Origin of the sequence: Chryseobacterium sp. 22532 (assembly GCF_052044665.1) — a bacterium.
Taxonomy (GTDB): Bacteria; Bacteroidota; Bacteroidia; order Flavobacteriales; family Weeksellaceae; genus Chryseobacterium; species Chryseobacterium lathyri.
This window is the reverse complement of record NZ_JBQENJ010000001.1, coordinates 227884-458569: the sequence shown is the minus strand read 5'-3', so window position 1 is coordinate 458569 and position 230686 is coordinate 227884. Positions and strand designations below refer to the sequence as shown.

The following is a 230686-nucleotide window of genomic DNA, read 5'->3' as shown; positions in this document are numbered from 1 at the left end:
GATCTGCTGCATAATATAAAGCATGAGTCCTACAAAACCGAATCCGTAGCCAAAATATTCAACTACAACTGCAATTCCTACCGGAAGAAGTTCTGCCGGCTGGAAATAGGCCAGTAATGCATAAACTATAAATGGAATATTAAAGGCTGAGCATAACCAGATTAAAGATTTTTTCAATCCTCTGGCAGCAATAAAGTAGCCTGCCAACACAGATCCCAAAATAAAGGCTGCTGAACCATAGGTCCCATAAATAAGCCCAATATCCGATGTGGATAATCCAAGACCTCCTGAAGTTCTCGGAGCTTTGAAAAACAGGGGAGCGATTTTTATCGCAAATCCTTCTGCAAAACGATACAGGATAATAAACAGTACCGCCCACATGATATTTTTCTTTTTGAAGAAAGAGATGATCACCTCCAAAAGCTCTTTACGGACATTTCCTGCTTTTCTGGTTTCTTTTTCCTGCTTATTTTCTTTCGGTAAAACAGCATAATGGTACAAAGCCAGGGCAAAAAACAAAAGACCATAAATTCCCATGATGATCATCCAGGCACTGGTGACTCCTTTGGTTTTCTCCAAAACTCCTGCAAAATAAACCAGAACTCCGCTGCTTATGATTTTAGCCAGATTGTAAAAAGCGCCCTGCCATCCGATATATTTTGCTTGCTCTTTGTTCGTTAAAAAATTGATATAGGTCCCGTCTGCAGCTATATCATGTGTGGCTCCGCAGAATGCAACGACCGAAAAAAGAGCAATACTATATTTGAAAAAATCCGGCAGAGGAAGCGTTAATGCAACCAAAGCGAACAGAATTCCTATGGCAAACTGAGTTGCAACAACAAAGAACTTTTTTGTTTTATAGATCTCAAGAAAAGGACTCCATAGAGGTTTTAATGTCCAGGAAAACATAATAAGCGCTGTCCAGAATGTAATCTTGGAATCTGAAACACCCATATCCTTGTACATAATTCCGGAAACCGCATTAATGGTCACAAAGGGTATTCCCATTGCAAAATATAATGTAGAGATCCAGAGGATCGGTTTTACTGAGCGAGTTTCAGACTTATTGTTTCCCATATTCAAATAAAATAGTAAAGAAAAGAAGGCCTCTCAAAAGCATCATTCCGAATTGAAACGAAACTAAAATTGAAGAATCTTTAAAACAAGTGTTTATCCGATATTTCTCCTGCCGAAATGAAAAAATTAAATCTAACTTTTGAGACGGCCTCTTTATCTTTATAATTGATCTGCTTAAAATTATTATTTTTTATCCCACCATAACCTGGTTCCGCCTGTATCGGGGCCTCCCAGTAATTGGACAGCTTGTGCATAGTTCAAAGTACTGTTACGGTATTTTGATGGGATAGGGATTCTTCTGATCATAGCATCAGTGCTTATCGTTCCCTGGCTATCATTCAATACATTTTTGAAGATGATTGGATAACCCGTTCTTCTTTGTTCTGCCCATGCTTCTGCACCATCAGGATAAAGCGCAATCCATTTCTGGGTCATAATTCTTTCTAATTTTCTTTCAAAAGAATCTGTGGCATTCCATTTTATGGTAATGGTACTTAGCTGTGGGTTTCCCGGCAAAATATCGTTAGAATGATTTTTGGGATCTATATAAGGGGCTTCTGTAGAGGTAGAATTATTTACATAAGCATCATAGCCTCCAGCCTTTCCCCACTCTTCTAAAGACACAGAAATTCCTTTGTTATAATTGGTTCCTGCATCACCAGCACCTGCATAGCCTCTTATAGCAGCTTCTGCTTTCAAGAACCATGCTTCAGCAGCAGTAAAAATTTTGTTTTTACCATTGGAGCCAGAAAAGTAATCTCCATTAGCAGAGATCGCAGCTGCCTTTGAGTAGCTTCCGTAACCCGGACTCAAATCCACACCTTGCCTTACTCCCACATATTGGTTTAATACACCTGCATCGGTTGCAGGCTGTGCATATAAGGAAATTCTCGGATCATTATAACCATTCATGTATGCCATCAGAGGGGCTCCGATTTTACAATCACCCCAAGAATAAATAATATCAAACAATGGAGAAGCCTTTCCATAAGAAACCAAAGCATTTTCTGAAGTATCATCGATTAATCCAGCAGATGACGCAAGTGCTTCTTCTGCATATTGTTTTGCTTTTGCAGGATCTGCATAGCTGATTCTGATGGCATATCTCAGTTTCAGAGAGTTGGCCAGCTTTGCCCAATTAGCAGTATTTCCCCCAAAAACCAGGTCTGATTTAGAAATTACCGCTTTATCTTCTACTCCAATTGGTTTTTGTAATGCAACAATCGCTGCATTAAGATCGGTAACGAAATGATTATAAGCATCTTGTTGAGAGTCAAAATCTGTAATACCATTGGCTCCGGGTGTTTCAAATTTGCTATAAATTACCGGCCCGTGAGCATCTGAAACTTTTTGTGCTGCCAAAATTCTTGAAATATTAAGAACTGCTAAAGATTGAGAAAAATCTATTCCCGGATAATATTTCGGAGCGTTTAACTTGAAATTTTTGTATTGCTGATTAACATCTTCCAATTGATTGAGCATAATTCTTTCGTTCCAGCCATCCATCATAAAATATGTGGTATTGTTTATTCCTCCATTATAACGGGTTGCTGTACTGAAAAAACCACTGTACATATCTGCATTTAAATTAGTTTGCAATTGATAAATCCAGTTTTGAGGATTTTGCAAATTGCTTTGTATCTGTCTTAAAGGATTGGTAAGCAACGCGAAATCTGCCAAAAGCTGCTCGTCATAAACCCCATTGTATTCAGAATCTATTTCTTCAAAATTGCCGGTACAGTTTAATAAGGGTAAAAGTCCTATTGTACCTAACATTAATATTTTAAAATATTTATTTTTCATTATTATTGTATTAAAAGTTTGCTTTTACTGAGAAACCTATCGAACGGGTAACCGGCATACCAAGAATATCTACCCCAACTCCACCCGGGTTTACACCGGATACCTGTTCCGGATCGAATGGCGCTTTGTTGTATAGGAAGAATAAATTGGTTCCAATCAAGCTTAGCGTTGCATCTTTGAAATATTTACCGTTTATACTGAATTGATAAGAAATAGAAGCCTGTCTTAATCTTACATTTGTTGCATTATACATATACGCTTCATTAATGCCTCCTGAACCTCCGACTACATCATAATATGCTCTTGCATCCGTTTTTCCTGTGTATGTCGTTCCATTTGCATAGGCTGCATTGGCAATAGAAACACCTCCATTGTCTCGGGCATCTGCAGAAACTTGGCTTACTCCTTTTTTGTCATTCAAAGCCTGTGTAATCCCCAGTACTTTACCCCCGAATTTACCATCAATCAGGAAATTAATATTTACTTTCCCGATATTAAATGTGTTATTAAAACCTAACATAAATTTAGGATTGGGATTCCCTAAATACGTTTGTCTGTCTGCAGCCAATTGCGGAACTCCTTCTGCAGTAACTACAATCCTTCCTTGTGCATCTCTCAAGAAAGCAGTTCCGTAAATATCTCCGAAAGAACCACCTACTTTAATTCCGTTGTAGCCACCACCAGTCAAGAAAAACGGTTTTACATCACCACTTCCTGTATAGAAACCGATTGGGAATACTTCTTTTATTTTATTTTTATTTGCAGAAGCATTTACAGCAACCGTCCAACCAAATTTCTTAGAATCCAATACTTTGTAAGACAAACTGGATTCGAAACCAGTATTCTGAATTTTTCCTGCACTGATGTCAATTCCTGCCAGATTGGTACCATATATACTGCCTCCTGTACTTACATTTTTTAGATATTGATTGGATACATTTGAATTATAGTACGTAAAATCGAAACTCAATCTATTATTAAACAACCTGAATTCTGTTCCCGCTTCAAACGTTTTATTCATTTCCGGTTGTGGAAACAGATAGGCAAATTGTGGAAAGTTTACAATATCAACAGGTGCTGAGCTATAAGATCCTGTAATTACACCACCATTAAAAATAGGCTGTGGGTTGGTAGATGTAGGATCTAAAGCATTCCCCACAGTTGCATATGATGCTCTTACTTTCCAAAAGTTAATAGCTTCAGGAAGCTTGAAAACATCGCTTAAAATAGAGTTAAGACCTGCGGAATAATAATCAAAATTATTTTTAGGGGCTTTTGATAATGTAGAAGACCAATCGACTCTATACGTAAGATCTAAATACAATAATCTTTTGTATCCAAAATTGGCACTTGCAAAAACCGACTGATCTTGTCGATGTGGGGTGTCAATTTTGTAGCCATTCCCCTCACCATTCCAAGCAAGGTTATTTAAAGTAAAAAGATTGGCAGTAAATAATCTGTTGTTTTCTATATTGGTAATTGTATATTTAAGATCAGAAATACTTGTTCCAACCGTAAAATCAAAACTTAAATTATCACTGATTTTTGGGCTACCCGCTAAGATAAAGTCACTATACGTTGTGGTTTTCTCAATGGTGTTTTTTGATAATTTTCCATTGATACCACTCACAGTATTATTAGAAAACGCATAAATATTTCGTTGTGTGTCAGAATTATAATAATTATAATTCCCTCTTAATTTTGCAGTTAACCAGCTGTTTAAGGCATAACTTAAACTTGCAGATCCGTAGAAATTTTTATTTTTGGTCGTAACAGGATTTTTGTTGAGAATCCAATAAGGATTTTGGGTTTCACTATCCTCAAAACCACCATCCGGCCTGATTGCCCACCAGTTTTGTGCAGGTAAAAAACGGGTATTGTTAAAATAGGTATAGTTATCTCCACTGAATTGATCAAAATCGATTCCTCTTGGCAACCAATATAAATTACTAATTGGCGAGAAGTAAGAACCCGGTGTTAATCTATTTTTAGAATCCTGCAAAGAAGCCATTACGTTGGCATCCAATGTCAGTTTATCGTTAAGAAATTTACTGGAATTTCTATAGTTAATATTATATTGATCAAATGTAGAAGTTGGGATTACACCGGTATTATTAGTACTACCCAATGAGAAAAAATTAGTTGTTTTTTCATTCCCTGCCTGGAAACTCAAACTATTGATCCTTGTAATTCCTGTATCGAAAAAATTTTTCACATAATCTTTAGAAGCTCCTTTTGCCCCCCAGCTATCATAAGTACCTGTAGCTCCGGTAGCCGCATTATAAGGGGTTGACTGTAAATAACTGTTTTGTAATTTTGGTAAATTGTAAACATCATCGAAAGTAATGCTGGATGAAAACGAAATACTGCTCCTTCCTGCAACTCCTTTTTTCGTCACAATCAAAACTGCACCATTACTTCCTTGCGATCCATACAAGGCCGCCGCAGAAGCACCCTTCAAGAAGTTGATGCTTTCTATATCTTCAGGATTTATTGTGCTTAAAACATCTCCAGTGTCTGGCATTCCTGAAAAATAATCTACGTTTGGACCTCCTGTTCCTGTAATACCTGTATTATTGACGATAGGAACTCCATCAATAACATACAAAGGTTGGCTATTTCTTGTGGATTTGTCACCTCTCATGGTGATTCTTACGGAACCTCCGACACCACCATTGGTTTTATTAATCTGTACATTGGAAACTTTCCCGTTAATAGAGTTTAAAAGATTGGGCGTTTTTACTTCTGTAAGTTCATCTCCTCCTATTTGCTGGCTAGAGTAAGTAAGGGAGCGAGCCTGCCTTTTAATCCCCAAAGAGGTCACCACCACTTCTTCAATTTTGGTTGTTTTAGCAGTATCTGCCTGTTTTGTTTCCTGTGCGTAGGCAGATAAAGAAATAGCTAATAAAACCGGTATAACAGTTTTTCTCATAAGGTTAGTTTTATTAAGATTTATTTGAGAATCAACTACATTGCCTTAAATATTGTTTAGATTTTAAAACAGGATTTATCTTCGTTTTTCTGCAACATTATATCCTATTCACATCAAATAATTAAAGTTTTGTTAAGATTTAATTCACATTAACAAATCTAAATTTTGTTCACAGTCAGATATAATGCTATTTTATCATAAAACGATATTATTTTTTCATACGTTTTTGTTAAACCGAAATTACACCCTGATTTACAGTATGGTAAGTAGATATCAGACTTATTATTTATAATTAATATGTAGTGCTTTTTCAGCATATTTTGATTAAAATACATTTGATTACATCAAAAAAATCCGGATACAACTATCCGGATCTTATGATTAAAATGTATTTATTTAATAAAAAGGATTACTCGATTTTTTTCACTCCTTTAAAAAGCTCTTTAAACTCTGTAGGGGTTGTTTTTTTAATAGACTTGAAAACTTTATTGAAATTGGCGATATTATTAAAACCGGCTTCAAATGCAGTCTCAAAAACCGTCAGATTTTTCTCCATGAGCCATCTTGCCGCATAGCTGATCCTGATTTCATTCAGATAATTCACAAAGGTTTTGCCTGTTCTTTTCTTGATAAACCTGTTGAAAGTTACGCTGCTCATATTGATAAGGGATGCAGCGTCGTGAAGTGTTATTTTGCTTTCAAAATTTTTATGCACAAAATCATGAACTATCTTCATTTTATCATTATCGGCAAAGGTTTCAAGCTCTATACTGTAAGAGGATAACAATGTCTTGTCTTCGGCAATGGCCAGTTCATTAAGAATTTTCATGATCTCAATAAAAGATTCAAAACTGTTCATTTTGGATAAGTTGAAAAAAGAGTCTTTAAGCTTTTCTGCCGTTTCCTGAGAAAATAAAATGCCCCGGATGGAGTCCTTCATCAGGTTGCTGATAGGTTTCAGGATATTTTTATCCATCATGGACTGATTAAAAAAATCCTGATTGAACTGCACTGTGATTTCATGGGTTTTCCTGTTTTTGCATTTATGATTGGCCCAGCAGTGCGGAAGATTGGGACCCACCAACACCAGTTCGATATCGCCAATCTCCCCTGTGTGATCACCGATCATACGGCGGTATCCCTTTCCTTTGCTGATAAAATTGATCTCGATCTCCGGATGATAATGATACGGAAAATCAAAAGAAGCCTTTATCCGGTCAAACACAAGAAAGCTGTCCTCGGGAGATAATGGAGTTATTTCTCTCAAAATATTTTCTAGCTTGCTCATCTAATCTTTGAAAAAATTAAAGTTATTATTCAATACAGAACTTTTTACAAATTTGATAAAAAACCAATCAATTAATATATAATTTTTATTTTTTCTTTATTTTTAATAAAAACAGCAAATTAGAATTTAAATTAATGTCTATTATAAATAACAATAATGCTTTTAAATAATAGATGTATTCTGTTGATAATTTCAAAACGCCTTTTTGTATCTTTAGCTAAATTATATGAGGTGACGGTTATTTTTAGAAGCCACTATAAAAATCCAAAGCCATCAGTAGAACTTAATTCAGATATGACATTTAAAATACTTTTTAATTTCGGACTATGAATGTAGTATAGATTTTATCATGATAAAGTTTCAAAAATTACTTATCGGGAAAAAAGTACAATATTTAAGGCTTTTTATCCATTGATTCCGGCTTACAACCGCTCTATCTTTGTATCATCAAAACAACATATTAAAACAACAACAAAACAAACATTATGAGACGTAACGCAACAGCCGTTTGGAACGGTAACATCAAAGAAGGTAAAGGACACTTAACTACTCAAAGCACAACTTTAAACGAGACCCAGTATTCTTTCAACAGCCGTTTCGCAGACGGAGTAGGGACAAATCCCGAAGAATTATTGGCGGCAGCACATGCAGGATGTTTTACGATGAAACTGAGTGCCGAGCTTTCCCAGGCTGGTTTTACTCCTGAAGAATTAAAAACAACCTCTGTGATCACCCTAGATCCAAGCATTGGAAAAATCACAAAATCTGAACTGACTCTTACCGCAAAAGTTCCGGGACTTTCTGAAGAGGAATTCCAAAAATATGCTAAAATTGCAGAAGAAGGTTGTCCTGTAAGTGCAGCTTTCAATTTCGAAATTACTTTGAGTGCTACTTTAGCTCAATAACAGCAAAATTCTTATTGAACCATTAAGATTTTTTTAAGTGATTAAGGAAGGTTAAGAATATCAAACAATATTTTTAAGTAAACTGCTTCTATCCGCTGGCAGATTCTTGATTAATCTTACTGCTTAAAAGATCTTAATGGTTTATTTTTTTTGTGAAAACATTTTATCTGAAATTCTCAAATTAAGCAGAAAAGTGTTTCCCACAGATCACACAGATTACACAGATTTTTTTATTAGACTCCAATAGATTATGAAAATCAAAGATTTTCAAAAAACTTAAGTGATCTTCTTTAGCACAATGATTTTAAACTTTAGATCAACTTAAGTGTCTTAAAACTTTTGTTCCTTTTGTAGCAGAACCTTTTCAGGAGCATATTTGTTAAAGTAAAGCACACAATTTCAAAACAAAATATACCAATCGGTATATTTTATGTATATTTGCAGTATATTAAATACTTAAAATGTCAAAAGCAGAAAAGACCAAACAGTTTATTATTGAGAAAACAGCTTCTTTGTTCAATACCAAGGGTTATCTGTCTACATCTTTATCTGACATTACTGAAGCTACGGGCCTTACCAAAGGCAGTATCTACGGAAACTTTGACAATAAGGATCAGGTTGCGCTTGAAGTTTACAAATACAACTCCAGTCTTCTGTCTAAAAGTATGGCCAGATCTTTAGGAGAGGAATTTCCAACTACGATTGATAAGTTAAATGCTTTTGTCAGTTTTTACCGTAAAAACTGGAAAGCAGTCTTTGAAAATGGAGGCTGCCCTCTGATGAATGCCGCCACCGAAGCTGATGATACCTTCCCCAGCCTGAAGAAACAGGTGACCCAATCGTTTGAAGGCTGGATCAAAAAAATAACAGCCGTCATTATTGAGGGGCAGAAAACAGGAGAAATACACCCGGATATCGATGCTGACACATACGGGTCACTATTTATTATGCTCATTGAGGGCGGAATTCTTCTTTCTAAAACAACAGAAGATGAAAAATACTTAAACCTGGCTTTAGACAGAATATTATTCATGATCAATAAAGAGCTAAAAATACTTCCATCATAAAACTTTTAAATATGGAAACAAAAAAAGTGGCCATTGTAGGATACAGCAGAATTCCTTTTGCCAGAATTAATACAGCCTATGCAGACCTGGATAACCAGGAGCTTCTGGAAGCGTCTCTCAACGGAATGATTAACAAATATCATTTACAGGGAAAACTCTTAGGCGAAGTAGCTGGAGGCGCCGTTATCAAACATATTTCAGAAAGCAACCTCATCAGAGAAACAGTGATGAATACTGCGCTTGATCCTGCTACTCCAGCATGTGATCTTCAGCAAGCCTGTGATACCGGAATTGAGGCAGCCGTATACATTGGAAATAAAATTGCGTTGGGACAGATAGAAAGTGGAATTGCCTGTGGCGTTGAAGCGATGAGTAATATTCCGTTTGAATCCGCACCGAGATTAAGGAAAGCCTTGTTAAAAGCCAATAAAGAAAAATCAGTATTTAAAAAACTTAAACAACTGTTAAGCCCAAAGTTGAAAGACTGGATGCCTATTCCTTACAGAGGACAGGAACCGAAAACCGGTCTGGTGATGGGTGGGCATACGGAAATTACAGCAAAATATTACCAGATTTCCCGTAAGGAGCAGGATGAATTAGCATTCAAAAGTCACAGAAACATGGCCAAAGCTTATGATGAAGGATTTTTTGATGATATGATCATTCCCGCTTTCGGCTTAGATAAAGACAATAATCTTCGCAGAGACACCAGCCTTGAAAAACTTTCACAGCTGAAGCCTGCTTTTGATAAAGAGAACGGAACTCTGACTGCCGGAAATTCAACTCCTTTTACAGACGGCGCTTCTGCCGTACTTCTGGCCAGTGAAGAATGGGCCAATGCCAATGGTCTTCCTGTTTTAGCCTATATTACTTTCTCAGAAGTGGCAGGAATTGAATATGTAGAAAACAAACAAAATCTACTTCTTGCCCCTGTTTTTGCAGCAGACAGAATGCTTAAAAAGGCAGGAATGAGTCTGGAAGATTTTGATTATTATGAAATCCATGAAGCTTTTGCCGCACAGGTCCTTGCCACCATCAAGATATGGGAAAATGATGATCTTGCTAAAAAATTCGGACTGGAAAAAGCACTGGGGAAAATTGACAGGGATAAACTGAATGTAAAAGGCGGAAGCCTCGCAGTAGCACACCCTTTTGCAGCTACCGGCGGAAGAATAATCGGTACCTTAGCAAAACTCCTTCACGAAAAGGGCAGTGGGAAAGGCTTCATCTCTATTTGCGCTGCGCGCGGACAGGGTGTAACTATGATTTTAGAAAAGTAAAAAGAGAAATATGGACAGATTAACACAACTGCAGCAATTCATTGGAAAGGAATTTGACCAATCGCCATCTCCGTTTATGAAATGGCTCAACCCTATTGTAGTTTCTGCAGAAGAAGGACATCTTGAATTCCAATATACCGTGAGACCGGAGTGGCTTAATCCCATTGGAAATCTTCATGGCGGTGTAACAGCAGCCATCGTTGATGACATTATTGGGGCTACCATGTTCTCCCTGAACGAAAATTCTTTCATAACGACCATCAATAATGTGATCGATTATTTTTCAACTGCAAAAGAAAATGATAATATTGTAGCCGAAACGAAAATTATAAAAAGAGGCAGGCAGTTTGTCAATGCACAATGCGAAATATGGAACGCAGACAAAACAAGACTGATTGCCAGGGGAACCTCTAATCTATTCAAAATTAATAACTAAGTATGAAAAGAGTTGTCATTACAGGACTGGGTGCGGTAACGCCATTGGGAAACAATGTCGAAGATTTTTGGCAAAATAGCATTAACGGTGTAAGTGGAGCAGGTATAATTACCCATTTTGATTCAGAGAAATTTAAAGTGCACTTCGCCTGTGAAGTGAAAAACTTTGATCCGAAAGTATACCTGACCCATAATGAAATAAAAAGAAGTGACCTATTTTCACAATATGCAATGTATGCTTCTACAGAAGCAATTCAGGATTCAGGGCTCGAATTCGAGAAAATGGACCCATTCGATACGGGCGTGATCTGGGGAACCGGACAAGGCGGCATGATCACATTTGAAACTGAGGTTATGAATTTTGCAGACGGAGACGGAACGCCAAAATTCAATCCTTTCTTTGTTCCTAAATTTATTGCCAATATGGCTTCAGGAATGATCTCTATGAAATTCGGACTGCAGGGAATCAGTTATACAACCATTTCAGCCTGTGCAACAGGAAACACCGCATTAATGGATGCGTTCAACTATATCCGTCTTGGAAAAGCTAAAGTGATTGTGAGCGGCGGTTCTGAAGCAGCTATTACGCCTGCTTCTGTGGGTGGTTTCTCGGTTATGAAAGCAATGTCCACCAGAAATGATGATTTCGCTACAGCAAGCCGTCCGTATGATGCGGACAGAGACGGTTTTGTCATGGGTGAAGGTGCCGGCGCTTTGATCCTTGAAGAGTATGAGCATGCCAAAGCAAGAGGAGCCAAAATTTATGCTGAACTGGCTGGTGCTGCTATGACCGCAGATGCGTATCATATGACTGCACCTCATCCGGAGGGAGTCAGTGCCATTAAAGCCATGCAGCTGGCTATGAAAGAAGCTGGTGCCAATATTGAAGATCTTGATTATCTGAACCCTCACGCTACTTCCACTCCGCTTGGAGATCTGGTAGAGTTGAAAGCGATCAGTACATTATTCGGAGGAAATAAAAATCTTGATATCAGTGCTACAAAATCCATGACAGGGCATTTACTGGGTGCTGCAGGCGCCGCAGAAGCCATCCTTTCTATCAAGGCTGTGGAAAAAGGAATTATCCCTCCTACTATCAATCTTCATCATATTGATGAAAGCATTCCGAAAGATGTAAATATCGTTTTTGGGGAAGCTAAAGAAAAGGATATTAATTTCGCGTTAAGCAATGCCTTTGGATTTGGAGGACATAATGCGAGTTTGGTTTTTAAAAAATTCAACGGTTAATTGAATGGTTTTTAATTTGCAGGTTTAACAGAATCTGCTTAATTATCCCTGACAAGGATAAAACCAAAAGCAGTAACCCAAATTCAGGTTAAATAACAACAAAAGCAGTCAAAATTGACTGCTTTTTGCCTTTCATTCTTCTTTTTAAGAAATTTATTACTTTCTTAAATGACAGATCTTTTACTCAGAATCCTGTATAAAAAAATCATCCGCATTGTCTGCAATTGGAATATATAACCTTTCCCATTGTTCACCTTCTTCTATTTCCCAACTGTGCCCCTCGCCTTCTACATCTTCTGCTAAAAGGATAATTCCCGGTTCGATATGGAATGTGGAACCATTACTTACCTTAAACCGGATCTTGCCTTTCAGCGTTACCACATATTGCTTTCGCGGGGCAGTGTGTACCTCTTTTTCCCACTCTTCAGTGGTAGTACTTATCCAAAAAGCGTTTGTGTTCATCTGCTTCAAAGTAGGAATTTTTCCTATTTCGAAATTACTGGTCCCATCAGGATTATTCACGAGCCTTACGGCAGGAACAGAATCACTTGTGCTTTTCAAATTATACTATTTTTATACAATAATTACTCTGAATTAAGACCTCAGCCATTCCGAAGAAGAAAGGTATTTCTGATCGGGATAATAAATAAAAAGGCAATTTCGCCCTTTTATGGTATTAATGATTGGCTGCGTTAATGCTTTCGGAACCGCCGGACATCCCCAGCTTCTTCCTATTCTTTTGTGCATGGATGCAAACTCGTCGCTTACATAATCTGCTCCGTGCATCACGATAGCTCTTCTGTAGGCGGCATCATTAAAACCTTTATCCATCCCCAACAATTTCAAAGAATATCCGTTGTCTCCCTGGTAAGTAGCATCTGTGATATAAAATCCTAAGCTGCTCTGCAGCGAACTTTCCGTATTAGAAAAATTCGACGCAAATTCTTCGCCTGTATTTTTTCCGTGTGCTACCAGTGAATTGAACAGTACCTTTTTCTCATTGGTATCAATTACCCAAAGTCTTTTTGTATTCGAAGACATAGAAAAATCGCAGATAGTCAATAAATGCGAGTCTTGGTTCAGTAGTCCTGCTTTTTTTAAATTTTCAAAACCTGTCAATGCTTTTGCGAAAACTTCGTAATTCAGTTCATGTTCAGGGTCAAATGGAATTGATTTGTACAATTCTTCTGACGAAGATGCTGTACCAGCGGTCTTCTCAGATTTCGTGTCTGCTACTTTTACAATTTTTGCTGTATTGACATTCTCATTCTTTACTGCCTTTCCCGGCGAAAGATAGAATGAAGTCGTGACCATATACACCAGGCCTAATACACTATAAATTCCTTTCATTCAATAATATTAAATTCCAAATTAGTGAGGCAAAATTATAAAAACATAATTACCAGACACTTATAAGTCCACAAAGTTTAACTGAATTTAAGAAACTTTAACGTCCTGATTTTGTGAATTAAAGCTGTATTTTTTGGCTAATCCGGAACAAATTCCAGGCTTACAGAATTCATACAATACCGCAGTCCCGTAGGTTTCGGACCATCATCAAAAACATGTCCGAGATGGGAGTCACACCGTTTGCAAAGCACTTCCACTCTTTCCATTCCATACGCAGTGTCTCTCTTGTAATAAACACCTTCTTTGTCTGCCTCGAAAAAGCTTGGCCATCCGCAGCTGCTCGCAAATTTTGAAGTAGAACGGAAAAGATGATTCCCGCAGACAGCACAATAATAATCACCGGTTTCATCAAATTCATTATACTTTCCGGTAAACGCTCTTTCTGTAGCAGCCTCTCTGGCAATAGCATATAAATCCGGGGTAAGGATCTTTTTCCATTCATCATTAGAAACATCAAGTTTTGAAGTATCGGTTCTGGAATAGTATGGATTATTTTTTGCTTCTTTATTTTCCATAGGAAAGGTTTTAATAGATTGGGGGTTCTGCAGACATGCCTGCAAAAAGGGTTAATAATATGATGAAAACTAAAAATTTCATTGTACATTTTAGTCCTGAATTCCATCCCAGTTATAATGATGGTTTCATTACCAAATTTAGTAAATTTGAGAATATGAATGACGAAGCGAAAAGAAAACAACTGAGAAAATATAAAATGTTTGCCACCGGATTATTTGTCCTGATGGCCGTTATTTTTATTGCCACTACCCTACTTCAGAAGTCGAATCCATCTCATTGGCTTGGCTATGTGAGGGCTTTTTCCGAGGCTGCAATGGTTGGGGCCTTAGCAGACTGGTTCGCTGTGACTGCTCTTTTCAGGCATCCGCTTGGGCTACCTATTCCTCATACGAACCTCATCGAAAACAGTAAACAGAGGCTGGGTGATAATCTCGGCAGTTTTGTCGTGAGTAATTTTCTTTCGCCTCAAAATATTCGTCCGTATATCCAGAAGCTTAAAATTTCGAATTTCGTCGGAGAATGGCTTGGAAAAGAAAAAAGCCAGGAAATCCTGATCAGAAATCTTTCGGATATTGTTCTGGATATTCTCAATAAACTCGATGATACTTCTGTGAGCCAGTTTATCAGCAAGAAAGTTTCAGAAATGACGGATGATATCAAGCTTAATAAGGTGGTGGGAAATGGTATCAGTTATATCCTGGAAAAAAATGACCACCAGAGAATCGTTACCAATCTTTCCAAGCAGATCAAAGATTATATCATCGAAAATGATGAAATGATCAAAGAGCGCGTACAGAAAGGAAGTTATTCATTTATCCCTTCTTTTGTTGACAATAAAATTGCAGATAAAATTGCCAGTGGACTTTCAGATTTTTTCAGGGAAATAGAAGAAGATCCTGACCATGAAATCCGAAATCTGATTACCCGGAAGATCCATGATTTTTCTACCGATCTGAAGGAAGATCCGAAATGGGATGATGAATTTAAAACCATCAAAAACGGCCTTCTGAAAAATGATAAACTTGATGAATACTCTAATGACATTTGGGTTTCCATTAAGAAAACTCTGATGAAGGAGTTACAGGATGACCAATCTTCTTTAAAAACCTACCTCACTAAAAACCTGAATGAATTTTCTGAAAATTTAAAAACGGATGAAAATCTTCAGAATAAGATAGATCATTGGGTTCGGGTGACTGCTTATAAATATATTCTTAAAAACACCCATCAGTTCGGAAACCTCATCAGTTCCACCGTAGGAAACTGGCAGGGCAAAGAGCTAAGCGAAAAACTGGAGCTGGAAGTGGGAAAAGACCTACAGTTTATCCGGGTCAATGGAACGCTTGTTGGAGGACTTGTCGGCCTGATCATCTACACCATCGCCAATTTCTTCCTCTAAAAACTATCAAAACCAACCATGAAAAAACTATTTATCATTTTGCTATTTCCTCTTTTTGCGCTTTGTTTCTGTCAAAAAGTTGAATTAAAAGCAGTAACAGATTCCTCACAGATCTTCAAAGGGGAAATTTCGGGAGTTCCGATTACCATGCAGCTTAATTACACTGGAATTGTTGACTGTAACCAGTACCAGCATTTTGTAGACGGATGGTACTATTACGACAAATATCAGAAGAAAATTCCACTAACAGGAATTTATGATTTGGGGGTGCTCTATCTCTATAATTTTGGAAACAGACATAAATATTATGCAAAAGAATTAAGGGAAGCTATCACTTCTCCGCGTAAAGTGGAAAAAACAGACAGCATTGCCCGCTTTTTAAAACCTAAGGAGTCCCTGTTATTTGAAAGAAGTGATAAAAAACAGAATGTTTCCGGGACTTTCTATATGGGAAAACAAGCACAACCGGCTAAATTATATACCAGCAATCCAATGATCTACCGGTATAACAATTATTTACTTCTTCCTGGCAATAAGAAGCTCAATACTTTTGATTTCATGAATAGGCTGGGGGGAAATACATTATTATCAACAGCCGCTTATAGTATAGGAAACAGAATATTGCTTTATTTTGAAAACTTGTCCAATTTTAATTTTTGCGGAATGTGTGGAGCCAGTGATGGTGAAAAAGGATACAGGGTTTTGTATTTTACCAAGAACTGGAATTATAAAAACTATGAAGAATTTCTTACTGAAAGTTGCCTTGAAGGAATATCTGAAACACAAAAGGTAAAAACCAAAAACGCTAATATACTACAGTTTAATATTAAAAAATCATATAATAATCCTCCTTATATTCTGACAGTGGATATAAAAAATGCTTCTGTTTCCAAATCAAAGTAACAAAATCAAAAATAAAAAGAGAGCTTCTCAACTCTCTTTGTCTTATCTTGGAAGCCTGCCGGCTCTTTTTAAAAGTTCTTTATTGATGTTATTGATCAGTTCCGGACCTTCGTAGATAAATCCGGTGTAAAGCTGTACCAGACTTGCTCCTGCATCCAGTTTCTCTATTGCATCTTTTGCACTATGAATTCCTCCTACTCCAATGATCGGGAAAGCTCTGTTGCTTTTATCGGAAAGATATTTGATCATTTTTGTACTTCTTTCACGGATAGGTTTTCCACTCAATCCACCATTTCCTATTTCTGCTAAAGCCTCTGGTGAAGTTTTTAAGCCTTCCCGGTTGACAGATGTATTGGAAACAATGACTCCGTCAATTTTTGTCTCTGCAATCAATTCTACAATTTCATCTAACTGGTTGTTATTAAGATCCGGAGCAATTTTCAGTAATATAGGTTTCTGTACAGATTTCGATTGATTGATTTTCTTTACTGCTGTAATCAGCTCACGCAGATATTCCACATCTTCCAGTTTGGCGTGGCTTCCCACATTCGGACAGCTTACATTCAGGACGAAATAATCTACATGGGGATGAAGGCCTTCAAAACAGTCCAGATAATCCTGGGTATAGTTTTCCGGGCTTGTATTAGTGTTTTTTCCGATATTTCCACCGATGATTATTTTCCCCTTATTTCCTTTGAGTTTTTCTATGGCAGCTTCAAGACCATCATTGTTAAAACCCATTCTGTTGATAATTCCACCATCTTCAATGAGACGGAACAATCTTTTCTTAGGATTTCCTGCCTGAGCTTTTGGTGTTACGGTTCCGATTTCTACAAATCCGAAACCAAGATCACCCAACTCATTGAACAAGACCGCATTTTTATCAAAACCCGCAGCCAACCCTACAGGATTTTTAAATTTCAATCCGAAAACTTCTCTTTCCAGTCGCTTGTCTTCAATAGGTTTGGGCAAAAATAATTTGGTGAGAAATCCAAAATTTTTAAGCATTGAAAATGTAAAATGATGAACTTCCTCGGGATCAAATTTGAAGAGAATGGGTCTGATGATACTTTTGTACATTGAAAAAAAGTTTTACAAAAATACTCAATTTAAAATTAATGTTCGGCTAACCTATGATATTTTATCAAATTGTTTTATAAACACCATCTATAAACACAATAGTTTTTTTATCCTTGTCAAGGTTTAAAACCTTGACAAGGATATTTCCTAGAAACTTGCTCTATAACATAGAAAGTTTATTAATACAATCTTTGCGCTTAATTTAAGAATACGAACTTAAATCGAAATTCAAAATATCCCCTACTCTTTTGAACTCATCATCTATAGTGGCATTTACCGTAATTTTTTCGTTAGAAATAGGATGATTAAAAATCAATTGATGGGCGTGAAGTGTCATTTTGTTGATGTCAAATGTTTGAAGCCACAATTTATTCTGTTTATTGCAACCGTGCTTCCGACAACCTAAAATCGGATGCAGAATATGTTTAAAATGTTTTCTCAACTGATGAAATCTTCCCGTTTCAGGAATGGCTTCTACCAGACAATATCTGGAAGTCTGATGTTTTAAAAAAGGTAAATTGATTTCTGAAGTCTGTAAACGGCGATAATAAGTAATTGCATTCTGCTTGACTTCATTTTCATTAATTAAATCATAATCAATCGTTTCTTCTTCTTTTGCCCAGCCACGAAGAATTGCTATATATTTCTTTTCAACTTCCCGTGATGCAAACTGATCGCTCATCGTTCTCAGTGTTTCTTTATCTAAAGTGAACAGCAAAACACCCGAAGTTTTTCGGTCTAACCGATGTACAGGAAAAACTTTTTGCCCAATTTGATTTCTCAACTCCCGAATAGCATAAGTATCAGCTTCTCCTGAATAAAAAGATTTATGAACCAGTAATCCGCTGGGTTTGTTGATGGCAATAAGATGCTCGTCGTGATAAAGAATTTCTAACATGAGACAAAAGTAGAAATTTTATCCTGATTTAGCCCTGATGGCAGCGGCATCCTTTTGCAAAGCAAAAGATACAGCGGACAGCAGGTTCCCGGCTCCTTAAAAATTGCATGAAACTTCGCGCTGTTACCTGCTTTATTTTTTCATTTCCACGAAGGTTTATAATGTATAGTATAATTGGAAAATTGGATAAACACCTATTTTTTCGGTTAATACACTCTTTTTTTACTGAATTCCATGATTTTGGAATCCAAATTCATATTTTTGCACATCAGACGTAAAAAAATTATGGCAAAGCAAGAAGATGTTTTCAAGAAAGTGATTTCTCACGCTAAAGAATATGGTTTTATTTTCCCTTCCAGTGAGATCTATGACGGTTTATCCGCTGTTTATGATTATGGACAGAACGGTGCCGAATTAAAAAACAATATCAAACAGTATTGGTGGAAAGCTATGGTACAGCTTAACGAAAATATTGTCGGCATTGATTCGGCGATCCTTATGCACCCTACCACATGGAAGGCATCGGGCCACGTAGACGCTTTCAACGATCCATTGATTGACAATAAAGATTCTAAAAAACGTTTCAGAGCGGATGTTTTGGTAGAAGATTATTGTGCTAAAATTGAAGACAAAGAGAATAAAGAAATTGAAAAGGCCGCGAAAAGATTCGGTGATGCTTTTGATAAAGATCAATTTGTTGCAACGAATCCAAAGATTCTTGAATACAGAGCAAAAAGAGAAGCTATTCTTTCAAGACTGGCAAAATCTCTTGAAAATGAAGATCTTGCTGATGTAAAAGCCTTAATTGAAGAACTGGAAATTGCTGATCCGGATACCGGTTCTAAAAACTGGACGGAAGTAAGACAGTTTAACCTGATGTTCGGAACTAAATTAGGTGCTTCTGCAGATTCTGCGATGGATCTTTATCTAAGACCGGAAACGGCTCAGGGTATCTTCGTTAACTTCCTGAATGTACAGAAGACTTCACGTCACAGACTTCCTTTTGGTATTGCTCAAATTGGTAAAGCATTCAGAAATGAGATTGTTGCCAGACAGTTTATCTTCAGAATGCGTGAATTTGAACAAATGGAAATGCAGTTTTTTGTAGCTCCGGGAACTGAACTTGAGTTCTATGAGCAGTGGAAAACAAAACGCCTGAACTGGCACCTCGCTTTAGGTTTAGGTGATGACAACTACAGATTCCACGATCACGAAAAACTGGCTCACTATGCGAATGCAGCAGCTGATATTGAATTTAACTTCCCATTCGGATTTAAAGAACTGGAAGGTATTCACTCCAGAACGGATTTCGATTTAAAAGCTCATGAGGAATTTTCAGGAAGGAAACTTCAGTTCTTCGATCCTGAAAGAAATGAAAACTATGTCCCTTATGTTGTGGAAACATCGGTAGGTTTAGACAGATTATTCCTTTCTATCTTCTCTCACTGTCTGAAAGACGAAGTATTGGAAGATGGTTCAGAAAGAACGGTCCTATCTTTACCTCCGGCTTTAGCACCAATTAAAGCGGCCATTCTTCCATTGATGAAAAGAGACGGTCTGGCTGAATACGCAGAAAAGATCTTCAATGATCTGAAATATGATTTCAACCTATTCTATGAAGAAAAGGATGCCATCGGAAAACGTTACAGAAGACAGGATGCCATCGGTACTCCTTACTGTATCACCATCGACCATGATTCTTTAACGGATCATACGGTAACGATAAGAGACCGGGATACAATGCAGCAGGAAAGAGTTCCTGTATCCGAATTAAGAAGGATCATCGATGAAAAAACAAACTTCAGAAATTTACTTTCTAAACTATAGACTCAAGCCCCATTTGGGGCTTTTTTATTGTTATTTATTAGCATAAACATCTATTTTAAAATCTCGCACAGATTGGGCAAATGACGCTGATTCTTTCGAATCTGCAGAGAAGATACTTACAATACAAACCTTATAGGTCTTGAAGACCTATAAGGTTTTTCATATTCAGAAAAACTCAGCATCATATACTTTCTTCATCAGACAAAATTTTCCTGCTTCTCTGTTTTATTTAGAATATTAATAAAGAAAATGAAACTTGTCCGGTGTATGTCTTAATTTATTATTTTTGGAAAAATAATAATTATGAAAAAAATATATTTTCTGCTCTTTGGATTGTTCCAGACTTTATCCTATTCCCAGACCCAAGACCTTACAACACTCGCAGCCGGCGATCATGTAGGCATGAATGCCCTGTTCGATGATAAAGATAATCTTTATGGCTACGTCTCTCTTTATTCTTATGGAAAAGCAGGCGATAAGACTAAGAAATTCGAATATGTAATTCTGGACAAAAACCTTAACCCCGTTGCCAACAAAGAATTTGAAGGAGATATTACAGCAGGCTCTTACCTTGGTTATGTTGATTTTAAGGGACAAATCATTTTGAAACCTTCCATGATGGATTATTCCCTGGTAAAAAGCAGGGAGGTATTCACACCGGTTTCTATGGTAATAGATCCGAAAACCAATACTATTAAGAGAAAAGTGTACTATGATTATTTAGAGGATGGTACATTCAAAGAGATCAACGAGCCCAAAAACTGGAAAGCACAACGCAAAGAAAACCGTGAGGAGAAAAAAGAAAAGGGCTACAACTATGTTTCCGCTGTGGGAGAAGTGAAAGAAGGTGGTTATTTTGCCATAGAATATAAAGACTATGGAAAATATGTGAACAGCAACAGCATTATTAAATTCGACGATAATAAAAAGGAGCTTTGGAGATACAAATACAATACTGACGGGAATAAAAAAGTATTCTCCACATTATCCGTTCTGGAAAGAGATGAGAACTATATGTACTGCATCATGAAAAAGGCGGATGATGATAAAAAATCTTTCAGCCTTGTTGTAATTGATATGAAAACAGGAAAAGAGGCTGCCAATAAACCTGTCACCGGGCTTTCCGATACAACTATCGACCTCATCGACAGTTTCTCTCTGGGCTATGGCAGCAGTCTTGACAATGATAAAACATTTGACGACAAGATTGTTCTACTGGGAAGAAATTTCGCCAAATATGATTTTATAGGCTATGCCAGAATGATGGTCAACAAATCTGATTTTACCGTAGACACGAAAGAGATCAATTTCAAGCCGGACTTTGCATCATTCCTTCCGAAAATCAATGCCAACGGAATGGTAGAAAGCGGCTATATGCTTCAGACCAAGGATATGTATTTTATGAATGACGGAAGCGTTGGGATCCTTACTGAAAAATACAAACCGGCCGGCCAATATAATGCCCCTAAAACGACCGATTTAGTTTATATTTATACGGATAAAGATTTCAAGATCAAAAATATCAAGGTTTTTGAAAAGGAAAAAACGAAATGGGTGAACAGCGATTATCTTTTCTCCCAGTACCTCAACGGCGGGAAAGATGTTGTTTTCTTCTACCGCGACTACCAGAAAGATGAAGTTACCAAACAAAAAAAATGGAATCTTTTCATCAACACGGTTATAGATGGAAAGTTCAAGCAGGAAATCATTCCTATTTCTGAGAAAGACAATTATGCCGTTACACCGTATGTTGGAAAAGAAGGCTATATCCTTCTCCGGGAGTACAACGAAAAAGAAAAATTCAATAAGATCCGCTTAGAAAAACTGAATTACTAAAAAATAGGAATCCTGATGGTGCATCAGGATTCTTTTATTTGGTAGCTGCTCTGGTAAAAATCTGCTATATTTTTAATGTCATCAAGGCTTAGATTCCACATAAAGTTCAGGAACTGCTGATAGCTTTCACTTTGATTTTTAGGCTCAATTCTGTCCAGATAACGGTTCAGGTTGTAATTTTTCCGGGCTTCATATATTTTTGAAAAGCATTTGCCCAGCCAGCCTTTATAATATTTTTCCTCTTCGCCGTCCTGCAGGAACTGCATGGCTGCGTAAATCCCCAGTCCATAATCTTCGGAATGAAAATAATTGGGAAGGATTTCCATTCTGGCCATTTTCTTTAGGGTTGTAAAGGTCTCAGAGGCTTTTTCCGGTTCTGCAGATGTTTTCAGCTCAGTGAATGTTTTTTTGAGTCTTTCAATTCTCCTGGACATTTCAGGATGGGATGCCAGGGAATCTTTATCCAGCTTCTCTTTGTAAAAATTATAATTATACAGTGAGAAATCTTCTTTTTTCATCCACTTTTCATTGAAAGCCTGCTTGGGAAGATCAAAAAGCTTTTTATAGGTTTCCACTTTTAATTCACGGGGAGAGATCGTATCGAAATCCTGCAACCGTTGAAGGGCATTGACGAATTCAGCTTTCTTAAAATCACTGCTCTTAAAGATCACATACCCCAGCGAATCGGCCTTCATTTCCTGTTTTCTTCTTTCCACCCCTTTTTTATAAGCGCGGTTTTTAAGGATATCAAAGGCCTTCTGATTTTGGCTATGGCTGCGTTTTTCCGTTGTTTCCTTTAAACTCTGAACCGTTATTTTATCTAGTTGATTCTGTTCAATAATGCTTAAAAATGTTTTAAGTGAGTGTTCATCAAGTTTATGTCCAAGCTCATGAGTGATGACGGCAGCAATCTGATCCTCGCTGTTTAGCCAGTTGTAGAGGCCCATATTGATCACGAAAGTACCATCTGCAAGGCAATAAGCATTAGGAGTATTGTCCCTTGCCACCAAAATTTTCAGATCCTGGGGAATGTTCGGATTGTTTTTTTTGAGGCGCTGAATCAGGCTTTTTATTTCAGTTTCAAATTCAGACTTGAAAATAAAATCTTTGTTTTTCACCTGTTTCTCAAAATCAGTCCCGAATTCCTTGTAAATCCTGGACAGTTCTGAACCTGTCTTCCCGGAATACTGCGATTTTAATTTTTTAATAAAAACCTCGTTATTTCCAGCAAAACTTTTTAAGAATTCTTTTCTCTGTAAATAGTCTGCGGTGTCGATCATTTTATAGGTCTGGGCAGCTCCCATCACTGAAAAAATGAAAAACACGAATACAATAAGTTTTCTGGTCATATTTTTCATCATTAATCGCAAAAATAGTTTATTTACCGTTTCTTTCTCATTTTCTTATCAAAATTATTATAAATTTGTTTGAGACTGATACTCATGACCATATGAAGGTATTAAAATATGTAATAGGCGGAGCAGCCGTAGGTGCAGCTGCAGTTTATCTTTTGGGATACGATTATTTATTCAGCGGAATTTCCAAAACGTATCTTAAAGGAAAATCAAGCGCCTATATTGACGATGGGAAACTTTTTCCCGGAAACCTCATCGCTACGAAAGAGCCGGAACTGTGGGCGGAAGACCCTGAATACAATCATAAAGAACTCCCGGGCAATGTAATTGAAAATTTAAAACATTCCAAAACAGCTGCCTTTGTTGTCATAAAAAATGGCAAGATCCTTCATGAGCAGTATTGGGACGGCTATAATCAGCTTTCACCGACCAATTCTTTTTCCATGGCAAAGGCTGTTACTGTCATGCTGCTAGGAAAAGCTCTGGAAGAAGGTATCATTAAAAATATGGATGAAAAACTTTCTGATTTTCATCCTGAATTTAAAGAAAAACAATTCGGAAGCAATGTCACACTTAAAAATTTAGCCCAAATGGAAGCAGGGCTTGACTGGGATGAAAATTACAATAATCCTTTTCTGCCGAATGCAAAAGCCTATTATGGCAAAGATCTGATTAAAGCAGTTTTTTCGAGAAGGTTTAAAGAAGAACCCGGCACCCGGTATGAATACCAGAGCGGATCTACCCAGCTCCTCGGATTTGCTTTGAAAAAAGCCCTGAATCAGACTTTAGCAAGTTATTTATCCGAAAAATTCTGGATCCCGATGGGAATGGAACAGAATGCCTCATGGAGCACGGATAATTACGGGATGGAAAAAACATACTGCTGCATCCATTCCAATGCAAGAGATTATGCGAAGCTGGGACAGCTGTTTCTAGATGACGGGAAGATGGGAGATCATCAGATCCTTAACAGAGATTTTATAGAGCAGATGAGAACACCTACGGAAAAATCTGAAGAGATCTACGGAATGGGGCTCTGGATCAACCATGATAATCCTATCAAACATTATTATTTTCTGGGACTGCAGGGACAATATATTATTATGGTTCCCGAACACAATATGGTCATTGTAAGAACCGGAAGCTACAGAAATAACCCTAAAAATGACAGGGGAAGACCGGATCAGGTAAAATTTCTTGTCAACGAAACCGTATCATTATTTCAGTAAAAAGCTATGGAAAATTATCATGTAAAAGTCGATGAGTACATTGAGAAATCTCCGGATTTTGCAATACCTATTTTAAATTATCTCAGGGAAACTATTCATGAATGCTGTCCTGAGGCAGAAGAAGCTATAAAATGGAAGTTTCCTACCTTCATGTATAAAGGAAAAATACTTTGCTCTATTACTTCTTTCAAACAGTATTGCAGCCTCGGATTCTGGCTGCACCAGGAGATGAAAACTTTAAAGGAAATAGAAACAACAGCCGAAAGAAGTTCAATGTTCAGTTTGGGCAAGCTCACCAAAATGGAAGACCTGCCTTCAAAACCTCAGCTTAAAAAGGCGATTAAAGAAGCGATGGAACTTACAGATATGGGGGTTACCATGAAAAAAGCAGCACCATCCAAAGTGGAAACGGAAATTCCTGATTATTTTCAAAATGCCTTGAATAAAAATAAAGATGCCTTGGCCGTTTTTGAGAAGAAATCGCCTTCTTTCAGGAAAGAATATATCAGCTGGATCACTGAAGCAAAGACTGAAACAACCAGAAACAAAAGAATGGAACAATCTTTGGAATGGCTAGCCGAAGGAAAATCCAGAAACTGGAAATACGAAAAAAAGTAAACACAACAAAAACAGATGAAAAAAAAAATTATATTCTTTCTCTTCCTTATATTTTCACATTGCCTATTCTCTCAACACTTTGATTTTGAGAGACAATATAAATACGCACGGTCACTGACCTCTAAAAATCCGGACAGCTCGGAAATTGTCCTGAATACCATCATAGATTCTGCCCAGAGAAAAAATCAGCCTAATTATATTGCTAAAGCTTATTATCTGAAATCGTTCAACAGCTATCTAAGATCGGATGCCAAGGGAAGTCTTGATTTTGCTGAAAAAGCACTGAAAATCGCTACAGAAAACAATTATGCCCCTGGAAAGGCGCTTGCCTACAGGATGCAGGGAACACAGTATGCAAAACTCGGACTGTTAAAAGAAGCTTCAGAAAGCTTAAATAAAGGGTTGTCCGAAATAAAAAACGAGAACACGGATGAAGGACATGAGCTGAAAGGAATGATCTACAATTCTTTTCTGATTCTTTTTAATCAGAATGAATATCAAAAAAAAGAATCTTATTCTAAAAATGCAGTCCGGGAATTTCAGCAGATCAAAAATATTCCGAGAAGAAATGAGCTTCTGGTTTCGGCATACACCAACCTGGGTTATAATTTGTCAGAAGTTAAAAAGTTTGAAGAAGCCCAGTCTTTTTTTGCGAAGGCTCTTGCCCTGGTTGGGAATGATAATTATTATTTGAGATCCAATATTCTCCATGATATCGGATTCTCATATTCACAGCAGAATAAACAGGACAGTGCTGTTTCATATTTTCAAAAGGCTTTAAAAATTGCCAATAAATATGGCTTTACGGAAAAGAAAATAGAGATTACAAAAAATCTTGAGGAAGCCTACAAAAAATTGAAGGATCCTGAAAATGTTCAGAAATATAAATTAGAAAACCTTGAATTAAAAGACAGCATTGCCTACAATCAGAAAATGGCCGTCAATAAAACCCTTACCCAAAAGGAAGAGAATTTCGACAGCCAGCTGGTTAAAAGCCACAGCCTCTCAAAGGGTCTGATTGCAGCCTGTATCATGCTGCTTCTCGTTTTGGGAACAGTTATTTTTAATATGATCAGCCTCCAAAAAAAACACAAAAAAACTGTAACTCAAATTTATCAGCAGGGAATTACCCCCGTTGCATACGAAGAGGATCCTCATGAGGCTGAAGATCAATCGGGAAACAGCATTCCGGCTGATATAAAAATTTCACCTGAAGCAGAGGAACATATTTTAGCAGGCTTAAAGGCCTTCGAAGAGAGCTTTGGCTTTAACAACAAAAATATTTCACGTTATAATATATCGAATACCCTGAATGTGAATACAAAATATCTGTCTGCCGTGATCAGGAAGCACAAAAATTTCAATTTCAATCAATACATCAATCATCTGAGGATCAATTATATTGTTGACAAGTTAAAAAATGATCCTCAATACCGTAAATACAAGATCAATCATCTTGCAGAAATCACAGGATACTCCTCTCACAGTGCATTCTCTCTTGAATTCAAAAAAATAACAGGAATACACCCTTCTGCATTCATCAAAGCTCTGGAAGGAATATCGTAATTACTGTTCCGCTATGGTCAGGTTGTTATAGCCTCCCGTATTATTCAGTGAGAAGCCTGCTGTATTTAAGCCATTTAAATTGAACCAGATATAAGGCATCAAACGTTGTCCTGTAGTCATATAAAAGGAAGCTGTACAGTTACTTCCTGCATCAATATTCCCGTTGCTGTTTGAAGACATAGTATTCACACACTTCACGGTATTTACAATATTTGCAGGAAGCACTCCTGCTGTATTGTCATACAGCTGCCAGATCGCTTCTATTTGTATTGGATTCAAAGGATCTGTCGTATAATTAATAGCAAGAGGAGCCAGATCTGTAGTAAAAGAAGCTACATAAACTCCGTTTCGGGGTGCTGTAAAAATTCCCGTCGCAGCATTGAAACTGTTTCCGGAATTACTCTCAAAAGCTTTAGTCCAGCCTACCAGGTAATTGCTGGCGCGGTTCTGAAGACCTGTTGTAACTGCTGCTGCCGGGGTTACCAACTTTACAGTGTTATCCGTTTTTGCAGCAATAACAATGACCTTATTAACGGCTGGTTGGGCAGTAAGCAAGGGCAGCCATTCATTTCCGTTAGAATATTCCATTCCGCTATTGTAGCGAACGGCACCTTCGTCTGCCGTTGCTGCCGTAAGTGAGGAAGTTCCGAAACCGATTGCTCCGTCCCCTGAATTTCTGGCATCTACTTTTACAGTCGGGCTGTGTGTTCCCGCTCCTATTCTTCCGGTGTTTGTAATCAAAACATCATTAGCCTGCTGGGCAGGTGTAAATGAAGATCCTGATACGGGATTGTCCTTTTGCCCATCGGTATGAAGGATTCCTGCCGGGTTCGGTGTATTAACTCCAACCTGTGAAAATGCAAAATTGAAGCTTAAGGCTAAAATTATTATTAAATATCTTTTTTTCATCATTCCTGTTTTTATAATCCGAAAATACTTAGAGAAGTCAGTGAACCGTCCGTATCTAATGTTTTTGCAGTTCCTAAAGCCTGATTGAGGCTCACCGTAATATTATCTCCTTTGTTAAGGTTGAAAATCCCGGAGCAGTTTCCCGCAACACGGTTGGAAAGGGAATTCGTTCCCGGATAGCTTCCGACACATTTGAAGACCTTATTGGTCGTTGAAGATGTGGAATTGGTTTGAATCAGGGTTTCATAACGCGAATCATTGGCAATAGTCCCTGAAGCCAGTGAAAATGTAAAAGAGACAATATATACTCCGGTTTTGGAAGCAATAAAAATTCCCGTCCCTGAATTAAAACTGCCATTAACATCTGTTTTTTTTGTCCAGTTAGTAACGGCTGCCTGTGTTCCACTGGTAAAACTTTGTGTTGAAAAGTTTTCTGCATCCACGAAATCATTGGTGGCTTTATGTGCCAGTGTGACCCATGAGGTTCCATTGGAATAACTTAAGTCCTGTGTTCCGGTATTGTACCTCATCGCACCTGCTTTTGCTGCAGAAGCAGTCTGTGATGTTCCGCCAATACCTATAGCATTCACGTGTTCACCGGATCTTAAATCCAATCTTACTTTGGGTGATTTTGTTCCAGCCCCCATATTTCCTGAAGAAGTAACGACTACATCATCATAATAGCTTGACGGAACTGCCGAAGCTGTATTTTTCTGTCCGTCTACATGAAGGATTGCTTCGGGAGCAGACATATTGATTCCTATCTGTGCCTTAATTAATAGACTTCCACCTATCATTAAGGCAATTGCTAATCTTTTTTTCATATCAAGTGTGTTATTGTTCTACAATGGAAAGATTTACAAAACCGTACTCATTACTAGCCGGTGTGATATCTGTCCGCAGGCTTAAACTTCCGTTATAGACCGACTGGTAAATATGCGGCTGGAAAGTATCTCCTTTATTGAGCTGTACTCCGGCCACGCATGAGCCTGCAATCTGTGCCTGCTTTGAAGTATTCGAAAAAGATTTTACACATTTTTTAACAACAGTGTTCCCGTTCACAACATATCTTGCTTCGGAAAAATATCCTGAAGCAAGGGCGACTCTTACAAAGTCATATGTAAAAGAGATTAAGTAAACACCGGTTCTTGGCGCTGTGAAAATGCCCGTTGCGGGAGTGAAATTAGCAGTAGGGTCAGAAATTTCCGTCCATCCGGAGATTCCTGTAGAAACCTGATAAGGAACTTTAACTGCAAAATTAGCTGCCTGAAGGTTAGCTACTACAACAGCTTTTGTAGGCGAAGAAATAAGATCCTGCCAGACAATTCCGTCTGAATACTGCATTTTCCCACCATTAAACGGATTATACCTCATCGCTCCTGAACCTGCCACAGATGCTGTCTGGGTAGTCTCTCCTATCCCAATAGAATTGTCTGCATTATTAGCGGACCGGGCGTCTATTTTTACTGCGGGAGCAAGGGTTCCCACACCTATTTCTCCGTTGGCAGTGAATACCACATCATTAGCTGCCTGGGCAGCAGTTGGAATTCCGGAGGCAGGATTATCTTTGGCACCGTCGGTATGCAGTACGGCTTGAGGACTTGATGTATTAATACCAACTTGAGCATTGGCAAAACTCATCAAAAAGCATCCTCCAGCCACTACACTTTTCATCATTGTGTTTATTTTTTTCATGTAATTTGTGGTTTTTAGAATGTGAAAATTCCTTTGCAAAGATAGATTGAAGTGAATCACCTGTACAATACACAGATTAACCGAATAAACTTAACTAACTGATAATTATACAGTTATAAATATTTAAACAATATCAAAATTCGGAATTTTAATAAATTATGATGACAAAGTTTCAAAAACCGGCATTTTTTTTACCGGAAAATAGATTTATCAGAAATTTTTAAAACATTAATGAAACCTGAAATTGGCTTCAGGAAGTGTATTGTTTTTTAAGAAAGCTTCGTATTCCGGAGAAAGCTTAGCCCGCCCGAATGTATTTTCTCCGCTCATGCTTCCGAGACGTACTTTATCTTTCCCGAATTTTTTATTCATGGCATCCATTGCCCTCATGACAGGAAGATGTTGGTTTTGGGTATCTTCTTCAAAGAGGTTGATCAGTCTTTCGTTTTCAGGAACGAAATCATTGACGATAACCCCTGCTCTTTTGTAATGGAACCCTTCTCTGTAAATAGCCTCAAAAAGCTCGTTCACTACCCTACCTATCAAAATAGAGGAATTCGTAGGATTAGGAAGGACTTGCGTCATTGCATTTTTATATTCCGGAAGATCTTTTCTGAAACGATTGGTCTGGACAAAAACGGTAACCATTCTGCAGCATGTATTTTGCTTACGGAGTCTTTCGGAGCAATACATCCCAAAGGTTTCCACACGTTCCCGGACTTCTTCTTTTTTGGTAAGCATCTCCATAAAGCTTCGGGTAACTGCTATTGACTTTTTAGGCGATGGACTGTCTAATTCGAGTTGGCGAACCCCTTTCAGCTCATTGATCATTCTTACTCCGTGGATCCCCATGATTTTCCGAACCCATATTTCGGGTTTCTGAAGGAGATCCCAGGCTTTATAAACACCACTGTCATTCATTTTTGCTGCAAGTTTACGCCCTATTCCCCAGACATCACCTATGTTGAGCCATTTCAGAGCTTTTTCAATTTTTTCAGGAGTATCGAGGGTATAAACACCTTCAAACTTATCCGGAAATTCTTTTACGATCCTGTTGGCGACTTTACAAAGCGTTTTGGTAGGAGCAATGCCTATGCTTACAGGAATACTTTCCTGATTTTTGATGTCATTTTTGATCTTAAGGCAATAATCCCGGATATCTATATATTTAAAGCCTGAAAGCTCCAAAAAAAGCTCATCAATACTGTAAACTTCATATTCCAGAACGTATGATCTTGAGATTTCAATAACCCGCTGGCTTTTGTAATTATAGAGCTCAAATTTTGCGGAGAAACTTTTTACATCATGCTGCTTGAAAAGGTCTTTATATTTGAAAGCAGGAGCTGCCATAGGAATCCCCAGATCTTTTGCTTCTTTGCTTCTGGACACTACGCATCCGTCATTATTGGAAAGCACCACAACGGCTTTTCCCTCAAGAGACGGGTCCAGAGTTCTCTCGCAGGAAACAAAAAAATTGTTGCAATCTACTAAAGCATACATGACAGGGTACTGATAATTTTAATGTAAAATTACATTTAAAAAAACAATTATTCTGTTTTATTTTAAAATTATCAGCACATTTAACATGCTGAATATGATATAGTTAATTTATTTCAAACACGTCAAGTTTTGTCGCATTAAAGCTTTACTAGGCTCTGAAGGCTACTATCTCTGACTTCGAACATTTCAGCAAAATGATTTTATATTTGAACTTAAATTACCGGGTCGCAAAAAACCGAATTACTGAGTTTGTACATTAAATTTTTGAAATACCGTATAATATTGAGGTATAAGGTTGCTTGAAAATTTTTATATTTAAAATATATTTTTATTTAATATTATCATTAAATACGTCAAGTTCCGTCGCCCTTAACCTATACTTTTGTTTCATAAATAATAATGAATCATGGATAAAGTAACGTCAGAAAGAATAAATAAGCTTCACCCTTCTGTAAGAGATGAAGTAAAACAGATCATAAAAGAATGCGATGAAGCCCTTACCGGAAGAGCCAAAGTAAGAATCACCCAAGGCCTGAGATCTTTCGAAGAACAGGAAAAACTGTACGCTATCGGAAGAATTACGTCCGGAAAAAAAGTAACAAATGCCAAAGCCGGCCAGAGCATCCATAATTACGGGCTTGCTGTTGATATCTGCCTGATGATTGACGGTAAGGTTGCAAGCTGGGACACGGTGAAAGACTGGGACAATGACAGGGTGGCCGACTGGTACGAATGTGTGAAAATTTTTGCACGCCACGGCTGGGACTGGGGCGGAAACTGGAAGACCTTCAAAGACCTTCCCCACTTCGAAAAAAAGAATATACTGACTAAAAAAGGATTGGTGAAAACGAGCTGGAGAATATTATCCAAGATGCCAAAAGATAAACAAAATTATATCCTATTTTAATTCCCTTTTATTTGAAAATAATTATAATACGACAAGTTCTGTCGCTTCCCCGGCCTACCTTTGTTTTGTAAGAAAATGTTAGTTACCTGAGATCTCAAATACTAAAACCAACATCCGCTTTTATAGGCAGAAAGTTGGTTTTAGTTGTCTCAGGACCTTAATTTTTCTTTTAAAACCAACAAAACATCACATGAAAAAGACAACCATTCTTTCTTTGGACGGGGGCGGAATAAGAGGTATTATCACCTGTATTATTCTCCGCTACATAGAGGAACAGCTTCAGTATCATGATAATCCGGGCGCCAAACTTGGTGATTATTTTGATCTGGTTGCAGGAAGCAGTACAGGAGGACTGATTGCTTCTATTATTCTATGTCCCGATGAACACCGAAAGGCGAAATATTCTATCCAGAAAGGGCTAGAATTATACGCTGAAAAGGGAGGCGACATCTTTCAGGTTTCTTTTTGGGAAAAACTGGTCAATCCGTTTGGCCTTCTTAATGAAAAAATTTCTCAGGATGCACTTGAAAAAAATCTGAATGACTTTTTTGGACAGCTTGAACTTAAAGAATTTATAAAACCATGTTTAATAACCAGTTATGACATTGAAAACAGAAGAGCAAAACTTTTTAATTCCTGGGAGGCTAATCTGAGTACGGATAACTTTTATGTAAAAGATATCTGCAGAGCGACAGCAGCAGCTCCTACTTATTTCAGTCCCGTACAGATCAAATCGATGTACGGGCAGATCTTCAGCCTAATTGACGGTGGCATGTTTGCCAATAATCCTTCACTTTGCGCTTATGCGGAAGCCCGAAAAATTCCTTTTGCAGAAGTATTGAAGAACCATCAGAAGGCTAATCATCCCGGTGTAAATGATATGATTATCGTTTCTATCGGAACAGGTATTGAGGCTAAACCTTATTCTTTCAGAAAACTTCAAAAGTCGGGAAAAATAGGCTGGGTAAATCCAATCATAGATATATTAATGTCTGCAAATGCAGAAACTGTAGATTATCAGCTTTGCCAGATGTTTCAGACTTTAGGCCAGCGAAACCAGAAAAATTATTACCGTCTGAATCCTTCGTTGAAAAATGCATCTCCGGCAATGGACAATGTCAGAAGATCAAACATTGAAAACCTGATTCAGGCAGGATTAAGCTATATCGATGATAACAGAGAAATTCTGAACCAGATTGTACAGAAATTGATCAAAAATAAAATATAAGCTTTTTACCTTATAAAGGACCCATATAAGTTAAATCGCTAATATTTAAAAAATAAAAAAAGTTTTTAAAACACGTCAAGTTTTGTCGTCTTCTCCTACTACTTTTGGAGTATAAACAAAGACACAAAAAACAATCATTAAAATTTTAAAAAGCCTTTGAATTCAACATTTATTAATGCTGGACAGCCAGAAATATGTTCAAAACATCACCTCAACCTTAAAACACAAAACATGCAAACACCAGATCACAATCCAGATATCCTTTTCGATGAAGATCTCTATACTATTGAGTGGAGCGATATCGAACATGCTGAGATGGACTATGAAAACTATCTCAATGACATTGAAAGTTTTTTCAGGGAAGACTTCGAAAATGCAATTCCTGAAGAAAATATATACTAAATACATTATAACACGACAAGTTCTGACGCTGTCCGGAATTACCTTTGAAACACCAAATCAAAACACCTAGCAGTATCCTATAATCATTCAAATACACCTTTGAATCTATCATTCACAAAATGCCGGACAGCCAGAACTATGTCTAAAAATCTATAAAAAATATGAAAACGTAATTGTAAAGTGTGCAGTCAGTAATCACTATAAAATTAGACTAAAACCTGAAGAGATTCTACTAAAGGCTCTTCAATCATAACCTATTAATTAATCAAACAAAATCACACAATTTTATTATGAAAACAAAAGAAGATTTAAAACTCTTATTTGAAAACGGAGACAAGCCTACACAGGAAGATTTCTGGGCTTTACTGGACTCTTACTGGCATAAGGATGAAAAAATCATCCAGGATTCTATTGAAAGTATTGAAAAAGTAGTGCCCTTTTTTACCGAAGCCGGATTACTTGGCTCAGCAGCAGCAGTTACTATTCCTGCCGATACAAAAAAAATCCTTCCATCCGCCTTTGTTTATACAGGTATGTCATACCAAATCATAAAAGTACTTTTTAATGAAGGGCTTGAAGAAATAGGAGAATCTGCATTTTTCGGACAAAATATTAAAAGCATCAGAACTCCTTCAACATTAAAAACCATAAAAGGACAGGCTTTTTATGATCAAAGAAACAATATTAATGGCTCAGATGCTTTAGAAGAAATCATTCTAAATGAAGGTTTAACAACCATTGAAAGTCAGGCATTTTACTGCCCCAGAGTAGCCTATGTTGAAGACTTATACATTCCCAGCACAGTAACAACTGTCGGACAAAATGCATTTGCCATTCCTTCGCTAAAAACAGTTTCAGCTCCGGCTGGTCTGGATCTAAGTAATGCCGGTATTCCTGCAACAACAATAATCACCTATAGATAAAATATTATGAAAACAAAAGAAGAACTAAGGCTTTTATTCGAAAACGGAGACAAGCCTACACAGGAAGATTTCTGGACATGGCTGGATTCATACTGGCACAAGGATGAAAAGCTCACGAACAGCTCACTTGACCTCATTGCGTACGATGAATTTGTCCATTCTCCCACAGATAGTACGGAAATAGTTGGAATGGGTAAAAAGATCATATTCCCCGAAGGAACAAAAATAATTGGAAGCCTTTCCACCGGTATGAGTTTTTCGTATGGAATAGGCAAAAACACTCTTACTACTGTTATTTTCCCTAACTCTTTGGAGAAAATTAAGTCTTCCGCTTTTTCATCGCAGTTTTTAAAAGGATCTTTAAGAATTCCAGGATCATGCAAGATTATTGAAAATTCAGCATTTGCAAGCTCAAACTGTAAAATAACAGAGCTTATACTGGAAGAAGGAATAGAGACAATCGGGAGTGGCGCATTTCAAATGTATAACAATCCAAACCTTACAGAAATATATATTCCAGATTCGGTAAAATCAGTGGGTGAAAATGCATTTAATATTCCATCGCTTACCCATGTATCTGCCTTGTCAGGATTAGATTTAAGTACCGCAGGAATCCCTGCAACAGCTACAATCACTTACAGATAAAACAAATATGAAAACAAAAGAAGAACTAAGGCTTTTATTCGAAAACGGAGACAAACCTACACAGGAAGATTTCTGGACATGGCTGGACTCTTACTGGCACAAGGATGAGAAAATAGACATGACTAAAATTGCAGGTCTGGAAAACGGCTTTCCACGATGGAATGATTTTCATGCGGAAATAGATGAAAACGGAAATGCCACATTAGCACCTCTCCGGGTTATGAATATATTTATAAAGCAGGGTACTCTGCACATTCCTGCACAATTTGCACTAGGGAGCGGAATATCAAACGTATTCCTTGCTGATAGTGTTCTAACTATTGGTGGAGAGGCTTTCAGTAATAATCAATTAAAATCTCTGACCATTCCAGGAAGTGTTACCACGATCAATGACCAAGCTTTTTCATCTAATCTACTGGAAACAATAACGATTCCAGCGAATGTAAAAGAAATTAAAGATTATGCTTTTGCCTACAACAAGCTTAGCTCAATATATATTGTGGCTGGAGTTGCAAAGATCGGGCCTAATGCCTTCAATTATAATCCAGATGTAAATACAGTTATACTTGATAACAATACACAATACTACTCTAATTCATTTGATTCTAATACAAGAGTCATTGGAGGAAGTCTTATCAGCGAATCTTAAATAAATCACAAAATGAAAACAAAACAAGAACTAAAAAAATATTTCGAAAACGGAGATATCCCAGTACAGGAAGAATTCTGGGAATGGCAGGAATCTTACTGGCACAAAAATGAAAAACTTCCTTTGGACAATATTGACTATGATTTTTCTCAAAAAGCAGATGCAAACGCTTCCAATATAAGCCCGCAAAATGTTCAGCTTTGGAAAGATAAAATAGAAACACAGACATCAATTCAGAATCCGGAATTGAATGGAAATGTTTTAACGGTATTTTATACAGGAGAAAACGGTATTCAACAGAGTAAGGCGGTAGATTTAAGCAGTTTGGCAACCAATAATATCCATATTGAGAATGCAGAATATGATGCTTCTCAAAATATCATTACCATTACTCAGAGTGACGGATCTTCGTTTCCGATCAACCTTTCTGAATTTAGTATTGTCCCAACGACCAATGTAGACGGAAGTGTTTCTTTGGTTCAGGAAGGTACCGAAAAAGTAAAAATACATAAAGTTGGTATTTCAGGCAGCTATAATGATCTGAGTGACAAGCCGGCTTTCACTGAAAATGACACATTACAATCGGTCATAGACAGAGGTAATTCCTCCACAAAAGCTATTGTTTTTAATGCTGATCAGGGCAGAGCCGGAGAGTTGAACTTTAATAAAACTCTTTACTCTCATTACTTTGGTAATATTAACCAATCACAGACCGGTTATTACAATATGTCTATTGGTTACAATGCTTTGCCAAAAGTGACTACAGGCGGAAATAATGTAGCATTCGGTTCTTATTCTTTCTCTGAATTAACGTCAGGTAAATGGAATACAGCAGTGGGTGTATTAAGTGGCTCTAAATTAACTACAGGTGAATATAATGTATTTATTGGAACGGCATCCGGTGAAAATGCAACGACAAGCAGCCAAAATACAATGATTGGTGATGAGTCAGGAAATAAAACCACCACAGGATTTAAAAATACTTTTTTAGGAGTAGGAGCAGGTTACGCCAATACTACAGGTAGTCTTAATACGCTGATAGGCTGGAAAGCCAACAACCAATCAAACTTGGGTGATAAAAACATTATGATTGGGGTTTCAGCCGGTTCAGGCGTTACAGGCAATAATAACATTTTGATCGGTACAGGAGCAGGAATGAATGACGGAGCAATCGGTAATAAATTAATTATCCATGGTAACCAAACACTAACAGGATATTCAAATACCGCTGATGGAAATTTTGGAAGTTTCCAGCAAGGTCAGTTAAACAGAGCTTTAATCACAGGGGATTTTGTAGAACGCTGGGTTAGGATGAATACTGGATTCCTACAAATCGGATCCCCTGCTTCAAATGCTGATGATATCACTATAACACCTACAACAGGGATAACAGCAGCAAAACTATATACTCCTGCAAGCAATAATGATTATGTTCAACGTGGCTGGATATTTAACAATTATTATAACCAGGCTCAAATTAATTCACTATTGAACAGGACTTATCATGTCATGGGTTCCGTTGCCAATTTTGGAGCTTTACCTACAACAGGTCAAGCGGTAGGTGATGTATGGAATTTACTTGATACAGGTGAAAACTATGTTTGGGTTGACAACTTGAATAATACCGGTATTCCCGGCTGGGATAAACTTTCAGGAATGGTTGATGCTTCAGGCTTTATACCAAGAACAGGAACCACTGCTGGACAACCAATCACTGGAGATCTTCACTTAAATGAAAGCGTTAATTTTATTAATTACGTTAACCCTTCTTATAATTCTAGATTCGCTCTGGAAGATGGTGGTTTTGGACTTACAGGTACCGGGGGTTCTGCATCAGATACCTTTGCGTTAACCGTTTCTCAGGCAATGGAATTGAATTTTACATCAAGTTTTGCGGATTCAAAAGGTATAACAAGTAATGTTTATTTTGGCAATAATTATGATGACAACTCTTTTATTCAAAAGAAATATGCAGACAAGCAACATTCTTATACCCGTGATGAAGAATTAACTGGCGGAACCTGGATCAATGGTAAACCTGTTTACAAAAAAACTCTGTTTTTAGACCAGATTCCGAGAACCGGAGAGATTGATCTCAAAGCCGAATTCCCCGATCTTGAAACTATTATTTCCAATGAGATGTTCACAGAATGGTATGCCCTGGATACAGCGTTTGCAGGCAATCAATGGCGAACAAAAATTTACATCACTGTAGAAAGAGACAAGGCTACAATTGAGCTTTTAGGCGAACCGGATTATGATTATTCTATCATTAATTCATTTACTCTGACCCTTGAATACACAAAAAAATAAATCATTAAAACAAAATATTAAAATGGCAACAAACAATACACCTCCAAAAACCGCATTTACTGTAGGCGGATCACTAATAGGAGAAGGCATCATTAACTATAAAGCAACAGAAGGTATGAACCCAACAAATAATGTATCACAGACTCTTTTCAGATTTGTGAGTTTAAGAAATCCGCAATTAACGGAAACGAAAGACAAGAATTTAGGATTTATCCACAGACCAAAAGGCGTCAACGGTATTTTTGATACTGCAGTTGCCGGAAGGCCTGCCAAATCTACTAAGTTTGGAGAAATGAAAAGGGCAGCAAGCGGATTTAGCAATCTTGGATTTGAATCAGAAAAGAAAATTGAGGAAGGAGTATTTGGAGATCTTCTTGTTATCGGACGAAAGCTCTCTAAAAAAGAAACATTAGACAGCAATGACCTGACCTACGTTACAGATTATTACAAAAACCTCATTGATGCCAATAAAGAGCTTAATGCCGAAGGAATTCAAACATTTTCCCTTCTTTGGAATAATTTCATTTATCTGATCGTTACTCAGGGAGACTTCTACATTAAAGAAGCGATCAGCCATATTCTGATGGCCATCCAGCTTGGTTTTGCCAACAATCAGGATCTTACAGATCAGGAAATCATTAAGATAAATGGCGAAAAACCTTTAGAAAAAGCGATGAATGGAAAAGTAATATTACCAACATATTTATTTTCAGAGGATTATTCGGAAACATCTTTTTCAGCTTCGGCCACAACATCTGAAGCTTCCGCTCCGGTTTTGGGCGCAAAAACCCTTCAAAGATTAGAAGCTGAAGCGAGAACTTCTTTGGTTGCAGACAGAGCAATCCACAGAAAAGAAGCTTTGGACAAACTAAATACTGAATTGGAAAAACTTCAGAAAAAATATCATAAATCCCGTTATCAGGCATACCAGGATGCCTATTCAAGATATATGACTGAAAACAGGGAACGCTTGGATATCTACGAAAGAAAACTGGCTGAAGTTGAAAGTAAAATCACCCCGGAAACTACAGAAGAAGAAAAAATACGTCTTTATGACACGTTAAAGGAATATGAAGTTCCTGCTTTTGAATTTTCGTACCAGAATGAGATTAATTTAGAAGATTTGCAGGCAAAGCTTTCTCCGGAATCTTTTGATCTTTTTGTAGAACTTTTCTCTGAATTTGACGCTGAGAAAGTATCTAAAGTTTCAGCTGAAGAAAGAATTCAATTCCTTCCTGAGAATACTCTAATGATCGGAGATCAAACCATTGTACTTGATGACTCAGTACAGACTTATTCCGATGCTTTAACAGTCCTGCAGGATCATATCTCTTCAACAATGCAAACTGCGTTACAGAGCTCTCCTCTTTCACAGCAGCAATACGTAAATCTAGGAGGTGCATCCATCCCTGTTATGCAGAATACAGCCAGAACCCCAATGGCATACAGTTTTCTTGCCCACAGCTCCTTCAGACTATCAGGCAGCAGAGGATTTGTTAATTTCTCTTTTGAGGTTGAAGACGCTTCATGGAGTGTCGCCAATGCCAAAATTATTGCCACTACAGACGTTGCAGGGGCTGTAGAAGAAAATTACAGCAATATCTATGTTGTAGATAACAAAATCACTTTACCGACAAGTTTAGTCGATAAATTCAGAGATAGCTTAACGTTCAAAATAGAAATTATTTTTGACAACGGAAGTATGGCATATGGAGATATTGGCCAACAATATACAAAAGGCGATCTAAGCCTTACCGGAATGCTTATTCTGAAACGCGCAACTGAAACTCCGGAAAATCCAGGCGAACCTGAGCCAGTAACGATTCAGAAACGTAAAAACTTTGGGATCAAAAGACTTGGAGTTGCAGATTATCTGAAAGTGGTACAAAGTGTTCACGCTTATGTTCCGGGGGAGGTTTCCAACATCGAGAATGTAATGGCAAGTGAATTGAGACACAAGTCTTCTGTTTCAAGAGATTACTCTGAAATTACGGATACCACATCCAAATCAGAGGAAACTGAGAAAATTTCCGATACTTCCAAAACTTCCAGAACAGATATGCAGACGGAAATTGCTAAAGAACTGGAAAAAGACCAAAGTATTACAGCCCATACAAGATATAGTTATGGAGCCGGTAAAACCGTCTTTGAAGTCGGTGCAGAATATGCCAATAATACAGCTCAGCACGACAGTACAAGACAGGCCGTGATGAAGTCTCAGGAGATCACGGAAAGAGCCATGGAAAGAGTTCTGACTAAAATTTCCGAAGAAAGGGTACAGAAAATCATCAAAGAATATACGGAGACCAATGTTCATGAGTTTGATAACAGAGGAAAAGCTCTTACAACCAATCTACCGCCACAGCATATCACAGGAGTTTACAGATGGGTTGATAAAAAGATGAAAAACCAAATCTACAACTATGGTAAACGTACCATGTTTGAATTTATGGTTCCTGAACCTTCAAGATTACACCGTCTGGCCCTTACAGTAGCCAAGGCCCAGGTGCTTACCGCTCCTGTAGACCCTAGAACAGCGCCGGAAAGAGCATGGACCATGCCTGATCCAAAATCTGCAACTGTAGAACAGATTCAGCATTGGGCACAAATTTATGGTGTAGATTTAACTGAACTCCCTGAAATGAACAAAACTGTTTCAGATACAAGATCTGGAGGAGGAGAGGGAGTTTTTGATTATGGTGTTCCAGCAAATTATGTTTGTTATGCATTTGACGGAGGTGTACATTATGAGCGCTCCAAAGGATGGCATAATGCTAAAATTTGGGTATACCACCCTACCAACAGCAGTACAATTTATTACAACAGTAGTCCTGATGGACCAATCGGAGCTTCCGGATTTTCACTTGAAAATTCTGTAAAGGTACCTTATAATGGAAATTATTTAAACTCAGTTTCCATCAACTTAAATTTACACTGCAAACTTTCAGACGCTTTCATCCAAAAATGGAAAACGGAAAACTTCAATGCTATTATCAAGGCTTATGAAGCCGCTTATGTGAAGTTCCAGGAAGATCAGGCAAAATTAGATGCAGAACAGAAAGAAAAAGAAGCAGCAGCTAAAGAAAGACAAGGCAATTTCTACCGTTATATGGAGCATGATGTTTTAAAGCACAACTGTATTGCCTACTTGCTGCAGAGTTACCTTAACTCAAATACATTAGGGTATGAATCAACAAATGGGGCTGAGGATAAAACTACGATGGATAACTTCCAGGTATACCTGAGTGAAAATCTGGATAAATATACTGCCCTTGCCAAATTTATGGAACAGGCGTTTGAATGGGAAATCATGGATTATACTTTCTATCCATACTACTGGGCTAACCGTAAGAGCTGGCAGGAATTTTATCTGAGTGAAAGCTTAGATCCATTATTCAGAAGCTTCCTACAGGCAGGTATGGCAAGAATTATTGTTACCGTAAAGCCAGGCTTTGAAAATGCCGTACAGTTCTTCCTGGAAACAGGAATTATCTGGAATGGCGGTGAAGTTCCGGTAATCGGAGATCCAATGTACATGAGTATTGTGGACGAAATGCGACAGCCAACCGGAGAACCTCAAGGTAAATACTGGATTACCAGAGTACCTACTACACTTACTATTCTTCAGGATAAGTCTACAGGACTTCCGGTAGATCAGCCATTGCCGATTTTCCCGGAAACTGATCCGAAAAATTGTGAGAATCCTTCGGAACTGGAGTTTGAAACGAGTTTCAGGTTAGATGAAGATGCACAGTTATCACATAGTAATGAACCTACAACATTACCAAGAGAATTAACATCAATATTTAAATAATAACAAAATCAGGCGGCTCTTTACGCCGCCTGATTTACTAAATCAAAGAATCATGTATAATTATAGACCAATAGGTATTTACAGTGCAAAAACAATGGCTGATGAAGAAAGAGAAGACAGAAAAGAGAGAGATTTTTTTGAAGATTCTGTGGATGATCAGCAACAGAAAAAGAAGAATGTAAACTTAATAATAGCTTTAGAGGCTGATGGAAAAGCACAATTTGATGACACCTATAATACAATATGGGAAGTCAGACATATTCCAAGCTTTGCTAATTATGAAAGTTTTGTTGATCTTGCAAAGAGATTTCATTTTAAAAATATTATAATAGTGCATCATGGTAATGCTTTTTCAGACCATACTTATCCCGATAGTACAAGAGTAGTTTTAAATGCTAATTTTTTATCTATTTTAACAAAATCTTACGATAATTTTCCAAAAAAAGATTTGATTTCAATTGACAATCAATTCTTTGAAGATCTTAGAAAAGAGACTGAAAAATATTTTAATGGAGGTTTACTTTTAAAAGAAGTAAAGTCGTATATTAGTCTTCGTTTGTTATTTAGCCAGATGTTGGATAATGCTAATTTCTTTTCTGTTGCTTGTGATGAGGCAGATGATAGAGATTTTTTAACAGAATTGGCAAAGTTAACCGATAAAAAAATGAAAATTTTTGCAAATTCCAATTTCACTAGAATTGAAACAAGTAGGTATTTCCCTCCAACTAATCCATTTGTTAGAGATTTTGGATCAATTTTGAATGAATATCTTACTCTCCCATCTTCATGGTTAAGTGATGATGGATGGTATTATTTTGATACAGCAAGTAAAAAGCAAATAGTTACAAAAAAAGATCTATGGCTTTATAGTATGCATAAAAGCAAGATATATGATCTTTTTGAAAGAAAGAAAAACTTCACACCTTCACAAATACAAAAAATTAATGACAATCAATTATATCATTCTAAAAAATTTGAAAAAGCTTATATACAGCACGAAGGAAAAGCTCAATATGACTTATTAATAACCCAAATCATTAAAAGAAATCCAGAGTTAACACCTAAAAAAAAATAAAATGAAATCTTTAATATATTTTTTAATTTTTCCAGTTTGTTTTTACACACAGAATATAAAATCCAACTTAGACGATGCCAGGCTAATTAACTGTAAAAAAAAATGTAAAATATTTTCTGAAGAGCTGATTGATAAGAAAAACAATAATTCCTCTACACCTTCATATATGTTAGGAAAGCCACACTATCTTAAAATGTTTAATATTCCATTAAAAAATCGTTTAAAAATTTACCCTTTTAATGAATATGACTCCATTTATATAGCAACCCCCATATTTATAAAAGATCTGGAAGAACCTAGAAATTATATAGAAGGAAAATATCATAACTCAGTCAGGATGTTAACTGAAGACGAAAAAATAGAATTATCAGATATTCTATTTAATTATCATAAAACTTATGATTTATATCGTATAGTTGAAAGAAATACAATTGGTTGTGATTGTGTACAATTGAAATATCCAAAAATTATTCTATTATTTAAAAAGGCTGGACAATTTAAAAAATATATTGCTTTTCCAGATGATGGGTGGAATAGATACAATTTTACCAATGAAGAATATCAAAATTTTGACTGGTCAGAGGAAAAAGAGAATATGATACTAAATATGTTTAAGAAAGATATTCTTCCAAATCAAAAGAAAAATTAATACCAAAGCTGCAACAATTAGTTGCAGCTTTTTTAATATTGCGTAAATTAATAACAGTTTAATTAGGCTTTATTATACACAGGAGGCATAGACTTTTGAAAAAAATTATAATATAAAATTTCAAAAAGCAAAATAAATTATGCAGCTTTTCGATCAAATAAAAGCAAAAGGTTCTTTATTTTTATCTCACTTTAATTATTGATGAATACTCTATCTATTCTTTCAAAAATTTGAAGACAGGAAAAATAGCCGTATTTGGCATAGGTGTTAATGTCAACACTGGAGGAAATTTGATTCCAAGAAAGAATACTTTAAAAAAATAATTCATGTCATATAAAAAAAACAGGTTTACATTATATTTAAAAATTTGGATAATTCATATTATCGTTTATTATTTAGTTTTTGGATTAATTTTACAATCTCTTGAACAATGGTATAGGGAATGGCCTGTAAATTGGGAATTTATAGGTAAAATACTTTTAAGCCCTTTAAATGGTATTTTTGGTTGGTTTGATGGATTCCCAATGTATTTTCTTTTACCTGTAATTATGTTCTTGATAATAGAAACATTTCAAAAATTAAATACATTTTATTCATATATTATTTCTGTTTTTCTATCATATATTCTTATTAAATACCTTATATATTATAGTAGGGGATTTCCTTTCAATATAATATTAAGATCAAATCAAAAAGAAGAATCTTTAGAAATTAGTTTATTATATGCAATTTTACCTGCAATTTTTATAAGCAGTATTTCTGTTTATTTGTTTCTGAAAAAACATTTCTCGCAGAGTAAAGTCTCATGATTTTGAACTATTCAATAAAATCTAGCCGCAAAGTTAAAACACTTTGCGGTTTTTTATTCTGAACATTACATTATTTTACAACCTTGGTTCTTAAATTATTAAAAACTTTCCTACAAGTACCACAAAAAAATAAAACACGACACGTTTTGTCGCATTAACCCTATATATTTGTCTTATAAAATTTTACCATGAAACGCGGCAATGTCGCTCATAAAATACAGACGAATGAAAAAAGATTTTTATCTGACAAGGTATGCCTTAATTATCAAAAGATTAGAAAGTTCTCCGGCTACCTATTCCCAGCTGGAGGACTATCTTTTAAACTCTTTCGAATTTCAGGATGCAGGGATCAAGAGCTACTCGATCCGTACGCTGCAGAGAGACATTCGTGAGATTTCCGATCTTTTTAATCTTTCCATTCACAATAAAAAGAAAGGGGATAACAGGTATTATATTGAGAGCCGCCCGATCATGGAAGTGGACGAATACAACCAAAAGTTACTAGAATCCTTTCAGGTAAGCAACGCCCTGAATCTTCATCCGGATTTTTCAGATTTTATCTTTTTTGAAAGCAGAAAACCAACCGGCATAGAACATTTTTATGACCTTTTCTTTGCTATTCGTAACAAGAGAGTCGTAAGTTTTGAGCACTACAACTATAAAAATAAAGTGATGACTTCACGGAAAGTGCATCCCCTGGCATTGAAAGAATCCAAGGACAGATGGTACCTCATCGCAATTGATACTAAAGATAAAGTCTTAAAGTCATTCGGTTTAGATAGGGTCAATTATCTGGATGTGAGCGACAGCAAATTCCGTGAAAAGTATAACTACAATTTCAGAGAACACTTCAAAAATGCTTTTGGGGTTATGAATCTTGCAGAACAAAATCCTCAGAAGATCATTATGAAATGTAGCAGGCATCAGGGAGAGTATATCAGAAGTTTTCCGCTTCATCAGTCTCAGAAAGAAACCAAAGAAACACCTGAAGAGATTTATTTTGAGTTCTTCCTCCACCCTACTTATGATTTTATGCAGGAGATTCTTTCGTATGGAAAAGAAGTCACCGTATTAGAACCGAAATGTTTAGTTGATGACATCCGGACTCATCTCCAGGAATCTCTGAACCGCTATCTCGAAAGCTGATATCAAAGGATAAAAAGTTCTCATTTTTTTAATTATATTTACATAAATATACTCTTTTGAAAGCTTTAATCTTTTGTCTGTTTTGCATTACTTACTCTTTCTGTTTTTCGCAGCAGAAGGAAGAATTCCGGCAGGTTAAAAACTATTATAACCATCACAGGAATATGCTGAATACAGAATTTAAAAAGAAGTTTGACGCAGAAGCAGATTCTTTCAGAAAAGCCAATATAAAACTTGATTTTATGCTTTTCATGAAAAAGATGGACAGCATTGAAAACGTAGCCATGATAGGAGCTTTGCTGAAAGTAAGAAACCTTGAAGACCTGCAGACCCTGAAGAGCCCAAAAGGCATATCGGAAAACAATATTGAGAAAACTGCTGTTTTTGATAAATCTGCCGACTATCCTGGCGGATTTAATACATTGAGACAGGAAGTTGCCAATCTTTTTTATACCGGAGGTGTTTATACTGAAACCAAAACAGTAAAAACAAATGTGGGTTTTATTGTTGAAAAAGATGGCAGTATCAGTAATGTACACGCACAGGGAGACAATTTCACCTTCAACAGACAGGCTGAAATTGCACTGTATTCCGTTTCGGAAAAATTTTCTCCGGCTGTTAGCAAAGGAGATCCGGTAAGGTATTACCTCAGGCTTCCTTTAACCTTAACTATTGAAGATTAAAAATGTTTACCGACGAATATTATATGAAAATGGCCCTGCAGGAAGCAGAAGCTGCACTGGAAAAAGATGAGGTTCCCATAGGATGTGTCATTGTTTCCAATAATCGCATCATTGCAAGAGCTCACAATCTCACGGAAACATTAAACGATGTAACTGCCCATGCAGAAATGCAGGCCATTACTTCCGCCGCTAATTTTCTGGGTGGGAAATATCTGATCAACTGTACCCTTTATGTAACCCTTGAACCGTGTGTAATGTGCTCCGGAGCCTTGGCCTGGTCACAGATTTCCAAAGTCGTAATTGGAGCAAGAGATGAGCAAAGAGGATTTATCAACAAACACCTTTCCTTGCATCCCAAAACAGAAATGGTAACCGGAGTAATGGAAAATGAGTGCTCAACGATCGTTAAAGAATTTTTTAAAAGCAAAAGATAATATTTTAGAATTTGATGCCCGCTTCCACGAAAGACTCAATCATTATTTGTTTTTTAAGATAGAATACATCATGACATCAATGTATTTGCCATCTTTTTTAAGATGCTGCTTTAGCAAAGCTTCTTTTTCCATCCCTATTTTTTCCATGATTCTTCCGGAGGCCGGATTGTCTAAAAAATAAGTTGCATAGATTTTATTAATCTGTAGTTCATTAAACCCAAAATCAATTAAAGCTGTAGCAGCTTCGGTGATATATCCTTTGTTCCAGAAAGGCTTTCCCATCCAGTAGCCAAGCTCAGCTTTGTCATCATCCCTGTCGTGAAGACCAATGGCACCTAAAATCTGTCCTTCCTTATTTCGGACTGCAAAAGTATATCCTGTATTGTTTTCAAAGGATTCCCGGGACATTTTCATCCAGAATTTGGCATGTTCCCCAGTATAAGGATAAGGAATATTGGACGTAACATCTGAGAAAATTTTATCCTGAAGATATTCAGTTACAAAAGGAAGATCTTCTTCTTTCAGCTGGGAAAGAATTAATCTTTCCGTTTCTATTACCGGGAATTCTTTTAATTTTCTCATAATACGTTTTGGTTCATTGGAGTTTTCCTATAAGTCTTTTCCTAAAAAATAAAGCCCTTTCAGCGTATGGAGCCTGTCCATCACATGAATTTTTTCCGTCAGAGGCTTATAAACATGGGAAACACCGCCCGTTGCGACTACAAAACAGTCGTCATTCACCTCATCGTTGATGCGGTCTATAAAACCTTCTACCATTCCCAGAAATCCGTATACCATGCCGCTTTGCATACAGGTTACCGTGTCCAGACCCAATACGGATTTAGGCTTTTTCAGCTCAATATCAGGAAGCTGGGCAGTTTGGCTGATCAATGAATTCAAAGACGTTACAATTCCAGGGGCAATGATTACTCCCAATGTCTCTCCGGTTTCTGTTACACAGCTTGCCGTAAGAGCCGTTCCAAAATCTATGACGATCTTCTTCCGGTTTGGGTAAAGATTATGGGCAGCCACAAGATTGGCATAAATATCCGTTCCCATCTGTTTGGATTTTGCCTGAACACCCGAAGGCGTAGACCGGTCTACAATCACAGGCTGAATACCATGGATCTTTTTGATCGCCGAACCCATGACCTTGGTAAGCTGCGGTACTACAGATCCTATGATGACTTTACTGATATCTTTCGGTTCTACTTTGTAGGTCTGATAAAGCATGAGAATCTGTACATACAGCTCATCTACCGTTCTGTACGGCTTCGTGTTGATCACCCATGAAATATCACAGTTGTCTCCATTGAAAAGTCCGAATCTGATGTTGCTGTTCCCTACGTTGATTACAATTGAATTCATTTATTTTTTAAGCTAGTCTGGGTTAAAAAACGGTTGTAAAAATAAGCCTTTATCATCAAAAATAAGCATTATCTATATTATTTAACCTGAATTCGGGACAAGAAATACTGAAAAACAATTGTGCTTTTATAGCAAATGCAAGCAAAGCAGATTTTTGGAATGTTAATAAGGAAAACCTGAGCCTGAAATTTAGAAGATTGGAAACATTTAATTATCTTTAAGACTGAAAATATTTTTATCCTGCTTCCATGAAAAAATTAATGCTGATTGTAATCTTTTGTATTAGCCTGAATACTTTTGCCCAGAGCGGAAACCAGGTAAAAGATATATTCCTTAAAATAAAGCAGGAATCAAAGATTGACCGGAACGACAAGGCTGTTTATGACCTTCTTGACGAGTTTTATACTAAAAGCCTGCAGGCAGAAAATGACGAAATGACTCCGGAAACAGTTCAGAAAATTGAAAAAATGGCCTCCAATCCAGATACGAAAAATCTTCATATCCTGTTATTGTTCCTGATGTATCAGCAGCATCTCAGCCGCACTTCTATGGTTGGAAAGACACCTGATACAGAATTCCAGATAGAGGCTATCAAATTATTAGAGAATGAAACCAAAGATATTTATGGAAAAATACCTGCTATTATTTATATCTACAAATTTGAAGCCCTGGACGGAGGAGGAAAGAAAGAAGAGGCTAAAGCTACAGTAGATCAGGGGCTAAAAGAATATCCGGATTCAGTTCCTTTAAAAGTATACCGCTACCTCAATACAAAAGATGAGGTTTTAAGAAATGATCTTGTAAAAAATCATCCTAATCACTGGATGGTCCTGCAGTTTGGGATAAAATAAAGGTATTTGGATTTCAGACATCAGATCTCAGATATGAGAGGGTTTTCGGTAATAATGTGGTTGTGAATCGTGAATTTTGCTTCACAAGTCAATCGTGAAGGCTTCTAAAGATATGTGATTCGGACATTAGGTTTCAAATTGAAAGACTTAGTGAAAGACTTCAATACAATAAAAAACCCACAGAACTTTCTGTGGGTTTTTATTGTAATTGTATAATCTATTGCTTTACTTCTACAATATTATCATCCGTATTGACATCTGCTATTCTCTGGCTGAAATCTATTCCTAAAACAGACAGCTGAGCTTTCGTATAAGGAATTGTCAGCGTATATTCTTTCTGAGTCCAGGGCCAGTAAGGCATCGTCTTAAAGTCGCCGTAAACATCTTTCTCCTTCCATGTATGGGTCATATTCAAAGGAATCTGATAAGTAACAATCTTTTTATCTGCAGTCATCACATTGAAATCAATAGGCATAGGAACTTGTCCATTATTAACCAAAGTAATGGTTGTAGATTTTGCATCGTATTTCACATCTTTGATTCCATAATCAATGGTTTTTGTGGTATTGATCCAGTAATTATGGAACCATTTCAGATCCATTCCTGAAACTTTCTGTGCAATGTGAAGAAAATCCCTGTCGGACGGGTGTTTCATATGCCACTGTTCATAATATTGCTTTAAGGTTTCGGCAAGTTTTTGCTCGCCCATAATGTAGCCTAGCTGTACGAGGTATAATTCCCCTTTTACATAGGAAGCATAGGTATAAGCAGTCCCATTATCATGGTGGTCTCCCAGCCATACGGCAGGTTCTTCAATTCCCTTTTTAACGAAATTTCTGTATGCATTCACAGTATTGGCAAAAGGATTCGGAAGTTCTTCCGGAAACAGCTGATACATCACATAACCTTCTGCATAGCTGGTAAATCCTTCATCCATCCACGGACGTACAGATTCGTTGGTTGCCAGCATTTGCTGATACCAGGAGTGTGCCCCTTCATGAGCCATTAAGCCCATTAAACCTTTAATATCTTTAGCTTCTCCCAGGATCATCGTACACATTCCATACTCCATACCGCCATCACCACCCTGGATAAAAGCATAGGTAGGGTACACATATTTCCCGAAATGGCTGTTCATCAGCTGAAAATATTTGGTGACATAAGGCTGTGCTTCTTCCCAAACTTTTGTTTTCTCATTCTGCTGATATACTAAAAATACTTTCGGCCCTTCCGGAACGTCAAAACTCTTTACAACATAGTCTCTGTCTGCACTCCATGCGAAATCCAACATATTTTTTGCAGTCCATCTCCATGTTGCTTTCTTATCTTTTTCGGCTTTGATTTTTGCATTGGTGTCATAACCTTTAACTTCTGCCGGGTTTTCAAGAATACCTCCTGCTCCGATTACATAGTCTTTGTTGATCTTGATGGTAACATCAAAATCCGAGAACGGAGCATGAAATTCTCTTCCGATATAGTCAAATGTTGCCCAGCCATCATAATCGTACTCTGCAATTTTCGGATACCACTGCGTCATGGTCATGTCAACTCCTTCCCTGTTGTTTCTTCCGCTTCTTCTGATCTGCTGGGGAATCACAGCATCCCATTCCATGGTGAAATTTGTAGATGAATTAGGCTTAACCGGTTCTGCCAGATAGACCTTCATGATCGTTTCCTGAATCTCAAACTTCACATCTTTTCCGTTTTGTTTAAGCCAGTGAATATTTTGTGCTCCTTCCTGATCTTTAGGAATGGAAGCTAATCTTGAAGTCCCATCTTTTTGCAATCTTGAATCTCCATTTTTACCTTGACCTGCAACTCTTTGATCCATCATGGAATTGGGTTTAAAAGCATTCCAGTACAGGTGGAAATACACCACATTGAGCTCGTCTGGCGAATTGTTTGTGTATTCTAAGGTCTGATTTCCGTGGTAAGTAAATTTTTCAGCATTTACATCAATATTCATCTTGTACTTCGCACTTTGCTGATAGTAAGCTCCTTGCTGAGCCTGAAATTGAGAAATGATAAACGCAAAAATGATTGCAACCGATTTTTTCATTTAAAATTTATTTTTTTTAAAGATAGGTAATTTGTGTAAAAGCCTCAAATATGGGACTATTTTAGAGCTTTTTAATCCGTTATAACTTTAGATGGGTTTTCTTCCTGATGGTTAAGCTGCTCGTGCAGGTTTTGCTTTTTTTAAACACTAATGACACAAATTATAGATGAGTCAGCATTTTCTTAATTAATGTGATTTGCCCTAAATGATAGTAAGCATGTTCAATCATTCCATCGATATTTCTTCTGTAGGTTCCATATTTTTTATCTACGAAAACCTCATCAAGTTTACTGTCAGCCATCTGTTCAACTAATGATGCAAACTTTTCTGAGTCTGTCCAAAGCCTATTTAAAAGCGCCTCCCATTGCTCCGCAGATTCAATAGGCGAAAGATCAAAACTGAATTGATCTTTTATTTCAAGCTCACCGCCTTCCAATACATTAACAATTCCGGCTATATAATAATGGATATGAAAAGTAAGCATAGCAATTGTATTTAAAGAATCTATTTTAGCAATGGCTTGTTCCCATGTTACATCTGAGAGTTTGTCCTTAAAATTAGTATTGGCGATCCAGTAACCATCAAGCAAGACTTCCCTGAATCTTTTTGATAACTGTATAGTTGAACTCATTATTTAAAATTTATGTTTTTTAAAGATAATTAATTTATTTTTTTAATTTCTCACAGACAAATTAATACACAATTTTAAGCACTAATCATTCATGAGCCTTGTCAAGGTTTAAAACCTTGACAAGGCTGGTTCTAGAATTTAAATGGAAAGCATAAGCATTTTTTTAAAAGATTAAACAGGCGACTTACAGATCAGTATCTCCAATCATCTTAATTTTCTTATTTTCGCAGATTAAAAAAAGTTTTATAATGCTGACCGTAGAAAAAATAGGAGGAACTTCCATGTCTCAGTTTCAGGATGTTCTTTACAATATAATTATTGGAAAAAGAAAGGAGGGAGAATTTTATAATAGGGTTTTTGTAGTCTCCGCCTATAATAATGTAACAAACTGGCTATTAGAACATAAAAAAACAGGTGAACCCGGTGTATATCAAAAGTTTCTGAACGGTGAAGATTATAAGGCTGATCTCGATAAGGTATGCCAAAAACTGATTTCCATTAATGAAGGATTGGAGAATGTTGGCCTTCAGCTTTCCGAAGCTAATGAATTTATAACAAACAGAGTGGAGCAGGCAAAAACAATGCTTAGCAGCCTGAGTAAGGTTTTGGCATCAGGATATGTAAATGCTCACGATATTCATCTTGCGGCAAGGGAAATTTTAGCCTCTATTGGGGAAGCCCATTCTGCGTGGAATTCTACTAATATTATCAACAATAAAGGAATTAACGCAAAATTTGTGGATTTATGCGGATTTGATGATAACGAAGCCCTTACTATTGATGAAAGAATTACAAAAGAATTCAGCGGAATAGATTTTAAAAATGTAATTTGTGTAGCAACCGGATACACTAAAGGAACTGAAGGAATTATGAGGGTTTTTGACCGTGGATATTCCGAAGTTACCTTCAGTAAGGTCGCTGTAGATATAAAGGCTGATGAGGCAGTTATTCATAAAGAATATCACTTATCCAGCGCAGACCCTAATATCGTGGGTGTAGAAAACTGTGTTCCGGTAGGACTGACCAATTACATCATTGCAGACCAGCTGGCTGATATAGGTATGGAAGCCATTCACCCAAAGGCAGCAAAACCATTAGAACTCTCCGGAATTAATATCCGTATTAAAAATACATTCGACCCGGATCATATCGGTACCTTGATATCAAAGAATTATGTATCTCCTGACGCCCGTGTTGAGATCGTTTCCGGATCAAAAAAAATGCTGGCCATAGAAATTCATGATCCGCTTATGGTAAGTGAAGTGGGTTATGATGCCCAGATCATGACCTATTTCCAAAAGTATAATATAAGTTATGTATTGAAATCTACAAACGCAAACTCAATAACAATGGTGATTTGGGAAAGTAATGCCGCGGAAAAGCTTTTGGAGGAACTCAAACAAAATTTCTATCAGGTAACGGGAGTTCCGGTTGCATTAGTCTGTGCAATGGGAACCAATATTGCTACCCCCGGATTCTTATATCGTGCGGCAAAAGCCCTGTATGAGAATCATATTAATATCGAATGTTATGCACAGTCCATCATGCAGGTTAACATGCAGTTTGTAGTAAAAAGGGAGCATTATGAGAAAGCTATTATAGCTTTGAACCAGGCATTATGCAATTAAGCATTTTCTGAGAACATATAAAATTAGTCCTAGGAAATCTAAAATAAAAAACCTCAAGTGTATTTTACATTTGAGGTTTTTATATGATTTAAAAATCAAATTATTTTTTAGCCGGAATTTCTTTTTTTCCGCTGTGTAAGATCTTTTCAAGGATTCTTAAAGTAATCAGATAAGTAGGTTTCACTCCTGTAAGGCCTAAGCCTCCTGAAGAAAGTGTACTTCCTGTTTCCAATGGATTATCCGAAGCATAGTACGCATAACATACAAACAGATCCGGTGCAATATGATGTCTGATTTTAGACGCCACCTGAATCGCTTTCTGGTAATGTGCTCCTTCCATTTCAAGACCAATTGCTTTCCATGAAGTGTTCATAAAGTAAGAAAGGATATCCCTGTTTTGAAGTGATGTTCCTAATACAGTAATCATCGGGCCTTCAAACGCTTTTAGTTCATCATCTTTAAAATCATCCAGTTTTAAAGCATTTTCAAAAGGATAGTTATCCGCTGTTCCTTCAAAAATATGGGCAGTAGGAATCATAATGTCTCCTTTTCCTCCGGCAAGGATCCCGGCTTTACCCATGATAGAAACGGATTTCACTTTCATCATATACACCTCTCCTTTATGCTCAAAAGGTCTAAGTAATTCATCCATTACCTCAAAAGCCTGCTCTCCGAAAGCATAGTCGAAAACCATGATCACATCGTCTCCACCATATTTTATACCGCTGAACGGAGTGTTTTTAAGGTCTGTTTTGCTTAAATCAATGATTTGAACATCTATATTACTTCCGCTCTTATCATTAATATAAATCAAACCTTCCTCTAAAGCATATTTTGAAACCTTGTCGCGAAGTTCTTTTTTATCAGAAATCTCTCCGTACAGTTTGTAATCTACTTCTTTGTTGTCTTTTTTCTTTAAGGCATCATTTCCATACAGCATATTTTTCACTGAGTGCATATTGGCAGAAATAATGTGCAATGGACGCATATGAAGATTGTTTTCAAATAAAACTTCTTTCACTTTGTTGGCCCATTTTTCACCAAAATAGTGATGCCCTACTCTTTCCTTTAATATAGCACTGAAATGAATCTCTCTTTCTCTCGTCTGTTTTGCATCTTCCAGACTTACTTTTCCTAAGTTGTAGATGATTTTGAATAAACGGTCTGGATTATCATCATCCCCAAAAGCATTGTAAGCGTTCAGGGTTTCTTCAAAAGTTCTTCCTATTAAAGAAGATAAATGAATAAGAGCAACCTCTTTTTCTTTTCTGCTGAATTTTTTCTCTCCCTTTACGACTTCTTCGATAATTTTAAAAGCACGTGTAGGTTTCCAGTTTTCATCCTGAATGAAAGCAAGGTTTCTCACTTTATCGGCTTCTATAAATAAGAATGTTAAGTGGGTAAGAATGTCATAAATTTCAGAACGTCCCAAAAGAACTTCAATATTCATCTGGTGTTCATCTATCCTGTAACAGTTTCTTCTTCTCTTTTTAGGGACAATGGGTTCGAAACTTCCTTTATCAAAACCTTCATCCGATGTAAGATGAATAAACGCACATTCTTCAATCCCTTCCGGAAGTCTGTCTAAAACGTACATCAAACCATCTAATTCCATTTTATTAGGAATATTCATGGTACCATAAATCTCTGGATTGATAGTCTTTAACAAACTTCTGATACTTTCTCCAGAAACACCGGCAGGTTTAAAAAAACCTCTGTAAAAGAGGTGTCTCATAGAAATATACAATCTTTCAATTGCTTCCGTTGTTTCTCTAGCTCTAGAATTTGTCATAAAATAAATTTCACACAAATATACAAAATCTTCGCTCAACTTATTTTAAGTATCTTTTAACAAGCAGTTTAAATTTGTATCTTTAGAATTGTAAAATGCATATCATAAAATGCATTGTGATGTTTATTAAAGGGCTAAACATTACCTTTCACCAGCCAATCACCCTATTAAAAATAGTTAAACCATCGTTTGATTTTCATAAATTTTACAAATACCCCTAAAAAATATAGGGGTAAAATATTTTCAATTCATTTTTTTTGTAAATTTGCCCTGTAAAAATTAACCTTATTATGTCAACTTTAAGATTCAAAGCGTTAGAAACTTTACCATTTAAGGACTTCAGAAGAGATAATTCTGTTGAGGTTCCTGGAAAACTGTCAGAATTATTCTGCCAGAATGTTTTCTCAGAAGAGACCATGAGAGAATATTTAACCAAAGAAGCATTCCAGTCTATTATGGATGCTATCAAAAAAGGAACAAAGATCCAGAGACACATTGCAGACCAGGTAGCAGTGGCTATGAAAGACTGGGCAATGAGTAAAGGAGCGACTCACTACACACACTGGTTTCAGCCTTTGACAGGAACTACTGCAGAAAAGCACGATTCTTTCTTCACTCCTATCGAAGGAGGCAGAGCCATTGAAAGATTCAGCGGAAACCTGTTGATCCAGCAGGAACCTGATGCTTCTTCTTTCCCGAACGGGGGAATCAGAAATACCTTCGAAGCAAGAGGGTATACGGCTTGGGATCCTACTTCTCCTGCATTCATTATGGGAACTACTTTATGTATTCCTTCTATCTTTATTTCTTATACAGGAGAAACTTTAGATTATAAAGCACCTCTTTTAAGAGCTTTGAATGCTGTAGATGAAGCTGCAACCAATGTAATGCAGTATTTTGACAAAAACGTAACAAAAGTAACTCCTACTTTAGGCTGGGAGCAGGAATACTTCCTAGTTGACTCTGCATTATACCAATCCCGTCCGGACCTTGTTTTAACAGGGAAGACTTTATTGGGACACTCTCCTGCTAAAGGACAGCAGCTGGACGACCACTATTTCGGTTCTATCCCAACAAGGGTAATGAACTTCATGAAAGAGCTGGAAATTGAATGTATGAAGTTGGGGATTCCTGTAACAACAAGACATAACGAGGTTGCCCCTAACCAGTTCGAACTTGCCCCAATGTTTGAAGAAGTAAACGTTGCCGTAGACCACAACTCTTTGTTGATGGATATCATGGCGAGAATTGCTCACAAGCACCATTTCCATATTTTATTCCATGAAAAGCCATTTGCAGGAGTAAACGGAAGCGGAAAGCACAACAACTGGTCTTTAGCAACGGATACAGGTGAAAACCTGTTAAGCCCCGGAAAAAATCCTAAGAAAAACTTACAGTTCTTAACATTCTTCGTTAATACAATCAAAGCGGTTTACGAATACGCTGACCTTTTAAGAGCAAGTATCGCCTCTGCAAGCAACGACCACAGATTAGGTGCTAACGAAGCTCCACCGGCAATTATTTCCGTATTTATCGGAAGCCAGCTGTTCAGAGTATTGGAAGAACTGGAAAAAGTAACGGAAGGAAAGCTTTCTCCGGACGAAAAAACAGACCTTAAATTAAATGTAGTTGGAAAAATCCCTGAAATTCTTCTAGATAATACCGATAGAAACAGAACTTCTCCGTTTGCATTTACCGGAAATAAATTCGAGATCAGAGCGGTAGGATCTTCTGCCAACTGTGCAGAATCCATGACTGTAATGAATACGATCGCCGCTAAACAATTGATCGATTTCAAAAAAGAAGTTGATGCTCTTATTGAAACAGGACTTAAGAAAGACGAAGCGATCTTCAATGTATTGAGAGAGTACATCAAGCAGTGCAAGAGCATTATGTTTGAAGGTGATGGATATTCTGATGACTGGGCGAAAGAAGCTAAAAAGAGAGGTTTAAATAACTTAAAAACTACTCCGGAAGCACTTAAGCAGGAAATGGATAAAAAATTCGTTGATCTTTATGAAGAAATCGGAGTATTTACGCACAGAGAGGTTGAGGCAAGAAACGAAATCAAACTAGAAAAATATTCTACTGTCATTGATATTGAAGCAAGAGTGTTAAGTGACATCGCAAGAAACCACATCATTCCTTCTGCTTTAAATTATCAGAACAGACTGATTGAAAATGTAAAAGGTCTTAAAGAAATATTCCCTGATAAAGAATTCAAAACATTGGCGAAAGAGCAAATGAGCTTAATCACTAATATCTCTGAAAACGTTTCCAAGATCAAACTGGGCGTTGAGGATCTTATCAAAGCAAGAGAAGCAGCGAAGGCTGTATCAAATAGTCAGAAGCAGGCAGAAACATACTGCAGCAAAGTAATTCCTTTATTCGATGTGATCAGAGAAGCTTCTGATGATCTTGAAATGATGGTGGATGATGAACTTTGGCCAATGACTAAATATAGAGAAATGTTATTCACAAAATAACATCTGTAAAGTTCCATATTAGTTAAATCCCCGGAAAACCGGGGATTTTTTTTGATTTATTAACAGCTACAAAAAGTGGAGTTTTAAATCACGAAATCCGATTAATAAAGGAAAAGCTATTTATTATGTTAAAGAATCTTAATAAAAAAAACCGCAGACTCGCCAAAAATAGGCGGTTGCGGTTTGTTTTTCTTTAACATACTTAAATAATATGTTAAAATGTGTTAAATAAAGAACCTGACAATAATCATATCAGGGGTCTTTTGCTCGGAATCTCTACTTTTGTAATGCTTTTGAAAATAAATATTCCTTTTAACACGGATAATCAAATATATATGAAGAAAAGAGTTTTGTTTTATTTAGTTGCTTTAGTGTCTACAGTTTCTGTTCAATCTTGCGCTACAAATTATGTAGTTTCACAGCCAGCAACTTACGCTAAAGAATACAAAACAGATGCCAAACTAGCTTCTATTGATAATAAGAGAATAGAGCAGGATAAGCAAAGACTTATTGATTCTTTCCTGGCGGAAAAGGCGGCATCTATCGCAAACGCGAAAAAAGCTATTAAGAATTCTGAGATTGCAAAGGCAGTCAAATACAATAAAACCATCGACAATATCCTTACAGAAGCTGAAACATACCTTGGAACTCCTTACAGATACGGAGGAATGACGAGAAGAGGTATTGATTGTTCAGCTTTCGTTCTTTCTGTATTCGGAGCAGCAGCAGGGCTTAGCTTACCAAGAGTAGCAGCTTCTCAGGCTCAGGAAGGAGAAAGCATTGATAAAAGTGAGCTTCAGAAAGGAGATCTGATTTTCTTTTCACACGGAAGAAGAATCTCTCACGTAGGTATCGTAGAAAGTGTAACTGAAGAAGGTGAAATTAAATTCATCCATGCAGCCACTTCTAAAGGGGTAATGATCTCATCGCTGAATGATTCTTACTGGGGACCTAAATTCAGGTTTGCAAAAAGAGTAATCAACGAGAACGGAGATGCTTATAATAATCTTGCATCTTCTACTCCATCCGCAGCGACAAGTTTTTAATTTTAAATAATTGATTTAAATAATGAAGCCATCAGAATCTGATGGCTTTTTTATTTTTTAATTATTCCACTTTTTACTACTCTGTCTTTTCCTGCACAAAATCCACGCCTTCAGTAAGAGGAATGACGTATAAGTAACGTAAAAAAGGGAGGTTTACGACTTGTTTTGTTTAGCTCGCAGGAATAATTATTTTGGCTAAAGCCGTAGAAGAATATATTAAATACAAAGGCGGGCTAAAGCCCACCTCTATTAAATTTTAATTATTCAAGCAGAAGACATCTTCCGTTATTGCCTAATCCCTATCAATTTCAATGTCCAGCTTATAAAGAAGTCCATGTACCTCAGAAAGGGAAAATTTAGCCTTTTTAAGACGATTTACGGAAGGATCTATAGAATAATTGAAGGAAGTCCTGAAATCTGTTTTTTCAAGGTTGGTATTGTCGAAAATGGCTCCGGAAAGATCACATTCTGAAAATATTGAATTGGACACATCGCATTCAGCAAAATCGGTTTCAATTAATCTGGAATTTTTAAATACTGTTTTCTTAATTGAAGTTTTGTAGAATACGGCATCATTCAGTAGACATTCATCAAATGTAAAGGAAAGTCCGAAATCGTTGCAGTCATTAAACTGAAGCCCGAACATTTTACATTCTATGAAAGCTGTGTCATGAAAAGAGGTTTTCACCAGTTTTGCCATACTCAGATTACATCCGGAAAATTTGCAGTCCGTAAAGCTGAAACCTGAAAGATCTGCATATTCAAAGCTACAGTTTCTGAAGGTGCAGTTCTCGTATTCCCCTTTTTCGAAAGGCTGTTCATTAAAGTTTATGTTTTGATAATTTTGATCCAGAATATATGCTTGCATCAGGTCTGTCTTTATGCGAATGGGTCTATTTCCTCTATATTTAGGGAATATGAAAATGAGCTTACAGTTATACCAAACTGTTCTTATCCGAATAATTCAGTTTAAAGAAGATAAAAGTCATCATAGAAAAGGCAAGCAGCGAGCTTCCTCCATAACTGAAATACGGAAGCGGAATACCCACCGTCGGGAAAAGCCCCATAACCATTCCTAAATTGATGGTAAAGTGCATCATGAGGATGGAAGCAAAACAATATCCAAATACCCGATTAAAGGTGGATTTCTGCTGTTCTGCGAGATAGTAGATCCGTCCGATGTAGATCATGTAGCACAAAACCAGCACGGCGCTTCCTATAAAGCCCCATTCTTCGCCTACTGTACAGAAAATATAATCGGTTTCCTGCTCGGGAACAAATTTTCCCTGTGTTACCGATCCTTCACGGTATCCTTTTCCTACAAGCCCACCGGATCCTATAGCTGTTTTTGAATATAATAAGTTGTACCCGGAAGTATCTCTGAACGCTTTTTCTCCTTTGTAAAGAACCTCAATTCTTTCTCTCTGGTGCTTTGGAAGTTTTTCCAGAATATAGGGTGAGCCGAAAGCCAATCCGCACAACAGCAGAATTGAACCGGCAATTCCTGAAATAGAAATTACATCCCAGGACATTCTGTGATAATTCATGGCGATCAAAATCCCGGCAATTACAACTACCGTCAATGCCACATAAACGGGAGGTATAGCAAGAGAGACTAAAAAGACTCCGGCAAAAATAAACCCAATTCCAAACAGAAGCCCATTCAGGCCTTCTCTGTATAATGCTATAAAGAATGCTATAAATACAAGCATGGAACCCACATCCGGAATCGCCAGAACGACTACCGCTGGAATCCCGATAATAGCTAAAACAGTCCAGAGTGATTTTTTAACTTTCAAATTAAAATCCGGTCCGGAGACGTAGTTGGCAAGCATAAGAGCGGTTCCTATTTTCGCAAATTCTACCGGCTGCATGGTAAAGCTTCCGAACTTATACCAGTTTTTCTGGCCAAGGATTTCTTTCCCAAACGGGAAAAGCCCAATGAGAAGCAAAACACCGCCAATGTAGATAATCGCAGACATGTTCTCGAAGAACTTGCTTCTCCCTACGAATATAATAAGCCCCACAAATAGAGATATACAGAAGAAAATCAACTGTTTTTCTCCAAGTTTCTGATCAACACTATAAATATTTGCAATCGCAAAAATGCAAAGCAGAAAATACAGCCCGAGTCCTAGTTTATCTATTCCTTCTGCCCATTTCATCGCTTTACGTTTTTAGTGTTGTTCTTTGTTTCTTCTTCTATTTTCTTCTTCAGTTTTGCTTTCTGCTCTTTGATAAAGTTCAGGCTGTCCTGTTGTCTTTTCAGCTTAACAGAATCTACTTTAGGATCTTTATACAATCCTTTACGTTTGAGATCTGCTACCCACTGCCTTTTGTACTCAGGCATAAAGCTGGCACTGGTCATCTTCTTGTAAAGATTTTCTCTCTTAAGATCCCCGGTTATATATTTTTCAGCGATCACGGTACAGGCGGGACCTGCCCATGTTGCTCCAAATCCGGCATGTTCCATTACTGCTGCAACTACAATTCTAGGTTTGTCCGCAGGAGCAATCAATACAAAGATAGAATTGTCTTTTCCCTGAGGAACCTGTGCAGTACCTGTTTTGGCAAGCTGGGTAAAATCATTGGATTTCAAGCTTCTTGCAGTACCTCTCAAGACCACAGCCTCCATACCTTTCAGTACAGGTTCGAAATGTTTAGGATCTACAAGGGTTTTATGTTTAGTCTTAAATCTTGGATCAGGATTCGGCTTGCCATCAATAGATTTAACGATATGGGGGGTGTAAAACCAGCCTTTATTGGCAATGGCAGCCACATAATTCGCCAACTGAAGAGGGGTTACCAAAACGTCACCCTGACCCATTCCATTAAAAATAGAGCCATTCATCGTATAGTCTGAGCTCCAGTTTTTCTTTCCGCTTCTTTTTTCGTAAAACTTCCCGGTAGGAATTCTACCTGGAGAACCTACGGCAATATCATTATTCAGATACTCTCCTACTCCAAAGCTGCTCATAATTTTTTTCCATTCATCAACTCCTTTGGAAGGATCACCCGGATATTTATTCATGATAGCAATAAATGCATGCGAAAAATAACAGTTACTGGAAACCTGGATAGAAGGAATAAGAGGATCTGCACCACCATGTCCTTTAATTCTTAACCCCTTATAATAAAATCCGCCTCCACAAGGGAAAACCGTATTTTCGTCCATTACTCCCATTTGCATTCCTGCCAGGGCAGTCAGCAACTTGAAGGTAGAACCCGGAGGGTAAGCTGCCTGAACAGACCTGTCAAATGTAGGCTTGTTTTCGTATAAGGTATCTTTTGATAATGCGTAAAGGTTCTTTGACTTGTAAGGACCTGTAAATAAGTTGGGATCAATATCCGGGCCTGTTGCCAGGGTAAGAATTTCCCCATTATTCGGGTCTATTGCTACAATTGCACCATGCTTATCAACCAGCATTTCTTCAGCCATCCTTTGCAGGTCATAGTCAATGGTTAAGGTAATATCTTTACCGGTAACCACATCTTTATCTAATGCACCGTTTTTGTATGAACCAATATTCCGAAGCTTAATATCTTTCTGAATATATTTCATCCCTTTTATACCGCGAAGATCTTTCTCATAAGATTTCTCAACTCCTGTTTTCCCGATAAAGTCTCCGGGAAGGTAATAAATGGAATCTTTTTTAATTTCTCTTTCATTCACTTCACTGGTATACCCTAAAAGGTTTCCGGAAGTGGCCACTTCATACTGACGCTGAGGTCTGGAAACAATACTGAATGCCGGATACTTGAAAATAATTTCCTGCACCCTGGCAATATCTTCCCTGCTGAGGTCCTTCAGAAAGGTCATAGGAGTCAGCTTTGAATAGTATTTTTCTTTCTTAATGATATCGATTCTTTTAATAAAATCCGCTTTACTGATCTGCATCAGGTTACAAAACCCGACGGTATCAAAATCCGGTTTCATTAAGGCCTGCGTAAAGGAAATCTCATAGGCAGGCTGGTTTCCTACTAGGATCTTTCCGTTCCTGTCAAAAACAACTCCTCTCTGCGGGATAACGTATTCAATTTTAATAGATGTGTTTGCTGCATTTAAAGCATAACGGTCTGTAAACAGCTGCAAATAAGCAAGCCTCGCCACAAAAATAAGGGCGATGACTACGAGGGCAGAAAAGATTTTTAAATAACGTGTGTTCAAACTTTTTGTTTGATTTTAAATATTAATGCGTAAACCACTATAAATATAAAGGAAATTATACTTGTGATCACCACATTAAGTAATATTTCAAAAAAACGGCTAAATTTAAAAAATTCTATGTACTGCACTAAAAGCTGATGCAGGAAGATACTCGAAAACAGAAACAGTAAAAACTGCGCCCATTGAAGGGACTGAAAAGAGAAAAAGTCTGTGGAAGTATCTGTGGAAGTTCTGAAAATCAAAGTTCTGAAATAGGCGATCAGCGTTGTTGCAAAAGCATTGATTCCCCATGAGTAAAGGAATGCATCTACAGAAAGTCCTATTAAAAAGCTTAAAGCTAAAAACTGATATTTATTTCTGAAGAAAGGATAAAACATGACGAATACCGGATAAAGAACCGGGGTGTACTTTCCGAAAATAGTAATCCTGTTCAGTACAAAAATCTGTAATGCAACCAGGAAGATCATGATCAATATATCGGTAAATAGAGTCCTGCTAATCATTTTCTTTTTTTATTACGGTCTGCAATGTATCCTGAATTCTTTGTACCTCAGCTTTTTTAAGGTTCTTTACAACAAATACTTTGCTTAAAGCTCCCATTTTTTCACTCAGCTCTACCGAGATATCCCAGAAACCTGTTTTATTGTCTACAGAATATCCGGCAATAGTACCAATCATTACCCCTTTAGGGAAAATAGCTGATTTACCGTCTGTAACAACGGTATCACCTACTTTTAAGGCCACATATTTAGGGATGTCTGCAAGATGCATTACTCTTGAATTATCACCGTTCCATGTTAAAGTTCCGAAATATCCTGAATTTTTCAACGAAGCGTTGATTCTGATCCTGTTAACACTCAGAACAGACTGAACCAAAGCATAGCTGTCCGTAGAGTTGATTACAATTCCGGCAATCCCTTTAGGAGCCATTACGCCCATCTGAGGAAAAACACCGTCTCTGCGGCCACGATTAATTGTAAAATAATTATTTCTTCTGTTGATACTGTTAAAGACGATTTCGCCATCTACAAAGGTATAGATCTGGCCACCGCCTAATGTATCATGTACTTTTCTGAATACAGGATTTTTTGCCCCTTCTTTGCCATAAAGCTGGGTCATCAGGGCTTTGTTCTGGGCAACAAGATCTTCATTGATCTGCTTCAGCTTCAGATATGAAACTCCTTCATCAATATACCCCGAAATCCATGAATTCAGCGCAGCCGACTGGCCAGCTACCCATGATTTCTGCATGGCATTTTTAGAGAATATCAGAACCAGAGCAACAATCTGCAGGAATATAAAGAAGACAAAAAGGGCGTTCTTCGAAAATAGTCTCAGCAAAAATCCCATTCAGATATATAGTCGTAAAAGGTTAAAATTATTTAATTAAGAAATTGAATTTATCCATATTCTTAAGGGCAATACCTGTTCCACGAACAACAGCTCTCAACGGATCTTCTGCAACAAATACAGGAAGACCGGTTTTTTTGTGCAATCTGTCCGCAAGGCCTCTCAATAAAGCACCTCCACCAGCAAGATAGATACCCGTTTTATAAATATCGGCAGCCAATTCCGGCGGAGTAAGAGAAAGTGTTTCCATTACAGCGTCTTCAATTCTGATGATAGATTTGTCCAATGCACGTGCAATTTCCTTATATCCTACCATGATCTCTTTTGGCTTTCCTGTAATAAGGTCTCTACCCTGTACCGGGATATCTTCAATATCAACATCAAGATCTTCCACTGCGGAACCAACTTCAATTTTAATTCTTTCAGCTGTTCTTTCCCCAATGTAAAGATTATGGTGAGTTCTCAGATAGTAAGCAATGTCATTTGTAAATACATCACCTGCAATTTTCACAGATTTGTCACATACAATACCTCCTAAAGCTACAACCGCAATTTCCGTAGTACCACCACCTATGTCGATGATCATATTACCTTCAGGTTTCTGCACATCGATTCCAACTCCTATTGCTGCAGCCATTGGCTCGTAGATCAGTCTTACTTCTTTTGCGTTTACTTTCTGAGCAGAATCTCTTACCGCTCTCTTCTCAACTTCAGTAATACCGGAAGGGATACAGATAACGATTCTTAGTGCCGGCTGAATAAATCTGCCTTTAATTCCGGGAATCTTTTTGATAAATTCCTTAATCATGTGTTCAGAAGCGTGGAAATCTGCAATAACACCATCTTTCAATGGACGGATTGTTTTGATGTCCTCATGAGTTTTACCCTGCATATGCTTAGCCTGCTCACCGACGGCAATCGGCCTACCCGTAGAACGTTCAATTGCAACAATTGACGGTTGATCTATAACAATTTTATTATTATGGATGATAAGGGTATTGGCAGTACCAAGGTCTATCGCAATTTCTTGCGTAAACATATCAAATAAACTCATATTTTTCTTCTGATTTTAAGATTACAAAGATATAAATTTAACACCACTAAAGAAATTTAACATGAATATAATTTGGTTAAAATTTTATTAAAATTCACAATTGTTTATTAACTTTTGATTTAATCATTTACGGAGCCTGATTTAAACTAAAATTGACCGGGAGAAAAGACAGAGCCGAAAGATAAAAACACTTCCGTTAAAAACAATAAAATAACATCAGCAAGATTATAATAGGTTGATTATAAAATATTTCTGCGCTACGAGTTATTTTATAAGCTCAGAAGCTTTCTCTTCCTACTTCTTTTTTCTTCCGTGTCACCATAGTTTTTCACGATAATTATCATATACATTATCAGAGAATGGTTAATTAAAAAATCCGTAAATTTGCGCTGCTTATGTTACAGTATTCCAATATCCATCAGACCTCAAACTTTGCTGTACTTTCCATTAGCTATGAAAAGGCTGATGTGGAAACGAGAGGGAAGTTTGCATTTTTTGATGATAACATCAAGAATTTTGTCGCCAGGGTCCATACTATGGATTTAGGAGATGCATTTGTGGTTTCTACCTGTAACAGAACCGAAATCTATACCACTTCTCCAAATTATCTCCTGGTAGCAGAAGAATACTGCAAGACAATCGGAGTAAACCTTACAGATTTTCTTCAGTTTGCCAATATTCTGACCAAAGAAGAGGCCCTTATCCATCTTTTCAGGGTGGCAGCCGGACTGGAAAGCCAGATCATCGGAGATTTTGAGATCATCGGACAAATCAAAAAAGCATACAGCCGTTTTAAAAAAGAAAGACAGAATTCCAATCCATATCTGGAAAGAGCCATCAATGCAGCGATCCAGATTTCGAAAAGAATTAAAAATGAGACAGGAATTTCTAACGGAGCCGCATCCGTGTCTTATGCTGCCGTTCATTATATTTTAAACAGCCAGAAGAAAATTACAGAAAAGAACATTCTTCTTTTGGGTGTGGGTGAGATCGGGCAAAATACGGTTGAAAACCTGGTCAAACATGTCTATCAGCCAAAAATTAAAATTGCTAACAGAACTCAGGAAAAAGCTGAAAAAATTTCCCAGAAATACAGTATTCCTCATGTTGATTATTCTGATTTTGACAGGGAATTAAAAAACACGGACATTCTTATTGTTGCCACAGGAGCCAAACATCCTATCATCAACAAATCTCATTTCCCGAACGGGAAAGAAACCTTGGTGATCGACCTTTCTATTCCTCACAACGTTGAAAAAAATGTAACCGAGAATGAAAATGTAACCCTGATTGATGTAGATGAGCTTTCCAAACAAATCCAGGAAACGATTCAGCAGCGGGAAAAAGAAATTCCAAAAGCTGAAAAAATCATCAAAGAACTGATGAAAGAGTTTCTGGAATGGGAAAAAAAGAGAAAGCTGGCACCCAATATTCACCATTTCAAAGCTGTTCTCAAGAATATGGAACGCAATGAAATGCATAATTTTTATAAAAAAAATAAATACATAAACATCACGGACATGGAGCTTTCTGACAAAATGATCCAGAAAATTACCAACCGTTTTGCAAAATTTATCATCGACAATCCTTTAAAAGCCGAAGAAATTAGTAAATTAATGCACGAAATATTAGTTGAACAACCAAACAACGAATTCAATGAAAAGCATTAGAATCGGAACAAGAAATTCCGCATTGGCACTTTGGCAGGCAAGAGAGGTTGCCAGGAACCTTCAAAATCGTAATTATTTAACGGAAATTGTTCCTATTGTATCTTCCGGCGACAAAAACTTAAATCAACCACTTTATTCATTAGGAATCACCGGGGTTTTTACAAGAGACCTTGATGTTGCTCTATTGAATGACGAAATTGATATTGCCGTTCACTCTTTAAAGGATGTTCCGACGCAACTGCCTCAAAATATCGAGATCGTTGCTTACCTGGAAAGAGATTTCCCTCAGGACGTACTGATCAGAAAAGAATCTTCAAGAAATAAAGAGTTCCATGAACTTAAGCTAGCCACAAGCAGCTTAAGAAGAAGAGCATTCTGGTTAAAGAATTATCCTCATGCTGAGTTTTCTGATATCCGCGGGAATATCCAGACCCGTCTCCAGAAACTGGAAGAAGGAGATTTTGACGCTACTATTCTTTCTCTGGCAGGAATCAAAAGAATGAAAATGGACATTGATTATGAAATGCTTCCGCTAATGATCCCGGCTGCTTCGCAGGGAGTCATTGCTGTTGCCGGACATTCTGATAAAACAGAGATCAATGAAATCCTAAGCCAGATTAATCATAAGAAAACCCAGATCTGTGTAGAGATCGAAAGAAATTTCCTGAGCACACTGGAAGGCGGATGCACCGCCCCAATCGGAGCTTTTGCTGAGATGATCGAAAACCAGATCTGCTTCAAAGCCGCTCTTTGCTCTCTTGATGGCAAAAACTGTATTGCTACCGATGAGAACTTTGAATATAATGACACTGAAAATTTTGGAGAGAAGTTCGCCAAAATCGTTCTTGAAAACGGCGGAAAAGAACTGATGACTGAAATTAAGAATTCGTATTAAGAATTTTTAAACAGATTGAACGTTTATATTCGTAAGTGCAGAACAATGAAAAAATCCTTTTTTTTATTCGTATTTCTATTTTGTGCATTTATTGCAAATGCGCAGAATAAATTTGGGCTTCAGCTGTCCAATTCTGCTTTGACGCTCATAGACAGCTCCGTTAAGTATGATCCTGCCTATTTTGTCCTCAAATATCCCAACGGTGATGTCCCGGCTGACAAAGGAGTTTGCACAGATGTTATTATAAGAGCCTATAGAAAACTTGGTATTGATTTGCAAAAAGAAGTACATGAGGATATGGTAAAGAACTTTTCAAAGTATCCGAAAACCTGGGGATTAAAAAAACCTGACACGAATATTGATCACAGAAGGGTTCCCAATCTTGCCGTATTTTTTTCTAAATTTGGAAAAGTAAAATCTACTGAAACCAATCCTGCACTTTATGTTCCGGGAGATATTGTAACGTGGATTTTACCGGGAAACCTGACGCACATCGGAATTGTCGTCAATAAAAAATCTGCTGACGGAAAAAGATTCCTGATTGTGCATAATATAGGAGGCGGACAGGTTTTGGAAGACTGTCTCTTTAAATATACCATCACAGGACATTATCAATACCCCAAATAAGCTGCTTTTATGAAAAACCTCATCTATGCTTTATTTGTATTGTTATCATGTTATACGAAAGCTCAAACCAACGAGTTTAAAATCGTCAGCAAACCTATTGATTATTCTCAGGAGAGAGTCCGTTTAAGTTTGGAGTACCTTAAAGATCATCATCATATTGTACAAAACTCACCAACAATTTCTCCCAAAATAATTGTTCTGCATTATACTGCAGGTGGAACTGTTGAAACCAATTATAAATATTTCAATAAAACTCACCTGGAATCTGCCAGAAATGTTTTAAAGAAACAGAGCACTTTAAATGTCTCTTCACAGTTTATTGTAGACCGGGATGGCACCATTTATCAGCTTATGGAGCCTAATATGTTTGCAAGACACACGATAGGCCTTAATTACTGTGCAATCGGCATTGAAAATATAGGAAGCAGGAAGCAGCCGCTTACAGAAAAACAGGTTTTATCCAATGCTCAACTGATTAGGCATTTGACTAAAAAATACAATATAGAATATCTGATAGGCCATTCAGAATATGGTGTATTCAGAGGTTCTAAACTTTGGAAAGAGACGGATCCGGATTATTTTACTGTCAAAGACGATCCGGGGAAAGATTTTATGACGAAAGTAAGACTGTTAGTGACTGATCTGCATTTAAAAGACAAACCTTAATTTAATGAAAATTCTGTTTACCAAAATTATAGATGCCCCGCTGTTATCCAAAGAATTAGGATCGGATATTTCGGCTGAATGTATTGAGGTAATCAGGACAGAGCCTATAAAAACAGCTGCATTTGACTTAAAGAATTATTCCCTGATTTTCACCAGTGTCAACGGGGTGATTTCATTTTTCAACAATCAGTTTAAACCCAACGAGGATTTTACAGCAAAAAACTACAATAAAATATATTGCGTTGGTGAAAAGACGAAACGTGAACTGAGAAAACACGGTTTCGGAACATTTAAAGTTCTGAAAAATGCGGAAACCCTTTCAAGATTTATCATCGGAAACTGCCAGCACGAACAATTCCTTCACTTCTGCGGTAATCTTGCCATAGATGTCCTGGATAATGATCTTCCTTTGCAGAATATCAGCTACAAAAAGATCACGATTTATAAAACCGAAGAGCTCTATCCTTCCGTACCTGAAAAATATCATGCTGCAGTTTTTTTTAGTCCAAGCGGAGTTCGTAGTTTTGCAAAACTCAACTCTTTAGAAGGAATGAAGATTTTTTCCATCGGGGAAACTACCTCAGGTGAGCTCAGAAAGCACACTACAGAAGAAATCTTTACATCAGAAGAAAACAATCTGGCTTCCATTTTTGAATTGATAAAAAAGGAACTTTAAACAGCCGCACGCCTGGCTGGTAAAAATAATGAGTGCCGGCAACGGCCGTATTAGTTTAAATAAATTATGATTAAAAACGACTTATATTTAAAAGCACTCCGCGGAGAAACTGTAGAAAGACCGCCGGTATGGATGATGAGACAAGCCGGAAGATATCTGCCGGAATTCATTGCTCTCCGGGATAAGTACGACTTCTTCACAAGATGTCAGACTCCCGAGCTGGCTGCTGAAATCACGATACAGCCGATCAAAAGATTTCCGTTGGATGCTGCGATCCTTTTCTCTGACATTCTTGTAGTTCCTCAGGCAATGGGAATTGATTTCAAAATGAAGGAATCAGTTGGCCCGTGGCTGGACAATCCTATCAGAACGGCGGAACAGGTGCAGAATATTGAAGTTCCTGATGTTAATGATACGCTAGGTTATGTTTTTGATGCAATTGAACTGACTCTTCAAAAGCTGGATAATGAAATTCCATTGATCGGTTTTGCAGGGTCTCCATGGACGATCCTGTGCTATTGTGTGGAAGGAAAGGGAAGCAAAGCGTTTGATATTGCAAAATCATTCTGTTTCCAGCAGCCGGAAGCAGCTCATTTACTGCTTCAGAAGATCACAGACACTACCATTGCATATTTAAAAAGAAAAGTTGAAAAAGGAGTTTCTGCGGTTCAGGTTTTTGATTCATGGGGTGGGATGCTTTCTCCTACGGATTATCAGGAGTTCTCATGGCAGTATATCAATCAGATCGTTGAAGCATTAAGCCCTCTTACCCATGTCGTGGTATTTGGAAAAGGATGCTGGTTTGCTCTTGAGAACATGACGATGTCTAAAGCATCTGCTTTGGGTGTGGACTGGACGATTACTCCGGAATTTGCAAGAACATTAACGAACCATACGATGACGCTTCAGGGAAATTTTGATCCTGCAAGATTACATTCTACTCCGGAAACCATCAAAAAAATGGTAACTGAGATGATCAACCGTTTTGGAAAAGACAGATATATTGCTAACCTCGGACACGGAATTTTACCTAATATTCCCGTTGAAAACGCAGAAGCATTCATCAGAGCGGTTGTTGACTGGAAACCGAATCTTTAAATTAAAAATCATAAAAAAATCCCTTTCAAAACAATTGAAAGGGATTTTTTTTATCAACTGATTAATTCACTTCTGTAATAAAAGCTTCTTTAGGCTTTCTCACTTTCGTAAGATTCACCAACCAGTCATTTGATGCATCTCTGTAACCGATTGGCAGCAACAATACGCTCTTTAGTCCTTTTTCTTTCAGATTCAAAACTTCATCTACAGCTTCGGGAGAAAAACCTTCCATTGGTGTAGAATCCACTTCTTCAAAGGCTGCTGCGATAATGGCAGCACCAAATGAAATGTAGGCCTGTTTGGCAGCATGGGTAAAGTTTTCTTCCGCTGATCTCTGAGGATAGGTTCCCAACAGCATCTGTCTGTAGTTTTCCCAGCCTTCGTTTTTAAAGCCTCTAATCTCGTTGGTAAGGTCAAACATACTGTTGATTCTTTCTTCCGTATAATTATCCCAGGCAGCAAACACCAGAAGGTGAGAGCAGTCTGTAATCTGCGGCTGGTTCCATGCGTGAGGCTTAATCTGTTCCTTTACTTCCGGGTTGGTAACCACGATAATCTCAAAAGGCTGAAGTCCGCTGGATGTAGGTGCCAGTCTTGCAGCTTCTAATATTTTATCCACTTTTCCCTGTGGTACTTTCTGACCGTTCATTGCTTTGGTGGCAAATCTCCAGTTCAGTTTTTCAATTAATTCCATTAAGTTAAATTTAGACCAGACAAAATTAGCTCAAGAAGTAAAATACATGTACACAAAAATTGCTATTTGTGCTATTGGCAGAATCTATTGTAATGAATATAATTAAATAACATTTACAATAATTTTATTCTTTTCTGATCTTTTTACTTGTTATTTCTTTTTTATTATCTATCCGAATGAAATAGTATCCTTTTTGCAGATCAGAAAGATCATATCTTTCGTGCGCTCCAATGAAACTTTTGACTTTCCTGCCCGCCATATCAACTACCGCAACCTCAGAATCAAATTTCAGATTATCCGATTGAATATATAGATAATCTTGTACCGGGTTGGGATACACCTGTATTTTATCTGCAAGAGAAACTTCCGAAGTTCCCAATACTCCTGATGTAATAACTACATCATCTACCGCAACTCCAAAGGAGTAATCTCCCGCGTCATCATATATAAATCTCAGTTGAAAGTTAGCATTGGCATATGGAGCTAAATTGATACTTCCTGCCAGGCTATAGGCTGTAAGAATATAGGAGAGTGTACTGAGGTCAATAATCCAGGTTCCGGAAGCTCCTGAAGAGGTAAATATCTGTACCCAGGATGTCCCGTTAAAGACTTCAACCTTCAAGGTAGAATTAAGTTCATAAATCTGGTTGGCATATTTAAATGAAAGCTTTGGATTTGAAACTGCAGAAAGATTAATAACAGGTGATATTAATCTCGCATTGGTATTTACACTGTTTGGCCCTGCATTATCATCATCAAAAAAGGCTGCCCCGCCGGGAAACGAGGCAAAACCGCTCACAGTTCCCACCTCCCAGTTGTAGACGGTATCCGGATTATTAGTAGTCCATCCCGAAGGCAATACGGCTCCGTTAAAGTTCTCAGAGAATACCTGTGCATTATAAAATCCACAAGTGATCAGAAAAAATAGTATTTGTTTTTTCATGATATATTAATTATTAGTTTCAATAAAATTACCAATTAATATTCACTAGAAAACCAACATTTAACATAATATTTATTCACAAACAGCATGTTAAATTAAAAAAAGCAGTCGATTAACTGCTTTTTATATTGTTTATCCCAACATTTTCTGGGCTTTCTTTACGCCTTCTACAAGCCTGTCGATTTCATCAAAAGTATTGTAAACCGCAAAACTGGCTCTTACCGTTCCGGCTATATTGAAAAAATCCATGATAGGTTGTGTACAATGGTGGCCCGTTCTTACAGCAATTCCCATTTTATCCAGGATCATTCCTACATCTGAAGATATTCCTACTCCTTCCAGATTAAAGGAAACTACACCTACCCTTTTAGCCTTCTCTCCATAAATCTTTATGTTTTCCAGCTCCAAGAGTTTTCTCTGAGCGCATTCCAGTAAGGCATTTTCATGATTCTGGATATTTTGTCTGCCTATTTTTTCAATAAAATCAACAGCAGCACCCAGCGCAATATTTCCTCCTACATTTGGAGTTCCCGCTTCATATTTAAAAGGAAGCCCGGCATACGTAGTTCCATCGAAAGAACATGTGGCAATCATCTCCCCTCCTCCGTGAAATGGCGGAAGCTCTTCCAGGATTTCCTGTTTTCCATAAAGGATGCCTGTTCCCATCGGAGCATACATCTTATGTCCTGAAAAAACAAAGAAATCACAGTCCATCCGCTGTACATCGATCTCGAAGTGAGGTGCAGACTGGGCCCCGTCAATCACAATATAAGCATCTGAATTTTTTCTTATCCTGGCAATAATCTCTTCTACAGGATTTACAATTCCCAAAGCATTGGAAACCTGGTTTACAGAAACCACTTTTGTCTTCTCGCTAAGAAATTCATCCAGATAGTTCAATTGAAGAATACCATTTTCATCAATCGGGATTACTCTTAGCTTTGCCCCAGTCCTTTCACAAAGCAGCTGCCATGGAACAATATTGGAATGGTGTTCCAGGTAAGAAATGATAATCTCATCATCTTTTTTAAGCTTCTGCGTCAGAATGTAGGCGATAAGGTTCAGACCTTCCGTTGTTCCCTTTGTAAAAATGACTTCAAAATCATGTTTAGCATTGATAAATTTCTGAATCTTTCTTCTTGAAAGCTCCATTTCTTCGGTAGCTAACTGACTTAATGTATGAATTCCTCTATGAACATTGGCATTAATCTCTGTATAATAGTCATTCCAGACCTTTAAAACAGAATCCGGTTTCTGGGATGTTGCTGCATTATCTAAGTAAACCAATGGTTTACCATTCACTTCGCGGTTTAATATAGTAAACTGACTTCTTATTTCCTGAATGTCAAACATTTATTAAAATTTTAAATTAGATTGCTCTTATTTAGAACACTTCAAATTTACGGCTTTTTTTCTGAAAGGACATAGTGGCTTAAAGGCTGATATTGGTCAGGCGATAGAAAGATTCGATGAACAGAATAGTCCTCATATAATTATCATCATTTTATCACAAAATTAAAACCTGCCAATAGATTGACAGGTTTATATTGGTTTGTTGAATAAGCAAATATTATTCTGCAGATTTTTCTTCTGTTGTAGGAACGTCAGGAGACTGTGTTGCCACTTCTTCTGCTGCTTCTTCATCTTCATCATCTTCTGCTACGGCACCACCTTTCATTGCATTTCTAGACATCTTAACAGCCACTACAACTGCATTGTCAGGGTGTACGAAAGAATATCCTTCAGCTTTGATCCCTCCTACATAAATCTTGTTACCGATTCTTAATGGAGTAACATCTACAACTACCTCATCAGGTAAGTTTGCAGGGATAGCTTTCACTTTTAATTTTCTGAAAGACTGACGTAAAACACCACCAGCCACAACACCTTTAGAACGTCCGGTAATTCTTACAGGAACTTCCATAATCACTGGCTTATCAGCAGATAACTGATAGAAGTCTGCATGTAAAATTTTGTCCGTAATTGGGTGGAACTGAATATCCTGAAGAACAGCTGAAATTGTTTTTCCGTCTAGTTCAATAGATACCGTGTGTGCTTCAGGAGTGTATACTAAACCTTTGAAAGCTTTCTCTTCAGCAGAGAAGTTTAAAGGTGCTTCACCTCCATAAACAACACAAGGAACTAATTCAGCATCACGTAAAGCTTTTGTAGACTTTTTGCCCACGCTTTCTCTTTTTGTACCTTGAATTGTAATAGATTTCATTTATAAAAATTTAAAAAATTGTTTTTGTTTAATTTTGCAACTCGCTAAAAATCAATTAAATAATAAACTTACTACTAATTGATTGATGCTCATGAACCATCTTCATAACGTCCGCAAATAATGGGGCGCAAGATAGCACTTTTATTTTAGTTGACAAATTATTTTTAACAGGAATTGAGTCAGTTACAATAACTTCCAGCAACTTAGAGTTTTCAATATTTTCGTATGCTTTTCCGGAAAGTACTCCGTGAGTAGCCATCGCTCTTACTGATTTTGCTCCTTTTTCCATCAAGATATCTGCCGCTTTACAAAGTGTACCCGCAGTATCGATCATATCATCAATAAGGATCACATTTTTGCCTTCCACATCACCGATAAGGAACATCTCTTCTACAACATTTGCTTTTTTTCTTTCTTTATAGGCAATTACTACTTCAGCACTCAGGTGACCTGCATAGTTCTTCGCTCTTTTTGCTCCTCCCATATCCGGTGAAGCAATGGTAAGATTATCCAGGTTTAAAGCTCTGATATAATCTACGAAGATACTTGAAGCATACAGATGATCTACCGGAATTTCAAAGAATCCCTGAATCTGGTCTGCATGCAGATCCATTGTCATAATTCTTGTTGCTCCTGCAGCTGTTAATAAATTAGCAACCAGTTTTGCGCCTATCGGAGCTCTTGGCTTGTCTTTTCTGTCCTGTCTCGCAAGTCCGAAATAAGGAATTACAACAGTAATGCTTTTTGCGGAAGCTCTTTTCGCAGCATCAATCATCAATAGTAGTTCCAGCAGATTGTCTGCAGGCGGGAAGGTAGATCCGATTAGGAAAACTCGTCCTCCTCTTACTGACTCATCCAAAACAGGCTCGAATTCCCCGTCGCTGAACTCCTGAAAGTTGATTTTTCCTAACTCTTTCCCATAATATTGGGCAATGTTTTCTGCCAAGTCCTTACTGGTTCTTGTACAAAATAGATAACTTAACTGATCGGCCATTTTTACTTTTTAAAGATTTTGCAAATTTAAAAAAAAACCACAAGAATTACTCTTGTGGTTTCTAAGTTTTTATTTTCCTGCTATTATTACGGGAATTTTACTCCTGAATATTTATTAGGATCTACCTGTGGCAGTGTAGATTTATACTTTTGATTGATCGATTTGATAAACTCGTTGGCAATAACCGCATAACCTCTTCCTGTAAGGTGTACACCATCAAGAGAGAAAGCTCCACCGGTCACGAATTTGGCAGTATATCTTACCCCATCGTAGAGGATACCCGACTTTCCATTAAGCTCAACCATTTTAGCATTCCCATCTACAAAAGCTAACCCATAAGAATCAGCAAGTGATTTTATAGAATTATTATAGGCATCTACAGCCGTTTTTACATAAGAAGCCTCTGTTTTTGTCAATACATGCTGATTTTGCAGCGGATAAGAAATTCCATAAACATTTGCAGGCGCTGGCGCACCAGGTGCAGGAGTTCCAATTAGAGAACTTGTTGTAAGAAGGATATAATCTTCTGATGTAGCCTGTCTTGCCTGTCCAAAGATTTGTCCAAACGCAGTTGCTGTAGGCAATCCTAAAGAAGGAGTCAGAGCAGCCGTAAGCTGTGCAGACAGATTCGTAAGAGCAACATCTTTTATCAAAACAGGATTGGAAGAAGTAGAAGAAAGCAGATTAATTCTGTCTCCAGCCCCAAAAGCAGTAAGCGCCTGTTTCAATGGCCCATATAAGTTTGTATTAAGAGTGGCTAAATTTGCTCCTAAAGTTGTTGGTGTTAAAGGATTGTAAGGAACTGTCGTGAAAAAAGGAATAGAAGTAACATAAGGAATATTTGCGATAACTCCTTTTGTTGTTCCTACACTTTTAAGACCATCCAGTACATTTTTAATAGATCCTGCTACAAGATTAGGATCAGAAATATCATTGGATTTATAAGTTAACGGGTTTACATTCCCACTCTGAACTGTTGCCGGAGTATAAGTAGTAACTCCTCCTACAGTCTGAGAATTCGTGCCTCCATTGGTCGCATAAGACAATACATCATTATTACCAATCCAAAGAGAGAAAAATGTAGGTTTCTGAGCCATTGCGTCCTGTAAAACAGAAGTTGTCGGAGAAGTAGCAAATCGCACGAAATAAGGATTAGCAGCACCTAGAGCAAGGTTCGCAGAGCTTCCGTAACCTGGCGCAACCAGATGGAAAGATTTCGCCCCCGGAACCCCCATATTGTGGTAAGGTCCACCGGCAGTTACATTATCTAATGCTGCTGCAGGACTGCTTGCAACCGGACCTAAACTTCCACTTGCAGTCACCTGAAGAGTCAATTTTCCAGGAAAGCCAGGCAATCCGATAAATCCACCTACATCATTTGGCATTAAAGGTTGTTTAAATGCTCCGCCGCCCGCAAGCTTCATCTGCATTGCAATAATACTTGGGTATGATTCATTTTGTCCGCTGCTATAAAGAGCCCCATCCCTGTAACCGGATGTCAACGAGTTCCCCAAAGAAACATAATTAGAAAAGTTTGCCTCGCCGCTTGTTATCTGGATATCTTTTACATCAGTATCAAAATCATTCTCACAGCTTGTTGTAAAAAGAAGTGCGGAAACGGCAAGTGTTGATATTATAATTTTTTTCATAGTCTTTCAATTAAAAAGGGTTGTACGATAAACCTAAACCAAAGTAAAATGCTCTAGCTTTTGCCTGTCCATTAAAGCCAAGACTAGCATTTCTTACATCTCTGGCCTGAGGAAGGGCATATCCTCCTGCTATATCAACTCCAAACTGCTTTAGTTTAAAGCCAAGACCTCCGGTAATTACATATGTATTAAATGATGGCGTTTCCGGGATGAAATTCTCGTCAGTGTATGGTGACTCATCATAGTAAGCACCCAAACGACCAAAAATCATATCTGTGAATGCATACTGTGTACCCAATCTGAATGTTTTTGAGTTTCTAAAGTTTTTAGGAGACACAAGAATTGTTGGATCTGGCTGATTCCCCACTGGAGCAGTAGCAAAATCCAGAGTCAGCTTGCTGTATCTTTCCCATCCGTGGTAGTTAAAGTCAGCTGAAATTAACCATTTCGGTGTTACTTTATATGTTAAACCAATGGTATATTCTTCTACTAAAGGAAGTGTTGCTGTAAATTTATCCTGTCCTGTACTTGGGTCCAGTCCTAATAACGGATAAATAGATGCTGACGGGAACTTGAATGTTGCAGTTCCTTTTTTAGCCTTCATGTCTATAGGTGAACGGTAAGCAATACTGATGTCTAATTTAGGATCAGGTCTGAAATAGAAACCGAATCCGTAACCGTGTCCGCTTGCCTTTTCGTCTTTAATATTTAATTCACCTCCAAACTGCGTTACCGCTTTATCCCAGTCTACTTTACCTTTTGCATAAATATAGCTCGCCCCGAATGACATCCAAGGCGCCAGTTTCACAGAGACCATCGGCTGAAAATAGAAGCTCTTAAGCTCCAGTTTCTGAACCATTTCTTTCCCCTCCCAATCGCTTGGCCACTGGATTGTACTTCCGAAAGGTGTTGTAAAACTGAAACCAACAGATAAATTCTCTATCGGTCTATAAGCAACCGCAGCATATAACGGAGTACCAATAGGATTATCTGTTTCTGTACTCTGCAAAGTATTTAAGTTTTGAAAAGTAACTTTATTACTTGCACCGAACCCTCCTGCTACTATACTCAGTTTGGAAGGAATAAATGACATCCCCGCCGGGTTAAAGAATGCCACACTTGCATCTTCGGCATGAGCACTAGTATGCGCCATTGCCAATTGTTTCACTCCCTGCAGAGATACCCTGAAGCCTCCCGCGTAAGATAAAACACCCGCCAATAAAGCAGTTGATACTAATATTTTTTTCATAGACTGTTTATTATATAACCCAAATATAAAATTATTTTAGATACAGCTGTTAATATTTCTTAATATTTTAAACAATATGCCAAAAGAAAATTATGTTTAAAATAGTACTTTAAAAATATATCTATATAAACACATAGACACTAGCAACTTATCGGCTTTTGAAGCAGTCTATATTTTTCACGTTTAAGGTTAAACAATCACGATATTGAATATTTAAGTATTTTAGAATTGCATAAAGATAAATTTACATAAATTTGCAAGATTATAAAAAATAGTTATATGAGTTGTGGATGCAAAACATCCGGCGATTCTGCCCATTCTTGCGGACCAAAAAAAACCGCGAATGGCTGTGAAAGTGTAAATACCTGTGGTAATAGTTATAAATTAAGTGTTTTCGACTGGCTTTCTAACATCAACAACCCCGCATCGAACAGGTGTGATCTTGTGGAAGTTAGATTTAAAAATGACAGAAAATCGTTTTATAAAAATGTAAATAATATTCCTTTACATATAGGTAGCGTAGTAACAGTAGAATCGAGTCCCGGACACGATGTAGGCGTTGTAAGCCTCACCGGAGAATTAGTAAAGATTCAGATGAAAAAGAAAAAATTTCCTGAAGAATCTATACTTAAAATATACAGACAGGCTAACCAGAAAGACCTTGAGGTTTGGCAGGAAGCCAGAAAAAAAGAAGACAGTGTAAAGATTGAGGCGAGAAAAATCGCTCATAGAATAGGTCTTGAAATGAAAGTCACGGATGTTGAATATCAGGGAGATTCTTCCAAGATCACATTCTATTATACCGCTGACAACCGAGTGGATTTCAGACAGTTGATCAAAGAGTACGCCGGTGCTTTCAGAACCAAGATCGACATGAAACAGATCGGGTTCAGACAGGAAGCTGCAAAAGTTGGAGGTATAGGTTCATGTGGAAGGGAGCTTTGCTGCTCGACCTGGCTTACGGATTTCAGATCTGTGAACACAAATGTCGCCAGATATCAGCAGCTGAGCATTAATCCCCAAAAGCTTGCAGGACAATGCGGTAAGCTGAAATGCTGCCTGAATTATGAACTGGACAGCTACCTTGATGCATTAAGCCACTTCCCTTCTTCTTCAACTACCCTGGATACGGAAAAAGGAAGAGCATTCTGCATTAAAATAGATGTTTTCAAAAAGAAAATGTGGTTTGCTTACGTAGACAGTTCTATGGCATGGTATGATTTTGATATCGACCTTGTTAAGAAATTAATCGCTAAAAATAAAAGAGGCGAAAAAATCCTTCCTTTAGAAGACCTTAAGCAGCCTGACAGCCCAATTCAGACCATCGACCTGATCCAGGAAAACAACATGGACAGGTTCGAAAAGAAGAACAGAGGCAACAACAGGAACAGAAACCAGAACAGACCCAACAACGGGCAAAACCAGGGAGGACAGCAGGGGCAAGGCCAGGGACCAAAGAAAAGAACGGAGAGATCCGAGAGACCTGACAGAGCAGAAAATCCTAATGCTAATGCCGGAAATCAGCCAAGACAACAACAAAAGCAGCAGCCTAAACCGCAGCCAAAAGCACAAACGGAAAAAACGGATGTTTCTTCCGACCCTGAAAAAAAACAGCAGAACCCGAACAAGAAAAATTTTAAAAAGAAATACCCTCCAAAAAAAGATAAAAATGCGTAAAATTTTAGGATTATTACCTCTTATCCTTTTCTTTAGCTGCAATTCCTCTTCAGGAGAAAATGTGATAATGAATTCCGTTAATAACAAATGGAATAAGAAAAGTGAGCAAAAATTTAATCTTGAAGTTTCAGATCCGCAGAATCCTAAAAATATTATATTTGTTGTAAGAAATAACAACAGTTACCCTTACAGCAATATAAGATTTATTGTCAATTTCACCAATCTCCAGAACAAAAATAAGGAAACAGATACCCTGAACTATGTACTGGCAAAACCAAACGGAGAATGGCTTGGTACAGGTTTTGGTGATACGAAGGAGGCATTATTTCAGTATAAAATGAACTATAAATTTCCGGGAAAAGGAAAATATGAAATCAGCCTGATCCAGGCGATGAGAAATGACAACCTTCCGGGAATTGAAGACGTTGGAGTAAAAGTAGAAACGGCTAAACCGTAACCATAAATGGAAGACAACAGACAAAATGCAGGAAACAAGGGAAAAACCTTCCCCCTTCCTCCCAAAAAAAAGAAAGATACCTCTTGGAAAAGATGGGTTAGATTCATTTGGATTGGACTCATTGCGGTAGTTTTAGGTATTTCAGGACTTTTCTTTGCTGTTTCCCAGGGATTTCTTGGAGAAATGCCAGATGTAAAGGAACTTGAAAACCCTGATATCTATGTCGCTTCTGAAATCATTTCATCAGACGGTATTTTACTGGGGAAGTTTGAAAAGGAAAAAACACAGCCAATTACCTACAAACAGCTTCCTCCCTATCTTATCTATGCATTACAGGCAAAGGAAGATGAGCGTTTCAAAGAACACTCGGGAATTGATTTAAAATCTATTCTAAGAGCTGTCAGATATGGAGGAGACAGAGGTGGGGGTTCTACAATCACGCAGCAGCTTGCTAAACTACTATTTACCAAAGAGCCATCTAAAAACCCTATCAAAAGGGTTATACAGAAACTAAAGGAATGGTCCGTTGCAGTAAGCTTGGAAAAACGATATACTAAGGAAGAAATTATCACATTATATTTCAACAAGTTCGACTTTACATACAATGCGAACGGTATTGAAATGGCTTCCAAAATTTATTTTAATAAAACAACTTCCCAACTTACTCTTCCGGAGGCAGCAGTTTTCGTAGCCATGTTAGAAGCGCCTATCGCTAATAACCCTATGAGAAATCCTGAACGAGCAAAACGAAGAAGAGATGTTGTTTTACAGCAAATGTTTGAAACGGGTTATATAGACCAGGCAACCTATGATAAGGCAACTAATACGCCTGTTGAGGTAGATTATCATCCGATCAAAAACATCAATGATGACTATTCTGCTTACTATAAATTCTATTTAAGAAAGGAAATCGACAAGTATCTTGAAGGTTATGAGAAAGAAACCGGAAAGAAGCTTAATCTTTACAAAGACGGTTTAAAAATATATGTAACTCTTGATTCAAAAATGCAGAAATATGCAGAAGAATCCATCAAGGAGCATTTAACAGACCTTCAAAAAAGATTTGATGCTGAACAAAGAGGCAGAAAAAACAGACCGTTCTACTATTTAACGGATAAGCAGGTAACCAGCGTAATGACTCAGGCGATGAAAAGAACCGGTCGTTACAAACAACTGAAGGCCGCCGGAGTTTCTGAAGATTCTATCTTACTGGAATTCCATAAGCCAATAAAAACTTCCCGCTTTACGTGGGCTGGTGAAGAAGAAGTTGAAATGTCACCTTGGGACTCCATCAGATACCACAAGCAGATTGCACAGGCAGGCTTAATGTCTATGGTTCCGGGAAGTGGAGAGATCAAAGCATGGGTAGGAGGCATAGACTGGCAGCATTTCCAGTATGACCACATCAAGCAGGGTAAAAGACAGGTGGGATCTACATTCAAGCCTTTCGTATATGCTACAGCAATCATGAAACTTGGTATGACGCCATGCTCTACGGTTTCCAACGGTACTTATGACCATAAAGGATGGCATGTTCCGGGAAGAGGAGGAATGCTTACTTTAAAAGATGCCCTGGCTCACTCTCAAAACCCGGTAGCTGCTCGTCTTATTGAAATGACGGGTGTAGATGCCGTTATTCAGACAGCAAGAGACCTGGGAGTTACAGAAGACATCCCTAGAAACAATACTATTGCTTTAGGTTCATCAGATATTACCATTTATGAAATGCTTGGTGCCTACAGTACTTTCGCCAACTACGGAAACTACAATAAGCCGGAAATGATCTGGAGAATTGAAGATGCCAACGGAAGAGTGATCAAAGAAGTAAATGTAGAACCGAAAGAAGTAATGAACCCAATGTACGCCTATACCATGATCGAGCTGATGAAGGGTGTTGCGCAATACGGTACCGCTTCAGGAGAATTAGGAAGAAGAGGAATCTCAAAAGGCGTGGAAATCGCTGCTAAAACAGGTACTACACAGAACAACTCTGACGGTTGGTTCATGGGAATTACTCCTAAGCTGGCAACAGGAGCTTGGGTAGGTTGGGAAGACAGAGCAACCCACTTCTTCGGAACTGGTGAAGGCCAGGGTGCGAAAATGGCATTACCAATATGGGCCATTTTCATGAAGAAGGTATGGGCAGACAAATCTCTGGGAATTAGTCCTGACGATAAGTTCACCAGACCATCAGACTGGAAAGACGGATGTTCGAATTTAAAAGGCCTGGGTGAAGGATATGGAGATGACGGTGGACTTCAGACCATCGATGAGATCAAAAATCCAAGACCGGTAGAGCCAACACCTAGAAACAATCCGGAAAAGAAAGAAGAAAATATCAATGACAATCTTCACTCCACCGATGAGGTAGATTTCAATAAATAAATTCTCTTTTAGAAATACACAAGACCTTTCAATAATCTGAAAGGTCTTTTCTTTTATAATTAATATCTTTGATCTATGAATATTGAACAGATCAAACAGCCTTTTACCGATATATTTCCAGGAGATCTTTCCGGCAACCCGATGCAGAGAAACACCCCTAAAGTTTTATTTGCAACCGTAAAGCCGGCCGGTTTTGATGAGCCAGAGCTAATTGCCTTTAATGAAGTTTTATCCGAAGAGATCGGACTAGGACAATATGAAGAAAAAGACCTGGATTTTCTCGTAGGAAATAACCTTCCTGAAAATGTAAAAACGTATGCTACCGCTTATGCCGGGCATCAGTTCGGAAACTGGGCAGGACAGCTGGGAGACGGAAGAGCGATACTGGCCGGAGAAATCATCAATAAAGATGGGAAGAAAACAGAAATTCAATGGAAAGGTGCCGGGGCAACACCATACTCAAGGCATGCAGACGGAAGAGCGGTGCTGAGGTCTTCAGTACGTGAATACCTGATGAGCGAAGCTATGTACCACCTGGGAGTTCCTACAACCAGAGCCTTAAGCCTTGCTTTTACCGGTGAAGATGTGGTAAGGGACATGATGTATAACGGAAATCCTCAGCTGGAAAAAGGGGCAGTTGTAATCAGAACTGCAGAAAGCTTTCTCCGTTTCGGGCATTTTGAACTACTTTCTGCACAAAAGGAATACAATACCCTGCAGGATCTGGCAGATTTTACGATTGAAAATTATTATCCGGAAATCACAACAGACGGAATTCAGAAATACAAAGACTTTTTTGAAAAAATATGCACCAGGACAGCAGACCTTATGACTGAATGGTTCAGGGTCGGGTTTGTTCATGGCGTGATGAATACTGATAATATGTCTGTTTTAGGCCTGACCATAGATTACGGACCCTATTCGATGATGGATGAATATGATCTGAACTTTACCCCGAATACAACTGACCTTCCGGGAAGAAGATACGCCTTTGGAAAACAGGGTCAGATATCGCAGTGGAATCTCTGGCAGCTGGCAAATGCCCTTCATCCACTCATTAAAGACGAAAAGTTTTTAGAAGACACTTTAAACCGGTATGGAACCTATTTCTGGGAAGCTCATGACAAAATGCTATGCAAAAAATTTGGATTCGATGAATTGAGGGAGAGTGATGAAGAATTTTTCACCAACTGGCAGGGGTTGATGCAAGAACTTCACCTAGATTATACGCTGTTTTTTAATCAGCTGGAAAAATTGAGTCCCAATAATGATATTAAATCTCTTTTTGAAAATATTTCCTACTCTGTTTTGAATGACGAGAAAATAAAAAAGCTGGAAGATTTTATAAGGAAATATGAGGCAAGATTATCATCCAACACGATTTCAAAAGAAGAATCATTATCACTTATGCAACAGTCAAACCCAAAATTTACACTGAGAAATTATCTTCTTTATCAGTGCATCGAAGAGATAGGTACCGGAAAAACAGAAATGCTGGGAAAACTGACTCGTGCTCTGGAAAATCCTTATCAAGAATTGTATCCCGAATTTTCCGTAAAAAGGCCTGCAGCTTATGATGACACCACCGGATGTTCTACACTTTCCTGCAGTTCTTGACGAATAAATTACAACCTTTATTTGTTTTTACTGAATTATTTACATTATATTGTTAATTCCATTCATTTTTTTTATTACTTTTACTTAAAACTTTTAAATTAAATTGAATGAAAACAAAATTACTCTTCATTTTCTTAGTCTCTTCAATACTAGGAAATGCACAAATTCTAACAGAGACTTTTCAAGGAACGACATTTCCTCCTACCGGATGGACAACAGGTACAAATGTAGCAACAAGACCTTGGGGCTTTACGACAGTTATATTTAATGCCTCAGGTCAGACCACATTCAATATCACAGGTGGGAAATCTGCAGGAATCGGATGGATTGCGCAAAGCCAGGATGCTCATTTAACAAGCCCTCCTTTCAGTTTAGTAGGAGCAACAAGCCCTGTTCTGAAGTTCAATGCCAAGATAGGATATGAATACATGGTTGATCCTTATCCTAATGGGGATCTAAAAGTTGAGGTGTCAACAGATGGAGGAACTACATGGAACCAGGTATGGGTAGAAGAAAATTATGGACTTTATATTGATTATGAAACGTTAGCCGTTACTGTCAGTTTAACACCATATATAGGGCAGGCAAATGTTAAATTCAGGTTCCGCTATGTAGCAAACGATGCAGACAGCCTTTCAATAGATGATGTACAGGTTTTAGCAAACGGTACCTTATCTACTCAGGAAGCCAGCACTACAGTTAAAGTAATAGCTGCAGACATCTACCCTAACCCAACTAACGGAGAAATCAATATCAGAACCAGCAAAAAAATCAAATCCACTACTGTTTTTGATATGACGGGTAAATCCCTTCTTCAGAATGACTCTGAAAAAACTGACATTTCTTCACTTCCAAAAGGAACCTACTTAGTCAAAGTTAATTTTGCCGACGGCAGTACCTCTACAACGAAAGTGATTAAGCAATAATGATATGATCATAATCTTTAAAGCTCACCGGATATGGTGAGCTTTTTTATTTTATTTTTGCAAAAAACTGACACGTGTCTTTTACTAAAACAAAACTCATCAACCTATTAAAACAGGTCTTCCCATCTTCTTACACAGAATTAGCAGTATTTATGTTCTTCCTGCTCTGTTACGGAATACTGGGCACCTATATTGCTCTTCATTACAGGATCATTTTTGACAGCAGAATTCCCTGGGATGCCTACTTCAGCTTTGACAACAAAGCGATTGTAATGACCGGCGGAAGCTTTGAGAGACATCCTTTGGCCTACTATTTTTTCAATTGGGTCCGGGAGTTTTCTCTTTTTGTTTCTGGTGGAAAAATGAATGCAACATTCAGACTAACCCTGGCATGGCTTAGCAATATAGCCATAAGCTTATGCATCGTTCAGATTTTTAAGTACCTAAATAATATCATCAGACTTCCATTAAAGATTACCTTATTGCTTGTTTTGTTTTTTGGATTTTTTTCTACGAGTATTATTCTTTCTTTTACTCCGGAAAACTTCACCTATACCTTGCTGTTGCTATGTATTTATAATTATTATGCGGCCGTAAAACTCAGAAAAGAAGAAAAGATACCAGGATCCGCCTTAACGCTTGCCGGAATTACCATTGGAGGTATTACCATCACCAATCTGGCTAAAGTTTTTATTCCCGTTTTATTTGAAAAGGATGTTTTCAGAAGCTGGAAAAAATTTGGAAACGCAGTTTTCCGTGTTGCACTTGCCACGGTGTGCTTTGCATTCCTTTACTTGCTCAGAATAGATTTTAAATATGAAAATATCTTCTCCAAAACCAACCAGCAGTATGAAAAGTTCTCCAATGTAGAATCCATTCCGGACTGGGACATGATGCTTTCTTATTTTTTCGGGGGCAGTATTCTGTTTCCCAGTTTTATGACAACGGATAAGCATAATATGAAAGGATTTAATTTCAAAGGCCTTTTAATGGAGCCCTATTCATCCTTTTTCTGTTATGCTTTTATCATAATATTGCTCGCCCTTATTTTATGGAGTTATTTTAAAAATTTTAAGAATAAACTGGTACAGATTATTGCCATTTCATTCATGCTTGACATTCTGATTCACTGCATTATGCGATTCGGACTCCATACTTCTTATATCTACGCAGGGCATTTTATTTTTGTCTATCCGCTGCTTTTGGGATGGCTTTTTTACGCTTACAGAACGAAACCAAAAGTTTTATCATTTTTAGTGTTGACACTGGTTATTCTATTTGCTTTTTTACTGACTAATAACCTGTTCAGAATGTCTGATTTCTTCCAGTTTTTAGATACTTATTACCAATAAAAAAAGCCGGGAAAATTCCCAGCTTTAGTTTGTTATCTCATCTCCGTTATCTTGCTTCAGAACAGAAAATTCTGTATTGTACAGCGATGGCCGATTTGAAGTATTCTCTTATTTTTGACAGGTCTGAAGCTGCGCTTTGTTTCGTAAAATAACTCCCTGCCAGAATTTTATAATTCGGTCTTAAAGAAGCATCCGTTTCCACTTTCAGGTTCGGGAATCTTTTTCTAAAATAAGATTTTACTTCATTTGCCTCTTCGTTGCTTTTCACCGTTGTGATCTGGATTTTAAATCCTAGAATCCTTGGATTCTTACGACAAATTTCCGCATTGCTCAGTTCTCTGCTCGGAACATAGATTTTTGGAGGCCTTGGACTCGTTACAATTCCACTGTCTGTATTATTTTCCCTCACCGAAGGACCACCTGCAGTCCTTGAACATTTGTCTTCAATTCCCCCCAAAGCAGTGCTTACTTTGGAATCCATAGTCATAATCAGCTCTGTTCCGGCAAGAGTGTCTTTCTGAACAACCTGTTGGGCTTCAACACTATAAAACCCAAATAAAGATAATATTGAAAATATTTTGATTAAATTTCTCATTTAAACTTGTTTCTGCAAATCTATTAAAATTAAAAAATTATACCAAACAACACTATTTAGAATCAATACAAATTAAACGTAAATGATATTTTCCCTTTTCCATATACCGTTAAATTCCTGTTAAAAATATTATTTTTGCCGAATTGATTGGTTCAATATTTTACTAACATAAGATAATTTAAATGATTAGTTGGAGAAAGCATTATAAACAAACGTTGATCGCGATAGGCTTATTGCTATCAACCAGTGCTTCAATTTACGGGCAAGACGGCGATCCTAAAAACGGCGAAAAACTTTTCAAAGCGAATTGTACGGCATGTCACGCGCTGGATAAACAAGTAATAGGACCTCCTTTAAAAGGGGTTGTAGAGCGAGTAAAGACAGAAGGTGGTGTAGACAAAGATTGGCTTCACAAGTGGATCAAAGACAACAAAGCTCTTAGAGCTTCTGGGGATAAATACGCCAATGAGATTTTTGAAAAGTACAACAAAACCGAAATGTTACAGTTTCCAAATCTTACAGATAAGGATATTGACGACATTTTAGCGTTTACAACTAATCCTCCGGCTCCCGAGCCAGCAAAAACTGACGCCAAAGCGACTGCAACAGACGGAGCAGCTGCAGCACCGGCAGACAAAACAACCACAAGCGTTGTTATTATTTCGCTTATTGCAATAGCAGGTTTATTAGTTTGGATCTTAATTAAACTGAGACAATTGGTTAAATTAGGTCAATCTGAAGACTTAGCCGGGCTTAACGAAACAAGAGTTAAATCTTTCAGCGAAATCTACGAGAAATACCACTACATCGGTAAAGCAGTACTGGGTATCCTTGCCCTTCTGGCCGCTTATGGAGTTTGGAACTGGATCATGTGGATCGGGGTTTACAAAGGATATAAGCCGGAACAGCCTATCTACTTCTCTCACAAAATTCACGCAGGAGAACAGAAAATTGACTGTCAGTTGTGTCACTCCAGTGCCAAATACGGAAAAGTATCTGAAATTCCTTCCATGAACGTGTGTATGAACTGTCACAGAACAATTTCTGAGTATAATGCAGATCACTACATGGAGCCAGGAAAAGATAAAGCATTCTACGACGGTGAGATCCAGAAGATCTATGCAGCTACAGGTTGGGATCCTGCAAAACAGCAGTACACTGGAAAAACACAGCCAGTTGAATGGACTAGAATTCACAACATGCCAGACTTCGTGTACTTCAACCACTCTCAGCACGTAGTAGCGGGTGAACAGGCGATCATCAATTCTTTCAACAAAAAGAATCCAAACAACAAAATTGATGTTGTATGTAAAGCTTGTCACGGAAAAATTGATACAATGAATGTTGTTCAGATGGCTAATGACTTCACGATGGGATGGTGTATCGAGTGCCACAGAACTACTGAGGTTGATATGAACAACGGTTATAATAAAGAATACTTCAAGAATCTACATGACAAGTTGAAAAAACAATATCCTCAGGATGGCGGTAAGATCACTGTAGATGCAATTGGAGGTCTTGAGTGTGGTAAATGTCATTATTAATAACTAAAAAATTAGAAGTATAAATGGCTTCAAACAAAATACAATTTAGAAGTATTCATGAACTTAAAGATCCGGCTTTGAACAATAAGCTGGCTCAGAAAGAGTTTCAGGAAGAAATTCCGGTAGAAGATTTCCTTGGAGATGCTGAACAGAACGGATCCAGTACTTCAAGAAGAGATTTCTTAAAAATATTAGGATTCTCTACAGCAGCCGTAACATTGGCTGCCTGTGAAGCTCCGGTGATCAAAACGATTCCTTACGTGGTAAAACCACACGATATTATTCCGGGGGTTCCGAATTATTACGCTTCAACTTATTTTGACGGATTCGACTTCGCCAGCGTTTTAGTAAAGACCCGTGAAGGAAGACCTATCAAAATAGATCCGAACCCGGCAGCAGGAGATTTAGGAAAAACCAACGCAAGAGCTCAGGCAAGTGTACTTTCTCTTTATGATAATGATAAAGTAAAACAGCCTAAACTGGACGGTAAAGATGAAACTTTCGATAAAGTAGACAGTTTTATCCTTAAAGGTCTGGCAGATGCCAATGCAGCAGGTAAAAAGATTGTGCTTTTGTCACACTCTTTCCCTTCTCCTACTTTCAAAAAGTTATTTGCTGAGTTCAAAGCTAAATATCCGACTGCTGAACTTGTAACGTATGATGCTTATCCTCACGCTGCGGCTTTAGATGCAGCTCAGGAGGTATTCGGACAGAGAGCATTACCGGTTTATGACCTTAAAGGTTCAGAATTGGTTGTTTCTTTCCAGGCAGATTTCTTAGGAGATTATAACGCTTCAAGCTTAGAAACTTCTTACGCAGCAGCAAGAAAGCCGGGACCAAACATGTTGAGACACATTCAGGTGGAATCCAATATGTCATTGACTGGTGCTAATGCAGATGAAAGAGTTAGATTAAAGCCAAGCCTTGTCAATAAAACTTTAGTAGAAGTTTACAACGCAATCGTAGGTGGTGGTACTTCTGATAAGACTGCTTCTGAAATTGCAAAAGAACTTCAAGCAAAAGGCAGCAAAGCTGTTGTTTTTGCCGACGGTTCTAAAGGAGCACAGGTTTTAGCACACTTAATCAACCAAAAATTAGGTTCAGTAGCTTTCACAGGTAAAGCTAACTTCCTTAAAGAATTTGATAAAGCAAGATACCAGGAATTCTTAGGATGGATAAATGCAGGTCAGGTTGGCGTATTGATCGCAAACAATGTAGACCCTATCTACTCTCATCCAAAAGGAGAAGATTTCAAAAAATCCTTAGCTAAAGTTGCTTGTGTAGTAGCTGTAGCTGATAAGAAAAATGAAATGTACAAAGCAGCGAAAGCTGTAATTCCTGTAGCTAACTGGTTAGAGTCTTGGGGTGATATTGAACCTCAGACAGGAGTATATTCATTAATGCAGCCAACCATCCAGAAAATCTACAAATCAAGACAGATTGAAGAATCTTTACTGGTTTGGAAAAACGGGAAGAACAATGCTGCCAATAATTATTATGACTATCTGAAAGCCAGTTCTGCCTCTATCTTAGGAGCTACTTCTTTCAATAAAGCCCTATATAACGGTATCACGACTTCAAATAATGCAACTGCATTATCTTACGCCGGAGGAAATGCTGCCCAGGCTATTGCTGAAATAGGAAACTTCAAAGCTTCCGAATTAGAATTAGTATTATACACCAAGCCTTCAATGGGTGACGGTACTCAGGCTAACAACCCTTGGCTTCAGGAATTACCGGATCCTATCACAAGAATGTCTTGGGATAACTATTTAACAATTTCTCCTAAAGATGCAGAAAAATTCGCGATTGAAAACGACCTTAATGCAAGAATGCAGCTGGACGGTTCTATCGTAAACCTTACTGTAAACGGAGTAACAATAAAAGATGTTCCTGTATTCATTCAACCGGGACAGGCAGAGGGATCTGTAGGTCTTGCGCTTGGATACGGTAAAAAAGACTCAGGAACAACTGCTGATACTGGGGTAAACGCTTATCCATTATTTGACGGTTCTAACTTAACTGTTTCAGGAGTTAAGATCGAAAAAACAGGAGAAGACCACGAATTCGCAGGTATTCAGCTTCAGAATACATTAATGGGACGTTACGAAATCGCTAAGGAAGTTCCTTTGGCAGAATTCTTAAACGTAGCATTTGATGATGAGCACAAAGGATGGAACAAGCCTTTAGAATATCACACCATCAGTGGAGCTCTTCCGGCAAGAAAGATTGACCTTTGGGATGCTTTCGATGATACGGACGGACCTCACTTCAACCTATCAATCGACTTAAACTCTTGTACGGGTTGTGGAGCATGTATCATTGCTTGTCAAGCAGAAAACAACGTTCCTGTAGTAGGTAAAGAAGAGATCAGAATGTCCAGAGATATGTATTGGTTAAGAATTGACCGTTACTATTCTTCAAGACAGAAAGTAGAAGTATACGAAGGATTGAAAGAAGGAATGGCAGTACCAGAATTGTATGGTACGGCATTCGGAGACGGAGGTGCACTCAACCACCCTGCTGACAACCCAGATGTAATCTTCCAGCCGGTAATGTGTCAGCACTGTAACCATGCTCCTTGTGAAACTGTATGTCCGGTAGCGGCTACTTCACACGGTAAGCAAGGTCAGAACCATATGGCTTATAACAGATGTATCGGTACAAGATATTGTGCTAACAACTGTCCTTATAAAGTAAGACGTTTCAACTGGTTTACGTATAACCTGAATGACAAGTTCGATTTCAACATGAACAACGATCTTGGAAGAATGGTACTTAACCCGGATGTAGTGGTAAGAACAAGAGGGGTAATGGAGAAATGTTCAATGTGTATCCAGGAAACTCAAGCTACAATCTTAGCTGCTAAGAGAGAAAACAGAAAAGTAACAGACAACGAATTCAAAAATTCTTGTGCTTGTGCTGCTGCTTGTTCTACCGGAGCAATGACGTTTGGAGACATGAATGACAAAGAATCTGAAGTGAGAGAATTATACTCCAGCAACAGAAGATATTATTTACTTGAAGAGATCGGCACAAAACCAAACGTGTTCTATCACACTAAAGTAAGAAACAGAGTAGAAAAATAAAGTTTAAATAATAAATAGGTAAAAAATGTCAGGACATTACGAAGCTCCGATAAGGGAACCTCTAATTATTGGTCACAAAACTTATCACGATATCACAGAAGATATTGCACGACCTATCGAAGAAAGAGCAGGTAAACTATGGTGGATTTCACTATATGCAGCCTTAGTTCTATTCATCTACGGATTTGGCTGTATCGCTTATACTATCGGAACAGGTATTGGAGCATGGGGGCTTAACAGAACTATTAACTGGGGTTGGGATATTACCAACTTCGTATGGTGGGTAGGTATCGGTCACGCCGGAACCCTAATCTCCGCAGTATTATTATTATTTAGACAGCGTTGGAGAATGTCTGTAAACAGATCTGCAGAGGCAATGACGATCTTTGCGGTTGTACAGGCAGCCATCTTCCCTGTAATCCACATGGGTAGAGTTTGGGTAGGATACTGGGTATTCCCATTACCTAACCAGTTTGGTTCTCTTTGGGGGAACTTCAACTCTCCTCTACTTTGGGACGTATTTGCAATCTCCACGTATTTCTCAGTATCAACTGTATTCTGGTTCATGGGACTAATCCCTGACTTTGCAATGATCAGAGATAGAGCAAAAACTCCTTGGACTAGAAAAATTTATACATTCCTGGCTTTCGGTTGGGGCGGTAAAGCAAAACACTGGCAGAGATTCGAAGAACTTTCTTTGGTTCTTGCAGGTTTGGCAACTCCACTTGTATTCTCGGTACACACCACGGTATCTTTTGACTTCGCAACTTCGGTTATTAAAGGATGGCACTCTACGATCTACCCTCCTTACTTCGTTGCCGGTGCAATCTTCTCAGGATTCGCAATGGTACAGACCCTGTTGCTGGTTGCCAGAAAAGTATGTCACCTTGAAGAATACATCACAATGTATCATATTGAAATTATGAACATTGTAATTATCCTTACAGGGGGTATGGTAACGGTAGCTTATGCTACTGAATACTTCATCGGATGGTACTCAGGATCCAGATTTGAAGATTTTACTTATCTTTCTCCTGGTGCTGCTGTTGGACCTTACTGGTGGGCTTTCTGGGCATTGATTACTTGTAACTTGATCATTCCTGCTTCATTCTGGTTCAAGAGACTGAGAACGAACATTATCTGGACTTTCATCGTTGCATTGATCATCAATATTGGTATGTGGTTCGAGCGTTTCGATATCATCGTTATCAACCTTTCTAGAGATTATTTACCAGGATCTTGGACTATGTTTAAGCCAACGATCATTGATGTGGGTGTATATTTAGGAACAATCGGATTCTTCTCTGTATTATTCTTACTATACGCAAGAACGTTCCCTGTAATTGCACAGGCTGAATTAAAATCGATTCTGAAAATTTCAGGTGAAACTTATAAAGCAAAAGAAGGAGATGAGCACCACTAAAATTGTATACGGACTTTATGCTGACGACGACGATTTGATGAACGGCGTTAAAGCATTCAACGATAAAGGGATTGCGATAAACGAAGTTTATACTCCATTCCCGGTTCACGGACTTGATAAAGCTTTAGGGTTAAAGAAAACCAGAATTTCTGATGCTGCTTTCTTCTATGCTCTTTACGGTGTTACCATCGGTGCTACTGTAACATGGTATGTGATGAATCATGACTGGCCTCAAAATATTGGTGGTAAACCTGCTTTTGACTGGGCACACAACATGCCTGCATTTGTGGTTCCAATGTTTGAATTAATGGTATTCTGTGCAGCTCACATGATGTCTCTAACATTCCTTGTTAGAAACAAAATGTATCCGGGAGCTCCGGCTCAGAATCCTGATCCAAGAACTACTGATGATAAATTCATGATGGAATTTGTAACTGATGACGTAGAGTCTGTAAAACAGTTGCTTATTGAAACCGGGGTTGAAGAAATAACTGTTAAAGATGCTTAAAATGAAAAAGAATGTATTAAAAATTACAGCTGTTTTAGGTTTAACAACGGTTTTACTTAATTCTTGCGGACCAAAAGAAAATACTCCATTGGTATATTTTCCTGATATGTACTTTCCGGTAGCTTACGATCCATTGATGAAAGCTCAGGATGCTTATTCAGATCATGAAAATGAAATCCCTGCATTTGTAAAAAATAATGGCGCAACAGGTCTTTCTCCTGTAGAAGGAAGTGTTGCTCAAAATAAAGACGGGATTTTTGAAGAAAGTCTTCTGCCTAAAAATGCAGATGAGTATAATGCAGGTTATGACGCTTCCAAAACAATGACAACATCACCTCTTAATCCAGCTAATGCAGCTAAAGACATTGAAAGAGGAAAAATGCTGTTTGATCATACTTGTGCAGCCTGCCACGGAACTGGTGGAGATGGGCAAGGTCCAATTGTACAAAGCGGAGCTTTCTCTGGTGTACCTAACTATGCTGACAGAGAAATTACTGTAGGATCTGTTCATTATGTATTAACTAACGGTAGAAATGCAATGGGATCTTATGCTGGCCAGCTTAACCCTGGTGACAGATGGAGAGTGGCAATGTATGTGATGAGTGCCTTCAAAAAAGGAGCAGCAGCACCTGCAGCAGCTACAACGGCTACAGCTACACCAGCGGCCGCAACAACAGAGACTACTACCGCAACTAAAAAATAAGAAAAGAAATGTATAGTTTTTCACCAAAATTAAAATCAACTTCTATAATCCTTCTTGTTGTAGGTTTAGTTCTATTTGCTATCGGTTTCTTTATGAATAAAGGAATGACTACTGAGAAAATAGAGCACATGATGGAAGCGGTTCATTCTGCTGGTCATACTGCCCCTACACACTCAAGTGAAATGGTAGGACCTCAGGACCATGCGTCTCATTTAGAGCATGCAGAGCTTCAGGTTCACAACCAGCCTCTTGCATCGCTGCATTTTGTAGCTGTCTTTTTCTTTGGAGTTAGTTGTGCTGTATTGTTTTTCTACTGTATTCAGCATGCTGCACATGCAGGTTGGCCTATTATTATTACAAGAGTAATGGAAGCTATTGCTTCTTATATCCCATATGGTGGTGCCATTCTGGTTATTATGATGATATTGAATATCACTCACAATGGCCATTTATTCCACTGGATGGATCCCGAATTGACAGATCCTAATTCTGCACATTTCGATGTGATCCTTTTCGAAAAGAAAAGATTCTTAAACATTCCTTTCTATGCTATCAGAACGATCATTTATGTAGTAGGTGCTTCTTTCTTTGCATGGAAACTTAAAGCTCAGTCTAAGAAAGTAGATGAAACTAAATCTAAAGTAGATTATCAGATGCTTTACAGATGGGCAGTAGGATATATTGCATTCTTCGGATTTGCTTCTGCAGCTTGGGCTTGGGACTGGTTAATGTCTATTGATCCTCACTGGTATTCTACAATGTATATCTGGTATTCAATGGTTAGCTGCCTTTCAAGTGGAATCGCTGTGATTATCCTTCTAAGTGTTTACCTGAAGAAAAACGGATTCTTACCTCAGTTCAATGACAATCACTTACACGATTTAGGAGTATTCCTTTTCGCTACAAGTATGCTTTGGACATATACATGGTTTGCTCAGTTTATGCTTTACTGGTATGCGAACGTTCCGGAAGAAGTTAACTACTTCTTTGGAAGATTCCAGCACTATGGACCCACGTTCTTACCAATGTTGATCATCAACTTCTTATTACCTTTATTGGTATTAGTAAGCAGCAGTATCAAGAGAAACTACAAAGTAGTAACAACTATGGCTGTAGTGGTTATTTTAGGTCACCTTTTAGATTACTTCAATATGGTAATGCCTGGAACGGTAGGACCTTACTGGAAAAATCCTGAAGTATTCCTATTAATAGCAGGAGCTGTTCTATTTGTAGCAGGATTATTTATGTTTACTGTACTATCAGCTTTATCTAAATTAAAGTTAATTCCTACAGGAAACCCATTCTTACATGAATCTGAAATTTATGAGTATCCTTTCTAAGGACTTGTAACAGAAATAAAATAAAAAAGACTGATTATAATGATCAGTCTTTTTTTATGCACACAAGTGAATATTTTAAGCTGTTCAGGCAACCATTTTGAATTTTTGGGGGTCTTCATAATAAAGATCAATGAATTATTTCAGTAAACCATAAACAAATTATCACTATGAAAAGACGTTATCACCTCTTCGCCCTGTTCATTTTTTTATTTAGCCTTATTCAGGCGCAATCCATAACGTTCGTTTCCGAACAGACGAACAAACCTCTGCCTAAAGTTTCAGTCTTCGGAAAAGACGGAAGCATTCTTGCTTTTTCTGATATTGACGGTAAAATTGATAAACAGGCAATATCGCCTGCTCAGGAAAAGTTTCAATTGGTTTATAATAATTTTCCCGTCGCCCTTCTCACTTTTTCGGAACTCAATCAGGATGTTATTAAAATCAATGATCAGGTTAAGGAAATAGAAACTGTGGTCATCAAGAACACGAAGCCTGCAAAATATATTATGATCAAAGGAAATTTTAATGCCTATGTAACGGTGAACAATAAACTTAACAGCTATACAGATGGAATTGTCACTTATATTTTTGACAATAAAACAAAAAAACTGAAAAGTACAAATGTTGAGCAGTATAGAGTCTTCAGATTACAAGCCAAAAATGAGAAGAAAGAAACTTCAACATGGGATTACGGCAATTCCTTACAGCTTCCGAAACTCAAAAATGTCGGAAATCCCGAAGAATACAAAACCAAAAGAAATACCATCAAAGAATTAAAAGGTGACCGCAGGGATCAGATCGAGGTAACAGGTGCTGCTCTCCAGGAAAAAGAGTTTTCTCTATTTGGGTTCAGGTTTTTTGATATCAGAACAATCCTCAATATGTCTTTCGAAAAAGGATCAGAAAAAAGCTTGAAAGATTTCCTTGAATACAATGAAGTGGCTTTTGTAAAACTTAAGCATAAAAGTGAACCTGATTATAACCAGATCATTCTCTACAATAATTTTTATCCATCAGAACTTAATTTCAGTAACGATGATGATATAGAAAAAGTGAAATTTGATAAAGAAAACAGTAACTATAAAACCCAATACTGGCAGGAGCCTTCTTTTCCAAATATGCAGACTATCTTTAGCTCTTTTTTCAAAGATGATTTGAAAGAACAGCAGAATAAGAAATAGGGAAATCAAAAAATAAAGAGCATGATACACAAAAGATGGTTTTCATCAAGCAGTTCAGTAAAAGTGCTGGTTAAGCAAAAAAAATCATCTAGTGTGTACTTTTGTTTTTGTAATTTAGTAAACCCTCACTGTTTTACTTACGGTAGTAAATAATTGAAAGTTCTGGCTTTTCATTCCGCTACTCCGCAAACTGCTGGGACTTTAATGAAATTTTACAACCATTATACCTTACAAACATGAACATTGTAGATTTTTTTGAATCAAAGAACTTATTGAATGACATAGAGGCAAAAGAATTGGCAAAATGTATACGTAGAAAAAAAATTCCTAAGAAAGAATTAATTCTGAGTATTGAAAATACTTCCAAGCAGCTTTATTTTATTGAACAGGGCATAGCACGAGTATTTTATAATAAAAAAGAAAAAGACGTAACTTTATACTTCTTGCAGGAAAATATGATAGGGCTTCCCATTGAGAGTATTTTTTATCATAATATCTGTAAGTTCGGAATTGAGGCTTTATCGGAAACAAAGGTTGCGATGATTGACTATGAACAGTGGATCAATATTATCAGCAATAATGCACCCATGCAGGAATTCATTTATCGCGGAATGATTGACTATATCAAAAAATCAAATGACCGGATTTACAACCTTAAATTTCAAACGCCAAAAGAAAGATATGAAACTTTCCTACTCGAAATGCCCGATAATCTTTCAGATGTACCATTGGGAAATATCGCCTCTTACCTGGGAATGACGCAAGAGACATTAAGTAGATTGAGAAATAAAAAATAACCCGCTTTTGATTTCAATCAAAAATCTTATACAAAAGTCATTATAAATTTACCCAAAAATAAACTCATAATGATCAAGGTACACCTATTACATTGCGGGCAGGTAAGAGTAGACAGCTCACTCCCTTTTCACGAAAACAGCATTAATCCTTTAGCCTATACCGGATTATTTAGAAGCAAAAAGCATCAGGTCTGGCTTCCTGTTTCAGTTTACTTAATAGAACACCCAAAGGGTCTTGTCCTGATAGATACGGGATGGCACTCTGATGTTAGAAACCATCAAAAAGAGCATCTCGGATTTCTGCAATATTCTGTAAGCAGAGCCTTATTACCGGATGGTGATGCTATAAATGAGCAATTAGAAAAATTAGGGTATAAAACCTCCGATATTGATTATTTAGTACTGAGCCATATGCACGCTGACCATGTAAGCGGCATAAAACTGGTAAAAGACGCTAAAAAGATTCTGGTAAGTGATTTAGAATGGAAAGAAACCCAAGACAGATCAATGCGATACGTGAAAAGTATGTGGGAGGATGTTGATTTTGAATTATTTAACTTTAACAAGACAGGAATAGGGCCGGAAGGGTTGTCTTACGATTTGTTTGATGACGGGACAGTAATATTTGTTTCTACACCAGGTCACACAATGGGACTTGCCTCGACTATAATAAAAAATAAAGAAAATTTTGTACTCTTAGCCAGTGATGTTGGGTATGCAAAAAAATCATGGGAACAAATGATTTTACCCGGTGTCCAGGTAAATAAGCATAAAGTGGTAAGCTCATTAAAGTGGATTAAAAGTGAAAGTGAAAAACCAACTTGTATAGAAGCCATTGCCAATCATGATCCAGGCATGAAACCTCATGTTATAGAGCTATAGAAATTCCAAAAAATATTTTTTCAAAAAACAAGAGTCATTGATGATTGAAAGTTCTCATTATCATTCAATTTAATGCTGCCCAATAATAACTTAAACCACATAAAGTCAGTTCCGAATGATCTGGGTATTTCACCATTCCCTTATTAAAAACTTTAATGATTAATTACTTTTGTTCCCCAAAAACACAAAACAAAAATAAAAACTCACTATTAATAAAGGTTTTATTAAATTTGCAATAAACAAAATAAAATGAAAAAGTTTTCTTTTCTACTTGTTCTCAGTCTGTTGCTATTTACGGCATGCAAGAAGGATCATGTAGATGCTACGAATACTAAAACGCTGCAGTCAAGTATCAATGACATGACTTCCAGTCTTTCAACCATTAAACAAATCAAGTTCAATGAAGCGCTTTATATCCTAAAGACGTTTGGTGTAGAGGCAGAAGGTGATGTAGAAGAACTTAAAGCTCTTGGAAAGCTTATCGACGGAAAAAAAGTCCCTGAAATTCTTGCGTTGGCCGATGAAGTTGCACAGAAAAACGGAATTGAATGGGCCAGCACATCCCCACCTTCTCTTGGAGAAATGAATATCTTTGGGGACGATAAAGCCAAAGAAACCGATGCGAATGATGTAAAAGCAAGCTCACTTAGCATTATCACCAGACCAACCGGCGATGACGGATCCGGAGCACCAACGGCCATTCAGATCGTACCTAGACTTGTAGATGGTTCAGGAAACCCTGTTTCATTTACCGGAGCCGGACTCGAAGCTACTTTGGAAGTATTCAGTAATGGAGTAAAACTTTCTACCGCGAAAAACCTGATGCAGGATAATAATTTTAAAGGATTCAATCTAAAATTCTCTTCAATTCCTGCAGCTAAAGTGGTAGACAATAAAATAGATATTACCGTTTCAGTAAAAACCACAGCTAAGACATTCAAAATGTCTAAGATTGGACTCGATGTCAATGCATCTGCCTTAAAAGTTCCCGCTGTGCCTAAAACGGACTCAACTTCTGTAACACAGGATCCTAATGCTGTAATCGACCCAAACAATCCCACAGCTACACCTACAACACCTACAGATCCAAATGCTACTACTACAACCCCAGCTGCTCCTAAACAGCCGGCAGCAGATCCAAAAAGTACAGTAAGCAAATTCTTAAACAGTGTAAGCTCACAAAACCTTAAGGCAGCCTATGAAACGTCAAGCAACCCTAGCTGGGGAAGCTATGAATCGTTCTCCAACCCTACTTCAGGTTTCGGATCAGTGAAAAACGTAAGTGTTAAAAACATTACCACCAATGGTACTACGGCCAACGGAGCAAGTGTAAATGCAACATACGATGTTACAGACAAGAACGGGAAAACCACTTCTTTAAAGGTAACTTTCGGACTTAAAAATGTAAATGGAGACTGGAAAATTTCCAGCTATAAAATAAACCCATAATTAATGGCTTCACAAGAACTGATTAAAAAACTGGAAGAAACTATTGAAAATGTTCCTGATTTTCCTATCCCGGGAATTCAGTTCAAGGATATTTCACCTATTTTCCTGAATCCAAAGCTATATGAAGAAGTCATTGCAGACCTTGTCGCTTTCAGCAAAGGAAAAATAGATGCCGTATGCGGAATAGAAAGCAGGGGTTATCTCTTCGGAATTGCCATTGCAGTAGCACTGGAAGTTCCTTTTATCCTGATCAGAAAAGCAGGAAAACTCCCGCCACCCATTATTTCGGAAAATTATGACCTAGAATATGGAAGTGCTATCATCGAAACCCGTGAAGGGCAGATAAAGCCGGGACAAAGAATTCTTATCCATGACGATTTATTGGCTACAGGAGGAACTACAGAAGCTGCAGCAAAACTCGTGGAAAAACAAGGGGCAACTGTTTCCCAATTCAGTTTCCTTATTGGTCTGAAAGGTTTGAACGGGGATGAAAAACTGAAAAAGTTCAATGCCGAGATCTATCATATTTTAGAATTCTAAATGAGAATCAGGAAAATATGAGTTCAATCAAAATTTCCGATGCACAAGAACTGAGGGCGCATTTTGAAGAACTCATTCATTTAACTGATGAAGAATTTGCGTCCATACTTTCTTACTTCACTGTAAAAAAATTAAAAAAACATCAGTTTCTTATACAGACCGGCGATCATGTACATCATTCCTACTGGGTAAAAAAAGGGTTACTGAAAGCAACCTTTATAGATGAGAAAGAAAAAGAGCATATCATTCAGTTTGCAATGGAAAACTGGTGGATCACCGATTATCAGGCTTACTTTACCCAAACACAGGCTATTGTAAATGTTGACTGCCTGGAAGACTCCGAATTATATTGCCTGTCCTACGAAAACCGGGAAAAGCTTTGTTCTGAACTGCAGAAAGTAGAATATTTTTTCAGGAAAAAAGCGAATAGCGGATTTGTTGCCTTACAAAAAAGGATGCTTTCCTTTCTGTCAAATAATATAAAAGAACGCTACGAAATTCTTCTTTCACAGTACCCGGATCTTTTTCAACGGGTATCAAAAACCATAATTGCTTCTTATCTGGGAGTTTCAAGAGAATCTTTAAGCCGTTTAAATTCCAGATTGTGAGATACATCACAAAATAATTGTGATTTTGCTCCTTTTACCTGCAATGCTATAAACTGATCTTTGTATTCAATTTTAATACAATTTAGTTTATACATGTTACCGATTACTCAACTTATTTATTTTTCATTGTCTGTTATAGTGCTGATCATTATTCCAGGCCCGACAATGCTGTATCTGATTTCCCGCTCCTTACTGCAAGGGCAAAAAGCAGGAATGATTTCTCTGCTTGGAATTGTTACAGGTGATCTTTTTTACATCCTGTTATCCTCATTCGGACTTTCAGCCGCACTTTTTACATTTCCTTTATTGTTTCATATACTAAAGCTATCCGGTGCCCTATACTTGATTTATCTTGCTTATCAGGCCGTACGAGTCCCTTCTTTTGACAGCACAAAATCACACAAAGGTTTGATAAAAGATAAGCCGCAAAAATTATTTGCCATAGGTTTGCTAACCACCATTTCAAACCCTAAAGTGGCATTGTTTTTTGTTTCTGTATTTTCACAGTTCCTGGATCCGAAATCCGGAGACATAGGGCATCAGTTTTTACTTTTGGGCTCCATCTTTATTACAATCAGTCTTTTAATAAATTCTCTGATTATTTTCAGTGCCTCGAAATCAAAGATAAGGCTGAGTAAAAATCCAAAACTGATAAAGGTCCAGAACTGGGCCATTGCCGGTATTTTAATGGCATTAGCAATAAAAATGGCTTTTACAGGCATATAGTATTTTCAATTATTTACATAAATATCTTCTCCATGAAAAATATAATCCTTGTTTTTGTATTATTTATACATGCAGCAGTGGGCTGCCAGAAAAAAAAAATTAATCCCATTTCACCAAAAGTTCATATGAGTCTTTTTGCAGAAAGCAAAAACCAATGGACAGGAATTGCCATTTCAAAGAACAATCGTGTTTTTGTGAGTTTTCCAAGATGGTCTGCAGACACTCCCGTTTCAGTGGCAGAAATCATTAACGGAAAAACCATCCCGTTTCCGGATGCAGCATGGAACCGATGGAATGAAAATGCAGGCAGCAAAAATCAGTTTATCTGTGTCCAAAGTGTTTACATTGACGAACTTAACCAGCTGTGGATTTTAGACACGGGATATGACTTAAAGACAGATGTAACCCAAGGAGCCTTTTTATATTGTTTTGATTTACGAAATAATAATCTAAAAGTAAAATACACATTATCTGTTGAGAAGATCAGCCCAAAAGCTTATTTAAATGACTTCAGGATTGATAATCAAAATCACTCCGTTTATTTTACCGATTCGCAGGTTGGCGGAATTGTGATTTTGGATATGATAACTGCTGATGTAAGGCGAGTACTTTCCAATCACCATTCCACACTTGCAGAAGTAGATAAAATAGTAATAGAAGGATATGAAAGAAAACATCCGGTACATTCTGACGGAATTGCGATAGATCCTGATAAAAAACACCTTTATTACTGCGCACTTATGGGCAAAAACATATACAGAATACCGATATCATCGCTACTGAATAAAAATCTCCCCGATGGTTCACTTCAGGCAACAGTAGAAAAATATGCAGAAAGTACGGCCAATGATGGAATCATATTTGACAAAAAGGGAAATTTGTATCTAAGCAGTTTAGAGAAAAATGCCATCAGCAGAATTGATAAAAACAGAATTTTATCAGAAATCATCAGCGACCCGGAAATAAAATGGCCGGATTCTTTTGCCTTCGATAAGGCCGGAAATTTATATTTCACCATCTCACAGATCCATTTACCAAAAGAAAAAAGGACAAAATATAAAATCTTCAGATTGAAATTTTATAATAAAACAGAATAATTTTTCCGGGAATAACAATAATACTCACAAAGTATTTTGTAAATCATTCAGAAACAATTAAATTTGCATTTCAATTTTTAAAAATTTATGGCAAAATTGGGAAAGAATGCTCCAAATGAGCAAGAAGGTAAAGAAACGGTTGAGTTCTTCAAAGACCTTGACAGAGAAGCTTTAAACACTGAAAGATTCCTTGAGAAATACTCCAAGCAATTGGGCATTGTATTCGGGGTACTGGTTTTGGGTGTTTTAGGATTTTTTGCTTACAAACAGTTTGTAGTGGCTCCTAAGAATGTTGAAGCTGTAAAAAGTTTCCTCGCTGCTCAGAAAAAACAGACGGAAGGTAAAGATAAAGAAGCTTTAGGCGGAAAATCTGCAGCTAATCCAGGTTTTATAGGAACATATAACGAATATTCGAACACGAAGGTTGGTGAACTTTCTGCTTATAATGCGGGTTTATTAAAATTCAAAGAAGGAAAATTCCAGGAAGCTTACGATCTTTTAGATAAATTTTCATCTGACAACAAAACATTAATGGCATTGAAATTCGGTGCTATGGCAGATGCAAAATCAGGTCTTAACAAAAACGATGAAGCTCTTTCCTTATTAGACAAAGCGTCAACTGCTTCTGATGATCCTTATACCACTTACTATTTCACAAGAAAAGCAGGTATTGTAGCATTAGGATTAAAGAAAAATGCAGAAGCTAAAAAATATTTCTCTGCAATTGATGAGAGATACCAGGACTATGATAACGGAATGTCTGACTCTTATATTGAAATGACTAAATACTTTTAAAAAATGGCAACAGTTAATCTTTCCGATTACAAGCCACTTCATATAACAAATGCCGAAGAATTTTCTATCGGCATTGTTTTTTCTGAGTGGAATGATTTTGTAACTTACAATCTTCGTGATGCAGCCCTTGAAATCCTAGAAAAAGAAGGGGTAAAACCAGAAAACATCAAGCTTTTTCCGGTTCCGGGTGCTTTTGAGCTCAACTATGCAAGCATGCAGCTCTGCAAAGAAAGAAAATACGACGCAGTAATTGCTATCGGGTGTGTAATCCGCGGCGAAACCCCTCACTTTGATTTTGTTTGCTCAGCAGTAGCACAGGGAATCAAAGACTGCAATGTCTTAACGGACACTCCTACTATTTTCTGCGTTCTGACCGATGATAATAAAGAACAGTCCATTGCCAGAAGCGGTGGAGACCTAGGAAATAAAGGTGTAGAAGCAGCTGTAACCGCTTTGAGAATGATCGATTTTAAAAAGAATCTTTCTGATAAAAAAGGAAACATCGGTTTCGGGCATCCTTAATCTTTAATACATCTTAACAGTATACAGGACTATTTTTAATAGTCCTTTTTTATTGATATTCAGCCTACCATTACTTTTTATATTACCAATCATTCACTACATAATACGTTAAATCTTCATTAATAATTCAAAAAAATGATAAGAAATAGCATGTTTCCATTTTTTTTCATTAAAAGTTATATACAAAAACTATCTTTGCGGAAATTAATCTAACGTACATGTTTTCAAGTAAAATAAAACCATTCTTATATTTAGGGATCTTCTATCTTATCATTTCGCTTATTGTACGGATCGTGTTTTTATTTCATCCAATCACTACGGCCACTTTCGGATTTTTTGAGATCATAAAAGTCCTGTCCATCGGCCTGGTGAATGATATTTTTGTTTTTATTTTAGCCAGTACATTATTGGCTGTTTACTTTTTATTTCTATCCAATTCAAAATATAATAAGCCGTATGGATATATTATTTTTGGAGCTTTAGTACTGTTTTTTCTATACATTCTGCTCATTCCGAATAATATTTTCAACCAGTATGGAGGCTCTATATCAGAAGTCGCCTTAGCTTTTGTAGGACTCAAAACCATTTTATTTGGTTTGATGCTTTTTCTCCCTTCAAAAAGGATCAGGATCCGGAATGTTCTGTATTTCATCACACTGTTGCTGTATGTTCTTCTCATTGTCTTTAACGCTGTAAGTGAATACTTTTTCTATAATGAGTTCGGGGTACGCTATAACTTCATTGCGGTAGATTATTTGATATACACCAATGAGGTCATTGGAAACATCATGGAAAGCTATCCGGTTGTTCCCCTGTTTTCTGCAATTCTTATTGTTACTTTAGCCATTACATGGTTCATCTATAAAAAAACAAAAGATGAGCTGCTGGAACTGCCCGATTTTAAGCAAAAAATGGTATTGCTGGGAACTTTTATTGTTATGGTCAGCCTCAGTATTTTAGGAGTATCTTCTTTAATGCAGATCCGTTCAGACAATGTTTTTGCTGATGAGATCGAAAGCAATGGTCTTCCCAAATTCTACTGGGCCTTCACCCACAACGAGCTGGATTATTTTCAGTTTTATCCGCAAATCGCACAGAAAGAAGCAGAAAAGAACTTTTTAAGCCAGTATTCGGAACCTGTGTTGTCAAGAAATATAATTTCAGAGCAGCCGGAACTTAAGAAAAATGTAGTTCTCATCTCTATAGAAAGCTTATCCGCCGATTTTATGGAACATTATGGGGGTACTTTAAAGATTACTCCTTTCCTGGACAGCCTGGCAGACCGCTCGATCATGTTTACCAATCTTTATGCCACCGGAAACAGAACTGTGAGAGGACTCGAAGCGTTAACCCTTTGTATTCCACCTACTGCAGGGGAAAGTGTTATAAAAAGAGATGACAATAAAAATAAATTTACAACAGGAAGTGTATTCAAATCCAAAGGATATGATGTGAAATTCCTGTACGGAGGTTACAGCTATTTCGATAATATGCAGGACTTCTTTGCCGGAAACGGTTATGATATTGTTGACAGAAACAATTTTAAACCCGAAGAAATCACCTTTGCCAATGTCTGGGGCGTTGCCGATGAAGATATGGCTAAAAAAGCAATTCAGACCATGAATGCTGAGGCCAAATCCGGCAAACCTTTTTTCAATCATTGGATGACGGTTTCCAACCACAGGCCTTTTACGTATCCTGACGGAAGGATTGATATTCCAGGAACAGCAAAATCCCGTGACGGAGGGGTAAAATACACTGATTATTCACTTAGAATGTTCTTTGAAATGGCTAAAAAACAGGACTGGTACAAAAACACGGTCTTCGTGATCATTGCCGATCATTGTGCATCCAGTGCAGGGAAAACAGAACTTCCTATGGACAAATACAGAATTCCGGCGATGATTTTTTCAGAAGACTTTATCCAGCCTCAGAAGTTTGATAAGCTGATGTCTCAGATAGATATTATGCCTACCCTTTTCGGACTGCTGAATTTTAACTATAAATCCAAATTCCTTGGTCAGGATGTCTTCAAAAAAGAATTCCAGCCAAAAGCTTATATAGCCACTTATCAGGACCTTGGTTTGGTAAAAGATGGACATTTAACGATCATTTCACCGGTTAAAAAAGTAAAACAATATTCTTTACAGCTTGAATCCAGCAGCCTTGCCCCTGAATTCAAACTCTATTATGATGAAAAGCTGATCAAGAAGCCTGAGCAGAAACTCGTTAATGATGCTATTTCCGCCTATCAGTCCACATCATTCTGGCTTAAAGAAAAGAAACTTAACCGATAAGGTGAGGAACAAAACGGCTCTGGTTATTGGTGATCAGGTGAACACTTTCCCTGATCCCGATACCGGCAGGCTCCTGCCCTATTACCCAGCTGCCAATCACCGGATAATTGCCATCAAAATTGGGAAGATCAAATAATTGCTGGTAAATAAAACCTTCTTTACCATATACACCATCATTTTCCTCAACAGGAATATTATTTTTATACAAAATTACATTGGCTCCCTCTCTGGAATAAACAGGCTTTTTAGCAAAATCTTTCAGATGTTTCGGTTCAAAATAAGATTCCAACAGGTAAGGATGATTGGGATACATCTCCCAAAGGATTGGAAGAAGAGCTTTGGATGAAAGTAAAATTTTCCATGCAGGCTCAATCCATTGCGATCGGAAACCGTTTTTTACAAGTTTTTCTCCAAAACCGTCTGCAAGAATCCATTCGTAAGGATAAAGCTTGAAAATATATTCCATGATCGACCGGTCAGCTGCAATGAATTCAGAAATATCCTCAGCCCAGCCAATATCCTGAACAGGAATAAATTCCGTATCGAAGCCTGCCTGAGAAGCGCAGTCACGCATGTATTCCACATTGGTAACATCTTCAATATTGGTAAGAGAAGCAAAATAAATATGATGCGGGTTCATGTAATTTCTAAGATGCTTCCAGTAATCTACCAGTTTCTCATGAATGGAATTAAACTGATCTTTATAAGGAAACAGCTCCTGAAGCCAGTACCATTGTATCACCGAACCTTCATATAGTGAAGTCGGCGTGTCAGCATTAAATTCCAGCAGCTTTAAATTTTTTCCGTCAAAACCAAAATCAAATCTTCCATAGATAGAAGGATGATCTTCTTCCCAGCTTGTAACGATATAATTCCGGAACCAGTTAGGAATATTAAACTTTTCCCAAAGATTTTTTTCAATGATATGATCCACCGCCTCCAGGCACATCTGCCAGAGTTCTGCAGTAGCCTTTTCTATTGTATTAATTTCTTCTGTGCTAAACTGGTAATAATGACTTTCATCCCAATAAAGGCCATCCAGGGAGTGATACCCGAAACCAAGATTCTCTAGTTTATGCTGCCAGTTTTTTCTGAATTGTGATTGAATTCTTTCCATATTTTATGATGATGCACTGAAACCGCTTCTTCCCAATTGCCCTCTTACTACATTTCCTTTGAAATTATTTCTTCCGATATTGGATTTGCTGCTTATCGCATCACTGTAATAACCGGCCTTCTGATAAGATCCATAGCTATAAGCACCATACGGTCTGAACGCATGATAAAGAAGGACTCCCGTCAAAAAACCATGACTCCTCGTGTAAGAAGCTGTAGTGTCGGACCTCATATAGACTTTCTTTTCGGCTTTCTCTTTAGGCTGCTCCTGGGAACAGGCTGCCAATACACCCGTTACAAAAAGTAATTTAATAGAACTTGACTTTTTCATTATTGAACCGTTATAAAAAATTCATAGTCTTTTTTCGTTTTGGCAATATGGTCATTGCCGTCACTGTCTTCTCCTCCTACAAGAGTGTCGCCCAAAGTAGGAATGGTATCTTTTTTAACGATCTCTTTAAAAAGCTTTTTATCTTTCCAGATCTTATGTTTCGTAATAAGAACATCCGCAGTATCCAGGTGCTCAACAGAAAGTACTGTTTCAATAGAGCCAGTCTTATCTACACTGTTTACTTCATCTTCTTTTTCTTTTTTACATGCTGTAAGTGCCATGATCCCAACTGATAACAGGCAAAGTTTAATTTTTTTCACGTCGGCTGTAATTTTTCACAAAAGTAGTAATTTAGTAATGATATTATTTTAAATTTACAGGGCAAAAAAATTTGTTATGAAATGGACAGACGATAGAAGCGACAACGTAGACGACCGACGAGGATCCGGCGGAGGTGGCGGAGGCGCTCTTGTAGGTGGTGGATTGGGAACCCTGATCATTGCCGCAATTATATTCTTTTTGGGCGGAGACCCTTCATCTTTACTTTCTTCCGGAGGAGGCAGTTCTACTCCCACCGAACAGAGAGAATTAAGTGCCAATGAGCTTCAAATCCGTGAATTTGTTAAGATGGTCACTGCCGAAAATGAGCAGACCTGGACTAAAATTTTTGCTGAAAACGGAATGCAATATCAACCTGCCGTAGTTGTCTTATTTGAAAGTACAACGCAATCCGGTTGCGGAACAGCCCAAGCTGCCATGGGACCTTTTTACTGTCCTGCGGATCAAAAGGTTTATATGGATATGAGCTTTTTTAAAGAGCTTCAACAGCAGTTTGGCGCACAGGTTACGGAATTTTCCATTGCTTATGTAATGGCTCACGAAATGGGTCACCATGTACAAACCCTTTTAGGAACTACTCAGAAAGTAGATGCCTTAAGAAGAAGCGGAAGATATTCTGAAGCAGATTTAAACAGGGTTTCAGTAGCTACAGAGCTACAGGCAGATTTCTATGCGGGTGTTTGGGCTAAGCAGACAGACAGCAGGGAACATATCCTGGAACCAGGTGATATTCAGTCTGCCATAGAAGCAGCTGAAGCCGTAGGCGATGACAATATCCAGAAAAGATCTCAGGGTTACGTTAATCAGGAGAGCTTTACCCATGGATCATCTGCACAGCGTAAAGAATGGTTTATGAAAGGGTATAATACCGGAGACATCAAACAGGGAGATACTTTTAATCAACTTTTAAAATAAATCCTTCTTTATATAATTAAAAACCCCTGAAGAAATTCTCCAGGGGTTATTTTTTTATTGCAGTTCAATCGGGTTGCTATTTTTCTTCGCTTCCTCTTTCACTCTCTCTTCCATTCTCTTCCTCATATCAGCTGGATTCTGATTTCCACCTCTTCCTCCGCCAGCTCTCGGTGGCGCAGGAAAGCCTCCTCCACCGCCACTCTGCATGAATGACATCGGATCTGTTTTAAATTTTTCCTGCTGTTTCAGGTAATCCGATCTTTTTACTTTCAAAGTATTTCCAAACTGGTTCAAAGTTACGATTTCAGCAATTTTATAATTCTTCATTAAATCAAAAGAATAATCACCTTTATCATCCTCTGCTTTCACAATCAGCCCAGGAAGCCCTCCAAACTTATATGGCCCATCCTGATAAGGCAGATCTGTAGTAAACCAGGCCGTCCATGTTCTTCCGGCAAAATCTGTTGTTGCTTTCTGAACTTTATAATCTCCGATCTTAGTGGTTTCAGAAGAAATTTTCCAGTTCAAAGGACGGTCTTCCTCATAAACGTAGACGTCCCTGCCTATTCTGTCCTTAAAGTAGGTCTTTTGGCTGGCCTTATCTTTTTCTACAGAATAATTGATATTGGTTCTTACCCCTTCCATCTGCTCCCTGCTCACGGAACCTCTGCCTCCTCCGCCCTGGAAAGCTTTCTGCAGGATAGAATCTCTCTTATATCTGTTTTCTGAATAAAAAAGAGACTTTTCTGCGGAAATATCTAAATATGCATTTTCAGTTTTAATATCGCTTTTATTTTCTGCATCCGGTTTCATGGTAACCTGATATACAAACCGGTTGTTCTGTGCAGAAATATGCTGCATAACCAGCGCTAAAGCAATGATGCCAATTTTTTTCATTATAGAATAAATTTATTGTTTGGATTTCAAAAGGTTAACAAAGTTAAGCCATCAATAATAAAAATCGATAAAATAAAATTCCGGATTTTTATTTCCTAATTATTGTACGTATTTTTGCATAATTAAATCATTCTAAATAAATACAATGATAAAAGTATCAGATCAAGCAAAAGCAAAAGCCATTCAGCTGATGACAGAGGATGGTTTCAACGCTGCTGAGGATTATATAAGAGTAGGGGTAAAAAGTGGAGGATGCTCTGGTTTAGAATATGTTTTGGGTTTCGACAATAAAAAAACAGATGCAGATCAGGTTTTTGAAGATAATGAAATCAAAATTGTTGTAGATAAAAAATCTATCCTCTATTTAGCAGGAACAACTCTTGAATACTCAGGAGGATTAAACGGAAAGGGGTTTGTTTTTAACAATCCTAATGCATCCAGAACGTGTGGTTGTGGAGAATCTTTCAGTCTTTAAGACTGATTAAAAGATTTAGAGATTAAGAAATTATGACTGTCTCATTTGAAAATTTCCCGATTTATAAAAAGGCAATTGCATTTACAGTTAAAATTTTTAAAATCCTTGATAATGAAAATTTACAAAAAGAATTTTCACTCAAAGATCAGCTAAAAAGAGCGACTTTATCAATAACTAATAATATTGCGGAGGGCTCAGAATATGGAAGTAACAAACAATTTATTAGATTTCTTTGGATTTCAAAAGGAAGTTGCGCTGAAGTCAGAAATATGCTGTTTGTTTTATACAGTTTAGAGAAAATCAATGATGAAATTTTCAATCCACTTAATACTGAGTGTCTGGAAATAACAAAAGAGATTTATCATTTTATAAAATATCTTGAAAAGAGCACTTTAGATGCTAAGTAATTTTTAAATTCCTTAATTTCTGAATCTCTTAATAAATTATGAGTAAATATACTGAAGACGATTTAAGAGTCGATCTAGAAAATAAAAAATATGAATTCGGGTGGGAAACGAAGATCGATTATGAAGAGTTTCCAATCGGTTTAAACGAAGATATTGTCCGTGCGATCTCCGCGAAAAAAGAGGAGCCGGAATGGATGACAGAATGGCGTCTGGAGTCTTTCAGAATCTGGCTGAAAATGGCAGAGCCTACCTGGGCAAATATTAAATATGAAAAACCTGATTTTCAGGCTATTAAATATTATGCCGCACCGAAAGCGAAACCAGAATTGGAGAGCTTAGATGAGGTAGATCCCGAATTGTTGGCCACTTTTGCAAAATTAGGAATCAATATCGAAGAACAAAAAAGACTTTCAGGAGTTGCAGTAGACATCGTAATGGATTCCGTTTCTGTGAAAACCACTTTCCAGGATACCTTAATGGAAAAAGGAATTATTTTCTGTTCTATTTCAGAAGCTATTAAAAACCATCCTGATCTAGTAAGAAAATACCTTGGAAAAGTAGTTCCAAGAGGAGATAATTTTTATTCAGCACTGAATTCCGCAGTATTTTCTGACGGAAGTTTCTGCTATATTCCAAAAGGTGTAAGATGCCCGATGGAGCTTTCAACTTATTTCCGTATCAACCAGGCAGGAACAGGCCAGTTCGAAAGAACGCTTGTGATTGCTGACGAAGGAAGTTATGTATCTTACCTTGAAGGCTGTACTGCCCCATCAAGAGACGAAAACCAGCTTCACGCAGCTGTTGTTGAATTGATTGCAATGGATAATGCCGAAATTAAATATTCTACTGTTCAAAACTGGTATCCGGGTAATGAAGAAGGAAAAGGTGGGGTGTTCAATTTTGTAACAAAAAGAGGACTTTGCGAGAAAAATGCAAAAATCTCCTGGACGCAGGTTGAAACAGGATCTGCCGTAACATGGAAATATCCGTCTTGTATCCTGAAAGGAGACAATTCTATTGGTGAGTTCTACTCTATTGCAGTAACCAACAATCACCAATATGCAGATACGGGAACAAAAATGATCCACATTGGGAAAAATACCAGATCTACGATCATTTCAAAAGGTATTTCTGCAGGAAAATCTCAGAATTCATACAGAGGACTGGTAAAAGTAATGCCTTCAGCAAAAGGAGCAAGAAACTTCTCCCAGTGTGATTCCCTGTTGATGGGTAATGAATGCGGTGCGCATACCTTCCCTTATATTGAAATCAAAGATCCTACTGCCCAGCTGGAACATGAAGCTACTACTTCAAAAATTGGAGAAGATCAGATCTTCTACTGCAACCAGAGGGGTATTGATACAGAAAGAGCTATTGCATTGATTGTAAATGGTTTCAGTAAAGAAGTATTGAATAAGCTTCCAATGGAATTTGCAATTGAGGCTCAGAAATTATTGGAGATTTCTCTTGAGGGTTCTGTTGGATAATTTGAGGATGGAAACTACAGAAAACCTAATTTTAAGAAAACCTGAAAATGATGATTTTGAAAGGTTTTTTGAAATTAACAGAGATCCACAGACCAATCTGTATAACCCAAGTGGACCAATGAACATTGAAAAAGCAGAAGGTACATTCAAAAGGATGCAGGAACATTGGGATCAATATAATTTTGGAGGCTGGACCATTATAGCAAAAGAAAACAAGAGTATTATTGGCTTTGGAGGCTTGAGCTATAAAATGTATGGAGAGGAAGAAGAACTAAATCTCGGATATCGCTTTGCTGTTGAAGCATGGGGAAAAGGATATGCAACAGAGTTCACAAAGAAAGCTATAGAATTTGGATTTACCAGTATCAGTAAAGAAGAGATATTTGGAATTGTTCGTCCTGACAATATAGCTTCTGTTAAAGTTTTGGAAAAGGCAGGTATGATACGTATAGGAAAGCTTAATGATGTTCCCGGTCAGCCTGAAAGTTTAGTATATAGAATTCAAAAATAATTTGTTTAGCAAATAAAAATGTTAGAAATAAAAAACTTGCACGCCAAAATTGAAGATGGCGCAGAAATTTTAAAAGGTATTAATCTTGAAATAAAACCGGGAGAAGTTCATGCCATCATGGGACCTAACGGAGCTGGAAAATCTACTCTTTCTTCTGTGATTGCAGGAAAAGAGGAGTATGAGGTAACGGAAGGTGAAATTCTTTTTCAGGGAGAAAACATCGGCGAAGATGCTCCTGAAGACAGAGCGCATAAGGGGATCTTCCTTTCTTTCCAGTATCCAGTGGAAATTCCGGGAGTTTCTGTAACGAACTTCATTAAAGCTGCTTTAAACGAAACAAGAAAAGCAAACGGACTGGAGGAAATGCCGGCAAAAGAAATGCTTGCCCTTATCCGTGAAAAATCCGAGCAATTAGGTATAAAAAAAGATTTCCTTTCAAGATCACTGAACGAAGGTTTCTCCGGGGGTGAAAAGAAAAGAAATGAGATCTTCCAGATGATGATGCTTAATCCTAAACTGGCTATCCTTGATGAAACAGATTCAGGATTAGACATTGATGCATTAAGAATTGTTGCAGACGGTGTAAACACTTTTAAAAACGAAGGAAATGCAGTTCTTCTGATCACTCACTATCAGAGATTGCTTAACTATATCCAGCCTGACTTTGTTCACGTTCTTGCCAATGGAAAAATCATCAAAACCGGTGATAAATCTCTTGCTTTAGAACTTGAAGAAAAAGGGTACGATTGGCTTCTTAACTAAGAAGCAACTCTTTTCAGCAGGGATTTTATCAATCCTTTCTGAAGATGCGGAAAAACCGCAGTAAATAGTATTATTTCAAATATATAAAATAAGGTGTGATGGCCGAAATATCAGTAATGGCTTTATACGATCAGATTATTGACAATCACGGTGAATTTTTGGAGAGCCTTCGTCACAGATTTCTGGATGAAGATAGAAAAACTGCTCTTCAGAATTTCGAAAACTTAGGTTTTCCGACAAAAAAAGACGAAGAATATAAATATACCAGCATCAAAGAGATCACAGAGAAAAACTATAATTTTTTCCCTAAGGAAAGTCATAATATTACCAAAGAACAGCTGGATCAGCTGCATTTAGGTGAAGAGAATTTTGACTGGATCGTTTTTGTAAATGGTAAACTTCATAAAGAGCTTTCAAAAGTTTCTATTGAGAATGTAGAATTTCTTTCATTCAACTATGCGTTGAATGATGAAAAACATAAGGAAGTATTTGATAGGTATTTCAATACCATTGCTTCTAAAGACACTGCTTTTACGAACTTAAATCTTGCCTATTGCAAATATGGTTTCTTCCTAAAAGTTCCGAAAAATGTAGTGATCGAAAAACCGATCCATATTTTCTACATCTCTCAAAATCAGGAAGAAAACACATTCTACAATACAAGAAACTTACTGATTGTAGAAGAAGGAGCAAAAGTTGAGGTTATAGAAAGTCACCATAATTTTGACAGTACGTATGTACTGACGAATTCTGTGACGGAAATCTTTACGTATCCCAATGCAAAAGCAGACTGGCATAAGCTTCAGAATGACAACAATACATCTTATCTGATCGACAGCACTTTTGCAAGACAGGAAAAAGACAGTTTAACTACTGTCAATACTTTCTCTTTCGGAGGAAAACTGGTAAGAAACAACCTGGATTTCATTCATAACGGAAGCAATATCAATTCGTTTATGAACGGGATTACGATTATTGGAAAAGATCAGCTGGTGGACCACCATACAGCAGTTCACCATAATTTCCCGAACTGTGAAAGCTACCAGAACTATAAAGGTATTTTCGACGGAAATGCGCACGGTGTTTTCAACGGAAAGGTTTTCGTAGATAAAATTGCCCAGAAAACCAATGCCTATCAGCAGAACAATAATGTATTGCTAAGTGAAGGAGCAACCATTGATACCAAACCTCAATTGGAGATCTTCGCAGATGATGTGAAATGTTCTCACGGCTGTACAGTAGGCCAGCTTAATGAAGATGCATTATTTTATTTAAGAGCAAGAGGAATTTCCAAGAAAGAAGCTCAGGCATTGCTTTTATATGCTTTTGCCAATGATGCCATGCAGAACATCGACATTGAACCGCTTAAAGAAAAAATCTCAAAACTTTTAGCTGAAAAGCTTCAGGTTGATATAGAATTTTAAGACTAATATAAATTGATACCAAAAAGCACTTCCATCCGAAGTGCTTTTTTATTAGGTAAGACAGGAATTTGAAGCTTGAAGATGGAGGTTATTCAAGTCGAATCTAAACTCTTGTTCTTTTCAAGAGATAATTCCTTTATTATATTGTCAGAAACTATAAGCCTACTAGTAACTTCCGGCTTCCCTCTTCTGTCTTCCTACCGTCTTATTTATTTCAGCCAGGACTGATTATCTTTCTTATCGGAACGTTTCTTTCCATTATCGATATTATACGCAAATCCTACTCCTAAAGTCTGCTTAAGCTGCGTTTTTTGGATTTGGTTGTGGTCGTATAACAGATCCAGCGTAATATTCGTCGAAATAAACTTGTTGATCTTCATATTAAGGATTCCGCTGTACCCCAGGACCAGATGATCAGGGTGGTCAAGATAGTTTGAAAATACCGACGCTGTATTGGTCAGGTTAATATTTTCCATGATCTTGATCTTATAGATAGCCGTACCCAGGAAACCGAACTGGAACAGAGAAGAATCTCCGTCATTCTTAAGTCCATAAGTTCCTGCGGTCTGGAGATCTTCGTCCAATACAAATGTCCATCTTGCATTGGCAGGGCGAAGTGTCATGGTAAAGTTGTCATTGGGTCGATAGGTAACACCGGCACCAATATTGAGATATCCCGGAGCCATAAAATTGGAGATCTTTTTGGCATCAGGATTATTTCCGTCTTCATAACCTCCGGCAAATTGCGTCTGAAGGCCTATACCTCCTGAAAGATACCAGTTCTTGGCAAACTCACGTCCGTAATTGGTTGACAGATTAATCACATCCTGTGTTTTTCTGGTTCCGATGCCTTTTGTGTTATTCTGCCCGTATCCCAGGATGATGATATTTTCCCAGAGATCCTTCCCTTTTTCATAAGTAAGGTTATAATTAACTCCGGCAAGCCATCCGACATTGTTGGCTCCTCCACCAACCCAGTTTGAGAATGCAGCCTGATTGAGCATTAATGTATTTTGTCCCTGGACAGACCACGCTTTTACGGTATCTGTTTTAGCAGCATCAGTTCTGACTTCCTGAGCCATTGTGGTGATTCCGGCAGAAATGGAAACGGCCAATAAAAGTTTTTTCATAGATAAGGATTTTCGTTACAAAAATATACATATAATTTTTGTTAAAAAACTAATCACTCCTATTTGAAATATTAAATTAGTATTTATTGCATTAGAAAACAGCAAAATACATCTTGGAAATAGACGTGAAAAGCAAAAATGAACTTATCTCTACTTAAAATTATATTTTTCTGCAAAAAAAGCGCCTCATATTGAAGCGCTTTCCTATTGAATGAATTTAATAATCTATTTTTTTATCCACCACTGACTGTCTTTACGGTCAGAGCGTTTTACACCATTATTCAGAGTATAGGCAAATCCTATCCCAAGCGTTTGCTTCAGCTGTGTTTTCTGGATCTGGTTATGATCGTACAGCAGATCCAATGTGACATTAGATGATATGAATTTATTGACTTTGAAGTTTACAACAGCTCCATAAGCAAGAACCAGCCGTTCCGGATGGTCCAGATAATTGGAGAATACAGAGGCAGTATTGGTTATATTAATATTCTCCATCAGTTTTACTTTGTATAAAGCTGTTCCCAGAAAACCGAACTGCAAAAGTGAAGTATCTCCGTCATTTTTCAAACCATAACTTCCTGCGAACTGCAAGTCTTTATCCAGAACGAAAGTCCATCTGGCGTTGATAGGACGCATGGTTACCGTAAGATTGTCATTAGGCCTGTATGTGATACCCATACCAAGGTTCAGATAACCAGGAGCCATAAAATTGGATATTTTTTTAGCCGCCGGATTATTCCCGTCTTCATATCCTTTATAAAATTGTGACTGTAATCCCGCCCCTGCAGAAAAATACCAGCTATTCGAAAATTTCCGCCCATAATTGGTGGAAACATTCATTACATCCTGTGTTTTCCTTACGCCAAGCCCCTTAGTATCATTCTGTCCATAATCCAGGGCAATAATATTTTCCCAGAGGTCATTATCTTTTTCATAAGTTATATTGTAATTTACTCCGGCCAGCCATCCCACATTGTTGGCTCCTCCTCCAACCCAGTTTGAAAAAGCAGCCTGATTGATCATCAGAGTATTTTTCCCTAGTACCGACCAGTATTTTACCGTATCTACGACTACTGAATCTTTTTTCAATTCTTCTTGTGCACTTGCATAAATCCCCATAGAAAAGGAAAGAATCAATAAAAACTTCTTCATTATTTTACATGATTTTCATTACAAAAATATTAATATAATTTTTAAACGTGAATATTGGCCTATAAAAAGCCTTAAACAGATTAAAATCTCTTCAACATCCAAAAACAGGCCAGTTTAATACATTCAATGTCAAAATATTAGGTTTAGAATATTAAAATACAAACCTTTTGTCTTAAAATAAACACTACTCGTTGAAATACATCGACAAAATTTCCGAAATTTATCATTGGCTTTTGATTTGACGTACCATCGACATGTTTAAAAATATAATTTCCAAAAGAGCTGTTATAACCCCCTTGCTGATGCTTTCGGCCATGTGGTTCGGCTACTTTCTGCAGATGCAGGGCCTTTTTCAAAGCTGCTTTGGAGCCATAATACCTCTATTGCCGGAAGGCTTACTGGGAATCATTACGTCCCCCCTTCTGCATGGAAATATTGATCATATCATAAGCAATTCTATCCCGGTAGCTGTTCTTCTGTTTCTTTTATACCAGTTCTACCCTTTAGTCGCCAACAAGGTCTTTATTATCGGCTGGCTGGCTACAGGATTGCTGGTATGGCTGCTACCACCAATAGATATCCTCACCGGCGATTATATGTATACCTGTACCATTGGAGCCAGCGGTGTAGTATATGTCCTTGCCTTCTTCCTCTTCTTCAGCGGAGTTTTCAAATGGAATATGAAACTTCTTACTATCTCGCTGCTTGTAGTTCTGTATTACGGCAGTTTAATCTGGGGTATGTTTCCGGAGGAATTATTCTACAATCTTCAGGAACCGAGTAAAATATCTTGGCAGGCCCACCTTTCAGGAGCTGTTGTGGGGAGTATTATCGCTTTTGCCTTTAAAAATGTGGGCGACAAGAAAAAGAAATATATCTGGGAATTCCCAAACTATTACAGCGAAAAAGACGATAAACTATGGCAGGAATACAAAGAAAATCATCCGGAGGATTTTATGGAACTGCCTTATAAAAAAAGAGATGATATCTGGGATCATCTGGATGAATTAAGAAAAAAATAAAATGGAACTGGAAGCTCGGAGAGAGAGGTTAGAAGTTACTATTAGACTTAGTATTTCTGAAAGTTATCGAAAGTTCTGGTGAGCCCTATTAAAAAAGTAATAAAAACTGGCCTATGGCTATTCATTAGGTAATCAATAACTTTCCTCTTCAAACTTCAGGCTTCCTGACAATATTCAACTCAGGTTATTTTATTACATTTGAAAAAAAACACACATGATCACTGAAGAGCATCTGTATGCAATCGCCCTACGCGAATGCAGCCTGATAGGAGACATTAATTTTCAAAAACTTATCCGGACCTTTGGAAGTGCTGAAGAAGCCTGGAAGAAAGCAAAAAGAGAATTCAGCAAAACAGATGGCGTAGGAAAAAAGACTATAGCCGATATCGGAAATGAAGAATATCTGAAATTTGCAGAAAACGAGATTAAATTCTGCGAAAAGAACAATATCCAAATCAGGCTGCGACATCTTAAAGAGATTCCTGATCTGCTTAATGAATGCGATGATGCTCCTGCAATTATCTATCAAAAAGGAAATTTTGACGATTCCTTACAGAAGATCAGCATTGTAGGAACACGGAATATGACTTCTTACGGCAAGGAGTTCATCGGAGATTTCTTCGAAGCATCAAAGTCATCTAAATATATATCCGTCAGCGGATTAGCTCTTGGTGTTGATAAAGAGGTTCATGAGCAGTCTATTCAGTTTAAAATCCCTACCATGGCCGTTCTTGCTCATGGCTTTCATACGCTGTACCCTCCAAAAAACAGGAAACTGTCTGAAAAAATCCTGCAGGAAGGTGGTACTTTAGTAACAGAATTTAATTCTTCACGAAAACCGGACCGGGAAAATTTCATTCAAAGAAACAGAATCATAGCCGGAATTTCTCCTTCAACAATAGTAGTAGAAACTGGATTTGGTGGCGGGTCAATAAGTACTGCATCTTTTGCCAACGACTATAATCGTGAAGTTTTCGCCCTTCCCGGAAAGATTACGGATCTATACAGCCAAGGGTGTAATCAGCTGATTTTCCAGAATAAAGCTGCATCCATTTCCACCGTTAAGAGTCTCATAGATTCAGTTGGACTTAATCATTCAAAAGAGAAAGTCGCAGAACTGTTTCCCTATAGTGAAACAGATATACAACTTACTGACAGTCAGGAAAGCATATATCAGTCAATAAAAGCCCACCCTCAGGTATCTCTGGACGATCTTGCGCAGATGATTTCGGTCCCGTCTTATAAAATTCTTCCTGTAATTTTAGAATTGGAGCTTTTGGGGAAAGTAAAATCATTTTCCGGGAGGCAATTCCTAGCAATTTGAGAATTAACGATTTCTTAATATTGCATTATTTGAGACGTAACTTTTAATTTTTAATAAAATTTGATCACAAATTATCAATTTAATAATATTTCGAAACATTATTATTTAATTTTTAACAATGTTGAAATACAGTATTGTGAATCTTGAAAAAAAAATTAAATTTGTTGACAATAATATTCAACCCTAATATATGGAACAATATAATATTGACCAGAAAATCCAGGAGTTTATTGCCAAGATTGAAGCAAAAAATCCTAATGAGCCAGAGTTTTTACAAGCCGTAAAGGAAGTAGCTGTGACTGTAATTCCGTTTATTATGACCAAGAAGGAATATACAGGAATGAAGCTGCTGGAGAGAATGGCTGAAGCTGAAAGAATCATTATCTTCAGGGTTCCATGGGTTGATGACAAAGGAGAGATCCAGGTAAACAGAGGTTTCAGAATCCAGATGAACTCTGCGATCGGACCATACAAAGGGGGAATCCGTTTCCATCCTACTGTAAACCTTTCAGTTCTTAAATTTTTAGCTTTCGAGCAGGTATTTAAAAACTCACTGACGACTCTTCCAATGGGAGGAGGTAAAGGAGGTTCAGATTTCGATCCGCAAGGAAAATCTGATATGGAAGTAATGCGTTTCTGCCAGGCTTTCATGACTGAGCTATGCAAGCATATCGGTCCTGAAACAGATGTACCTGCAGGAGATATTGGTGTAGGAGCAAGAGAAATTGGATATCTTTTTGGGCAATACAAAAAAATAAGAAACGAATTTACAGGAGTCCTTACAGGAAAAGGTCTTGCTTACGGAGGTTCACTTATCCGTCCTGAAGCTACGGGATACGGTGTGGTGTACTTCGCGGAGCAGATGCTTAAAACAATCAACGAGACTTTCAAGGATAAAACGGTAAGTGTATCAGGTTTCGGAAACGTAGCCTGGGGAGTAATCAAAAAGGCAACTGAGCTTGGTGCTAAAGTGGTAACAATTTCTGGCCCGGACGGTTATATCTATGATAAAGACGGTATCAGCGGAGAAAAAATCGATTATTTGTTAGAACTTAGATCTTCCGGTAACAACAGAGCTGAAGACTATGCTAAGAAATATCCTTCTGCTGAATTCCACGCAGGAAAACGTCCTTGGGAAGTGAAATGTGATGTAGCATTTCCTTCTGCAACCCAAAACGAACTGGATCTTGAAGATGCTAAAGTTTTGGTAGAAAACGGATGCCTTTGCGTTACTGAAGCCGCAAACATGCCTTCTACTTTAGACGCCATCAACTATTTCTTGGATAATAAAATATTGTTCTCGCCTGGTAAGGCTTCCAATGCCGGAGGTGTTGCTACCTCAGGTCTTGAGATGACACAGAACTCTATCCGTCTTAACTGGACATCTGAAGAGGTTGATGCAAGACTGAAGGAAATTATGATCGGAATCCACAAAGCTTGCAGAGACTACGGAAAAGATGAAGATGGCTACGTAAACTACGTGAAAGGGGCAAATATTGCCGGCTTCGTGAAAGTTGCGGAAGCAATGCTGGCTCAGGGAGTGGTATAAAAATAAATAAAGGTTGGGAAAATTCCCAGCCTTTTTTGATATAGCCTGTTCCCGGGATAATGGGAAAAAAGTAAAAAGTGAAAGGAGAAAGCGCAGTACATGTTACAGCGCTTTTTTTATTGTATCAGATGTAAAAAATTAAAACATTAATGGAAATCTTCATTTCAGGTATTCATCAATTTCTATATTCCTGTTTTCATTGTTGCCATCTTCGATAGCTTTCAGAATCATTTTAATTTGAGCTTTACCAATTACATGCTTATTAAAAAACACATACTCGATAGCTTTTGTATTTCTGATATCTTCCAATGGATTTTTAGAAAGGAGCACCAAATCTGAATAGTAGCCTGCTTTTATCTTCCCGGTCTTGCTTTTCATCCATTCACCAGGCTCCACCGTAGCAGAATAGATGGCCTGTGAATTGGTCATTCCGGATTGAGATAAAGACTCTAATTCATCGTGAAGAGCAAACCCGGGAACAACCGTGGCAACATTAGCATCAGTTCCGGCCATAACAGGGATATGATGATCTACCAATGCTTTGGTCATGATGTGAATCGCTTCCACATAGGTCTTCCAAAACGTCAGTGATAATTTTTTTGCTTCAGGTGTATCTTTTCCATCATATTCATAGCCATTTTTACCGGGTAACCAGCCCATTTTGTACAATGGCGTTCCTTCAATAATTTTGGGATTAGCATATTTTAATTCTATTGCTTTAAGCTTAGATTTTAAGTCAAACCGCTGGGCTAAAAAGCTTTTGCACAACCAAACGGTTGAAGTAACACTTACCTTATTTTCTTTTAGTTTTTTGGCGATCTGATGTGACCGTGTTTTTAAAAAACGGAGATATTCTTCGGGATTTTTAGAAATTGATTTTCCGAATTCATCAATTGTTTTAACGGTTATCTCTTCAATATGAGCGACTTCCTTCTGTCCTGAGTGAGAAAAGGTTTCTAAATCAACCAACGGTATGTGCCCAATAACCGGTATCTTATTTTCTTTAGCCCTCTCTATTGTTGTTTTAAATATTTCCGGATTCACAAAACCGTACATTTTGATGGCATCATAGCCCTGCTCCTTTATTTTCTTTATGGCTTTTTCCGCATCTTTTTTATTGGAATAATTGACGGACTGTCTTGTCCAGCTATAATAATAACCCGCCAGACCCACCTCACTAAATATAGGTGGTGAAGCAACAAATATCCTCGGCCCCAAACCGTTTTTCCGTATTGATTTCCGCCATTCTAAAATCTCCGGATTCCCGGCCATTTCCCTGATGTAGGTAACCCCATTCGTCAGATACAAAAACAAATCATTTTTACTTTCTTTTACATGAACATGGCTGTCTACAAGACCCGGAATAAGATACTTTCCTGTACCGTCAATGAGGGTAGCTTCCTTATTCACGGGTTGATTGGCGTCAAGCTGAAGAATGAGTCCATCTTTCATAAGGACATTCTGATTTTTAATAAAATGAGTACAATCTTCTGAAAGGACATTGACATTTCTAATTTGTACCAATGGTGATGGCTTAATAAATGAAGAAAAATTAATAACCCGGGTAGATTTACCCAGGACTTTATTGAGTTCATGATCTGCCCATAAAAAAATACAGCCCATCATGCACAATCCTATTGCAGATGACCATACAATTCTCCTGATCCAAAGCTTTTTCATACAATATTTATTCTTAATCTGGAAGGCAAAATAAAAACAAAAACACCTTTCAACAAGGTGATATGAAGGATTAGGGATGAAATACGCGGTTTTAGGTACGGAAATTATAAGGACAATAAATGTTCTCTGTAATTTTTAGAGACAGGAAGTTCAATTTGAGTAAGCGAAATGGTATCCGCATTTTTCCAGGCCTTAAAATGAGAAGGATTGATGAGGTGTGAACGATGAATCTGAATCAAAAAATCAAAATCATTCTGAATCTTTTTAAGCGTGCTGCGAATGAGTTTTACCTTTACTTCATTTCCTTCTACAAAGAAAATCTCAACATAATTCTGAGCATTGGAAACACAAATCAGCTCATCCTTTTTAATTTTTAAAATATCCAGCTTATTGTCTCCCCTAATGATGATGGTGTCATCCTGTGCAGGAATTAATGAAACTACATATATTCTTGCCAAAACTATGATGGGCGTTGAAATCAAAGCTGATTTAAGAATGATGGTCTCTAAAAATTTGATAAACCCATATCCTCCATTCAAAATAGGGCTCTTATAAAAACAATATGTGCCTATCCAAAAAAGAAATTGAAAAAAAACAATGCTTATTAATTCAAACCCAATGTTCCATTTTGCCAGTTTCCCGTAAACCTTTTTCTGCAGCAAAGCAATAACCCCATAACACAGAAATGCAATGATGCTAAATCCAATACTAATAATGATCCATACCTTAAAACTAATGGTTCCGTCGTCAAACGGTCTGATAAAAAAAGCAAAAATGAAAAGCCACATACTCAGGAAAGCTCCTATCAGTAAGTGATGCTTAAGGGAAGGGTTTAATCTTTTCATTGAATAAATCAGCTTGGCCCGAATGATCCGGATCTATAATTACATCTGAAATATACGTAAATAATATACGGGTTGATTACTTCAATTAATGGATAACAAAAAAATCCTGAGACATTTGTCCCAGGATTCCCTTTCTACTTTGCTCAATATTACTACTTAGATGACTTTGCTTTTTTCTTAGCTTTTCTTTCTGCTTTGGTTGTTTCTGAAGGTTTCGTAGCATCTGTTGCTGTTTCTGCACTTACTGTTGCCGTAGCATCAGCTGTGGCAGCCGGAGTTGCTGCTGCATCTACCGTAGCCGTTGCTGTGGTATTTTGTTGTTGAGCACTAGCGTCTGTAGTAGTACTTGTCTGGGTGTTCTGCTGTTGAGTCTGAGTGGTCTGGTTATTAGACGTATCGGCTGGTTTTTGTGGTTGTGTCTGTGTTTGTGCCGATACTGCGATTACACCGACTAAAGTAAACGCTGCAGTTAAAACTAATTTTTTCATAATGTAATATTTTAAATGATTGTTTAACTTAAACGACACTCTTTTTATTAAATTATGTGTAAAGTTCTTATTTAACGTACTTTATCATTATTTAAGATATTTTACAACAGAAGGTTTACTTTGCAATATTCTTCATCATTCTTTCCACAAACTCAAATGCAGCCGGACATATGACGGTGTTTTTCAGCATTAAATTATTGATCTGGTAGATCTTTTTACGGTCTGTGTGCGGATATTCCCGGCAGGCTTTGGGCCTTACTTCATAGATGGAGCAGGTATTGTCATTATTCAGGAAAAAGCAGGGAAGATTCTGGAGTACCTTATCATTATCTTCATCCACTTTTAAAAACTTAGCTTCAAAATCAGCCTGCTTCATTCGCAGATGTTTTGAAATACGCTCTATGTCTTTTTCCGTATATAAAGGTCCGGTTGTTTTACAGCAATTAGCGCACTGAAGGCAATTCACTTCATCAAAGACTTCATCATGGGTTTCCTGAACAATATAATCAAGATTCTTGGGCGGTTTCTTTTTCAGTCCGTCCAGAAATTTTTTATGCTCTTTCTGCTTTTGTAAAGCCTGCTTTTTATAGAAGTCTAAATTCATTTATTCTTTATCTCCTGCTATAGGCGGAAGATCTGCTTTTTGATGGTCATTAATTTTATCAAGGTCCAATATTGTTGTAAGATCATTATTGTCCGGATAATACATCAGGGTAAATCTTGCTCCGTAAACAATTTCTGCCGACACATAGGAAGATCTCTGGACCACTGTATTGGAAAAGACTTCATCAAATGCGCGGACCTGAACAATGATCTCAATATCCGTGTTCTTAAAATCTTCTTCAGAAAACCCGTAAAACGGCGAATCTTCCTTGATCTCATGCACAACGGTCCAGTTCAGCGCCAAAGTATTGATCTTGCTCAGATGGGTCTTTAAAGAATAAAAATTACTTTTCGGAGTTCCCTCTTCGATCACTTCAATAGCTGCTGAAACAATAACATCAGCATCCGTCAGAGCATTATTTTTATAAGGAGCCAGCCTGAACATTAAAGCCCTTGATTCTTTAAACGGAGCAATAACGGCTATATCTGAAAACCGGAGGTAAGCTCTCGGCCTTGAAAATCTTCCGTAAAAAAGCCCGGTTGCAATAGCAAAGGTAAGCAATCCCAGGAAGGCTTCAAAAGTAGCCACCAAGCTTGCCATAAAGCCTACAGGAGCAATCCTCCCATACCCTACTGTGGTAAAGGTCTGCGAGCTGAAGAAAAATACATCAATGAACTCGTTCAGTGGATCGCTTTTATCAATTCCGGTAAGATGCTCTACCCCAATAAGATAATAAATCATTGCAAATACAAGATTAATCAGGACATAAGCAATCACCAGATAGGATAAGAAACGGAAAGTAGACAGGTTCAGCATGGTATGATACCAGCTAAGCCTATTGAATACATTCACGCCTCTCCGTTTTACATTCGGAAGCCCGTCCTTATTGATGAATCTGCCGGAAGCATTGCTACCAAAGCCACTGTTTTCAGTATTTTTCTGACGGATTTTCTGTCTGAAGCCTCTAGCCATATATTATTTTATTTGTTGAGGTAACTGTAAATGAGCAAATTCACTTTTACCCATTCTCCCCTTTTACCATGCAAAGATAAAATATTGTTTTCATGAAATTTATCAAGCTGCTGATTGATTTTTTAATTTGATTTTGCAGTACATTTGAACTATGAAAAAACTGGAATCAAGAGAGGATATTGAGCATCTTGTCAATTCATTTTATGCCAAAGTCGTTAAAGATGAAACGATTGGTTTTTTCTTTAATGATGTAGCCAAAGTAGACTGGGACAAGCACCTTCCGAAAATGTATTCATTCTGGGAGTCTATTCTTTTTGGACAGATGAGCTATAAAGGAAATCCTATGGCTGTTCATTTTCCAATCAATGAAATTCAGTCTATGGAGCAGAGACACTTTGATCAGTGGCTGAAGCTTTGGAGAGAGACCATTGAAGAGAATTTTGCCGGGGAAAATGCAGATATGGCCATTTACAAATCTGAAAATATCGCCAGGCTGATGGCTTATAAAATGGAACTCGCCAGGAGACTGTGACACGGTCGAGAGTCAGAGCGTTTGGTGGTGAAAATTGATTATGGGACGATAACCGTAAAAATATAGGCTGCGAGATTCACCAATAAAACAGTTCCGTACAGAATATTCGTTTTTCCACGGCTTAAGGAAAGCATTACAATAAATACGGATAAGGACAGCAGGATGATATCCTTTTTATCGAGCCCCAATACCAACGGGATGTCATAGACGATACAAACGGTAGATACAGCCGGAATTGTTAAGCCAATACTTGCCAAAGCAGATCCTAATGCCAAATTTAAGCTGGACTGTATTTGATTGCTTCTTGCCGCACGTATGGCAGCCACTCCCTCAGGAAGAAGTACAACCCCTGCAATAATTACCCCTACCAAAGATTTCGGAGCGCCGATACTTTGTACCATTCCTTCGATGGTTCCGGAAAGCCCTTTGGCCATCAACACAACAATTACCAGACAAACTACCAAAAAAACAAAGCTTATAAGTGTCTTTTTCAACGACGGAATATAATGTTCTTCCGGATGCTCATCAGGAACAATAAAATAGCTTCTGTGGCGTACGGTCTGTACCATCAGGAAAATTCCGTAGATCACGAGACAGGCAATGGAAATAAAAATAAGTTGTGCTTCGTTGTAGAAAGGTCCGTTGACACTTGAGGTAAAGTTGGGAAGGACAAGGGTAAGAACAAGAATTGAAACAATACTTACCAGATAGGTCGTAGCTGAAGTTCTTGCAAAAAACTGTTCATGATATTTTACGCCGCCTATAAGGATACAAATCCCCAGAATTCCGTTAAGAATAATCATTACGGCAGCAAAAACGGTATCTCTGGCCAGCGTGATCGCCTGATCTCCACCGGCGACCATCAGCGAGATGATGAGCGCAACTTCAATAATAGTGATACAGAGTGCCAGAATAATTGTTCCAAAAGGTTCTCCTACTTTATGAGCCACCACTTCTGCGTGATGTACTGCGGATAAGACACTTCCGGTAAGCAGGATTCCTGCAAGAACATCATATAAAATTCCGGTTCCCATCAGTCCGGAAAAGTAATACCCTACAGCAAGGACAGGGAAAATATACGTATAATGTAAAAATTCTTTCAATCTCATAAAGTGTCTACAAAATACAAAAAATCTATGAAATTTGAAATATCAAAAGAAAATATTAATCATATTTTAATCTAATACGTAAGAAGTCTGAAGTTGGAAGCGCGAAGTTATTGAGGTCAAAAAGGATGACCACTACCTCCTTAACTTCCAGCCTCTCTCTTCCACTTTCCTTCCTCTTAGTGCATCCAAAGGTTAAAATCCAGAAAATCTGTCAGCATATGAAATAAAAGACCTATGCCCACAATTCTGATATTACCTTTAAAAAAGAGCAGCAAAAAATACACCGCAATAGCATAATAGGAATGTAAAATGTGAAAACCTATACTATTTCTTGACGGATCAAAAACAGGATTGGCAAAAATATGGTCCAGATCTACGAGCATGGTAGCCAACATAATAAGATAAGCTTTCTTCCAGTTTTTGCGGAAAAAGATAAGGGCTATAAAAACCGGAAAAATCAAATGTAAAAAGTAGTGTGTGAATGTTTTAAGTAATACAGTGTCAGATAAAGTCATTAATAATCAGTCGGTTTTTTAGGATTATAGATTCTTTACCATCTTAAAATTAATGGTAGCTCTGCCTTCTTCGCTTTGATTTTCAGCCAATAGTCGTTTGCTTTATTCCCGTAAAAAATATAGTCTATATCAGAAAGTATTTTTTTTTCTGCTGGTGAGAAAATACTTAATGAAGAGATCAGCATCGGACTGTTTCTGACGAAGATATAGTTTTCTTTGAGCTTTGGGGATAACACGATCGGTTTTCTGGTAGATTTTATGATAAAATCTCCTTCACTTCTCTCTATCTGATTAGGCTGAAAAGGGATCGCAGTGAATTGATCCTGGGCATTGAGCCATTTTTGATGCTGAAAATATGTCCATGTACTTTCAGGAGAAGAACTTTGAAGATTGATCACATAATTAGGCTGAATAATTTTCTGAAAGGTCTTTTTCTCTATTTCATTAAAATTATCGTCGTAGCCGTAGCTGATGATGGTATCATTCACCTGCTCGAGATCAGCAGTTGCTTTAAAATAACTGATTTGGGCAGAATCCGCGATCGTTTTATCAAAAAGACGAGCGTAATTCTTCACATTACGGCCATCCAGCTCTATCTCTAAAAAATGATTTTTCTTCTGAAGATCTTCCACAATGGAAGCTAAAGATCCGGTTTCCGATGTGTTTTTTATTTCAATTTCATCGGATTTTAATTCAATGGAAAAATTCTGAATTGTTTTTCCTGAAATGAAAGAAACACTTCCTAAAGCATTATTGATCAACTGATCTGCATTCAGTGTCCTTTTTTCGGAGGAATGAAGCTGCTTGCTAATATTTTCAAAACCTGAAGCGGAACTTCCTATGAATCCGTTTTCGCCTTCTATTCTTACAAAAATCTGATCTTTTTGAAAGACGTTTTTTCCTTTGCTGATAAACTGATGATTCTTTAAATAAGTCAAGAATTTTTGTGGGTCTTTTAATTCAACCACACTGTACCATTCTGAGAATCTGGTGCCTTTGAGGTGGAAAATCTGCAAAAAATCCGGGGTTTTGATTCCTGAATCCTTTAATGAAATCGTTTTTTTATCTTTCTTTTTACTCTCTTTCCATTTTGAGGGATGGGCAATGAAGCTTGAAATATATTGTCCTGTTAAACTTTTTACATCGATCAAAACAACGACATCTGCATTTTCAGGAACAAATTTTAATGTTTTGTTTTTATAGAAAAATACAAAGTAGAGCGCAGCAGCGAGTAAAAAGGTTAACGGGACAATAATTCTTTTCTTCTTCATTTATAATATTTGAGGCTTTTTTTCTTCTTCATTCATTTTAAAGATCTCATCGAACAGGTCAAAGAAGTACATTAAGCTGTTTTCTGAAGAATTTTTAATATTGTAGTCTATTTCCGTTTCTACGCTTTCTCCTTTCACTTCTGTTTTATAATACATTTCACCCACATTTTTTCTAAAAAGATCTAATGATTTTCTTTCCGAAGGAGTTTTAAATTCTTTTTCCAAACCAATTAAAAGTTTCTGAACATCCAATCTTCCGGATAAAGGATATTTGGAAGAATCTTTTGCCCATTGCTTTGAGGTATCGGACTGGCCTTGAGGGGTAAGATTTTCTGTAGAGCTTGTAAGATAAACAATACCCTCTTTTACAACGAAGTACAGCTGATCCATATATCCGTCGCCTTTCTCATCCTTAAAAGAGTATATATTTCCGGTTTTTGAGAATTTCTTAGACAAATGCTTATTGGTGGACAATACGTTAAAAACACGGTTCCAATAGCCTTCGTTTTCTGTTGCAAAAGCAAAGGTAAAATTGGGAACAGCCACTTCTTTGGTTTTCTTTACTTCTTTTTCATTGTAATCATCATCATATTCGTAATCGGTATAGTCTACTTTTTTGGACTTTAATTCATTCAGAACAAAGATTCCGTTTCCTGGGGCTATTTTAGTGATAGCTTCTTCATCCAGAACAATTTTCATGGTTTCCATCATCAGCTCCATTTCTTTTTTATATTCGCCGTCTCCCGTGTCCTGAAGAAGGTCATACATCATATCGAAAGACTTGGCTCCGTTGACGTTAATCACATAGTAACCAATGCTTTTTTCGTTGATCAGTGCTGCCAGCTTTTTGTTTTTCTTTCCTTTATAAACAGAGGAAATGGTTTTCTGTATTTCCGGATTTTTATGCTGATAATTATTGACAAGCTTTACTTTATCTTTGTCAAAATACAAATTGTAATAGGAGTTTGAATCGTATGCATTTCTTAAAAACTGCCCAAATTTAAAACGCTCCATCATTTTTCCATAAACCCCATCATTGACCATTCTTCCGTAATCTGTATAAACATAGGCATCGGAATTAGGATCTCTGAACGTAAGCATGGCTTTCGGAACTTCAATTTCTAAGTTTGAGCTGAAGTATTGGTCGAAACGCTCTTCCGCAATTTTCTTTACAATTTTGAAGTTTTCAATACGCACAGAATCCAGTTCTTTCTGGTATGCCGAATCTATTTCAGCTTCTGCATATTCCTCTTCTTTTGGATACACTTCGGCTTCCCCTTCAGAATGCTGGGTATCTACGTTTTCCTTTGGATATTTGTGATTCTTTTCCAGGTACTTGATATCTTTCTGAATTCTGGTAATTTCCTTGTTATTCTCCCTGATATTGTCTTTTAAATATTTAATATCTTGTTTCAGACTTATTATTTCTTCCTTATAATCGAAAGGCTTTTCCGGTTCTATGGTATAAGCGCTGTCCACAGCAACAGCCACACTGTCTGCAGCGGTTGCAGCACTATCTAGTACAATACTAGAAGACCAGGTATCTTTATACGGTTTGGTATAGTTTACCATACTCAAAACAGCACGGTCATTATTCCAGGCAACAAAAATATGATCATCTACATCCACATAAGAATAATTCTTTTTCTTTGAGATCTCCAATCCTTTTTTCTTGGTAGAATTGATGAATTCCTGGAACTTTTCTTTGTTATCTACAATAAAATGTGTGGTATACGTCTGTATCGAATCATTAAAACTGGCATAATGATATTGGGTAGCATCATATTTAATGCCCGTCTTGGAATAATCATTCCACGAAGATTTTTCTTTACTTTTTTTGCTTAATTCATGTAATAAAGGATTAAGCTTTTGCCAGTTGATTTTCTGGTTCAGCTGTTTCCCGTTGATTTCCATATAAAATACAGCATCAGTAGGAAGTTTCATGCTTTTTTGCGAAAAAAGGAGCATAAAACCAAAAAGTACGAAAGTGATTATTTGTGTTTTTAATAATAGAGATTTCATGGTTGAGTGTTAATATTTATTGAAATGATATCGTGTTTTGTAATTGTTTTTTTTGAAAGATCAGATCTAAAATATCCGCTTCCAATTTTACTGCTTTCTTATTCGGAGCCAATAGATATGCGCTGTTCGTCTGGGATTTTACGGTATTTTCAAACTGCATTACAGAGGTATATCTGGCATTATTGAAGATTTCTTTATCTGCCTTTCCCATTTTGTCATAGTCCTCCTTGAAAGTATTGACTTTGTTTCTGGTCAATAATTTTTTCTGAAGATTCTGACTGTAAATTTGGGTAGGAATCATTTTACCAAGGATATTTTTGGCTTTCAGCTGTTCCAGCCCTGCATTGATATTTTCAATCTTTTTAAAATTACAGCTCAGCTTGATGATGTAGTTATCAAAATCCATTGAAGTTTTTACATTGCTGATTCCTGGAGTTGCTTTAAAAATTCTGGCCGCTTCATTGATTTTATTTTCAATTTCACCTTTTTTAGGAACTTTTTTTCCGTTAATTGTCTCCATTTTAGAAATGGAAGCCAGCCTTGTTTTGCTTTTGCTGGCATTCAGAATAATGGTATACTCTCCTGTTCCGTCGGCTTTGACATTCACTTTATCCAAAATATCAAAACAACTTGTCAGCAATAATAAAGGAAAAAGCAGTAAAAAAAGCTTCAGAAAATTTTTCATAATTGAGTTTTAAAACACAAAACTACTTAATTCCGTTTGAAAATACTTTATGGACTCTGTTATTTCACTGAAAACAGCCATTTTTTCAAATTCTGCCTTTCAAATAATCCTGTCTTACTTCCTCATCCAACTTTTCAATGGCATATCTCAGACAGGTTCTCGGCATTTTCTGATAATGCTTATTCAGGAAGCTGATGAGCTCTATTTCATTTTTCTGACCCATTTCTCTAAGCAACCATCCGTTTGCCTTATGCATCAGGTCATGAGTATGTTTAAGGTTTTTGGTCACAAATTCTTTAGTCAATTCAAAAGAACCCTTTTTCACATAATGCATTGTACCTACTACAGCAATTCTCTTATGCCACATTTCTTCAGAATCCGAAAGATTTCTCAACAGTTCTTCCTTTCCGTTTTCAAAAGCATATCTCCCTAAAATTTTGTAGCAGCTTGAATCCACCAGATCCCAGTTATTGACATGCGGAAGATGATCCAGATAAAACTGGACAATTTCTTCTTTCACAGTCTTATCCTTTGTTTTTTCAAATTTAGAGATCAGCATGAAGAGTGCAGTTAGCCTGTGCTCATGATATTTTGAAGATAACAGAACACTGAGATCCTGCAGGCTTATCTTTGAGTAATATTCTTTAGCAACAGATCTCTGATCCGGAACTTGCACGCCTAAAAACAGGTCTCCTTCTCCATATTCTCCTTTTCCTGTTTTGAAGAACTTCGGAAAGAATTCTGCTTTTTCGGGAATAGACAAAACAGCTAATGCTTCTTCTATTTCTTTGATTATTCCTTTCATCTAAATCCCCCTACAAGTTTTACAAATATTTTTTTAGACCCCATTGAATAAACAGTAAGCATGCTTCCATCCGGCAAAAACTTCATATTCTGTTTAAAATCTGCAGCAGTTCCATAGCCAATCAAATTATCAATTTGGGCAATAACATCGCCAGCCCAGATCACACAGATAGGAGAATCTTCTGAACTTCCGTCTCCGCTTCTGTTAATGGTATTAATTATAGCATTATATTGGGTTACAGCCAGTTCATTTCTGGCCTTATCATCTAAAGAATCGTAGATATGTGCCATATTGCTCAATATCGCTTTATTCAACGGGTCTTTTGCATAGGCAGCCTCGGCTTTAGCCAGGATTTTCTGTGCTTTACTTTTTGAAGGTTTCTTTTCTGCAATTTTCCAGATTTTTTTGTAATCATTATTATAATCTGACATTTCATGACCGGAGCTCATAAAACGACTCCCGTAATAAAGCAAATTCATCTGTTGCTGGGTAAGGCTTTCCGGATCCTTTTTGAAGGTCTCCAAATAAGTATTGTATTGCTGAGGGTTCTCTGTAACATCCTTTTTAATTTCCTCAACATTGACCTGAGAAAAGTATAAACCAAAGCACAGAATAAAAATAATTTGAAATAATTTATTCATCTCAATTCGTGTTTTTAATTAATTAAGCATGCTCATCTGTCACAATACCCTGCGCTTCCTCTTCTTTTGCAATGGCTTTCGGATTGGCTACTTTTGCAATGGTAAGTCCCTGAACGATAATCGAGAACACAACTACACAGTAAGTGATACTTAATATAATTTCGCTGTATTCGCTTTTTGGAATAGACATGGCTAATGCTATGGAAACTCCACCCCGGATTCCTCCCCAGACGAGAACTTTTACCGTTTGCGGACTAAATCTTGTTCGCAGGGACATAAATTTCGTAGGTACCCAGATCGAAATGAAACGGGCAATTAAAACGACTGCAATCGCCAGTAAGCCAGGAACCATAAAGTGCTTTAAATCCTTGATCATCAGTAGTTCAAAACCGATGAACAGGAATAGAACAGCATTAAGAATTTCGTCGATCAGCTCCCAGAATTTGATGAGGTAATCCTGGGTAATGGATTTCATTTTGAACCTTACATTAAAATTACCCATGAATAAACCTGCGGCAACCATCGTCAGAGGTCCGGAAATATGCATCTGTCTTGCAACAAGATAACCTCCCATTACTACGGAAAGCGTTACCAGAACAGAAATAATATAGTCGTCCACCTCACGCATCAGCCTGGAAGTGATCCACCCCAGCAAAACACCAAGCAGAATTCCTCCGCCGGCTTCTTTCATCAGAAGTAATCCTATACTTTCAACACCCAGATCCACTTCTTTCCCGATGGCAAGCTGCATAACGACTGTAAACACCACTACGGCCATACCATCATTGAAAAGAGATTCTCCAGCCACTTTTGTTTCCAGTGATTTAGACACATTGGCCTGTTTCAGAATACTTAAAACAGCCACCGGATCGGTAGGCGAAATAAGCGCTCCAAAAAGCAGACAGAAGATAAACGGAAGCTGAATCCCTAAAAAAGGCAGCAGGTAAAACATTCCGAACCCTACTACAAATGTGGAAATAACCACTCCGGCCGTAGAAAATATCAGGACCGGCCTGAACTGCTCCTTGAGATCATTGATATTGATATGGATCCCTCCCGCAAAGAGAAGGAAATTAAGCATTGCGCCCATCAGAACTTCTGTAAAGTCTATACTGTTCATTAACTTATTAAGATGCCCAAAAGTTCTCGGAAGCACTGTTTCTCCAAACATTACCAGAAAAATAGAAACTACGATGGCAATGACCATAATCCCGATGGTGCTGGGAAGCTTCAGAAATCTGTAATTGAGATAGGCAAAAATTGATGCTAATACTATTAAGGCTGAAAATGAATAATATAACTCCACTAAAGTGTTTTTTTTAATAAGGTCTGAATAAAGTATTTTAATATAGAGCTTGCGCCCGTCTTTTTCCCAGATATCAAATGTTCCGTCTTTGGCCGGCTGTGATGCTCTTGTATAGTCTTTTCCGATATTCAGAATATTAAGCAGGATATATTCATCTCCTACAGAGTTGACTAAATAGGCTGTTTTTTCAGAGGTCCCGTTACCGGAATTTTTTATCCCTCCGGTAAGCAACCTGAACTGGCTCAGATGATGTACAAAATTATTTCCGTCTTTCCGGAAATCATAAGCTCTCAGAAGAACCAGAAGTATATCCAGATTGGTAGGATCTTTACCGTAGAGGACTTTGCCCAGCCTGATGCATTCATCGAAATTACTTTGTTTAAAAGCATCTGTAAGACTCTTGAAACTTTCATCACTCGATGAAAGTTTATCATCCCTGAAATTTCGACCGTAATAAAGATACTGGGCTTCAATACTGTCCAGGGATTTAGGATATCCTTTGTATTTAAAAATCAGCTTTTCATAATTGTATGGAGAATCCGGATTTTTAAGATTCTTTTCAATATTTTTCAAATCAATTTCTGATTTCTGGCTGAAACCAAAAACAGAAAAGAAAATCAATAACAGGAAAAAGTGATATTTCATTAATCGTTGTTTTCTTCTTCCTCATCGTTGTCAAAATACTCGAAAAGGAAATCATTGTATGGGAATCTGGAGATATGGATCTTCATCACCTCATCGTAGATCATTTTCTTCATTTCCGGGAAATTTTCTTTCGTCAACGCAGAAATAAATACTGTCGGATACTTAGATTTAGCCATCCATGTTTTTTTCCACTCCTCCAGAGAAACATTCTTTTTTGTAGACGGCGTAAGATCATCCTCATCTTTTTTATCGTAACTGAAGTCATCAATTTTATTAAAGACCATGATCATAGGCTTCTGATGGGCATTGATCTCCATTAACGTCTGATTAACAGATTCTACCTGATCTTCAAAGCTTTCATGGGAAATATCTACCACATGAATAAGCAGATCTGCTTCACGCACCTCATCCAGCGTAGATTTAAAAGATTCCACAAGCTGCGTAGGAAGCTTTCTGATGAATCCTACCGTATCGGTAAGCAAAAACGGTAAATTACCAATAACCACCTTTCTTACCGTTGTGTCTAAGGTTGCAAACAATTTATTTTCTGCAAAAACCTCAGATTTGGAAAGCGCATTCATCAGCGTAGATTTTCCAACATTGGTATATCCCACCAAAGCAGCACGTACCACCTTTCCGCGGTTGTTACGCTGGGTAGCCATTTGCCTGTCGATGGTTTTCAGTTTATCTTTTAACAAGGAAATCCTGTCGCGGATGATACGGCGGTCAGTTTCAATCTCCGTTTCCCCGGGACCTCTCATCCCGATTCCTCCTTTCTGACGTTCAAGGTGAGTCCACATTCTTGTCAGACGTGGTAGAAGATATTGATATTGTGCCAATTCTACTTGTGTTCTTGCGTAGGAAGTCTGTGCTCTCTGTGCAAAAATATCAAGGATAAGGTTGGTTCTGTCAAGAATTTTCACCTCTATTTCTCTTTCGAGATTTTTAAGCTGGGAAGGAGACAATTCATCATCGAAAATAATGGTTCCTATCTCGTTCTCTTTTACATATTCTTTTATTTCCTGTGCTTTTCCGCTTCCAATAAAGGTTTTAGAATCCGGTTGAGTTAATTTTTGAGTAAAACGTTTTTGAACCGTTGCACCTGCTGTGAAGGCTAAAAACTCAAGTTCATCCATATATTCCGTTAGCTTATCTTCATCCTGATTTTGGGTAATAACCCCCACCAAAACTGCTCTCTCGTAATTATGTTGTTTCTTATCTAGCATTAATTTCTGTCTATGTTTATGATTTTACAAGATACCAATTTCAGGAAAAAAAACAAAATCATTTTTTAAATTTCCTTCTTTTTTAATGTTAATTTAAGTTTATAATATCATTCATTTGTAAAAAATTAATACCTTTATAACGCTGATTTGTAATTAATAATCCATTAAAATTACAAATATTGTAAAAACTAACACCAAGATCATGAATTCCCATATTAAATGTATGATTATTGATGATGATGAACTGGACAGACTGGTTCTCCAGCATCATGTCAGGCAGTACGATAATATAGAGATTGTTGCGTCTTTTAATTCGACGGAAAAGGCAGTTCCCCATCTGGAATTCCCAATCGACCTGTTGATCTGCGAAACTAGGCTTAGCGGAATGAGCGGATTGGAATTCAGGAAACTGGCCTATAAGATTCCCGTCTGCATCTTCGTAAGTTCCCAACCGGAGCTGGCAGCAGAAGCATTTGAAATTGATGCCCTGGATTTTGTAACAAAGCCCCTTAAAGCAGAACGTTTCCAGCATTCCATAGAAAAAGTTTTCAATTTTTTTGAAATGAAAAAAAAATGCGAATGCTTCGATGCTATTCTCGGTGAAAACTGTATTAAGATAAAAGAAAACGGTAACATTTCTCAAGTCAGACTTACCGATATTCTTTACCTCGAAGCTTTAAAAGACTATACCCGGCTTGTTACGCATGAAAAGAAACACTGTGTTCTAGATTCCCTGGGAAACCTCCTTCATAATAGCTTCTTCGATTCTTTTATAAGAATCCATCGCAGCTATGCCGTACCTCGTCATTTCATCCGCGGAAAAAACAGCCATGAAATAGAACTGATCCATCAGATCAGGCTTCCCATAGGCAGAACTTACAAAGAAAGTCTGTCCTTCCTTAACCATTAACGACTGAATACCAACATTTTTACTATAAAATGCCGTTGGTCGATTTTTTTGACCGTTAGTCTATTTTCCTTCAATCCGGTTGCGATATGTGGTAATTTAGTGTTCACAAATTTTCTCTTGAAAACTTGGATAACCAATTAATAACCACAAAAATATTTAACATGAAAAGAACATCTATTCACTGCTTCTTTCTCATTCTGTTCACCTTTTCCGTCAGTATTTTGAGTGCCCAATCGGCAGTTCTGGCCACAGGAACAAATGCATCAGGAGGCAACGGCTCGGTTTCTTACAGTGTCGGTCAGATAGCTTATATGTACAAGGGAGCAGGCTCTCAGGTGTTGGAAGGCGTACAGCAGGCTTATGAAATCACGACACTTTCTGCCAGCGAAACCACAACAAAGCAAGAAGGCATTTTACTCTATCCGAATCCTACCAGAGATTATCTGTACATAGATTTTTCTTCTGTTCCGTATAAGGGATCGGAGTATCAGCTGTTCGACGCTCAGGGCAAACTGATCATAAAGGACGTGATCTCACAGCCAAAGTCCGAACTTAATCTTTCTTCTCTTCCTTCTGCGGTTTACATTATCAGAATCAATCAGAATGGAGAAAATTTAAAAACCTTTAAAGTCATAAAAAAATAAGCCATGAAAAAAATATTACTTTCTCTGGGGATCATGCTCGGCCTCTTTTTAGGGCATGCCCAGGCTCCGGAAAAAATGAGCTACCAGGCCATTATGAGAAACGGATCCGGTCAGCTGCTGATCAATCAAAGCATTGCTGTTAAAGTAAGTGTACTGCAGGGCTCTCCTGCCGGAACACTGGTCTATTCCGAAAGACTGACCGGAAACACAAACGCCAATGGACTTATCAGCATGGAAATAGGGACAGGAACCGTGCTTTCGGGAACTTTTTCTACCATAGACTGGCCAACGGGGAACTATTATCTGAAAACAGAAACCGATCCCGCCGGAGGTACCAATTACACGATAACAGGAACAAGCCAGCTATTAAGCGTACCTTATGCTATGTACGCTAAGTCTGCTGGCGGAACAGGCGGAAGTTTCACAATTCCTTATACCAATACAATAAATAATGCATCTACTCTATTTTCGCTGATCAATGACGGAGACGGAACTTCCGTGGAAGGCATCAACAATACAACTACTTCCAGCATTGCTTCAGTTCGGGGTATTGTAAACAACGTGGCACCAGGCGGATTTTCCAGTGGTGTCCGGGGTATCAACAATGGAACCGGAGGGCTCGGAGTTGGTGTCTGGGGAAGTCAGAATGGAAGCGGCTGGGGAGTTTACGGTGTTACGCCTAACGGATTAGGGGTCTATGGAAATGCAAGTGCCAACGGAACCGGAGTATATGCCAACAGTAATACAGGAACCGGGCTTACAGCAACCAGTAATAACGGAATCCCTGCAAGTATATCAATATTCAACAATGCCAATAATAACAACGCCCTCAATGTTTCTAGTGTCGGAAACGGAACAGTGGTGAATGTAACCACTACCGGAAACGGGGCCGGAGTACGCAGTTCTACAGGGGCCGGATTCGCGTTGCACGGCATTACAAGTGCACAGACCTCTGCAGGTATAATAGGTGATAATAACGGAGCCGGTGAAGCGGTAGTCGGCAGGACAACCAGTGATATTGCCGGGGCTGTAGTAGGACGTAATGATGGTGGAGGTTATGGTGTAAGGGGTTTTGTTGCGACCAACACAACCGGAACGGCTGTCGGAGTTTTAGGACAGGTAGGATTAAACAACAGTAAAGGACGTGCAGGACGTTTTGAAAATTTTAATGCCACCAACGAAATCAATAATGTATTTGAGGTAGAAACCAACGGTAATGGAAATATTCCGGATAATACCCAGGGTAATGCAGCTTCTTTCTTAGTTGATAATACAAACAGTGTAGGAGCGGCAGTAAGGGGTGAAGTGAATACTATTTTCGGAAACTTTGGTGCTGCAGGTATTTTTGGGGTTTCCTCAGGAACAGGAGGACGTGCAGGATTATTTTATGCGTCAAATCCTGCAGGAAACGGCGCTGCATTAATTGCTTTAACTGATGGAAACGGAAATGCCATCACCGCCAACGCGGGTAAGGACGGAAACGGTGTTGAAACCAATATTGATGGAGCCGGAAACGCTCTGTATGCATGGGTTCCAACTTTTTCAACCGGGCGTGCAGGAAGATTTAACATCTTTAATGATGCCAATACAAGCGATGTAATAACGGTAACCACAGTAGGTAATGGTACTGCTGGAAATTTTAAAGTAGACAAGGTAACGGGTACCTCTCCCGCCGTGAAAGGGGAAGTAAATTCGCAGTTTGCTAATTTCGGAACTGCCGGTATTTATGGTATTTCTTCAGGTACCGGAGGGTATGGAGGTTTATTTTATTCCTCTAACGCAGGCGGCAGTGGGCCGGCTTTATTGGCAATCACAGAAGGCAGCGGGAATGGTATTACCGCCAATGCCGGAGGTACAGGCGATGGTGTGGAAGCATCATGTGATGGAAATGGCAATGCAATTTCAGGCTTTATTCCTAATTTTGGTACAGGTAAAGCGGGAAGATTCGCCAACTTTAATAATGCCAACGGGCAGCCGGTGGTTCATGTAACGACAACTGGTACCGGATCTACCCTGCTTGTCAACCATCAGGGGCCGTCGGGAAATCTTTCTGTATTCCAAAGTGCCTCAGTAAACGTAGCCCGTATCGATAAAACCGGAAAAGGTTTTTTTAATGGTGGTACCCAAAGTAGTGGTGCAGACGTTGCCGAAGTCTTTGATGTGGAAGGGAGTATTTCTGAGTATGAAACCGGGGATATTCTTGTAATTTCTACAGATACGGACCGAACCGTTGAAAGATCTTCTAAGCCTTATTCTACGCTTGTAGCAGGAGTATATGCGACAAAACCGGGAGTACTTCTTACTGAAGAACATATTGATTCTGACATTTCCGGTAAAGTACCAATGGGTGTGATTGGAGTTATTCCGACCAAAGTATGTCTGGAAGGCGGAAAAATTAAAAGAGGTGATCTTTTGGTAACGTCATCAAAATCCGGAACAGCCATGAAGGCCAACCCTAAAAAGGTAAAAATAGGACAGGTGATCGGAAAGGCTCTCCAGGATTACAATCAGAATGAAACAGGAAAAATCCAGATATTGGTTAATATTAAATAAATTATCATGAAATTACTATATATCACTGCATTTTTAGCATTAAGCGTATCCGTTTATGCTCAGGAAAATAAGAAAGCTTCTGAATCTGAAGATCAGGCCCAGATTGTGAAACAGCTCAGAGAACGGGAAGCCCAGCTGGCAAAAGTGTCCCAGGAAAATGCTCCTAAAAAGCAAAACGTATCCGTATTGGCTTCAGAACAGGGTCTTGAAGCGAAAAGCCAGGAAGTAAAATCCCAGCCATCCAATTCAAACAATACTTCGGGGAAATTACTACCTAACACGGCCACTTTAGCAGAAATAAAAGCCTCTATTCCCAACAGGCAGGCATCCCGAACCAGTACCGTGAATTCCAGGAACACAAATAGTAATGTCATAGGTCTGCCCAATACGGCGACCTTAGAAGAAATAAAGAAAACAATCCCAAAAAACTGATAACCCATAACCAGATTTCAAGCAAAAGTCCGCTCCAGCGCGGACTTTTTATATTTCAGATCTATGGTTTATTTAAAATCTTCAAAATTTAAGTTTGATCACTCAAACCATATTCTTAATCCCAATCTGCGGCCAAAAATTTCATAGAGTTTCCATTGTCATCGGATAAAGTAAGGAAATGCCCTTCTATGGAATAATTGGTCATTTTATCAAATTTCTGGATAAAAGCGTTTTCCAGTTCCATATTCTGACAGGCCTTCAATGTGCTCCCTACTCCTGAGATCTTCACTTTTCCATTGGTTTTAAATTCTGCAGTAAAGAACATGCTGTTGCACCCCATATTGGCTCCTCCTTTTATTTTTCCTTTTTCCATTATGCCTGTGAGGTTGATCTCTGCCTTATTTCTGACTAATTCCTCTTTAGAAAATTGATCAAAAGAAATGAGCATCCACTGTCTTTGAAGGCTCGGATTTTTTTGCGGGACTGAAGAGCAGCTGACCACAGCTCCTAATAGCAAAACGGCAAAAAATGATACAAGTATTTTTTTCATGGGGATTATCCTTCCATTTTCATACCATTCCGGGACAGAATATCGTAAAAATTAGTAAATTAGCGACACAAAAATTATTTTATAAAATGAAAAGACTATTTCTACTGTTCACTTTCTTATTGGGCTTTGCTCAGATGAGGGCGGATGAGGGGATGTGGCTGTTAATGCTCATCAAAAGACTTAACGGGGTCGACATGCAAAAAGAGGGACTGCATTTGACACCTGAAGAAATTTATTCAGTAAACAATTCAAGCTTAAAGGATGCTATCGTAAGCTTCGGGGGTTTTTGTACCGGGGAAATTGTTTCTGACAAAGGACTTATTTTCACTAACCACCACTGTGGTTATGGTGCCGTAGCTGCCGCTTCTACTCCGGAGAAAGATTATCTTAAAAACGGATTCTGGGCTATGAAGCAGAAGGACGAATTTAATGCAAAAGATCTTTATGTAAGGTTTTTAGTTAGAATGGATGATGCTACGCAGAGAATCACTTCCAAGCTAAACAACAATATGACCGGAGCAGAAAGAAAAGCAGTTATTGATGCTGAAACAAAAGCAATCCAGACTGAAAACTCTGAAAACGGAAAATATACAGTAGTGGTAAGAGATTTCTTCAATGGAAATGAATTCTACTATTTCGTATACCAGGATTATAAAGATATCAGATTGGTAGGTGCACCACCTTCATCATTGGGTAAATTCGGAGGTGATACAGATAACTGGGAATGGCCAAGACATACTGCTGACTTCACGGTATTCAGAGTATACGGGGATGCAGCAGGTAACCCTGCAGAATTTGCACCAAGCAATGTTCCTTTGAAGCCTAAGCACTTCCTTCCTGTTTCTCTTAAAGGGATCAAGCCTGGAGATTTCTCTATGATCTTAGGATATCCTGGAAGAACCAACCGTTACCTTACATCTTACGGAATTCAGCAGATGGTAAACAAAGACTATCCGGCTTGGGTAGAAGCTTCCAAACTTGCTATGGATGTTATGAAAAAGTATATGGACAAGGATAAGGCGACTCAGCTTAACTATGCGTCTCAATATGCTTCTGTAGCCAACTACTGGAAAAACAGACAGGGAACTATTGATGCGGTAGATAAAAACGGAACGATAGCCGACAAACAAAAGATTGAGGATACTTACAGAAAATGGTCTGCATTGCCAGGAAACGCAGAATATGATGGTATTTTAGAAGATATCGGCGCTTATTACAAGCAGGTCTCCGACAGAAATGTTGAAAGAAACTACGCTTCTCAGTTCTCAAGAAATGCAAAATATATCACTCTTGCTTTACAGGTAGGATCTGTTCTTAAAGCTTATTCTGCTCAGGATATGCAAGGAAGATTAGCGATGAAAGCTAAAACCGAAACTGCAATCAAAGAAGCTTATGAAAACTTCAATCCTTCTCTGGAGGGAGAAATGCTAGCTTCTATGGCTGGACTTTACCAATCAAGAGTGACCAATAAAGAGGTGGCATCTGCTACTATTTTAGGATTGGATTCTAAGACTCTTTCTAATGTAGCCTATTCTTCAATTTTTGCCAATAAGACTTCTGCTACGAATTTCTTATTAAACCCAGATGCATTGAAACTTGATGCTGATCCGCTTTGGAAAATCGCGAACGGAATTGTTGCTGACCAGAAAATGAGCATGGAGAAGTATTCTAAAGTTGACGATAACTTCAACAAGAACAACCGTCTATTCTTAGCTGGATTAATGAAGGCTATGCCTGAGAAAAAATTCTATCCTGATGCTAACTCTACCATGAGATTAACTTACGGAACAGTAGATAAACTTCCTGTAAGAAATGACAGAAACTACTTTGGAGTTACTGACAACTATTATACTGATATGACCGGTCTTGTAGGAAAATACAAGAAAGGTGATGAAGAATTCGATCTTCCTCAAAGAGTGATCGACCTTTATAATCTTAAGGATTTCGGACAGTATGCTGATGCTGCTGGATATATGCCTGTAAACTTCCTTTCTAACAATGATATTACAGGTGGTAACTCAGGTTCTCCTGTTATTGATGGAGACGGAAACCTTATCGGTATTGCATTCGATGGAAACAGCGAAGCATTAAGCGGTGATATTGTATTTGAACAGGACTGGCAGAAAACAATTAACGTAGACGTACGTTTTGTTCTTTGGACAATCGACAAATATGCAGGAGCAAGAAGACTGATCGATGAATTAAAGCTTGTAAGAGGAGAAAATACACCTCCTGATACGAAGTCTAAAAATTCAGGAACTACTCAAATGCCTAAGAAAACAAAAAAGGTAAAATAATCTTTTTCTGATAAATTTTTAAAACCGTGAATTTGCGTTCACGGTTTTTTTTATTTTTGAATTTTAAATACCTATGATGAAAAAAGAAATAGAATTTACCGGAATTATAAAACAGAATGGTAATCTGAATGCTGCTTTTGTAGAGTTTCCTTTTTCTACGGAAGACCTGTTCGGTAAAAAAGGACAGGTAAAGATCAAAGCCCTATTTGACAATAAGGTCGAATACCGTGGAAGCCTTGCTAAAATGAAATCTGACTGTCATATTTTAGGCCTAACACAGGAAATCCGAAAGAAGTTGGGGAAAACATTTGGCGATGAGATTGTTGTAAGCCTTCTTGAAGATCAGGAGGAAAGAATTGTTGAAATTGCAAATGACATCGCCGTTGTTTTTAATGAAAATCCCGATGCAAAGAACCTGTTCGACAAAATGAGCTATACTCACCGGAAAGAATACATCCGCTGGATAGAGGAAGCGAAGAAGCCTGAAACCAGAGAAACCAGAAAGATCAGGATGATTGAAATGATTTTGAGTGGAAAAAAGGGCATATAAATAAAGCCGGGCATACATCCCGGCCCTATTATTTCAAAGATTTCTACACCGGAATTCCTAAATATTTGAGATAAGCATCCAGCATCTTCTTATCAAATGCAGGCTCCTCAATACCAGATCCTTCCAAAAACTGAATAACATTGGAACAGTCCCAGACATAGGTGTTCTGATATAATTCCACCGTGGAAAGCCCTTCATGCATATTATCTTTAAAGAGGCTGGTAAGTGGATACAAACGGTTCCGGCTGTCATCTTCCCACTGCTTTCTCCATTCTTTGTAGGGAAGACCTTCAAGAGTAAGCGGATAATACTTCTTCAGGAGTCCAAAGAAACTTTCCAGGGTAAGATTGGTTTCCGGTCTTGCGATCAGGTTAAACTTTTTACCGATCGCCTCTTTACTTTTTGTGATATGGGCCATAGATTTGGTCATATAGTCTACTGTGATCAGTCCTTCTCTTAGTTCAGTGAGCAAAGGATAAGATTTAAATTCAACACAGTTTTTCACAAGACCTGACCACCACTGGTAAGGAGCACTGGCACCCGTTTCGCTGTGGCACATGGCATAGCCAAGACGGTAGGTAATTAAAGGAAGACCTTCTTTAGCGGCAAGATCTGCAACCGCCTCCATTACCCATTTGCTTCTTACATACCCGATATCTTTACTTACAGACATTAGGTTCTGAGCAATATCATCGCTTTCCATCATCACGGTTTTCCCGGTAAAAACATGTCCCCAACTGTAGACCGAAATAGTGGATAGCAGGGCAAGACACTTAGTTCTTTCGGCACCGGCAAGTTTTATGATTTCTCTTAACCCTTCTACGTTCGGAGCTTTCATGTAAGAATAAGGTTCTATAAAATTAACGGAGCTGCCAGAGTGGTAAATAAGATCCAGTATTCCTGCAAGTTTTTTGAACTGGTCTTCAGAAAACCCTAATAACGGAAGGGACAGATCTCCTATTACAGGTATGATTCTCGGCTTTTGCTCTTCTTTTCTATCGATATGATACTGTTTATAGCAGCTGTCAATTTTTTCCATTGCATGAAATTCATCCTGAGCCCTTACCAGACAGTAAATATCTGCTGATGTGGTATCCAAAAGTTCCTGAAGCAAATGTATACCGACAAATCCGGTAACCCCGGTCAGAAATATGGTTTTAGGATTTTCCAGTTGTTTAGGATCGAAACCGCCTGCAAAAACAGTTTCCGGAGCCAGGTAAACATCCTGCTGAAGGGCTATATAAGGCTCTACATCTTCTTTCGGAATGGCTTCACGGGTTTCATTGGCTCTGGTGATCAATTCATTGGCAAGCTGCCTAAGGACCGGAAACTGGTAAATATCTCTCATATAAACCTTGGTATCCAATCTTGAATTCAGGGCGGTTGCAACTATAGCGACAAGGAGTGAATTTCCACCAATATCAAAGAAATTATCTGTCATATTAATCACCGGTCGTTCGAGTTCTTCAGCCCAGATATCTGCTATAATTCTTTCGGTTTCATTGGTAGGAGGTTCTGTAGAAATCAGTTCTTTTGCCTCTTTATCTGCGAGTTCTTTTAACAAATTGGCATCTGTTTTTCCGTTGGCCGTGAGTGGTATTTTATCAACATTGATGATCTGAGCCGGAATCATATAACCGGGCAGCTCTTCTTTCAGCTGTTGTCTTACCCATGCAGCGTCTGCTTTTGCACCGGGCTTTACTATGACAAAGGCTACAATATATTTATTATTTCCATGATCTTTTGTAATGACTGCTGCTTCCTGTATTCCTTCCAAACGGGCAAGGCAGCGTTCAATTTCGCCCAATTCCACACGGAAGCCCCTAATTTTCACCTGATTGTCTATTCTTCCTAAAAATTCAATATCTCCATCTGACTTCCAGCGGGCAAGATCACCGGTACGGTATAGCTTTTCGTTCTCCCTGAATGGGCTGTTAATGAATTTTGAAGATGTGAGCTCTTCATTATTAAGATAACCCTTAGCCAAAAGATTTCCTCCTATATGTAGCTCTCCTACGGCTCCTACTGGCAAAAGTTCGCTGTTTTCTCCTAAAATGTAAGCTTGTGCATTGGCTATTGGCCTTCCTATTGAAGAAACATATTGCCCATTCATATCTTTAACTTTTTTGAAAGTGGCATAAACCGTGCATTCGGTAGGACCGTAATAATCAATTAACTCATAACTTAATTCGCTGGTAAGTACAGGCTTAAGTTTTTCTCCTCCTGTGAAAAGATATTTAAGGTCAAGGTCATTATACTTTCGTGTTTCTTCAACAACGGAAGGAGCAAGAACAGAAGGGACAAATCCATGGGTAATGCTGTTTCTACGGTAAAAATTCACAAGCTCTGAAGCTTCTACTCTATCTTCATTGCCGGCAATATACAATACGGCACCGGCAATAAGCGCTGACCAAGTTTCCCATACGGAGATGTCGAATGCTAATCCGGCAACAAGGGTTAGGTGTGATGTGTCATCAACATGAAAGTACTGGTTGTGCCATGTAACCAAATGTTGAATACTATGGTGAGAAATCATGACCCCTTTAGGGTTGCCTGTTGATCCGGATGTATAGATGGTATAGGCTAATGCATCCTGAGATATAGTAAGATCAGGCAGTTCAGCAGGTAAATGAGACAGGCTTTCTGCATTATCCAGATAAAAAATTTCAGCGTTAATTCCTTTTACCAGTGAATTTCCCCGCTGAGTATCTGTAATAAGTATTCCCGCTGAGGTATCTGCAAGGATGTATTCTACACGTTTTACAGGATAAGCAGGATCAATAGGCACATAAGCTGCTCCTGTCTTCAAAATGCCCAAAATGGCAACCAGCCACTCGAGAGAACGGTCCAGCCATACGGGGACAAACATTCCTTCTTGTATTCCTTTCTCTAACAGCACATTGGCAAGTTGGTTGCTTTTCTGATCGAGCTCACGGTAACTGATCCTGCTGTCCTGATAAACAGCAGCCAGATTTTCGGGATGAAGGAGTGCCTGGTTGTTGAAAAGAGAGACCAGTGTTTCTTCTTTATGATAGTCCCAATTTGTTTTGTTGAAATCGTTGAGAAGTCTTTCTCTGTCTTCAGAGGATAAAAGGATCGGTACACCAGCGGGCTGCCCCGACGGCGTTGATAGTGTATTCGGCATATTAGTTTTTGTTTTGTTTGGTGATAATAGTTTCAGATGAACTGCATTATGGCAGAGCTTTAGGCCTGTATAAAACAGCCTAGTACATATTAGCTGCAAAAAATGCTATACATTCTTTGCCTATCGTTAGTCAGAATTGATTGACTTAAATCCGGTTTATTAATTTCTATTTCATAATGCAATATTTTTAAAAATTTGGTAATCAAATTTAACATAATATTTGAGATAAAGAAATAAATAATCATAAACTTTCTCCAAACAGTGATTTAAGTATTACAATACATGATTTAAGCCAAAAATCTAGTAAAATCAGGTCAAGAAAACAGGAGAAATAGCATTTTCCTGATCAACAAAAATGGAGGAAACATTCAATAAGCCAGAATGTATTTTACGAAACCATATTGAGAATTTCATGATTACACATTCCAAAATTCCCTGTCCAGGCTTCTGTACTGTATGGCTTCTGAGATATGATGGGATAATATATTTTCGGCCCCCTCCAGGTCGGCTGCAGTTCTGGCCACTTTCAGGATACGGTCATAAGCTCTTGCTGAAAGATTCAGCTTTTCCATAGCAAGTTTAATGAGATGCATAGAGGCTTCATCCAACCCGCAGAATGCTTCAATTTCCTTAGGGCCAATCTGAGCATTGTAGCTGATATTGAGGTTTTTATAGCGTTCATTCTGAATATTGCGTGCCTTGAGTACCCGTTCCCGAATATCTGAACTTTTTTCTCCTTTTCTTTTTTCTGCCAGCTGTTCAAACTCAACTTTCTGTACTTCTATATGAATATCTATTCTGTCTAATAATGGACCTGAAAGTTTATTCATATACCGCTGCATTTCGTAAACGGATGAGGTGTTTCCCGGATCGTCCGGAAAAAAACCACTGGGACTTGGATTCATAGAAGCCACCAGCATAAAACTGGCAGGATAGTTTACGGTAAACCGGGCTCTGGAAATTGTTACTTCACGGTCTTCAAGAGGCTGTCTCATCACTTCTAAAACGGTTCTTTTAAACTCAGGCATCTCATCAAGAAATAAAACACCATTGTGCGCAAGCGAGATCTCTCCAGGCTGGGGATAACTGCCACCTCCTACTAATGCAACGTCTGAAATGGTGTGATGCGGCGACCTAAAGGGTCTCACGGTCATGAGAGACGTTTCTGCGCCCATTTTACCGGCTACAGAATGTATTTTTGTTGTTTCTAAAGCTTCTTTCAGGGTTAATGGAGGGAGAATACCCGGTACTCTTTTGGCAAGCATTGTCTTTCCACTTCCCGGAGGGCCAATGAGAATAATATTGTGCCCACCTGCAGCGGCTATTTCCATCGCTCTCTTTGCTGTTTCCTGACCCTTGACTTCGGAAAAATCAAATGGAAAATCATTCATTTTTTCCTGAAATTCTTTTCTGGTGTCCAGTATTACTCTTTCAATAGGCTTTCCTTCGTTAAAAAAATCAATTACTTCTTTGATATTTTCTACTCCATAAACTTCCAGGTTGTCTACAATTGCTGCTTCACGGGTATTTTGCCTAGGAAGTATAATTCCTTTAAAACCTTCTTCACGTGCCTGAATTGCTATTGGCAACACTCCTTTTATGGGCTGCAGGCTTCCATCAAGGGAAAGCTCACCCATAATAACATACTGATGGATATTTTCGGCAAGAATCTGATCTGAAGCGGCAAGAATCCCTATTGCAATGGAGAGGTCGTAAGCAGCACCTTCTTTCCTAAGATCTGCAGGCGCCATATTAATCGTGATTTTCTTACCGGGAATTTTGTATCCTACATTTTTCAGGGCAGCAGAGATTCTGTAACTGCTTTCTTTAATGGCGTTATCGGGAAGCCCAACGAGATGGTATCCTACTCCTCCCGTGTCTACATTTACTTCGATAGTAATGGTTTGTGCTGCTACTCCGAAGATGGCACTTCCATAAATTTTAACTAACATGATTGGCGTTTTTTGTAAAAATAAATAATATAATATTTTAAAAAATCAGCTTTTTCATGAATAGTTTTTGGATTGAAAATGCATTTAAAAAAATTTATTCTTAAAAAAGATAAGCCGATACAGACCATCTCTGTACCGGCTTTATCATGATTAAAAAAAACTAACTAAGGATTGATCGTATGTTGTTATTTCTTTATGAATTTATTCTTATAGGTATTTCCCTGTGAGTCTTTGGAAAGAATAATATAGTTTCCGGGTACGAGCCTGCTCACATCAATAGCCTCATTAAAGCGGTGATCATTTTTCTGAAGAACTACTTTTCCTGACATATCAATAATGGAAACCGCTTTGTACGTTTTATCGGACTCTTTTCCGATATACAGGAACTGGGCTGTAGGATTTGGGTATATTCTCAGGTTTTTTTCCTTGCCTTTTGTTTCATCTGTTCCCAGGCTGCAAAACTCCCAGTTTCCAAAATTAAGTTTTACAAAATTTCCCGTCCCTAAAAATTCACACTGATCGGGGCAGTACTCTGTACAGGCATAAAATCCATATTCTCCGGATTCTGTTGCCATATAGGTATCGCCAGTTGCACCATTTATAACACAAGGATCTCCATTGGAAGGCGGCGCACTGGCTGGAATGCATTTATACCATACATGGCTGCCATAGAGATCTGGAAAGGCATCATCAAATTTTACAGATGCTCCGGCACAGATATTATATTCTCCCAGTCCTACCTGAGAAAAAGTTCCGGGTGTAAAGGTGCTCATCATTGCAGGAAGCGCATACATGAATCCATCTGCCATAATAGCCGGGCTTTCTGCCACACAGTCTCCTTGTGTAACTGCCACTTTAAAATAATAAAGCTGGTCATCATTCCCATTGATGGTCAAAGTCTGTGAAACAGCCCCGGGAATTGGTGTCCAGGGATTGGTATTAGGCGTTTGCCAGGTCCATTGCTGTTTGTACCACTGGTAGCTTCCGAATGTTTGTGTAGAAAGTGTCTCTGTTTCGGTGTTACAGAACAGGATTTTATCCGGGAATTTTACGCCCAGCCTCGGGCTTGTGATGGTTGGATTACACTGTGCTTTTATATTCAGAAGGGTCATGAACAGAAAAGCCAAAAAAATCAGTTTTGGTTTCATATTTAAATATTTAATGGTTTGTTTTAGTCTTACTCAATATATCAGTCCAGTAACAGCCTGATTCCGAACTTCATATTAAAGTTTAATGGTTTTTCTTTGTAAATGGTATTGAGCTGATTATCATTTTTAAAGTGATATCCTATTCCGGGTTCTGCATATATCCCGATTTTATCAATAATTTTCACCTGCAGCCCTATCGCTGAATTCACTGAAAGCTGTACAGGTTTCACATCAAGCCGTTCCTCCTGTTCGTCCTGAACTTCATCATTTACAATATATTTTGTCTTAAGCTTCCCTGCTACAGCTTTTTCGGCAAGCACTCCGCCGGTAACATATCCTGTAAAGCGTCCTTTCTGAATGACATTGTAATTTACCTGTACCGGAATACCTATATAATGAATGCTCTGATCCCCTTTTATATAATTTGAATTGCTTCCGGAGTGAAGTTCTGAAGTAAGTTTTGTGTAATTGACACCTGTTCCTATGCCCCATTTTTTCCCAAGGTTATAATACACGGAAACACCAAATATAACAGGAATTTTATGTCTTATCCTTGCTTCAACTTCTTTGCTTTGGTTAGCCAGCAGGACTTCTGTAAGCGGATCAGGTTCTGTTCCGGTGATCCAGAAATCATTGAAAGTCATAGGGCTTCCGCTCATAGAGGTGTAGCCAGGGAACTTCTGTTCGGAAGAATTTGAGGAAACATTTCCTGTAAGCATGCTCAGCATCCACTTTTTGGAATGACGACCTAAAATTTTAGATTTATCGTTGCCGGCATACTTTTCCGGAAGTTTATTTTCATAATTGTTAAAAATCTCCCCGTCATCCTGTTTCTTTTTCAATTCCGGACTCTCACTAAATGAAGGAGATATATTGTATAGAGGTAATTCTTTTTTTGCCAATGGAATTAAATTATTTTGCTTTTCCACAGGCCCAGGTACTATCCTATTATGATCAATGGTTTCTTTATTAAATATATTTTCTAAAATAGTGCGTGAATGAGCATTCCCTATTAATATATTTCCCTGGTCACTATATTTTTCACCTGATTTGGTGTTGCCCTGCTCATTTGTACTTGCCTTTACTGATTCTTTGATCTTTTTGCCATCTTTTTTAATGTTATCAGCATTTTCAGAGTTTACCGCTATTTTAGGTTCTGTTTCTGCATTCATTTCCTGTAAAAACTTTCCTGTAAAGAACAGCATGGTAACGGCAGCAGCCATTCCAACAATACGGTAGAACAGAGTGCTTTTTTTATTTATAGAAATAGTTTTACTTTCTTTTTTATCATCAGCTTCAAGCATCATTCCTCCGGCCATTCCGTTTTCTTCTCCTTCGGAAAAAAGTTCATCTTTAATATCTTCCCACAGCCCATCCGGAACATCCTCTTCGTGGTCTTCCATTTTCCTGTGCAGATCATTGAGCCACCGATTATTCATATTGTGCTTTTTTTGACATTTTAAATTCTTTAATTTTCTGGATCAGCAGTCCTTTTGCCCTGTGAAACTGTGAGGCGGAAGAATTTTCTGCGATTCCTAAAAGCCCGGCAATCTCTTTATGGCTTTTTTTCTCAAATACAAACAGGTTAAAAACGGTTCTGTACCCATCAGGAAGCGAGCGTATCATTTTCATAATGGCTGCCTGGGGAATTTCCTCGAGATCCGGTTCCTCATCATTGGGAATGTCGGGAAACTCTGTAAGGTCTTCATTTGTTGTTATGCCGGAATGCTGCTTTATATGCTTTAAAGCTTCGTTTACGGTGATACGGATCATCCATGCTTTCAAAGAACCGTTGCCTCTGTATTCAAATGTTGCTATGGAGCGGAACATTTTGATAAAGCTGTTCTGAAGAACGTCATGAACATCGTCTTTTCCTGAAAGATAACGGGAACAGACCCCGGCAAGATTTCCGGAATAGTTTCCGAAAAGTTCTTTCCAGGCAGTTTCTTCCTTCGTGAGAAGGCGTTTTATTAAAATCTGCTCCTTGTTTTCTTCCATGTACGACTAAGGTCCGGTTTAGCACCGATTAAAATTTTAACGCAAAAATAGACCGCATCCGGCAAACCACAATCTATTGTTTATATTATCTTATCAATTAGTTTTTATGCAGTACGGGAAATTGTAGTTAATCGCCTCGAAAGGACTCAATTCCGTTCCATTTACCGTTATTTTTTCTGCTACCAAGGCAAATCTCAGCGTGTGATCCAGACCCACAAAGTATCCTTTTTGTTTTGCTACGACCGTTACGACTGTGTTTTTGATCGCTCCATCTACCGGGATCTGAAGCTCAAGAACTTTTGGTGCAAAAGTAAGTTCTACCCAGTTTTTATCAGCATTTAATACCGTTGTATAATTCAGATTATATTTCACTTTTCCCATCGCTGCTATGGCACTCTGTGTTTTCACCGGATCTTTTACTACCGCCATTACAATTTCTTTTAAAGGAAATTCCGGAAATGTGAGGGTATCTTTTTTTATTTTAAAGTCTACAACTTTTTCCGACCTCAACTCTCCCTGCACTGTGATAAGTCTTCCTTTATAATTCCCGTTAATATCTTCCAGCTTTACGGGTGGTACTTCTATCCTGTCCTCGTTCATACACGAGAACAGGGAGAAGATGATTGATAAAATTAAAGCGGTCGTAATAACCTTAAGTACTATTGAATTCTTCATTTCATTATTTTTTTACATTAAACATTAATTGTATTGAGTACTCATCTATAAAATCCGGTTTTTGGGAAATCTTGCATGGAATTTTGAAAAAAGGATGAAATTATATTGTAAAGCACTGGTTTACTGTGAATAAAGTTTTGGAATTTATTTTATATCAATTCAAAAAACACTCTGCTCGTTGAAATTTAAAAACTAAATATTTAGTTATTCAGATTGAAAAGCAGAAAAGATAAGTGTGGGGTCCTCCTTAGAATAACCAAAATATCTCTATTCAAGAGAAGCGCTTTTGAATTCGTTTCAAACCATTGTACTGGATATTGCAAATATTTTTCGTTTTAAATATTAGATATGAAAGTCTAAAAGAAAATATTTAGAAGCTATGATCAAATAAATTCATATCTCCCTGAATTCCAAAACAAAATGTCGTAAATTTATTACTCATAAAAACAGTGTTTTCCCCCTTTTATAGAGTTGAGCAGTTACCTAATTTTGTATTATAAAATTAAAAACCATAAAAATGAAAACTCCTTTTTTATTCAAAAGTCTAAGCGCGCTTCTTGCTCTGCTTATTTTAAGTTTTTGTATGCTAAGCTGCACACGCTGCTCCGAACCGCCAAAAGAACCCGTAAGTGATAGTTATAAAAAGAAACTGATCAGTTACCGTGAAGGCAGGATACTTTATGATGAATATTCCAGAACCAATAATGTAATTCTTACAAAATACAGAAACGGAGAACCGGATTCACGCTGGTACTGGTTTTCTGTAGAAGATATGGAAGGATACCTTAACTATGTAAAAGAAACCGCCAAAAAACAACACCTTAAAAATCCGGGGATCAGAATTTATATGGGAAAATATCCTATGAATCATCCTAAAAACAAAATGGCAAAACCGGAATACGCCGGCTACCAGACTATCTTCTTAGTTCCTACCGCTCAGAATCTGAAAAGAGATAGCTCAGGAACAATGTCCAAAGCGATGAGGTCTACAGATGAGAATATAAATGTAAGTGAGATGGAAGTTCTAAATATGACTAATCTTGCTCCCCCACCTAAAGTGTCCACCGCAGATATGCCGTAAAAAATAAAGCCATGAACTGGAACATAGAAATAGGGAAACAAATATCTATGATGATATCCCTTATGGTAATGGCTTTGATGATTATCAAATACAGGAAAATCAGAAAAGAGAATTTATTTTTTATTGCAGGGTATATATTATTTTCCCTGATTGATATTTTTTGCTATTTCTATTTCAAATCTACTCACCGGTCTACTGAAATATTTTTCGTGATTGGCTTTTTAATGATTGTGTTTTTCCTGTATTTGCTGTATTATTTTCAATTACTGTATTGGCCCATTTTAAAAAAACTGCAGCTGATTCTTTTGATTCTATTTGCAGTCAATATTATTGTGATGTTTTATACAGAAGATGATCTGCTGCATCATTTCTCCTTTAATATGCTGTATACTAATATCCTTTTGTTACTGTTTTCCATTATTTTATTTTTATACCAGACCTTTAATTCTGATAAAATACTGGAGCTTAATAATTATTTACCATTTTGGGTTTCAGTCTCTTTACTGATTCTTTTTATTGGGAGTATTCCGATCCTTTATTTCAGGACTACCGTTTCAGAGCATATCTATTTTTTTATTTTATTTATGCTGAATCTTATCAGTAACGGGATACTCATACTGGGATTGATTTGGAACAGACAGGATAAACCAAGATAAGATCTAAAGTATGGAAGAAAATAATTTGGTTATTACCTTCACCATTACCTTACTTATTGTCGTTCTGATGATGATCTTCATCTATGTGGTCTTTATCAAAAAGAAAACAACCCTTCTGATCGAGCAGAAAGAAAAAGACATGCGGTTTGAAAAAGAACTGGCAACTTCGCAGGTGGAAATAAAGGAACAGACACTGAATTACATCGGACAGGAATTACACGATGATGTAGGACAAAAGCTCTCTGTGGTCCGTTTGAGACAAAATCAACTGATTTCCAAACTGAAAAATGCAGAAAAAGAAGAACTGAGCGAGCTGAGTGAATTGTTGGGCGAATGTATCCAGGATATCAGAAACCTATCTAAAACCCTGATTACGGAACAAATCATTCATTTCGGATTGACAGAATCTATTGAAAGAGAAGTAAAAAGAATACAGAAATTAAAATTATTAAAAATAGAATTCATCACCCAGAAACAGGATATTGATATTTCTCCCAAGCATGGGCTGATTCTTTTCCGGATCATTCAGGAAAGCATCAATAATATCTTAAAGCATTCCAGGGCTAAAAATGTATCTATAAAACTGGAAGATGATCACAATACCTTACGAATCAATATCTCTGATAACGGAAAGGGTTTTAATACCGACAAGATACAGGATGGTTCAGGACTGAAGAATATGGAACTGAGAGCTAAGCTGATCCATGCAGAATTTTCCATCCAGTCGGAACTTGATAAAGGAACACAAACCTCGATAATTTATTACAAACACTTCATATGAAAACTATTCCCATCGCTATCGTTGATGACCATACGTTAATGTCCAAGGCATTGGAAAATATGATTATGGAAAATCCTCAGTACAGTGTGATCATGAATCATCCCAACGGCGAAGATTTTATTGCCGCCATAGAAAAAGCTTCAGAATTACCCGCTGTAGTACTGATGGACATCAACATGCCTTATAAAAATGGTATAGAAACCACAGAATGGCTCACCGAGCATCATCCCGACATAAAAGTAATAGCTTTAACTATGGAAGATGATGAAAAAGTACTTATCAAAATGCTGAAGGCGGGAGCGAAAGGCTATCTGCTGAAAGATATGCAGCCCGCCATTCTCTTTCAGGCGATAGATACTGTATTTGACAAAGGCAGTTTTTATACCGATTTTGTTGCCCAGAAATTGTTAAAGGTAAAAACAGAAGACATCAAAAATGCGTCTCTCCTTTCCGAGTTAAAAGGCAGGGAAAAAGAATTTATAAAATGGGCCTGCAGCGAACTTACCTACAAGGAAATAGCGGACAAAATGTTCCTCAGTCCAAAAACTATTGATGGCTACAGGGATTCTGTTTTCACAAAATTAGAAATAAAAAACAGGGTCGGCCTGGTTCTTTTTGCCTTAAAACATGACTTATGCTGATGTGATTTTTACTTTTAAATCAACACAGTCCAAACCATTATAACTCAATCACTCATCCGGTAGATTTTTACAATGTACCGGATTTTTTTTGTTTCCTCTTCATTCTAATCATCCATAAAATAGTTCAGCTTTAAAAACACAATACTTATTTTTCCCTCCAAATACCCGCAATCATTCGTGTAAATCCGTGCAATCTGTGGTTAAATTTTTCAATTATCTGATTTTTCAATTTCCTTTAATTGGTACCAGTTGTAAAAAAGCCTACTTATTTTTTTAACGCAAATTCGATTTTAATACCGTATAGGATTAGGAGAGCAAAGAAGAAATCAATTTCATTGATTCGACTAAGCGACCGTTTTATCCATTCGTTTCATCAGTGGCCATGCTGCTCCTCTTTGCCTTCCTCAAAATTATGCGCTTCCTAAATGAACCTTTGCGTTAAAAAAGAATTTATCTTCCAAATACCCAATCATCCGTGCAAATCTGTACAATCCGGTGTTAAAAACTCTTTCAAACCTCAAAAAAGGTGTTTTACCTGCCACACAATCAGGCCTTTCCCTCTGTTTTTGCTCTGTTGAATAATGGAATTTTGTCATATAAAACTAATCCACAAAGGCAGAACCCGAAAAGCCAAAATAGAGTAGGGAAAATTTTAAAAACTAATAGAAATGAAAAAAGCACTCGTAATAGGAATCAATGACTATGCACCTATAGGATCAGGCGGCCCGGACTTAAACGGCTGCGTGAACGATGCAAGGGATATGGCAAATACGTTGGTGATTTGCGGATTTAATCCGGCAAAGATTAAAATCCTCACCAATCAGAACGCCACAAGAGCCAATATACTGAATTATCTGAAAGCATTAGTGAATAGCAGTGTAAAAGGAGATTCTCTGGTCTTCTATTATTCCGGACACGGAACCAGAGTAGCCAATATCGGAACAGATCTGGAAATAGACGGATTGGATGAAGCAATTTGTCCACACGATTATGCAAGTGCGGGTGTGATCCGTGATGATGATTTCAAAGCTGTTCTCAGTAAGCTGAAAGCAGGTGTGAATCTGGAAGTTATTTTCGACTGTTGCCATTCAGGAACAGGAACCAGAAAGATGGAGCTCGGACTGGATTTAGAGCTTTCCTATGAAACGCCCCGTTTCATTCCACCTATGCTGGAAGATGAATTTTATATGACCTACGCCAGTGAAATGCAATCCTCTAAAACTTCTAAAAAATCAATCTCTATGACCAAAGCTTTAGTTCCCGTTGCCGGAATGAATCATACGTTATGGGCGGCTTCCAAAGACAACCAGGTATCTATGGAAGGAAATATGAGTGGCCAGATAAGAGGTTATTTCACGTATCACTTCTGTAAAATACTACGGGCAACCAACGGCAATATTGTCAGAAAAACACTTGATAAACAGATCGCGATTGCTTTAGCTGCGATGGGAGCTGCACAAATTAACCAAACAGAAAGCATTACAGCAGAATTTTCTCAAAAAATATTTTCATAAAAATCAAATCACTGGCGGAATCCGAAAAGCCATCCAAAGAGTAGGAAAAAACTGATTAAAAACCAATAATCATGTCTAAAACTGACCATAACAAACCAATGACAACGGAAGAAGTATCAAGACTTAAAACCGTTAAAGCAAAATCAACTGAAAAATTGGCAAATGCCGAAAAACTAACCCACCAGGGACCTGCCATGGAAACCATTGACGGCAGATCTTTCCCGAAAGGAATGAAATCGATCGGAATGCCTGCAGGTGAAAAAGCTGCAGAAGGAAAAGTACTCGAGACCGATCATTTCTATCCTACCCATTCAGATTTTGAATATCAGCCTAAACTGGAAGCTAAAAAGGACCGTAAACCAAAATTCATTGACAGAGAATCTTTCTTAACCGCAGAAGGGGTAAAAACTATATTCGGTCCCGATCAGAGAAAAGTATATAATTCTACTGCGTATCCGTGGCGATGCGTAGGGAGAGTAGAAAGCGCTTTGGGCTCAGGAAGCGGGGTAATGATAGGCCCGAGACACCTTCTTACCTGTGCCCACATTGTAGACTGGCAGCCTAATAACACCACGGGCTGGTTAAAATTTACTCCAATGTATTATAACGGAAGTGCTCCTTACGGAAGCGCCTGGGGTACATTAACCTATTATAAGTACAAAGTAGCCGGACCTACGATTGATTCAACAGAAATTCAATATGATTATGTTGTTATTGTTCTGGACAGACCTATCGGAAACAGTACAGGCTGGCTGGGTGCCAAATCTTATTCAGATTCATGGGATGGCGGGGCTTACTGGACACATGCAGGTTATCCCGGAGATTTAACAGGAACCCAGAGACCCACTTATCAGACCGGTATTGCTTTAGACGGAGACTTCTGGAGCGCCGATGATAATGAAAGCATGACCCACAAAGCAGATATCTGGCCAGGGCAAAGTGGTGGTCCGTTCTGGGGATATTGGGACGGAGCTCCTTATGCTGTGGCTACCCAAAGTGCCCATAACCCAAGTGAAAACTTTGCAAGTGGCGGCTCAGATCTCGTCAATCTCGTGATAAGAGCCCGCAACGAGCATCCATAACCAATTTTTTTTCTTTATATGAAGAGTCTGACTTTTAGTTGGGCTCTTTTTTTACAGTCTGCTTCCTGTACTCGTTTTGGTATTTATTTATCAAAGCTTTTTTATTTTCTTTTTTGTACATTTTCGTTGTACAAAAACAAATTAGATTATATTTGACGTAAATGAGAAAGTGTACTAAATGAACTTCTTAATTATAAGAAAAGATGATACTTTGACTTTTTGGATTCGATATAATAAGACGCAAAAACCGTTGGTTTAATTCAGCTTATAACCGAACTCAGCGTAAAAGGAATACATTTTAAATCTATTGCAGAGAGCATAGATAGCCGTTCAGCGAATGGTAAACTAATTTTTCAAATTTTTGTTCACGCAACGCGTAAATTCAGATGTTGTAGGGAATGCTAACTAAAACCGTTCAAAATTAATTTTTATATAATTCCAAAATGAAAATCAACTTTTTTTATAACTTATTTCTGTGGTTATTATTAATCACCTTGCCTATAACTGTATTTTCGCAATCGACCGACTTTGTCATTCAAGATGTAAAGTTTGAAAGTCAGGGCGTTACTCTTGCAGGCTCAATTTTAAAACCTAAAGATCCATTTGCCGCAGTTGTAATTGTTCATGGGTCTGATCCGGTAAAAAGAGAAATGGAGTTTGCCAAGCGTCTTGCTAAAGAAGGCATTGCTGTACTTACATATGACAAACGTGGCGTTGGAGAATCTGGTGGTGTGTATGTAGGACCATCTGTTGGCACTAATAATATTGACACTGCTAATCTTAATTTACTATCTCAAGATGCAAATGCAGCGGTAAATACATTTCGAAAGTATTTGAAAGATAAAAAGACTCCTATTGGATTAGTTGGCTTCAGTCAGGCAGGATGGATCATTCCAATTGCTGCGAGCAAAAATCCACAAATAGAATTTATGGTATTATTTAGTTGCCCTACAATTACTACTTTAGAACAACTCCGATTTCAGTTTTATACTAATGGAAACAATCAATTTTGGGAAAATCATACAGAAGCAGATGCTCTTGAGCACACTAAAAATGACCCAGACCGGTATCAATTTGTGGCAACTGACCCAAAAACTTCTCTTAAAAGTCTTTCAATTCCCGGACTTTGGCTTTTTGGAGAGAAGGATATACAAATTCCCGTAAAGTTGTGCATAGAGCAATTAAATTCACTCAAAGTTCAGGGCAAACCTTTTGAATATACTTTATTTTCAACATTGGGACACAATACTGCATTTAACATTACAGAACCTTTTTCTCTTTCAATTCAATGGATAAAACAGAAAACTTTGAACACTAAGAAGTCTAAAGTATCAAAATAATACAGAATCATCAGCATATTCAATCCTCTATTTTCATCCCAAAACACTACCAAAATTTTCAATATTTTAATACATTTGTTTAAAACATATTCTGAATGAATTTCGAGCAGATCAATTTACACCTTGAGGCTTACAAAGAACACGACCAGATTCTGGATGCCGCTAAATTTTTAATCCATTCTTTCGACCTAGAACATGAAAATTTTGCAGGTTTCGGGTTCAGGGATGAGCTCTCTCCCACTTCTATGCTTTTAACTGCAGAAGGAGTACTGGGTGGCCCTCAGACCGTAATGATCCCGAAGAATTTATTTGATTTTGATCTGAATCTCGTTCTGAATATGGTTGCCCACGAAATGCTTCATGTACGGCAAAAAGCTCCCGGACAGGTCATCGAAGACAAAAATGAACGGGAATTTCAGGCCTATTATGAAATGCTTTTCCATAAAGTATTTCCACAGATCCCGGAAGTCTCGGATCATTATAAGAAATTCTTTGGAGGCCAGGCCTTAGAATATTACAGGAGAATGGGCGAAGGATCGGAACTGCAGCAGAAATATGAAGCAGAAAAAGCAGAAATAGAACACTTAATCAATTCATTATCATGACTATAAAACCGGAAATATCCTGGACAGACTTTGAAAAAATTGACATGCGATGCGGAACGATAATTTCAGTTGCCGATTTTGAGAAAGCAAGAAACCCTTCTTACCAACTGGAAATTGATTTCGGGGATCTTGGAATTAAAAAATCCTCTGCACAGATCACTTCCCTTTATCAAAAAGAAGAGCTCATAGGAAAACAGGTGATGGCTGTAGTGAATTTCCCCAAAAAACAGATCGCCAATTTCTTCAGTGAGTGTCTTGTGATGGGAGTTTATGGTGAAGATAAAAAAGAAGTTACTCTTTTAACCCCTTCACTGCCCGTAAAAAACGGAATGCCGGTAGGATAAATTACAAACACATATGATACAACACATTCCATTAGAAAAGATCTTATTCCTTGATATTGAGACCGTTCCCGGATCAGGATCATGGGAAGATCTTCCTGAAACAGAACAGAAACTCTGGGACAAGAAAACAAGGTTCCAGAGAAAAGAAGATGTTACTGCCGCAGAATTTTATGACCGTGCCGGCATTATGGCCGAGTTTGGAAAGATCATCTGCATTACCATCGGAATGGTCGAAAAGAATGAAACCTTAAAAATCAAAAGCTTTTCAGGTCACGATGAGAAGAAGCTGCTTCAGGAATTCGGAGAGATCTTCAACAGCCCAAGACTGAATAACGTAATTCTCTGCGCCCACAACGGAAAAGAATTTGATTTTCCATGGATTGCGAGAAGGTATCTTATTAATGGAATCCAACCTCCGGTCCCTTTCCAGATGTTTGGAAAAAAGCCCTGGGAGATTCCTCATATTGACACGATGGAGCTTTGGAAATTCGGAGATTATAAAAGTTTTGTTTCCCTGGAACTGCTAGCTCATGTGTTCGGAATTCCTACTCCCAAAGATGATATAGACGGTTCAATGGTTTCATCAATTTACTACATAGAAAAAGACTTGCAACGAATTGTTGACTATTGTGAAAAAGATGTCTTAACTTTGGCAAATGTTTTCCGGCGGATGCGTCAGGAAGATTTGTTGAAAAGGAATATCAATCTAGATTAAAAAATGAAATTTACAGACGATCAAATTGCTGACATTGGTGAGGAAATCATCAGCGTCTTAAAATCCGTATACGACCCGGAAATTCCGGTAGATATTTACGAATTAGGACTGATATATGATGTACAGATCTCCGAGGATGGCGATGTAAAAATTATAATGACCCTTACTACCCCGAACTGTCCGGTTGCAGAAAGTTTGCCTCAGGAAGTAAAAGACAAGGTAGGAGAAGTGGAAGGGGTGAAAAGCGTAGATTTAGAGCTCACTTTCGAACCTAGCTGGAACAAGGATATGATGAGTGAAGAAGCGAAGTTTGAATTGGGAATGCTTTAAGGTAAGGAAAACGGAAGCAGGAGGATGGAAGTTTTCAGAGTTCATAAAGCCACTTTCTTCTCATATAAACTCTTTTTTTACACTAATACAATAAAACACCCGGAAATTTCCGGGTTTTTCTATTTTCAATACGATGAGTTCGAAGAAGAAAATTACTGAGGTTAATTTCCAGAAAGTAGTAAGGCTAACACTAACTTCCGCCCTTCCTCTTTCAGCTTCCAGCCTTTAAATCTCTTTCGCAATCTCTTTTCCTTCTCTCCGGCTCCATTCGCTCCATGAACCTACATATAGATCAGGAATTGGAAAACCTGCATAATCCAGTGCCAAAATAGTATGGCAAGCCGTAACGCCAGATCCGCAATGAATGATGAGATGTTGAGGTTGATCTTTTAAAAGCTCCTTATATTTTTCTTTTAAAACTTCAGGTTTCAGGAAATTGCCGTTCTCATCGATATTTTCTGAAAAAGGAATATTAATGGCTCCCGGTATGTGTCCGGCTACAAGATCAATAGGTTCAGATTCACCTTTATAACGGTAAGCATCTCTTACATCAACAACGGTCGAATAATGGTTTACGATCTCATTTTCAACATCTTCCAACGCCTTAACGGGAAGAAGCCAACCTTCTTTTTTAATGACAGAAGTTTTTTCAAAAGTTTCCTCACCGGATGAAAATTCTATACCCTCTTTCTCGGCAGACTGTATGCCTCCATCCAGAACCTGAACGTTTTGTAATCCGAAAGATCTCAGCATCCACCAGGCTCTTGCCGCTGCATTAGCTCCGTTTTTATCATCATAAATCACAACGTGTGAATCTTCAGAAATCCCAAGCCTGGAAAGTGTTTCTGCAAATTTTGTAATATCAGGGAGTGGGTGCCTTCCTCCAAAAGCAGCATTTTCTCCGATCTCTGCCAGATCTTTATCCAGATCTATAAAACGGGCACTTTTGATGTGTTTCTCAAGATAAGTTTGATGTACGTCTTTTCCTACTCTGGCATCAAGAATGATGAGGTTTTCTGGTGAAAGGTTTTTTAGCTGGGATGATGAGATTATGGGTGACATTTTTGGTGATTTTGGGGTTAAATGATAAGTTTTAGTTAAAGCCGAGCGAGTTTTTAATATAGGAGAGCGGATTAAAACCCGCTCCTATTAATATTTGTTTTATTCCGTAGATTTTACAGATTACGCAGATTTTTTTTTATGCTTTAAAAGCAATTTCATCTGCTCCATCTGTCTGATTTGCAAGATGATATTTTAATTAAAAATGAAAGATATCCTTCGCTTTATTATATGAACTTTCAAAATTTAATAAATTCAACTTGTGCTCCACTTTTTCTACGCTCATAAAGTTGATTACCTGTTCTGTCGGCATATTTCCTACCAGATCATCTTTGGCCATAGGACAGCCTCCTATTCCTTTGATGGCACTGTCGAATCTTCTGCAGCCTTTATCGTAAGCGGCCTTCAGTTTTGAATAAGAATCTTCGTATCGGTTATGGAAATGCCCTCCGAAATTGATCTCAGGGTATTTTGAAGGGATTTTTTCGAATAAAAGAGCAATCGTTTCAGGAGTTGCAACCCCTGTCGTATCAGACAGAAGAACATCTTTAATTCCAATGTCTGAAAACCTTTTGGCCCAGAAATCTACGTCTTCCCATTTCCACATTTCTCCGTAAGGATTTCCAAAGGCCATAGAAAAATAGATATTCAGCTGCTTTCCTTCACTTTTTACGAGCTCAAGCATCCTGATGATCTCATCAAAAGCCTCTTCCTGGTTTTTGTTGGTATTCCTGTGCTGAAATGTTTCCGAAATAGAGAACGGAAAGCCTAAAATATCTACGCTCTGATGTTTTAACGCTTTTTCAGCACCTCTGTAATTCCCAATGATTGCAGAAACTTTTGTATTGGATAAGGATTTATCAATATTTTCAGCTACCTCATCTGAATCGGCCATCTGTGGAATTGCTTTCGGGGAAACAAAGCTCAGACAGTCCAATACATCAAAGCCAACCTCCATCAGAGAGTTGATGTAATCTATTTTTTTGCCGGTAGGGATAAATTCTCCCCAACCCTGCATGGCATCTCTAGGACATTCAGTAAGAAACATTTTTACTTTTTGATTTTCTCAAATATAATAAAACTAAACAAGTTTATAGATGAGGCATACAAATCTAACATTATTTTGATTTTCAAATATTTATATTCAATTTAAAATTTCGATAACTGATATGCAGCTCCGGATAAACCAGACCAGACACGGAAACCTTTGTTGATCTCCTATATTATGATTCAAAAAAAACAGCTAGATTAATGATTTTACAATCGTAATCAGACTCATCACAATCACCACCACACCTACTACCGCAAACATTTTTTTAGCAGGAAGACGCGAGGCAAACATCGCTGAGAAAGGGGCTGTAAAAACACCTCCCAAAAGAAGGCCAAGCACAATATTCCAGTGATGTATCCCGATGGTGAAAATAAAGGTTAGCGCACTGACTACGGTCAGTAAGAATTTAGCCATAGTAGAGCTCCCCACTACATACCTGGGCGTTCTTCCCTCTTTAATCAGGGTCCCCGTCACCAGTGGTCCCCAGCCTCCTCCGACAAAAGAATCAATAAATCCACCTGCCAGACCAAGTATTCTGAGATTTGTTCTTTTTTTACGCTGTCTTCCCCCTGATTTTTTTTCTTTTCCTTTAAATGCATTTCTGAGAATATTCAGTCCCAGGTACAAGGTATAACAAGCGATGACCGGTTTTACAATATGGGCATAATATTCGCCGAAATGAGATAATGCAAATGCCCCGATAAAAGCACCTACAGCCGCAACAGGAAATAAGACCCAAACCATTTTTTTATTGACATTTCCCAGCTTGTAATGACTTATACTTCCCGCAGCCGAGGTGAAAGATTCCGCAGAATGGATGCTAGCGCTTACCACAGGAGGCGGAACATTCAGAAGCAAAAGAATTGTTGTACAGATTACTCCATATCCCATGCCCATAGATCCGGCGACAATTTCTGCCAGAAATCCGGCCAGCAGCATCCAGTAAAAAACATGTCCGTCTTTACTGAGAAAGCTCTGAATATCCCCGGACAGGTTAAACTGATAAATAATCAGCGCCAATACACCAATAAGTATCAGAACACCAATGATTCCAAGATAAATATTAGCTCTTCTCTGTACTGTTTTAGTAATGTTGATTAATTTTTCCATCTCCAGTTTCGCTTCAGCAGGCGGGTCCTTTTTCTCATCCAGGTATTGCGTTGTAAGCCTGTTAAGTTCTTTTACCTTGTAACTAAAGTCTCCCTTTAACTGATTGCGGATGTCCTGCATATTGTCTAAGAGCCCATCCATTTCTTCATCGGGAATTGTTTCCGTTAAAATCTCACGTACCCGTTTCGCTACCGTCGGAGATTTTCCGTTGGTAGAAACTGCAATTTTAAGATTTCCTTTTCTTACAATGGAACCCAGATAGAAATCACATAGATCCGGTTTATCGGCAATATTCACCAGTGTATTATTTTGATGAGCCCTGTCACGGATCTGCTCTGCAACGAAAATATCATTAACCGCCACAATCGCAAGATCGGCACTGTTAAAATCATTATCCGTAAAAGACCTTTCATGCAGGGTAAGGTTGGGATAATTCTTTTTTAGTTCTTTAACCTGATCATTTATTTCCAGTGCTACCAGCTTAATGCGCGCTCCCGGAGAATTGGCGAGAACAGACTCCAGCTTCTCCAGAGCAATGTTGCCTCCACCAATGATGAGCAGTGATAATTCTTCGAGTTTTAAGAATATGGGATATAAAAAGTTACTCATCTTATTTAAAGTTTAGATCATAGGTAAATGCGACATAATACAGTCCTCCGATCTCGGGTCCTGCGGCATACTGAAAATACCGGCGGTTAAGCAGATTCGTTGCTCCGATTTTCACACTTGTTTTAATGTCCGGAATTCTCCATGTTGCCTGAGCATCGATGGTATAATATGCCGGAATGTTTCCGGAAGCTAACGGACTTTCCCATAAGAAACTATCCTGCCATCTCGCCGCAACCGTAAATCCTATATTTTTAATAATCTCCCTATTTCCAACACTTAAATTAACTGCCCATTTAGGAGTATTGAAAGCAGTAATGAAAAGATCCGAGGTATTGGTTGAAACCAGATCATTATATGAAATGTTCACATTTACATTATAGTTTTTCACCAGATTATATCGGATTCCCAGAGATGTTCCAAGACTTTTATATTTACTGTTGCTATTGGTATACACTCTGTACCGGTCCTGCTTACTTCTGTCCAGCATTGCTAAAATGGCATTATCACTGCCTATACTTTCATTTTTAGGCACCGCCACTTCTACCTGTCCCAGAAAACCTTCATAGACATTGTAATAAAAGTCCCAGTCGATGATAAGCCTGCTGTTGAATAACGCTGATTTATAGCCTATTTCAAAAGAGGTTACCTTTTCAGGCTGTAATTTCGGGAGATTGGCCGCGGACAATAAGCTTTTATTTTTCAGTGCAGCCTGGTTCTGATTGAGCCCTCCGTCTATATCTTTATTAACTGCAGAAATGAATTGGTCAATAGAAGCCAGCGTATATGAATTTTCAAGATAACCCAATCCGTCATTGGCTTTCGACAGTCCACCCACTCTTCTTACATTTCCGTTATTAACGAATGAAAGGGCTTCAAACAAAGAAGGAAAACGGTAACCATTTTGAAAAGAAACCCGGAAATTATGTTGATTAACCGGAGAGTAAACCACGCTTACCCTTGGATTTAATTTGGTTTCAAACTCAGGATTTCTATCGGCGCGAAGAGCCAGATTTATTTTTAACTTATCATCGAAAAAAAGCTTGGTAAGTTGGGCAAAAGCACCATATTTCTGGTAAATGACATTGTTTCCAAAAGTCCCGTCTGATAAAGGAATATTCCGTTCACTGACCGGCCTGTCGAAATCAACAAAATTATTTCCGTCGGGAGTGATGCTGTAAAGACGGTAATCTGCGCCGACAAGAAGATTAAAAACCTTTACAAATTTTGTAAAGTCGTAAGTAATTTCGCCCTGGTAAAATCGGGATTTCTGTTCAAGCTTTGCGCCTCCGGTGGCGGGAGCTCCTGCAATTCCGGAATTGGCTGAATCCCAGTTATTGATCCCAATGATTGTATTTTTCAGCTGTTCAAAAGCTGCCGACCCTGGAATAGCCCGGTTTTTATCGGCTTCCTGTCTTGCCAAAATAAAAGCATCATTCAGATTTACTCCAGAATTAAGCCTGTCCTGCAAAGTATTCTGAAAGATATTTTTCCAGTTGGTATTGGAAAGATTGGTAAGGTCCAGATTATCAGCTAATGGCTTAAGATTATAAGAATCTCCGGTATTTTCTATGGACATGTATGCCCTGAATGTCAATTCCTTACCTGTCAATTCTACTTTATGGTTCTGAACCGTTGCATTCTGAAGGCGGATCTTGTTTCCTCTCTGAAAAGTACCATCGAGTAATCCGTAACGGTACACGTAAGAAGTTTTCCACTGATCTCCAAAACGGTAGTACAATCCGGCATCGAATTTTACATTTTTCACTTCGGGACTTATCAGATCTTTTTCATCATATCCCGTCCTTGAAACATTAAAGGTGGTTGGCTTTCCATTATAATTCACTTTTACCGATGTCCTGTTGTTTCTTTCATCACCGTATTTATTCCAGAGATCTTCAGCCGGGTTATTGGTCAGGGAAAAGTTTGGATTGGCAGTAATCAGTGAATTGGGGTTCTGATCTGTACGGTTATCTGAGATCCAGTCAACTCCGCTGAAATAAGAGGCATTGATCTTTACAGCAAAATTTTTATTAAAAACTTTTGCAATTCTGACGGCGCTTTCTCCTAAGGAAGCGGTTTTATGATTCACATTGTCCACATGATTCACTCCGCCTCTGAAATAAAGACTTACTCCTTCCGAGGTAAACGGATCTTTTGTCTGAAGACTCGCCAATCCGTTCACAGCATTCATTCCATACAAAGCGGAAGCGGCTCCGGGAGTAATTTCCATAGACTGGATATCCAGTTCTGTAGGCCCGATTGCATTTCCCAGCGGAACTCCGAGCGTGGCAGACTGCACATCGACACCATCAACCAGTTGCATAAACCGGAAGTTATTCGGAGAATTGAATCCTCTGGAATTGGGAACTTTTAAAGTAAGGCTTGAGGTCAAAAGCTGCAGCCCTTTTACATTTTCCAATGTTTCGTAAAATGAAGCGGCCGGACTTTCCCTGATGGTTTTAATATCAATTTTTTCAATAGCAATCGGAGATCTCAGTATCTTTTCGGGAACACGTGAAGCAGAAATCACCACTTCATTGATGATGGTGTTCTGAGGATTCAATTCTACTGCAATTTTACTGGACAATGACAATATTTCAGTAGTCTGAGTGGCAAAGCCTTCTTTGGCAATGGCAATTCTGAAGGGTATTTTCACCCTTGTTCTCAGCTGAAAGTTTCCATCCTGATCGGTTACTGCTGCATCCTGAGCATGTTCTACCCGGATGTTTGCTCCGGCAATTCCTTTTTGGGTGTCTGTATGTCTGATCGTACCGCTTACTTCGATAAGCTGCTGCGCCTGTACAAAGCCGGTGAAGGAAAGGGTAAACAGTATAAGATGGATTTTATGTTTAAAATATGGGTGGTGTATGGATTTCACTTGTTTTTAATTTTAGGGTTGAAAAATGATTTTATGCGTTGTCAATTAATGAACAGCACATACACATTCGGATCCCTAAAAGATTCTGATCATGTTGTCTAGCTTTTGTCTGTCTGTAAAAGAGGTTGATCATATTTTTTATTTTACGGTTTGTAAATAGCGGTAGGAGAAATCACCAAATGTTTCTTCTGTTTTTCTCTCTTCCGAATAGACTCTGAAAAGCTGGTCGAGGGTTTCTATGATTTCTTCTTCACCGATGTTTTCTTTAAATTTTGTATTCAGGCGCGTACCCAGTCTGTCCCCGCCGATATGAAGATTATATTTGCCATATGCTGTACCAACGAATCCAATTTCGGCATTGGGTGATCTTCCGCACCCATTGGGACACCCCGTCATTCTGATGGTAATATCTTCGTTTTGAAGGCCATATTTTTCAAGGACAGGCTCTATTTTGGTGACTAAAGAGGGTAAATAGCGCTGCGCTTCTGCCAAAGCCAATGAACATGTATTCAATGCTACGCAGGCAACGGAATTTTTACGAAGTGCGCTGGCTTCATCAGTATAGGTTGAAATTCCTGATTCTTTCAGAAGAACCTCAATTTCAGCTTTATCATTTTGAGAAATATCAGACAGGATCAGGTTTTGATTACAGGTAAAGCGGAAATTGACTTTCCCGGTTTCAGCAATTTTTAACAGTCCTGATTTTAAAGGATATTCATCTGTATCAAGTACACGTCCGTGCTCTACGAATAAAGTATAAAACCATTTTCCTTCATGATTCTGTACCCAGCCGTAACGGTCTTTTCTCTGCTCAAACTTAAATTCCCTGGCAGGTTCAAAACTGAAACCACATCTTTTTTCTACTTCAGTTCTATATCCGTCGATACCCAGTTTGTCTATTGTATATTTTAACCTTGATAATTTCCTGTCGCTTCTGTTCCCGAAGTCACGCTGTACTGTGATAATTTCATACACCGCTTTCAATACTTTTTCTTCTGTATCTACAAAACCCAGGAGAGATGCAAGGCGTGCATAGGTTGCATCATTTCCATGTGTGGCCCCCAATCCTCCACCTGCCGCAATATTATAACCGACAATTTTATGATCTTCAATGACAGCAATCAGCGCTATGTCATTAATAAAAACATCTACATCGTTATTGGGAGGAACGGCAATTCCAATTTTCAATTTTCTGGGCAGATATCTGTCCTGGTATAAAGGATCTTCCTCTGCTTTTCTGTCAACAACCAATTCGTCATCGATCCACAGATCATAATATGATTTTGTTTTGGGCAGGCACATTTCGCTTATTTTTCCTGCCAGTTCATAAGCCTCCTGATGTAAAGGCGATTCGGAAGGATTTGAGGTACAGGTCACATTCCTGTTCACATCACCACATGCTGCAATGGAATCCAAATGCTGCAAATTGAAGCTCTGAATGGTCGGTTTTACATGAGATTTTAAAATTCCGTGCAGCTGAATGGTCTGGCGGGTGGTAATTTTGATCACTCCTGTGGAATGATTTTCTGCAATTTCATGAAGTCCTGCCCATTGTTCAGAAGTTAAAAAACCTCCCGGAAGCCTCAAACGAATCATATAGGAGTACAGCCATTCCAGTTTTTTGGCAACTCTTTCTTCACGTCTGTCCCGGTCATCCTGTTGGTACATCCCGTGAAACTTGATGAGTGTTTGGTCATCTTCTCTGATGGCTCCCGTAAAATCGTCCAAAAGGCTTTCTTTTAAAGTTCCTCTAAGTCCGTTACTGCTGGTCTTGATCCTTTCTACAGGGGAAAGGTTATTCTTATCTGTCATATTGATCCGTTTATGATTTAGTACACATCTTTTACATATCTGCCGCTGAGTTCCAGTTCTTCCAGGTAAGCCTGAGCTTCTTCTACACTATGTTTTCCTTTATCCTGAATAATGTTCAGAATGGTTTTTTCAACATCCTTGCTCATAGGATCTCTTGTTCCGCATACGTAGAGTGATGCTCCGCTTTCCAACCAGTGATAGACCTCCTGTGCTTTTTGCTCCAGCCTGTGCTGAACGTATATTTTTTCGGCTGTATCTCTGGAAAAGGCCAGGTCTAAATGAGTTAATGTTCCGGTTTTCAGAAAATCCTGAATTTCTGCCTGATAAAGAAAATCTGAAACGAATGTCCGGTCACCAAAGAAAAGCCAGTTTCTGCCTTCTGCTCCAAGGGCATCGCGCTCGTACAGAAAAGACCGGAAAGGCGCAATGCCGGTTCCGGGACCAATCATAATGATATCTTTATCCGGCTTGGGTAATCTGAAATGTTTGGCTTCCTGAACATAGAATTCAAGGTTTTCTCCTTCCTTAAATTCAGCAAGGAAACTACTGCAGAGTCCGTTCTGCTTTTTATCATTAATAAAAAACTCGGATTTTGTTACCGTGATGTGAATTTCTGCATCACCATGAGCTTCCAGCGATGAAGAAATGGAATATAAACGTGGTGACTGCCCGGTTAAAAACTTAAGTACCTGTTCAAATTCATCGGCATTTTTTACAGGATAAATCCTCAGCAAATCGAGAAGGCTTAACCTCACTTCAGGGATATGATGCCCAGTGGTCTGTGCATATTGAGCTACTGTTGTTTTAAGCAGGTAGCTGATATTAAGATGTTTGTAGAGAAGTTCTTCTGCGCCGGCTGTAATTTTGGCGGTTGTAATCTGTTTCTGAGGATCAATCCCGGTTAGGGCAATGATCTCATCCACTTCATGTTTCGGGTTGAGGGCAATAACGCCCAATGCATCCCCTGGGCTATAGACTAAAGGTTCTTCTGTTTCTATTTCAATGTGATAGGTTTCTTTATCAGACCCAATGTCATTTAAATTGATGATTGTTGAAATTTTCCCCTGGTACTTTTTTCTTCCGGTTGATATTTTGGGAGTAACAGTGCTTTTATGACTGCTTTCTTTTGTTTTATTAGCAACATCCAGAATATGTTCTGCCCAGGTATGAGCTTCCTCTTCGTAATCAATATCACATTTTTTTAAAGGAAGAATACGCTGTGCTCCCAGTATTTCAAAACGGGAATCGATGTCCTCCCCGGTTTTGCAGAACAGAGGGTAACTGCTATCTCCCAAAGCAAGGACTCCGAATTTCAAATTACTGATATTCAAATCATTTTCATGAATATGATCATAAAACTTTTTGGCAAGAATAGGTGGATCACCCTCTCCCTGAGTACTGATAATAATGAAGAACAAATCTTCTTTAGCAAGATCTTTCGGTTTGTATTGGGAAAGGTCTGCCAGCTTTACCTGAATACCTTTCTTCTTGATGATTCCCGCAAGTTCTACCGCGAGCTTCTTACTGTTTCCGGTTTCAGTACCATAGGCAAGGGTAATTTTCTTTGCAGAAACTGTTTCTGTATGAGCTGCAAGTGTAAAATCTTCCTGTACTGTAGCATATGATCCTGCAAGGCCTGCCAGAAAACCGCTGGCCCAGACCGCTTCATCCCTTGAAAAATCGCCGGATATTTCTTTAAGGGCTTTTAATTTAATTTCAGACAGCATATTCGAATAGGTTTTGATGGTTTGACACCAGTGTTCCGTTTGTTACAGATTTAAAGTAAATCCCTTCCTGTATAGGTGTTTTCAGCCAGGAAAACTCATTGTGCAGGTTAACTACTTTCCCTATCACGACCAATGATGGAGATATAAAATCTTTATTCCCGAATTTTGCATGAAAATCCTCTATGGATGAGGTATATACTTTCTGATAAGGGGTGGTAGCCTGTTCAATCACCGCAATCTTCTTCTCATCAGTTTTGCCTAGTGCTAAGAATTTATCTACCAGGCCATTGAGGTTTCCTTTAGACATATAAAAAACAAGAGTATCTTCTGATGTTCCCAGTTCTTTCCAGTATTCATCACTGAGAATTTCTGTTTTATAATAGGTCAGAAAGCGTACGGATGTGGCATACCCTCTTGCCGTTAAAGGTATTCCGGCATAGGCTGCTGCTCCTGAAGCTGCTGTAATTCCAGGGATGATTTCAAATGGTATATGATGCTCTTTCAAAGCTTTCAATTCATCCAGAACATTGGAAAAAAAGGATATATCCCCTCCTTTAAGCCTTACCACGGTTTTTCCCAGGGAAGCATAGTCCACAATTAATGTATTGATGCGGGACTGCGGTGTAGAAGCATTTTTACTGCATTCTTTTCCAACATATATAATTTCGGCTTTTTTATTGGCGTAACGGTCTATTATTTCAGGGCTTACAAGACGGTCGCATAAGATAACGTCGGCAGCAGCAATAGCTTTTACCGCTTTCACAGTGATCAGATCAGGGTCGCCGGGTCCTGCACCGACAAGGAAAACCTGTGGTGAACTACTAGTATGTTTCATTTTTAATCTTTTTATTGGTGGGTTCTAGAACAGTCCTTCAATGGACAGGTATCTTTCGCCTGTATCATAGTTTACCGTAAGAATGGTAGATCCGTCCGGGATTTCAGGCAGTTTTTTTGCTACTGCTGCTAAAGCTGCTCCTGTGGAAATCCCAACGAAAAGACCTTCTTTTTTGGCGGCATTTTTTGTGTATTCAAAAGCTTCGTCTTTATTAATCTGAACAATTTCATCTAATAGAGCTGTATCAAGTATGGAAGGAATGAATCCTGCACCCAGACCCTGCAAAGGATGTGGAGCGGGAGCACCTCCGCTGAGTACGGGAGACAGCTCGGGCTCAACAGCAATTACTTTAATATTGGGAAACTTCTGTTTAAGAACCTGTGCAATTCCGGTAATATGTCCTCCGGTTCCTACTCCGGTGATAAGGTAATCGGGTCCTTCCGGAAAGTCTTTGAGGATTTCCTGGGCGGTGGTTTCAACATGCACTTTTACATTAGCCGGGTTATCAAATTGCCTCGGGATCCATGAATTCGGGGTTTCCTTTGCCAGTTCTTCTGCTTTTTCAATGGCTCCTTTCATTCCCTTTTCTCTGGGAGTCAAAACGAATTCTGCTCCGTATGATTCCATAATTTTACGGCGTTCCAAACTCATACTTTCCGGCATCACGAGAATCAGCTTATAATTTTTTACAGCAGCTACCAGGGCAAGTCCAATTCCTGTGTTTCCGCTTGTAGGCTCTATAATGATGCTGTCTTTATTCAGAAGACCTTTAGATTCAGCATCTTCGATCATTGACAAAGCAATTCTGTCTTTGATGCTTCCGCCCGGATTTGCTTTTTCCAGCTTGATCCAGACTTCATGTCCGGCACCGAAAAGCTGATTAATTTTTACAACCGGGGTATTTCCGATGGTTTCTAATGTGTTTTGGAACTTCATACCGATTCAATTTTATGTTGTTTTGTTGTTTATATTACAAATGTTAAAGATTCAGGAAGCGGTCCGTTATCTTTTATTTTTATTTCACTTTTATTATAGACTAAGGAATTGGAAGGTACATTTTGGGTAATCCACACATTTCCACCTATGATGCTATCTCTGCCGATGGTTGTATCTCCTCCTAAAATGGTTGCCCCTGAGTAAATAATCACGTGATCTTCAATATTGGGGTGCCTTTTCTCATTGGCTTTATCTTTTGAAACATGTAAGGCTCCCAATGTTACTCCCTGATATAGCTTCACATGATTGCCAATAACCGTTGTTTCTCCAACCACAATCCCGGTTCCGTGGTCAATAAAGAAATGTTCTCCAATAACCGCCCCCGGATGAATATCTATTCCTGTCCTGCTGTGCGCATATTCTGAGATTATGCGTGGCAGTGTTTTTACTTTTTGAATCCAAAGCTGATGCGAAATTCTATAGACATAGGTCGCAAAAAATCCGGGATAAGAGAGAAGTATCTCTTCCAAAGACTCTGTTGCGGGATCAAACTCCAGGATAGATTCAGCATCGAGAATCAGTTTATCATAAATATCAGGCAAGGCCAGAAAAAAAGCATTGGTTTGATTTTCAACGGAAACCTTATCAATCTCTGTACTTCCTATTAAATCAAAAAGAAGTTTACTCAGTATTTCAAAATCATTGTAAAGCTGATCACCCGTGTTTACCTGTTTGGGAAGAAACAGGAGATTGTACAGCTCTGTGACAAAATTTTCCATTTTGTTCTGATCAAAGAACCGGGTGGAACTGATTTGCTTTTTTTCAAGAATCTTCTTAATAAAATGATCTGATATTTTCATTTCTACTGAATTATACAGGCTGCAACTGTAGCATTGGACGTTTCATCTACCAGAATAGCGGATCCTGTTTTTTTATTGCTTATAAAATCATCAAATACTAAAGGCTGCGCCGTCCGTATGGTTACTTTTGCAATTTCATTGAGCCTGATGTCTTCTTCTGCCGTTTCTTTTTCCAGTGTATTGACATTGATTTTGTAGTCGACCTGTTTTACCACAGCTTTCAACTGCCTGCTGTGATGTTGCAGCAGGTATTTATTTCCCGGCTGCAGGGCTTTATGATCAAGCCAGCACAACAATACTTCTATTTCTTTTTCCACATTGGGAAGCTCTTCTGCCGAGGTAAAGAAATCTCCTCTGCTGATATCTATATCTTCTTTAATCTGAATAACAACAGGCTGTCCTTCAAAAGCCTCCTGAACCTCAGCACCATTCACTTCTATTGCTGTAATTTCAGTGATTATTCCAGCCGGAAGTATGGCTATTTTATTTCCTTTCTGAAAGCTTCCACTGACGACTTGCCCGGCATAACCGCGGTAATCATGCAATTCTTCGGTCTGCGGACGGATGACATACTGCACCTGAAAACGGCTGCCACTGTTCTGCTCCTGATGAAGCTGCACTTCTTCCAAGTATTCAAGAAGGGAACTTCCTTTATACCAGCCTGTAACAGGAGATAAGGAAACGATATTATCCCCTTTCAATGCTGAAATCGGGAAATAGGTAACATCATTTAAACCTAAGCCTTCTGCGATCTTGGAATAATCTGTTTTAATCGTTTCAAAAACATCTTCCGAATAATCCACCATATCCATTTTATTGATCGCAACAGCTACTTTTTTCAGTTTAAGTAATGAAGCAATAATGGAATGTCTCCTCGTCTGCTCAATGACTCCTTTACGGGCATCAATGAGAATCACCATAAGATCTGAATTAGAAGCTCCGGTAATCATGTTTCGGGTATACTGAACATGCCCCGGAGCATCTGCAATAATAAATTTTCTTTTTGATGTCGAAAAATACCGGTAAGCGACATCAATGGTGATTCCCTGCTCTCTTTCTGCACGGAGCCCATCCGTTAAAAGAGCAAGGTCTACCCCATCATCATTTTTGTTTTTAGAGTGTTTTTCAAGTACTTCCAGCTGATCCTGTAAAATGCTCTTGCTATCGTAAAGCAGTCTTCCAATGAGGGTACTTTTACCGTCATCTACACTTCCTGCTGTTATTAATCTTAATATATCCACGATTTTTTATTTATGAGTGATACATGATAAGTAATGTCTGATTGATTACCTATTAGAAATAGCCTCCTTTTTTCCGGTCTTCCATGGCCGCTTCTGTAACACGGTCGTCAATTCTGGTCTCTCCTCTTTCTGATATTCTGGTGGCTACAATTTCTTCAATTACCCTGTCAACGGTTGCCGCTTCAGATTCTACGGCTGCTGTACAGGTCATATCACCTACAGTGCGGTAACGGATCCGTTTTGTTGTTACAATGTCACTTTCTTCCAGTACGGCAAACTCAGAATTAGCGATCCATTGCCCATTAAGGTCTACGACTTCTCTTTCATGCGAAAAGTAAATAGATGGCAGTTCTATATGCTCTCTGCGGATGTAGTTCCATACATCCAATTCGGTCCAGTTGCTTATTGGGAAAACTCTTACATTCTCTCCTTTATGGATTTTTCCGTTAAAAATATTCCAAAGCTCGGGACGTTGGAGTTTGGGGTCCCATTGTCCGAATTCATCTCTTACAGAAAATATTCTCTCTTTTGCACGGGCCTTTTCTTCATCCCTCCTTGCTCCTCCTATGCATGCGTCGAACTCAAACTCTTCAATTACATCCAACAATGTAAAGGTTTGCAGCCAGTTACGGCTCGGGAATTTACCTTTAGGTTCTGTAAGTTTTCTTTTCTGAATGGTATCTTCTACTTTCCGTACAACCAAATCCACATTCAGTTCTCCAGCCAGCTGATCTCTGAAATCTAAAACCTCCTGAAAATTGTGTCCGGTATCAATATGGACGAATGTAAAAGGGATCTTTCCGTGAGGAAATGCTTTTGCTGCCAGATGAGCCAGAACAATACTGTCTTTTCCGCCACTGAACAGTAATGCCGGACGCTCAAACTGTCCTGCAACCTCTCTGAGGATATAAATGGACTCAGATTCTAGCTGATCTAAATAATTTAACTGATATAATGACATAGTATATTTTTTATTGATGAACATGTAAGCCGCATTCTTTCTTGTCAGCATCTTCCCACCACCATCGGCCGGCTCTGAAATCTTCGCCCTCTTTGATCGCTCTGGTACAGGGTTCACATCCGATGCTTACAAACCCTTTTTTGTGAAGGTGATTATAAGGAAGCTGATGTGTTTTTACATAGTCTGCCACCTGTTCCGTGGTCCAGTGAAGAATAGGATGAAACTTAATGATCTGATGATCGGGGTCCCATTCCAGCTGCGGCATTTCTTTCCTGCCAGCAGAATGCTGAGATCTTAAGCCTGTAATCCAGACCTTATATCCCTGAAGAGCCTTTTTCAGAGGCTGAACCTTTCGGATATTACAGCAAGCTTTTCTATTTTCCACGGACTGATAAAAGGAATCCGGTCCGTTTTCTGAGACAAATTTCTGCAGGGCTTCCGGATCCGGATAATAGGCTTTTATATTTTTTTTAAAGAATGCTCTGGATGAGGTCCAGGTTTCGTAGGTCTGTTCAAAAAGTCTTCCTGTATCCAGAGTAAAAATATCAATATCAAGATTTTTTATCAGATGATTCACAACCTGGTCTTCATAGCTGAAGCTGGTAGAAAATATAACTTCTCCCGGAAATTTTTCTGCTAGAACCTGCAAAAAATCGGCACTCACAACACCTGTAGAGGCATTTTCGAGAAGGTTATTGAATTCTATTTTCAGAGCGTTTTCCATTTTTAAATTGAAATTAACTTCTGCAAATATATATAAATCCTATTTATCCTACCAAATTACTAGGATATAAAAATTAAAAAAAATTTTCAGCTGTTTTTTATAAAGGAAGTAAGGGTAGCTTCCATCATACTTTTTCTTGTTTTTTCTCTTACTATGATCAGCTCATTTCTAAGGTAGCATGTTGCTTCATCGACACAGTCGTCACAAGGTTCATAGAAATTTATTGAAATACAGGGAGTTAAGGCAATCGGTCCTTCAAAAATCCGGTAGATATCTGCCAATGAAATATCATCGGGTGACTTCAGGAGGTAATAGCCCCCCGCTGTTCCCTGCTTGCTGTTGACCAGCTTGGCTCTTTTAAGTTCAAGAAGAATCTGTTCTAAAAACTTTTTTGAAATATTTTCATCCTGTGCAATAATAGCAGTTGACAAAAACCCCTGGTTGTAGTTTCTTGCCAATCTTACCATTGCTTTCAATGCATATTTGCAACGTTTGGACATCATAATTGATGCAAGTTATGATAATTTATTTGATTATCGAAATCACTGTTTGGAATTGAAAAAATGAAACACTTTTACGGGTTGAAAGATGCCAGAAAGATGGCCTAAATTTTAAATTTGAAAAATTTACATTGTATATTTGTTGGAAATTTATGATCGATGAGTATAATAGAATTCAACCCATTGTGGAAAGAGAAATTACTGAACCGTTTTCTCGCTTATGTAAAAATATATTCAACCAGTGATGCAGAAAGCGAAACGACTCCTTCTACTCCACGCCAGTGGGACATTGCAAAATATATTACTGAGGAACTGAAAACTATTGGTCTGGAAGATGTTTCTCTTGATGACAATGGCTATATTATGGGGTATATTCCTTCTAACCTGGAAGATGATAACAGGCCTACGATTGGTTTTATTTCACATTATGACACTTCACCGGATTTCAGTGGTGAAAATGTAAAACCACAGATTTGGAAAAACTATGACGGAAGTGATCTTGTTCTGAATCAGGCCACAGGATTTACACTATCCGCTTCAAAATTTGAAAGCTTAAAAAAATATATCGGACAAACCCTGATCACGACTGACGGAAATACGCTTTTAGGAGCTGATGATAAGGCTGGCTGTGCAGAGATTGTAACTGCTGCGGAATATCTTATTGCACATCCGGAAATTAAGCACGGAAGAGTTGCTGTAGGATTTACTCCTGATGAAGAGATCGGCAGAGGAGCGCATAAATTTGATGTAGCTAAATTCGGTGCAGAATGGGCCTATACTATGGATGGAAGTGAAGTGGGAGAATTGGAATATGAAAACTTCAATGCTGCCGGAGCTGTGGTAAAAATCCACGGATTAAGCGTTCACCCGGGTTATGCTTATGGAAAAATGGTGAATGCAAGCCTTTTAGCCGCTGAATTTATCCAGATGCTTCCAGAGAATGAAACTCCGGCTACGACTAAAGGTTTTGACGGATTCTATCATTTAATGGATATTACAGCTGATATTTCTGAGGCTAAGCTTCAATATATCATCCGTGATCATGATGAGGAAAAGTATGAAGCCAGAAAAAAATTCATGGAGGAAAAAGTAGCTGAATTCAACCAAAAATACAGTGCAGGCACTGCCGATGTGGAAATAAAAGAACAGTACAGAAACATGAAGCAGCAGTTTGAAGGAAAAATGCACATCATCGATCTTGCTGCAAAGGCCATGAAAGAAGCTGGTATTGAACCTAAAATCAAAGCGATCAGAGGAGGAACAGACGGAGCTCAGCTCTCTTATATGGGGCTGCCATGTCCGAATATTTTCGCAGGGGGAATGAACTTCCACGGTCCTTACGAATATGTTGCTTTGGAAAGCATGGAGAAGGCGGTTGAGGTGATCATTAATATTGTTAAAGCTTAATAGGTTATGAAAAGACTCTTAGCATTAGTATTCATTATATCTTTTGTTTTCAGCCAGGCACAGATCTCTGAATTTGATAAAGCCGATTCCCGTTATGAAAGAAAGAAAAAGGCTCTGTATAAAAAATACCCTAAGCCTAATGATTTAAAAACTAAGCAGGAGTGGCTTATTACTGAGGAGAAAATATCGGCATATAAAAATGCTTTAGATAAAATTTATGAAGAGGAAAACAAAGCAGTAACGGATGTTCCGCCTCCTGTGGCTCCGAAGATCACCAAGGAAGCCGAGTATGCAACCGGAAAAGCTTCGTTTCAAAAGCTTTTAAATGAAGCAGTAGACCTCTGTTTCCTGAATTTTGCCGTTAATCCTTATAAAATAACTTTAAAATTCACTTTAGACTCTAAAGGGAATGCATATCATGTGAAAGTAAAAGGCAATAACGAAGATGTAAACGCATTTATAGAAGCAGCTTTTTACCGTATTAAAGATAAGGGCAAATGGAAGCCCGCAGAATCGAATGGACGGCCGGTACTTTCTGTAGTGAGCCTTCCTTTACAATTAAATTTCAGTAAATAAAACAGATCAACCCATTGCAGATGCAGTGGGTTGTTTCTTTTGTCTTGCGTAAAATTTCCACTCATTATTTCTCATATTGATGAAAAATATTTATTTTTTTGATTATATTAACTTATACATCAGACTATTAACTTAAAAATCAATTTATTATGAAAAAAATGAAAAAAATTTTGAGAAAGATCTTTCCATAATTCTTGGAAGTTGAATGGACGGCTGCCATATGAATGGCGATTCTGTGTTCTGCTGGACAGACTGTGAATGTACCTTCGGAAAAGCCCGTGAGATGTACGATGATGGAAATCCGGGAAGCTGTATTGCCGTAGGAGGTAGTGGAAATCCGGGTGGCGGCGGAACAGGCGGATGCACTCCTCCAACGATCTGCGAAGAAGAGCCCTTTTAACCCATACCTGTCGGAAGCCAAGCCCTTCTGATTTTTTTATATTCTTTTCAGCCAAAAAACGAACCTCATCCAAGCATCCTTGCCGTTCATCAAATAAAGTTTTATCTCATTCTTCATAGTTGTTGTTTTGCACCAGATTATTAACAACAATTTATGAAACAGCAGATTTTAGCACTAAGCTCACTTTTATTATGTATCACATGCTCGGTTGAGACTAAAGCACAGCAGACTCCGGCTTTCCACATCGGGATAAAGGGTGGGGCAACCTATACAAAAACCTCAACAGAGTCTTCTGCACTGGAAGGAAAATACGGTTTTGGATATCAGGGAGGAATTATGACAAGAATGGATATTGGAAGCCTATATGTGCAGGGGGAAGCTTTATTCAACAAGAGGAAGACCTCTTACAACTCCAAAGACGGAAGCACTCCAAAGCTTACCTGGAACTCTATTGACATTCCGATAGTAATCGGTTATAAATTGATCAACACCCAGGATTTCAATGTAAGAGCCTTTGCCGGAGGAGTTTACAGCTATGCATTTAAAAATAATCTGTCGACATCCAAAGCATTGCAGGAAGGTTTTAAAAGCTTTGATAAATCTAACATCGGAATTACGGGAGGTATCGGAGTAGATTATAAAAACTTTACCGCAGACCTCAGGTACGAAACAGGACTTACGAGCATCAGTAAGGAGTTTAAATCTAAACCCAACAGCTTTACGCTCGGGATAGGATATTTCTTATTTTAAAAACTTAAAGTACCTTTACCTATTAGAAACTGCGCCCTGCAGTTTCTAATTTTTTATAACCTACGTTATCTTATCCATGACACAACCTTTAATTTTAAAAAAATATTTTTTTGTTGCTATTTTCTGGCTCGTTTTTGCAGCTGCAGTGTATATCAACTTTCAGGCTAGTTCTGACAAGGTCTCATCCGTATTCCAGACAATTGCCCTGGTGGTCTCTTCATTCTTTTTCACTCATTTTCTTACCACCAAACTCCTTCCAAAAGCATTGCGGTTAAAAAAAATGAAATTATTTCTGATCCAGGCTACAGGAGTCATCCTTTTATTGAGCTTCATCTATTCTCTGATCTTCACTTATATTGAAATAGGCTCAAAAAATCAGCTTCCAGCCGACTTTACCGATCATCTTCCTTTCTTATGGAAGGGTTTTTATCTGGCGCTACCCGCTTCATTTCTCATCAATGGATCTACTTGCGGCATCAAGTTTTATCAGGAACACGGAAAAATAGAACGGGATCATATTCTTCTTCAGCAGGCTCATTTAGAAAATCAGCTCAAACTGCTGCAGGACCAGATCAACCCTCATGTGGTTTTCAATATTTTGAATCATATTCATATTCTGATGAAAACGGATACAAAACTTGCTGATTATCTGCTGCTCAAATTTTCAGATATTCTCCGTTATCAGCTCTATCACTGCAGTCAGAACCTTGTTCCTCTGGATAAGGATATTGAACATCTGCAGAATCTGGTAGAAGTTGAAAAGCTAAGATGGGGAAATGAACTGGAAGTGAATGCAGACTGGAGTACCGGAAATAACAGGTCGTTTATTGCTCCTCTTCTTCTGGTTCCATTTATCGAAAATGCATTTAAGTATGTCTGCAGACTGCCCGGTCATAAAGGTTATGTAAAGATTTCCTGTATAGAGAAGGACGGTTTTCTTTTGTTTTATGCCGAAAACTCTTGTTCGGAACCAGCAACCTATAAAAAGAAGGACGGCTCCGGCGGGATTGGACTTCAAAATGTACAAAAACGTTTAAAATTACAGTATCCGAATGCTCACGAACTTACGATTGTGACAGCCGATAATGTATACAAAGTAACTCTAACCTTACAATTATCTGACAATAATGAGCAGTAATATCCCTAAAATAAAATGTCTGATCATCGATGATGAGCCTTTGGCCAGATTTCACCTGAAAGAGCTGGCGGATCAGATTGATTTTTTATCCGTTGAAGGCACCTGTGCCACAGCACTGGAAGCCGATTCCATAGTGAAGGAAAAAGAAATTGACCTTCTTTTTCTGGATATTAATATGCCTTACTTAAGCGGTCTTGAGTTTCTGGAACAGCTTGAAAATCCTCCTTTATGCATTCTCACAACCGCCTATTCCGAATATGCCCTGGAAGGTTACCGGCTGCAGGTTGTGGATTATCTTCTGAAACCTATTGCCTTTAACCGTTTCTATCAGGCCGTGAACAAAGCACAACAGCAGTTTATTGTTTCTGAAAAGATGAAGAAGAACTCCCCTTTTGATGATCCTTTTCTGTATGTAAGACAATCTGATACCTTCATAAAAGTCTCTTGGGTAGATATCCTGTATATTGAAAGCATGCAGAACTATACGAAACTGCACTTTAAAGACAAGTCTCTGGTCATTCATCAAACAATGAAAGCTGTTGAAGAGTCTCTGCCATCCGAACATTTTTTCAGGATCCACAAATCTTTCCTGATCAATATCATCCATATCGACATGATCTCAGGCGGACGTCTTTACATCAATAAAACAGAGCTTCCTATTTCCCGCACCCGAAAAGAAGAACTGCTTAATCAGGTGGTGTATAAGAAGCTTATTAGTAAGTAGATTTGGAAAGGAAGAGGGAGGCTGGATGATGGAAGTTATTATTCTCGAAAATTAAATGTTCTACTTTTCTATTTAAACCTATCTCATCAAATTATATGAATAAGGATGGGAGATTGGAGCGAGAAGTTATTGAAGCCGTTAAGAAAATCGATCTTTTATTTATACACTTTGGTGAATCGTGTCTAATCAATTGACAACAAGTTAATAATCGTTGGATAGTTACTCCCATCTCCCCACCCCATCTTCCATCTTAATCACTTAAGGCAAATTCCACCTCAGCGATACGGCTGCATAAAATGTGGTGGCAAATTTGGGATCTGCTATTTTTTTGTCTTTGAAAATACTTTTGATCTTTCTGTCGTTTTCATTGAAACTTCTCAACAGTGCTGTTCCTCCTGTAAGACGAAGGCTTAGCTTGTCATTGAGCTTCAGCTCTGGCCTAATTCCGGCTGTGATCTGTTGGTAGCCCAACAACATGGATTTTCCCTCTTTACTTCTTTCTACAGTCATTCCGCTGAGGTTGACCACAGCTTTTAAAGCAAATCTGTCTGAAAACAGGTAGCCTGCTTCCATTCCTTCCGGAAAGTTGATGTTGAATTTAATTTTACCATTTGTTTTCCAGTCGAAATAGATCCACGGTAATATCATAGGAACTCCAAAGGCAGTTGTCAATACAGGTCCTCCTCCCAAAGCCAGATTGGGATTGAAGTGTCTGATAAATAATACTCCTCCCTGTCCGAGAATATCGTCAGAACTTATCTGCTCCAGATCGGTGTAAACTCCAACTGTAGCTGTCATCATCATGCTCCATTTTTTTCCTAATGGCCTTATGTGCTGGATTCCGGCCTGCGCATTCAGCATCTGATCAGGAAACAGCTGTTTTTCATAGTCTTTATGGATCATTTTTGCATATGATCCGCTAAGTAAAAGTGACCAGGCTTTTATCTTTCCGCTGCTGTCTTTTTTCATTGACAATGGAATGCTGAGGTTAAGATCTGCTCTTTTAAAGTTACTTTTAGAATTGGTTTTCACACTGTCTTCCGGACGTATATAACTGGAAAAAGGTATATATTCAGTCTTAAGCTCTCCTGATATTCCGGATTGTGCACTGACCCAATATCCGAGCAGACAGCAGGCAGCTGCCAAAAGATTTCTCTTCATAATTTAAATTTTATGCAAAGAGATACTTTTAGAAGGCGGTTACAAAAATTACTTGATTAAGTGCTCAAATAGTATGACCAAACGGAAAAACTGTATGATAATATACAAATAGTACTTCACTCAACATGAGTTCAAACCTACTAGAATTTCATTATACTGAGGTTTTTTTATTCTTAAATGAGCGGTAAGCAAACCAAACCGCAATGAATGCAATGCCTGTACGCAAAATAACCATTGGCATAATGGAATCTGCTTCTAAAAGTCCAGCCAGTCCTGAAAGTAAAAAAGTAACCATCAGCTGCATAAAACCCATTACAGCAGCAGCTGTCCCTCGCCCTTCTTTAAAAGGAGACAAAGCATGAGCAGAAGTGATGGGAAAAAGAATTCCTATAGCCAGCAATGAAAGGTATAACATCATAATTTCCAGTGCTACTGAAAGATTTCCGGCAGCGATGAAGATATGCAGGCTGCATACGATCAACAGCATAAGGGTAGCTACTAGTAAAAGCTTTGTATCGCTTATTCTCTTTATTAATTTAGGTGTAATATATGCAGCGGTTATTAAGGCTAATGAATTAAAACCAAATATCAGGCTGAAAACGCCGCTGGAGAACCCATGAAGTTTCATAAATAAAAACGGTGCATTGGAAATATAAATGATCAGGGAAGCGAAGGCAATACTTCCAATCATCGTGCTGTTGATGAATTCTTTATTGGAAAGTATTGCTTTTAGATGATCTTTTAATCCTTTTTCATCTTCAGCATGATCTGAAAGCGTCATTCTTGCATTCGTTTCGGGAACATATTTATATACCATTAATAGGGTTAAAAGACCCATTATGCTCAAAAAAGCAAATGAGCTGTTCCATCCCCAAAATTTAAGAAATACACTTCCCAGAAGCGGTGCAACAATAGGAGCAATTCCGCTGATCTGAGACTGCTGCGAAAATATGGCTACAGATTTCTGCCTGTCATAAAGGTCGATAACGATTGCTCTCCCGATCACAATTCCAGCACTTCCACCGAATGCCTGCAGAAAACGCATCGCCCATAATATATAAATGTTTTCTGTAAAAAATATGGCTGTAGCACCTGCAATAAAAAGAAAAAGTCCACAGTACAGCATGGGTTTACGTCCTGTCCTGTCAGACAAAGGTCCCCAAAGTAATTGTCCGAAAGCAAATCCTGCAAAAAACACAGAAATTGAGATCTGGATATGTCCGATATCGGTTTGGAAAATCTGTGCCATACTTGGAAAAGCGGGCAGATACAGGTCTATACTCAGTGATTCCAGGGTGTTGAGCAGTGCCAGAATAAACACTACGATACTTAAATTTCTCATAAAGGGGTTCAATCATTCAACGATCTACACAGATCGTTTTTTCTCGTGGCAAAATTCCAGTAAAAAACACAGCTTTTCAATACAGTAACTGAAGGAAGACCAGCACAAACTGAGGATTACATTTTGTAATTTTTATGAAAACTTATTATTTTAAAATGAATTTAAAAGAACTTTCTGAAGATTAAGCTTTTCCTTCTTTAAATCCCTCCGGATTCCGGCCGGTATGTTTTTTGAAAAAACGTGAGAAATAAGACGCGTCGCTGAATCCCAGTTTAAAAGCAATTTCTTTAACGGTTAAAGCACCAAAGCTAAGTTCCCTTTTAGCTTCCAAAACAAGTCTCTGAGCAATCATTTTTTTCACAGTCGTTCCTCTGGACAAACGAACAATATCGTTGAGATGATGGGTGCTTATTTTGATCTGATCAGCATAGAAACGGGTATCTTTTTCAGCTGTATAATGTTCTTCAATCAGGCTTACTAGCTCTTGAATACGCTGCCTGTCATTAATTGATGGGTTTTGCAGACTAATCTGTTCTGTGATGATGATGCAGAATGCCCGCAGATAGGATTTTAATAAATCTAACCTGGAAGATCCATTATATTCTTTTTCCATCAGTGAGATGATTGTACTACAGGTTTCTCCGCTTTGAGGATCTAAAGAAAAAGGACATGTTCCTCCTGTGAGGATTGTTTCTATATCGCTGGCTTCCTTAAAGATTTCCCTGCTCACAGCGAGTACATACCCCTTTTCACCTCTCAGTTTCATATTGAATACCTGTCCCGGCGCAATAATGCAAATCTGGTTATTTTTAAGGATATGACTTTCAAAATCCAGTTCCAGACTGCTGTTTTCTTTCACATGACTGAACCAGATAATCTCAAAGAAATTGTGACGGTGAACATCATTAAAATTTTCCGGATGTCCTGTATCAAGAGTCATCAGCTGAAACTGTTCGGAGGTGAGATGATGGGTGGGGATGTTTTTTTCTGATGTAGGCATTAATCAATTTTTTAATATTATTCAACTAAACAAAAACCACAGCAAAAAATGCTGCGGTTTTCTACAATATTCAAATTAAATATAATTCTATTTATTTTTGCTGGCTGTTTAAAAAAGCATCCCAGCCCTGTGCCGTAAGGGGAACAAGCTGATTAGAGCCCCTTGCTACCATATAGTTACCTTCTTCATTGTCTACAGCATGACCAATGATCGTAAAGTCAGGATGGTTTTTAATCTTATCAAAATCATTTGGTGAAATAGTGAACAGCAGTTCATAATCTTCGCCACCGCTTAATGCAGTCATGACCGGGTTAAGGTTCATTTCATCCGCTGTGGAAATCGTAAGGCTGTCCATCGGGATTTTCTCTTCATATAATCTGAAACCGGTTTTAGACTGGTCAGAAAGGTGAAGGATCTCAGAAGCCAGACCGTCAGAAATATCGATCATGGAAGTCGGTTTGATATCCAACTCTTCCAAAATTGCTTTAACGTCTGTTCTTGCTTCAGGTTTAAGCTGTCTTTCAAGAATATAGTCATAGCCCTCCATTTCGGGCTGCATATTTGGGTCGGCGAGGAAAACAGCATGTTCTCTTTCAAGGATCTGCAATCCCATGTAAGCACCACCCAAATCTCCACTTACAACCAGAAGGTCATTAGGTTTTGCCCCGCTTCTTTTTACAATATTCTCTTCATCCTCAATTCCTACAGCAGTAATACTCATAACAAGTCCGGAATTAGAGCTTGTGGTATCTCCACCAATAAGATCAACTTTATATCTTGCACAAGCAGCCTGAATTCCGGAATAAATTTCTTCTAAAGCTTCTACCGGAAAACGGCTGGACACGGCCATAGAAACCAAAATCTGCGTCGGCACAGCATTCATTGCTGCAATATCGCTGAGGTTTACGACAACAGCTTTGTAGCCTAAATGCTTTAATGGGACGTAGCCTAAATTAAAGTGAACTCCTTCTGCAAGGACGTCCGTTGTAAGAACAACTTTTTTATTTCCAGGATTGATAACTGCCCCATCATCTCCTACTCCAAGTTCCGAAGACTCATTGGATAGTGGAAAATATTGTGTCAAATGCTTTATAAGACCAAATTCTCCTAATTTGGAAATGGGAGTAAGTTCCTGTGATTTATCTTCAAACATAATTTCTTTTGTATTAATGTTCAGTGTAAAATGTATTAAAGACATTCAACATTGAACTGTGAACTTTAAACTTCGAATTAGCTAAATTCTGCCGGATCCACATTATTTGGCTGGAAAGGAAGCTTTTTGAAATCTTCCCTACTCATCACTATTGTTTCAGGGCTTTTATATTTGTTCATTGCTTCAACCACATCATCCGGCGGGGTTGTCATTTTTCTCAGCATCATATCGATCCACACTCCTGTAGCCTCTGCAGTGGCACAATGTACTCCGTCCGGCGTATAGAATTTATGGAGAAATCTATAGATGGAAGAGTCTTCCGAGCATCCATCTATCTCAAGGCTTACGATAACCGTCTGGTCGGCGTAAATCTCTTTGAAGAAAGAATATCTTTCATGCAGAATCACAGGTCCTATTCCCCATCGGCTCAACTGGGTTACTCCCATTTTTTCTTTGGTCATAAAGGCCATTCTGGACTGGGCACAGTACTGTACATATGATGAATTGGCTAAGTGCTTGTTGGCATCAAGGTCACTCCAGCGTACTTCGAATTTATGGTAAAAAATCATGTAAAAGTTGTTTTTAGTATGATTAAATTATAATCTTCAAAATTACTCAAATAAGATGGTTTATAAAAATTGTACTTTTGAAAAAATAATCTTCAGCATAGGATTACCATTACATGAAACAGATCATCATTATCGGAGGTGGCGCCGCAGGCTTTTTCTGCGCATCGAATCTTGACGAAAAAAAATATAAAATTACCATCCTTGAACAGAACTCAGATGTACTTCAGAAGGTAAAAATCTCAGGTGGCGGACGTTGCAATGTTACGCATGCCTGTTTTGATCCAAGGGAACTGGTTCAGTTTTATCCAAGGGGAAATAAGGAACTGCTAAGTGTTTTTACCAAATTTCAGCCGGGAGATACTATGGATTGGTTTGACCAACGCAATGTACCATTGAAAATTGAGAATGATAACCGGGTTTTTCCGGAAAGCAATTCTTCACAGACCATTATCAATACTTTCCTGAATGAAATTCAGAATAAAAAGGTTGAGGTCAAAACAAAATGTTCTGTAAAAGAAATTGAAAAACAGGATGAAAAATATCTTGTCAAGACCAGTTTGGGAGATTTTCAGGCGGATTATGTCGTTTATACGACCGGAAGTTCTCCGAAATCACTGAAAATCGTTGAAAATCTGGGTCACAAGATCATAGATCTCGTCCCATCACTTTTTACCTTCAATATTAAAGATGAATTGCTACAGGATATTCCCGGAACCAGCTTTGAAAATGCTGAAATCTCAATTCCTTCCTTAAAAACTGAAGAAAATGGACCTTTATTGATCACACATTGGGGCCTTTCAGGACCTGCTGTTCTGAAAATTTCAGCATGGGAAGCGATAAGTCTTGCGAAATCAAAGTACCATTTTGAAATTGAAGTGAATTTTATTTCAAAATCTGTGGATGAGGCTGAAGAAAGTTTCCATAATTTTAAACAGTCAAATCCCAAGAAAACGATAGGCCAGGCGAAGATCTTTGACATTACCAACCGATTCTGGCAGAAAATATTGGATGTTTCACAGGTTGATCTTAATAAACAAATCTCCAATATTTCAGGGAAAGAAATACAGAAGATCCTTGAAAACCTTTGTAGAAAAAAGCTGAAGGTTACGGGAAAGTCTACTTTTAAAGACGAGTTTGTAACCGCCGGAGGCGTTGATTTAAAGGAAATTAACTTTAAAAATATGTCTTCAAAACTACTCTCGAATTTTTATATTGCCGGAGAAGTTTTGAATATTGATGCTGTGACGGGAGGATTTAATTTCCAAGCATGCTGGAGTGAGGCGTGGCTTATTTCACAACATTTAAATAATTTATCATGATGAAAAAAATAATATTATTCATCTTATTTTTAAGTACAATAACAGCATATACGCAAACACTTGACACCATAAAAACACCTTCTGTTCAAAATGTTTCGGAAGATTCTGACACTTCAAGATACCCTGGAGGGATGATGAAATTCCGAAAAGATCTCGCGGACAAAATAAATCTGAACCGAATAAAAGGAATAAATGGCATGACAGGTACCATCACTTCGAAAGCAAAAATTATAATTAATGCAAAAGGCAAAATAGAAGATATCTTAGTAACCGGAGACAATGCTGATTTCAATAAAGAAATAATAAGAGCTATAAAATCGATGAAAAACAGATTGAAACCACTGGAGTCCAATGGAAAGGTTGTCCGCAGCTATTTTAGTTTCCCTCTCACTTTAAGCTTTGAATAACGAGCAATGATCCCAGCTAAAAGAAATATTTTTTCCATCTTTAAAATCCTTCTCATCATAGGGTTTGGATATTTCTTTTGGTTAATGCTTAAAATTACGCTGGAATACGTTCCTTTCAATCCTAATGTAAGCTTTCTGATGATCAAACAGACAGAAGTTCAGGACAGACCGGAATATCTTTCTTTTTTCTACACCCATGTGTATACCAGTATTTTTGTGCTAATTTCTGGATTTCTGGCTATTCTCAGAAAAAATTTCGGGATTGAAAATTTTCACAAGAATATTGGCAAAGTCTATATTTTTTTAATTCTGATTCTGGCGGCACCTTCCGGAATCTATATGGGATTTTTTGCCAACGGAGGCTTTTTATCTAAAATTTCGTTCGTTATTCTAGGGTCTCTTTGGTGGTTTACTACGTATAAAGCCTATCAATCGGCAAGAAAGAAAAGGTTTAAAGAACACAAGCAGTGGATGTGGCGAAGTTTTGCCCTTACTTTATCTGCGCTTACCTTACGGATCTGGAAAGTTATTATTGTATATTTATTCCACCCAAACCCAATGGATGTCTACCAAATCATCGCATGGCTTGGCTGGATTCCCAATATCCTTTTGATTGAATATTTAATTACAAAAAAACATATATGAAAATTCTAAATTACACCCTAGCTTCCATGCTGGCAGTCTCTCTTCTGAGCTGTAAGAAAGATGGAAAAGTAAACGAAACAGGAAAAGATTCAGTGATCGCCAAAAAAGATTCTGTAGCAGTTCCTGAAATCTACAAAGAATATTACGGAATTTATACCGGTGATTTTGCCGGTATGGAAAAAATGGTAGATGAAACAGACGGTTCTGAATATGAGGGCAGCATTAATAAGAGAATTTCACTGAAAATTAACAGAATAACTAAAGACAGTGTCTATGGACAAAGCATCGTCAATGGAAATCAGCGTCCATTCAGGGGTATTTTTAATGAAAGCACTAAATCTTTTGTACTGGATGAGCCTGGCAATGATAAAACAGACGGTAGATTTGAAGTAAAATTAAGCGGTGACAGCATCACCGGAAAATGGAATGCTTTTAATAAAACTGCAGTAAAATCACCCTTAAAAACGATTAAACTTTCAAAAAAGGAATTTGTATACAATCCTAATTTTATGCTGGATAAGGATTCTGATCTGGTTGACTGGTCCAATCCAAAGGATTTTGTGGAAAAATATACAGATGAAGAAACCGGAAAGACGGAAAGCTATACGACTTCTAAAAACAGGGTAGCTTCTGAAGCGATTTTTAATTTGAATGCATCGAAGCAAAAGCTATCTGAAAAAGACCTGAAAAACTTACGAAAAATAGATCTTGAAATCATCAAAAATTCTGTTTTTGCAAGACATGGTTATTCTTTCAAAAAAGAGACTTACAGGTATTTCTTTGAACAGACGGACTGGTATATTCCTGTTTCAAATAATGTTGACAAGGAACTTTCTCCAATGGAAAAAGAGAATGTAGCTTTGCTTAACCGCTTTATAAAATATGCGGAAGATAAATATGACAGCTTTGGAAGATAAGATTTACCCTATGAAAAAATATTTGTTTTTTATTCTGTTATTCTGGGCTGTTTCCATTGCTGCCCAAAAAGATTCAACTGTAATTCCAGGTCCAAAGCCATCGGTAGATGCAGAACCCCGGCCATCCCAGATTGCGGCGTTTCCTGGCGGGCACCAGGCATTTGTAAAGGAAGTTTTAAAAAATTTCCGGACCTCTCCATTAGTAAAAGCGGAGATTATGAAAGCTAAAGCCGTTGCTACTTTTATTATAGACACAGAAGGAAATATGGTGGATATTAAAATAGAATCCTACGAATATAAAATGGTAAAAGATGAATTTCTAAGGGCTTTGAAAATGATCAAAACACAATGGATTCCTGCAGAAGAGAATGGCAAAAAAGTCCGGAGCATCATGAGGCAGCCTTTGGTGTTCAGCCTGCAATAGTTTGCTTTTCTTTCTTCAATTGGCTAAACTTCAGCCCAAGGAAAAGCATCAGGCATCCTGCAGCATAACATAGAATATCTATCCAAGAGAAAGAATTTCCGATTACAATATACATCAGGCTTCCAGGACGGAAGCCTAATTTTTCTGCAACAGTAAAATATTGTGCAAATTCTATGATACAGGAAAAAATTAAAATTCCAAGGATAAGCTTTTCATCATTGATCTTCACAAAGGTTTTAACAAATGTGTATAGAAGCATAACGACTATCACGTCACCAAGATAAGCTCTTACAAAGAAAATATGGGCCAGTTTTGTGGCGATCAGAACTTCTATAAGAAAGATAACAATGGTAAGAAGAAGATATTTCAGGCTGAATTTAAATTCCATGCTGTGTTTAAATTTTGGCTAAAGCCTTTATGGCTGATTTCTGTTTGTGCGGGCTAAAGCCCACCCCTATTGAATGGATAAATCGACATTCAATTTCGGTCATAAAAAATCGGCATTCAATGAACACCGATTTTTTATAATATTACTACAAATATATTATTTCTTTACTTTGATTGTACATCCTATAGCTACTGTTTTTGTCATTTTTATGGGTTCACTTTTGATCAGGGCATTTACAGCATCCTGAACATAATATTCGGATACATCGTCTGGATTTTCGTAATTGTTGTCAATAGCTCCGATATATTTCACGATATTTTTTCCGTTTTCTTTCTGAAGGACAAAAACATGAGGTGTTTTTGTAGCTCCGTAAAGCGGATATATCTTTTGTCCTTCATCTACCAAATACGGGAAAGTAAACCCCTTCTGTTTTGCCCTTTCGATCATCTGTTGGTACCCGTCTTCCGGCTGTACATTGGGATCATTAGGATTAACAGCAATAACCGGATAACCCTGATCCTTGAACTTTTTATCTAACTCTACAATCCTGTCTTCGTATTTTTTTGCGTACGGACAATGGTTGCAGGTAAATATTACTATAAATCCTTTCGAGCTTTTAAAATCGCTTAAAGAAACCATTTTACCGTCAATATTCTTCAACTTAAAATCAGCGGCTTCATCTCCAACTTCATACCCTTTTACAGCAGAATTTACAGATGTATTTTGAGAGGTGTCAGCTTTATGATCTGTTGTTGTAAAGCTCAGAACTCCAAGCCCAGCAATAAATGCAGCCATTAAAATTTTCAGATTTTTCATATGTTATTTTTTTATTTTAAATTATTGTTGATGGTCTTTTCCAGGTCTTCTTTGCTCATTTCGCCATCGTTGAAATACACTTTTTCACCATTTTTATAGAAGATTGTCACCGGAATATTTCCGTCCCAGTTTTTTTCAAACCTTGGAATCCAGGTATTCATTCTTTTAATATCATCCAGCAGGATCACTTCAGCAGTAAGGTTTTTATTTTTGATAAATTTCAATACTCTTTCTTTATCTACAAGCCTGTCCAGCGAAACCAAAATCATTTTAAAGTTTGAGTGATCCTTAAATTTATTATTAATCTCCATAAAATGAGGCAGTTCTTTCACACAAGGAGCGCAGGTAGTCGCCCAGAAATTGACAACCAACAACTTATCATTATCCTTCTGAATACGTTTTTCAAAATCTTCGTATTTCATAATGGAAACTTCTTTCTGTTGAGCACTCAAAGCACCAAAGGATAAAAAAAGGAGGAGTATACTTAATAAATTCTTCATGCTTAAAGTTAACGAATGCTATCCTTTTCTTTAAGTATCAATCTGTTAAACTTTGTTAATGATATTTATTTTTTTATCACCAACTATAGAATTATATGAAATAAAATGTAAATTAGCTATAACCAAATTAAAATTATTATGAAAAAATCAAATCTTCAACCAAGAAAGCTTTCAAAAAAAGAATTGAAAGAAATCAGTGGAGGCTTCAGACCTGTATGTCCAAGAGTCGTAAGCTGTATTGATCCGGTGACCGGAGTAGAATTATATGGCGTTTATGGTATTCAGGACGGATACTGCTGTTAAGGATTTAAATTAACTACAAAATAATTGGTATGAAAAAATCAAACTTTCAAAGCAGAAAACTTACAAAAAAAGAGTTAAAAGAGATCAACGGAGGAGCTTCATGTGCTGAAGGCCTGTGCAAGCTCAGAGGTGTACCCAGCCATTTCATGATCATTGGACCAAGAGGCAGTGACGGATACTGCTGCTAATTGACAGAACTTTACAAAAAGACCATTTTAAAACCTAACTAAAATATTTAACATGAAAACAAATCTTCAAAAAAGAAAATTAACGAAAAATGAATTAAAAGAAATTAATGGTGGTAACGGACCTACCTGTGTTACAACCTGTTTTTGTAACAATGATGGAGAGTTGTATATAGGGGCATGTGATACAAAGGGAGTTTGTTGCTAATCAATACAAATAAAAAAATGATTGGATTAGCCTCCAATCATTTTTTTTATTGAATTAAGCTTCATTAAAGCTTCAATAGGTGTCAAGGTATTGATATCTATTTTTGTGAGTTCCTCACGGATATTTTCCAGAACCGGATCATCCAGCTGGAAGAACGAGAGCTGCATATTTTCTTCTGTTACTCTTTTGATGCTTTCAGAAGTGCTGGTGTTTTGTGTACGGCTCGCTTCAAGGGTTTTAAGGATTTCATTGGCTCTGTTGACCACTTTTGCCGGCATTCCCGCCAGTTTAGCCACATGAATACCAAAACTGTGCTCACTGCCCCCCGGAATCAGCTTTCTTAAGAAAATGATATTTCCTTTATTTTCCTGGATGGAAACGTGGAAGTTCTTCACTCTTTCAAAATTCACCGTCATTTCATTCAATTCATGATAATGGGTTGCAAATAAAGTTTTTGCCTGCGTAGGATGCTGATGAAGGTATTCTGCAATAGCCCATGCGATAGAAACTCCGTCGTAGGTAGATGTTCCACGTCCTATTTCGTCCAGCAGGATAAGACTGCGTTCCGAAATATTGTTCAGGATATTGGCGGCTTCGTTCATTTCTACCATAAAAGTAGATTCACCGGCCGAAATATTATCGGTAGCCCCTACCCTTGTAAAAATTTTATCCAAAACCCCAATCTCAGCATGTTTTGCGGGAACAAAACTTCCAATCTGAGCCAAAAGGCATACAATTGCTGTCTGACGCAGGATCGCTGATTTACCGGCCATGTTCGGCCCTGTTACCATAATGATCTGCTGGGAATCTTTGTCTAAAAATATATCATTCGGAATGTACTTTTCTCCCAAAGGAAGCGCATTTTCAATAATCGGGTGTCTTGCCTCTTTAAGGTCAATGGCATATCCCTGATTAAGAACGGGCTTCGTATAGCTTTCAGAAACAGCCAGTTCTGAAAGTCCCACCGCTACATCAAGCTGTGCAATAATATTGGAATTTCCCTGGATCTGATCCATATAGACCATTGTTTCGGCACACACATTTCTATACAGCTCATTTTCTAACACCCCTATTTTTTCTTCGGCACCCAGAATCTGGCTTTCATATTCTTTCAGCTCTTCGGTGATGTAACGCTCTGCATTGACAAGCGTTTGTTTTCTCAACCAATCAGCGGGAACTTTATCTTTATGGGCATTCCTTACTTCTATATAATATCCGAAAACATTATTAAAATCAATTTTAAGGCTTGAAATTCCCGTTCTTTCTATTTCTCTCTGGCACATCTCATCCAGGAAACCACGGCCTTTACTTTGTAGATTTCTCAATCGGTCAAGCTCTTCCGAGATGCTTTCTTTGATAATATTTCCTTTGGAGATATTCACCGGAAGCTCTTCATTGAGATGATTCTGCAAAAATTTGATCAGTTCATCCATATCAAATAACGGCTCCAGCCAGGCCAGAACATCTGCATGAGGATGAAGCAACGCTTTAATCTGATGAATATTGATCAAACTCTGGCGCAGATAGCCAAGTTCTTTCGGAGATATCTTTTCTGCAGCCAGTTTCCCCATCAGCCTGTCAAGGTCCGAGATCGATTTCAACAACTGACAAATCTCGTATTTCAGTTGATCATTTTCATTCAGAAAATCAATCAGAGAAAGTCTCCTCATAATTTCGTCCACCGATTTTAACGGAAGAATGATTCTTCTTCTCAATAACCTTCCACCCATCGGGGTAGATGTTTTGTCAATAATATCCAGGAGCGATTTTCCCTGTGGATTACTTGGATAAACAATTTCAAGATTTCTCAGGGTAAAGTTGTCCATCATCAGGTAATCTTCCTGTGGAATAATCTGAAGCTTTGTGATATGTGCCAGCAGATTGTGGTGTGTATCTTCTACCAGGTAAGCGAAAATGGCTCCCGCTGCTGTAATAGCTAGTGGAAGGTTTTCTGTACCAAACCCTTTTAAAGAATTCGTTTTAAAATGCGAGGTCAGTTTTTCGTAGGCAAAATTATACTGGAAAGCCCAGTCTTCAAGCTTAAAGGCGCTTTTATTTTTGAGCTGTTCCGGCAATTGAACACTTCTTTGGTACACAATTTCGCTGGGATCAAAAGTATTGATGATATGCAGGATCTTTTCCAGATTTCCTTCGCTCACCAAAAACTCGCCGGTAGAAACATCCACCATGGCAATTCCGTACTTCTCTTTCTCTTTATGCAGAGAAAGAAGGAAATTATTCTTTTTTGAATTTAATACCTGATCGTTAAAGGTAACACCTGGTGTCACAAGCTCTGTAACGCCTCTTTTTACAATTCCTTTGACCATTTTTGGGTCTTCCAGCTGATCACAGATGGCAACTCTCATTCCGGCTCTTACCAATTTTGGAAGATAGGAGTCTACTGAATGGTGTGGAAATCCTGCCAGCTCTATATGTCCTTCTCCATTAGCTCTTTTGGTAAGAACAATACCCAGAATCTGGGAGGTTCTCACAGCATCCTGCCCGAACGTTTCATAAAAGTCTCCAACCCTGAATAACAGCAGTGCATCAGGGTATTTCGCCTTGATGGTATTATACTGCGTCATTAACGGGGTTTCCTTCTTCGTTTTTGCCATAATAAAAAATGAGCCCCAAATTTAAATAAAATAAATTCAGGGTTGAAAATTGTGATGAAATTAATCTCGCTATGGGATCAAAAGCTGTATTATATGTTCATAATAAAATATTTGTTGTATTTTTCAGTAAAATAAACTCTATGATCTACCCTGTTTTAGAAACTGAAAGACTTCTTTTAAGACAGCTGACTATTGATGATGCAGAAGACCTCTTCGAATATTTTTCTCTGGATGAAGTCATGGAATATTATGATCTGGAAACCTTTAAAACACAGGAAGATGCTCAAAAGATCATCCGACATTTTAATAATGAATTTGAAAAAGGAAAAGGATTCCGATGGGCACTGGAATTAAAATCCGACAAGAAAGTTATTGGAACATGCGGCTACCATAACTGGTTCCCGGAGCATTTCCGTGCTGAGATCGGCTATGAACTGAATCCTAAATTCTGGAGAAACGCCTATATGAAAGAAGCTATTCTTTCTATTCTTACTTTTGGCTTTGAAAGTATGAAACTTCACCGGGTAGACGCATTCATAGACCCTTCCAATATTTCTTCCGAAAAGCTTTTGAACTCTTTAAACTTTAAAGATGAGGGCACTCTGCGTGATTATTTTTTTGAAAAAGGAAGGTTTGTAGATGCCAAAATCTTCGGTCTTATTAATGAATAAGAGAGAAGATGGATGCCGGAAGATAGAAGTTTCTGAAGCTCTACAGAACCACTGAATATTTTTTAATTAATTTTTTAAAACATTCTGACTTTCCTAATTGACTTTCAATTATAACCGTCACAGGAAATATTATAAGGAGATACATTAACCTCCAGCTTCCCTCTTCAACCTTCAAGACTATTTCCTTTTCTTTTCAAAAGCTTCCGTCCCTTTTTCATAAGCCCATTTCTGCTTGTAATTCACCCACTTAGCCTTAAACAGCTTACGAAGAAGCTTATCTGTATACCTCATGATAAAAACATGGTACATCATATTGGCAAAAACATTCGGTTTGTTGGGAAGAGCCCTGAGCGACATGGAAAATCCCGGTTCCAGATATCTGTTAAAATGCCAGAATGCCCCGGGAATGAAAAGCGCATCACCATGCTCCATAAAAATTTCATAGCCTTTGGCATACTGTAAGGCCGGAAACTTCTCATAATCAGGATTTTCATAATCTATATCATAAACCGTATGAACAGAGAGCGGCACTTTATATAAAAAGGCAGATTGTTTTTGATCAAATAGCAGGATTCTTTTCTTACCCTCGAAATGAATATGTAGAAAATCTCCCAGATCTACATCATAATGCATCAGAACATGGGCCTCACTTCCCCCAAAGAAAAGAGTTGGCAGCCGCTTAAAAAACTTAATTCCCAGGTCGGGATACGTGAAATTTTTCAGCAGTTCCGGAAGCCGGTCTGTAATGATATAGAAAAAGATCCGCAGATCTGATGGTCCGCTTTTAATCCGGTCAATATACTCCTTCATTTTCATATTCGTGACAGGAGCATCTGAGCTTTTGGAAGCATCAGCCGGTTTATTATCATACAACGGCACGATCTGATCACCTGCTTTCTCACGGATATAGGCAAGATTCCATTTGTCGAAGGCATCCCATCTGGCCGCAAAATTTTTGATCAAAAGCGGCTTATGTTTTTTGAAATAATTCTTCTGAAAATCTTCTTTACTGATATCGTTGACTACATCTACGTTTTCGAGGATCATCTTGTTTGTTATTTAATGCGAAATAAAAATAGTGTTTTTTTGAAATCTGTGAAAATTAAAAAATGGTATCGGGAATTCTGGGCCCTGATTTAAACAACAAAAGGACAAAAAGTTTTTAAACACTTTAGTTTTTTTAACATTAAGATTTGTGAAGATTTTAAGATCATTAAGCTGAGCTTCGCTTTAAGAACCAGAGCTAAAAAAATCTCTGATTTTCTCCTAACTGTCCTTATCTCCTTCACAAATCTTAATGTTAAAAAAACTATGCGCAATCATCTGTGAAAATCTGAGAAATCTGTGGTCAATCTGTCTTTTTGCCCTTTTGCTTTATTTTTAAAATTATTTTAAGCTTCATGATAAAGCAGGGATAAAATGAAAAAATTATCTTTGTAACACTAAGCCTATTTATGAGAGCCTACAACACCAAACATTTCCTGAAGATCCTTTTCAGTATGCATAAAAGCGATACCATGAAGATTCTTTTTCCGACGATGATTCTTGTGGGGCTTTATTCGTGGGGGATCCAGTATCTGGAAGTGGAATACCTTCATCTTACTGCAAAATCAGGGGTAAGCAATGTCGGAATGATCCATTCCCTGCTGGGTTTTGTATTATCGCTATTGCTGGTTTTCAGAACGAATACGGCCTATGACAGATGGTGGGAAGGCAGGAAACTTTGGGGTAAGCTGGTGAATGATACCCGGAATTTCGCCGTAAAGATTAATGCTATTTTGGGTGACAACCGGCAAGACGCAGAGCAAATTTCAAGATATTTAAAGTACTTTCCGCATTTTCTGGCCAAACATCTTTCACAGGAATCTACAAGACTGGCTTTAGACGAAGATTATACAGAAATTGAAAAGTCCCTTAAACATCATGGGCCTAGTGAAATTGTCATTCTTTTGACCTATAAACTGAATCAACTGAAAAAAGAAGGAAAGATATCGGATATAGAGATGTTGTATCTCGACACCCAGCTTTCCGGATTTTTGGATGTCTGTGGAGGCTGTGAGAGAATTAAAAACACCCCTATTCCCTACTCTTATTCTTCGTTTGTTAAGAAATTTATCATCTTATATGTCCTTGCGTTGCCTGTTGCCTATGTAATAACGATCGGACTTCTGATGATCCCGCTTACCGTGTTCGTCTATTATGTTCTGATGAGTCTGGAACTGATTGCTGAGGAAATTGAAGACCCTTTCAATAATGACGAAAATGATATTCCTATGGAAGCATTGGCACAAAATATTGAGAGGAGCGTCCATCAGATCATGGGGCTAAAAATTAAAAATCAACCTTAAAGGTTGATTTCTTTGATTTCTCCGTCTGCTTTTATCTCTACGAATTTACTTTCGCGGTTCGCTGCAGAATAACCATAAAAAAAGGTCTGGTATATGGGAGTAGAATACAGATAACCCCCATAGGCATTATAAGCATCTGATCTTCCTGTCTGCTCCTGATAGCTTGCAGTAGCTGTAAAATTAACAATCGTTTCCAGGTAATATTTTCCAGGTTTTAACTTTTCAAACTTAAATCGCCCGTGATCGTCCGTTAAAGCTTCCAGCCTGTATTTAAATGCATCTTCGGACATGTAGACCGTTGTTTTCTTGCTCTCGTACTTTCTTCTCATGCTGTAAAACTCATCAAAATAAGGAGTCACAGGAAAAAGCATCACTACGGTTCCTTTAGGAGCATAGTGCTTTGCTCCAAGCAGGGGTTTGATTCCCCAGTTGTTTTTCTGTTTCGTGGAAGCCACTCCTTCTATCGTAGAATTTCCAAAGCTAAGCATCTCCCTGGCTAGCTTTTTATCAAAAAAAGCCTGAGGATAATAGGTGTTCTGTGCCTGTGAAAATAGAAAAGCGAATACCAACAGCAGTAAAGTGGATATTTTTTTCATGTTAATATTTTAAATCAAATATAAGTATTTTGCTATTTTTGAAATAAAAATATCTATGAAATACTTTTTTCTGCTGTTAATGGCCACATCATCGTGGGCAATAGCACAAAAACCATGCGGATTCAAAGACGGACTTCAGGAGGGATCGTGCAAAGCTTTCTATGATAACGGACAGGTAAAACAGATTCTCGAATGGAAGAAGGGAAAAGTGGAAGGCGATGCCATTTATTACCACGACAACGGAAAAGTTCAGGCTAAAGGAGAATACAAGAAAGACTATAAAGTAAAAGAATGGGCTTATTACGATAAAAATGGTGTTCTTACTTCAAAAGAAGTTTTTAGGAATGGTGATAAAAACATTTATGATAACAGCTTTACGGCTACTTTTTACACCCCTTCGGGAGTCGTGGCGGAAATTTCCAATTATAAATTTGCTAAATTACACGGTGAAAGCAAAGTTTTCTACGAAAACGGAAAATCTGTAAAACAGATCGGTCAGTATGAGAACGGGCTTGCTGTCGGAAAATGGAAATCATTTTATCCATCAGGCAAACTGCAACGTGAAACAGAATTTGCCAACGATAAATGGAATGGAAGCCGGGTTCATTACCGTGAAGACGGAAGCGTTGAAAAAACAGAAATATACAGAGAAGGAAAATTAATCTCAACAAAATAAAACAATTGGTACAGAAATTAAAACTGGAAGAACTTAACAGAATAGATGTAGAAACATTTAAGAAGGTTGAGAAAATTCCATTGGTCATTATTTTAGACAACCTGAGGAGCATGCATAATGTAGGGGCATCTTTCAGAACAGCAGATGCTTTTCTGATCGAAAAAATAATTCTCTGCGGAATTACTCCGCAGCCGCCACACCGTGAGATCCACAAAGCCGCACTTGGAGCGACAGAAAGTGTGGACTGGGCCTACGAAAGTGACACTAACACAGCGATAAATGATTATAAAAGCCGCGGATATCAAATTATAGGGATCGAACAGACAACAGACAGTGTGATGATCACCGATTTCACCATTGACAAATCAAAAAAATACGCGTTGATCTTAGGAAACGAAGTGGAAGGAATAAGTGATGAAGCACTCCCCAATATTGATACATTTCTTGAAATTCCACAGCTCGGAACCAAGCACTCTCTGAATGTAAGTGTATGCGGCGGAATTGTGATGTGGGAGTTTGCAAAAGCCCTTAAATAAAAAAACTGCATATGTCCTTAAAAGACAGTGCAGTTTGAAATAAATCTAATAAAAAGTAAAAATGAAAGGCGACAAAGATACTTTTTTTTTCTTTACGAACAAATTTTAACATCATTTTTTTAATTTTCCCAGAAAAAAAGTGATGTTTTGAGAAAAAGTTTCATTTAATTTTTTATAAATTAGCACAATGTTTATCAAGGATTATATCTCAAAAGACTTTCCGTGTTTTAGCCTTACTGACTCAATAGAATCAGCAAGAAATATGTTAGAGGATTTTGGATATTCCCACATTTTCATTAAAAAATCCCATCATTTCTACGGAGCTATTGCGGAAGACTTTCTTTATGAAGATGACGGGATATTGAAGGACCTCGAACATCAGATCGAGCGCTTTGCCATCCTGGAAGACAATAATATCATGGACAGCATCCGCCTTTTCTATACGTTCAGTGCCAATGTGATTCCGGTGATCAATAAAAATGAAAAATATCTTGGGTATATCACCTGTGAAGATATTTTCCAGAATCTTTCCCGCTATCCGCTGTTTTCAGAGACAGGAGCTATTCTTACCATAGAAACGCCGGCCAGAAAGTATTCGATGACGGAGATCGCCAACATTGTGGAAAGCAACAACTCGAAATTCTATGGCGGATTCATCTCTTTTATGTCTGATGAAGTAATCCAGGTAACCATTAAGATCAGCAACGAAAACCTGTCTTCGATAGACGCTACTTTCGACCGGTACGATTATAGAATTGTTGAAAAATACTATTCTGATGAAAAATCGGACCTGTTTAAGGACAGATTCGGGTTTTTCCAAAAATTCATAGAAATATAACATGAAGGCAGCCATATATTCTCAGAAAAAAGACCTCGATACTTTTTTATATTTAAGCAAGTTTATTTCAGAACTTGAAACCAGAGGCGTAAAATCTGTTCTGTATGACGAAATGGCTGAAGCACTTCAGTTCTCAAAGATATTTGAAACATTTAACAGCAAGCAGGACCTTCTGGACAAAGAAGTAGACCTTTTCTTTACTTTCGGAGGTGACGGAACTATTGTAAACTCCCTGACCTTTATTGAAGACCTGGAGATCCCAATTGTTGGGGTGAATACCGGAAGATTAGGGTTTTTAGCCAGCTTTACAAAAGAAGAGGCTTTTAAAGAACTTGATGCCATCTTGAAAGGTGATGTGAAGACAAGCCGCCGTGCTGTAATTGAGGTTGTTTCCCCAAAATCCGGTGATTTTTTCCCGTATGCACTGAATGACGTTACCGTGTCCAGAAAAGAAACTACCTCCATGATTACGGTAGATTCTTATATCAATGACGAGTTTTTGAATGTGTTCTGGGGTGATGGAGTCATTGTTTCCACTCCTACAGGATCTACCGCTTATTCTTTAAGCTGCGGCGGGCCGATTATCTCTCCCAATAACGAAAATTTTGTCATTACCCCTATCGCTCCGCACAATCTCAACGTAAGACCTTTGGTTGTAAATGACAGAGTGGAAATAAAATTTAAAGTGGAAAGCAGAGTGCCACAGTATTCCCTTTCTCTGGACTCCAGACTGGTCCATATAGAAACCGACAAAGAAATCATCATCAAAAAGGCGGATTTTCAAATCCTTCTGGTACAGCCGAACCATTTAAGTTTCTACGAAACAATCCGTCAGAAGCTGCTTTGGGGCAGGGACAAAAGAAATTAGTAATTCCTCAAAAATGATTACCTTTACAGGAATTTTAAAAACGCCTAATAATTTAAAATAAAAAGTAAAACATGAGCAGAATTTTTCCGGCAGGAGTTGCCACAGGTCAATTAGTTACTGATATTTTTCAGTATGCCAAAGAAAACAAATTTGCACTGCCTGCAGTAAACGTAATTGGTTCAAGCAATGTAAATGCTGTTATGGAAACTGCAGCGAAATTAAACTCTCCTGTAATTATCCAGTTTTCAAACGGCGGAGCCGCGTTCAACGCAGGAAAAGGACTAAACAATGACGGTCAGAGAGCTGCAATTTTAGGATCTATTGCCGGCGCCAAACATATTCATACTCTTGCAGAAGCTTACGGAGCTACTGTAATTTTACATACAGACCACTGTGCAAAGAAATTATTGCCTTGGATCGACGGATTATTAGATGCAAGTGAAGAGCATTACAAGCAGACAGGAAAGTCTCTTTATTCTTCTCATATGCTGGATCTGTCTGAAGAACCTTTAGAGGAAAACTTGGAAATCTCTGCTAAATATTTCGAAAGAATGGCTAAAATGCAGATGACTTTAGAAGTTGAGATCGGTGTTACAGGTGGTGAGGAAGATGGTGTAGACAATTCTGATGTAGACAACTCTAAATTATATACTCAACCTGAAGATATAGCGTATACTTATGAAAAATTAAAAGCGATTTCTGACAACTTTACCATTGCTGCTGCTTTCGGTAACGTACACGGAGTTTACAAGCCAGGAAACGTGGTTCTTACGCCTAAAATCCTTGACAACTCTCAGAAATATGTTCAGGAGAAATTCGGAACAGCTGCTAAGCCTGTTAATTTTGTATTCCACGGAGGTTCAGGGTCTACTTTAGAAGAAATCAGAGAAGCTATCGACTACGGAGTTATCAAAATGAATATCGACACTGACCTTCAGTTCGCTTACACGGAAGGGGTTAGAGACTATATGGTTAACAATATTGATTATTTAAGATCTCAAATCGGAAATCCCGAAGGAGAAGAAAAACCTAATAAGAAATTCTATGACCCAAGAGTTTGGGTAAGAAAAGGTGAAGAAACTTTCTCAACAAGACTGGTTAAAGCGTTTGAAGACTTAAATAACGTAAATACTTTAAAATAATTTTTTGTAAAAGTAGGATGTATAAAGTACAAAGTAGATTTAATGCTTTTGTCTTTATACATTTTACCTTTTACATGATACATTAATACAATCAAAATGGCATTCGACTGGTTTAAAAGAAAAGCAAAAAACATTACCACCTCTACTGATGAAAAAAAGGACGTTCCCAAAGGCCTTTGGCATCAGACTCCATCAGGAAAAGTAGTGGAGCATGATGAACTGAGAAGAAATAACTATGTTTCTCCTGAAGACGGATTTCATGTAAGAATAGGAAGTGCAGAATTTTTTGAGATCCTTTTTGACGAAGGTAAGTTCACTGAACTGGATGCCAATGTTGAAAGTATTGACATCTTAAATTTCAAGGATACAAAACCTTATAAAGACCGTTTAAAAGAAGTAAAAGCAAAAACAAAGCTTACAGATTCCATCAGAAATGCAGTAGGAACCGTAAAAGGAACTGAAATGGTCGTTTCCTGTATGGATTTTGCTTTTATCGGCGGATCTTTAGGTTCTGTAATGGGTGAAAAGATCAGAAGAGCGGTAGATTACTGTATCGCCAACAAACTTCCATACATGATCATCTGCCAGTCCGGGGGAGCAAGAATGCAGGAAGCCACTTACTCACTGATGCAGCTTGCCAAAGTACAGGCCAAGCTTGCGCAGCTTTCTGAAGCAGGACTTTTATACATCGCTTACCTTTGTGACCCTACTTTTGGAGGAATTACGGCTTCTTTCGCTATGACAGCAGATATTATCATGGCTGAACCGGGAGCACTGATTGGTTTTGCCGGTCCTAGAGTAATCCGTGAGACGATCGGAAGAGATCTTCCTGAAGGTTTCCAGACTTCTGAATTCTTACAGGAAAAAGGATTTGTAGATTTTATCGTAAAAAGAACAGAAATTAAAGACACGGTAGCTAAAACAGTCAATTTATTAGCTGTGAATGCTTAAGATCTGTAACAAACACTATACAATCTCTCTCTAATTAGGGAGAGATTTTTATTTATGAGGACTTTTAAGATATTTTTTAATGCCATCCGCAGCATGAGCCTGAAAAAGGTCATGCGGCTTTTAGCGCTCCTTCTTCCCCATCCTCTTTTTGCCTTATTAAGCTTTCACGCAACGGTACAAACATTTAGCATTGCTCAGAAAAAATTCCCGGAAACGGCTTCTAACAATGGCATTGGAAATGCCTACAGACATGCATTATGGTGCTGTTTCATCATGATGTACTGCTGCAAGGTCTCCTCACCCCAAAAAGCATTGGATTTCTGCAAAAGATTAACGGATATGCATGAGGAACTTTTCCCCAATGAACCTTTGGAAACCAAAATGGACCTTCATAACAATAAAATCGGGATGGATTATTTCATGGAGCTGCTTCCGGGAATCCACCGGCAGTTTTTTGAGAAAGGCTTTTTTATTGATAGCCTGGAAAAGAAGATGGCTGATGCAAAAGTTTTGAAAAGCCTGGATGATGATTTTGAGGGATATCTGGTTTATTTGGATTGATATGATTATATTGTGAGTGTATTTTGTAATTCCGAGAGTGAAAAATAGAGCTGCCGGATCATAATTTGCATAAAACTAATACATCATGAACGATAGATATTCAAGAAACAGGATTTACGTAAGTCCTGAAGAGCAACATATTATCAAAAATTACCCTATACTATTGGCTGGAAATGGAATCGGAAGTAATATTGCCGAATGTGCTTTACGTTTCGGATTTGAAAATATTACCCTTATAGATGGTGATATCATAGACATTTCGAACCTTAATCGGCAAAATTATACTGATCAGGAGGTTTCTATGTATAAGGCTGAGTCTTTATATAATCGTCTTAAAAACATTAATCCTGAAGCTAGTATCCGATACATTAATGAGTTTATAACTAAAGAAAACTTAGACCGGATTCTTGAAAATGTTTCTGTTGCTTTTAATGCGCTCGATTTTACTTCCACTATTCCTGTTTTATTTGATAGGGCCTGCCAGGAAAAAAAAATCACAGTTTTACACCCTTATAATTTAGGATGGGCCGGTTTGGTTACGACAATAACACCAGATAGCCAAAATTTAGAAACTCTGGGAGACGAAAACAGCATGAATGAATTGAATGTTGTTATATTCGCCTCTCAATACTTAAAAAAAACTGGTCAAAATGTGGACTGGCTTGATAAAATAATAATGAGTTACAAAGAGGAAGAAGAGCTTCTACCTCCTCCACAGCTTGCTATTGGCTCATGGCTTGTCGCTGGAATATGCACTACTCTTTTATATAAAATTGCTACAGGTAAAAGTTTCAGACAATTCCCTGAATTTTATTTCACATCTATTATGGAATAGCTTACAGTAATTTGTTATTGGTGGCATATGCCAGTGCTTCTGTTATGTTCTGAACACTGATCTTATCAAAGAGTTTTCTCCTATGAAATTTAACAGTATCTGGAGTCAAATATATCTTTTCTGCTATTTCATTAATCGTTAGGCCTTGGGCATACAGAAATAAAATTTCTTTTTCTCTGTCTGTAAGCTTTATTTTAGCACTCTTTACCCATTCATTTTGTGAAAGGTTAAATTTCCATATCTCATCACTCCCATCTTTCAATATTTCAATATTTCCGGATTTATTATTTTGAGAAAGAGATACAATACACATTGCTTTCCAGATTTTCCCTTCGTTTGTTAAAAAAAGGGGGGTAAGTTTGTGATTGATCAAAATATTTTTTTTATTGTCTTTTACCAAATGAAAATCATACGAAATAATGTATTGCTTTCTTTCTTCAACAGGAATATTCTCATAAAAATTAAACCCTACCTCGTTTATTTTGAGCAGCAGTTCCAGATCGTCAGGTTTCACATGTTTAAAGTAAAAAGCATACCCCAGCTGTTGAACTTCACTTGGGGAATGTCCACACAAGAATAGAGGATTATCTGAAACATACTCAAATGTTTTTTTCTGATAATCTATAATATAAATGCTTTTATAGGTTATTCTTGCAAATGTCTTTACAGGCTCGAGATAATCAAAAGCCTGCAACAGTTCGTTTTGTGATAATTTGTGTACAGTATTTTTTTCGGAAAAAAATTTATCAATATCATCCATGTTTATTAGTAAAAAAACGTCCCACTACACAAAAGTGTAGTTTTAAACATTTAATAACAAATCTACACAAAAGTGTAGCAACATCCTATTAAATTCAAAATAAATTTAGTTTAAAATAACTAAAACCATGAAAAACATTAAACTATCTGTTTTAAAAAAGACTGATTTAGAGGAGCTTGCGAAGTTTGTTGTAGAAGAAAATTTTTCACACCACGATGAAAAAACACCTGATATTCAAAGCATTATGGATAAAGAAATAAAGTACATTCATGATGAAGAATTATGTTTTTCCAATTCGAAGATTCTGGTTGCGAAAAATTATGACGACGAAATCATTGGATCTATAAGAACTCTACGATGGAACTATCGTGATAAACTTCCTATTGAAAGAATGTTTTCCATAAACCTTAAGGAGCTCATTGATATTAACCAATATAAGGTCTGGCATATTGGAAGATTTGCCATTAAAAAAAATCCCAACGAGACAGGCATTCGTTTGTTCAAAACATTGATGGCTTGTGCCATTAATGAGGTCTGCATGCACAGTAATGTTGTTGCAGTCGCAGAATGTGACATAAAACTATTAAGAACTCTTAAAATACTGGGTATTGGGGCTTTTGCTATTACTGAATCTATCCATTATTTAGGCTCTGAAACAGTGCCGGTAATTCTTCCTTATGGGGGATTAAAAAATTTCCTTGATAAACACAGACATCTTTTATGCAGTAATAGCGAACAACTACACCAAGGTGTAGTTTTAGTTAATCACCAACAATACTACACTTTTGTGTAGCATCAAAAAAAAAACGGCTTTTTATCTTTGGTTTTAAGGATGAAAAATATATCAATTCTTTTTAAGATCATTATTCTCTTTACTGGAATAATTATAAATGGGCAAAGTATAACGGGAAGGCTGATGAGTTCTCAACAGACCGGCATTGATTATGCTGAAGTTTCTGTGAGCCAAGAAAAAACACGATTCTCCGCCATTAGTGATGAGAAAGGAAATTTCTTCATTAAAGTTCCTCAAAATGGAAATTATAAACTATCCGTGTTGAAAGATGGAAAATTAATCTATGAAAAAAACCTGGAAATTATAAATGATACTAAAGAAAAAATAACAATTGACAATAAAGAGGTTTCGATCCAGGAAATTAACATTTCGAAAAAGAAAAAACTGATTGAAAGAAAAGTTGACAGACTTGTTTTCAATGTAGAAAATTCAATTTCGGCCACAGGTGGAGACGCCATGGATGCTTTAAACATAACCCCCGGCTTATTTGTTCAAAATAATCAGATTTCAATGATTGGAAAAAGCAGTATGTCTATAATGGTTAATGACCGAATGCTTAATCTTTCGGGTGATGATCTTGCCAATTTCCTGAAAAATATCCGGACCGAAGATATCAAATCAATAGAAGTAATAACAAGCCCGCCCTCTAAGTATGATGCACAGGGAAACAGCGGACTTATTAATATTATTACAAAAAATGTAAAGACAGATTCTTATAATGGGAATGTAAGATTCACATTAACACAATCTAAAAGGTTAAGTTCAAATATAGGGACGGGATTTAATTATAACAGAGGCAAGCTTACATTTACATCAAGTGTGAACTATGGAAACGGCAGCCAGGAGCCCTATCAAAGGTACACTCTTGAATATCCAAACTATACATGGAAAGAAGAAAACACTAAAAGAAATTATATAAATAATTTTGGCGGCCGATTTACAATTGATTATAAGATCAATAATAAAATAAGAATAGGAGGCGAATATTCAGGTTCTATCAGTAATCCACTGATTAAATCACAAAACAATTCGTCCATCTTTAATAATTCTCAGATATTGGACTCTTTGATTCAAAACAATTCAAGAATCGAGATTAATCGACATTCAAATGCATTTAATCTATATTCTGTTATCAAATTGGATACAATAGGTCGTAAAATAAGTTATGATTTTGATTACCTGGATTTTAGCACAAGTTCATTGAATAATTTCAGTAGTAATTCTTACTTCTCAGATAATACATTGAAGCCGGAAAACTATTTTTCAGCCAGGAACAGCAGTAACCTTGATGTAAATATCATTACATCCAGATTGGATTTTGATTACCCGACGCAATGGGTCAAGCTGAATTTTGGAGCAAAACTCACTTTTATTAATAACGAAAGTAATGTTTCTTTTTTCAATACCACGCGTGGCATTTCTGAACCAGATCCTTCAAAATCCAATAGTTTTGAATACAAAGAAAATACACAGGCATTGTATATATCCGGGTCAAAAAAGCTCAATGACAAAGTAGAAGTTCAGCTGGGATTCCGTGGAGAGAATACGCAAACAGAGGGAAATTCAGTTACTCTCTCTCAAAAAAATAAAAATAAATATTTTATGCTGTTTCCCACATTCAACATAAGTTATTCTTTTAAAGAGGATAAGTCTGTTGGCCTCAATTATAACAGGAGAATTAACAGACCTACATATAATAACCTGAATCCTTTCAGATTTTATAGTACCTCTTTTAACTATGCTGAAGGTAATCCGTTTCTAAATGCCTATACAACCGATAATATAGAACTCTCTTATTTGTATAAGAATTCGTATACCATGCTGTATGCAAGTTTTATTAATGATGCGATAGACCAGGTTACGTTTGTAAGTCCGGAGTCTCCTATCCAGCGTGTGATTCCTACCAACGCCTATAACCAGTATAATGTAGGGATTTACCAAGGTTATAGTTTTAGCCTGAACCGATGGGAAAGTAATAATAATCTTTCGGTTTATTATACAAGATCCCGTTCTAATATTCCGGAATTGAAGAGCAGCAGCGCCTTCTCCGGCAGTTTTAAAACAGTTAACTCTGTGATTCTGGATAAGGATAAAAAATACCGGGCAGAGGCTTCTTTCTTATATAGATTGCCTTCTTTGGCAGGAAGTTATGAGCTATCAAGTTTTAGCCAATTAAATCTTGGGTTTAAAGCAAGTTTATTTAAACAGAGACTCAATGTAACTATTGAAGCTGTTGATGTTTTAAAAACCAACAAACAAACTTTTACCCAAACCGTCAATAATATCAGACAGAGTAATTATGACTATGCAGACATTAGACGGGTAAACCTCACTCTGGTTTATGGCTTCGGGCAGAAACTGGATCTATACAGAAAAAAGGAGGTAAATACCGAGGAAAAACAAAGAATAAATTAAGATTTAACAGCTTTCTATGCTTATAATTTTCGCAATTATCAGCAGGAACAGTTTTTAGATAAACGCTTGCAAGCAAAGAGCAAATAAAAAATTAATCTCTCTAAACTATGATTTACTTGTTTAATATTTTAAAAACTAAAAACAATGGAAAAGTTTTTTCTAAAAAAAGACGAATTGCTAGACATCTGCAAATCATCTGAGAACGAAGAATTATCTTCAAAAGCAGTTTTATTAGAGAACATCTTAAATGAGGATGTTGTTGGTGGAACAGGTACAATAGGCTATGCTCAGTCTTATTCGCAATCCTATACTGAACACTACGGACAGTCATACTCCAGACAAATTGATGTTACCTTAACACATTTGTAAAATCTCATTAAGAGACTGTCTTTAAAAGACAGTCTCTTATAAAATTACCATCAGACTTTTAAACAGTCTCTTTATTACACGCTTTCAACTGATGCTTAAAACAGTTCTGCTTCATTTGTAGTAAATAACCATAAAAACCATTAAAGCATGAGAAATATTGATCAAATAGTATTAAAAATTTGCAGCAGATGTAATATCAACTGTACCTACTGTTACATGTACAACATGGGTGATAGTTCATATATTCATCAGCCTAAGTTTATAAGTATTGAAAATGTACAAATTCTGGCGGAGAGAATAAAAAAGCACTGTATTCAGCATGATCTCAGAAAATTCAGTATTACTTTTCATGGAGGAGAACCTTTACTCTATGGGAAAGCTAAAATGATCCGGATCATAGAAATTCTAAAATCTATAGAGAATGACAACCTTAAAATCGTTATAGGTCTGCAGACGAATGCCATATTAATAGATGATGAATGGTGCGAGATTTTCAATAAATATAAAATGGGCATTGGAATAAGCCTTGATGGAGTAAAAGAAATTAATGATCAAAACAGAATAGATTTTAAAGGAAAAGGGACTTACGACAAAGTAATTCATGGCGTTAATAAATGTCTTGAACATTCTGTGGATTTTGGTATTCTGTCCGTTGTCAATTCAAAACTGGATCCAATAGAGTCTTATAAACATTTCTCTAGTCTTGGCATCTTAGGATACGATTTATTGCTATTAGATAAAAACCATGATGCCCATGATTCTGCAGAATTCGAAACCGCCGACTGGCTGATCAGTATTTTTGATGAATGGTATCCGAATAAGGAAGGCATCGCAATCAATTACTTTGTAAATATGCTTAATGGCATTTATGGATTAGATATAAAATCCGATGCTTATGGAAAAGGATATAACAAAACTATTATTATTGAAACAAACGGAAGTATTGAAACGCTGGATGTACTAAAGATCTGTGGAGAAAGCTTCACTAAAAACAACCTTAATATCATAGATAATGATCTTGATGATATTTTTGATTCAGAACTGATCAGGCTCTACTATCATTCCAATTTTTTTCTTCCTAAAAAATGTCTTGCATGCCCGGTTCAGGATATATGCGGAGGCGGATATATACCCCATAGATACAGTGCAGAAAATGGATTTAATAATCCTACCATATATTGCAATGACATGCTAAAGTTCATTACCCATCTTCAGAATAAAGTCGTCGATGCCATGATTCCGGAAATAAGAGAAAGATCTAATGTCCAGAAACTGACTTATGAACACGCCTTAGAAATCATCAATGAAACCCTGCCTACCATTCAGGAACCTGAATACACAGAATTTTTAGAAAGCTTCCGAAAAACTGAATATGCTTAAAAAAAACTTTCCATTTATAAAGCAATTAGACAGTCAGGATTGTGGTTTCGCTTGTTTGAGGATGATCGGTAAATATTACAATGACAATTTTTATCTTGAAAATGAAATCATTACCAACTCCAATATTTCAAGGCAGGGTTTATCTATTTCTGACCTGAAAACCATTTCAAAGGAAGTGGGATTCAATCCTATTCCCGTAAAATTGGATTTCCAAAAAATGATAAAGAATGTTCAACTGCCTTCTATTTTTTTCTGGAATCAAAATCATTATGTTGTTGTATACAAAATCACAAAATCCAAAATTTTTGTTGCAGACCCCGGATTCGGAAAAACAGTATATAAAAAAGAAGAGTTCATAAAAGGATGGACACAAAATGGAGACGATGGAATTATACTTGTTTTGGAGCCGACAGAATCATTAATGTCAGTTAAAAAAAATAACGGTAAGGCAAAAACAATTAATCTGAATTATGTTACCCAGTACCTCAAAAAACATAAAATACAGTTTTTTCTTATTGCTTTAACTCTTTTATTGTCTTCCTTTATAGAACTTATTTTTCCTTTTTTCACCCAAAAAGTGGTTGATAAAGGAATTATCCATAAAAACATTAATTTCATATATCTTGTACTGAGTGCACAGATCATCCTTTTCCTAAGCAAAATATCGCTGGAATATTACCGCTCCTGGTTGTTCATGCATATAAGCAGCCGGATCAGCTTTTCCATCATTTCAGATTTTCTGATAAAACTGACAAGGTTGCCTTTTCAGTATTTTAATTCCAAGAACATCGGTGATCTTACACAACGGATTAACGATCATAAAAGAGTCGAAGGTTTTCTGTCTCAGCAATTGATTCAAACTGTATTTGCCATTTTCAGTGTCGTTGTATACTCGGCAATACTGCTTTATTTCAGTCTTAATATTTTCTTAACCGTACTCATATGCTCCATCGTTGAACTCCTCTGGATCTTTAGCTTCCTGGAAAAAATAAGAGTAAATGATCACAAGGATTTTTCACTCCTTTCGAAGGATCAGAACAAGATGTACGAAATGATCAACTCCATTCAGGAAATAAAATTAAATAATCTTGAAGAATCAAAAACAAGACAATGGCAATCTATCCAGAAAAACATATATTATAACAGACTGGAAAAACTTAAAATAGATCAGAAATATCAGAGCTATCGTTTTGTAAGCTTCTTTCAGACAATATTAGTTATATTTTTTGCATCTATGGCGGTTATAGACTCTAAAATGACAATTGGGGGAATGTTATCCGTAATGTTTATTCTGGGCGGCATCAGTGCACCTATCAATCAACTGATCAGTTTTGTGATGCAATACCAACTGGTTAAAATCAGCTTTGAAAGATTAAACGAAATTCATAACAAAAAAGATGAGGATAACATAAGCACCGTTAATAGTCTTCATGAAACTGAGAATATCAAATTCAACAACGTAAGTTTTTCTTATGATCACAAAAATTTCGTTCTAAAAAATATTGATTTGCTCATCCCTAAAAATAAGACCACCGCAATTGTAGGAGTAAGCGGAAGCGGTAAAACATCTTTATTAAAATTGATTTTAAAATTTTACACTCCTCAAATGGGAACTATTGAGGTTGGGGATCATCAGATTGATACTATTAACAATCAGTTATGGAGAAATAAATGTGGTGTTATATTACAGGATAGTGTAATTTTTTCAGACACCATCAAGTACAATGTATCATTGGAGGATAACCCCAATATTGAAATGCTGGATAAGGCTTTAGAACTCGCCAATATAAAAACTTTTGTCAATTCTTTATTACTAAAAGAAAACACAATTATTGGAGCCGAGGGGATCGGCATCAGCCAAGGGCAGCGCCAACGCCTATTAATTGCAAGAACAATTTATAAAAACCCCGACTATATTTTTTTTGATGAAGCCACCAATTCCCTGGATGCGGAAAATGAAAGAATAATTGTAGATAATATAAATAGTTTCTTCAGGAACAGGACAATGATAGTGGTTGCTCACCGATTGTCTACCGTTATAAATGCAGATCAAATAATCGTTCTGGATAATGGAACGATCATTGAGGCAGGCTCTCATGATGAACTAATCAATTTAAAAGGAAAATATTTTTCTTTAATTAAAAATCAGCTAGAATTAGGAGAATAACATGGAAAAGCAAAAAAGTGAAACATTAGGTGATATTCCCAAAATCTTAACATTAGTGGGGTTTGTAATTTGCTTACTGGGCTTATTATCAATACTATATTCCGCATATGTATTATTCTTTTAATACATTGCCTTCCGTAGTTTTGCATATATGTTTACGGATCAATATATCAATGTGAACCAACCGTCTCACATTAGATTTATTCATTTTTCTCAAATTTTCGCTACATTTAAGACCAAAATAAACTAAAATGGTCCTCAGCAGAATTTGGTCGGCTTTCATTATCATTGCCATTGCCATTGCCAGTATAAAATACGTTTCGTCTAGCCACTACAAAACCATCTTCAATGATATGGTGGTAGGAAAAGGCGGTGACACGGTTCAGATTGCCTCACAGCCAATAAATACGCTCACCCCGATTGTCAGAGACAGCCTGATGAAAAAAAATGATTTTGCAGACAGCAGGATCCATTATAAGACAGACTCTCTAAAACAGGACGTAAAAGTTTACAGAGTTCAGGAAGCAGACGGCGTTATCGGAACTTCTGAAACGGCAGTAAAGATCTGCATTGGCCTGATTGGGATCATGACCCTGTTCATGGGATTCATGAGTATTGCTGAAAAAGCAGGCGGAATTAATCTTTTAAGCCGTTTTATCCAGCCTTTTTTCTCGAAACTATTTCCTGATATTCCTAAAAACCATCCGGCTTTCGGACATATGCTGATGAATTTCAGCGCCAACCTTCTCGGACTGGATAACGCCGCTACCCCATTTGGTTTAAAAGCGATGGAAAGCCTCCAGACCTTAAATCCTAATAAAGACACCGCCAGCAATTCGCAGATTATGTTTCTGTGTCTCCACGCAGGTGGAATGACGCTTATCCCTGTCTCTATCATCGCAATCAGAGCATCAATGGGTTCTAAGACTCCTACCGATATTTTTCTCCCGTGTATGATTGCCACTTTTGCAGCAACGTTGGCAGCGATGATTATTGTTTCTTTATATCAGAAAATCAATTTATTAAAACCAGTCGTTCTTGCTTATGTAGGTGGAATTTCAGCTCTTATTGCACTTCTGGTTGTTTATTTGGTTCAATTAAGTAAAGACGAATTGGATACGTTCAGTAAAGTATTAAGTAACGGGCTGATTCTCTTCATTTTCCTGGCAATTGTTCTTGGGGCTGTTTATAAAAAAATTAATGTTTTTGATGCATTTATCGAAGGTGCGAAAGAAGGCTTCACGACCTGCGTTAAGATCATTCCTTATTTAGTTGGAATGTTGATCGCCATTTCCCTTTTAAGAACTTCAGGCGTTTTTGATGTTATAATAGACGGAATGAAATGGGTAGCTAACACAGCCGGCTTTGACCCAAGATTTGTGGACGGACTCCCGACTGCACTGATCAAACCTCTTTCCGGATCAGGAGCCAGAGGAATGATGGTAGACACTATGGCCACGTTTGGAGCAGACAGCTTCCAGGGGAAATTGGCAGCGGTTCTTCAGGGAAGCTCAGATACGACGTTTTACGTCATTGCTGTTTATTTCGGAGCCGTAGCTGTAAAGAATACGAGATATACGGTAATTGCGATGCTTCTGGCGGATTTGGTTGGGGTAATTACTGCAATTGCACTGGCATATTTGTTTTTTGCGTAATAGGCAATGGTGGTTGAGCCACCAATAACTTTAAATTATAAATTTTAAATTCATTATGATCACAGATAAAGAATTCACATTAAGATTAATACGTCAGTTAACTCAAGCGTTGGAAAAGCTGATTCTGGATAAACCTGAAGAAAGCTTAATGCAGAAAGAATTAGACTTTGATTCTTTGATGAAAGATATTTTCAAGATAGATTTTACGGAAATTTCTTCAAAAACAAAAGAAGACATCATTGCAATTGTCAATGAAAGACAGGAAAGAGACCATAAAGATTATTATGAAATGCTGGGGAATCTTTTTTACTTTAAAGGTAAACAGGAGAATAATAAAGACTTTTTAGACAAGTCAAAAACATTTTATGAACTTTATCTCCAGACCAGTGGAATTTTCGCCCTTCCTGTGATCAACAGGATCAATGAAATAAAAAAAGCACTTGAATAAAGTGCTTTTATATTTTAGAATGTGATTTTATAAGTTCCGGTAGAGGAAGTACTTGCTTTTTCAGCTTTGACATATTTCTTAACCCACGCCACCGCGTTCGATGTAATGCAGGGATCGGATGTTCCGCCTGATCTTTTTGCTGAAACCACATTCCCGGCTTTATCCACAGTATAAGCAACTGTAATGGTTCCACTTGCTTTACAGCTGTTTGCAGGCTGTTCTCCACCCCTTCCCATAGTTCCGGGGATGTATCCGATCAGTTTTCTGTCAATCCCCACTTTGCTGTCTCCGTTTCCGTCACCGCCTAAAGGATCTCCCGCATTTCCTATTCCGCTGCCTGTACCTTGGCTTCCGGCTTTTGTTCCTCTCCCCCTGATCAGGTTTCCGATGGCTGCATTTCCTTTTCCGTCACCGCTTCCGGTTTTGGAATTCGCCGTTGTTGCTCCCGTCTTTTTAGTATTCTTTGAAGCGCTTGAACTTGTTGACGTCTTTTTATCTGTCTTTTTTGATTCTTCTTTTTTCGGAATGCTCACCTTAGAATTGTTTCCTGTAATTACCTTTTCCTTTACCTCCGTTTTTTTAGGTTCAGGTGCAGGTTCTGGCTTTATGACCGTTTTTGTTTCCGGTACGGGCGTTTCAGCAGGCTCGGGAGTTACTTCTTCTGTGGCCGCAGCCAAACTTCCCGGCTGATCGGCAGGCTCTTCAATTCCGTTTCCATTCCTGTTGTCTCCGAAATTAACAAGCATTGTTGTCATCACCTCATCCGGTTGTTTATCCAACTCCGGCTTCAGTTTATAAAGAAAAACAAAAAGCAAAATCGCAGACCAGATAAGGATGGAAAGTATAGCACTCTTTATCCTGTCTCTGTTTTGCTCGTTTTTGTTTACAATGTAACTTCTCATCTTAAATGATTCTTTCCGGCAGTCCGGAGGTATTATTTATCTTTAACGGTTGCAATAGCAATATTAAATTTATTCTTTTCAGCAATTTCCATCACAAAAACAACATCTTTATGCATGGTATTTTCATCTGCACGAATGGTAAATGATTTATTCGCCTGCCCCGTTAATTTACTGACAATTACTGATTCCAGTTGTTCCCTTGTAACGGGATTATCATCAACAAAATAAGAGCCGTCCGGTTTAATACTTACCGTTAAAGGATTAGGAATATTATCTTCTACCGCACCCGCTTTTGGTAACTTTACATCAATCGCGCTTTGATTGGCGGCTGACGAAGTTATCATAAAGAATATCAGCATCAGCAAGATAACATCTGTCATCGCTGCCAAACTGAATTCGGGGTTCGCTTTATTTCTTCTCTGAATTTTCATCTGTTTCTTTTTACTTTTTTAATGGTCAGATGGAATCGCTTAATACATTATTATTTTAAAGATAGATGTTTTGTAAGCGATTTCATAAGAAAGATTTATAAAGGTTTGTTGATAAGGTCTAAAAACTCTCCCGACATATTCTGCGCTTTCAATACAAACTTATCAATTCTCGTTAAAAGTATATTGTAAAAAAAGTTAGCAGGAATAGCTACAGCCAAACCTACTGCCGTTTGTCCCAATGCCGTATAAATACCTTCAGACAATGTTTTAGGCGAGAAAGATCCTGTGGCATGAGAAAGGTTAAAGAAAGCGATGATCATCCCGATAACCGTTCCTAAAAGCCCCAACATCGGTGCAATACTCGGTACCACGGCCAAAAGGTTCAGATTCTTCTCCATATTCGCTACTTCTACCTGAGCCTGCGATTCCATGGCGCTTACAATATCAGAAACAGGGCGTCCCAATCTTGAAATCCCCTTTTCCAAAATTCTGCCTTCCGGAGAATTCTGTCTTTTACAGTAATCCGCAGCCGATTCAATTTTCCCTTCTTTGATAAAATCTTCAATATTCTCCATGAAATTGGCATCTGTCTTTGAAGTCAGCCTTTTAATAAAGAAAAAACGTTCAAAGAACAGATAGAGTGAAAATACACCTAAAGCCAGAACGATAAACATTACAATTTTAGCGAAAGCCCCTCCGTGGAACATGATCTTCCAAAATGAAAATTCTAAATCGTCTGTTGCAACTGCAGGAGCAGTAATCTGTGCAAATAAAATCTGAGTAAGTTCCGTTAACAGCATTAATGTGAATTTTTATAAAATTTTAACGACAAATGTAGTGGAATATTATGAATTGCTCTCTTAAAAATTGTTTAAAAACAACTTAAAATTTGTTATGATTAAAAGACAGCAAATTTCTTTCCAAAAGAAAATTTTGAAAAGAAATCTGCTGTAAAAATGATGAGAAAACGGTTAGTCCTCGTCTATAACAATACCGTCCTGCTTAAATTCGCATTTTAGACGGAATGGGATTGGTGTATCGGATCCTGTATAGAAATCGTCAATAGTTCCTTTCCAGATCACCTGAAGCTCACCCTCTTCATTTTTTTCAAACTGAAGTTCATTATCATAGATAAATGCATCTTCATCATCAAATAAATCCACTTCTGTATAAGTTTCTTCATCAGAATCATTGATTTTAATGGTTTTCCCTTCAATCTCCTTCGATTCGATCGGAAAATCAAAAATTTCAAGTGAAAGCTGCGGAAAGTTGTACTGTAATGAATCATCATCTACATGATCCAAACTGTCATCCGTTATAATTTCAACCTCTAATAAATGTTGTTGGTTGCTGTAGACTGCTTTACAATAAGTGTTTCTAATATTGTATTTTAGGGTCTCCTCCGGATGGTAAATTTTTAAAATCCCTTTCATTATTTCTTAAAAAAGAGCTGTAATAATATGATTGTTAAAACGTTTTAGACAAAGATAAAAAATTGATTCAAAGTTGAAAATATTTTGAAAATTATTTTTTTAAATCATTATGATTAATTATTCCGTATATGCCAATAATACTTACTTTTGCTTCATAAAGATTCTGAAAATGAAAAACATTTTATCAAAAGGTATTTTGGGACTGGGACTGGTGATCAGCCTGGCAGCCTGCAAAAAATCTGATTCTCCGCTGACGAAAGTAACACCTACCAATATGGATTCTATTGCATCCAATTATTATGAGCAGTATCTTAAATTGTATCCTTTAGAAGCAACTTCCCAGGGAGATACGAGATATAATGACCAGCTTCCCATTAATATTGACAGGGATTTTATTTCCGGAGAGATCGCTTTTTACAATTCTGTTCAGAAGCAATTGGAAAACGTTGATTATAAAGGCCTTTCGGATGAGGAAAAGGTTGTTTATGATGTTCTGGATTATACTTTAAAAGATAAAATAGAAGCATATGCCTATCATCCGGAATATATTCCATTCACACAGTTTGGGGGCCTTCCTCTGAATTTCCCCTTGTATGGAAGCGGAGAGGGAAGCCAGCCTTTCAAAACAGAAAAAGATTACGATGACTGGCTGAAAAGAATGGAAAAATTCCCGGACTGGATGAATGCTGCTGCAGAAAATTTCCGTGAAGGAATCAACAATAAGATTGTTCTTCCTAAAAAACTGGTGGTCAAAATGATTCCCCAGATGAAGGCTGAGGAAATCACTACAGCCGATATGGAAAAAAATATTTTCTACGGACCTGTTAAAAAATTCCCGAAAAACTTTACAAAAGCTCAAAAAGATAAGTATTCGGCTCTTTATGCTGATGCTATTACCAAAAAAATTATTCCTGCCTATACCAAAATGGGAGCATTTCTGGAAAAGGAGTATCTCCCGAAAGCACGGGATACAGATGGCTACAACAGCCTTCCGAACGGGAATGAGATTTACAGATATTATGCTAAAAGCTGGACAACGACAAAGAAAACTCCTGAAGAAATCAATAAAATAGGATTGCAGCAGGTGGCAATGCTCCGTGCAGAAATGGAAAAAGTAAAGCAACAGGTAGGCTTTACCGGAACACTGGAGGAGTTTATCAACTTTGTAAAAACAGATCCTAAAGCCATGCCTTATAAGACTTCCAAAGAGGTTTTGGATGGGTTTAACGGTATTTTAGCGAAGATTACACCTAAGCTGAAGACTATGTTCGGTGTAACACCTAAAACAAAGTTTGAAATCAGACAAACGGAAAAATTCAGGGAAGCAAGTGCCAGTGCAGAATATATCCAGGGGACTCCGGACGGAAAAAGGCCGGGAATATTTTATATACCGCTTCCTGATCCTGCCAAATTCAATGTAACATCTGGAATGGAATCTCTTTTCCTTCACGAAGCTATTCCGGGGCACCATTATCAGGTTTCTCTTCAGCAGGAGAACACCAAGCTTCCTAAGTTTATGAGATTCGGATGGTTCGGCGCTTATGGCGAAGGCTGGGCACACTATTGCGAAACACTGGGTCCTGAATTCGGACTATATACGGATCCTTACCAGAAAATGGGCTATCTGAGCGATCAGATGCTGAGAGCGGTAAGACTGGTAGTGGATACGGGACTTCATACGGGAACTATGAAAAGAGAGGAAGCTATTAAATATTTCCTGAGTAATATTTCTTATGATGAAGCCAGCGCAACTGCAGAAGTGGAAAGATATATGGCGATGCCGGGCCAGGCATTAGGATACAAGATTGGTTCTCTTCGTATCCGGGAGCTTAGAGAAAAGTATCAGAAAGAACTTGGGAGTAAATTCAATCTGGCCAGCTTCCATGATGAGATCTTAAGCCAGGGATGCCTGCCCCTTGATGTACTAAACAGAAAGATGGAACTTTGGGCAAAAAAGCAGAAATAAATTGCCTTAAACATATCATATTAAGATGGGATGATTAATTTTAATGTCCCATCTTTTTTTGAGAAAAAGTTTAACGAGTCAGTAAATAAAAATTACCATGATCACAGAAAACCTAAGAGCTCTCTACAACAGAGATTTAAATAAATTAAAAACAGAAATAGAGTCCTACAGGAATGAAAACGTAATTTGGAAAACCGATAAAAACATTTCAAATTCTGCAGGAAATCTCTGCCTTCACCTGGTAGGCAACCTCAATAATTATATAGGTGCAGAGCTCGGTAAAACCGGCTATATCAGGAACAGGGAACTGGAATTTTCATTAAAGGATGTTCCGAAAGCTGAACTTATTGAGAAAGTAACGGCAACTATAACGACGGTAAATGACGTGCTCAGCAAATTAACAGCTGAAGATCTTGAAAAGGAATATACTCTTGTTGTTTTCGAAGATACAATGACTACAGGCTACTTTTTAATTCATTTGCTCACCCATCTGGATTATCATTTGGGGCAGATCAATTATCACAGAAGATTACTGGATATATAAAATATGAAGAAAGTATTTACTCCTGTCATTAATACTTCAAGCTTTGAAGAACTGATTTTGAAAAAACAGGGAAACGAAGGAAACAGCACCCTGGTTATCAGTACCATTGATGAGAAAATTAAGAATACTGATATTTATGCCGGCTTCATTAATCTTTGTCAGGAATTCAATATTGAAGTTCAAAATTTTATGCAGGATGATTTCTGCCATGTTGTTATTTCAGTAAATGGCACCGGATCTCTTTCTATGATGTATGAAGATCCTTTTACAGATATTAGCATAGACCTGGCTTCTGTGCTCTACAGAGAGCTGTCTATACAAATCAAAAAACGGGATTTTATACAAAAAATTCTATAAAAGAAATAAATTCTATTTTTCGAACATCATTTTTGTAATGAAATCCTTCTCCCCTTTTCCTCTGGCTGGGGAATATTCTCTTCCATAGTAAATAATCTGCAGATGAAGCTTGTTCCATACCTCTTCCGGAAATATTGCCTTGGCATCTTTTTCAGTTTCCACTACATTTTTCCCTGAGGTAAGCTTCCATTGCGTCATCAGTCTGTGGATATGGGTATCAACCGGAAAAGCCGGGAATCCGAAAGCCTGGCTCATGACTACAGAGGCGGTTTTATGGCCTACTCCGGGAAGTGCTTCCAGTTCTTCGTAGGTTTGGGGAACGATACCGTTGTGTCTTTCCAGTAAAAGTTCCGCCATTCTTTTAAGGTTTTTGGCTTTGGTATTGGATAGTCCTATTTCTTTGATCAGTTCCTTGATCTGATATTCTTCCAGTTTAGCCATCCTTTGCGGAGTTCCGGCGACTTCAAAAAGATGGGGCGTTACCTGATTTACTTTTTTATCCGTCGTCTGTGCAGAAAGCGCTACAGCAACCATCAGGGTATAAGGATCGGTGTGATCTAAAGGAATCGGTGTTGTGGGATATAATTTATCCAATTCTCTCTGAACAAGCTCAGCTCTTTGCTTTTTTGTCATTTAACCATTAAATTTGAACAAAATTAATTCATTATGTTGAAAGTAGGAGATAAATTACCTGAATTTGAAGGAACAAATCAGGATGGCGAAACAATAACCTCATCCAAATTGCTTGGAAAGAAATTAGTCCTTTTCTTTTATCCTCAAGCCAACACTCCTACATGTACTGTGGAAGCCTGTAACCTGAGCGACAATTATTCGAAGCTTGAAAAAGCCGGATACCAACTTCTGGGTGTGAGCGGCGATACGGTAAAAAAGCAAAAGAATTTCCACAGTAAATTCGCTTTTCCATATGATCTTATTGCTGATGAAAACCATGATGTCATCGAAAAATTCGGGGTTTGGCAGGAGAAAAAAACGTTTGGGAAAACATATATGGGAATTGTAAGAACCACTTTTATTTTTGATGAAAATGGCGTTTGTACAAGAGTGATTGAAAAAGTAACGTCAAAGACTGCTGCTGAGCAGATTCTGGAAGGATAATTTTCTTTTGAAACACAGATATCACTACTATTTTCACAAATAATACAATTTACATCTCTGTATTATTTGTGAAAATATTTTTTATGGATTTATTATTCAGTTTCGTAATAGTTTAATTCTTCGGTTTCTCCGGGAAGAATGACATGTTTTTTGAATTTTAATCCCAATTTTTCGATCAGTTTTTGGGAAGAAATATTATCTTTTGAAATGATAGCAGATATTTTTGTTAACCCAAATTCATCCATCCCGATAGATTTTACCTTCTGAGCAGCTTCAAAGGCATATCCTTTTCCTTCAAATTCTTCCAGTAGAGAATACCCGATATCCACAATATCAAGACCTTCTCTTTCGAAAATTCCTACTGCTCCTACTTTTTCGTTTCCTTCTTTAGTTACTAAAAGATAGTTTCCATATCCCAGTCTTTCAATCTGTGGAGCAAATCTGTTCAGGATATAATTTTCTGCATCTTCAATGGTATTCACATTGCGGTTGCCGATATGTTGAATAAATTTTGGTCTGTTATAAAGCTCAAAGACAAAATCTTTGTCTTCACGAGACATAGGACGAAGTATTAATCGTTCGGTCTCATAAGTATTATTTGCGTTTGGGTGTTTTTCTAGGCTCATCTTTCTTTGGTTCTTCTTTTTTTTCGATTTTTAAAAGTCTCGGGTTATTAGCACATTTTTTATTGTAGAGTTCAATATAAGTTCCATTATCCTTTACATTGCTTACAGCACCTGTTGATTTATTGACAGTCACCGTATAATGTGTTTTTTGATAAGGACATTCTTTTGAAGTCAGCTTTCCAAGATCCAGATAATAATGGGCGGCATCTTCATAATAATTGCCGGCAATATCTTTAAACTCCTCATCCACCATATACCCTTCGGTTGTCAGGACAGTGGCAGCTTCTTCAGCATTGTCAATTTTGCCAACAAACTTTTTCAGGGCTTCAAGATCAGTAATGTAATTCATTTTTCCACCTGCTGAGTATGCAATATAATAAAAGCTGTCTTCTTCAGGAAATAGATTAAAACCGGTAAACTGTGGTGTATAGTCTGTTTTTCCACCTGATGTTCTGATCTCCTGGTTCTTTCCGTAACTGTTATAAACCAGCACCCAGGAATCTATCCTGTCATTTGGAATAATTTGTTGTAAAATATTGGGAATACCTGAAAAGTTTTTCTTGTTCTGGGAATATCCTAGAAATCCCAAAAGCAGAAATATAAGAACTATTGATCGTATTGCAGTTTTCATCATAATTTTAAAAATCAGCAGAAAGATAGCAATATTACATGAATTTATCTCCTTTCTTAAAACTTTTAAGATCAAGAACATAGTCTTTTATCAGCTGGTCATTGTCTCTGGGGCAGATCAGCAGCGCCTTATCTGTGTCTACAACAATAAAATCTTCAAGACCGTCAATAATCACAGCTTTATTATTGTTCTTAAGACGAATAATGTTTCCCTTTGAATTATAGTTCAGGAAATGCCTTAGTTTTACTGCATTTCCATTCTCATCCTTTTCAGTGTTTTCATATACGGAAGTCCATGTGCCCAGATCGCTCCATCCAAGATCTGAAGGGATAACATACACGTTCTTTGCTTTTTCAAGGATTCCGTTATCAATGGAAATTTTTTGAACTTTCGGATAAATGGTTTCAATACACCCGTTTTCCTTCGCAGAATTATATTCACACGCCATGAAATGCTGCATCATTTCAGGTAGATACAGCTCAAATGCATGATGAATGCTCTTTACATTCCAGATAAAAATCCCTGCATTCCACAGGAAATCGCCGCTTTCTAAAAAGCTCTGTGCAATTTCAAGAATAGGCTTTTCCGTAAAGGTTTTTACTTTAAAATAATCTGAACCTTTCTTTTCTACAAACTGGATATATCCGTATCCGGTATCCGGTCTTGTAGGGGTTATACCCAAAGTTACCAGATAATCATGTTGGGCAGCAAGATCAAAAGCAAGCTCCACTTTCTCCAGAAATATATCTTCTTTTAAGATCAGGTGATCTGCCGGAAGAACAATCATGGTTGCATCCGGATTAATTTCAGCAATCTTGTTGGCCATGTACAGATTACAGGCCGCTGTATTTTTCATCAGGGGTTCGCCCACAATATTTTCTTCAGGAATTTCCGGAAGCTGTTGATGGGAAAGCGTAACGTATTCTTTATTCGTTATCACGAATATCTGTTCTTTAGGAATGATCCGGCTGATTCTGTCATAAGTCTGCTGAATCATGGTACGCCCTGTTCCTAAAATATCCTGAAACTGCTTTGGAAATTTCTGTGTACTCATTGGCCAGAACCGGCTCCCGATTCCTCCCGCCATGATGACACAGTATCTATCTGATTTTAACATTCTTGCCTACATTTTTCAACCCTAGCCAGAGGCTTGAAAGAATACTTCCTTCCTGTAGCCAGATTCTTACAAAGATAGTTTTTTTTAATCAGACCTTCTAATAAATACTTTTCGTTGCGATATATAAAAAATTCTCCTTTTTGAAGCTCTTCAATGAAATGCAATCTATCATCCTGTTTCTCAGTATGAAAATATCTTACAAGATCCGGGCTGGCCATGAAATTGGCCTTTGGGGATTTTGAAAATCTTATGATAATAGGCCTAAGATCTTCGTCGTAAATCTCAAGACTTTCAAGAAGCATATTTCTAAATGTTTCTTTCCATTCGTTACCATGCGGCGATATTCTTCGTCCGTATTTTTCAAAGGCAATCAGATGAGCCAGCTCGTGGGTAAGGACAAAGAAAAAAAGCGGTGGCGTTAGTGTTGAATTGACAGTTATTTCATGGGAGTTATCAGGAAGCTTTCTGTAATCTCCCAACTTAGAGTTTCTGCCTCGCGTCACTTTTATATGAATATAATAATCCGAAAACCAGACTCTTAAATATTTATGGGTGTTTTGAGGTAAATATTTTTCTAATGACTGAATAGACATTTTACAAAGTTAATGGAATTCCTGAATAGAAATTCAGCAGTTTAAGACTGAAAAGATAATTATATTTTGCCTGGGCAACAGATCCCTGGGCATTGGCATAGTTATTCCTGGCTACATTCACATCATAAATTGTCGATCTTCCTGCCGCATAACTTTTATCCGCAAACTCTAAAGCCAGCTTTGTGCTTTTTTCCGTTTCTACAGCCGAAAGGAAAGTTTCGTAATTGGCATCCACATCAAACTGAGCCTTCTGTACATTCTGTCTTACCGTCTGCTTCTGTTGTTCCAGGGTATTTTTAGCGATACTCTGGTTAATTACAGACTGCTCTACCTGCAGCCTGGTAATTCCTTTGTTGAAAATAGGAATATTCAGGGAAAGTCCTATATTCTGACCGAAATTATCTTTATACTGCTGGAAAAAAGAAGGATCATTAACAAGATTCCCAAGCTGGTCGTAGTTTTTACTTAACATATTATTATAGAACGAAGAAACACCGGCATTCGCAGTCAGTGTTGGCCAAAATCCTGTTTTGGTTACTTCCGTCTGTGCTTCAGCAGACCTGATTCTGCTTTCGGCAGCTTTTATCTGCGGTTGGTTTTCATAGGCGGTAGTAAGAACGTCATCCACAGAGGTAAGCTGGGACGGCAGTGTATCAGAAACAGTTACATCTTCCACATCAAAACCTTTATATTCGGGAAGCTGTAAAAGCTGAACAATGGCAAACAAAGCTCTTCCTACATTTATTTCCGCAGTTTTAAGATTCTGCTTTTCTCTCGCCAAGGCTGCTTCTGCCTCTGCCAGGATAGTTTGTGCAGTTGTTCCTACCTGGGTTGTTATTTTAGCTCTGTCATATTGTTTCTGAGCATTCTCTACCGCACTCTGGGAGATTTTAACAATTTCCTTGTTCAGGAGGACAGTAAGATACTGCTGTGCAATCTGCAGAGAAATATCATTTTTAATGGTTTCTATATCATATTGGCTGGCTTCTACATCAAACTGTATTTTTCTGATGTTTTTCTCTAATCTGCCATTATTGTAAAGCAGAACATCCGCACCCAGGTTCGCGCTGTTGTTGAATCTGTCATTTCTGATACTACCTGTACCCAATGGAAGCTGGCCGAAACCCACTGAATTGGACATTCCTGCGGATACAGAAGGCAGGTATTCCTTTTTAGCCATTTTAAGGTTAGAATCCTGGATCTGTTTAGAATATTGATTTTGGATAACCTGGAGATTATGCTCAACAGCATAGTCTACACATTCTCTTAAGGACCATTTCTTCTGGGCGCTTAGCCCCAGACAACTTAATCCAAAAACGATAATCCAAACTTTTTTCATATTAAGAATTTTCCATATTAGACGAGCCAAATATAAAAAAGTTACAGTTTAAAAAAATTATTGTTTCATTTTAATAAAACTTTTGAGAATTTTGCATCATGACAACCGAACAATATCAGGAATCTGTCGACTGGCTTTTCGTACAGGCTCCCAATTATCAAATTGACGGACTGAAAGCCTATAAGCCTGGATTAGAAAACATTACAAAGCTTTGTACTTTCTTTGGAAACCCACAGGAAAAGATACGATGCATCCACATCGGAGGCACAAACGGCAAAGGATCTACCAGCAACATGCTGGCTTCAGTTCTGCAGGAAGCAGGATACAAAGTTGGTTTATACAATTCTCCACATCTTATTGATTTTACGGAACGTATTAAAGTGAACGGTAAAAACTGCAGTAAAGAGTTTGTCTATCATTTTATCCAAAAACTAAAAACCCTTCCTGAAGATATCCTCCCTTCTTTTTTTGAATTTACAACAATCATGGCATTTGAATATTTTTATCAGCAAAAGGTAGATTTTGCCATTATTGAGGTTGGTCTTGGCGGAAGACTGGATTCAACAAATATTATTAAACCTTTGGTAGCCGCAATTACTAATGTACAGCTGGATCACCAGAATATTTTGGGAGACAGTATTGAAGAGATCGCTGCAGAAAAAGCAGGAATCATTAAGGCCAATATTCCGGTAATTTCCGGAGATGAAAATGAGACCGTTAAAAACATTATCCAACAGACAGCGGATAAAGAAAATGCCCCTTTTATTGATGCTACAATCACACAATCAGATCTGAATTCTGATCTTAAAGGAAATTACCAGAAGAAAAATATCCGGGTGGTTCTTGCATTAATTGAAGAATTAAAAAAAATAAATATTCCCGTTTCTGAAGAAAATATTGAGATGGGATTACTTAAAGTCCATCAAAATACAGGTTTCATCGGACGTTGGTTTGAGTTTTCAAAAGATCCGCTTACGATCTGTGATACCGGACACAACCAGGCCGGACTTGAGTATGTATTTTCTCAACTGAACACCATAAACAAACATAAACACGTTATTTTAGGGTTTGTGAATGATAAAAAGATAGATGAAGTAATGGCTCTTCTTCCTGAAAATTCTGAATTTTATTTTGCCAAACCATCCATCAACAGGGGAAGACATCCTGAAGACTATGAAAATCTCTTGCAGGAGGCAAAAATTTCTTATACAATTTTCGATTCTGTACAGGAAGCGTATCTTTCTGCAAAAGAGCGATGTACAAAAGAAGAAATGATTTTCATCGGCGGAAGCAACTTTGTTGTAGGAGAATTTTTAGAAAAAAATTTGGAGATTTCTGAATAAGTCGTATATTTGCACCACTCTAAACGAGGAAACAAGTATAGGGGCTCTTAGCTCAGTTGGTTCAGAGCATCTGGTTTACACCCAGAGGGTCGGGGGTTCGAATCCCTCAGGGCCCACA

The 230686-nt window shown here is 37.8% G+C and carries 218 protein-coding genes, 1 tRNA gene and 1 pseudogene (1 of these 220 cut by a window edge); 124 read left to right on the top strand and 96 right to left on the bottom strand.

The window, feature by feature from the left end; all coding sequences use genetic code 11:
• From ACTJIV_RS02235 to ACTJIV_RS02220, 4 genes are all read right to left on the bottom strand, one after another.
• Positions 1–1077: the 5' portion of an MFS transporter gene (locus tag ACTJIV_RS02235; protein WP_440625345.1), read on the bottom strand. Its footprint begins 210 nt before the window's first position; 1077 of the gene's 1287 nt are visible here — the first part of the coding sequence; the start codon lies at positions 1075–1077; the stop codon falls past the left edge of the window.
• 183 nt (positions 1078–1260) lie between these two features.
• Positions 1261–2853 (bottom strand): SusD/RagB family nutrient-binding outer membrane lipoprotein, encoded by a 1593-nt coding sequence (locus ACTJIV_RS02230; RefSeq protein WP_223558081.1) that lies wholly within the window; start codon positions 2851–2853, stop codon positions 1261–1263.
• A gap of 37 nt (positions 2854–2890) precedes the next feature.
• Entirely contained in the window at positions 2891–5812 is a 2922-nt protein-coding gene (locus ACTJIV_RS02225) for a SusC/RagA family TonB-linked outer membrane protein (RefSeq protein WP_440625343.1), read from the bottom strand.
• 409 nt (positions 5813–6221) lie between these two features.
• Positions 6222–7100 carry an AraC family transcriptional regulator gene (locus ACTJIV_RS02220; protein ID WP_111958772.1) on the bottom strand — a complete coding sequence of 293 codons (879 nt, stop codon included), beginning with the start codon at positions 7098–7100 and terminating at the stop codon, positions 6222–6224.
• A 485-nt stretch (positions 7101–7585) separates the two neighbouring features.
• On the opposite strand from ACTJIV_RS02220, the gene ACTJIV_RS02215 reads away from it, so the two are divergent.
• From ACTJIV_RS02215 to fabF, 5 genes are all read left to right on the top strand, one after another.
• Complete coding sequence (locus ACTJIV_RS02215; protein ID WP_336377838.1) at positions 7586–8005, top strand: OsmC family protein; 420 nt, start codon at positions 7586–7588, stop codon at positions 8003–8005.
• 461 nt (positions 8006–8466) lie between these two features.
• Entirely contained in the window at positions 8467–9072 is a 606-nt protein-coding gene (locus ACTJIV_RS02210) for a TetR/AcrR family transcriptional regulator (protein WP_440625340.1), read from the top strand.
• Between the two features lie 11 nt (positions 9073–9083).
• Positions 9084–10352 carry an acetyl-CoA C-acetyltransferase gene (locus ACTJIV_RS02205; protein ID WP_440625338.1) on the top strand — a complete coding sequence of 423 codons (1269 nt, stop codon included), beginning with the start codon at positions 9084–9086 and terminating at the stop codon, positions 10350–10352.
• A 10-nt stretch (positions 10353–10362) separates the two neighbouring features.
• Complete coding sequence (locus ACTJIV_RS02200) at positions 10363–10788, top strand: PaaI family thioesterase (RefSeq protein WP_223558078.1); 426 nt, start codon at positions 10363–10365, stop codon at positions 10786–10788.
• 2 nt (positions 10789–10790) lie between these two features.
• Complete coding sequence (fabF, locus tag ACTJIV_RS02195; RefSeq protein ID WP_440625336.1) at positions 10791–12035, top strand: beta-ketoacyl-ACP synthase II; 1245 nt, start codon at positions 10791–10793, stop codon at positions 12033–12035.
• A gap of 180 nt (positions 12036–12215) precedes the next feature.
• Here fabF and ACTJIV_RS02190 read toward each other — a convergent pair whose 3' ends face one another.
• The 3 genes from ACTJIV_RS02190 to msrB form a co-directional block, all read right to left on the bottom strand.
• Complete coding sequence (locus ACTJIV_RS02190; RefSeq protein ID WP_440625334.1) at positions 12216–12596, bottom strand: hypothetical protein; 381 nt, start codon at positions 12594–12596, stop codon at positions 12216–12218.
• Between the two features lie 33 nt (positions 12597–12629).
• Positions 12630–13385, bottom strand: coding sequence for a murein L,D-transpeptidase catalytic domain family protein (locus ACTJIV_RS02185; protein WP_223558076.1), 756 nt, complete (start codon positions 13383–13385; stop codon positions 12630–12632).
• A gap of 137 nt (positions 13386–13522) precedes the next feature.
• Entirely contained in the window at positions 13523–13960 is a 438-nt protein-coding gene (msrB, locus tag ACTJIV_RS02180; RefSeq protein ID WP_174772328.1) for a peptide-methionine (R)-S-oxide reductase MsrB, read from the bottom strand.
• 155 nt (positions 13961–14115) lie between these two features.
• Here msrB and ACTJIV_RS02175 point away from each other — a divergent pair, with 155 nt between their 5' ends.
• Together ACTJIV_RS02175 and ACTJIV_RS02170 are read left to right on the top strand one after the other, a co-directional pair.
• Positions 14116–15360, top strand: coding sequence for a DUF445 domain-containing protein (locus ACTJIV_RS02175; RefSeq protein WP_336378184.1), 1245 nt, complete (start codon positions 14116–14118; stop codon positions 15358–15360).
• Positions 15361–15378: 18 nt separating this feature from the next.
• Positions 15379–16263 carry a hypothetical protein gene (locus ACTJIV_RS02170; protein ID WP_440625331.1) on the top strand — a complete coding sequence of 295 codons (885 nt, stop codon included), beginning with the start codon at positions 15379–15381 and terminating at the stop codon, positions 16261–16263.
• Positions 16264–16305: 42 nt separating this feature from the next.
• On the opposite strand, the gene ACTJIV_RS02165 is transcribed toward ACTJIV_RS02170, so the two are convergent.
• Positions 16306–17343, bottom strand: a complete 1038-nt coding sequence (locus ACTJIV_RS02165) for a quinone-dependent dihydroorotate dehydrogenase (RefSeq protein ID WP_111958752.1) — start codon at positions 17341–17343, stop codon at positions 16306–16308.
• 202 nt (positions 17344–17545) lie between these two features.
• Positions 17546–18241: a pseudouridine synthase gene (locus tag ACTJIV_RS02160; protein WP_440625329.1), complete on the bottom strand. Its 696-nt coding sequence runs from the start codon at positions 18239–18241 to the stop codon at positions 17546–17548.
• A 285-nt stretch (positions 18242–18526) separates the two neighbouring features.
• On the opposite strand from ACTJIV_RS02160, the gene ACTJIV_RS02155 reads away from it, so the two are divergent.
• Positions 18527–20068, top strand: a complete 1542-nt coding sequence (locus ACTJIV_RS02155) for a glycine--tRNA ligase (RefSeq protein WP_440625327.1) — start codon at positions 18527–18529, stop codon at positions 20066–20068.
• Between the two features lie 303 nt (positions 20069–20371).
• Complete coding sequence (locus ACTJIV_RS02150; protein WP_223558071.1) at positions 20372–21904, top strand: hypothetical protein; 1533 nt, start codon at positions 20372–20374, stop codon at positions 21902–21904.
• 23 nt (positions 21905–21927) lie between these two features.
• Here the strand turns inward: ACTJIV_RS02150 and ACTJIV_RS02145 are convergent, their stop codons facing one another.
• Positions 21928–23253, bottom strand: a complete 1326-nt coding sequence (locus ACTJIV_RS02145) for a M48 family metalloprotease (protein WP_440625325.1) — start codon at positions 23251–23253, stop codon at positions 21928–21930.
• A gap of 101 nt (positions 23254–23354) precedes the next feature.
• On the opposite strand from ACTJIV_RS02145, the gene ACTJIV_RS02140 reads away from it, so the two are divergent.
• Genes ACTJIV_RS02140 through ACTJIV_RS02130 form a run of 3 tightly spaced genes read left to right on the top strand, consistent with a single transcriptional unit; the run spans position 23355 to position 26672 of the window.
• Positions 23355–24488 carry a serine hydrolase domain-containing protein gene (locus ACTJIV_RS02140; protein WP_440625323.1) on the top strand — a complete coding sequence of 378 codons (1134 nt, stop codon included), beginning with the start codon at positions 23355–23357 and terminating at the stop codon, positions 24486–24488.
• 6 nt (positions 24489–24494) lie between these two features.
• Positions 24495–25106 (top strand): YdeI/OmpD-associated family protein, encoded by a 612-nt coding sequence (locus ACTJIV_RS02135; RefSeq protein ID WP_440625321.1) that lies wholly within the window; start codon positions 24495–24497, stop codon positions 25104–25106.
• Between the two features lie 15 nt (positions 25107–25121).
• Entirely contained in the window at positions 25122–26672 is a 1551-nt protein-coding gene (locus ACTJIV_RS02130) for a tetratricopeptide repeat protein (protein ID WP_440625319.1), read from the top strand.
• On the opposite strand, the gene ACTJIV_RS02125 is transcribed toward ACTJIV_RS02130, so the two are convergent.
• From ACTJIV_RS02125 to ACTJIV_RS02110, 4 genes are all read right to left on the bottom strand, one after another.
• Positions 26673–27584, bottom strand: a complete 912-nt coding sequence (locus ACTJIV_RS02125; RefSeq protein ID WP_336377852.1) for a hypothetical protein — start codon at positions 27582–27584, stop codon at positions 26673–26675.
• Between the two features lie 8 nt (positions 27585–27592).
• Positions 27593–28405 (bottom strand): hypothetical protein, encoded by an 813-nt coding sequence (locus tag ACTJIV_RS02120; RefSeq protein ID WP_336377853.1) that lies wholly within the window; start codon positions 28403–28405, stop codon positions 27593–27595.
• Between the two features lie 10 nt (positions 28406–28415).
• Complete coding sequence (locus ACTJIV_RS02115; protein ID WP_336377854.1) at positions 28416–29276, bottom strand: hypothetical protein; 861 nt, start codon at positions 29274–29276, stop codon at positions 28416–28418.
• A 228-nt stretch (positions 29277–29504) separates the two neighbouring features.
• Positions 29505–30776: a Y-family DNA polymerase gene (locus ACTJIV_RS02110; protein WP_440625316.1), complete on the bottom strand. Its 1272-nt coding sequence runs from the start codon at positions 30774–30776 to the stop codon at positions 29505–29507.
• Positions 30777–31182: 406 nt separating this feature from the next.
• Between ACTJIV_RS02110 and ACTJIV_RS02105 the strand changes: the two genes are divergently transcribed.
• The 14 genes from ACTJIV_RS02105 (at position 31183) to ACTJIV_RS02040 (ending at position 46453) form a co-directional block, all read left to right on the top strand.
• Positions 31183–31683, top strand: coding sequence for a M15 family metallopeptidase (locus ACTJIV_RS02105; RefSeq protein ID WP_223558063.1), 501 nt, complete (start codon positions 31183–31185; stop codon positions 31681–31683).
• A gap of 190 nt (positions 31684–31873) precedes the next feature.
• The gene (locus tag ACTJIV_RS02100; protein ID WP_111961066.1) at positions 31874–32911 is read left to right on the top strand and encodes a patatin-like phospholipase family protein; all 1038 of its coding nucleotides are present in this window, start codon (positions 31874–31876) and stop codon (positions 32909–32911) included.
• 231 nt (positions 32912–33142) lie between these two features.
• Entirely contained in the window at positions 33143–33313 is a 171-nt protein-coding gene (locus ACTJIV_RS02095) for a hypothetical protein (protein WP_157963426.1), read from the top strand.
• Positions 33314–33603: 290 nt separating this feature from the next.
• A complete protein-coding gene (locus ACTJIV_RS02090; protein ID WP_440625313.1) occupies positions 33604–34236 on the top strand; it encodes a leucine-rich repeat domain-containing protein in 633 nt (210 codons plus the stop codon).
• 6 nt (positions 34237–34242) lie between these two features.
• A complete protein-coding gene (locus tag ACTJIV_RS02085; RefSeq protein ID WP_265132187.1) occupies positions 34243–34881 on the top strand; it encodes a leucine-rich repeat domain-containing protein in 639 nt (212 codons plus the stop codon).
• Positions 34882–34888: 7 nt separating this feature from the next.
• Positions 34889–35530: a leucine-rich repeat domain-containing protein gene (locus ACTJIV_RS02080; RefSeq protein WP_440625311.1), complete on the top strand. Its 642-nt coding sequence runs from the start codon at positions 34889–34891 to the stop codon at positions 35528–35530.
• A 12-nt stretch (positions 35531–35542) separates the two neighbouring features.
• Positions 35543–37843 carry a hypothetical protein gene (locus tag ACTJIV_RS02075; protein ID WP_440625309.1) on the top strand — a complete coding sequence of 767 codons (2301 nt, stop codon included), beginning with the start codon at positions 35543–35545 and terminating at the stop codon, positions 37841–37843.
• A gap of 22 nt (positions 37844–37865) precedes the next feature.
• On the top strand, positions 37866–41657 hold the full coding sequence (locus ACTJIV_RS02070) for a hypothetical protein (protein WP_440625307.1): 3792 nt from the start codon (positions 37866–37868) through the stop codon (positions 41655–41657).
• Positions 41658–41709: 52 nt separating this feature from the next.
• Positions 41710–42732, top strand: coding sequence for a hypothetical protein (locus ACTJIV_RS02065; protein ID WP_440625305.1), 1023 nt, complete (start codon positions 41710–41712; stop codon positions 42730–42732).
• A gap of 1 nt (position 42733) precedes the next feature.
• Positions 42734–43381 (top strand): hypothetical protein, encoded by a 648-nt coding sequence (locus tag ACTJIV_RS02060; RefSeq protein WP_440625303.1) that lies wholly within the window; start codon positions 42734–42736, stop codon positions 43379–43381.
• A gap of 326 nt (positions 43382–43707) precedes the next feature.
• On the top strand, positions 43708–44190 hold the full coding sequence (locus ACTJIV_RS02055) for a hypothetical protein (RefSeq protein WP_440625302.1): 483 nt from the start codon (positions 43708–43710) through the stop codon (positions 44188–44190).
• Positions 44191–44415: 225 nt separating this feature from the next.
• Complete coding sequence (locus tag ACTJIV_RS02050) at positions 44416–45336, top strand: helix-turn-helix transcriptional regulator (protein ID WP_111954366.1); 921 nt, start codon at positions 44416–44418, stop codon at positions 45334–45336.
• Positions 45337–45392: 56 nt separating this feature from the next.
• Entirely contained in the window at positions 45393–46019 is a 627-nt protein-coding gene (locus ACTJIV_RS02045) for a hypothetical protein (protein WP_228452625.1), read from the top strand.
• A gap of 2 nt (positions 46020–46021) precedes the next feature.
• On the top strand, positions 46022–46453 hold the full coding sequence (locus tag ACTJIV_RS02040) for a nucleoside deaminase (protein ID WP_111954364.1): 432 nt from the start codon (positions 46022–46024) through the stop codon (positions 46451–46453).
• A 42-nt stretch (positions 46454–46495) separates the two neighbouring features.
• Here ACTJIV_RS02040 and ACTJIV_RS02035 read toward each other — a convergent pair whose 3' ends face one another.
• Positions 46496–47035, bottom strand: coding sequence for a GNAT family N-acetyltransferase (locus ACTJIV_RS02035; RefSeq protein WP_440625299.1), 540 nt, complete (start codon positions 47033–47035; stop codon positions 46496–46498).
• Positions 47036–47062: 27 nt separating this feature from the next.
• Complete coding sequence (locus ACTJIV_RS02030) at positions 47063–47821, bottom strand: type III pantothenate kinase (RefSeq protein WP_440625297.1); 759 nt, start codon at positions 47819–47821, stop codon at positions 47063–47065.
• A gap of 248 nt (positions 47822–48069) precedes the next feature.
• On the opposite strand from ACTJIV_RS02030, the gene ACTJIV_RS02025 reads away from it, so the two are divergent.
• Positions 48070–48672 (top strand): hypothetical protein, encoded by a 603-nt coding sequence (locus ACTJIV_RS02025; RefSeq protein WP_440625295.1) that lies wholly within the window; start codon positions 48070–48072, stop codon positions 48670–48672.
• Between the two features lie 217 nt (positions 48673–48889).
• Here the strand turns inward: ACTJIV_RS02025 and ACTJIV_RS02020 are convergent, their stop codons facing one another.
• Both ACTJIV_RS02020 and ACTJIV_RS02015 read right to left on the bottom strand, forming a co-directional pair.
• The gene (locus tag ACTJIV_RS02020) at positions 48890–50731 is read right to left on the bottom strand and encodes a M1 family metallopeptidase (protein ID WP_440625293.1); all 1842 of its coding nucleotides are present in this window, start codon (positions 50729–50731) and stop codon (positions 48890–48892) included.
• A 160-nt stretch (positions 50732–50891) separates the two neighbouring features.
• The gene (locus tag ACTJIV_RS02015; RefSeq protein ID WP_440625291.1) at positions 50892–51362 is read right to left on the bottom strand and encodes a DUF1572 domain-containing protein; all 471 of its coding nucleotides are present in this window, start codon (positions 51360–51362) and stop codon (positions 50892–50894) included.
• Between the two features lie 248 nt (positions 51363–51610).
• On the opposite strand from ACTJIV_RS02015, the gene ACTJIV_RS02010 reads away from it, so the two are divergent.
• Entirely contained in the window at positions 51611–52990 is a 1380-nt protein-coding gene (locus ACTJIV_RS02010) for an aspartate kinase (protein WP_111954352.1), read from the top strand.
• A 100-nt stretch (positions 52991–53090) separates the two neighbouring features.
• On the opposite strand, the gene ACTJIV_RS02005 is transcribed toward ACTJIV_RS02010, so the two are convergent.
• Positions 53091–54782 (bottom strand): DUF6909 family protein, encoded by a 1692-nt coding sequence (locus ACTJIV_RS02005; RefSeq protein WP_336377874.1) that lies wholly within the window; start codon positions 54780–54782, stop codon positions 53091–53093.
• A gap of 290 nt (positions 54783–55072) precedes the next feature.
• Here ACTJIV_RS02005 and ACTJIV_RS02000 point away from each other — a divergent pair, with 290 nt between their 5' ends.
• Both ACTJIV_RS02000 and ACTJIV_RS01995 read left to right on the top strand, forming a co-directional pair.
• Positions 55073–57268 carry a glutamine synthetase III family protein gene (locus ACTJIV_RS02000; RefSeq protein WP_111954348.1) on the top strand — a complete coding sequence of 732 codons (2196 nt, stop codon included), beginning with the start codon at positions 55073–55075 and terminating at the stop codon, positions 57266–57268.
• A gap of 335 nt (positions 57269–57603) precedes the next feature.
• Positions 57604–58314 (top strand): C40 family peptidase, encoded by a 711-nt coding sequence (locus ACTJIV_RS01995; RefSeq protein ID WP_111954416.1) that lies wholly within the window; start codon positions 57604–57606, stop codon positions 58312–58314.
• A 292-nt stretch (positions 58315–58606) separates the two neighbouring features.
• Here the strand turns inward: ACTJIV_RS01995 and ACTJIV_RS01990 are convergent, their stop codons facing one another.
• The 6 genes from ACTJIV_RS01990 to ACTJIV_RS01965 form a co-directional block, all read right to left on the bottom strand.
• Complete coding sequence (locus ACTJIV_RS01990) at positions 58607–59182, bottom strand: pentapeptide repeat-containing protein (RefSeq protein ID WP_440625287.1); 576 nt, start codon at positions 59180–59182, stop codon at positions 58607–58609.
• A gap of 67 nt (positions 59183–59249) precedes the next feature.
• Positions 59250–60479 (bottom strand): rod shape-determining protein RodA, encoded by a 1230-nt coding sequence (gene rodA / locus ACTJIV_RS01985; RefSeq protein WP_111954344.1) that lies wholly within the window; start codon positions 60477–60479, stop codon positions 59250–59252.
• A complete protein-coding gene (locus ACTJIV_RS01980; protein ID WP_440625284.1) occupies positions 60476–62482 on the bottom strand; it encodes a penicillin-binding transpeptidase domain-containing protein in 2007 nt (668 codons plus the stop codon). The genes rodA and ACTJIV_RS01980 overlap by 4 nt, the downstream gene beginning before the upstream one ends.
• On the bottom strand, positions 62479–62985 hold the full coding sequence (locus ACTJIV_RS01975) for a hypothetical protein (protein WP_034724152.1): 507 nt from the start codon (positions 62983–62985) through the stop codon (positions 62479–62481). The genes ACTJIV_RS01980 and ACTJIV_RS01975 overlap by 4 nt, the downstream gene beginning before the upstream one ends.
• Entirely contained in the window at positions 62978–63832 is an 855-nt protein-coding gene (gene mreC / locus ACTJIV_RS01970; protein WP_111954340.1) for a rod shape-determining protein MreC, read from the bottom strand. The genes ACTJIV_RS01975 and mreC overlap by 8 nt, the downstream gene beginning before the upstream one ends.
• A gap of 28 nt (positions 63833–63860) precedes the next feature.
• Positions 63861–64886 (bottom strand): rod shape-determining protein, encoded by a 1026-nt coding sequence (locus tag ACTJIV_RS01965; protein WP_034700899.1) that lies wholly within the window; start codon positions 64884–64886, stop codon positions 63861–63863.
• A 395-nt stretch (positions 64887–65281) separates the two neighbouring features.
• Here ACTJIV_RS01965 and hemA point away from each other — a divergent pair, with 395 nt between their 5' ends.
• From hemA to hemE, 6 genes are all read left to right on the top strand, one after another.
• Positions 65282–66556: a glutamyl-tRNA reductase gene (hemA, locus tag ACTJIV_RS01960; protein ID WP_111954338.1), complete on the top strand. Its 1275-nt coding sequence runs from the start codon at positions 65282–65284 to the stop codon at positions 66554–66556.
• A complete protein-coding gene (gene hemC, locus ACTJIV_RS01955; protein ID WP_440625281.1) occupies positions 66543–67451 on the top strand; it encodes a hydroxymethylbilane synthase in 909 nt (302 codons plus the stop codon). Before hemA ends, hemC begins: the two co-directional genes overlap by 14 nt.
• Before the next feature lie 45 nt (positions 67452–67496).
• Positions 67497–68078 (top strand): DUF1287 domain-containing protein, encoded by a 582-nt coding sequence (locus ACTJIV_RS01950; RefSeq protein WP_440625279.1) that lies wholly within the window; start codon positions 67497–67499, stop codon positions 68076–68078.
• Between the two features lie 9 nt (positions 68079–68087).
• The gene (locus ACTJIV_RS01945) at positions 68088–68744 is read left to right on the top strand and encodes a peptidoglycan recognition protein family protein (protein ID WP_111954332.1); all 657 of its coding nucleotides are present in this window, start codon (positions 68088–68090) and stop codon (positions 68742–68744) included.
• Positions 68745–68748: 4 nt separating this feature from the next.
• A complete protein-coding gene (locus tag ACTJIV_RS01940; RefSeq protein ID WP_223558033.1) occupies positions 68749–69420 on the top strand; it encodes a uroporphyrinogen-III synthase in 672 nt (223 codons plus the stop codon).
• A gap of 66 nt (positions 69421–69486) precedes the next feature.
• Entirely contained in the window at positions 69487–70518 is a 1032-nt protein-coding gene (gene hemE / locus ACTJIV_RS01935) for a uroporphyrinogen decarboxylase (RefSeq protein WP_440625276.1), read from the top strand.
• A 61-nt stretch (positions 70519–70579) separates the two neighbouring features.
• Here hemE and ACTJIV_RS01930 read toward each other — a convergent pair whose 3' ends face one another.
• The 7 genes from ACTJIV_RS01930 to ACTJIV_RS01900 form a co-directional block, all read right to left on the bottom strand.
• Complete coding sequence (locus ACTJIV_RS01930; RefSeq protein ID WP_440625274.1) at positions 70580–71212, bottom strand: NAD(P)H-dependent oxidoreductase; 633 nt, start codon at positions 71210–71212, stop codon at positions 70580–70582.
• 124 nt (positions 71213–71336) lie between these two features.
• Positions 71337–72155, bottom strand: a complete 819-nt coding sequence (locus ACTJIV_RS01925; protein WP_440625272.1) for a T9SS type A sorting domain-containing protein — start codon at positions 72153–72155, stop codon at positions 71337–71339.
• Between the two features lie 132 nt (positions 72156–72287).
• Positions 72288–73508 (bottom strand): cysteine desulfurase, encoded by a 1221-nt coding sequence (locus tag ACTJIV_RS01920; protein WP_440625270.1) that lies wholly within the window; start codon positions 73506–73508, stop codon positions 72288–72290.
• A gap of 217 nt (positions 73509–73725) precedes the next feature.
• Positions 73726–74379: a 50S ribosomal protein L25/general stress protein Ctc gene (locus tag ACTJIV_RS01915; RefSeq protein WP_111954320.1), complete on the bottom strand. Its 654-nt coding sequence runs from the start codon at positions 74377–74379 to the stop codon at positions 73726–73728.
• Between the two features lie 55 nt (positions 74380–74434).
• Positions 74435–75373: a ribose-phosphate pyrophosphokinase gene (locus ACTJIV_RS01910; protein WP_116010304.1), complete on the bottom strand. Its 939-nt coding sequence runs from the start codon at positions 75371–75373 to the stop codon at positions 74435–74437.
• Positions 75374–75459: 86 nt separating this feature from the next.
• A complete protein-coding gene (locus tag ACTJIV_RS01905) occupies positions 75460–77022 on the bottom strand; it encodes a G-D-S-L family lipolytic protein (protein WP_223558030.1) in 1563 nt (520 codons plus the stop codon).
• 10 nt (positions 77023–77032) lie between these two features.
• The gene (locus ACTJIV_RS01900) at positions 77033–78271 is read right to left on the bottom strand and encodes an OmpP1/FadL family transporter (protein ID WP_111954313.1); all 1239 of its coding nucleotides are present in this window, start codon (positions 78269–78271) and stop codon (positions 77033–77035) included.
• Between the two features lie 279 nt (positions 78272–78550).
• Between ACTJIV_RS01900 and ACTJIV_RS01895 the strand changes: the two genes are divergently transcribed.
• The 6 genes from ACTJIV_RS01895 (at position 78551) to ACTJIV_RS01870 (ending at position 86685) form a co-directional block, all read left to right on the top strand.
• A complete protein-coding gene (locus ACTJIV_RS01895; RefSeq protein ID WP_111954311.1) occupies positions 78551–79948 on the top strand; it encodes a PSP1 domain-containing protein in 1398 nt (465 codons plus the stop codon).
• Complete coding sequence (locus ACTJIV_RS01890; RefSeq protein ID WP_111954309.1) at positions 79941–80405, top strand: gliding motility lipoprotein GldH; 465 nt, start codon at positions 79941–79943, stop codon at positions 80403–80405. The genes ACTJIV_RS01895 and ACTJIV_RS01890 overlap by 8 nt, the downstream gene beginning before the upstream one ends.
• A gap of 6 nt (positions 80406–80411) precedes the next feature.
• Positions 80412–82790, top strand: coding sequence for a penicillin-binding protein 1A (locus ACTJIV_RS01885; protein WP_440625267.1), 2379 nt, complete (start codon positions 80412–80414; stop codon positions 82788–82790).
• 75 nt (positions 82791–82865) lie between these two features.
• The gene (locus tag ACTJIV_RS01880; protein WP_440625265.1) at positions 82866–84407 is read left to right on the top strand and encodes a protein adenylyltransferase SelO; all 1542 of its coding nucleotides are present in this window, start codon (positions 82866–82868) and stop codon (positions 84405–84407) included.
• A gap of 107 nt (positions 84408–84514) precedes the next feature.
• Complete coding sequence (locus ACTJIV_RS01875) at positions 84515–85333, top strand: T9SS type A sorting domain-containing protein (protein WP_440625263.1); 819 nt, start codon at positions 84515–84517, stop codon at positions 85331–85333.
• Positions 85334–85407: 74 nt separating this feature from the next.
• The gene (locus ACTJIV_RS01870) at positions 85408–86685 is read left to right on the top strand and encodes a DUF6080 domain-containing protein (protein ID WP_440625261.1); all 1278 of its coding nucleotides are present in this window, start codon (positions 85408–85410) and stop codon (positions 86683–86685) included.
• 46 nt (positions 86686–86731) lie between these two features.
• On the opposite strand, the gene ACTJIV_RS01865 is transcribed toward ACTJIV_RS01870, so the two are convergent.
• Entirely contained in the window at positions 86732–87280 is a 549-nt protein-coding gene (locus ACTJIV_RS01865) for an SPOR domain-containing protein (RefSeq protein WP_111954299.1), read from the bottom strand.
• 182 nt (positions 87281–87462) lie between these two features.
• Between ACTJIV_RS01865 and ACTJIV_RS01860 the strand changes: the two genes are divergently transcribed.
• The 17 genes from ACTJIV_RS01860 (at position 87463) to ACTJIV_RS01780 (ending at position 106781) form a co-directional block, all read left to right on the top strand.
• The gene (locus ACTJIV_RS01860) at positions 87463–88824 is read left to right on the top strand and encodes a c-type cytochrome (RefSeq protein ID WP_336377889.1); all 1362 of its coding nucleotides are present in this window, start codon (positions 87463–87465) and stop codon (positions 88822–88824) included.
• A 23-nt stretch (positions 88825–88847) separates the two neighbouring features.
• Complete coding sequence (locus ACTJIV_RS01855; RefSeq protein WP_440625258.1) at positions 88848–91913, top strand: TAT-variant-translocated molybdopterin oxidoreductase; 3066 nt, start codon at positions 88848–88850, stop codon at positions 91911–91913.
• A gap of 25 nt (positions 91914–91938) precedes the next feature.
• Positions 91939–93336 (top strand): NrfD/PsrC family molybdoenzyme membrane anchor subunit, encoded by a 1398-nt coding sequence (gene nrfD, locus ACTJIV_RS01850; RefSeq protein WP_111954293.1) that lies wholly within the window; start codon positions 91939–91941, stop codon positions 93334–93336.
• Positions 93323–93844: a DUF3341 domain-containing protein gene (locus ACTJIV_RS01845; protein ID WP_184163928.1), complete on the top strand. Its 522-nt coding sequence runs from the start codon at positions 93323–93325 to the stop codon at positions 93842–93844. Before nrfD ends, ACTJIV_RS01845 begins: the two co-directional genes overlap by 14 nt.
• On the top strand, positions 93837–94547 hold the full coding sequence (locus tag ACTJIV_RS01840; RefSeq protein ID WP_111954289.1) for a c-type cytochrome: 711 nt from the start codon (positions 93837–93839) through the stop codon (positions 94545–94547). The genes ACTJIV_RS01845 and ACTJIV_RS01840 overlap by 8 nt, the downstream gene beginning before the upstream one ends.
• 8 nt (positions 94548–94555) lie before the next feature.
• On the top strand, positions 94556–95887 hold the full coding sequence (locus tag ACTJIV_RS01835; RefSeq protein ID WP_111954287.1) for a quinol:cytochrome C oxidoreductase: 1332 nt from the start codon (positions 94556–94558) through the stop codon (positions 95885–95887).
• Between the two features lie 167 nt (positions 95888–96054).
• On the top strand, positions 96055–97068 hold the full coding sequence (locus ACTJIV_RS01830; RefSeq protein WP_440625254.1) for a hypothetical protein: 1014 nt from the start codon (positions 96055–96057) through the stop codon (positions 97066–97068).
• A gap of 236 nt (positions 97069–97304) precedes the next feature.
• Positions 97305–97865, top strand: a complete 561-nt coding sequence (locus ACTJIV_RS01825) for a Crp/Fnr family transcriptional regulator (RefSeq protein WP_111954283.1) — start codon at positions 97305–97307, stop codon at positions 97863–97865.
• Between the two features lie 69 nt (positions 97866–97934).
• Positions 97935–98747 (top strand): N-acyl homoserine lactonase family protein, encoded by an 813-nt coding sequence (locus tag ACTJIV_RS01820; protein WP_440625252.1) that lies wholly within the window; start codon positions 97935–97937, stop codon positions 98745–98747.
• Positions 98748–98996: 249 nt separating this feature from the next.
• Positions 98997–100196, top strand: a complete 1200-nt coding sequence (locus ACTJIV_RS01815) for a hypothetical protein (RefSeq protein ID WP_111954279.1) — start codon at positions 98997–98999, stop codon at positions 100194–100196.
• A 3-nt stretch (positions 100197–100199) separates the two neighbouring features.
• On the top strand, positions 100200–100736 hold the full coding sequence (locus tag ACTJIV_RS01810; RefSeq protein WP_223558019.1) for an adenine phosphoribosyltransferase: 537 nt from the start codon (positions 100200–100202) through the stop codon (positions 100734–100736).
• A gap of 17 nt (positions 100737–100753) precedes the next feature.
• Entirely contained in the window at positions 100754–101344 is a 591-nt protein-coding gene (locus tag ACTJIV_RS01805; protein ID WP_111954275.1) for a Crp/Fnr family transcriptional regulator, read from the top strand.
• Between the two features lie 93 nt (positions 101345–101437).
• The gene (locus ACTJIV_RS01800) at positions 101438–102070 is read left to right on the top strand and encodes a LysE family translocator (RefSeq protein WP_336377894.1); all 633 of its coding nucleotides are present in this window, start codon (positions 101438–101440) and stop codon (positions 102068–102070) included.
• Between the two features lie 32 nt (positions 102071–102102).
• Complete coding sequence (locus ACTJIV_RS01795; RefSeq protein WP_440625249.1) at positions 102103–103167, top strand: SMP-30/gluconolactonase/LRE family protein; 1065 nt, start codon at positions 102103–102105, stop codon at positions 103165–103167.
• Positions 103168–103254: 87 nt separating this feature from the next.
• The gene (locus ACTJIV_RS01790) at positions 103255–103962 is read left to right on the top strand and encodes a tetratricopeptide repeat protein (protein WP_440625247.1); all 708 of its coding nucleotides are present in this window, start codon (positions 103255–103257) and stop codon (positions 103960–103962) included.
• 3 nt (positions 103963–103965) lie between these two features.
• Positions 103966–104484 (top strand): 6,7-dimethyl-8-ribityllumazine synthase, encoded by a 519-nt coding sequence (ribH, locus tag ACTJIV_RS01785; RefSeq protein WP_336377896.1) that lies wholly within the window; start codon positions 103966–103968, stop codon positions 104482–104484.
• 218 nt (positions 104485–104702) lie between these two features.
• Positions 104703–106781 (top strand): LTA synthase family protein, encoded by a 2079-nt coding sequence (locus ACTJIV_RS01780; RefSeq protein ID WP_440625245.1) that lies wholly within the window; start codon positions 104703–104705, stop codon positions 106779–106781.
• Here ACTJIV_RS01780 and ACTJIV_RS01775 read toward each other — a convergent pair.
• The 3 genes from ACTJIV_RS01775 to ACTJIV_RS01765 are packed head-to-tail and all read right to left on the bottom strand — an operon-like array spanning position 106771 to position 108548.
• Positions 106771–107898 (bottom strand): glutathionylspermidine synthase family protein, encoded by a 1128-nt coding sequence (locus ACTJIV_RS01775; RefSeq protein ID WP_440625243.1) that lies wholly within the window; start codon positions 107896–107898, stop codon positions 106771–106773. The genes ACTJIV_RS01780 and ACTJIV_RS01775 overlap by 11 nt on opposite strands.
• A gap of 3 nt (positions 107899–107901) precedes the next feature.
• A complete protein-coding gene (locus tag ACTJIV_RS01770) occupies positions 107902–108228 on the bottom strand; it encodes a hypothetical protein (RefSeq protein WP_440625241.1) in 327 nt (108 codons plus the stop codon).
• Positions 108228–108548, bottom strand: coding sequence for a hypothetical protein (locus tag ACTJIV_RS01765; protein ID WP_440625239.1), 321 nt, complete (start codon positions 108546–108548; stop codon positions 108228–108230). The genes ACTJIV_RS01770 and ACTJIV_RS01765 overlap by 1 nt, the downstream gene beginning before the upstream one ends.
• A gap of 76 nt (positions 108549–108624) precedes the next feature.
• Between ACTJIV_RS01765 and ypfJ the strand changes: the two genes are divergently transcribed.
• A complete protein-coding gene (gene ypfJ / locus ACTJIV_RS01760) occupies positions 108625–109482 on the top strand; it encodes a KPN_02809 family neutral zinc metallopeptidase (RefSeq protein ID WP_223558011.1) in 858 nt (285 codons plus the stop codon).
• A gap of 54 nt (positions 109483–109536) precedes the next feature.
• Here ypfJ and ACTJIV_RS01755 read toward each other — a convergent pair whose 3' ends face one another.
• Positions 109537–110379 carry a GLPGLI family protein gene (locus ACTJIV_RS01755; protein ID WP_440625236.1) on the bottom strand — a complete coding sequence of 281 codons (843 nt, stop codon included), beginning with the start codon at positions 110377–110379 and terminating at the stop codon, positions 109537–109539.
• Positions 110380–110524: 145 nt separating this feature from the next.
• Here ACTJIV_RS01755 and ACTJIV_RS01750 point away from each other — a divergent pair, with 145 nt between their 5' ends.
• From ACTJIV_RS01750 to sufD, 6 genes are all read left to right on the top strand, one after another.
• Positions 110525–110854, top strand: coding sequence for a HesB/IscA family protein (locus ACTJIV_RS01750; RefSeq protein ID WP_111954251.1), 330 nt, complete (start codon positions 110525–110527; stop codon positions 110852–110854).
• Positions 110855–110886: 32 nt separating this feature from the next.
• The gene (locus ACTJIV_RS01745; RefSeq protein ID WP_440625234.1) at positions 110887–111261 is read left to right on the top strand and encodes a four helix bundle protein; all 375 of its coding nucleotides are present in this window, start codon (positions 110887–110889) and stop codon (positions 111259–111261) included.
• A gap of 38 nt (positions 111262–111299) precedes the next feature.
• On the top strand, positions 111300–112748 hold the full coding sequence (sufB, locus tag ACTJIV_RS01740) for a Fe-S cluster assembly protein SufB (protein ID WP_111954249.1): 1449 nt from the start codon (positions 111300–111302) through the stop codon (positions 112746–112748).
• Positions 112749–112755: 7 nt separating this feature from the next.
• Positions 112756–113259 (top strand): GNAT family N-acetyltransferase, encoded by a 504-nt coding sequence (locus ACTJIV_RS01735; protein ID WP_440625232.1) that lies wholly within the window; start codon positions 112756–112758, stop codon positions 113257–113259.
• 18 nt (positions 113260–113277) lie between these two features.
• The gene (gene sufC, locus ACTJIV_RS01730; RefSeq protein WP_111954245.1) at positions 113278–114021 is read left to right on the top strand and encodes a Fe-S cluster assembly ATPase SufC; all 744 of its coding nucleotides are present in this window, start codon (positions 113278–113280) and stop codon (positions 114019–114021) included.
• Between the two features lie 116 nt (positions 114022–114137).
• Positions 114138–115445, top strand: a complete 1308-nt coding sequence (gene sufD, locus ACTJIV_RS01725) for a Fe-S cluster assembly protein SufD (protein ID WP_174772313.1) — start codon at positions 114138–114140, stop codon at positions 115443–115445.
• A gap of 209 nt (positions 115446–115654) precedes the next feature.
• On the opposite strand, the gene ACTJIV_RS01720 is transcribed toward sufD, so the two are convergent.
• Both ACTJIV_RS01720 and ACTJIV_RS01715 read right to left on the bottom strand, forming a co-directional pair.
• Positions 115655–116575: a DUF3078 domain-containing protein gene (locus ACTJIV_RS01720; protein WP_111954243.1), complete on the bottom strand. Its 921-nt coding sequence runs from the start codon at positions 116573–116575 to the stop codon at positions 115655–115657.
• Positions 116576–116800: 225 nt separating this feature from the next.
• On the bottom strand, positions 116801–117727 hold the full coding sequence (locus ACTJIV_RS01715) for a DUF3078 domain-containing protein (RefSeq protein ID WP_111954241.1): 927 nt from the start codon (positions 117725–117727) through the stop codon (positions 116801–116803).
• A 254-nt stretch (positions 117728–117981) separates the two neighbouring features.
• On the opposite strand from ACTJIV_RS01715, the gene ACTJIV_RS01710 reads away from it, so the two are divergent.
• The 3 genes from ACTJIV_RS01710 to gdhA all read left to right on the top strand — a co-directional run bounded on the left by ACTJIV_RS01710 (position 117982) and on the right by gdhA (position 121622).
• Positions 117982–118749 (top strand): rhomboid family intramembrane serine protease, encoded by a 768-nt coding sequence (locus ACTJIV_RS01710; protein ID WP_440625229.1) that lies wholly within the window; start codon positions 117982–117984, stop codon positions 118747–118749.
• Between the two features lie 214 nt (positions 118750–118963).
• Positions 118964–120073 (top strand): DNA-processing protein DprA, encoded by a 1110-nt coding sequence (gene dprA / locus ACTJIV_RS01705; protein WP_440625227.1) that lies wholly within the window; start codon positions 118964–118966, stop codon positions 120071–120073.
• A gap of 190 nt (positions 120074–120263) precedes the next feature.
• The gene (gdhA, locus tag ACTJIV_RS01700) at positions 120264–121622 is read left to right on the top strand and encodes an NADP-specific glutamate dehydrogenase (RefSeq protein WP_223558007.1); all 1359 of its coding nucleotides are present in this window, start codon (positions 120264–120266) and stop codon (positions 121620–121622) included.
• Positions 121623–121781: 159 nt separating this feature from the next.
• On the opposite strand, the gene ACTJIV_RS01695 is transcribed toward gdhA, so the two are convergent.
• The 5 genes from ACTJIV_RS01695 to ACTJIV_RS01675 all read right to left on the bottom strand — a co-directional run bounded on the left by ACTJIV_RS01695 (position 121782) and on the right by ACTJIV_RS01675 (position 126211).
• Positions 121782–123302 (bottom strand): amidohydrolase family protein, encoded by a 1521-nt coding sequence (locus tag ACTJIV_RS01695; protein WP_440625225.1) that lies wholly within the window; start codon positions 123300–123302, stop codon positions 121782–121784.
• Positions 123303–123406: 104 nt separating this feature from the next.
• On the bottom strand, positions 123407–124147 hold the full coding sequence (locus ACTJIV_RS01690) for a LytTR family transcriptional regulator DNA-binding domain-containing protein (protein ID WP_440625223.1): 741 nt from the start codon (positions 124145–124147) through the stop codon (positions 123407–123409).
• A 152-nt stretch (positions 124148–124299) separates the two neighbouring features.
• On the bottom strand, positions 124300–124635 hold the full coding sequence (locus ACTJIV_RS01685; protein ID WP_440625221.1) for a hypothetical protein: 336 nt from the start codon (positions 124633–124635) through the stop codon (positions 124300–124302).
• A gap of 115 nt (positions 124636–124750) precedes the next feature.
• Positions 124751–125239, bottom strand: coding sequence for a YkgJ family cysteine cluster protein (locus ACTJIV_RS01680; RefSeq protein WP_440625220.1), 489 nt, complete (start codon positions 125237–125239; stop codon positions 124751–124753).
• Complete coding sequence (locus tag ACTJIV_RS01675) at positions 125240–126211, bottom strand: ion channel (RefSeq protein ID WP_111954225.1); 972 nt, start codon at positions 126209–126211, stop codon at positions 125240–125242.
• A gap of 151 nt (positions 126212–126362) precedes the next feature.
• On the opposite strand from ACTJIV_RS01675, the gene ACTJIV_RS01670 reads away from it, so the two are divergent.
• Positions 126363–126743 (top strand): group III truncated hemoglobin, encoded by a 381-nt coding sequence (locus ACTJIV_RS01670; RefSeq protein WP_440625217.1) that lies wholly within the window; start codon positions 126363–126365, stop codon positions 126741–126743.
• Between the two features lie 38 nt (positions 126744–126781).
• Here the strand turns inward: ACTJIV_RS01670 and ACTJIV_RS01665 are convergent, their stop codons facing one another.
• The 10 genes and pseudogenes from ACTJIV_RS01665 to hflX form a co-directional block, all read right to left on the bottom strand.
• Positions 126782–127852 (bottom strand): calcium:proton antiporter, encoded by a 1071-nt coding sequence (locus ACTJIV_RS01665; RefSeq protein WP_111954221.1) that lies wholly within the window; start codon positions 127850–127852, stop codon positions 126782–126784.
• 176 nt (positions 127853–128028) lie between these two features.
• Entirely contained in the window at positions 128029–128367 is a 339-nt protein-coding gene (locus ACTJIV_RS01660) for a DUF6122 family protein (RefSeq protein ID WP_440625215.1), read from the bottom strand.
• 35 nt (positions 128368–128402) lie between these two features.
• The gene (locus tag ACTJIV_RS01655) at positions 128403–129638 is read right to left on the bottom strand and encodes a hypothetical protein (protein ID WP_440625213.1); all 1236 of its coding nucleotides are present in this window, start codon (positions 129636–129638) and stop codon (positions 128403–128405) included.
• Complete coding sequence (locus tag ACTJIV_RS01650) at positions 129639–131582, bottom strand: hypothetical protein (protein WP_336377909.1); 1944 nt, start codon at positions 131580–131582, stop codon at positions 129639–129641.
• Between the two features lie 94 nt (positions 131583–131676).
• Entirely contained in the window at positions 131677–132345 is a 669-nt protein-coding gene (locus ACTJIV_RS01645) for a hypothetical protein (RefSeq protein ID WP_440625211.1), read from the bottom strand.
• Positions 132346–132430: 85 nt separating this feature from the next.
• The gene (locus tag ACTJIV_RS01640) at positions 132431–133150 is read right to left on the bottom strand and encodes a DNA alkylation repair protein (RefSeq protein WP_440625209.1); all 720 of its coding nucleotides are present in this window, start codon (positions 133148–133150) and stop codon (positions 132431–132433) included.
• Complete coding sequence (locus tag ACTJIV_RS01635) at positions 133147–133791, bottom strand: DUF4919 domain-containing protein (RefSeq protein WP_223557995.1); 645 nt, start codon at positions 133789–133791, stop codon at positions 133147–133149. The genes ACTJIV_RS01640 and ACTJIV_RS01635 overlap by 4 nt, the downstream gene beginning before the upstream one ends.
• A gap of 22 nt (positions 133792–133813) precedes the next feature.
• Positions 133814–135097, bottom strand: coding sequence for a cation:proton antiporter (locus ACTJIV_RS01630; RefSeq protein ID WP_440625797.1), 1284 nt, complete (start codon positions 135095–135097; stop codon positions 133814–133816).
• A gap of 120 nt (positions 135098–135217) precedes the next feature.
• Positions 135218–135742, bottom strand: a pseudogene (locus tag ACTJIV_RS01625) (DUF4919 domain-containing protein); the annotation flags it as partial.
• Complete coding sequence (hflX, locus tag ACTJIV_RS01620; RefSeq protein ID WP_111954410.1) at positions 135742–136968, bottom strand: GTPase HflX; 1227 nt, start codon at positions 136966–136968, stop codon at positions 135742–135744. The gene hflX and the pseudogene ACTJIV_RS01625, both read right to left, overlap by 1 nt.
• A 202-nt stretch (positions 136969–137170) precedes the next feature.
• Between hflX and ACTJIV_RS01615 the strand changes: the two genes are divergently transcribed.
• The 4 genes from ACTJIV_RS01615 (at position 137171) to ACTJIV_RS01600 (ending at position 141507) form a co-directional block, all read left to right on the top strand.
• The gene (locus tag ACTJIV_RS01615; RefSeq protein WP_111954203.1) at positions 137171–137878 is read left to right on the top strand and encodes a LytR/AlgR family response regulator transcription factor; all 708 of its coding nucleotides are present in this window, start codon (positions 137171–137173) and stop codon (positions 137876–137878) included.
• 161 nt (positions 137879–138039) lie between these two features.
• The gene (locus ACTJIV_RS01610) at positions 138040–138522 is read left to right on the top strand and encodes a T9SS type A sorting domain-containing protein (protein ID WP_111954201.1); all 483 of its coding nucleotides are present in this window, start codon (positions 138040–138042) and stop codon (positions 138520–138522) included.
• A gap of 3 nt (positions 138523–138525) precedes the next feature.
• Positions 138526–141075, top strand: a complete 2550-nt coding sequence (locus ACTJIV_RS01605) for a beta strand repeat-containing protein (protein WP_440625206.1) — start codon at positions 138526–138528, stop codon at positions 141073–141075.
• 6 nt (positions 141076–141081) lie between these two features.
• Positions 141082–141507: a hypothetical protein gene (locus ACTJIV_RS01600; RefSeq protein WP_440625204.1), complete on the top strand. Its 426-nt coding sequence runs from the start codon at positions 141082–141084 to the stop codon at positions 141505–141507.
• Positions 141508–141622: 115 nt separating this feature from the next.
• Here ACTJIV_RS01600 and ACTJIV_RS01595 read toward each other — a convergent pair whose 3' ends face one another.
• Complete coding sequence (locus ACTJIV_RS01595; protein ID WP_440625202.1) at positions 141623–142057, bottom strand: META domain-containing protein; 435 nt, start codon at positions 142055–142057, stop codon at positions 141623–141625.
• A gap of 86 nt (positions 142058–142143) precedes the next feature.
• On the opposite strand from ACTJIV_RS01595, the gene ACTJIV_RS01590 reads away from it, so the two are divergent.
• Together ACTJIV_RS01590 and ACTJIV_RS01585 are read left to right on the top strand one after the other, a co-directional pair.
• Positions 142144–144354, top strand: coding sequence for a S46 family peptidase (locus ACTJIV_RS01590; protein ID WP_111954408.1), 2211 nt, complete (start codon positions 142144–142146; stop codon positions 144352–144354).
• Positions 144355–144427: 73 nt separating this feature from the next.
• Positions 144428–144904, top strand: a complete 477-nt coding sequence (locus tag ACTJIV_RS01585) for a DUF1905 domain-containing protein (protein WP_440625200.1) — start codon at positions 144428–144430, stop codon at positions 144902–144904.
• Positions 144905–144947: 43 nt separating this feature from the next.
• Here the strand turns inward: ACTJIV_RS01585 and ACTJIV_RS01580 are convergent, their stop codons facing one another.
• The 6 genes from ACTJIV_RS01580 to ACTJIV_RS01555 all read right to left on the bottom strand — a co-directional run bounded on the left by ACTJIV_RS01580 (position 144948) and on the right by ACTJIV_RS01555 (position 153822).
• Positions 144948–148049 carry an amino acid adenylation domain-containing protein gene (locus tag ACTJIV_RS01580; protein WP_440625198.1) on the bottom strand — a complete coding sequence of 1034 codons (3102 nt, stop codon included), beginning with the start codon at positions 148047–148049 and terminating at the stop codon, positions 144948–144950.
• 416 nt (positions 148050–148465) lie between these two features.
• Positions 148466–150001, bottom strand: coding sequence for a YifB family Mg chelatase-like AAA ATPase (locus tag ACTJIV_RS01575; protein ID WP_440625196.1), 1536 nt, complete (start codon positions 149999–150001; stop codon positions 148466–148468).
• 185 nt (positions 150002–150186) lie between these two features.
• The gene (locus ACTJIV_RS01570) at positions 150187–151149 is read right to left on the bottom strand and encodes a T9SS type A sorting domain-containing protein (RefSeq protein ID WP_440625194.1); all 963 of its coding nucleotides are present in this window, start codon (positions 151147–151149) and stop codon (positions 150187–150189) included.
• A 41-nt stretch (positions 151150–151190) separates the two neighbouring features.
• The gene (locus ACTJIV_RS01565) at positions 151191–152588 is read right to left on the bottom strand and encodes an outer membrane beta-barrel protein (protein WP_440625192.1); all 1398 of its coding nucleotides are present in this window, start codon (positions 152586–152588) and stop codon (positions 151191–151193) included.
• The gene (locus ACTJIV_RS01560; RefSeq protein ID WP_440625190.1) at positions 152581–153147 is read right to left on the bottom strand and encodes an RNA polymerase sigma factor; all 567 of its coding nucleotides are present in this window, start codon (positions 153145–153147) and stop codon (positions 152581–152583) included. Before ACTJIV_RS01560 ends, ACTJIV_RS01565 begins: the two co-directional genes overlap by 8 nt.
• A gap of 93 nt (positions 153148–153240) precedes the next feature.
• Positions 153241–153822, bottom strand: coding sequence for a DUF4840 domain-containing protein (locus tag ACTJIV_RS01555; RefSeq protein WP_440625188.1), 582 nt, complete (start codon positions 153820–153822; stop codon positions 153241–153243).
• A 517-nt stretch (positions 153823–154339) separates the two neighbouring features.
• On the opposite strand from ACTJIV_RS01555, the gene ACTJIV_RS01550 reads away from it, so the two are divergent.
• The 11 genes from ACTJIV_RS01550 to ACTJIV_RS01500 all read left to right on the top strand — a co-directional run bounded on the left by ACTJIV_RS01550 (position 154340) and on the right by ACTJIV_RS01500 (position 162911).
• Positions 154340–154903, top strand: coding sequence for a hypothetical protein (locus tag ACTJIV_RS01550; RefSeq protein WP_336377925.1), 564 nt, complete (start codon positions 154340–154342; stop codon positions 154901–154903).
• 11 nt (positions 154904–154914) lie between these two features.
• On the top strand, positions 154915–155559 hold the full coding sequence (locus tag ACTJIV_RS01545) for a hypothetical protein (RefSeq protein WP_146897049.1): 645 nt from the start codon (positions 154915–154917) through the stop codon (positions 155557–155559).
• 10 nt (positions 155560–155569) lie between these two features.
• The gene (locus ACTJIV_RS01540) at positions 155570–156340 is read left to right on the top strand and encodes a sensor histidine kinase (RefSeq protein WP_111954175.1); all 771 of its coding nucleotides are present in this window, start codon (positions 155570–155572) and stop codon (positions 156338–156340) included.
• A complete protein-coding gene (locus ACTJIV_RS01535) occupies positions 156337–156981 on the top strand; it encodes a response regulator transcription factor (protein ID WP_111954173.1) in 645 nt (214 codons plus the stop codon). Before ACTJIV_RS01540 ends, ACTJIV_RS01535 begins: the two co-directional genes overlap by 4 nt.
• A 668-nt stretch (positions 156982–157649) precedes the next feature.
• Positions 157650–158495, top strand: a complete 846-nt coding sequence (locus ACTJIV_RS01530; RefSeq protein WP_223557980.1) for a caspase family protein — start codon at positions 157650–157652, stop codon at positions 158493–158495.
• A gap of 71 nt (positions 158496–158566) precedes the next feature.
• Positions 158567–159577 carry a trypsin-like serine peptidase gene (locus ACTJIV_RS01525; RefSeq protein ID WP_111954167.1) on the top strand — a complete coding sequence of 337 codons (1011 nt, stop codon included), beginning with the start codon at positions 158567–158569 and terminating at the stop codon, positions 159575–159577.
• Positions 159578–160020: 443 nt separating this feature from the next.
• Positions 160021–160917, top strand: coding sequence for an alpha/beta hydrolase family protein (locus ACTJIV_RS01520; protein WP_440625184.1), 897 nt, complete (start codon positions 160021–160023; stop codon positions 160915–160917).
• Positions 160918–161012: 95 nt separating this feature from the next.
• A complete protein-coding gene (locus ACTJIV_RS01515) occupies positions 161013–161522 on the top strand; it encodes a hypothetical protein (protein ID WP_111954163.1) in 510 nt (169 codons plus the stop codon).
• Positions 161519–161866 (top strand): tRNA-binding protein, encoded by a 348-nt coding sequence (locus ACTJIV_RS01510; protein WP_223557977.1) that lies wholly within the window; start codon positions 161519–161521, stop codon positions 161864–161866. Before ACTJIV_RS01515 ends, ACTJIV_RS01510 begins: the two co-directional genes overlap by 4 nt.
• Before the next feature lie 13 nt (positions 161867–161879).
• Positions 161880–162581: a 3'-5' exonuclease gene (locus ACTJIV_RS01505; protein ID WP_336377932.1), complete on the top strand. Its 702-nt coding sequence runs from the start codon at positions 161880–161882 to the stop codon at positions 162579–162581.
• A 3-nt stretch (positions 162582–162584) separates the two neighbouring features.
• Positions 162585–162911 (top strand): SUF system Fe-S cluster assembly protein, encoded by a 327-nt coding sequence (locus ACTJIV_RS01500; protein ID WP_111954157.1) that lies wholly within the window; start codon positions 162585–162587, stop codon positions 162909–162911.
• A 225-nt stretch (positions 162912–163136) separates the two neighbouring features.
• On the opposite strand, the gene ACTJIV_RS01495 is transcribed toward ACTJIV_RS01500, so the two are convergent.
• The 13 genes from ACTJIV_RS01495 to ACTJIV_RS01435 form a co-directional block, all read right to left on the bottom strand.
• Positions 163137–163973 (bottom strand): sulfurtransferase, encoded by an 837-nt coding sequence (locus ACTJIV_RS01495; RefSeq protein ID WP_440625180.1) that lies wholly within the window; start codon positions 163971–163973, stop codon positions 163137–163139.
• Positions 163974–164169: 196 nt separating this feature from the next.
• Complete coding sequence (locus tag ACTJIV_RS01490) at positions 164170–165018, bottom strand: hydroxymethylglutaryl-CoA lyase (RefSeq protein ID WP_111954153.1); 849 nt, start codon at positions 165016–165018, stop codon at positions 164170–164172.
• Between the two features lie 195 nt (positions 165019–165213).
• Positions 165214–166740, bottom strand: coding sequence for a TSUP family transporter (locus ACTJIV_RS01485; protein ID WP_440625178.1), 1527 nt, complete (start codon positions 166738–166740; stop codon positions 165214–165216).
• A 1-nt stretch (position 166741) separates the two neighbouring features.
• The gene (locus ACTJIV_RS01480) at positions 166742–169618 is read right to left on the bottom strand and encodes a TonB-dependent receptor (RefSeq protein ID WP_440625176.1); all 2877 of its coding nucleotides are present in this window, start codon (positions 169616–169618) and stop codon (positions 166742–166744) included.
• A 138-nt stretch (positions 169619–169756) separates the two neighbouring features.
• Positions 169757–171430: an NADPH-dependent assimilatory sulfite reductase hemoprotein subunit gene (locus tag ACTJIV_RS01475; protein WP_440625174.1), complete on the bottom strand. Its 1674-nt coding sequence runs from the start codon at positions 171428–171430 to the stop codon at positions 169757–169759.
• Positions 171431–171447: 17 nt separating this feature from the next.
• Positions 171448–173157, bottom strand: coding sequence for a diflavin oxidoreductase (locus ACTJIV_RS01470; protein ID WP_440625173.1), 1710 nt, complete (start codon positions 173155–173157; stop codon positions 171448–171450).
• Positions 173147–173992 carry a uroporphyrinogen-III C-methyltransferase gene (gene cobA, locus ACTJIV_RS01465; protein WP_440625171.1) on the bottom strand — a complete coding sequence of 282 codons (846 nt, stop codon included), beginning with the start codon at positions 173990–173992 and terminating at the stop codon, positions 173147–173149. Before cobA ends, ACTJIV_RS01470 begins: the two co-directional genes overlap by 11 nt.
• A 24-nt stretch (positions 173993–174016) precedes the next feature.
• Complete coding sequence (cysK, locus tag ACTJIV_RS01460; protein ID WP_440625169.1) at positions 174017–174928, bottom strand: cysteine synthase A; 912 nt, start codon at positions 174926–174928, stop codon at positions 174017–174019.
• Between the two features lie 29 nt (positions 174929–174957).
• Positions 174958–175788, bottom strand: a complete 831-nt coding sequence (gene epsC / locus ACTJIV_RS01455) for a serine O-acetyltransferase EpsC (RefSeq protein WP_440625167.1) — start codon at positions 175786–175788, stop codon at positions 174958–174960.
• Positions 175789–175790: 2 nt separating this feature from the next.
• Complete coding sequence (locus ACTJIV_RS01450; RefSeq protein ID WP_336377941.1) at positions 175791–177029, bottom strand: sulfate adenylyltransferase subunit 1; 1239 nt, start codon at positions 177027–177029, stop codon at positions 175791–175793.
• 52 nt (positions 177030–177081) lie between these two features.
• A complete protein-coding gene (gene cysD, locus ACTJIV_RS01445; RefSeq protein ID WP_336377942.1) occupies positions 177082–177990 on the bottom strand; it encodes a sulfate adenylyltransferase subunit CysD in 909 nt (302 codons plus the stop codon).
• Between the two features lie 10 nt (positions 177991–178000).
• The gene (locus ACTJIV_RS01440) at positions 178001–178714 is read right to left on the bottom strand and encodes a phosphoadenylyl-sulfate reductase (RefSeq protein WP_440625165.1); all 714 of its coding nucleotides are present in this window, start codon (positions 178712–178714) and stop codon (positions 178001–178003) included.
• A gap of 86 nt (positions 178715–178800) precedes the next feature.
• Positions 178801–179217, bottom strand: a complete 417-nt coding sequence (locus ACTJIV_RS01435) for an RrF2 family transcriptional regulator (RefSeq protein ID WP_083996783.1) — start codon at positions 179215–179217, stop codon at positions 178801–178803.
• A 156-nt stretch (positions 179218–179373) separates the two neighbouring features.
• On the opposite strand from ACTJIV_RS01435, the gene pepT reads away from it, so the two are divergent.
• From pepT to ACTJIV_RS01405, 6 genes are all read left to right on the top strand, one after another.
• Entirely contained in the window at positions 179374–180621 is a 1248-nt protein-coding gene (gene pepT, locus ACTJIV_RS01430; RefSeq protein WP_440625163.1) for a peptidase T, read from the top strand.
• A 6-nt stretch (positions 180622–180627) separates the two neighbouring features.
• Entirely contained in the window at positions 180628–181197 is a 570-nt protein-coding gene (locus ACTJIV_RS01425; RefSeq protein WP_440625161.1) for a hypothetical protein, read from the top strand.
• A gap of 205 nt (positions 181198–181402) precedes the next feature.
• Positions 181403–181597: a hypothetical protein gene (locus ACTJIV_RS01420; protein WP_440625159.1), complete on the top strand. Its 195-nt coding sequence runs from the start codon at positions 181403–181405 to the stop codon at positions 181595–181597.
• 153 nt (positions 181598–181750) lie between these two features.
• Entirely contained in the window at positions 181751–182347 is a 597-nt protein-coding gene (locus ACTJIV_RS01415) for a porin family protein (RefSeq protein WP_336377947.1), read from the top strand.
• A gap of 76 nt (positions 182348–182423) precedes the next feature.
• A complete protein-coding gene (locus ACTJIV_RS01410; RefSeq protein WP_440625157.1) occupies positions 182424–183485 on the top strand; it encodes a sensor histidine kinase in 1062 nt (353 codons plus the stop codon).
• A complete protein-coding gene (locus tag ACTJIV_RS01405) occupies positions 183475–184209 on the top strand; it encodes a LytR/AlgR family response regulator transcription factor (protein ID WP_440625155.1) in 735 nt (244 codons plus the stop codon). Before ACTJIV_RS01410 ends, ACTJIV_RS01405 begins: the two co-directional genes overlap by 11 nt.
• 258 nt (positions 184210–184467) lie before the next feature.
• On the opposite strand, the gene ACTJIV_RS01400 is transcribed toward ACTJIV_RS01405, so the two are convergent.
• The 5 genes from ACTJIV_RS01400 to ACTJIV_RS01380 form a co-directional block, all read right to left on the bottom strand.
• Positions 184468–185370, bottom strand: coding sequence for a DUF6268 family outer membrane beta-barrel protein (locus ACTJIV_RS01400; protein WP_440625153.1), 903 nt, complete (start codon positions 185368–185370; stop codon positions 184468–184470).
• Positions 185371–185521: 151 nt separating this feature from the next.
• Positions 185522–186712 (bottom strand): multidrug effflux MFS transporter, encoded by a 1191-nt coding sequence (locus ACTJIV_RS01395; protein WP_440625151.1) that lies wholly within the window; start codon positions 186710–186712, stop codon positions 185522–185524.
• 181 nt (positions 186713–186893) lie between these two features.
• Complete coding sequence (locus tag ACTJIV_RS01390) at positions 186894–187712, bottom strand: helix-turn-helix domain-containing protein (protein ID WP_440625149.1); 819 nt, start codon at positions 187710–187712, stop codon at positions 186894–186896.
• A 91-nt stretch (positions 187713–187803) separates the two neighbouring features.
• Positions 187804–188865: a thiamine-phosphate kinase gene (gene thiL, locus ACTJIV_RS01385; protein WP_336378185.1), complete on the bottom strand. Its 1062-nt coding sequence runs from the start codon at positions 188863–188865 to the stop codon at positions 187804–187806.
• Positions 188866–188942: 77 nt separating this feature from the next.
• Entirely contained in the window at positions 188943–189434 is a 492-nt protein-coding gene (locus tag ACTJIV_RS01380; protein ID WP_111954113.1) for an acyl-CoA thioesterase, read from the bottom strand.
• Positions 189435–189547: 113 nt separating this feature from the next.
• Here ACTJIV_RS01380 and ACTJIV_RS01375 point away from each other — a divergent pair, with 113 nt between their 5' ends.
• The 5 genes from ACTJIV_RS01375 to ACTJIV_RS01355 are packed head-to-tail and all read left to right on the top strand — an operon-like array spanning position 189548 to position 193146.
• Positions 189548–190753, top strand: coding sequence for an NAD(P)/FAD-dependent oxidoreductase (locus ACTJIV_RS01375; RefSeq protein WP_440625146.1), 1206 nt, complete (start codon positions 189548–189550; stop codon positions 190751–190753).
• Positions 190750–191160, top strand: a complete 411-nt coding sequence (locus ACTJIV_RS01370) for an energy transducer TonB (RefSeq protein ID WP_440625144.1) — start codon at positions 190750–190752, stop codon at positions 191158–191160. The genes ACTJIV_RS01375 and ACTJIV_RS01370 overlap by 4 nt, the downstream gene beginning before the upstream one ends.
• Positions 191161–191166: 6 nt before the next feature.
• A complete protein-coding gene (locus ACTJIV_RS01365; protein WP_440625142.1) occupies positions 191167–191805 on the top strand; it encodes a DUF2306 domain-containing protein in 639 nt (212 codons plus the stop codon).
• Positions 191802–192722 (top strand): YARHG domain-containing protein, encoded by a 921-nt coding sequence (locus tag ACTJIV_RS01360; protein ID WP_111954105.1) that lies wholly within the window; start codon positions 191802–191804, stop codon positions 192720–192722. The genes ACTJIV_RS01365 and ACTJIV_RS01360 overlap by 4 nt, the downstream gene beginning before the upstream one ends.
• Before the next feature lie 10 nt (positions 192723–192732).
• A complete protein-coding gene (locus tag ACTJIV_RS01355) occupies positions 192733–193146 on the top strand; it encodes a hypothetical protein (protein ID WP_440625140.1) in 414 nt (137 codons plus the stop codon).
• On the opposite strand, the gene ACTJIV_RS01350 is transcribed toward ACTJIV_RS01355, so the two are convergent.
• The 3 genes from ACTJIV_RS01350 to ACTJIV_RS01340 all read right to left on the bottom strand — a co-directional run bounded on the left by ACTJIV_RS01350 (position 193133) and on the right by ACTJIV_RS01340 (position 194850).
• The gene (locus ACTJIV_RS01350) at positions 193133–193534 is read right to left on the bottom strand and encodes a DUF2809 domain-containing protein (RefSeq protein ID WP_440625138.1); all 402 of its coding nucleotides are present in this window, start codon (positions 193532–193534) and stop codon (positions 193133–193135) included. The genes ACTJIV_RS01355 and ACTJIV_RS01350 overlap by 14 nt on opposite strands.
• A gap of 156 nt (positions 193535–193690) precedes the next feature.
• Positions 193691–194350 carry a thioredoxin family protein gene (locus ACTJIV_RS01345; RefSeq protein WP_440625136.1) on the bottom strand — a complete coding sequence of 220 codons (660 nt, stop codon included), beginning with the start codon at positions 194348–194350 and terminating at the stop codon, positions 193691–193693.
• Positions 194351–194361: 11 nt separating this feature from the next.
• The gene (locus ACTJIV_RS01340) at positions 194362–194850 is read right to left on the bottom strand and encodes a TlpA family protein disulfide reductase (RefSeq protein ID WP_440625134.1); all 489 of its coding nucleotides are present in this window, start codon (positions 194848–194850) and stop codon (positions 194362–194364) included.
• 138 nt (positions 194851–194988) lie between these two features.
• Between ACTJIV_RS01340 and ACTJIV_RS01335 the strand changes: the two genes are divergently transcribed.
• Genes ACTJIV_RS01335 through ACTJIV_RS01325 form a run of 3 tightly spaced genes read left to right on the top strand, consistent with a single transcriptional unit; the run spans position 194989 to position 195546 of the window.
• Positions 194989–195153, top strand: coding sequence for a bacteriocin (locus tag ACTJIV_RS01335; protein ID WP_111954095.1), 165 nt, complete (start codon positions 194989–194991; stop codon positions 195151–195153).
• A 29-nt stretch (positions 195154–195182) separates the two neighbouring features.
• Complete coding sequence (locus ACTJIV_RS01330; protein WP_223557943.1) at positions 195183–195341, top strand: bacteriocin; 159 nt, start codon at positions 195183–195185, stop codon at positions 195339–195341.
• A gap of 52 nt (positions 195342–195393) precedes the next feature.
• A complete protein-coding gene (locus ACTJIV_RS01325; protein ID WP_111954093.1) occupies positions 195394–195546 on the top strand; it encodes a bacteriocin in 153 nt (50 codons plus the stop codon).
• A gap of 26 nt (positions 195547–195572) precedes the next feature.
• Here ACTJIV_RS01325 and mutS read toward each other — a convergent pair whose 3' ends face one another.
• Positions 195573–198161: a DNA mismatch repair protein MutS gene (gene mutS, locus ACTJIV_RS01320; RefSeq protein ID WP_111954091.1), complete on the bottom strand. Its 2589-nt coding sequence runs from the start codon at positions 198159–198161 to the stop codon at positions 195573–195575.
• 140 nt (positions 198162–198301) lie between these two features.
• Between mutS and ACTJIV_RS01315 the strand changes: the two genes are divergently transcribed.
• Positions 198302–198832, top strand: a complete 531-nt coding sequence (locus tag ACTJIV_RS01315; protein ID WP_440625131.1) for a GNAT family N-acetyltransferase — start codon at positions 198302–198304, stop codon at positions 198830–198832.
• A gap of 177 nt (positions 198833–199009) precedes the next feature.
• Here ACTJIV_RS01315 and ACTJIV_RS01310 read toward each other — a convergent pair whose 3' ends face one another.
• Complete coding sequence (locus ACTJIV_RS01310; protein ID WP_440625129.1) at positions 199010–199879, bottom strand: cupin-like domain-containing protein; 870 nt, start codon at positions 199877–199879, stop codon at positions 199010–199012.
• A gap of 407 nt (positions 199880–200286) precedes the next feature.
• Here ACTJIV_RS01310 and ACTJIV_RS01305 point away from each other — a divergent pair, with 407 nt between their 5' ends.
• A complete protein-coding gene (locus ACTJIV_RS01305) occupies positions 200287–201180 on the top strand; it encodes a bestrophin family protein (protein WP_440625127.1) in 894 nt (297 codons plus the stop codon).
• Here the strand turns inward: ACTJIV_RS01305 and ACTJIV_RS01300 are convergent.
• Positions 201177–201776, bottom strand: coding sequence for a hypothetical protein (locus ACTJIV_RS01300; protein ID WP_111954083.1), 600 nt, complete (start codon positions 201774–201776; stop codon positions 201177–201179). The two genes, ACTJIV_RS01305 and ACTJIV_RS01300, sit on opposite strands and share 4 nt — an antisense overlap.
• 55 nt (positions 201777–201831) lie before the next feature.
• Here ACTJIV_RS01300 and ACTJIV_RS01295 point away from each other — a divergent pair, with 55 nt between their 5' ends.
• The 8 genes from ACTJIV_RS01295 to ACTJIV_RS01260 all read left to right on the top strand — a co-directional run bounded on the left by ACTJIV_RS01295 (position 201832) and on the right by ACTJIV_RS01260 (position 208183).
• On the top strand, positions 201832–202452 hold the full coding sequence (locus ACTJIV_RS01295; protein ID WP_223557940.1) for a toxin-antitoxin system YwqK family antitoxin: 621 nt from the start codon (positions 201832–201834) through the stop codon (positions 202450–202452).
• A gap of 5 nt (positions 202453–202457) precedes the next feature.
• A complete protein-coding gene (locus ACTJIV_RS01290; RefSeq protein ID WP_440625125.1) occupies positions 202458–202988 on the top strand; it encodes an RNA methyltransferase in 531 nt (176 codons plus the stop codon).
• Positions 202989–203250: 262 nt separating this feature from the next.
• The gene (locus ACTJIV_RS01285; RefSeq protein ID WP_223557939.1) at positions 203251–203826 is read left to right on the top strand and encodes a CBS domain-containing protein; all 576 of its coding nucleotides are present in this window, start codon (positions 203251–203253) and stop codon (positions 203824–203826) included.
• 1 nt (position 203827) lies between these two features.
• Complete coding sequence (locus tag ACTJIV_RS01280; protein WP_111954075.1) at positions 203828–204694, top strand: NAD kinase; 867 nt, start codon at positions 203828–203830, stop codon at positions 204692–204694.
• A 71-nt stretch (positions 204695–204765) separates the two neighbouring features.
• The gene (gene fbaA, locus ACTJIV_RS01275; protein WP_111954073.1) at positions 204766–205836 is read left to right on the top strand and encodes a class II fructose-bisphosphate aldolase; all 1071 of its coding nucleotides are present in this window, start codon (positions 204766–204768) and stop codon (positions 205834–205836) included.
• A 96-nt stretch (positions 205837–205932) separates the two neighbouring features.
• Positions 205933–206787, top strand: coding sequence for an acetyl-CoA carboxylase, carboxyltransferase subunit beta (accD, locus tag ACTJIV_RS01270; RefSeq protein WP_111954071.1), 855 nt, complete (start codon positions 205933–205935; stop codon positions 206785–206787).
• A 54-nt stretch (positions 206788–206841) separates the two neighbouring features.
• Positions 206842–207348 (top strand): DUF6973 domain-containing protein, encoded by a 507-nt coding sequence (locus ACTJIV_RS01265; protein WP_111954069.1) that lies wholly within the window; start codon positions 206842–206844, stop codon positions 207346–207348.
• Between the two features lie 85 nt (positions 207349–207433).
• The gene (locus ACTJIV_RS01260; RefSeq protein WP_440625121.1) at positions 207434–208183 is read left to right on the top strand and encodes a ThiF family adenylyltransferase; all 750 of its coding nucleotides are present in this window, start codon (positions 207434–207436) and stop codon (positions 208181–208183) included.
• Position 208184: 1 nt separating this feature from the next.
• On the opposite strand, the gene ACTJIV_RS01255 is transcribed toward ACTJIV_RS01260, so the two are convergent.
• Positions 208185–208943 carry a response regulator transcription factor gene (locus ACTJIV_RS01255; protein WP_111954065.1) on the bottom strand — a complete coding sequence of 253 codons (759 nt, stop codon included), beginning with the start codon at positions 208941–208943 and terminating at the stop codon, positions 208185–208187.
• A gap of 127 nt (positions 208944–209070) precedes the next feature.
• On the opposite strand from ACTJIV_RS01255, the gene ACTJIV_RS01250 reads away from it, so the two are divergent.
• From ACTJIV_RS01250 to ACTJIV_RS01220, 7 genes are all read left to right on the top strand, one after another.
• Positions 209071–209736, top strand: coding sequence for an N-acyl amino acid synthase FeeM domain-containing protein (locus ACTJIV_RS01250; protein WP_440625119.1), 666 nt, complete (start codon positions 209071–209073; stop codon positions 209734–209736).
• 123 nt (positions 209737–209859) lie between these two features.
• Positions 209860–212151: a TonB-dependent receptor domain-containing protein gene (locus tag ACTJIV_RS01245; RefSeq protein WP_440625117.1), complete on the top strand. Its 2292-nt coding sequence runs from the start codon at positions 209860–209862 to the stop codon at positions 212149–212151.
• A 144-nt stretch (positions 212152–212295) separates the two neighbouring features.
• On the top strand, positions 212296–212520 hold the full coding sequence (locus tag ACTJIV_RS01240) for a hypothetical protein (RefSeq protein WP_111954059.1): 225 nt from the start codon (positions 212296–212298) through the stop codon (positions 212518–212520).
• A 147-nt stretch (positions 212521–212667) separates the two neighbouring features.
• Positions 212668–213900, top strand: a complete 1233-nt coding sequence (locus ACTJIV_RS01235) for a radical SAM protein (RefSeq protein WP_440625114.1) — start codon at positions 212668–212670, stop codon at positions 213898–213900.
• Positions 213893–216067, top strand: coding sequence for a peptidase domain-containing ABC transporter (locus tag ACTJIV_RS01230; RefSeq protein WP_440625112.1), 2175 nt, complete (start codon positions 213893–213895; stop codon positions 216065–216067). The genes ACTJIV_RS01235 and ACTJIV_RS01230 overlap by 8 nt, the downstream gene beginning before the upstream one ends.
• Positions 216068–216318: 251 nt before the next feature.
• On the top strand, positions 216319–217722 hold the full coding sequence (locus tag ACTJIV_RS01225) for a nucleoside recognition domain-containing protein (RefSeq protein WP_440625110.1): 1404 nt from the start codon (positions 216319–216321) through the stop codon (positions 217720–217722).
• A gap of 55 nt (positions 217723–217777) precedes the next feature.
• A complete protein-coding gene (locus tag ACTJIV_RS01220; RefSeq protein WP_111954051.1) occupies positions 217778–218170 on the top strand; it encodes a hypothetical protein in 393 nt (130 codons plus the stop codon).
• A gap of 14 nt (positions 218171–218184) precedes the next feature.
• On the opposite strand, the gene ACTJIV_RS01215 is transcribed toward ACTJIV_RS01220, so the two are convergent.
• From ACTJIV_RS01215 to ACTJIV_RS01200, 4 genes are all read right to left on the bottom strand, one after another.
• Positions 218185–219072: a ferric siderophore ABC transporter substrate-binding protein gene (locus ACTJIV_RS01215; RefSeq protein WP_440625108.1), complete on the bottom strand. Its 888-nt coding sequence runs from the start codon at positions 219070–219072 to the stop codon at positions 218185–218187.
• Positions 219073–219104: 32 nt separating this feature from the next.
• On the bottom strand, positions 219105–219503 hold the full coding sequence (locus ACTJIV_RS01210; protein WP_111954049.1) for an ExbD/TolR family protein: 399 nt from the start codon (positions 219501–219503) through the stop codon (positions 219105–219107).
• Between the two features lie 95 nt (positions 219504–219598).
• Positions 219599–220303 (bottom strand): MotA/TolQ/ExbB proton channel family protein, encoded by a 705-nt coding sequence (locus ACTJIV_RS01205; protein WP_111954047.1) that lies wholly within the window; start codon positions 220301–220303, stop codon positions 219599–219601.
• 171 nt (positions 220304–220474) lie between these two features.
• A complete protein-coding gene (locus ACTJIV_RS01200) occupies positions 220475–220936 on the bottom strand; it encodes a hypothetical protein (RefSeq protein WP_111954045.1) in 462 nt (153 codons plus the stop codon).
• A 169-nt stretch (positions 220937–221105) separates the two neighbouring features.
• Here ACTJIV_RS01200 and ACTJIV_RS01195 point away from each other — a divergent pair, with 169 nt between their 5' ends.
• The 3 genes from ACTJIV_RS01195 to ACTJIV_RS01185 all read left to right on the top strand — a co-directional run bounded on the left by ACTJIV_RS01195 (position 221106) and on the right by ACTJIV_RS01185 (position 223803).
• The gene (locus ACTJIV_RS01195) at positions 221106–222902 is read left to right on the top strand and encodes a DUF885 domain-containing protein (protein WP_111954402.1); all 1797 of its coding nucleotides are present in this window, start codon (positions 221106–221108) and stop codon (positions 222900–222902) included.
• A gap of 97 nt (positions 222903–222999) precedes the next feature.
• The gene (locus ACTJIV_RS01190) at positions 223000–223446 is read left to right on the top strand and encodes a DinB family protein (RefSeq protein WP_440625105.1); all 447 of its coding nucleotides are present in this window, start codon (positions 223000–223002) and stop codon (positions 223444–223446) included.
• 3 nt (positions 223447–223449) lie between these two features.
• Positions 223450–223803 (top strand): hypothetical protein, encoded by a 354-nt coding sequence (locus tag ACTJIV_RS01185; protein WP_440625103.1) that lies wholly within the window; start codon positions 223450–223452, stop codon positions 223801–223803.
• 12 nt (positions 223804–223815) lie between these two features.
• On the opposite strand, the gene nth is transcribed toward ACTJIV_RS01185, so the two are convergent.
• Entirely contained in the window at positions 223816–224436 is a 621-nt protein-coding gene (nth, locus tag ACTJIV_RS01180) for an endonuclease III (RefSeq protein ID WP_111954039.1), read from the bottom strand.
• 33 nt (positions 224437–224469) lie between these two features.
• Here nth and bcp point away from each other — a divergent pair, with 33 nt between their 5' ends.
• Positions 224470–224919, top strand: coding sequence for a thioredoxin-dependent thiol peroxidase (gene bcp, locus ACTJIV_RS01175; protein WP_111954037.1), 450 nt, complete (start codon positions 224470–224472; stop codon positions 224917–224919).
• 92 nt (positions 224920–225011) lie between these two features.
• Here bcp and ACTJIV_RS01170 read toward each other — a convergent pair whose 3' ends face one another.
• The 5 genes from ACTJIV_RS01170 to ACTJIV_RS01150 are packed head-to-tail and all read right to left on the bottom strand — an operon-like array spanning position 225012 to position 229225.
• The gene (locus tag ACTJIV_RS01170; RefSeq protein ID WP_111954035.1) at positions 225012–225545 is read right to left on the bottom strand and encodes a GNAT family N-acetyltransferase; all 534 of its coding nucleotides are present in this window, start codon (positions 225543–225545) and stop codon (positions 225012–225014) included.
• Positions 225514–226179 (bottom strand): hypothetical protein, encoded by a 666-nt coding sequence (locus ACTJIV_RS01165; RefSeq protein WP_440625100.1) that lies wholly within the window; start codon positions 226177–226179, stop codon positions 225514–225516. Before ACTJIV_RS01165 ends, ACTJIV_RS01170 begins: the two co-directional genes overlap by 32 nt.
• A gap of 31 nt (positions 226180–226210) precedes the next feature.
• Positions 226211–227293, bottom strand: a complete 1083-nt coding sequence (locus tag ACTJIV_RS01160; protein WP_223557932.1) for a mannose-1-phosphate guanylyltransferase — start codon at positions 227291–227293, stop codon at positions 226211–226213.
• Positions 227287–227886 (bottom strand): SprT-like domain-containing protein, encoded by a 600-nt coding sequence (locus tag ACTJIV_RS01155; protein ID WP_111954033.1) that lies wholly within the window; start codon positions 227884–227886, stop codon positions 227287–227289. The genes ACTJIV_RS01160 and ACTJIV_RS01155 overlap by 7 nt, the downstream gene beginning before the upstream one ends.
• Before the next feature lies 1 nt (position 227887).
• Entirely contained in the window at positions 227888–229225 is a 1338-nt protein-coding gene (locus ACTJIV_RS01150) for a TolC family protein (RefSeq protein WP_111954031.1), read from the bottom strand.
• Between the two features lie 98 nt (positions 229226–229323).
• Here ACTJIV_RS01150 and ACTJIV_RS01145 point away from each other — a divergent pair, with 98 nt between their 5' ends.
• Positions 229324–230568: a bifunctional folylpolyglutamate synthase/dihydrofolate synthase gene (locus ACTJIV_RS01145; protein WP_440625097.1), complete on the top strand. Its 1245-nt coding sequence runs from the start codon at positions 229324–229326 to the stop codon at positions 230566–230568.
• Positions 230569–230609: 41 nt separating this feature from the next.
• Positions 230610–230684: transfer RNA gene (locus tag ACTJIV_RS01140), tRNA-Val, on the top strand.
• Positions 230685–230686: the final 2 nt, after the last annotated feature.

What these genes read in the sequence shown, in the direction of transcription:
- ACTJIV_RS01735 (WP_440625232.1), top strand. Translation starts at nt 112,756, where the DNA reads ATGGAAACTACAGAAAACCTAATTTTAAGAAAACCTGAAAATGATGAT.
- ACTJIV_RS01575 (WP_440625196.1), bottom strand. Translation starts at nt 150,001, where the DNA reads ATGTTAGTTAAAATTTATGGAAGTGCCATCTTCGGAGTAGCAGCACAA.
- ACTJIV_RS02075 (WP_440625309.1), top strand. Translation starts at nt 35,543, where the DNA reads ATGAAAACAAAACAAGAACTAAAAAAATATTTCGAAAACGGAGATATC.
- ACTJIV_RS01530 (WP_223557980.1), top strand. Translation starts at nt 157,650, where the DNA reads ATGAAAAAAGCACTCGTAATAGGAATCAATGACTATGCACCTATAGGA.
- ACTJIV_RS01905 (WP_223558030.1), bottom strand. Translation starts at nt 77,022, where the DNA reads ATGAAAAAAATTATAATATCAACACTTGCCGTTTCCGCACTTCTTTTT.
- ACTJIV_RS01280 (WP_111954075.1), top strand. Translation starts at nt 203,828, where the DNA reads ATGAAGGCAGCCATATATTCTCAGAAAAAAGACCTCGATACTTTTTTA.
- ACTJIV_RS01840 (WP_111954289.1), top strand. Translation starts at nt 93,837, where the DNA reads ATGCTTAAAATGAAAAAGAATGTATTAAAAATTACAGCTGTTTTAGGT.
- ACTJIV_RS01150 (WP_111954031.1), bottom strand. Translation starts at nt 229,225, where the DNA reads ATGAAAAAAGTTTGGATTATCGTTTTTGGATTAAGTTGTCTGGGGCTA.
- ACTJIV_RS01615 (WP_111954203.1), top strand. Translation starts at nt 137,171, where the DNA reads ATGAATTCCCATATTAAATGTATGATTATTGATGATGATGAACTGGAC.
- ACTJIV_RS01565 (WP_440625192.1), bottom strand. Translation starts at nt 152,588, where the DNA reads ATGAATAATCGGTGGCTCAATGATCTGCACAGGAAAATGGAAGACCAC.
- ACTJIV_RS01710 (WP_440625229.1), top strand. Translation starts at nt 117,982, where the DNA reads ATGTTTAAAAATATAATTTCCAAAAGAGCTGTTATAACCCCCTTGCTG.
- sufB (WP_111954249.1), top strand. Translation starts at nt 111,300, where the DNA reads ATGAGTAAATATACTGAAGACGATTTAAGAGTCGATCTAGAAAATAAA.
- ACTJIV_RS01485 (WP_440625178.1), bottom strand. Translation starts at nt 166,740, where the DNA reads ATGAGTAACTTTTTATATCCCATATTCTTAAAACTCGAAGAATTATCA.
- ACTJIV_RS01475 (WP_440625174.1), bottom strand. Translation starts at nt 171,430, where the DNA reads ATGACAGATAAGAATAACCTTTCCCCTGTAGAAAGGATCAAGACCAGC.
- ACTJIV_RS01940 (WP_223558033.1), top strand. Translation starts at nt 68,749, where the DNA reads ATGAAAATTCTGTTTACCAAAATTATAGATGCCCCGCTGTTATCCAAA.
- sufC (WP_111954245.1), top strand. Translation starts at nt 113,278, where the DNA reads ATGTTAGAAATAAAAAACTTGCACGCCAAAATTGAAGATGGCGCAGAA.
- ACTJIV_RS01545 (WP_146897049.1), top strand. Translation starts at nt 154,915, where the DNA reads ATGAACTGGAACATAGAAATAGGGAAACAAATATCTATGATGATATCC.
- dprA (WP_440625227.1), top strand. Translation starts at nt 118,964, where the DNA reads ATGATCACTGAAGAGCATCTGTATGCAATCGCCCTACGCGAATGCAGC.
- ACTJIV_RS02220 (WP_111958772.1), bottom strand. Translation starts at nt 7,100, where the DNA reads ATGAGCAAGCTAGAAAATATTTTGAGAGAAATAACTCCATTATCTCCC.
- ACTJIV_RS01965 (WP_034700899.1), bottom strand. Translation starts at nt 64,886, where the DNA reads ATGAGTTTATTTGATATGTTTACGCAAGAAATTGCGATAGACCTTGGT.
- cysD (WP_336377942.1), bottom strand. Translation starts at nt 177,990, where the DNA reads ATGTCATTATATCAGTTAAATTATTTAGATCAGCTAGAATCTGAGTCC.
- ACTJIV_RS01825 (WP_111954283.1), top strand. Translation starts at nt 97,305, where the DNA reads ATGAACATTGTAGATTTTTTTGAATCAAAGAACTTATTGAATGACATA.
- ACTJIV_RS01510 (WP_223557977.1), top strand. Translation starts at nt 161,519, where the DNA reads ATGACTATAAAACCGGAAATATCCTGGACAGACTTTGAAAAAATTGAC.
- ACTJIV_RS01750 (WP_111954251.1), top strand. Translation starts at nt 110,525, where the DNA reads ATGATAAAAGTATCAGATCAAGCAAAAGCAAAAGCCATTCAGCTGATG.
- ACTJIV_RS01675 (WP_111954225.1), bottom strand. Translation starts at nt 126,211, where the DNA reads ATGGCTAGAGGCTTCAGACAGAAAATCCGTCAGAAAAATACTGAAAAC.
- ACTJIV_RS01145 (WP_440625097.1), top strand. Translation starts at nt 229,324, where the DNA reads ATGACAACCGAACAATATCAGGAATCTGTCGACTGGCTTTTCGTACAG.
- ACTJIV_RS01605 (WP_440625206.1), top strand. Translation starts at nt 138,526, where the DNA reads ATGAAAAAAATATTACTTTCTCTGGGGATCATGCTCGGCCTCTTTTTA.
- ACTJIV_RS01210 (WP_111954049.1), bottom strand. Translation starts at nt 219,503, where the DNA reads ATGAAAATTCAGAGAAGAAATAAAGCGAACCCCGAATTCAGTTTGGCA.
- ACTJIV_RS01425 (WP_440625161.1), top strand. Translation starts at nt 180,628, where the DNA reads ATGAAAAGACTCTTAGCATTAGTATTCATTATATCTTTTGTTTTCAGC.
- ACTJIV_RS02020 (WP_440625293.1), bottom strand. Translation starts at nt 50,731, where the DNA reads ATGAAAAAATCGGTTGCAATCATTTTTGCGTTTATCATTTCTCAATTT.
- ACTJIV_RS02205 (WP_440625338.1), top strand. Translation starts at nt 9,084, where the DNA reads ATGGAAACAAAAAAAGTGGCCATTGTAGGATACAGCAGAATTCCTTTT.
- ACTJIV_RS01490 (WP_111954153.1), bottom strand. Translation starts at nt 165,018, where the DNA reads ATGTTTCTTACTGAATGTCCTAGAGATGCCATGCAGGGTTGGGGAGAA.
- ACTJIV_RS01375 (WP_440625146.1), top strand. Translation starts at nt 189,548, where the DNA reads ATGAAACAGATCATCATTATCGGAGGTGGCGCCGCAGGCTTTTTCTGC.
- ACTJIV_RS01260 (WP_440625121.1), top strand. Translation starts at nt 207,434, where the DNA reads ATGAACGATAGATATTCAAGAAACAGGATTTACGTAAGTCCTGAAGAG.
- ACTJIV_RS01560 (WP_440625190.1), bottom strand. Translation starts at nt 153,147, where the DNA reads ATGGAAGAAAACAAGGAGCAGATTTTAATAAAACGCCTTCTCACGAAG.
- ACTJIV_RS01780 (WP_440625245.1), top strand. Translation starts at nt 104,703, where the DNA reads ATGTTTTCAAGTAAAATAAAACCATTCTTATATTTAGGGATCTTCTAT.
- ACTJIV_RS01645 (WP_440625211.1), bottom strand. Translation starts at nt 132,345, where the DNA reads ATGAAAAATTTTCTGAAGCTTTTTTTACTGCTTTTTCCTTTATTATTG.
- ACTJIV_RS01845 (WP_184163928.1), top strand. Translation starts at nt 93,323, where the DNA reads ATGAGCACCACTAAAATTGTATACGGACTTTATGCTGACGACGACGAT.
- ACTJIV_RS01525 (WP_111954167.1), top strand. Translation starts at nt 158,567, where the DNA reads ATGTCTAAAACTGACCATAACAAACCAATGACAACGGAAGAAGTATCA.
- ypfJ (WP_223558011.1), top strand. Translation starts at nt 108,625, where the DNA reads ATGAAATGGACAGACGATAGAAGCGACAACGTAGACGACCGACGAGGA.
- hflX (WP_111954410.1), bottom strand. Translation starts at nt 136,968, where the DNA reads ATGCTAGATAAGAAACAACATAATTACGAGAGAGCAGTTTTGGTGGGG.
- ACTJIV_RS01975 (WP_034724152.1), bottom strand. Translation starts at nt 62,985, where the DNA reads ATGATTAGCAGGACTCTATTTACCGATATATTGATCATGATCTTCCTG.
- gdhA (WP_223558007.1), top strand. Translation starts at nt 120,264, where the DNA reads ATGGAACAATATAATATTGACCAGAAAATCCAGGAGTTTATTGCCAAG.
- ACTJIV_RS01720 (WP_111954243.1), bottom strand. Translation starts at nt 116,575, where the DNA reads ATGAAAAAACTTTTATTGGCCGTTTCCATTTCTGCCGGAATCACCACA.
- ACTJIV_RS01325 (WP_111954093.1), top strand. Translation starts at nt 195,394, where the DNA reads ATGAAAACAAATCTTCAAAAAAGAAAATTAACGAAAAATGAATTAAAA.
- ACTJIV_RS01205 (WP_111954047.1), bottom strand. Translation starts at nt 220,303, where the DNA reads ATGCTGTTAACGGAACTTACTCAGATTTTATTTGCACAGATTACTGCT.
- ACTJIV_RS02140 (WP_440625323.1), top strand. Translation starts at nt 23,355, where the DNA reads ATGAAGGTATTAAAATATGTAATAGGCGGAGCAGCCGTAGGTGCAGCT.
- ACTJIV_RS01880 (WP_440625265.1), top strand. Translation starts at nt 82,866, where the DNA reads ATGAATATTGAACAGATCAAACAGCCTTTTACCGATATATTTCCAGGA.
- ACTJIV_RS01410 (WP_440625157.1), top strand. Translation starts at nt 182,424, where the DNA reads ATGACACAACCTTTAATTTTAAAAAAATATTTTTTTGTTGCTATTTTC.
- nth (WP_111954039.1), bottom strand. Translation starts at nt 224,436, where the DNA reads ATGACAAAAAAGCAAAGAGCTGAGCTTGTTCAGAGAGAATTGGATAAA.
- nrfD (WP_111954293.1), top strand. Translation starts at nt 91,939, where the DNA reads ATGTCAGGACATTACGAAGCTCCGATAAGGGAACCTCTAATTATTGGT.
- ACTJIV_RS01310 (WP_440625129.1), bottom strand. Translation starts at nt 199,879, where the DNA reads ATGATCCTCGAAAACGTAGATGTAGTCAACGATATCAGTAAAGAAGAT.
- ACTJIV_RS01865 (WP_111954299.1), bottom strand. Translation starts at nt 87,280, where the DNA reads ATGAGAAATTTAATCAAAATATTTTCAATATTATCTTTATTTGGGTTT.
- ACTJIV_RS01655 (WP_440625213.1), bottom strand. Translation starts at nt 129,638, where the DNA reads ATGAAGAAGAAAAGAATTATTGTCCCGTTAACCTTTTTACTCGCTGCT.
- ACTJIV_RS01925 (WP_440625272.1), bottom strand. Translation starts at nt 72,155, where the DNA reads ATGAAAAAACAAATACTATTTTTTCTGATCACTTGTGGATTTTATAAT.
- ACTJIV_RS01380 (WP_111954113.1), bottom strand. Translation starts at nt 189,434, where the DNA reads ATGATTTTTTACCATAAATTCGAAGTACGCTGGAGTGACCTTGATGCC.
- ACTJIV_RS01160 (WP_223557932.1), bottom strand. Translation starts at nt 227,293, where the DNA reads ATGTTAAAATCAGATAGATACTGTGTCATCATGGCGGGAGGAATCGGG.
- ACTJIV_RS01170 (WP_111954035.1), bottom strand. Translation starts at nt 225,545, where the DNA reads ATGAGCCTAGAAAAACACCCAAACGCAAATAATACTTATGAGACCGAA.
- cysK (WP_440625169.1), bottom strand. Translation starts at nt 174,928, where the DNA reads ATGAAGTTCCAAAACACATTAGAAACCATCGGAAATACCCCGGTTGTA.
- ACTJIV_RS01860 (WP_336377889.1), top strand. Translation starts at nt 87,463, where the DNA reads ATGATTAGTTGGAGAAAGCATTATAAACAAACGTTGATCGCGATAGGC.
- ACTJIV_RS01945 (WP_111954332.1), top strand. Translation starts at nt 68,088, where the DNA reads ATGAAAAACCTCATCTATGCTTTATTTGTATTGTTATCATGTTATACG.
- ACTJIV_RS02150 (WP_223558071.1), top strand. Translation starts at nt 20,372, where the DNA reads ATGAAAAAAATATATTTTCTGCTCTTTGGATTGTTCCAGACTTTATCC.
- ACTJIV_RS01540 (WP_111954175.1), top strand. Translation starts at nt 155,570, where the DNA reads ATGGAAGAAAATAATTTGGTTATTACCTTCACCATTACCTTACTTATT.
- ACTJIV_RS01990 (WP_440625287.1), bottom strand. Translation starts at nt 59,182, where the DNA reads ATGCAAGCATATATTCTGGATCAAAATTATCAAAACATAAACTTTAAT.
- ACTJIV_RS01295 (WP_223557940.1), top strand. Translation starts at nt 201,832, where the DNA reads ATGAAATACTTTTTTCTGCTGTTAATGGCCACATCATCGTGGGCAATA.
- mutS (WP_111954091.1), bottom strand. Translation starts at nt 198,161, where the DNA reads ATGGCAAAAACGAAGAAGGAAACCCCGTTAATGACGCAGTATAATACC.
- ACTJIV_RS01495 (WP_440625180.1), bottom strand. Translation starts at nt 163,973, where the DNA reads ATGTCACCCATAATCTCATCATCCCAGCTAAAAAACCTTTCACCAGAA.
- ACTJIV_RS02010 (WP_111954352.1), top strand. Translation starts at nt 51,611, where the DNA reads ATGCTGACCGTAGAAAAAATAGGAGGAACTTCCATGTCTCAGTTTCAG.
- ACTJIV_RS01685 (WP_440625221.1), bottom strand. Translation starts at nt 124,635, where the DNA reads ATGAAAAAATTAGTTTTAACTGCAGCGTTTACTTTAGTCGGTGTAATC.
- cobA (WP_440625171.1), bottom strand. Translation starts at nt 173,992, where the DNA reads ATGAAACATACTAGTAGTTCACCACAGGTTTTCCTTGTCGGTGCAGGA.
- ACTJIV_RS02070 (WP_440625307.1), top strand. Translation starts at nt 37,866, where the DNA reads ATGGCAACAAACAATACACCTCCAAAAACCGCATTTACTGTAGGCGGA.
- ACTJIV_RS02060 (WP_440625303.1), top strand. Translation starts at nt 42,734, where the DNA reads ATGAAATCTTTAATATATTTTTTAATTTTTCCAGTTTGTTTTTACACA.
- ACTJIV_RS01690 (WP_440625223.1), bottom strand. Translation starts at nt 124,147, where the DNA reads ATGAAAAGATTAAACCCTTCCCTTAAGCATCACTTACTGATAGGAGCT.
- ACTJIV_RS02025 (WP_440625295.1), top strand. Translation starts at nt 48,070, where the DNA reads ATGAAAAAATTAATGCTGATTGTAATCTTTTGTATTAGCCTGAATACT.
- ACTJIV_RS01855 (WP_440625258.1), top strand. Translation starts at nt 88,848, where the DNA reads ATGGCTTCAAACAAAATACAATTTAGAAGTATTCATGAACTTAAAGAT.
- msrB (WP_174772328.1), bottom strand. Translation starts at nt 13,960, where the DNA reads ATGGAAAATAAAGAAGCAAAAAATAATCCATACTATTCCAGAACCGAT.
- ACTJIV_RS01505 (WP_336377932.1), top strand. Translation starts at nt 161,880, where the DNA reads ATGATACAACACATTCCATTAGAAAAGATCTTATTCCTTGATATTGAG.
- ACTJIV_RS01665 (WP_111954221.1), bottom strand. Translation starts at nt 127,852, where the DNA reads ATGAGATTGAAAGAATTTTTACATTATACGTATATTTTCCCTGTCCTT.
- ACTJIV_RS01695 (WP_440625225.1), bottom strand. Translation starts at nt 123,302, where the DNA reads ATGAAAAAGCTTTGGATCAGGAGAATTGTATGGTCATCTGCAATAGGA.
- ACTJIV_RS01190 (WP_440625105.1), top strand. Translation starts at nt 223,000, where the DNA reads ATGATCACAGAAAACCTAAGAGCTCTCTACAACAGAGATTTAAATAAA.
- ACTJIV_RS01670 (WP_440625217.1), top strand. Translation starts at nt 126,363, where the DNA reads ATGAAAAAACTGGAATCAAGAGAGGATATTGAGCATCTTGTCAATTCA.
- hemC (WP_440625281.1), top strand. Translation starts at nt 66,543, where the DNA reads ATGAAAAGCATTAGAATCGGAACAAGAAATTCCGCATTGGCACTTTGG.
- ACTJIV_RS01250 (WP_440625119.1), top strand. Translation starts at nt 209,071, where the DNA reads ATGAAAAACATTAAACTATCTGTTTTAAAAAAGACTGATTTAGAGGAG.
- ACTJIV_RS01590 (WP_111954408.1), top strand. Translation starts at nt 142,144, where the DNA reads ATGAAAAGACTATTTCTACTGTTCACTTTCTTATTGGGCTTTGCTCAG.
- ACTJIV_RS01755 (WP_440625236.1), bottom strand. Translation starts at nt 110,379, where the DNA reads ATGAAAAAAATTGGCATCATTGCTTTAGCGCTGGTTATGCAGCATATT.
- ACTJIV_RS01155 (WP_111954033.1), bottom strand. Translation starts at nt 227,886, where the DNA reads ATGTCTATTCAGTCATTAGAAAAATATTTACCTCAAAACACCCATAAA.
- ACTJIV_RS01550 (WP_336377925.1), top strand. Translation starts at nt 154,340, where the DNA reads ATGAAAACTCCTTTTTTATTCAAAAGTCTAAGCGCGCTTCTTGCTCTG.
- ACTJIV_RS02130 (WP_440625319.1), top strand. Translation starts at nt 25,122, where the DNA reads ATGAAAAAAAAAATTATATTCTTTCTCTTCCTTATATTTTCACATTGC.
- ACTJIV_RS01330 (WP_223557943.1), top strand. Translation starts at nt 195,183, where the DNA reads ATGAAAAAATCAAACTTTCAAAGCAGAAAACTTACAAAAAAAGAGTTA.
- ACTJIV_RS01195 (WP_111954402.1), top strand. Translation starts at nt 221,106, where the DNA reads ATGAAAAACATTTTATCAAAAGGTATTTTGGGACTGGGACTGGTGATC.
- ACTJIV_RS02200 (WP_223558078.1), top strand. Translation starts at nt 10,363, where the DNA reads ATGGACAGATTAACACAACTGCAGCAATTCATTGGAAAGGAATTTGAC.
- ACTJIV_RS01440 (WP_440625165.1), bottom strand. Translation starts at nt 178,714, where the DNA reads ATGGAAAACGCTCTGAAAATAGAATTCAATAACCTTCTCGAAAATGCC.
- ACTJIV_RS02185 (WP_223558076.1), bottom strand. Translation starts at nt 13,385, where the DNA reads ATGAAAGGAATTTATAGTGTATTAGGCCTGGTGTATATGGTCACGACT.
- ACTJIV_RS01400 (WP_440625153.1), bottom strand. Translation starts at nt 185,370, where the DNA reads ATGAAGAGAAATCTTTTGGCAGCTGCCTGCTGTCTGCTCGGATATTGG.
- ACTJIV_RS01610 (WP_111954201.1), top strand. Translation starts at nt 138,040, where the DNA reads ATGAAAAGAACATCTATTCACTGCTTCTTTCTCATTCTGTTCACCTTT.
- ACTJIV_RS01370 (WP_440625144.1), top strand. Translation starts at nt 190,750, where the DNA reads ATGATGAAAAAAATAATATTATTCATCTTATTTTTAAGTACAATAACA.
- ACTJIV_RS01875 (WP_440625263.1), top strand. Translation starts at nt 84,515, where the DNA reads ATGAAAACAAAATTACTCTTCATTTTCTTAGTCTCTTCAATACTAGGA.
- ACTJIV_RS01515 (WP_111954163.1), top strand. Translation starts at nt 161,013, where the DNA reads ATGAATTTCGAGCAGATCAATTTACACCTTGAGGCTTACAAAGAACAC.
- ACTJIV_RS01365 (WP_440625142.1), top strand. Translation starts at nt 191,167, where the DNA reads ATGATCCCAGCTAAAAGAAATATTTTTTCCATCTTTAAAATCCTTCTC.
- ACTJIV_RS01415 (WP_336377947.1), top strand. Translation starts at nt 181,751, where the DNA reads ATGAAACAGCAGATTTTAGCACTAAGCTCACTTTTATTATGTATCACA.
- ACTJIV_RS01600 (WP_440625204.1), top strand. Translation starts at nt 141,082, where the DNA reads ATGAAATTACTATATATCACTGCATTTTTAGCATTAAGCGTATCCGTT.
- ACTJIV_RS01470 (WP_440625173.1), bottom strand. Translation starts at nt 173,157, where the DNA reads ATGCTGTCTGAAATTAAATTAAAAGCCCTTAAAGAAATATCCGGCGAT.
- ACTJIV_RS01520 (WP_440625184.1), top strand. Translation starts at nt 160,021, where the DNA reads ATGAAAATCAACTTTTTTTATAACTTATTTCTGTGGTTATTATTAATC.
- ACTJIV_RS01555 (WP_440625188.1), bottom strand. Translation starts at nt 153,822, where the DNA reads ATGAAGAATTCAATAGTACTTAAGGTTATTACGACCGCTTTAATTTTA.
- ACTJIV_RS01800 (WP_336377894.1), top strand. Translation starts at nt 101,438, where the DNA reads ATGTTACCGATTACTCAACTTATTTATTTTTCATTGTCTGTTATAGTG.
- ACTJIV_RS01895 (WP_111954311.1), top strand. Translation starts at nt 78,551, where the DNA reads ATGAGTTGTGGATGCAAAACATCCGGCGATTCTGCCCATTCTTGCGGA.
- ACTJIV_RS02100 (WP_111961066.1), top strand. Translation starts at nt 31,874, where the DNA reads ATGAAAAAGACAACCATTCTTTCTTTGGACGGGGGCGGAATAAGAGGT.
- ACTJIV_RS01340 (WP_440625134.1), bottom strand. Translation starts at nt 194,850, where the DNA reads ATGAAGAATTTATTAAGTATACTCCTCCTTTTTTTATCCTTTGGTGCT.
- ACTJIV_RS01930 (WP_440625274.1), bottom strand. Translation starts at nt 71,212, where the DNA reads ATGGAATTAATTGAAAAACTGAACTGGAGATTTGCCACCAAAGCAATG.
- ACTJIV_RS02125 (WP_336377852.1), bottom strand. Translation starts at nt 27,584, where the DNA reads ATGATGAAAAAAAGATATTTAATAATAATTTTAGCCTTAAGCTTCAAT.
- ACTJIV_RS02015 (WP_440625291.1), bottom strand. Translation starts at nt 51,362, where the DNA reads ATGAGTTCAACTATACAGTTATCAAAAAGATTCAGGGAAGTCTTGCTT.
- ACTJIV_RS01395 (WP_440625151.1), bottom strand. Translation starts at nt 186,712, where the DNA reads ATGAGAAATTTAAGTATCGTAGTGTTTATTCTGGCACTGCTCAACACC.
- ACTJIV_RS01775 (WP_440625243.1), bottom strand. Translation starts at nt 107,898, where the DNA reads ATGGAAAGAATTCAATCACAATTCAGAAAAAACTGGCAGCATAAACTA.
- ACTJIV_RS01915 (WP_111954320.1), bottom strand. Translation starts at nt 74,379, where the DNA reads ATGAAATCTATTACAATTCAAGGTACAAAAAGAGAAAGCGTGGGCAAA.
- hemA (WP_111954338.1), top strand. Translation starts at nt 65,282, where the DNA reads ATGTTACAGTATTCCAATATCCATCAGACCTCAAACTTTGCTGTACTT.
- ACTJIV_RS02215 (WP_336377838.1), top strand. Translation starts at nt 7,586, where the DNA reads ATGAGACGTAACGCAACAGCCGTTTGGAACGGTAACATCAAAGAAGGT.
- ACTJIV_RS01435 (WP_083996783.1), bottom strand. Translation starts at nt 179,217, where the DNA reads ATGATGTCCAAACGTTGCAAATATGCATTGAAAGCAATGGTAAGATTG.
- ACTJIV_RS02110 (WP_440625316.1), bottom strand. Translation starts at nt 30,776, where the DNA reads ATGTATGCTTTAGTAGATTGCAACAATTTTTTTGTTTCCTGCGAGAGA.
- ACTJIV_RS01255 (WP_111954065.1), bottom strand. Translation starts at nt 208,943, where the DNA reads ATGGATGATATTGATAAATTTTTTTCCGAAAAAAATACTGTACACAAA.
- ACTJIV_RS01910 (WP_116010304.1), bottom strand. Translation starts at nt 75,373, where the DNA reads ATGGCCGATCAGTTAAGTTATCTATTTTGTACAAGAACCAGTAAGGAC.
- ACTJIV_RS01350 (WP_440625138.1), bottom strand. Translation starts at nt 193,534, where the DNA reads ATGGAATTTAAATTCAGCCTGAAATATCTTCTTCTTACCATTGTTATC.
- ACTJIV_RS02085 (WP_265132187.1), top strand. Translation starts at nt 34,243, where the DNA reads ATGAAAACAAAAGAAGAACTAAGGCTTTTATTCGAAAACGGAGACAAG.
- ACTJIV_RS02160 (WP_440625329.1), bottom strand. Translation starts at nt 18,241, where the DNA reads ATGTTAGAAATTCTTTATCACGACGAGCATCTTATTGCCATCAACAAA.
- ACTJIV_RS02225 (WP_440625343.1), bottom strand. Translation starts at nt 5,812, where the DNA reads ATGAGAAAAACTGTTATACCGGTTTTATTAGCTATTTCTTTATCTGCC.
- ACTJIV_RS02000 (WP_111954348.1), top strand. Translation starts at nt 55,073, where the DNA reads ATGTCAACTTTAAGATTCAAAGCGTTAGAAACTTTACCATTTAAGGAC.
- rodA (WP_111954344.1), bottom strand. Translation starts at nt 60,479, where the DNA reads ATGAAATGGGCAGAAGGAATAGATAAACTAGGACTCGGGCTGTATTTT.
- ACTJIV_RS01815 (WP_111954279.1), top strand. Translation starts at nt 98,997, where the DNA reads ATGAAAAAGTTTTCTTTTCTACTTGTTCTCAGTCTGTTGCTATTTACG.
- ACTJIV_RS01345 (WP_440625136.1), bottom strand. Translation starts at nt 194,350, where the DNA reads ATGAAAAATCTGAAAATTTTAATGGCTGCATTTATTGCTGGGCTTGGA.
- ACTJIV_RS02165 (WP_111958752.1), bottom strand. Translation starts at nt 17,343, where the DNA reads ATGTACAAAAGTATCATCAGACCCATTCTCTTCAAATTTGATCCCGAG.
- ACTJIV_RS01995 (WP_111954416.1), top strand. Translation starts at nt 57,604, where the DNA reads ATGAAGAAAAGAGTTTTGTTTTATTTAGTTGCTTTAGTGTCTACAGTT.
- ACTJIV_RS01745 (WP_440625234.1), top strand. Translation starts at nt 110,887, where the DNA reads ATGACTGTCTCATTTGAAAATTTCCCGATTTATAAAAAGGCAATTGCA.
- ACTJIV_RS01790 (WP_440625247.1), top strand. Translation starts at nt 103,255, where the DNA reads ATGGCAAAATTGGGAAAGAATGCTCCAAATGAGCAAGAAGGTAAAGAA.
- ACTJIV_RS02035 (WP_440625299.1), bottom strand. Translation starts at nt 47,035, where the DNA reads ATGAGAAAATTAAAAGAATTCCCGGTAATAGAAACGGAAAGATTAATT.
- ACTJIV_RS01535 (WP_111954173.1), top strand. Translation starts at nt 156,337, where the DNA reads ATGAAAACTATTCCCATCGCTATCGTTGATGACCATACGTTAATGTCC.
- ACTJIV_RS01810 (WP_223558019.1), top strand. Translation starts at nt 100,200, where the DNA reads ATGGCTTCACAAGAACTGATTAAAAAACTGGAAGAAACTATTGAAAAT.
- accD (WP_111954071.1), top strand. Translation starts at nt 205,933, where the DNA reads ATGGCATTCGACTGGTTTAAAAGAAAAGCAAAAAACATTACCACCTCT.
- ACTJIV_RS01165 (WP_440625100.1), bottom strand. Translation starts at nt 226,179, where the DNA reads ATGATGAAAACTGCAATACGATCAATAGTTCTTATATTTCTGCTTTTG.
- ACTJIV_RS01680 (WP_440625220.1), bottom strand. Translation starts at nt 125,239, where the DNA reads ATGAATTTAGACTTCTATAAAAAGCAGGCTTTACAAAAGCAGAAAGAG.
- ACTJIV_RS01660 (WP_440625215.1), bottom strand. Translation starts at nt 128,367, where the DNA reads ATGACTTTATCTGACACTGTATTACTTAAAACATTCACACACTACTTT.
- mreC (WP_111954340.1), bottom strand. Translation starts at nt 63,832, where the DNA reads ATGGGATTTTTGCTGAGACTATTTTCGAAGAACGCCCTTTTTGTCTTC.
- ACTJIV_RS01200 (WP_111954045.1), bottom strand. Translation starts at nt 220,936, where the DNA reads ATGAAAGGGATTTTAAAAATTTACCATCCGGAGGAGACCCTAAAATAC.
- ACTJIV_RS02030 (WP_440625297.1), bottom strand. Translation starts at nt 47,821, where the DNA reads ATGAATTCAATTGTAATCAACGTAGGGAACAGCAACATCAGATTCGGA.
- ACTJIV_RS01335 (WP_111954095.1), top strand. Translation starts at nt 194,989, where the DNA reads ATGAAAAAATCAAATCTTCAACCAAGAAAGCTTTCAAAAAAAGAATTG.
- ACTJIV_RS01635 (WP_223557995.1), bottom strand. Translation starts at nt 133,791, where the DNA reads ATGAATAAATTATTTCAAATTATTTTTATTCTGTGCTTTGGTTTATAC.
- ACTJIV_RS02090 (WP_440625313.1), top strand. Translation starts at nt 33,604, where the DNA reads ATGAAAACAAAAGAAGATTTAAAACTCTTATTTGAAAACGGAGACAAG.
- ACTJIV_RS01795 (WP_440625249.1), top strand. Translation starts at nt 102,103, where the DNA reads ATGAAAAATATAATCCTTGTTTTTGTATTATTTATACATGCAGCAGTG.
- epsC (WP_440625167.1), bottom strand. Translation starts at nt 175,788, where the DNA reads ATGAAAATATCAGATCATTTTATTAAGAAGATTCTTGAAAAAAAGCAA.
- ACTJIV_RS01585 (WP_440625200.1), top strand. Translation starts at nt 144,428, where the DNA reads ATGATGAAAAAAGAAATAGAATTTACCGGAATTATAAAACAGAATGGT.
- ACTJIV_RS01245 (WP_440625117.1), top strand. Translation starts at nt 209,860, where the DNA reads ATGAGTTCTCAACAGACCGGCATTGATTATGCTGAAGTTTCTGTGAGC.
- ACTJIV_RS02170 (WP_440625331.1), top strand. Translation starts at nt 15,379, where the DNA reads ATGAAAAAACTATTTATCATTTTGCTATTTCCTCTTTTTGCGCTTTGT.
- ACTJIV_RS02095 (WP_157963426.1), top strand. Translation starts at nt 33,143, where the DNA reads ATGCAAACACCAGATCACAATCCAGATATCCTTTTCGATGAAGATCTC.
- ACTJIV_RS02065 (WP_440625305.1), top strand. Translation starts at nt 41,710, where the DNA reads ATGTATAATTATAGACCAATAGGTATTTACAGTGCAAAAACAATGGCT.
- ACTJIV_RS02115 (WP_336377854.1), bottom strand. Translation starts at nt 29,276, where the DNA reads ATGAAAAAAATAAACACAATGATGAAAAGTGTAGTGGCTGGAGGATGC.
- ACTJIV_RS02050 (WP_111954366.1), top strand. Translation starts at nt 44,416, where the DNA reads ATGAAAAAAGATTTTTATCTGACAAGGTATGCCTTAATTATCAAAAGA.
- ACTJIV_RS01265 (WP_111954069.1), top strand. Translation starts at nt 206,842, where the DNA reads ATGAGGACTTTTAAGATATTTTTTAATGCCATCCGCAGCATGAGCCTG.
- ACTJIV_RS01185 (WP_440625103.1), top strand. Translation starts at nt 223,450, where the DNA reads ATGAAGAAAGTATTTACTCCTGTCATTAATACTTCAAGCTTTGAAGAA.
- ribH (WP_336377896.1), top strand. Translation starts at nt 103,966, where the DNA reads ATGGCAACAGTTAATCTTTCCGATTACAAGCCACTTCATATAACAAAT.
- ACTJIV_RS02040 (WP_111954364.1), top strand. Translation starts at nt 46,022, where the DNA reads ATGTTTACCGACGAATATTATATGAAAATGGCCCTGCAGGAAGCAGAA.
- fabF (WP_440625336.1), top strand. Translation starts at nt 10,791, where the DNA reads ATGAAAAGAGTTGTCATTACAGGACTGGGTGCGGTAACGCCATTGGGA.
- ACTJIV_RS01315 (WP_440625131.1), top strand. Translation starts at nt 198,302, where the DNA reads ATGATCTACCCTGTTTTAGAAACTGAAAGACTTCTTTTAAGACAGCTG.
- ACTJIV_RS01230 (WP_440625112.1), top strand. Translation starts at nt 213,893, where the DNA reads ATGCTTAAAAAAAACTTTCCATTTATAAAGCAATTAGACAGTCAGGAT.
- pepT (WP_440625163.1), top strand. Translation starts at nt 179,374, where the DNA reads ATGAGTATAATAGAATTCAACCCATTGTGGAAAGAGAAATTACTGAAC.
- ACTJIV_RS01355 (WP_440625140.1), top strand. Translation starts at nt 192,733, where the DNA reads ATGAAAAAATATTTGTTTTTTATTCTGTTATTCTGGGCTGTTTCCATT.
- ACTJIV_RS01640 (WP_440625209.1), bottom strand. Translation starts at nt 133,150, where the DNA reads ATGAAAGGAATAATCAAAGAAATAGAAGAAGCATTAGCTGTTTTGTCT.
- hemE (WP_440625276.1), top strand. Translation starts at nt 69,487, where the DNA reads ATGATTAAAAACGACTTATATTTAAAAGCACTCCGCGGAGAAACTGTA.
- ACTJIV_RS02155 (WP_440625327.1), top strand. Translation starts at nt 18,527, where the DNA reads ATGGCAAAGCAAGAAGATGTTTTCAAGAAAGTGATTTCTCACGCTAAA.
- ACTJIV_RS01890 (WP_111954309.1), top strand. Translation starts at nt 79,941, where the DNA reads ATGCGTAAAATTTTAGGATTATTACCTCTTATCCTTTTCTTTAGCTGC.
- bcp (WP_111954037.1), top strand. Translation starts at nt 224,470, where the DNA reads ATGTTGAAAGTAGGAGATAAATTACCTGAATTTGAAGGAACAAATCAG.
- ACTJIV_RS01830 (WP_440625254.1), top strand. Translation starts at nt 96,055, where the DNA reads ATGAAAAGACGTTATCACCTCTTCGCCCTGTTCATTTTTTTATTTAGC.
- ACTJIV_RS01885 (WP_440625267.1), top strand. Translation starts at nt 80,412, where the DNA reads ATGGAAGACAACAGACAAAATGCAGGAAACAAGGGAAAAACCTTCCCC.
- ACTJIV_RS02105 (WP_223558063.1), top strand. Translation starts at nt 31,183, where the DNA reads ATGGATAAAGTAACGTCAGAAAGAATAAATAAGCTTCACCCTTCTGTA.
- ACTJIV_RS01285 (WP_223557939.1), top strand. Translation starts at nt 203,251, where the DNA reads ATGTTAGAGGATTTTGGATATTCCCACATTTTCATTAAAAAATCCCAT.
- ACTJIV_RS01405 (WP_440625155.1), top strand. Translation starts at nt 183,475, where the DNA reads ATGAGCAGTAATATCCCTAAAATAAAATGTCTGATCATCGATGATGAG.
- ACTJIV_RS01500 (WP_111954157.1), top strand. Translation starts at nt 162,585, where the DNA reads ATGAAATTTACAGACGATCAAATTGCTGACATTGGTGAGGAAATCATC.
- ACTJIV_RS01305 (WP_440625127.1), top strand. Translation starts at nt 200,287, where the DNA reads ATGAGAGCCTACAACACCAAACATTTCCTGAAGATCCTTTTCAGTATG.
- ACTJIV_RS02230 (WP_223558081.1), bottom strand. Translation starts at nt 2,853, where the DNA reads ATGTTAGGTACAATAGGACTTTTACCCTTATTAAACTGTACCGGCAAT.
- ACTJIV_RS01235 (WP_440625114.1), top strand. Translation starts at nt 212,668, where the DNA reads ATGAGAAATATTGATCAAATAGTATTAAAAATTTGCAGCAGATGTAAT.
- ACTJIV_RS01595 (WP_440625202.1), bottom strand. Translation starts at nt 142,057, where the DNA reads ATGAAAAAAATACTTGTATCATTTTTTGCCGTTTTGCTATTAGGAGCT.
- thiL (WP_336378185.1), bottom strand. Translation starts at nt 188,865, where the DNA reads ATGTTTGAAGATAAATCACAGGAACTTACTCCCATTTCCAAATTAGGA.
- ACTJIV_RS02080 (WP_440625311.1), top strand. Translation starts at nt 34,889, where the DNA reads ATGAAAACAAAAGAAGAACTAAGGCTTTTATTCGAAAACGGAGACAAA.
- fbaA (WP_111954073.1), top strand. Translation starts at nt 204,766, where the DNA reads ATGAGCAGAATTTTTCCGGCAGGAGTTGCCACAGGTCAATTAGTTACT.
- ACTJIV_RS01360 (WP_111954105.1), top strand. Translation starts at nt 191,802, where the DNA reads ATGAAAATTCTAAATTACACCCTAGCTTCCATGCTGGCAGTCTCTCTT.
- ACTJIV_RS01835 (WP_111954287.1), top strand. Translation starts at nt 94,556, where the DNA reads ATGTATAGTTTTTCACCAAAATTAAAATCAACTTCTATAATCCTTCTT.
- ACTJIV_RS01390 (WP_440625149.1), bottom strand. Translation starts at nt 187,712, where the DNA reads ATGCCTACATCAGAAAAAAACATCCCCACCCATCATCTCACCTCCGAA.
- ACTJIV_RS01570 (WP_440625194.1), bottom strand. Translation starts at nt 151,149, where the DNA reads ATGAAACCAAAACTGATTTTTTTGGCTTTTCTGTTCATGACCCTTCTG.
- ACTJIV_RS01580 (WP_440625198.1), bottom strand. Translation starts at nt 148,049, where the DNA reads ATGCCGAATACACTATCAACGCCGTCGGGGCAGCCCGCTGGTGTACCG.
- ACTJIV_RS02135 (WP_440625321.1), top strand. Translation starts at nt 24,495, where the DNA reads ATGGAAAATTATCATGTAAAAGTCGATGAGTACATTGAGAAATCTCCG.
- ACTJIV_RS01300 (WP_111954083.1), bottom strand. Translation starts at nt 201,776, where the DNA reads ATGAAAAAAATATCCACTTTACTGCTGTTGGTATTCGCTTTTCTATTT.
- ACTJIV_RS01420 (WP_440625159.1), top strand. Translation starts at nt 181,403, where the DNA reads ATGGACGGCTGCCATATGAATGGCGATTCTGTGTTCTGCTGGACAGAC.
- ACTJIV_RS01820 (WP_440625252.1), top strand. Translation starts at nt 97,935, where the DNA reads ATGATCAAGGTACACCTATTACATTGCGGGCAGGTAAGAGTAGACAGC.
- ACTJIV_RS01215 (WP_440625108.1), bottom strand. Translation starts at nt 219,072, where the DNA reads ATGAGAAGTTACATTGTAAACAAAAACGAGCAAAACAGAGACAGGATA.
- sufD (WP_174772313.1), top strand. Translation starts at nt 114,138, where the DNA reads ATGGCTTTATACGATCAGATTATTGACAATCACGGTGAATTTTTGGAG.
- ACTJIV_RS01805 (WP_111954275.1), top strand. Translation starts at nt 100,754, where the DNA reads ATGAGTTCAATCAAAATTTCCGATGCACAAGAACTGAGGGCGCATTTT.
- ACTJIV_RS01900 (WP_111954313.1), bottom strand. Translation starts at nt 78,271, where the DNA reads ATGAAAAAAATATTAGTATCAACTGCTTTATTGGCGGGTGTTTTATCT.
- ACTJIV_RS01240 (WP_111954059.1), top strand. Translation starts at nt 212,296, where the DNA reads ATGGAAAAGTTTTTTCTAAAAAAAGACGAATTGCTAGACATCTGCAAA.
- ACTJIV_RS02005 (WP_336377874.1), bottom strand. Translation starts at nt 54,782, where the DNA reads ATGACAAATTCTAGAGCTAGAGAAACAACGGAAGCAATTGAAAGATTG.
- ACTJIV_RS01225 (WP_440625110.1), top strand. Translation starts at nt 216,319, where the DNA reads ATGGTCCTCAGCAGAATTTGGTCGGCTTTCATTATCATTGCCATTGCC.
- ACTJIV_RS01715 (WP_111954241.1), bottom strand. Translation starts at nt 117,727, where the DNA reads ATGAAGAAGTTTTTATTGATTCTTTCCTTTTCTATGGGGATTTATGCA.
- ACTJIV_RS01770 (WP_440625241.1), bottom strand. Translation starts at nt 108,228, where the DNA reads ATGAAAAAGTCAAGTTCTATTAAATTACTTTTTGTAACGGGTGTATTG.
- ACTJIV_RS02210 (WP_440625340.1), top strand. Translation starts at nt 8,467, where the DNA reads ATGTCAAAAGCAGAAAAGACCAAACAGTTTATTATTGAGAAAACAGCT.
- ACTJIV_RS02145 (WP_440625325.1), bottom strand. Translation starts at nt 23,253, where the DNA reads ATGACCAGAAAACTTATTGTATTCGTGTTTTTCATTTTTTCAGTGATG.
- ACTJIV_RS01220 (WP_111954051.1), top strand. Translation starts at nt 217,778, where the DNA reads ATGATCACAGATAAAGAATTCACATTAAGATTAATACGTCAGTTAACT.
- ACTJIV_RS02175 (WP_336378184.1), top strand. Translation starts at nt 14,116, where the DNA reads ATGAATGACGAAGCGAAAAGAAAACAACTGAGAAAATATAAAATGTTT.
- ACTJIV_RS01950 (WP_440625279.1), top strand. Translation starts at nt 67,497, where the DNA reads ATGAAAAAATCCTTTTTTTTATTCGTATTTCTATTTTGTGCATTTATT.
- ACTJIV_RS01650 (WP_336377909.1), bottom strand. Translation starts at nt 131,582, where the DNA reads ATGAAACTTCCTACTGATGCTGTATTTTATATGGAAATCAACGGGAAA.
- ACTJIV_RS02120 (WP_336377853.1), bottom strand. Translation starts at nt 28,405, where the DNA reads ATGAAAAAAAGATTAGCAATTGCCTTAATGATAGGTGGAAGTCTATTA.
- ACTJIV_RS02055 (WP_440625302.1), top strand. Translation starts at nt 43,708, where the DNA reads ATGTCATATAAAAAAAACAGGTTTACATTATATTTAAAAATTTGGATA.
- ACTJIV_RS01920 (WP_440625270.1), bottom strand. Translation starts at nt 73,508, where the DNA reads ATGTTTGACATTCAGGAAATAAGAAGTCAGTTTACTATATTAAACCGC.